Genomic DNA, 230,686 nt, shown 5'->3' on the forward strand with positions numbered 1-230,686 from the left:
TAAACAGCGTCAGCCCAGCACCCACAACTGCCCACCCAGCTGATAAAAGTGGCACACCTTCAACACCTGTGGCGCCAGCACAGCCTGTTAAACCTATAGAAGCAGCCCCTGGAAGTACGGCACCAGCAACTCAGACACCTTCAACACCAGCGGAAGCGCCAAAAGCAGCTCAATCCGAAGCCAAGCTGTATAAATTAAATCCAAAATCCTACGATATTGTACCCATTGATACAACAATCACGAATAAAAATGTGGTGCTTTTAACCTTCGATGATGGCCCTAAGGACAAAGAGATGCTGGAGCCACTTCTGAATACGTTGGACAAGCATCACGCCAAAGCGATATTTTTCGTGAATGGATACCGTGTCAAGCAAAAGCCTGAGTTAATCAAGCTCATTACGGACCATGGTCATATGATTGGCAATCATTCGTGGGATCATATCGATTTGAAAAAGGAAAACAAGGAAAAAATCGATCAGCAAATCGGTGATGTAACCAAGCAGATCACAGAGCTTACCGGCAAAGCACCCCAATTTTTCCGTCCCCCATTCGGTTCAGGTGGAGATTTAGTCAGGGAAAAGGTGAAACAGGATAATATGCTGTTCATGACGTGGTCTAACGGCTCACTGGACTGGGAGATGACTACCAAGAATAATAATCCCGACAAAGTTGTGAGCAACGTCTTGGAGCAGCTGCGGCCCGGCAGCAATATTCTGATGCATGAGCTGCAATGGACCGTCGAAGCCATGGATAAACTATTGACACAATTGGAACAAAAAAATTACGGATTCGTTGACCCCGCAACTATCGATACATCCCTTTAAGCTAAGCAAAAAGGTGAACCCTCAGCATCAACACTGACCGGTTCACCTTTTGTTAAGCTTCTCCCTTTACACGCTGCCAGCCCCAAATTAATAGCCCAGCTACTAACAAAATAAACACCCACAACAGAGACAGGTAAAATATACGCAGCCATTTATCGCTTTCTCCAGGATGAACTACTTTACGGGGGGGCAGGAACGTATCATCTTCATCTGTGATTAGAGGTGCTGTATCCTCATGGGCTTGATGATTAGAATTTATGCTGGAACTCATTATTTCTCTCTCCTATAACGAATGATACAACCCATAATCAAATCAATCATAAAATGCGCAATAATCGGCGTCCATAACGATCCCGTTTGTATGTAAATCCATCCAAGACCATAACTGATTCCGAATACCAGACCCGTCATCAGCCAGTGCTGCAGGTATCGGATATGAATCGCGGCGAATAAAATACTGGTCCAGTAAGGTCCCCATGAAGCTTGAATCGCACCCCTGAATAACCATTCTTCACAAAAAGCCACAACAAACGAAAGCACAATAATGTGCCACAATGGACGGTTTTTAAAAATCAGCTCATTGATGCCCCCGTCATCCGTAACCTCAGGAGGAACCCAATTCGAGATCAGCAAATCAACGATCAGAACAACAATCGCAAATGCTGCCCCCCATATAAGCAAGAGCATTCCCTGATTTACTGAAAACATTTGCTGAAAAAAAGGTTTCTGAAAAAGCATGATAATACAACCCGCTGCAAATACGAGAAACTGTGTGATATACACGTTTAGAATGACTGTGCGCTCGTCAATTGTCGTAATATCAAGCTTTTGAAACTTAAATTGCCTAAAATTAAATTTTTTCATCTATTATTCCCTTTTTCGACAATATCACCTATACTATCATTAGAAAATAAACGAGGTGCCTTGGCTATGAACAAACGATTGTCACGTTATGATTACTTGTTTGCATTAACTTTTATTTTTATGCTTGTTTTAGCTTTAGGAACTTTTTTCTTTGGTCTTCGAATGGGACAAGATCGTGCCACAGCCAAGTATGAGGAGCTTCTTTTCAAAAAATCAGAAGTCCAGAATGGGTATTCCGCTTATCATCAACAGTATCTGGTGTCCTACTATCATACCATTTATCAGCCTTACAGGGAATTTCACAAGAAATGGTTTGAAAAAATGAATGAGCTTGAGACCAACCGCACCTCAGACGCTTCAGCAACACTCAAAGATTTGGGTGCTCTCGCCAAAGAAAAGTATAACGAGCTCAGCAACAAGTCAATGCCAGATTCTTCGCCATTACTACAAGAAGGCTTGCAAAATTACTTAAAAAGTTTGAAGCTGTTTAGTGAAGCCGTCGGGAACATCCAAGGAAAGGCCAACAGTACACCTAGTTATGATCTTGTTGCTTCCATGAATAACGATGCTTATTTGAATGAAGCGAAAAAATTCTCTCTAGCCGCGCAAAAAAATTATTACGATTCTATCATCAAATGGAATTTGGCAGATAATCCGCAGCTAAAGCAGGTCGATGTTGGGAATCCTTTGTCTCTGAAGGACTGGACCCCACTTAGTCTAAGCATGAAAAATGAATACATATCCAATGCATTATTGAATGGCAAGTTGTTCAAACTATATACACCTCAGGATCTTTCAAGCCGAATTGATGAAATGGTAAGCTCCGGACAAGCAAAGAAATTAAACCTGACGGATGTTCATCAGGTCATTGATCTATTGAACGCTACCGATGCGGTTCGTTCTGGCGATTTTATCCGTAATAAAAACCGTTTATATCCGAATGAAACCTTACCACAGCTGCCTTTCTTTTTTACTCAAAATTAAAAAAAGGGCACGGATTAACGAGCTTTTGAACAAGCTGTGACATCGCTATTACTCCTATTGACATCGCCTTTGGGGTCATGTTACGCTTATGAAAATTCAATTTGTTACAAAACGTTGACGGAGAACCTGTAACACCCATGATGCGCAGAGAGCCGATGAACAGGTGCAAATCGGACATTAGGGTTTACAAGAGAGCACTCCAGAGTTGCTGTTCTGAATGCCGCCTGAATCTCGTGATTCCGACGCCTGTAGGTGCAGCCGGTTAGAAACCGTTACATTTCTGAGTCCTTGCGGCTCATGAGGCTGTTTGTGCAATCAGACAGTGAATTAGGGTGGTACCACGAAAGTAACTCTTCGTCCCTTGTATACGTTTAACGTACGAGGATGGAGAGTTTTTTAGTTTGTCTAGAAAAAAGTGGAGGTTGGCGTACATGTACAAAGTATTAGTAATGGATGGAATCAGTGATCTGGGGATTCAACTGCTCAATGATGCAGCAGATGTGACAGTCGACAAAAAAATCGGCTTATCGGAAAGTGAACTAATCGAGATCATTGCTGATTATGACGCACTGATGGTAAGAAGCCAAACCAAGGTTACCGACAACATTATGGCCGCAGCACCTAAGCTGAAGGTTGTAGGACGCGCAGGCGTGGGTGTAGATAACATTGATCTTCAAGCGGCAACCAGCCGTGGTATTGTCGTAATCAATGCTCCTGATGGAAATACGATTGCAACTTGTGAATTAACATTCGCTATGATGATGTCGGTAGCACGTTCCATTCCACAAGCATACAAAAAAACCGTTAGCGGTGAATGGGATCGCAAAACTTTTGTTGGTGTTGAACTGCGCAATAAAACGCTTGGTATTCTGGGTATGGGCCGTATCGGTAGTGAAGTAGCCAAACGCGCTAAGGTTTTTGGTATGAACGTGATTGGTTATGACCCTTTCCTGACAGAAGAGCGTGCTGAGCAAATGGGCGTTAAGCTGGGAACCGTTAATGAGATTGCCGCTCAGGCTGATTTTATTACGGTACATACACCATTGACTCCTGAAACGCGCCATATCATTGCCCGCCCGCAATTCGAGCTAATGAGAAAAGGCGTTCGCATCATTAACTGTGCACGCGGCGGTATTATCGATGAAGCTGCTTTAGTCGAAGCTATTGATGCAGGTATCGTTGCTGGAGCTGCATTTGACGTATATGAGCAAGAGCCGCCTCAAGCAGATCATCCGTTTTTGAACAATCCAAAAATTATCGTGACCCCGCATTTGGGCGCATCTACAGTTGAAGCACAAGAAAATGTTGCTATTGACGTTTCCGAGGAAGTGCTCCATATTTTACGTGACGAGCCTTTCAAAAATGCGGTAAACATGTCTCCGGTTCCACCAGCGGTTCTAAGCAAGCTTCAGCCTTATTTCAACCTTGGTGACAAGCTTGGCAGATTTATCGGTCAAACTACCGAAGGTGCGATCAAAGAAATCGTAGTTAACTACTCTGGAGATTTGGCTGACGTAGATACTGCGCCATTAACTCGCTATATCGTACGCGGCATTCTGTCTAACCAATTGGAAGGTGTCAATATCGTGAATGCGATGCACCTTGCCAAAACTCGCGACGTTAATATTGTGATCCAAAAATCAGCAGCTACACAAACCTTCACCAACTTGGTATCCGTTACGTTGAAAAGCAAAAATGATGTACGCATCGTTGCCGGAACGCTCCTTGCTGGTTACGGCGAGCGCATAGTGCAAATTTCTCAATACCCGGTTGATATTGCACCAAACGGTAATTTGCTGCTCATTTCTCATAACGATAAACCCGGTATTATCGGTAAAGTAGGAACTTTGCTTGGTAATAATGACGTCAACATCGCTACGATGCAGGTGGGTCGTAAAGTCATTGGCGGCTCTGCTATTATGGTCCTCTCAACGGATAAAAAGACGCCTAAAGAAGTTCTGCAGCAGCTCATCCAACTGCCAGAGATTACACATGTGAATGAGCTTACACTGGATTAAGATTACTTGTTCGACTGTTTCACGAACAACAAGAAAAACCTTGTTCGTTCAACATAAAAAGAGAGCTTCCGATACGCAATCGGAGCTCTCTTTTTATGTTGATATCGTTTTGACGGGAAGGATCACAGAAAATGTCGTTCCTTGCCCTACTGTGCTTTTTACCATGACAGCGCCATGATGAGCCTCTACAAGGTTTCGAACAATAGATAATCCAAGACCAGTCCCGCCTGAAGCACCTCGTGTACGAGCCTTATCCGCTTTGTAAAAGCGTTCAAAGACATATGGGAGGTCACCTGCCGGAATTCCGATACCTTGATCGATAATTTCAATCAACACCGCATCTTCACCCTTGTAAGTTTGACGCTCAGCGCGTATAACGATTTCTGCTTGAGAAGGCGTATGCCGTATCGCATTATCCAATAAATTCGTCAGCACCTGCTCCAATCGATCTTCATCGGCTTGATACAGGATCAGCTCTTCTTCCGGCAGCTCATAGCTCATCAGAATGCCTTGTTCCTTCGAAAGTGCCGCGAACTTGCGATGTATACGTTTGATAAAGCTGCGTACCTCAACGAGGCGAAGATGCAGCTCGATATTCCCTGTCTCCATCCGGGCTAAATCCAAAAGATCTCGGACCAGCCTGCCCATTCGAAGCGATTCCTCATGAATAACCTGTGCGAGCTCTTGTCGTTCTTCAGCAGAGCCTGCAATATCATCGAGTAGTGCCTCGCTATACCCTTGCAGCATCGACAATGGCGTACGCAGCTCATGAGATACATTGGCCACAAAATCTTTGCGCAGCTTGTCCAGCCTGAATTCCTCTGTAACATCTCGCAAAACGGCGACCACACCACGTACGGCAGCACGAGCATATAACGGGGTCAACACAACTGACCATACCTCATTTTGAACATGAAGCTTGGAAGTAATCTCCTTAGCACCTGTAATCACTTCGTCAAATAACATTCTCATCGGTTCAGGAATGACGGAGTTATGTTGTTGAAGTACTGGCAGCATGGATTGCTCTGGCTCGCCATCAATCCAATGAATCTGATTCCAGTCGTTGACGATTTTATCGCCCTGTGGATTAGCCAGAATCACACTTCCGTCTGAATCAAATGTAATCACGGCATCCGTCATACTGCGCAATATACTGGATAAATGCTCTTTTTCGTGACTGAGTGCTTTAATCGTATCGGATAATTCCTCTCCCATCCGATTAAAGGTTTTACCCAATTCGCCGATTTCATCTGATGACGTAATAGGTACTCTGGTTCCATACTCACCAAGAGAAATTAAATCGGCTGCTTTCTTGAGCTTCAACAGCGGTTGAGTAATTTTTGTCAGCAGAAAAAAAGCGAAAAATGTTGTCATTAAAAAACCAATCAAGGAAACGTAAGCAAATAACCGAATGACATATGACTGTGTAGCTTCTACAGATTGAGCCTTTTGATACAGAATAGCTGCCCCAATAATATTTTGCTGCGTTGCGTCCATCAAAGGAACCGCTACAGCCGAGTACTGACTATTTGCCGGCTGCCGGCTGCCCGCACTGTTCACGATTTGATTATCTATCGATTCTCCAGCAAATACCCGCTTCAACATGACATCCGAAAAAAAATCATCGTAATGCAGATTTATAGAGCTCCATTTCTGGGCTGGTATATTCATCGGCTTTAATGTGGGATCCACGACAAAAACTGAAGCGTCCTGGGCACTTAAAAGATCATTGACCAGATCGATATAACGTTCATCTCCACTGTGTAAAGAAATGCCGCTGGTCACCTTTTGGCCCAGCTTCCGCAAATTTTCGATTTGATCCTGAGATTTGGGAAAAGACGTTTCCAGATATTGAATGAGAAACAAACCGAGCACAAGCAGAACAACAGCTACGAGTCCAATAATAGTCAACCACAGTTTACCAACGATACCTTTTAAGCTGAACACGTTACTTTGGCACCTCAAGCTTGTATCCGACGCCCCATACGGTTGTAATCATAGAAGCGGCATCCGGCGATACTTTATTCAGCTTTTCGCGCAGCCTTTTAACGTGTGTATCCACGGTTCTCAAATCCCCAAAAAATTCATAATTCCATACATCCTTCAACAGCTCTTCCCGTGAAAACACTTTGTCCGGCGATACCGCCAAATAATGAAGCAGCTCATACTCCTTGGGAGTCAGTGCAACCTCTTGTCCACCAGCACTCACACGATGTGCATCATGCTCGATAATCAGGTTAGGGAATACGATGTTATTGCTGGAATTGACTTCCTTAGATAAGTAAGCAGTCACCGAGGATCTTCTCAGGATCGCTTTCACCCGGTAGATCACTTCACGCGGACTGAACGGTTTAACCACATAATCATCAGCGCCCATTTCAAAGCCCTGTACACGATTGGTTTCCTCACCTTTAGCCGTAAGCATAATGACCGGCGTGGATTTAACCTGCCGCAATCTTGCACACACCTCGTTGCCATCAATACCCGGAAGCATAACATCCAGTAAAATTAAATCGTAATCGGTTTCAAGCGCCTTTTTCAAGGCTGTTTCGCCATCCTCCGCTTCATCGATAATGAAATTTTCTTTCTCCAGGTACATGCGCAGCAAGCGGCGAATCCGCTCTTCATCGTCGACTACCAAAATCGTCATTTTAACATCAGACATCGGTTTCAACCCTCTCTGTTTTATTGTTATATTTCACTTGAGTACGTAAATATTGCTTCGTGGCAGGATTATGGTTCAGTTTCCCTCACACTTGTATTATTATCTTAGATTCATTTACTCTGAAATGAGTCACGAACATAGAGTTTTTTTGTAGTAAGTTTACGTGAATCTTATTCATGCAGGTGTATGGAGGGAAAGGGAATGGTATGGAAAGTGTAACGGCCGCCTTTGAAGTTCAATTTGTTACCAACAAAATATAATAAAAACAAATTGAACTTCAACAGCGGTGCAATACCATCCCTTTACCGGAATAACCGATAGCCTGAATAAAATTCACGAAGACTTCCTTAAAAACCTCTACGCCCCCGAATACGAATGCAATCCAGCTATAACCAAATTAACCCCAACCAGCGTAAACATAACAACTATAAACCCAATTACCGCGAGCCAAGCTGAACGTTTACCTTGCCATCCTTTTGAAAACCGCAAATGTAAATATGCAGCATAATACAAGAAGACGATCAGCGCCCACACTTCCTTGGGATCCCAGCCCCAGAATCGGCCCCACGCCTCAGCCGCCCAAATCATCGCAAAGATCAAAGCTCCCAAAGTGAAAATCGGATAGCCTATAGCAATCGCCCGATAACTGATCTCATCGATGTCTTCAAGATCAATTCCTTTCAGCAGAGGGCTAATGGCAGCCCCTAATGGCTTGCGGGCAATCAGGCGAAGCAATCCATAAAGAATTAAGCCCCCACCAATAGACCAAACCACCGTATTCAGCTTACGGCCTGCGTTCGACCCCTTCATCCATGACGGAGCTTCGAAAGGCGCTTGGGTCATGCCAAGAAATGGCTTCATCTCCACCTGCTCCCCTTCAAAGGGCTTGAAGATTGGTGGCAGTACGTAATCAACATTCTGCTTGATCATCTGCTCTGTGCCATCCTTACCGGTGTAGAGAACGTCGTTAGCGAATCTGGCGTGATAGCCGGATGCATTAAACCCAAATATAGAAATGACAAAAGCAATGATCAGGACCAGAGAAAATAACGTAACCTCAACTCCGCGCTGCTCCTTGCGATCAGCCGGCTCCTTACCGGCAAAATTAACACTGCGCAGCAGATACATCAAACCAGCAGCAAAACCAACCGCAAAAAATGCTTCTCCAAACGCTGCAGTCGTTACATGAATCTTCAACCAATAGCTCTGCAAAGCCGGGATAAGCGGCTGTACGTCTTTGGGAAACACGGATGCGTAACCAATAATAATGATTCCGATCGGTACTGCAAATACCCCAAGGACAGGCGCACGATATATAAAGTACACCACGATAAACGCAACAATGATCATCATTCCAAGAAATGTCATAAATTCATACATGTTGCTGGTAGGGATATGACCCGCCTCGTACCATCTTGTAAAAAAGAATCCTGCATGACCTGCAAGCCCTATGATGGTCGCTCCAATCGCGTAATTACCCCATTTTCTCGTATGCTCGATTGGATTGTCCTGGGCCCACTTTTTCCCAAGAATTGCAATCACGAACATCAGAAATGCCAGATTATAGACGATGAAACCGATTAGCAAAAACGAACTGCTTGTCATTACGTTACCACTCCTGTTTCCAACGATTTGGGATCGGCTTCAATTCCCGACTTATGTAGAACCTGGGCGACTTCCTGACGAATGCCAAACCAGTTTTTGTTCGTGTGAGCGCCTAGAGCGAGCCGTCCGTTATCGATACGAAGCCAAATACGACGATGATGCCAGTAAAAACCCATAATAAGCCCAATCATAGAAATCGCTGCTCCTACCCAAATATAAGGCATCGCACGATCCACACGGATATTTAAATAGCTAATGTATTCTGAAAATTGCACATCGGCCATAGAATTAACAGAAAGCTCTAGTTGTTTTCCAATCTCCCCATTAATGTCATCCTGACGGAATGTAACCTTGTCAACCTGTCTTGGGAAATATAGATAGGGGACACCCTCAGCTGCCAATGCAGGACCTGTAATAGAGAATATAAATGCCGGCATTTTGGGGTCTTTGGATTTGGTTATTGGAACCCCTTTTTCATCCAGTCCAAAATCCGGGAAGTACGCCTTTACCTTCAACGTATAAGGTCCAACCTGATAGCTGTCTTGTGGCCGTGTCATGGACAAGTCCAGGCTGCCGTAGGCAGTCCCGGTTTGTTTATCCTTTAACGTCGGTTTCACGGAAATCAGCATTGGTGATTCCTTGTAGTCAAATTGGTAGGCCATCAAGCCTTTATACTCAAGCGGTTCATTCACTATAATATTTTGACGGTGAACCTCCTCAAGCACGGGCTGCTTGAAGGGATCATCACAGTCGGCTTTACAGGTGTATAAAACCGCATTCGTTTCGTATATTTTGGGTACTGCCTGATCCTTGGCACGAAATCCTTCAGACATTTCATTCGCTTCATAATATTCCAATGTGAATTTTTCATTTTTCAAGTAATACGATGTTTCCGGAATTTTTACAACTTGTCCTTCAGGGAAAGCGACATGCTGATCCATATGCCAGCCTGGAATACTTCTCATGAGAATGGCCAGCAAAAAAATGATGAGTCCGATATGGTTAATATAGGGACCCCAGCGGCTAAACCGATTCTTTTCCGCCAGCAGTGCGGTACCTTCTGTATGTACACGATAGTGCTTTTTCTGCAATTGTTTAGCTGCTTGTTGAACCCAGGCTTGCTCCGCTTCCTCTGATAATGCTGCATTGTGAGGAAGATCACCGCTATAGGAAACCTTTTGACGTAAAATAAATCTCAGATGTTTTCGAATTTGCTGCTTGGATAGAGCCCTGTAAAGCGGCAGTACCCTATCGAGGCTGCAAACGACAAGCGAGGTTCCAATCATTAAAAGAAGACCGATGAACCACCAGGACTCAAAGGTATGAGACAATCCCAGTAAATAATAGATCTTTCCTAACGTCCCATACGTGTCCTCATAGTAGGTTGAAGGGTCAAAATTAAGGAAGGAATTTTCCTGGGGATAAATCGTACCTACTGCCGAGCCCAGCAGTGTAATAATAATCATATAAATAGCGATCTTTACGGAAGAAAAGAAATTCCAAACTTTGTCGATCAAATCCGGATTAGCTTTTTGGGAGCGTCTAGCTACTCCATCATAACGCATTTCAAGTGGCTCCGTGCCAGCCTCTTCAAAGAGAGGCTTTCCACAGGCTTCGCAAAGTACGGTCCCGACATGATTCAGGTGACCGCATTCACATTTTGTGTTTTGAATCATGGGGCGCCTCCTGAGCTTTCTTACTGATTAAAAATGGGTTGTCATTCATGGTTTGGAATTTGCTTGAGTTGAAGCCTTGATCGAGTTGAGTGTCTTTTCAATAAAAGACTCACTCATCTCCCCGACCATAATCTTGGCTATTTTGCCATCTGGCGATATAAAGAACGTTGTTGGATAATTGCTGACACCGTAGCGTTTGCGCGTTGCCTCGTTGTCATCCAGCAAAATCGGAAATGTGATTTTATACTGGTCAATAAAGCTTTGCACGGTTATTTTACTTTCACCGAGATTTAAAGCCAGAAATTCTACATTTTGTTTGTCCCGCTTGTCAAACTGATGTTGAATAGCAGGCATTTCCTCTTTGCATGGAGGACAAAAAGTGCCCCAAAAGTTTACCATCACCGTTTTTCCTTTATAATCAGACAGCGTATGCTTCTTACCGTCCAGTCCGGACAATGTAAAATTGGGGGCGATGGAACCTTCAACCAGTCGCTTATCCGTTGCATACAAATTATTGAACAGCGTCAGTGCACCGATCACTATGGCAATGGCGAAAATCGCCAACTGTATCCATCTTCTATTTTTGCCCATTGATGCTCACTCCAAACGGAAGCTAGTCAGTATAGTCTATGTTCATTATAGCTAACTTTAATGCCAACACTTATTTGTCTTTTTGAATTTTATGTGTCCTTAGCGCTTCCTCTGTGAGCTCTTTGATTTCTTTGGCTTCCAGATGACGGTATTTCCCCCGTGGAACTCCTGTTAGAGCAATCGGGCCGAATTGAACACGCTTGAGCTTGATTAATGGAAATTGGATAGCATCGAACATACGACGAACCTGACGGTTACGTCCTTCATAAATGGTAATCGATACGATGGTTTCCTTTTTAGCTGGATCAATATCATAAAAATCTGCCTCTGCAGGAGCAGTCATCCCATCCTCCAGCTCGATTCCATCACGCAGCTTGTCCAATAACGAACCATGCGGAACCCCTTTAACTGTGGCATGATAGGTACGTGGCACATGATGCCTTGGATGCGTGAGCAAATTGGCGAACTCTCCATCATTGGTCAGCAGCAGCAAGCCCTCTGTATCATAATCAAGTCGACCTACAGGGTAAATCCTTTCATGGATATCCCCCAGAAAATCGGTTACGATTTTCCGTCCGCCTGGATCAGAAGCACTCGTAATTACCCCTTTTGGCTTATTAAACAGAACGTAAATCTTTTTCTCCTGCTTGATCTTGCGGCCATCTACGGTGATCACATCTTTACTTCCGTCAACCTTAACGCCCAGGGTTGTGACAACCTCATCGTTAACCTGAACACGTCCAGCTGTTATTAATTCCTCACACTTACGACGGGAGGCTACTCCCGCTTCTGCTAATACTTTTTGTAATCGTTCCATTAGTCTCCATTCACCTCAAACCTAATGATACTCATCCTACAGAGAAATCACAAGTTGCTCCGGTGAAAATCTGTGTCAGTTCTATGCAAACACCAAATAACAAATAAAAATGGAAGCAGCGAAACCGACTGCATCCGAGATTAATCCCACTTTTAGCGCGTAGCTTGCCTTGCGGATTCCAATTGCACCAAAGTAGACCGTTATGACATACATCGTTGTATCTGTACTCCCTTGAATTGTCGATGCAATGCGACCCACCATAGAATCGGGCCCAAATTGCTGCAAGAGATCAGTAGTAAATGCAAGCGAGCCCGCTCCCGTAATGGGACGTAAAATAGCAAGCGGCAGGATCTCGCTAGGAATTCCTAACATTTCGCAAAAGGGCTGCACCCAGTTGGTCATAAGCTCCATGGCACCCGACACTCTGAATATACTGATCGCTACCATCATACCTACCAAATGCGGGATGATCCTGATCGCAGTATCAAAGCCGTCCTTGGCCCCGTCCACAAACGATTCGTATACGGGCACTTTACGATACAGAGCATAGAGGGGTATAAATACAATGATCATCGGGATCGCCCAAGCTGATATCAGATTAACGAAGGCATACATACGGAATCATCCCTTCCCTTTCGTGTTATTAACATTAAGACTGCAGCGAATTGCGCGCACGGTACCATCTATCTACGAAAATAGCCGCCAAGGTCGAGACAAAGGTCGCCATCAAGGTTGTCCCGACAATTTCGGCAGGGTTTAAGGAATTGAAATTCATCCTTATTGCGATCAAGGTTGTCGGGATCAAGGTAATACTTGCCGTATTCAGCGCAAGCAGCGTGCACATCGCCGGACTTGCGGTATCTTTGCTCGTATTCAGCAATTGGAGCTCCTGCATAGCCTTGATTCCCATCGGAGTCGCCGCATTGCCGAGCCCCAATATATTTGCTCCCATATTGGACATGATGTAGCCTAAAGCCGGATGATCCTTGGGAACAGTCGGAAACAGGAAGCGGACTACAGGACGCAGCACAGCAGCCAGCAGCTTCAATAATCCCGCATCCTCGGCTATCCGCATAATCCCAAGCCAGAATACCATGATACTAATTAATCCAAAGCATACGGTGACACCGCTTTTCGCGCCATCAAAGATTGCCTGCGTGACCAGTTCTATATTACCTTGCGCCGCAGCGACGGCAACCCCTGCAACAATAAAAAATAGCCAGATCAAATTTACCATTAGTTAACCCCCATCTCAGATGATGATCGATCATTTCTGATTATCGCTCATTTCATATGGCTCCCCGATAAAATCGACGATGATTAGACACGCCCGGTGAACAAGGTGCGGACTACAAATTGTACTATAAATAACCATTTATCCGCATTGGATGATGTAGAAGACAACGACTCATCGAACGAAAATACAGAACGCTCCTTCAGCTTCAATCTTGGACTATCCTTCGGGAACAATGGAATACCACCGATCTCATGCCCATTTAGTACATAAACCAGCCTACCTACATCACCTAGACGAAAGCTTGCCGAATTGACATCATTTCGCTCCACTCGATACGTATAGCTTCCCTTCTCCGATTCCTGAGTTGGATATACAAAATCTTTTCCTGCTACCCACTCCGTTCCCTTGATCTCATCGCCCTTATTTATTAAAGGCAGCAGAGGGTAGTTTGCGAAGCCATAATCCAGCAGTTTGGCATGATCGGACCAATCATCACCATCATTCAAGGTGACTACCGCCAGCTGCTGCCCGCCGCGGGTTGCCGAAGAGACCAGACAGCGTAAGGCTAGCTTGGTATAGCCTGTTTTTACCCCATCGGCACCTTCGTACATCTGAAGCATTTTGTTTTTATTCAGCCAAGTGTAATCCCAGGGTTCATTCGGATTAGGCGCTTTCTTCATTTTTGTTTTTACAATTTCCTGGAACTGCGGATTGTGCAGGGAGTACGCTGCCAATTTGGCCATATCATTTGCAGTTGAAAAGTGCCCTTCCTCATCTAATCCTGATGGATTCTTGAAAGAGGAGTGCTCCATCCCGATCATACGAGCTTTCTCATTCATTAAATAGGCAAAACCTTCTACCGTACCTCCAATATGCTCAGCAATTGCTGTTGCCGCATCATTGCCTGAACGCAGCATCATCCCGTACAACAAATGGTTCAGGCTCATTTCTTCATTTAGCTTTAAATAAATTGAAGAGCCTTCCTTTCCAAAAGCATTCTTGCCCACCTTCACTGAATCCGACAGCTTCCCCTGCTCAACAGCTACAATAGCCGTCATTATTTTGGTTAAGCTGGCGATTCGCATCGGCTTGTCTCCCTGTTTGCTGTACAATACCCTGCCCGAGCGCACATCAATTAAGGCAGCCGTTTCCGCATGTGTGGAAATCGCTGGAGCGGCTTGCAGCGCTGGTAAAGGGGTCCATATCGAGATGAGCAGCACCGGTAACAGTAAGAGCACAACATTTTTTTTCATAAAGGGGCCTCCTGCCAACATAGGTTCAATAATGGACATACCAATCTTGTACATGTATATGCCGGACCTGTCCTATTATATGTCCCTCGGAAAACTACAGTGCTTCGTTACGGAACGCAAATAAGACCCTCAGGACTTTGTAGGTCCTTTAAGGGTCTGTACTCATTATGGGAATATCGCTAATTATGGCATCTCAACTTCGCTAATAAAAACGGTTAGCCGCTTTGATAAATCAACCTCGTAGGGCTGTGTAATCTTCTCCCCTTCCGCACCCTCCATAATACGAATGATAGGGCGCTGCGGAATTGCAGGGTTAATAGCGACGACAACCCCTTTTTCGCCTGTACTCAGCTTTACAGTGATTCCAAGCGGGTAAATGGCTACGTTATCACGAAACAAAGCTACCTTCTTATAATCGTATAAGGTTTCAACACCGGAGAACAAAATCTCCATCGCCTGATGCGGCAGCATAGCCAAACGATACGGACGATGTGTAGTCATAGCGTCGTAGCTGTCAATGATCGCGATCAGCTTAGCATAGTCATGAATTTCATTACCTTTAATCCCTCTCGGGTAGCCGCTGCCATTCTCTCGCTCATGATGCTGGAACGCACAGTGAGCAGCCAGCAAAGGCATGTTAGGCTCGTCTTTGAGCAGTCGATAGCCGAGCTCTGCATGCATCTTGACCTCGGCAAACTCTTCAGGCGTCAGCTTGCCCGGCTTTTTGATAATATCCTGATTAATTTGCGTTTTACCAATATCATGTAGCAGTGCGCCCATACCAAGCACAGAAATTTCTTCACGATTATAACCGCTTGCCATTCCAAGCATCGTCGCGTAAATACATACATTGAGCGAATGGTTGAATACATAATTATTCAAAACATTCATGTTTAATAGCATGATGTGCGTGCCTTCACGCGAATCCAGATCTTGCATAATCATTTTGATTACATTGCCAAATGCTCTACCCATAAAAGCATTTTTGGAAAATTTACTTTTGCTGTTCTCTTCCATGGCCTTTCTGAATTGGGTTTTGATTTCGGCCAAAGCCCTCATCTTTGTTTCCTGACTGATTGGGTCGTCAACCTCGATGTCGTCGGTGTCTTTGTCTTGAATGTAAACAAAGTCAACTCCAAATTGCTGCAGTCTATTAATTAATGCTTGGGACAGCTCGACACGTTCATTTAATAAAATAAGCCCGTCCTCATTGTAAATACATTTAGCAAGCTTCATTCCCGGACTACAAGATCGTGTAGGCAATAACCGCACCAAGAAAACCTCTTTCATCAAATTCTCTCAAAGTTCTCACAAAATCTAGATAAAATAAATATAAAAGAAACACGCAAAAAGAGCAATCTATTTTCCTTGATATATAAGTAAAGCTGCCCATCATCACGATGAGCAGCTTTAATCTTGCCTTTTTTCCATAATAAGCTTAAGCATTGCCAGTTTAATTGAGTCATTTAGACAATGTAATTAGGGTTGTCAGAAGGGTTGGTTACACTGATAGCTCCACTATCTGCCTGATTGTGGGTTGCTGAGTGGAGTCCACCTTTCATCATGCTTTGAATACGATCAACAACACTCGGTGCTGCATCAATCAGTCGTTCCAACAAATGCGTTTGATTGTCCAAAGGTACAATCTTGACGCCTTGCTTGCCAACTACCAGAAACGCAATAGGTGTGATCGATACGCCTCCACCGCTGCCTCCGCCAAAAGGTAGTGAAACCTGGGCATTGGCTCCATCATGACGGCCCGTTCCTGAAGAGCCGCCCGTTGCAGGATCCTCTGCGCCGAACTCGCTGCCACCCGCGGCGAAGCCGAAGCCGACTTTGGAGATCGGCATAATGACGCTACCATCGGGTGTTTCCACCGGATCCCCTACGATCGTATTGACATCGACCATTTCCTTGATGTTTTCCATTGCTGTTTTCATAAGTCCTTGTATGGGATGTTCTGTCATCATGGGTTATGCCTCCTTGTTGTGTACTGGATTTCCTCATACTTAGGGAAATCAACGCAAGTATAGCTTAACCGAAATGCGGTATTTGTATGTACTGCTGACTCGCTCCCGCTAGGCTTTAAACAACACTCTTCGCCATGTCTTTAAACCGCCTTTTACTTTAAGAATACGAGCAAGCAAACGAATCCCGGCGATGAGGATGAACCACATACTAATTTGCAGCTTCACCAGTACCTCCGTGGAAAATTTGGTCTGGTTGTATTGCGGAATCACTTGCAGCTTTGGTCGGGCATCCAGCTTGATAAACCGGGATAAAAAGCCGAGCATTGTGGATTTTAATCCCCATATCATTCCAGTTGCTACAGCCGTTTCCGGTGCATCGCCAACGCCGACCGTAGTTTTCCAATCAAATTGAATACATCTTACATGAGTAAGCGTTGCCGTTAGCCATTCGTGAAAATGAAAGCAATTCCCCAGCAGCTCCAACGCATTATCAAAGCTTTCTTTAATACTGCGTTTTGTGATCTTCTCATCTTTTACACTAACTAACTGATGTTCTTTCTTATCGATATATGCCGTCTCTACATTAACGCCCTCAACGAAATTTTTAAACTGGATAAACGGAACCGCGATCCGCTTCTTGACCATACCATATAGCCCATGTACGTCAAAAGTGATATCATCATCCTGTGCTTCTCTGACTATCGTTAAACGACATCTAATGGGACTAGAGAGAAGCGCTGCTACCGCTACGACAACAGCAGCTATTATCCAATAATTCAATATCGCTCACCCCTCATTGTATACTAAAGCCTGAAAAAGCAAAAAACCCCTTTACGCAAGAAGCCCAGCTTCTTTTCAGGAGTTAGTATAGCCCTATTTGATTAAAACATTCAGAGAGCGCGGGCTTGGTAACCTTCATTCACTTTCCGTTACATCATCAAAAGAAATTTGGTGCCTTTCCCCGTTATCCAATTTACTGAATAATAGGCGAGTCTCTTCTTCCAAATTATCATCATTCTGAAATAGCGAAGATTCAGGAAGTTCTTCAATTGTACCCAATGCAAAATAGTCCAGAAAGGGCTTCGTGGTTCCATATAAAATCGGTCGGCCGGGAGCGTCTGCACGATCCACTTCCTTGATTAAATCCTTAGCCACGAGTGTATGCAAGGCTCGTTCAGCTTTAACACCACGAATTTCTTCAATCTCCACCCGGGTTATCGGTTGTTTATATGCGACAATAGCCAAGGTTTCCAAGGCAGCCTGTGACAAAGAAGATCGCGAGGGGGAATAAGCAAGCCGTTCAAAATATGGCGCATGGGCTGGAAGCGTCGTCAACTGATAGGTTCCGGCAAGTTCAACAATTTGCAAGCCTCGCTTGCTGTTCCGAAAGTCTCCTTGCAGATCTCCAATCAGATTACGCACAACATCCGTACTTAGTTCCAATACCTCAGCAAGCTGCTTGGTATCCAGACCTTCATCTCCAGCGACAAATAGCAAGCCTTCAATAACTGATTTCATCTGTTGAAAATCCATCCGCCGTTCCTTCCTCTCTTGCCTGTATAACGATATCCTCGAAAAAACGATGCTGATAGCATACGATTACTTTCATCTTCATCAGCTCTAGCAGCGCCAAAAAGGTAGTTACTATACTTTCTCGCGATAAATCACCATCGGTTAATTTGGAAAACAAAATTTTGCCATCTGCTTCCTTCAACCACTTCACAACATCCTTCATCCGATCTTTGACCGAAATCTCATCCTTGCGTATCTTCGTAACCATATTTCGGCTCGACATGCGCTGCATGGCCCTCTGGAATGCATAAACAAGATCCGTAACGCCCAGCCCTTTAACCGGATTCTCGACAACTTGATGAATATAGGGAGTTAAGTCCTCAGGCTCACGGGTATAAATAAGTTTGCGCTCAAGCTCCTTGTCACGCAAATGATCGGCAATCGCTTTATATTTGCGGTATTCAATCAGCTTTTCAACCAGCTCGGAGCGTGGGTCATAATCCTCGTCTAACAAATAATCGTCATAATCGTCCATCTCAATGATAGGAGGCTTTGGCAATAGCATCTTGCTTTTGATAGATAGCAGAGTAGCAGCCATAAGTAAAAACTCGCTGGTCAGCTCCATCTCCAGCTCCTGCATCGTATCCAGATAGCTCATATATTGGTCGGTTATCTCTTTAATAGGGATATTATAGATATCCACTTCAGATCGATCAATCAAGTGCAGCAACAAATCAAGGGGGCCCTCAAACTTGTCAAGCTTATACGTAACCTTGTCCAACCGTTGTTCCCCCTTAAAATGTTAGCAGCCGTTCATTCGTTCTTTAAGACTCGTATTGAATTGTATATTAGGAGAACTGTTTGGTCAAATTCGCCATCTCAATTGCACTTACAGCCGCTTCCCAGCCCTTGTTGCCAGCTTTTGTGCCTGCGCGCTCAATGGCTTGCTCAATCGAATCCGTGGTCAGCACACCAAAAATAGTTGGTACACCCGTTTTCAGATTGATCGCGGCAACACCTTTGGCTGCCTCACTGCACACATAATCAAAATGTGGTGTGGACCCGCGAATAACAGCACCAAGGGTAATGACTGCATCATATTTACCGCTCTCGGCCATTTTTTGGGCAATTAGAGCAATTTCGAAAGCTCCTGGCACCCAAGCAACCTCAACCTCGTCCTCTGTCGCTCCATGGCGTTTAAAAGCATCTAAAGCACCGCTAAGCAGCTTGCCTGTAATAAATTCGTTGAAACGTGCAACGACAACTCCGTATTTTAAACCTTCAGAAACTAAATGTCCCTCGTATATTTTCGTCATGTTCATTTAACATCCTTTCAATTTATCATTTTTTATTAGATTTGAAAATCAAGCAAGTGTCCTAATTTTTCATGCTTTGTGTGTAAATAGCTCGAATTCGACTCATTTTCCTGCATTTGAATCGGTACTCGTTCTACGACTTCTAGACCATAACCCTCTAATCCTTTGATTTTACGAGGATTATTCGTCAGCAATCGAATCTGCTTCAAGCCCAGATCCTTCAAAATTTGTGCACCAATGCCGTACTCACGCAAATCAGGCGCAAAGCCCAATTTAATATTCGCGTCTACGGTGTCCAAACCCTCTTCCTGAAGAACATAAGCCTTCAGCTTATTAATCAAGCCGATGCCGCGTCCTTCCTGACGCATATACAGCAGCACGCCGGAGCCAGCTTCATCGATCTGTTTAAGCGCGGCGTTCAGCTGTGGGCCGCAATCGCAGCGGTGGGAATGAAACACATCGCCCGTCAAGCATTCCGAGTGAACACGAACCAAGGTTGGCACCGAGCCATCGATTCTGCCTTTGACAAGCGCAACATGCTCTTTTTGATCGACGGCATTGGAATAAGCAATAGCTTTATACACACCGTAATCTGTTGGCAGCTTGACTTCAACCTCTCGAGTCACCAGTTTTTCCTTGTGATTGCGGTAGTGAATCATATCTTTGATCGTAATGATCTTGATATCATGCTTTTGGCTAAATTCCATTAATTCGGGAACCCTGGCCATTTCCCCATCCTCTTTAATGATTTCGCAAATGACAGCTGCTGGATAGGAGCCGCACATCCGCGCCAGATCGATCGCAGCCTCTGTATGACCGGTACGGCGCAACACGCCCCCTGCTTTGGCAATCAAAGGGAAAATATGTCCGGGCCGACGAAAGCTTTGAGGCTTTGAGTTTGGATCGATAAGGGCTTTTACGGTCATGGAGCGTTCGGTAGCGGAAATTCCTGTTGTCGTATCCGCACCGTCTACTGAAACCGTAAATGCTGTTCCATGATAATCCGTATTTCTGGAAACCATCGGCGGCAGCTCCAGCTCCTGTGCACGCTCTTCGGTTATAGGCACGCACACCAAGCCGCGTCCTTCCTTGATCATAAAATTAATGATTTCGGGTGTCGCTTTATCAGCTAATGCAATGAAATCTCCTTCATTCTCACGGTCTTCATCATCCACAGCGATAATGACCTTACCCAACATCAAATCGTAGATAGCTTCCTCAATCGTATTAAATTGAATAGGTACTGTCATTTTCCATTCCCCACCTCTCCATAATTACATAAATCCATTTTCAGCTAAAAATGCAGCTGTCAGCTTACTTGATTTTTTCTCAGAACCTTCGCCATGTGTTCGATGGCTTAGCAGCTTCTCCATATATTTGCCCAATACGTCGGCTTCTAAATTCACTTCATTACCAGGCTTCTTGTACTGAAGCACCGTTTGGGCCAGCGTATGTGGAATAATAGAAACTGTAAATCGTTGGTCGGTTACATGCACTAGCGTTAGGCTGATTCCGTCAATCGTGATAGAGCCATGGGGAATCATGTATTTTAGAATATCCGTATCCTCAGGCTCGATTTCGTAGACAACCGCATTTTGCTCGGTCGTTCTGCTCGTGATCGTTCCAATAGAATCCACATGTCCTTGAACAATATGACCGCCAAAACGTCCTCCCGCTGCCATAGCTCGCTCCAGATTCACCGGTTCACCGGTATGAAGCTTGCGCAGTGTCGTTCGACGGAACGTTTCTGGCATCACATCGACCGTAATCGATGAACCGTCATACTGCACCACAGTCAAGCAAACACCATTGACCGCAATACTGTCTCCTAAATGAACATCCTCCAAAATACGGCTGGCACCAATGCTCAATATCATGGCCTGCCCCTGTCTCGAAATACTTCGCATACTGCCAATTTCCTCTATAATCCCTGTAAACATCTTACATCACCTCGCTGCTGAAGCGTGGATATCCGGTCACGCAAACATCCTCGCCAAACTGTTGAACCGTGATACGCTCCAAACGGATTGCATCCTCCATACGATCAAATCCTGCAAACGGCATCGTATCCAGTGCCTGCCTGCCGCCTCCAATAATTTTGGGAGCAAAGAACAAATGAATTTTGTTAACCAGCTGCTTCTCCAGCATGGCGCCATTCAAGATGCCGCCGCCTTCAAGCAGAATCGACGCGATATCACGTTCGCCCAAAAGCTCCATCGCCCTGCTCAGGTCCACTTGAGGTCCGCTACCACACGAAATGACCGTTAAGCCAGCCGCTTCAAGCCGCTGCTTGGATTGCTCTGGAGCATGCTCTGTTGTCAGAACAAGGGTCTCCGCGGTACGGTCCGTTACTACCTTGGACTTGAGAGGCAGACGCAGGTGTGAATCAACAATCAGACGAATCGGATGGAGCGCAGGCACATCCAATCGTGTCGTCAGTAGAGGATCATCCGCAAGAACCGTTCCTATTCCGACCATTATCGCTTGGTGACGGTGGCGTAAATTATGGACATACGTGCGAGAGTCTGCATTCGTGATCCATTTACTGTCACCCGTTCTTGATGCCAATTTCCCATCCAGTGTACTGGCCGTCTTCATCGTGACAAAGGGGCGTCTGGAACCAATGAAGTGATTGAACGTCTCGTTCAGCTCCCTGCATGATTCGGCTAACACTCCCGTCACAACCTCCAGTCCATGCTGTCTCATTCGTTCAATCCCAGTACCCGCTACCAGCGGATTAGGGTCCTCACTGCCCACAACGACACGCTTCACCTTTTCTTTGATGAGACGATCGCTGCAGGGCGGTGTAATACCAAAGTGACTGCAGGGCTCCAAAGTCACATAGGCAGTGCTTCCTTCGGCTTCAGCTCCAGCCATTTGCAACGCGTGAATTTCAGCATGGGCCGTTCCCCGTTTGAGATGCGCTCCCATTCCAACGATTCTGCCTTCCTTAACGAGCACGCAGCCTACGACCGGATTAATCCCCGTCTGGCCTGCAGCGCCTCCAGCAAGCTGAATAGCAAGCCTCATGTAATATTCATCATTCAACAGCTCCATCGAAGTCACTTCCCCTGCCAAGACGCTATTTAGTACTAATCAAAAAAAGCCCTCTTCATTTCCAGAAGGGGCTTGTGAAAGAATTACGAAAAAAACGCAGAGTGATAGCGCATCTAAGTGATTGATACTCCCAGGCAACACAAATTGAACAGGCTATTAACCCATTTTTCTTAACATGCTGCAGTTGGTTTCATAACAACCCACGACAAATACCAGCGTCCACGTTTTCCCTTCTCCCATCCAGACTATACTGTCGGTCTCGGATTTTCACCAAGTCCACCGGTGACTGCAGCGGTTAAGCTGAAGCCCACGGGTCACGGACTGAACAAAACGCAGTTAAGCGTCTTATATCACCGCCGGTGGGGAATTGCACCCCGCCCCGAAGGAAAACATCATATTATGTTGTTTGAAATTCCTACTAAGTAGGTTGGAAAATACTTTGACAGAATTTTAACATCATTTTCTCGAAATTGCAACAGTGAGAATTTTATTCAAGTGGAAATGTCAATCGATAGCTGCACAAATTGCAACGATAGCACACTTGGACATAAACTTATTGAATGGTTATCCGATTAATTATAGATCGATGGCCAACTAGGATTGGATTCCAGTGAAAATGCAAAAAAACCTTATTAAATAAGGTTTTTTGTTATATTGTTGATTATGAGTCCTACCGCTTTATTTTCTTTTACTCACAAATTTCTGGGAATACGTTAAATCCTTGAAGGTCCGGATAATGCGAATCGATACATGATCATTACTAGTACGGTCTACAGGAACAAACACCATATTGATATAGTCCTTAAGCTCCATATCCAAGCCAAGCTCCTTAAATGCTTCAATAAAATCCCCGACATTCGGTGAAGTGGATAGATCACAAAATATTGAAATTTCTTTAATAGTCTTGACCGTACCGTCCATATGCTCAATTGAAGCTATGTATTTCGCGTTATCCATGTGATTGACCTCACTTTCTCACCTGCTACTAACAATCCTTGTCAATATAGCACATATGGAAGTCATTTACATGATAGATTAGGATCATTTATTAAAATACAATTCAACAAGAAAAAGCCAAGCTCCCTTATTTAAGGGAACTCGGCCATAATTTCATAAGGACCGGAAGCCTTTGCAGTAATTAAACTTCTACCACTTTGACAGATTCCATTTTGTCTCTGCCTTTAAATTGATCAACATGTTCCATACCCGAAGTTACTTTACCGAACACAGTATGTTGTCCATCCAGATGTGGTTGTGGATTATAGCAAATGTAGAACTGGCTTCCACCCGTATTACGGCCTGCATGCGCCATAGCCAGTGTTCCACGCTCATGTTTGTTTGGGTTGATTTCGCAGTTGATCTTGTAGCCTGGACCGCCAGTGCCTGTCCCCGTAGGACAACCGCCTTGTGCCATAAAGCCAGGAATCACACGATGAAATACGAGACCATCATAGAAACCATCATTCGCTAATTTTTCAAAGTTCGCTACTGTGTTGGGTGCATCCTTTTCAAATAATTCGATAATGACTTCTTCACCATTGGCAAGTTTGATTTGTGCTTGTTTTGACATGTAAATTGACACTCCTTTGTGATCTTCCTGTTCAATGTGTTTTATTGTACTACATCCTGCAGCTCTGCACAAATGCCATCAACCAGAACATAAAACCCTTCTGCTATGGATTCGGCTCCTGATCATTTTGTTGATCTGTGAACTACAAAGACTTCGTGGTTTGCTTCATTCTCGCTGGGATACGGTCATTGCCGACAATATTTTCGTACGACTCACGTTCCACCACAACCTCAGCTTCACCATTATTCACAAATACGACCGCAGGACGGCGAATCCGGTTATAATTGCTCGCCATTGCGTAATTGTAAGCGCCTGTGCAGGATACCGCCAAAACATCCCCAGAATGAACCTCAGGAAGCTTGACATCCCAAATCAGCATATCTCCACTCTCACAGCATTTACCTGCTATCGATACAAGCTCTTCATCTTTCTCGGTAGCCCGATTCGCAAGCATCGCCTCATAACGGGATTGATACAAAGCAGGACGTGGGTTGTCGGTCATTCCGCCGTCAACAGCCACATATTTGCGAACTCCGGGAATATCCTTGTGCGTACCTACTGTGTACAAGGTTGTCCCAGAATCTCCAACGATACTGCGGCCCGGCTCCACCCATATTTCCGGTGTCGGATAATCATAACGACTGAAGTTGCTGCTAATGGATTCGGCAATCGCTTTGACATATTGAGCAATCGGCAGTGGTGTATCGCCATCAACGTAACGAATACCGAAACCGCCTCCCAGATTAATTACGGAGAACACAACGTTCAATTCATCACGGACCTTAGCCGCAAAACCTATTACTTTATCAACAGCCATTTGAAAACCTTGTACCTCAAAAATTTGCGACCCGATATGTGAATGAACGCCCAGAAGCTCGATATTAGACAGCTTTGAGGCTTCCTCAATAGCATGGTAAGCTGAACCGTTATCCAAATCCAATCCAAATTTTGAATCCGTTTGACCTGTAGAAATATAGTCATGCGTATGAGCCTCAACACCAGGCGTGATACGGAATAAAATTTTCACTCTCTGACGCTTCTGGCCTGCAATGGCATTTAACATATGAAGCTCAACCAAATTATCGACCACAAAACAGCCAATCCCTGCATCAATGGCCATTTCAATTTCCATTGGCGTCTTATTATTACCATGAAAATGAATTCGTTCGGCTGGGAATCCAGCCTGAAGTGCTGTATACAGCTCCCCGTCTGAAACAATATCTAAGGACATTCCCTCTTCTTCTACTACACGGCACATCGCCATTACACAAAATGCTTTACTTGCGTAGGCAACCTGAAATTTCAACCCTGTTTCGCGAAAAGCTTCAACATATTCACGACATCTTTGACGAATCAATGATTCATCCATAACATACAACGGAGTTCCAAAGCGCTCTACTAGCTCTGTTGTGTCGCATCCACCAATTTGCAAATGCCCATAATCGTTAATTGTGCTCGTTCCATGCAAGTACATAGTTAATTTCCCTCTCCCCGTTGACATTATATCTAAAATACCATAGTGAGGCATGAGCTGACAATATGTATTGAGCCCTCCCTGCTCATGGTTGTCTGGTGCTATCCGTAGGTTTGGTTAAACTCATTCTGGTCTTAACCGCAAGGAATGGCCTACGAAGCACAATTTCCCGCATAGCCTTCACATTAAACGGTATGAACGGCCATAAATAAGGGGCGTTATAGGATCTTCGCGTAGCTAGATAAATCATCCATAGTGAGGAAACGATGACAAAACCCGGAACCTTCCATATCGCTGCCGCAATCAGAAGAGCAAGTCGAGTCAATCTATTGGCAAGCCCAAGCTCATAGCTTGGTGTCGCAAAGGTACCCACAGCTGCTACCGCTAAATATAAGATAACCTCGTTTACGAACAATCCGGTCTTTACTGCAACTTCACCGACCAGCACGGCGGCCACCAAGCCCATTGCTGTTGTAAGCGGGGCAGGCGTGTGGACAGCAGCCATTCGCATCAAGTCGATCCCAAGCTCCGCAATTAAAAATTGCACTAAGAGCGGCAGCTTTACGGCTTCTTGTGGTCCGATAAACTCCATGCCGAGTGGCTTCAGCTCCGGTGAACTCACCAGCAGAAACCAGAGGGGCAGTAGAAACAACGATGCCGCAATTCCTAGAAATCGAACCCAACGCAGGTACGTTCCTGCCATTGGCGTTTGCCGATACTCCTCTGCATGCTGCACATGATGAAAAAAAGTAGTCGGTAAAATGATAACACTTGGCGAAGTATCAACAAATAAGGTGACATGCCCTTCAAGCAGATGAACCGATATGACATCCGGCCGCTCCGAATACCGAACCATCGGATACGGATTCCAGCTTTTGCCCACTATCGCTTCTTCCAGCTGCTTTTCCGCTAGAGGTATACCTTCAACCTCGATTTTTTTGATTTTGTCACGAATCGATTCGACCAAAGCAGGATCACAAATATCATCAATATACGCAAGACACACGTCCGTGTGAGTACGTCGGCCAACATGGAGCATTTCAAGCTTTAACCGCGGGTCGCGAATCCGCCGCCTGACCAGTGTAACATTGGTGAGCAGCGTTTCCACAAAACCGTCACGCGAGCCCCTTACAACCCGTTCCAAATCCGGTTCCTCCGTCGAGCGAACCGGGAATATTTTGGCATCAACAATAATTGCCGCGGCGGACCCTTCAAAGAAAAATCCGGAAGCTCCCATCGCTACATCATCAATGACCTCATTCAATTTATCTGTCTGCTTTACCTGAATATGCGGAATCAGAGCGTCCATGAACAGCTGTATCGTGTCTTGTCCCACGGAATGTCCGTTCTGATGTTGAATCGGGATGTCTGTGATCGCCTCATCCTTAGCGTTATCACTAACATGCTCCGCCGTAGACAAGCGGTCCAGAACCATTGTAAGCACGTTGTCCTTGGCAAATCCGTTGTAATAGAATATGCCTGCCTTTTTTCCGCCAAATACCATCTCACGAAATACGACATCAAAGCTGGTATTTAAGCCAACCCTTTTCTCCAATATCTTTTTTAAAGCTTCAAATTCTGTAGGTATTCGGTCCTCTTTGTCCGGTTTTTGCTTAGAATTCAACTCATTATGTTGCGATTGCGGTTCTGCTTTTTGTTTCGTGCCCTCCTGCTGTTTTACATTGGATTGCTTCTGGTTATCCGGTTGACTAATATTTCCTTCGGCATCAATGTTGAGAGGCTTGTCGTCTGTCTGTTCAGACGGTTTCCCAGCTGTTCCTTTTATCAGCTTCGGACGAATCCATAATTTTTTCATAGCCATACCACCTCACCTATTATTAATTAGCCCAAGACATGCAGCCAATCGAGTAATGACCCCAGCACTTTTCCAAACACCATAGCCATCAGCAGCCACAACATATAGGACGCCATCCCTACCCGTTTGGCGAGGATGGGCAGTACGTTCATAACCTCCGTTAATGCACCTGCCAGCATGCCAACAAACCCGCCTGCCAACAATCCCAGTAAAATCGCAGTGAACGGATGCAATGAAAATGACCACACGAAGAAATCAGACACTGTAAAAAATAGCGAACCACCAATAACCGACCATTCATAAGCACGAATGAATCGATAAGAACGTGTAATTTGTGCCAGCCGCGGAATGATATCCAGCACAACAAGAAAAGCAACCATCCCACTACCTACAGCGATTCCGCCTGCCAATCCAATAAACAGCTGTACGGGAATCAGCCACCATAGGTTCATTTGTGCTCATCCTCCGCATCATGGATTCTGCAGTATTCCTCCGTTATGACGTAATGATTTACATTTTCCTGATACATAAACATTTCTACTTCAAGTGGGCTTGGTTCCTCATTAAATTTCTTTTTGAACAGATGATTGAAAAATATGATCATCCCCACACCAATTCCAATTGAATATGGAATTTGCAATAGCAGCGGGTATTCAACCCATTCCCCAGTAAGCAGCCTGTAAATACGTTGATGGACAACCCCCATGCTGACATCTGCATGAAAGTTCATAATGGCCAGGCCCGAACCGACGAACAGAAGCAGCCAGACAAGAGCAATCCATATCAACCTCGGCGGCTTGCGCTCATCCTTGATTTCGATCAGACAATGCGGCTCGCCAAAATGCTCAATTTGCATGAAAGGGTAGCGTTTTTTTATTTTACTCACAATGAGCATCATATCGATTAGCAGCATGCTGCCTTCATGTTCCCGTGGACGATGCAGCAACAGCATTTGCAAGGAGGGCTCGTATTCGGCATCAACCAGCATTTGCGCGACATCACCGAGTACAACCGGATCTCCCCGTCGTATACACATTCTTTTGCGTAAACGGATATACAAAGTTGTACCTGCAGTACCGGTTATCATGCCCCATCACTTCCCTTGCGTATTTAACCCATAGTATGAAAAAAAAGCGCAACTCCTAATCGCCAAAGGCTTTGGCAATAATTCTCTTGATGCTTGTATAAGTTTTTGCTTTTTATGGGAAAGTAATCGTAAGGTCGTAAATCCTGCTAGAAAGAAGGGAGTTTGGGATTATGGGAAAATTTGCTTTGACGCTCGTCATTATTGGTGCTTTGAACTGGCTGCTGATTGGATTATTTCAATGGGACCTGGTTACAGCGATATTCGGTGGGGAAGTTCATCGCGCATCCTCGGGCTTCAGCCGTATCGTGTACGCAATTGTAGGCTTGTGCGGTCTGTACTGCCTGAAATATTTATTTATGGATGAAACGAAGAGAGCCAGATAAAAGCGTGGTTGAATTCGAAGAAAGTTTAACCTTATCAAAAATATAGCCTTCAAACCTGAGGTTTGAAGGCCATTTTCTTTGTCAATCCACCCTCCAACGTTGAAGGGGAATCTGCATACGGTTTGAGCTAAAGGTTTTAATGGTTTGCTTACTGGGCAATTTGATCCTTGATCGTTTGCAATATTTTTTTCTCCAGCCTGGATACTTGAACCTGCGAGATGCCTAGTCGGTTCGCTACCTCAGATTGAGTCTGATCTCGATAATACCTGAGATATACAATTAACCGTTCCCGTTCGTTCAACGTTCCGATAGCTTCATTCAAAGCGAGTTTTTCAAACCATTTATCCTGGCCTTCATCAGCAATTTGATCAATCAGCGTTATCGGGTCCCCATCGTTTTCAAACACCGTTTCGTGAATTGAGGCGAGCGGCTTATTCGCTTCCTGAGCAAACACCACTTCTTCCGGGGTGATCTGCAGTTCGGCAGCAACTTCCTTGATCGTTGGCAGACGGCCATTATTCTTCGATAATTCGTCCTTGGTTTTACGGATTTTATTAGCAAGCTCCTTCAGCGAACGGCTTACCTTGAGCGTACCGTCATCTCTAAGAAACCTCTGGATTTCACCGATAATCATCGGTACCGCATACGTAGAAAATTTCACATCATAGGATAAATCAAATTTATCGACGGATTTGAGCAATCCGATGCAGCCAATTTGGAACAAATCATCGGCCTCATAGCCCCGGTTCAAAAATCGCTGCACGACCGACCAAACCAGACGGATATTACAGTTGACCAGTGTTTCTCTGGCAAGGGTATCACCAGATTGACTTAATGCAATTAAGCGCTTGACTTCGCTATCATCCAGGTATCGGTGAGAGGCATGTTTCAAATCGACATCCATATAGAATCGACCCCTAATTGAACAAAGCTTTTTTAGATTCAATTCGCTTTTTCATTTTGATTTTTGTACCGACGCCGATGGCTGTTGTCACTTCGATCTCATCCATAAAATTTTCCATGATCGTAAAACCCATTCCCGAGCGTTCAAGCTCCGGCTTCGTCGTATACAACGGCTGCTTCGCCTGTTCCAAATCGGCAATCCCCGCACCTTGATCCTCAATCGTTAAATATAAGGTGTCATCCTCGATTTCTGCTTCAATCATAACTACACAGTCAGGACGATTGTCATACCCATGAATAATCGCATTGGTGACTGCCTCGGAAACGACGGTTTTCATATCCGTTAATTCATCCAGAGTCGGGTCAAGCTGCGATACAAAAGCCGCCACCGTAACTCGGGCAAAGGATTCATTTTCGGAACGACTGGCAAACTGAATAGTCATAAAATTCCGTTCACTCATGATACGGCCTCCAAACTGCCGAGCGCTTGTTTTTCGTTATCATAAATGGACACAATTTTAAATAACCCCGACATTTCAAGCAGTCGATATACAGCCGGGTTTAGATCGCAAACAACGAGCCTTCCATCTCTAGCCTTAATTTGCTTATAGCGTCCCAGAATGACCCCAAGACCGGAGCTATCCATAAAGGACAATTCCTTAAAGCTCAGGATCATATGGTTGACTTTACTCTTATTCAGAGCCTCTTCCATGCGCAACTTGACGGTCTCAGCCGTGTGATGGTCCAATTCACCCTTCAGCCTGACAATAAGTGCCGTATGGTGATGCTCGATTTCAATATGCAGACTCACGCTGCTCACTCCTTCCCTTTCATGCACACCATTTCTACACAGGAATTCCCTTTTCCTGCCACTCGACAAAACTAGAAGAAATGTGCCAGAAAGTAAAGAAATGCGACATGATTGGGAAGCAGCCAGCCTGCACAAGCAGTTTGGTCATTCATTTGTCAAAAAGCTTGCATCAACTTAATCTATAAAAAACAAATGTTTGGCGCTCCGTTTCATCAGCACCCACCAGCCTGCCTTGCTTACTTCAATCGATGACTCCAATGGAAATTCGGAGAGCACCTGATCGCCTTTATACACAACGATCTTACCTATGGGCTGACCAATGGCAATCGGCGCTTTCAAATCCGACAGCAGCTGTACCTCATGGCGAATACCATCTCCAGCTTCACCCTTCTTCAGCAGCATACTGTAGGAATGTTTGGCCGTAAGCGGCACTACAGATTGCATGCCCTTACTAACCTTCAGCTCGCCAATAGTGTCACCGGTTTTGTAAATCGGATAGCTCATATATTGCGAAAAAGCATAATCGAACAGATTGGACACCTCGGCATTGCGGGTTTTGGTATTCGGTTCACCCATAACAACCGTAATAATTCGAAAATTATCCCGTTTGGCCGTAGCAGCAAGGCAAAACTTCGCCTCGCTTGTATAGCCCGTTTTCAATCCATCAGCACCGCTATAAAAGCGAACCAATTTATTCGTATTTACGAGCCAAAAAGGTTTAGCCGTATCCTTACGCAAATAATCCTGGTACGTCCCTGTGAATTGTGTGATTTCCTCATGCTTCAACAGCTCACGAGACATCAAAGCAATATCGTTAGCGGAGGAATAATGATTGTCTGCTGGAAGACCGTTGCAGTTGACAAAATGAGTGTTTTTCATCCCCAGCTGGGCCGCACGTGCATTCATCATCTGCACAAAAGCTTGCTCCGAGCCGGCAAGCTTTTCGGCCATTGCTACCGAAGCATCATTACCTGATGCCATTGCAATTCCCTTCATCATATCTTGTACCGTCATTTCCTCACCCGGCTCAAGAAAGATTTGCGAGCCTCCCATCGAAGCTGCATATTCGCTGGTACGCACCTTATCAGTCATCTTGATCTTACCTTGATCCAAAGCTTCCATCACGAGCAGCATCGTCATGATTTTGGTAATACTCGCAGGCGGCAGCTTGGAATCCTTGTTTTTTTCAAATATGACCGTACCCGAGTCCACATCCATAGTAACCGCTGAAGATGCGTTCGGAGCCAAATCTACAACCTGATTTGGAGACTGCTTTTCTTCAGCCCAAGCCATAGGTAAACTACACGCCACTAGTAAATGAATGCATAGCAACAGCCTCATTGTTTTCGTAAACATACCTCTTTTATCCCTCCATCCTAAAGGTTAAACTGCTTCTATTCATTGTTGACGAAATTCCGTTTAAATATTCCAAACGTTGGAAAATGAAAACAGGAAATCCTCCTATCCGCAGGAAGCGCAAAAAAGCACCCTTTCTTATCGAAGCAAAGGGTGCTCAGTCCAGCCTATGAAATAAACGGATAAGTATTATTTAATCATCTCGACGCCGTTCTTGGAAACAATCGCATAAATAAGCGGAGATCTGGCAGCGCTGCCTGAGACAATGGTAAACGCGGAACGTGTACGTTGTGTCATATCCTCTGTAAACATCGGCTCATTGTTGTTCATATACAGATCTGCTAACGTCTCGCCAGACTTAACGGGATCACCCACTTTTTTACGCAGCACTATTCCAACCGCCAGATCAATCTGATCCTCTTTAGTCGCTCTACCGGCTCCAAGCATCATCGCGGTAACGCCCAGAGCCTCAGCGTCAATCCTGGACACCGTACCATCCTCTATGGCCACTACAGGCACCTGATAAGGCGCGGACACTAATAGCTCTGGATTATCCATGGTCGCTTCATTCCCGCCCTGTGCGCTTACAAGCTGCTTCAGTTTGGCTAGGGCAGCCCCATTATGCAGCAGCTCTGTCACCTTAACCTTGGCCTCTTCATAAGTTGACGCTTTGCCACCAAGCACGACCATATGTGCAGACAGTACGATACAAAGCTCCGTCAAATCGGCAGGTCCCCTGCCCTGAAGCGTTTCTATGGCTTCACGGACTTCAAGCGCATTGCCTATCGCTTCGCCTAGCGGTTCATCCATATTGGTGATTACAGCTACAGTTTCTCTGCCGACCTCTTCACCGATTTCCACCATCGCCTGAGCCAGCTTTATCGAATCATCCAAAGACTTCATAAAAGCACCATTGCCGGTTTTTACATCCAGTACAATCGCATCCGCTCCCGAAGCGATCTTCTTGCTCATGATGGAGCTTGCAATTAATGGAATGGATTCAATCGTAGCCGTCACGTCACGAAGACCATACAGCTTTTTGTCTGCAGGTGTCATATTGCCGGATTGGCCGATTACAGCAACTCCGATATCGGTAACCTGCTGCAAAAATTGATCTTTGCTGAGCTCCACCTTAAAGCCCTCGATAGCTTCCAGCTTGTCGATCGTTCCCCCTGTGTGACCAAGGCCGCGACCTGACATCTTGGCTACAGGTACACCAGCAGCTGCCACCAGAGGAGCCAGAATCAATGTTGTCGTGTCGCCGACACCACCTGTGCTGTGCTTATCCACCTTTACCCCGGGAATGGAGCCGAGCTCCGCCTGATCGCCTGAGCGCGCCATGGCCAAAGTCAAATCTGCCGTTTCTTTAGCGGTCATTCCGTTGAAATATACCGCCATCGCCCAAGCTGATAATTGGTAATCGGGTATTTCTCCCTTCGTATAGCCTTGAATTATATAGTCGATTTCCGCTGTCGTTAACGGCTCAGCATCACGTTTTTTTTGAATAATATCAACTGTTCTCATCGTTTGCCACCTCATCTTTTTGTTTGAATCCATAGTTGAATTTTATCATAGACGGGAACAGACTCCTAATCAATCCTCATAAAGTGCTGCCCGTAAAAGACTTGGCAGCTCCATCTCGAAACCCGACATTATAGGAATAAGCAAGCTAACGAGCTCCTACACTTTTACCTGCTGAACAGCTTGTATCATATCCTGGGTCATACCACTCAATATCGAAGACGCATCCGCAACATGGCGCATCTTATCAAGCTGCTGATTCGTTAAATCATGGATGTGATCGGTCTGTTCGGAAACCTCCTTGGCAATATAGGCTATACCGTTGACAGAAGCCGCAACCTCCTCGGAACCAGCAGACATTTGCTGTGCAGCAGCTGATACCTCCTGAATTTGCATCGTAACCAGACGAAACACTTCAACAACACGTTCAAAAGACTGCTCAGCCTGTTCGGATAAGGCGACCCCCTCCTGGATCTCACTCGCGACATCATCCATTTTGTCGCCAATTCGTTGGGATTCCTGTTCAATATTATGGAGCAAGGATGCTATAGATTGCACAGAGGCAAAGGATGCTTCTGCAAGCTTGCGTACTTCTCCAGCGACAACCGCAAACCCTTTCCCGTGCTCACCTGCACGAGCTGCTTCAATGGAAGCATTTAATGCAAGCAGCTTCGTTTGATTGGAAAAATCGGTTATTGCGCTTAAAACATCTTCTATTTTTGACGAATATTGTTTTAAATCAGTAACACTCGCAACAGCTTCCCCGGCCTTTGAAGAAATACTATCAATTTGATGCTTCATCTTAAAGCTCGTATCCTTGCCTGCTGCTGCGACCTCAAGCGCGCTGACCGCCGCATCGGAAACCGTCATTGAAGATTCCGCTATGCGCTGGATACCGACTGCAATCTCCTCCATCGCAAGGGAGCTGTCATCCGCACTCAGCTTTTGGGAACGAGCGCCATTCATAATTTGCTGTATCGTTTCTCTAATAATAGCGTTCATATCCAGCATAACGACAGCGTCCTTCTTAAACCTTGCTGATGAGGAAACCATCTGATCGGAGGTTTGAGCAATCTTGGATACGATCGTGCGTATGATTTCGTTCAAATTTCCTGACATCATGATCATGGCCTGATAGGCAGTTCCAATTTCGTCTTGCGATTTGACTGGGTTCGATAATAAAATGGCTTTGGCCTGTGCCAGATCACCTGTTGCCATACTTTCGGCACTAGAGGTAATCACCCTTAGAGGACGCAGCGCGCGGACAACAAACCACACAATGAATCCAAGACAAACCAGAGTCACGACCAGCATGAGTATGTAAAAGTAAATACTTTTCCCTAAGACATTCATGGTGATACTATCCACAACAGTGGCGGCTGTATCTATACCCAAAACACCAATCAATTTACCGTTTGCATTCATAACCGGTGCATAGGCAGATATGTATTTACCATATTTGGCGTCCTCAATCAAAGGAGAATTAGCATTCTCTCCCATCATAAGAGCTGTTATGGCTTCCTTGGGAATATCGGTTACTTCATTGATCGGTGAAGCCGTTTGCGAGCTGCGCGGCTGACCATCGATCATAAGTTTGGGCTGTTGCTGCTCATCTATCCTGACAAAATACACATACATAGCGCCAATCTGGGTGCGAAAACGGTCTAGCTCTGATCGCAGACTCCAGTAAAGCTCATTTTCTTGTGGATTCGCCAGAAACTCCTCATATGGCCGGGTATCCAGCTGAGCAGCATAGCTATGAGCTGTTCTCATGCCGTTATCGGTAATAACCTCCTGAGCAGCACTCTTCGTGTTGAGGATTTGCAATAAAATATATCCTCCTGACAGCAAAAGAATGACAGCCGTGATCGCAGCTACAATTCGAAGCACTAAATGTTTTCTGAATAATGTGATCATATGAATATTTATCCGCCCTTCTCGCAACCAATATATAGGTAAAGATACTATTTTTCGCACAAAAAAAGAAGCCTTTTCGGCTTCTTTTTTTATATTCCTATGAGACAATTAAAGTTGATTTCATATTGGCATGACCGGTTCCGCAAGGAAGTATGCAATGTACTTCATAAGTACCCGGTTTGTCAAAAGTTACATCAGCCGATTTGGTAGTACCATCCAGCTTTACGTTCAAGCCAACGATTTCCAATGCATGAAGACCTTCTTTGTTCAAAAGAGAAACTGTCACTTTCTCGCCAGCTTTCACTTTATATTCAGTTTGATCAAATTGAAAGTTCGATGCAATGAATTTCAATTGAGGACCGGCATGAGCTTGTGAAGCCATTTCTGACTGACGTACTGAAATATCCTGGAACAACACACCTGCGCCGAGCAAACAGGCCACGATAATACAACTAAACATAATCCACTTTGTCATCAATAAATCCCCCTAAATGTTTTGCGTAAAAATACTTCTTCAAAATTCCATAAAGGAATACATCCGTATACTAACATTGTACCTAATGAAATGGGCTTTACCTATTCCCTTTTGGATGCTTCCGGTGAAAAGTTTGTGACAATTTGCAGTCAGCAACTGGTTACCTTTGACATTCTATCATATTTACGCAAAAAAACAAAAAAACCTCCACCTTATGGCGAAAGTTTAAAAATTACATTTAATAACGACCCACCCGACTTCTGAAACCAAAGCCTGGATGGAGTTTGCTAGTTTCCTTTTCCTGCATTTCACGGATGTCTTTGGTGAGACGGCTGCGGCATGGATAGCACATGTCTTGTTGTCTGATCGGCTCTCTACAGCTATTGCAAGGGTATGTTAAGTTAGGATAGTCGGTAACAGGCAAGCGCTTGTCCTTAATCCAAATGATAATTTGTTTAACAGAAACTCCCACAGCCTCACTCAGCTGTTCAGTAGTTGCTTTACGGTTACTACGGAGATAACGGTCGCAATCGTCGAATTCATTCTGAATATTCTTCACACAATCTTGACATAGATTACGAAGGTTTTTTTGAAATACTTTACCGCAACCGGGACAATTGGCTACCATCAAAATACTCACGATTGTCACTTCCTACCATTCATAATTTAGTTCTATTGAACCAATTATAACACGAAAGTAGGTACTATTACATATCGATTAAAATATTTAAATAAATCATTTACATGACTGAGAAACTACTACACGAATTAATAAGCAAAAACAGATCATAGTATGCTATACTTTCCCAAATTAATTATCGTGATGGAGGGTTGTCCTATGCAGGCGAATACAAACAAAACGGTATTTGGTATTTTGATTGCAGTCAGTATGGTTCATTTGTTAAATGACACCATTCAATCTATCGTTCCCGCCATATTTCCTATTATCAAGGAATCCCTGTCATTGTCTTACTCACAGCTTGGTTTGATCGCATTTGCTTTAAATGTAACGGCTTCTGTGCTTCAGCCTGCTGTTGGTTTATACAGTGACAGAAAGCCTCAGCCTTATCTGCTGCCGCTCGGTGTTGTGGCTACCTTAATCGGTGTTATCGGTATGGCATTCGCGTTCGGTTTCTGGACAATGCTCGGTTCGGCTATCCTTGTCGGGATCGGGTCATCCATATTTCATCCGGAATCAGCTAAGGTTGCTTATTTGGCAGCTGGCGCAAGAAGAGGATTGGCACAAAGCATATTTCAAGTAGGGGGCAATGCGGGGCAAGCTTTGGCACCGATCATGACCGCATTAATATTTGTTCCGTTGGTCAATTTGGAATTATTTGGTTTACCTTATTGGCAGCAATCGCTCTGTCTATTCAAATCTATACAGCAAAATGGTATAGGGGCAATCTGAACCTTAATAGAGTTAAAAAGCGCAGCAGCTCTTCGAAAGGTACGGCTGTTACGAATCGTGGCAAAGTTACTGCTGCCATTTCCATTCTAGTGCTAATCCTCACTTCCAAGATGGCTTATTTGGCTGGGATCACCAGTTTTTATTCGTTTTATCTTATTGAACGCTTTCAGCTTTCTGTACAGGAAGCACAATGGTGTGTATTTGCCTTTTTGGCTGCAGGTGCGGCTGGGACTTTTTTCGGTGGTCCTTTATCCGACCTTTGGGGACGTCGAAACGTTATCTGGTTCTCGATTCTGGGTGCGCTGCCGTTCGCTTTTTTGCTTCCTTACGTTAATTTTCAAATCAGTATCGTTTTCTGCATAATTATCGGCTTTACAATCATGTCGAGCGGTTCTGTTAATGTGGTCTACGCACAAGAATTGCTTCCTGGCAACATTGGAACCGTATCCGGTCTCTTCTTCGGCCTTGCCTTCGGGGCAGGAGGTCTCGGTGCTGCTCTGCTGGGTATGCTGGCAGACTCCACAAGCATCGATTACGTCATTAAGCTGTGTGCGTTCCTACCGCTTCTCGGGCTGCTTGCGATCTTCCTGCCTTCTGACCGTAAGCTTGCCCAATGGGCTACAGAAGCAGAGGCCCGACAGTCAGTTTCCCAATAATCACTGATTCCTTACCTTAATTTTTCCATATTCCACGAAAAAACATCCCGTTCCACTTATCTGTGGTTCGGGATGTTTGTATAAGGCGACAGTTACACTAAACAGTCACTTGAGCAACAAATCTTTTTACAAGCTCAATAAACATCGGCTTCGTCCGATTCGCTACAGCTACGACTTGTTCATGAGTCAAGGGCTCAAGCTCCTCGCCAATCGCCATATCCGTTATGCAGGAAATGCCCAGCACCTTCAAACCACAGTGCCGCGCAGCAGCTACCTCACCTACCGTGGACATGCCGACAGCATCACCGCCCAAACGGGCAAGCATGGTAAGCTCTGCTGGCGGCAAGTAACTCGGTCCGCTAATTCCACTGTAGACACCTTCCTGTAACCGAATAGCGCTATTCTCCTCACGCATTTTTTCAGCTATCGCTTTGGCTAAGACACGATATTCGCGGTTATAAGCTTCTGACATATCCGGGAAGCGAACTCCCAGCTCGGGGTGATTGACACCGATTAATGGATTGTCTCCCGTTAAGTTCAAATGGTCAGAAATCAGCATCAAATCACCTGCTTGAAATTCACGGTTCATCCCGCCTGCCGCATTCGTAATAACCAGCGATTGAACGCCAAGCTGCTTCATCACGTATACCGGAAAAACAACCTTTTTCATCGAGTAGCCCTCATAATAATGAAAACGACCCTGCATCACGATTACTGACTTGCCCTCCAAAGTCCCAATGACAAATTGTCCGGCATGCCCTTCAACGGTCGATACAGGAAAATACGGAATCTCATTGTAGTCGATCCTCAAAGGCGACTCCACCTGATTGGCCATATCGCCGAGACCTGAGCCAAGAACAAGACCTATTTGCGGGACATTGCCTCCAAGACGTTCACGAATCCAGTCAGCAGCCTCATGTATTTGTTGTACGTAATTAGTTTCCAAACCCGTTCAAACTCCTTTCCTCTGTCCATCTGTTATCATGGTTAGCCAAGCTTGGCGACAATTCCGAGAATCAATTTCAGAAACTTCGGTTTGACACGCTCGGTCGTTTCCATGACCTCTTGATGTGACAAAGGCTGATCCAGAATACCAGCAGCCATATTGCTAATGCACGAAAAGCCTAATACTTCAATTCCGGCATGACGCGCTACGATGACCTCAGCTACAGTGGACATACCAACCGCGTCAGCGCCCAGCGTACGCAGCATACGGATTTCTGCAGGGGTTTCATAGGTAGGTCCCGTCAATCCTGCGTAAACACCCTCTGGGAGCTTCAGACCCTGCTCTAAGGCCACCTCATGCGCTGTTTGACGAAGTCTACGGCTGTAAGCTTCCGACATATCCGGGAAGCGGACTCCCAGCTCGCTGAAGTTGGGACCAATCAAAGGATTACGGAATGTAAAATTGATATGATCCTTAATCACCATCAAATCACCTACTTCATACGAGGTGTTCACCCCGCCTGCAGCATTCGTCACGATCAGCGTCTGTACACCGAGCTCCTTCATCACTCTGACCGGAAACGAGACGACATCAACCCCATACCCCTCATACAGATGGAAACGTCCTTTCATCAGCAGCACATGCTTGCCGTGAATGGTGCCCAGCAGCAGCTCGCCTGCATGCCCTTCGACAGTCGACACTGGAAAATGAGGAATTTCATCATAAGTGATAACCGTTGCGTTCTCTACCAAATCAGCGATCACACCCAAGCCGGAACCCAGGATCAGGCCAATTTGTGGTACGGTTGGATATTTTGTGCGAATAAATTCAGCGGCTTCCTTGATGCTACTGAGTATTGTTTGATCTCCCATATCAAAAGCCCCCTTCACAATAAATCTGTCATTGAAATGTTTAACGGTGTAAGGACGATTATGCGTCCTTCTTCAATTCCTCTAAAAAGCTTATTCCGTTTCCAGTCGATGCTACACCAAAATTATCAGCGACCGTTGCGCCTAAATCGGCAAAGGTTTGGCGAATGCCAAGCGAGCCACCCCGCTTCAAGCTCGGGCTGTAGGCAAGCAGAGGCACATATTCCCTAGTGTGATCAGTCCCTGCATGAATCGGATCGTTGCCATGATCAGCGGTTAAAATAAGCAGGTCCTCAGGTCCAATCTGCTCCATAATACGCGGCAGCCACTCGTCAAATTCCCGAAGTGCATCCGCATAACCAATTGGATCACGTCGATGACCGTAGAGGGAATCAAAATCGACCAGATTCGTAAACAGCAAACCATGAAATGGCTGCTTTAATTGCTCGATCGTAGCTTCTATTCCGTCCAGATTACTTTTGGTCGGGCGGGAATGCGTAATGCCTTCCCCTGAAAAAATGTCGTTGATTTTACCAACAGCAATACAATCCAGACCTGACTCCTGCAAATAATTAAGAACAGTAGACTGTGGCGGGCTTACCGCGTAGTCATGACGATTCGGTGTCCGTTTGAAGGCTCCGGGCTTGCCTATGTAGGGACGAGCAATGACACGACCTACCGCATACGGCTCCTCCAAGGTCAATTTGCGTGCAATCTCGCAGCCCCGGTACAGCTCTTCAAGCGGAATAATCTCTTCATGCGCAGCAAGCTGAAAGACGCTATCCGCAGATGTGTAGACAATCCAATCCCCAGTAGCCATTTGTTGTTCCCCAAGCTCATCCAGAATCTCCGTTCCTGAAGCTGGTTTATTGCCAAGCACCTTGCGACCGGTTTCCTGTTCAAAGCGCTGAAGCAATTCATCCGGGAAGCCATCCGGGAATACATTGAATGGAATGCTTACACGAAGTCCTGTTATTTCCCAATGTCCTGTCATCGTATCTTTACCAACTGAAGTTTCAGCCATTTTGCCAAAATAAGCAAGTGGTTGATCTACAGCTTTTATACCTTGAATCGGCGCTATGCGCCCAAGTCCCAATTGCTCCAAGTGGGGCAAGGAAAAGCCTGGGTTACGCTCTGCAATATGGCCAAGCGTATGGGCTCCCACATCACCAAAGCTCGCTGCATCCGGAAGCTCTCCTATGCCAACACTGTCTAACACAATGATGCAAATACGTTGAAAACTCATTTCAGCCACCTCCAATAGAAAGAATCCCACATTTCGCCATTATCGCAAAACAGTGGGTGGTTTGCAAAGCAGTCATTTTGATGCTGAATAGTGCAAATCTTCCTTAAGCATGGCTTCAGCAACTTCATAGCAATTATCCAAATAGGATTTGCCTGCCATATAGGTGATGCCAAAACCTGCCGTAGCCGAGATAGCTTGTCCAATAAAGGGAATATATTTGGATATCTGCTGCGCTGCTACGTGGCCTGCCTGCTTCTCCAGCAAATGTATGACACCTTGGGTAGATACGGATTTGAGAATGTTATTAGCCACATTCGCAAGATGCGGATACAGATGAAGCCTTGACTTCAACTTGTCCTCGGACAGATCGAAATTTTTTCTAATTTGCATAAACATCTTTTGTAGAATACCGATGTCAATGGCAATATTAAGCCCCGGAATCGGATTCAATCCATTTGCAGCGGCAGCGGCAGCCGTCAAGGATATGAACTTTTTACAAGCTTCTTTTTTTTTCTTCAAAAAATCCAGCGAATACGCTTTGGCATTGCGTTCCCATTTGGCTCTTTTGGACGAGGATAGCCTATTTTCGATTTCTTCGATCAGCTCCCCGACTCCTTCTCCGGTTACACAGCTTGTAAAAATAAGCTTCGTATCCATACCATACCGCTGAGCCACCGCTTCGCGAATTTCCGCTTTCAAATCGTCTTTTGTTTTGAGTCTTTTCGTATCGAACAGCGTGTCTGAGTAATTTCTCACAAAAATGCACGGCTTGCCTTTTTCTATAATTTTATTGAATAATTCGTCATCAGCCTGGTGGAATTTTCCTGAAAACACACAAATGAACAGATCATATGTATCCAGCGTAAATCGCTGCCAATATTCATTAGCCGGGAACTGACTCGTTCCAAAACCCGGAAGATCTGTCAGTAGAAGTGAATCATCCTCACCCCATACCACGCTTCCTTCTTCTGTTGTTGTATCTGTACGGGTCGAAACCTCTGCCACATTCTCACCGATAATGGCATTGATCAAGGAAGATTTGCCTGAGCCTGGCTGGCCGAATAAAGCGATATTGATCTTGGTGTTTTTTTCCTTCCCCAGCTCACTTAGTATGTCTTGAATATTATTGAATGATGCAGGATTCAGCTCTGTCATTTTGCAATCACCTCATTCTCATTATGTAGGTCCATTACCCAATCCATTAAGATTCGACATCACACTCTTATATCCTTCGAGACTGAGTTGAAGATTATACAAAAAGCCGCCTATTTGGATTAGGCGGCCTGCTTGAATTACTATACCATTACTGCATATGTTCCCTGCTCTTGGCTCTCGGATGAGCTCGATCGTAAACTTCCTTCATTTTGTTACGATTGACCTGCATATAGATTTGGGTCGTTGATATATCCGCATGGCCGAGCATCTCCTGAACGGACCGCAGATCCGCTCCATTTTCCAATAAATGCACAGCAAACGAATGTCTTAATGTATGAGGTGTTATATCTTTAACAATTTTAGTTTCCGCTGCGTACCGTTTGATTATTTTCCAGAAGCCCTGCCGCGTAATTCTCGTGCCCAGATGACTAACAAACAAAGCTTGCTCGTCTTTGGATTGCTTAAGCAGCTTCGGCCTCATCATATTGATATAGGAGCCAACAAATTCCGCGGCTATGCCTCCAATAGGAATAATCCGTTCCTTAAAAGCTTTTCCCATACAACGGATAAAGCCCATCTCGAGATTCACATTGTCAACATCCAGAGAAATCAGCTCCGAAACTCGAATACCGGTTGCATACAGCAGCTCCAGCATCGCTTTATCCCGCATCCCGTTGGGCGTATTCGTTTGCGGAGAATCCAGCAGCGACTCCATTTCACCGATGGTCAATACATTTGGCGCACGTTTCTCAAGCTTTGGAATCTCCAGCTGCATCGTAGGATCTTGGTCAACGACACGCTGGCGCACAAGAAATTGATAAAACGCACGTATGGAGACAACGGTTCGGGATTGCGTAGCTGCCGCTCGTCCCAGCTGCTTCAGGTGCAGCAAATAGTTAGCTATATGTAATTTTTTAGTGTCCTTTAATGTCTGGAATCCTTGGTCTCCAAGATAATCAAGATACTGGGAAATATCTCTTTTGTAGGATTCCAATGTATTCTTCGACAGTCCCCGCTCCTCGGACAAAAAATGTACAAAGTCTTGCAATTGGTTTTTCATGCAAATTTCCCTTCCTAATGTCAAACGTTCACCACAGATCATCCTGTCTAAACAAATTCAACATGGAAGAGCAGAATCCTTCTTATGCTGCCAAAAGCTTATTCGCCAAGCCAATAAAAAAGCTTTAAGCGTTCACCCATAGGCACCTTATCTGATAACTTAGCATGGTTTTGAAACACTTTCACCGATCCTCCGACCGGCTCCTTGTATCTCTCCACCGGCTTGATCCATTCAGTAACGAACAGCATCATATGATATAAAATTGAAGTCAGAACCAGAAAAAACAAAATATACTTCCCTCGAACTAACCAATCGCGGACATAAATGATCATAGGGTTACCTCCCAAGAGTTTGCGTTAGCAAACTGACTTCGTAAGCGTTAGCTATGGTTTGCGTTAGCAAACTGACTTCGTAAGCGATAGCTGTGGTTTGCGTTAGCAAACTGATTTCGTAAGCGTTAGCTAAGATTGGCGTAAGCAAAACTTCTCTTTCTACCTCTCTCTTACAAGTTCGGTGAATAGAAAGCGGAGCAGCCGGTGTGTTCTGGAGAAGCGGAGCGTTCGCCTTTGTTTCCGAATTTCAACCTATCAATCATTTATACAATTAGGAAATTCGAAAACAACAGCGATCGGAGGAATACTCCGGCCGCGCAGCGACACTTATTCACCAATTCACCAAACTTTCTCCACACATCTCATCTTATGCCTTCCTGTCCACATTTATGTTCCATGTCCCTGAACACCTTTCAGCAGGCTATCCAGATCCACACAAGGTAGCTTCAAGGCTTCCGCGACAGCTGCATGTGTGACATGTCCCTGAAAAGTATTTACTCCTGGCCGCAGCTCAGGATGTACCCTTATTGCTTCTACGAGCCCTTTACCCGCGAGCTCGGAAGCATAGGACAACGTAACATTGGTTAGCGCCATTGTAGACGTCCTTGGCACGGCTCCAGGCATATTCGCAACTGCATAATGAATAACACCATGCTTAACATAAACAGGATCACTATGTGTTGTAACCCGATCGACGGTCTCTATTGTACCTCCCTGATCCACAGCCACATCGACAATAACCGAGCCTTGCTTCATCTGCTGCACCATGTACTCGGTAACCAGCTTCGGCGCTCTTGCACCTGGAATCAGCACAGCCCCGATTAACAAATCCGCTCTCTTCACAGCGCTCGCAATATTGTAGGGACTGGACATTAGTGTGTGAAGCCTGCCTTGAAAAACGTCATCCAGATAGCGCAGCCGTTCTGTACTACGATCGATAATAAGGACATTTGCTCCAAGCCCCATCGCCATCTTGGCAGCATTGGTTCCAACTACCCCACCACCCAGAATAATCACATCGGCAGGAGGCACGCCTGGAACTCCGCCCAGCAATATGCCCCTGCCTCCATTCAAGCGCTCCAAAAACTGCGCCCCGATCTGAACCGACATCCTTCCAGCTACCTCACTCATCGGAGTAAGCAGCGGCAAGCTCCCATTCGTCAATTGGATTGTTTCATATGCGATTCCGGTTACTTGGGCTTTAATGAGCGCTTCGGCAAGCTTGGACTCCGCAGCCAAATGCAAGTAGGTAAACAATAATAAATCCTTTCGGAAGAAGCCGTATTCTTCGGGCATTGGCTCCTTAACCTTCATAATCATGTCGGCTTGACCCCATACATCTGCTGCTTCATCCAGAACTTCAGCACCTTCATTGAGGTAGTCCTGATCTGTAAACCCACTGCCCTCACCTGCTCCTGATTCCACCAACACCCGATGTCCCTGTTCGTATAAATAGGCTGCACCACCCGGTGTTAAGGCTACACGATTTTCGTTATTTTTAATTTCTTTGGGAATTCCTATAGTGCTTTTACGGTATCCTGTCATACATTCCATCTCCTCTCGAAAGATCAGTAGCTTTATTGTATGTTTATCACCCTAATTTCCCCTATTTCTCCATGAATTAATCTCATTTCAACTGGAATCGCCAATCTTTGAAATTGCAGTCTTCAGCATGTTATACTTTTAATATTCATCCTAGCAATCGAAAGGGATTGGCTCTATTTATGAAAAAAATAACATCAGAGCTCCGCAGTTGGGTCAGTTCGATTGGAATTGCTTTTGGTTGTGCCATGTTAATTGGGGTATTCATTATCCAGCCTACCAATGTTCTTGGTCACTCCATGGACCCGACTCTTCATGACGAGCAGCGCATTTTTGTTTCCAAAATCTCGCACACCTTGCATCAAGAACCACAATATGGGGATATCGTCATTATCGACAGCCGGGTAGACCGTCCCCGCAATCTGATTGATGATTTAGCCGAGCATCCCTTGATAACTTTATTTACCGGCAATAGTGACCGTAATTTTTATATTAAACGGGTCATCGGCAAGCCAGGCGACGTGCTTGAATTTAAAGACCATAAGGTATATCGCAATGGGATTGCATTGGACGAGCCTTACTTGAATGAACAAATGAATTATACGTCCGAGCAACCCATAACTGTTCCTGCCAAGCACCTTTTTGTAATGGGAGATAACCGCAACAATAGCAAAGACAGTCGAAGCATTGGATTCATTCCTTTGGATCATGTATTAGGAACCAAGATGTAACGAACCGCAATAACCAATTCTTATTGGCGGCAAAAAACCTTCTCGCACTTGCCTATTTAGCAGCAAGTTGAGAAGGTTTTGTTTGATATTATGAATTGTTTTTGTCGCGGCAGCGATGACAGATGCCCTGAAAATCCAGTCGATGGTCGAGAACTTTAAACCGATACTCGTTCTCAAGCTTCACTTCCAGGTCAGTCAACCAATCTTCCATGATTTCGTCCACAGATCCACACTGCACACAAATTAAATGATGATGATGATGATGATTACTTTCATTACGAAGATCGTAACGGGCCACACCGTCACCGAAATTCATTTTTTCAACCACATGCAGTTCACTTAACAATTCAAGTGTACGATATACAGTTGCAAGGCCAATTTCGGGTGCCTTGTCTTTGACGAGCATGAACACATCCTCGGCGCTAAGATGATCCTCTTCATTTTCCAACAACACACGAACAGTAGCTTCTCGTTGAGGAGTTAGCTTATAGCCATGTGATTGGAGCTGCTGCTTAATTTTTTCGATGCGAGCTTCCATGTTCCTCCCCCTACGGGTTTTGCGATAACAAAACCTGCTACATAAGCTATTGCGCCCCGTTATACATAACAAAATAGACCGGGAAATCAGCTGGGCTTCATCTTATATTATAGGGGGAGGGATGCCGGAAAGTCAAACATTTACGGAGTCATCGTTATCAGCATGGGTGTAACCCACTTCATCATAATCGGTGAAACGCTGGCTTCGAACAAAGCGACGCCGGCCAGCAGCAAGCCGGAAAGTAAAATCGTTCCAGCATAACGCATAAAAGGCTCATAAAACATTCCATTTCGGACCATCAACCGATTCTTGACCAAATGAATGGAAAAAGCAATCGCAGTCACACTGCAAACCCAGATAGCAGGAATGATGATTAAATTTTGCGGTGCAATCGATACAAGCGCAAACAATAGACCCTTCCAGGCGAATTGTCCGACCAGATAGCTGACACTAAAGCCAATCAATACTCCTTTTAAAAAATCAAGGATCAGGATTAATGGGAGCCCGATCACAGACATTCCCAACACCCATATGATTAAAATCCATTTCATATGCAGCCCGAAGGATTGCAGGAACGAAGTCCTGACATCCGTTAACGCCCCCTGCTCCACCGATGAAAAAAAGTTGCCAATGAAGCGCATAATCTCCTGCTTTTGCTCCAAAGACAGCGCGCCGGCCATCACAGTCCCGAAAACAACACCTGTTATAAAGATCACTCCAACAAAGATATACAGCGATAGATGCTCCTTCATATAGAGCTGCAGCGAACGATTACGGTTCATGGTGTTGGCCCCCCTTGCACGATTATAGTACAAGCATATGAGGGAATAGAAACTGATATGACTAACTGGCTTTGTTTTATGGCTTCGAGCTAGCCCTCCTGGACTAGGTACCTAAAGCTTATCCTTCCTTGATGCACTCATTACTTTTCCATATTGTCCTCCACCGCCTGTCCGAAGCGACAACTTATCCTCGCGGGCTTGCACAATAAAATCAGCGATTTCCTCACCTATCGTCTGCGTCAATTCCTCATGGGAGACATGATGTAAAACATACATTTCAGTTCCAAATTTGTCCAATAAAAGATTCAGCTTCTTGGGCCCAAGACCAGGCATGTATTCCAAAGGAATCTGATAGTGATAAGGTGGTCGGTTGGGCGGCTGTGTACTGACTTCTCTGAAAGGAACTGCATGTGCGGTATCCGCTGGCGTCGAACGATCCGAGATATCCAGAATACGATCCATAACACCTCTTACGACTTTCTTGCTGCCGCAAAAGATACATCTGTCAACAGTGGTTTCCCGCTCATCGAGAATCGTATTGCAGGCAGAACAGAAGGTCCGATGATACTTGCCAAGTCGAGGATTCAATCCATAATTAGCTAGTACGAATCTCCCATCCTGCTTCGCAAGAGCTTTGCGCAGCTCTTCAAAATTCGGTTCGGCCAGCTGAAGCAAGTTGTATTCACGGCCGATTTTGGCCAGTGAATGAGCATCGGAATTGGTTAGAAATGTATATCGGTCCAATTCGGATATCGCTCCAGCCATCTCCGAATCTGCGCTTAGGCCAAGCTCAACAGCAGCAATTTTGTCCAGATCCAGCACATGCTCCATCCGTGTGGAGCAGCTGCCGTACATGCTTTTATGAGGGGTAAAGATGTGTGCAGGAACCAGCAATCCGCCGCGGCCCACTACCTCATCCTGCAGCACCTTGGCAGGAACATAGATCCGCTGCGAGCTGAGCCCTACATTTTTCATATGCTTGGACATCCAGCGGGTAAACTCCTGCATAAGTGCAAGCGTAGGCAAATAAGCCAACAAATGTGCAGTTCCCATACCGGGATCACGAACTTCAATCTCACTGCCCAATATGACCGTAGCCTGCTGGTAGCGAATTCCTCCGGCAGCAAGCTCCTCCATCTCGCCCTTATCCAAATATTGCTGCATTTCCCGCTGGACTGAAGGGGACTGGCAATCGATAATACCGACCATATCCATTCCTTTTCGATAGGATGCTTCACGGGCAATGTTATAAAACGTCAGATCCTTGGAGCCGCTGATTTTCACGGCCTGGCCTTCTTCAGTTCGTCCAATATGGATGTGGAGGTCTGCGTAAAACGGTCTCAAATCCATCTTAAAAGCTTCCTGTCAGCTTATATGTCTGCCATGCGTACAAAGCGGTAATGGTTTTGGCATCGCTAATTCGCTGCTCACGCATATATTGCTGGGCCTGCTCAAGCGTGATGCTCTCCACATCAAGAAATTCATCTTCATCCAGTTGTGCGTCACCTTTGGTTAATTGATCTGCAACGTACAAATGAATAATTTCATCCGCAAAGCCGGGAGAGGTGTAAAACGAGCATAACAGCTTCATCGTATCACAGCTATACCCTGTTTCTTCCTTCAGCTCCCGCTTTGCTGCTTCCAAAGGATCTTCACCCGCATCAAGCTTCCCTGCCGGAATTTCGATCTGGTTTCTTTCCAGCGGCTTGCGATACTGCTCTACAACGAGCATCTTATCATCCACTATTGCCAATACAGCTACAGCTCCAGGATGCTTCACGATCTCTCTTGTTGCTGTTTTGCCATTAGGGAGACGAACTGTATCCACCTGCAGTGAAATGACTTTTCCCTGGAAAATCGGTTGTGTAGACAGGGTAACTTCTTCAAATTTATTATTATTTATTTGCGACATTATCGATTCCTCCGTTTTAAAAAACACAATTTGCTGTAATACAAATAACAGGCACTTGATTTAAGTTTAAGTATATCATAGTCACTTCCTCGTTTTATAGCAGGGTTCATGGACTCCTATTTTATTATTGACATAATTGCTCCCGACAGCTCATACGGTGTAAAGAACCTATTTTACCGGAAAAGAGGGACAAGATCATGAAAACCTATGTATCGGAAAAACAGATTAGTATGGTTGGACAAGTATGGGAAATCCGCAGATATTTGGAATTGGCGCAGCAAAAGCGTTCCGAGGATACGAGCCTTTTAACCTATTTGGCGGAGCAAACCGATTATGCACACACAGCTGCATCCACGTTTGGTTCAAGTAAGGGGTTTAGTTCCGAGTCTCCAGCCAGTAATCCCATGCAGCCTCCACAGCCGTCCCTATTCCTGCAAAATATGTAGGGTCATCTGACAATCCCCTTCCCATTGTAAGGACAGGTAAGGAATATGAGTCCATAGAAGCCTCCCAGAGGGTCGTAGAGATTGGCGTACGCCATTCAAGCTCATGCTTGTTCACTAGCAAGGCTTGCTCTGCTTGCTGTCTTAGGTACGCACCTTGTTCTTGTGGAAGGTTAGGCAGAACTACCTTGCATCGGGTAGCGGTGATTTCTTGCAAAACAGTTAAGGTATGATGACTGATTCCATGATGTCTGGGACGTGAATCGGTGAAGCTGATTCTGGGAATAAGCCATGGAAAGCCCCCCAAAGCAACTGATGCATTCATCAACTCGCCCGTCTCCAATCCGCTGAAGCCCAATCTCGTACCCGTCCCGACATTTCCCGGTCCCATCGTTACGATTACGATGTCGGCCTGCAATACATGCTTAGCCGCTAACAACGCGGTATATTTATTAACGGCCTCTACATCTCCCCCATATGCTTGACCATATGTCACCGTACCCACAAGCCAGTTCAGCTTGCGCAGCTCAGCTGTATGGCGGCTGAAGGCCATCGGCAGTGCGCCCCCATCCGACATCACATAGGCAATACGACAAGTTATTCCGTATTCACGCGATAGCTGGAGAAGTCGACATACCGCAGCAGGCAGCATGCTGTGCAGCTCACCAATCAGAACCGCCATCCCCTGTAGTGATTGTTTATTTAAATACACTTGGTGATAAGGACTAGCTGGCTCCTCTACCGCTAGCATTGGTCGCTGAAGCGATGTGTAACGCAACTTCATAATATGCCCATGGTCGCGATCTATTGGTTTCGTTCCGGATATTAAGTGTTCATATGAGGCTTGTTCTAATGCCGGTAAAGTATATCCCCAACAGGCTTCTTCGACATTTCTGGGCAAAATCGCATGCACGATATGATACCCTCCAGTACCTAATTTTAATGAAATGGCCGTTGTATTCAGCAGCACTTGGTCGTTCACAGCCAACTCAGGATATTCGTCCGTGTAGTGAATGGCTTTGCTAACAGAACCATCCCTCATCAAGACGTTAAGCTCTTGCAGGCCATCGCGGCTTGCCAGAATTTGACTAACTGCAGCAATTTCCCATAGCACTTGGACTCATCCTCCCACAGCTTTCTTTTCCAGCTTGCCTTCACTGTGTTTTAATTATATGAAGGCTTGGATAGTTGGATGATTAACAACAAACAACAATTAAGAGATTTTCAAAAATAAAAGAAAATGGAGCTCATTTCTGCAGCAAAAAACCGTCAGCCCAGATTCTGGAGTGACGGCTTGCTTATAAACAATTTTCAATCTAGAGTATTACTGTTCAGCCACATCTTTAATAATTTGTACCACAGCTTCCGCTACCTTTACCATATCCTTAATCGCGATTTGCTCTGCTGTTGTATGAATATGCTCGTAGCCAACAGCCAAATTCACGGTTGGAACTCCCATGCCGTTGAAAACATTGGCATCGCTGCCTCCACCAGAATGGAACGTTCTAGGACTCAGACCGATTTTTCTCATTGCTTCCATGGCGAGCTTCACAACCGGAGCTTCTTCGTCGAACATAAATGCCGGATAAATTACCTCGCTATGAAAATCAAGCTTGGCTCCCATCTCTGCCGCCGCTTCCTTACATGCTTTATGCATGGCTTCTACCTGACGATCCAGCTTATCCTGAACGATACTGCGTGCCTCGCCCTCAAGCTCCACACGGTCCACTACAATATTCGTAGCGCCATTCACACCACCGGCGAATCGGCCGATATTGGCAGTTGTTTCTTTATCGATACGTCCAAGCGGCATCCTCGAAATCGCCTTGCTTGCTACTGTTATAGCACTAATACCGGCTTCGGGATTAACCCCTGCATGTGCTGATCGTCCGGAGAAACCTATGATGATTTTGGCTTGTGTAGGCGCCGCTACTGCAATGTCGCCAATTTGTCCGTTGGAATCAAGAGCATATCCAAAATCAGCTTCCATCCAGCTCGGATCCATCGCACGAGCACCCTTCAACCCGGATTCCTCACCCGCTGTAATCACAAACTGGATTTGACCGTGCTTGATGTTCTGTTCCTTTAATACCCGGATAGCTTCCAACATCGCGGCCAGGCCTGCTTTATCATCGCTACCGAGAATAGTGGTTCCATCACTGCGGATAATTCCATCCTCACCAATCTGTGGCTTGATACCCTTTCCTGGTGTTACTGTATCCATGTGTGAAGTGAAAAATAATTTCGGAACCTCAGCGTCCGTTGTTGCAGCCAAAGTGCAAATCAGGTTACCGGAGCCATGTCCGATCTGAGCCGCGACATCATCCTCCACTACCTTTAACCCAAGCGCTGTAAACTTTTGCTTCAAGACCTGGCTGATTTCCTGCTCGAAACGAGTTTCACTATCCACCTGAACCAATTCAATGAATTCCGACACCAATCTTTTTTCCTGAATCATCTCTTTCCTCCTCAGCATGATTTAAGTTAAAATAGAATTATACGACAAGCCCATATAAGGAGTTGAAATTCATGCGCAACAAGCTGTTATTCAAAATTATTATTTACGCAATGTTAGCATCCATGCTATTGTCCACTTTATTGTTTTCCTTAAATTCGTTTTTGTAGAAAAAACTCAACTAGTACAATTTGGTTTCCTGATTATAGGATTCCAAATTTTCTTTGATCCGCTGCAGGAATCGTCCGCATATGACTCCGTCAAGGATCCGATGATCCAGGGACAAGCACAGGTTCACCATGGACCGCACTGCGAGCATATCCTGAATGACAACCGGTTTTTTCACAATGGATTCAAAGGTGACAATAGCCGCTTGTGGATAATTGATAATAGGATAAGACAAAATTGAACCAAAAGCTCCTGTGTTATTAACCGTAAACGTACCGCCCTGCATATCATTCAGCGTCAATTTGCCGGCTCTGGCTTTTCGGGACAACTCGTCGATTTCCCGGGCTAGACCGGCAATGCTTTTTTGATCAGCTTTTTTGATTACCGGATTGACGACAAAATCCTCCGTTCCAACAAGAAGCGTAAGATTGATATCGCGTTTTACGATAATTTTGTCAACGGCCCAAACCGAGTTCATAATCGGGAAATCTTTAAGTGCACTGACAACAGCCTTCAGCAAAAAGGAAAGATAGGTCAGGTTGATACCTTCCTGCTTTCTGAAATCGTCCTTCAGCTTATTGCGGAGCTGCACCAGATTCGTAACGTCAACTTCAATCATCGTCCAAGCATGAGGGATTTCGCTCACACTTTGGCGAGTACGGCTGGCAATCATATTCCGGATCGGTGTTACATCAATAAAGTATTCATTCCCTGGTTCTCCAGAAGGCTCTTCCACTTCAACCTTAGGCAAAGTCGGATTCTCTGAGAGGTGAATACCCGTCGTTCTCACTCTATCTCTGATTTTCTTGGCTTGGTCTGCTTCCTCAGCAGCTGCCCCATTTGCATTTGACCGCTCTGATGCCGGAAGGCTTGTATGTGCGGTGTTCGTCTTCTGCGTGCTGGCATACTCCTCGATATCCTTACGAGTGATGCGACCGCCTAAACCCGTGCCTTGAACATTCTCAAGACGAACCCCATAATCTCCTGCAAGCTTTAATACCGCAGGTGAATAACGACCTCGCATGCTGGTATCTGCGCCCTCAGGAGCTTGAAAAGTAGTACTGCTTGCAACTGATCGGGTCTGCTCCGGCGTTGTAGATGCTGCCTCCTTTTGAAGGCTGGACGGCTCTTCGATCAGACATATCGCTTCACCTACAGCAGCAGTCTCACCATCACCTACCAAAATTTGCACTAATCGCCCTGCAATTGGAGAAGGCATTTCTGTGGTTACTTTCTCGGTAATTAATTCGCATAATGCATCGTATTCCTCTATGTAATCACCGGGCTGTTTGAGCCATTTACCGATGGTCGCCGCAACAAGACTTTCCGCCAGATGCGGAACGGTCACTTCGGTTCCTCGTGTGTTTGGATTCATTGGGTTTCCCTCCTAAGGACTTTCTGTTAAGAAAGTCTTTATCGTAAGCGTAAACTAAGTTTTCCGTAGGAAAACTATCTTCGTAAGCATGGGCTGACTTTCTGTTAAGAAAGTCTTCATCGTAAGCGTAAACTTGGTTTTCCGTAGGAAAACTATCTTCGTAAGCATAACCTAAAATAAGGCAAGCTCCCGCATAGCATCCTTAATTTTATCCGAACTAAGCAAGTAAAACTTTTCCATCGGGGGATTCATGCCAACAGCCGGTACATCGGGAGCACATAATCTACGGATAGGAGCATCCAGCTCAAACAGCATTTCTTCAGCAATGATTGCTGATACTTCAGCACCAACGCCGCCTGTTTTGTTATCTTCATGAATAATCAATACCTTACCGGTTTTAGCAGCTGCTTCAAGAACTGCCTCCTTATCCAGAGGCTGAAGTGTCCGCAGATCCAAAATGTGTGCGCTAATGCCTTCCTTGCTAAGCTCTTCTGCCGCTTGCAGCGCATAATTCACCGTGATACCGTAGGAGATCACCGTAATATCAGTACCCTGCCGCTTGACATCCGCTTTGCCGATTTCCACGATGTAGTCTCCATCCGGAACTTCTCCTGTAATGCCAAGGTAGCATTTTTTATGCTCAAAATATAGAACCGGGTCCGCGTCTCGAATTGCCGCCTTCATGAGTCCCTTCGCGTCGTACGGGTTAGAGGGTGCTACCATCTTTAAACCAGGTGTTCCGAAAAAAACCGACTCTGGGCATTGTGAATGATATAGAGCACCGCCTCCTGTAGCGCCATAAGGAGCACGAATAACAATGGGACAATTCCAGTCATTGTTAGACCGGTAACGAATACGTGCCGCTTCACTAATAATTTGATTTGTTGCAGGAAATATAAAGTCGGCAAACTGCATTTCAGCAATTGGCTTCATACCGTACATTGCCGCACCGATAGCGACACCCGTAATCGCAGATTCTGCCAAAGGTGTATCCATTACCCGTTCTTCACCAAATTTGTCGCGTAAACCCTTGGTAGCATTCAGTACGCCGCCCTTGCCAACGTCCTCGCCTAGTACGAATACATTCTCGTCCCGTTCCATCTCTTCCTGCATGGCAGAGCGTATGGCCTCCAAATAAGTAATAACTGCCATTACAGCACCTCCCCTTCTTCTGCATACACATGGCGCAGCGTATCCTCAGGTAAAGGAAAGGGAGCCTGATCTGCATAATGCGTAGCATCGGTTATTTCCAGCTTAAGCTTCTCCATTAGCTCTTCCTCTTGCTCATCACTCCATAATCCGCAATCGACCAAATATTTACGATATAGCGGAATACCATCCTTTGCCCGATTCTCATCGACCTCTTCCTTCGAACGATACAACATGTCATCGTCAGATGTAGAGTGCGGTGAAATTCGGTACATAACCGCCTCAATCAAAGTAGGACCATCGCCACGAATAGCCCGCTCACGCGCTTCCTTCATGACTCGATACACCTCAAGCGCATCATTGCCGTCAACCTTGACTCCTGGGAATCCGTATCCGTTAGCCCGTTCAGCAATGCTCCCGGAAATTTGCTTATGCAGCGGAACAGAAATGGCATACTGATTGTTTTCGCACATAAAAATCGCGGGCAGCTTATGAACACCGGCAAAATTGCAGCCCTCATGAAAATCCCCCTGGTTGCTTGATCCTTCACCAAAGGTAGCAAAAGCGACAAAATCCTGCTTCTTCATTTTGGCAGCCAAAGCAAAACCAACCGCATGAGGAACCTGTGTCGTTACAGGGCTTGAGCCCGTCACAATATTCAGCTTCTTATGTCCAAAATGACCCGGCATCTGGCGTCCTCCGCTGTTCGGGTCCTCGGCCTTGGCAAACACAGACAGCATCAATTCTCGCAAGCTCATTCCAATCGAAAGCACAAATCCATAATCACGGTAGTAAGGAAGAAAATAGTCCTTGCCTTTCTCCAAAGCAAATGCGGCAGCAACCTGTGCAACCTCTTGCCCAATACCCGAAACGTGAAACCCGATCTTACCCGACCGCTGCAATAAAAAGCCGCGTTCATCAAACTTTCTTGCTTTTTGCATATATGTGTACATCTCAACTGCGCGCTCATCTGATAATCCCAGCTTGCGGTGCTTCATCATTTGTCCGATGGACATGGACGTAACCCCTCTCCACAATAAACTTAATACCAGGTACTAATACTTGGCACTATATATATTATAAACCGTTTCAATGATGAAAACAATTGTTACATGTTAATAGCTCGTCCATCGACTGCAAGCATAGCTTCGCCTAGAGCCTCGGAAAGGGTCGGGTGTGGGTGAATGGTTTGTCCAACCTCCCAGGCCGTAGCGTTCAATAATTGAGCCAAGGCCGCCTCGGATATGTAGTCAGTAACATGGGCACCAATCATATGCACACCTAGTATATCGTTCGTCAGCTTATCAGCTACTACTTTCACAAAACCGTCCTGCTCACCCTGTACTAGAGCTTTTCCCAATACGGAATAAGGGAACTTACCAATCTTCACTTCATGCCCCTTTTCAACAGCCTGTGCTTCTGTCCAGCCGATCGATGCTGCCTCTGGTCTTGTATAAATACAACGAGGCACTTGATGGGCCTCTTGGTGATGAGGCTTCTGGCCGCTTGCATGCTCTACAGCCCTAATCCCTTCATGTCCAGCCACATGTGCAAGCTGAAGACCGCCGATGCAGTCCCCAATTGCATAAATGTGTGCTTCAGCCGTCTGCAGATTGTCATTTACACGAATAACGCCGCCAGCAAGCTTAACATCCGTATTTTCCAAGCCTATTCCCTCAATATTCGCCTGACGACCAACACAAACCAATACCTTATCCGCCTGAAGTACTCTGTGCTCGCCCTTGCGTTCGACTTCAAGATTCGCATGTCCAGACTCCACCTTGACTGTTTCCGTAAGCACAGCAGCGTCTGTGATGATTTGAACGCCTCTCTTTTTCAGCAGTCGCTCCATTTCCTTAGACACATCGGCGTCCTCAGTGGGTAGTAGCCTTGATGCATATTCAACAACAGTAACCTTAACACCAAAATCATTTAACATCGAAGCCCATTCCATACCAATAACACCGCCGCCGATAATAATCATCGATTCGGGTAATTGCTCCATCTGTAATGCGTCATCACTATTCAATATATGATTACCGTCTGTAGCCAGACCAGGAAGTGTACGGGGCCTTGAGCCTGTTGCAATAATAAGCTTGTCCGGGACAAGAGTCACGATTTCACCGTCCGCCTGTTCAACTGAAATCGAACCACTGCGAGGTGAGAAAATGGAAGGTCCAATAATTCTACCGTTTCCATAAACAACATGTATGTTATGTTTTTTCATTAAATACTGGACACCTTTATGCATTTGCTCAACAATGCCTGCTTTGCGGGATTGAACCTTAGGAAAATTCAGCTGCACAGAAGCCGCTTCGATCCCAAACTTCTCGCTTTCCTGCATCGTTGCATAAATTTCTGCACTGCGCAAAAGAGCTTTGCTTGGAATGCAGCCTCGATGCAGACATGTCCCTCCGAGCTTCTCCCGTTCCACGACGGCGACCGTTTTTCCTAATTGAGCTGCCCGAATGGCGGCAATATATCCACCCATCCCTCCTCCAAGGATAACGATATCAAAAGCTTGCGTCATGTAAAAACCTCCTAAAATGTTTGCGAAGTAGTATTCTTTTGTAACATCTGCTTTGTTTTCAAAAAAACTTACTGCGTAAGCTTCCCTGATGTTTATCCTATTGTAACTCTTATAAGTGTGGAAAATATAGTACAATTTACGAAACATACATGAATTGTTGCCGATAGTATGTTACCTTAAGAAATGGAATTCCACAATCCGCAAATTCGGATATGACAAAGGAGCACTTATGAAAACTACACTATCCCGGTTCATTGCAGTATTAATGCTGGCCATTCCCGGCCTTATTGCTACCTATGGCTTCCTGGCCATGAAAGATGCTTTTTTTGCTCAGTTCGGGGCGATAGAGGCAAACCCTCATATGTTATGGGGAAAATTTACGCTTGGTTTAATTATGTTTCTGGCTGGGGTTGCTTTTCTCGGAGGATGGACTTTTTTTCGTGATCGCAAACGCAATTATGTCGCTCCACGTTTTAAGGTTAAGCGCAAACGCCCTTAAACCAGGAAAACATCGCATAAGCCATTACTAGTAAGCGCCTATCTATGGCTCCATTTATCTGCTGGCTTTCTCTTTACTTCGACCCAGTAAATCGAACCAGAGCAGCAGCCGATTGGCTTCAATCCATTGCGAAACCGAGGAACGCCACGCCATTATATGCAGAACCAGCAACAATACAATCAAAATAGCCTGCAGCTGCCAGGCTGATCCAAGGACTACCCAGCAGCCAAGTGCAAAACCAAGCACATTCGCTCCTGCATCCCCAATCATGAGTTCTGCCCGCAGGTCCGGTCCCAGCAGTATACCAGCACCAATGTAGACAGGCAATACATAAGGGGCTAGCTTCATTGCAGTTTGTAGAAGCTCACCTATATGAAATTGTCCACTTATAGCGATTGCACTCAGCTGGACAAACGTCCCAGCAGCAGTAATCATAAAGAAGCCTTTGAGCGCACGACCTGGACGCACATCCAACAAATTAATTCCATTGGTCATCAATCCGAGTAAGATCAAGTCAGCACAAAGTTGCCACCAAGAGTCGCTGGACAATCCGCTGACAAAAAGCAGAGCCGCTATTCCTGTTAAAATGGCTTTTAACAAACCTGTACTGCAAATCTGCTTTTCCTTCCAGAGCAGCCAATGACCCTTTAACCCTTTTATCATCTTGTCACCGATAGCATCATCTGCAAAACCCGCCAGCGCAACCACGCTCATCGCGGCGGTATAGCTTAAAAAGGATACCTGATTAAAGGCAGTCAGTTCCTTCTGTCCACGAAAAAAACTTGCCAGCCCATTCATCATCATTGTATTTACTAATACAAGCAGCCAAATAAGCAGCCCGCAGCCCGTTGCAATTATTTGCCCTTTATAGTTTGGCCGGAGCATTCCATGATTCATCATAAATCTCCTAATCATAGACAGCCATCGACGCCCCAGCCACCAGAGCAGCGATACCCACAACAACAGCCAAACCGTTGTCAGCATATCGGATACCAGTAACGTTCCCAAAGAGTTCGACCCACCGCGTAAAATTGCTGTCCACGATGCAGCCAGCCCCGCAGATCCCGACCACTTTCTCGATGTGAGAAAGACACCTCCCTTTCCTGAATACGGTACCCGAGCCTCACAGCGTCGATCGTTAGACCCACTTCCACTCCGAAGCCTTTACCAACACGTCCTATCTGCTTCATGACATCACTGCGAACAGCTCTTTGACCTGACAAAGGAGCCGTCGGAGTAAATCCAGACAACTGATACACGCCTAGCTGCGCCAAACGCTTGACCATCCCGAAACCTCCGAGTTTGACGGGTTTAGGCAGTCTGGCAATAACCATATCCGCCTGATCCCCCCAGACAGGCTCTACAATCACAGGAAAGCTTGCTGCTGATGAACCCAAATCTGCATCCAGAAACACAAGAATACTTCCTCTCGCCATTCTTAGTCCTGTATTCAGAGCTGCTCCTTTACCATAAGAACGTGGATGTGTGACGATGATATCTGCCCACGGCGCGGCTGCATCGTAGGTGTGATCGCTGCTTCCATCATCAACAACAATAATCTCAGCGGTTTCCGCCCTAATGAAATCGTATGCAGAATTCGTCTGACGGCTTGTCCATAATCGTATGCCAGTACGAATGGCTTGAAGCGTTTCACCGATGAGTTTCTCTTCGTTACAAGCTGGCACGATAATCGAAATCCCCTTATATACGTGCTGATTGGTCACTTCACCCATCCCAGAAGCCTCCTATACAAGCGCTGCCAGATGCGCTCTTTTTCAACTGGGATTAAGCAGTGAAAGCCTTTAGCGTCAGTCAGCTTGCTTCCAACCTTGATTCGGACAAGCATCGAACTGCCCATACCGAGTCGTCCCTTTTTCATAAAATCAAACATATGGCTGTGCGTACCGACTGCTATAATGGATTCACAATCGTGATCATAGGCTAATAAAAGCGCCATATCCTCACTCGTTCCACAGGCTGGAAGCGTGATCGCATGAAGGCCCAATGCCAGCAGCCTGCCCATACCCGGTGCTGTCCCATCTGAATAGGCTTGTACAACCAGCTCGGCCCCGCAATGCAGTGCTGAGTCAGACACACTATCCATGTCTCCGACAATAAGGTCAGGCATATAACCCTGATCTAGTAAAGCATCCGCTCCCCCATCAACTCCAATAAGCACGGGATGATGCTTGTGAATATAGCTATGAAGCGCCTTCAAGTCACCAATATAATGATCCCCGCGAATTACGATAAGTACGGGACGACCTTCCAACTTCGTTTTCATGGCATTGCAGCGCAGCGGCTTCAGAATTCGCTCCTTTTCCAAAGCGGCAAAAGTAAGTGTATTATCCATAAAAATACTCAGTTGTTCTTGCATACAGCTTAACGCCTTGTGATAATATAAAAACCATTGCTCTTTAGTAAATCGTTCACAAGGGAGCACATGATTCTCAATGACAATACCGGCTTCTGTTAATAGCAGCTCACTGCGATTAGGGATATAGGGCAGCCACATTGGCTCTATTTGAACAATAGCTATACCCTTGTCTAGCAACAGCAGTGGCCCCCGTACGGGAACTGTACCCGACATTATAGGACCCGCGTTCACGATTAATTTCACGTTAGCACGGATCAATCCTTCAGCAGCCAGCTCATCCATATCCATATGGTGAATCACTGCTATCATGCCGGGCTCAATATTTCGCATAAGCTGTTTTGTTCGTCTATCAACTTGTGTAATCCCCTTAATATGGCCTGTTACAGGTTCCCCTTTTCTAATTGCCATTGGCATGCACTCCGCTTCTTTAGCTCTAGTTCCCTCTATTTTGGGTCAGAACGCGCCATATCATGCATGAATCCGTTTTTTTATAAAAAAAGCCCGGGTATTGTGATATGTATCCTACTTAACGGACATATCTTTACCCAGACTATCTCTTGTTACCTATGTTGTTACTAATTAGCTTTTATAGATGCAAACTGCCTTCAAACCAATCCTTATAGGCCGTATCTGGAACTATATGCAGGATGTAATCTATGATCGAGGATTTTTCCTCCGGTTTAAACTGATACTTACAGTCGAGTCCATTAAAAAGCAGCTTGAGTCCTAATGATGTTCCATCCTTATGAAACATAATCTGAATAACATAGAGCTCATCAGGCTCATCATCAAACCGGCAACCCATGTCTATCTCTATAGACTGTTCAGACTCATTTTCGAATTCACAATAGTCGAATTTCATTATTTTCTCCCGTCTACAGGGTTTTACGTACAAATGCGCTTCATTTTCCTACATTAAACGCTTAGTTCCTATGCTATACTGTTGATTATCTGAACGCAAGTACCCAATGCTTTCAAAATTCTTACCTTGGTTGGTTAAGCGTACTTCTTTTTATTGAATTCTTCTTAATCCAGCAAGAATTCTCCATCTAATGTATAACTTAGATAGCGCGCCATCGATGTTTTCACTCTCTTTAAGCCTAACTTACGATAAAAATCTTCATTACCTGTTGTTGCAATCAATTGAACGCACGAAATTTCTTTCAAATTAACTAAAATGTTTTCCATTATCTTTCTGCCTATGCCCAATTTTTGATACTCTGGATGTACGACAACATCACAAACAGACGCATTAAATACACCATCAGAAATCGCCCTGCCGAAACCAACTATACGGTTATTTATGGTTGCAATTGCAACTAAATGACTGGCTTCAAATACCTTTCTTGTTGTTTCACTTGAACGTTTTGTCCAACCTACCAAATGAAGTATTTCATCAACTTCGTTCCAATTCACATTTGATAAGTCGTTTTGTAGGATGACTTTCATCGCTCAACCTCCAATATAAGCGTTTAATGAACGGTTCCAATAAAAGAGACAAACTTTTCAGTGGACTTATGATACTCTGGTGAATCTTTTGGTAATAAACCACAAGCATATTCAACTGTTACTGAATAACCAAACAAAACCTTTTTCGTATCAATTACTCCACAACCCTTACAATTCACACCGCAACCATCGAGAATACCTTTTTGGCTTGCTTGAAATGAACCTATTGCCCTAAATTGCGCAAATGTGTTTGTCATCCATGGACACCAACAAATCAATGCGATAGAAATTAATATTCCTATAAAAATCCGTTCGTGTTTATCCATTGTCTTTGCTCAACCCGGACCTTTGGAGATCTAGGTTAAAGACCTCTTGTGATTTAACTTTAGAATAACCAATGCGTTCATAAAACTGATGCGCTTCAACTCTATGCCCTCCTGAACGCACTCTCACCACATTATATTCCTTCTGTTTTGCCCATTCTTCGCAGCTTCTCATAAGCTGTTCACCAATTCCCTTACGCCTGTGCTGGTGATGGACTACCAATCCACCAATTTCAGCGAAGTCAGGGCTTTCGATTAGATGCCTTCCATGAACATGAGCCCAGCCAGCAACCATACCATCTATTTCCATAACGAATATAGCATTATCATCATCTTTCAATAGTTTTATGAGACGTTCTATAATTTGATCTTCTGAAGCCACATAGCCCAGTTGATTTGACAATTCAGCTATTTGCGAAGCGTCAGATGTTGCAGCAATCCGTATATGCATGTATGTTATTCACTCCTTCTATAAATCGTTTGGTTGCAGCACTTTCAACTTATCTATACCATTAGTTACCTAGATGTTTATATAGCCACGCCTTTGATTTCTCTAGCATTCCAAGAGTTATTTGATGGTTCACCTTAGAATATTCAACTAATTGTAGATAATCCGAGGATATGTGATAAGGCATCATTGCATTCATAAAATATCTTTGGCTTTCAATAGGAATGGTAGTATCTTCCTTACCATGTAGTAATAATAAAGCTCTATTACCATTAAAATCTAAATGGTGAGCAGGGTCATACTCTTCTAGTAAAATCCTTTCATTTGAACTCATAGAATTCCTTCCATCCATCTCACGGAATAATTCCTCACATTTAATCCAGGCACAGGAGCCGTTTATAACTATCGCAGACTGTACTCGGGACACTCTTGAAAAAACACTTGCGGCAATAAAACCACCTGTTGAGTGACCCACAATGCCGATATTCTCATCAGTTAAGGATAACTCAGACACTATTTCTTCTGCTTCCTTCACACCTTGTAAAACAACAATCCAAAAATATTGTTGTAATACTAAAGTGTCAAAATAGTTGAGTCTACCCCGTTCTCCATGATATGGCAATTCAGGTAAAATAACCTTATATCCCCAATTTGCTATCAATGACGCAAAAAATACATAATCATATATATTGGATACCCAACCATGATACAAAAGAACTGTGCCCCTCGGTTTGATTGAAGGGTTTATTTGTACACATGGTATACCAGCTATATTGCAGTTTTTGTAATTGTCCATATAATGCTCACTTTCTTAAACGCTCCATATACAATCCTCTGGTTTCTTATCAAACAAAAATCCACGAAACACCGTTGTTCTTAATTGATGTGTATCAGATCTTTCGAGATATTCAATACGACAACATAAACGTGGCTCCATCCATTGTGTTTTCTGATCTTTAACCTTATGAAATTGCTTTGCCAACTCCAGGAACATTTCCTTTTCATATGGCTTAAAGCCATACTCAACAACACCTACAGGTTTATTTTGAACAGTCCTAAAATTCAATCCAATAACAAGTCCAAACGGTTGGGTTCGGTATCCCAGTATAATAACGTCAATCGTCTTGAAATGCTTTATTTTTAGCCAATCAGGGCTTGTAGTGTCTGGATAGTACTTGGATTCCTTGCGCTTTGCCACAATGCCTTCCATATCACGATCTCTGGTAAAATTAAACAAAGCCTGACCTTGCGCTTCGATATATATGGTGGGCGTTATAATAGATGTTTCAGAGATCATTTCATGCAGCCGCTGTTTCCGCGTCATAAGTGGCTCTTTCAAATGCTCACGATCCGTATATAAAACATCAAATGCTACAAATGTTGCTGGATGTGTATGTACCGCATTTCTGATTCTTAATGAATTACTTAGCCTGACTCGATATGAGAAATCATCAAATACAGGTCTACCCTCACGCAGCACAATACCTTCACAATCCAAAACTGCCGTATGTGCTTTTATAGCCTTAGACGCTTCCATTAACTCTGGAAACTTGTCGGTAACGATGTTGCCGTTACGTGTGTATGCTTCTATTCGTTCTCCTTGCTTATGTAGAAGTATTCTCCATCCATCCCACTTTGGCTCAAAGATAAACATTTCATCGTCGAATGGCTCACTGCCTACGCTTACGATCATTGGTTTAATTGGTGTAAAAAGCATCTTGTTTCACCTCTTACACTATTCTAACCATGTTCATCTTTCAGAAAACTTAGTTAGAAATGACAATTATAAAAGTAGAAATGCTATTTTATTCATTAAATTTAGATGGATCTTCAACATAACTTTCTATAATAAAACCACAATTCACACAAATAGAATGTATGATAGGTGAACCAAATTTAAAGAAACCTTTTACAGGGGTAACTACTGCGTAGCCAGCTTGCCTACCTTTTCCTATTTCCTTGCCTCCACATTTAGGACATTGAGTCTCCATATTAACCATAATTCAATCCCTCGTTTGGTAAATTTTTTTTAATCCTTCACTGGTTCTAAGATGATGGCTAACACAGACACTTCAAGCACCATCAATATTTATTGTCAAATCATTGTTTCTGTGGCTTAAATCAAGTAAGCAATTATTCTAAGTTCTATTATACAATGAATTACCAATTTCAGTAGGGAAAACTCGTTTTAAACAAGCTGATCAAGAGTAAATGGGAGCTTTACGAGTTACCCTCTTATTTTCTCTGAAGGATAAAGAAAAAAGGTATCTCATTGAGATACCAACAGGAATAATCGTTGAACCCTGAACCATCATAGGAGCTGCATCAATTGTTGTAAGCACATTGTTATATAACAACAATTTAAGCCATCCTGTACCAACATGATTAAGTTTTACTTGGAAATATAGAAAGCATTATTTTCCAATTTAGTTGTAAGTCCAAATTCTTCAACAGCAAAATTCCAAGTCATAGGAAAGTAAGTTACATCATTTAAGACTAAAATCGGATACTCCTCATTCCCATTGTCAAGCCAGTCATCATTTACAAAGATATTGAAATCAGGCATTTTAGCGTATAACTTATCAGTTGGAACACCGCTATCAAAACTTAGTTTACCTGCTTTATTACTTGTCTTCCGAATGGAAAACCCCACTTCATCATCCCAATTTGTTTCTAAGCCCAATGCTTGTGTGAAATTATATGTCATTGGAAAGTAAGTAATATCCTTATATTCAAATACTGGATATTTGGATGTATTACTAAAAACTTGCTGATTATTGACATATACTTTATAAGCTGGAATGGTAACTTTCAATTGACCAGCTGGAACGACTTCTTTCGGAGGTGCAGATGCAGGTTTAGAGCTTGAATTACTAGAAGATGAAGACCCACTAGAACCTGAGCTTGAACTACCTCCGCTTCCATTATGATAATGATATCCTGTACACAATCCCTTTTTAACTGATGCAGCAGAACAATTATGACCACCATTCGAATCTAGTCTACCTGGATGTGCAAATGAAGTTGAAACTATACTGAGAGCAAGTATTGATGTTAAAATGATTATTCTCCCAACTTTCATGGGTATTCACTCCTATATACATAGTAATTATTTCCTATGCTATCCTACCAGATAATAACTATTTATACAATCGTTTCTGAATGTTAAAGCAACCGCTATTATTGGGATGCTCTCTCATTTGAAGGTTCCGTTGATTTAGTTAATTCCTCCCTCTCAAATTTTCCAAATAAAAACCCAATAAATCATTTTGATTTATCGGGTGAGATGGGAATAGTTTATAGGGTTCAAAACAAGTTTATCGGTTTTCATATACTATATGGAATATATATCCATTACACGCAATTCCTTACCATACCTTACTCCTTACCCTTTCAAGACACCTTATGCTCGATTCTGAGTTTATCCGCAACCATCGCAATAAACTCACTATTCGTCGGCTTCGATTTCGAGATATTAATCGTATATCCGAACAGATGTGAAATGCTGTCGATGTTGCCGCGCGTCCAAGCGACCTCAATCGCGTGGCGGATGGCACGTTCTACGCGGCTGGGTGTTGTTTTGTATTTTTCGGCAATTTGTGGGTAGAGGGTTTTTGTGATGGCACCTAATATTTCAATATTATTATAGATGATCGTGATGGCTTCACGCAGGTACTGATAGCCTTTGATATGAGCGGGAACACCAATTTCGTGAATAATGGTTGTAATGTTGGCGTCGAGGTTTTTGCCTTTGGGAAGCTGCACAATGTTGGCTCTTGTGCTTGTGGTGGAGGAAGTAACTGAATTGCTTTGGTTATTAGTGACAAGCTGACGAATTCGACTCGTCAATATTTCCATATCAAACGGCTTTAGTATGTAATAAGATGCACCCAATTGAACTGCCTTTTGCGTAATGTTTTCTTGACCGAAGGCTGTCAACATGATGATCTTGGGTTGCGGATTCAAATTCATATCACGCAGCTTTTCCAGTACGCCCAATCCGTCCAGGTGCGGCATAATAATATCCAGAATAAGGACATCAGGCAGCCGGTTTCCTTCTTCGATCAAACGAAGAACATCATTGCCGTTATATGCTATACCCGAAACATGCATATCGTCCTGCTCATCAATATATTCAGACAGTAGGTTAGTAAATTCTCGGTTGTCGTCAGCCAGCAATACTTCAATCGTTTGCAAAATAGCTTCCTCCTTCAAAATGGGTAAAGATGGATGTTTAATTGTTCTTTAGTATACTTTCGACATGATAAATAAAATTCCTTCTGTCGAAATTTATTTTTCTGGATTTTTTTTTGTATTTATCATATAATTAATATTTTGTTTCAAGAAAGCTAATTGTTCGACACGTTTAGCTAAAAAAACAAGTTCCCCCTTGAGGGAGAACTTTATGAGGCTTTCATCGTTTCATTTACGGTCTGCCGAAGCATGATCCCTGCGTCCTGCAGCATCCATTCAATAAAGCATCCATAACCGCTAGTTGGGTCATTGACAAACACATGAGTAACCGCACCAATGACTTTACCGTTTTGAATAATGGGACTACCGCTCATTCCTTGTACAATACCACCGGTTTTTTCAAGAAGACGCGGATCCGTGACTTTAATTACCATACCTTTTGTTGCTGGGAATTCCTGTTTCGTAACATGCATCACTTCAATATCGAATTTCTCCACCTTTTGCCCACTTACAACCGTGTAGATCTGGGCGGGCCCTTCCTTTACTTCTTCTGAAAAAGCGACGGGCAAGGCTTCTTTGGAAAAGCTGTGATCGGGCAGCTCACTCATTTGACCAAAAATTCCGAAAGACGTGTTTTTTTCGATGTTACCTAGCACCTTACTTTCCTTGGAAAACTGTGCCCTTTTTTCTCCGGGTTCACCATTTTGGCTTTTGGAAATCGAGGTCACATTGGAATGAACAATCTCTCCTGTACCGACTGCAATTGGTGTTTGAGTATCCATGTCAGTGATGACATGCCCTAGTGCTCCATATACCCCTTGATCCGGTGCATAGAAAGTCAGAGTCCCTACCCCAGCCGCTGAGTCGCGGATATACAAGCCCAGTCGATACGTTTTATCCACAACATCGTATGCTGGCTGCATGCTCAGTTCGAGAACTTCATTATTTCGCTTCACCGTCAAGACAATAGGCTTCTTACTTTCACCTGCTTCAGTTACCAGTTCGGAAACCTTGGACACATCGGTAATGGGTTTACCATTCAGCTTGACAATCAAATCGCCCAATTGGATGCGGGCATCCTCACCAGGTGAAACCTTCTTTTCGTCTGCTATCGTCACCAAATGATGACCAACAACAAGAACACCTGCCGACTTTAACTTCACTCCGATGGTATGTCCACCAGGAATAACCTTGAGGTCAGGCACAACATTGACCTTGACGGTTTTGAGTGGAATCTTGCCAAAAAGCTTCAGTGTAAGCTCAGCCTGACCTGCTTTGTAAGATTCCAAAGAAATAGGATGATGAAGATCCACTTGAAATGAGTGCTTAGTCGATCCATTAACCTTCACAATGTCCGGATCATTCACGCTCACCTGGGCGCTAACAGGCATCGCCAGTTGAAGACTGGCCTGCTGACCTGTGAACAGCCTTAGTTCTTCTGGAAATGAGGCAAAGCTTTGGAAGGGTGTGGACAGGCTACCCAGACAAACGAAGAAGATAAGCATCAATCCAATCAATCTTTTTCTCCGGTTGGAACTCATGGTGTCACGCTCCCTTGCTTCCTGTGCACGAGCGGCAATCGTAATGACTCACCGCTTAATGCGTACCCTTAAGGTATCCCCACACCATTCGTTTTATAAGTGAAAATGATCCCACACTTGGGGCTACAAACTTCCTTTCTTGACATCTGCCAAATCCAGCATTTCTTGAGCATGCTGCAAGGTCGTACCGGTGACCTCTACACCACCAAGCATACGCGCCAATTCATGAATTCGTCCTTCAGCAGATAAATCGTCCACATGGGTAAAGGTTCGTTTACCATCATTTGTTTTGTGAATAAGGTAATGAGCATCGGCCATGCAGGCTACTTGCGGAAGGTGTGTAATAGAGAATACTTGACAATCACGCGATAGCCGCGACATTTTCTCTGCAATCGCTTGTGCTGCACGTCCGCTTACTCCGGTATCCACTTCATCAAATACGAGCACCGGGATACGATCGACTCGGGCAAAAATCGATTTTAAAGCAAGCATCACTCTGGAGATTTCACCACCGGATGCGATTTTACTCAAGGAGCGTAAAGGTTCGCCTGGATTTGCTGAAATTAGAAACTCCACTTCGTCGGCACCATTTAAACTGCATGCCTCTTCATTGAATTTAATTTGGACTTTAAATTGTGTTTTTTCCATATGGAGATCTCGAAGCTCAGCCACAATTTCGCCAGCCAGCTTGTCCGCTACCTGTTGTCTCTTCTCCGAAAGAATCTTCGCGTGCTTACGCAAAATTTGAATGGCCTGGTTCTCCTGTTTTTGGAGCTCTTGCAGCTTTTCGTCTTTATTTTCAATCATATCCAGCTCATGCTTAACTTTTTTCAAATATTCAAGAATGTCTGCAATACTTTCTCCGTATTTGCGCCGAAGGGATGCCATGGTGTGTAAGCGCTGTTCAATAAATTCAAGCCTTGTTGGGTTGAATTCAATGTCATCCCGATAATCGCGCAGCTGGTAAGCAGCGTCTTCGAGCTGATAATAAGCACTCTGGACCTGCTCCAGAACAGGTTGCAGCTTCACTGGATCCAAAGTAGCAATATCCTCAATTTTTTGCATGACTTTACTTATTGTTGTAAGTCCTGCGCCTGCCCCGCTTAAGGAATCGTAAGAATCCGCAGCGTTTTGGTACAACTTTTCCGCATTCGCTAGTATGCGTTTTTCTTCAAGTAATGATTCATCCTCGCCCAATTTTAATTGAGCTGAGCTGATTTCTTCAACCTGAAAGCGATACAGGTCGAGCATCTGCAGCGATTTTTTGCTCGTTTCCTCAAGCTCTTTCAAGCTTTTGCGAATACCGCTATAGGTTTGATAAGCTTTTCCATACTCACTTTTTAAAGGACCGATCTCGACCTCACCAAATAAATCGAGCCAATTGATATGCTCATCTACATCAAACAACGATTGATGCTCATGCTGACCATGTATGTTCACAAGCCAGGCTCCCACGGATTTCAATCCAGCCAGATTAACCATCTGTCCATTAATGCGGCTTGTGCTTTTACCTTGTGCTGTGATTTCGCGACGAATAATCAAGTGCTCTTCGGAATCGGCTTCAATGCCGAGCTCCTCTAATGTTGTCCACACCGGGTGGCCCGCCTCAATATGAAATAAAGCTTCAATGGAGGACTTATCACTCCCGTATCGAACCAAATCAGCAGAGCTTCTTCCACCTGCTATTAGAGTTAAAGCGTCAATAATAATGGATTTACCTGCTCCCGTTTCACCCGTAAGGACATGAAACCCTTTACGAAAGTGAAGGTGAACCGATTCTATAACAGCTAAGTTGCGTATTGTCATTTCTAGCAGCATCGTCATCTCTCCCTGTTAGCTAAGCATGGATAAAATTTGATTTACCACCTTGCTGCTCTGTTCTTTACCGCGGCAAATCATCAATATGGTATCATCGCCACAGATTGTTCCCATAATTTCTGGCCACTCGAGGCTATCGATTAAGGAACCAATGGCATTGGCCGTTCCTGGAAGGCTTTTTAATACCACAAGATTATCCGTATAATCGATATGTACAAAATGATCATTCAAGGCTCTTTTTAAGCGGTGCAAGGGATTATAACGCTGATCGGCTGGAACCGAATATTTGTAGCGTCCATCATCCAATGGAACCTTGATTAAATGTAATTCCTTGATATCCCGTGAAATCGTCGCTTGTGTAACTGCATAACCTGCACTTTTTAATCGATCAACCAGTTCATCCTGAGTTTCAACTTCATTATTCGCAATAATTTCGCGTATTTTGATATGTCGTTGGCCTTTCATTTCTATACCTCATCCTCGTTGTCTATTTGAAATCGGATACACTGTATCCTATGCTGCTGCGGATCCACATAAAGAACTCCTGAAGTTTGCGGATACAATAAATGAAATGCAAGCAGATGATCACGTATGGAGCTGCCTGTTGTTTCCATAGGCTTGCGTTCTTTGGCTACCTTCACGGTAAAATACACACCGTCCTGCTCTACAAAGTAATCAATGAACAAACGGCTGTGCAAGGGCTCCCCATCATTAATCGTAATGTGAATGGGAATACGTTGTTTGCCGCTAATGACCTTGTATCCATTTTCCTCAAGCAAACGTGTGACTTCATCCGATGATACAGGGGTCTCCTCCGGAAGCGTAAGTCCTTCACTCTCACTTTCCATAGTGCCCTTCATTCGATTGCGAATATACAGGAATATCCAAAAACCCGCTATAAGAATTATCAAAATGATGACCAAGCCATCTCCACTTTGCATCCCATTCACCTCAATGGTAAGTATTCGAGAAATCTCAACCAATATCCTCCAAAAAAACAAAAAACTCATCCGCCAGATGAGTTTTGAAGCTTTTGTGCATCGATGACTACTTGCTGAATCCACTCGTCTTTGAGTTGTGATGATACGATTGATTCGGGTGCTGCTGATTGAAAATAGGCGAGAAATTCAACGTTGCCCTCACCACCGCGTATTGGAGAAAAGGTAAGCCCCTGCAAATAAAATCCAGCTTCCTCCGCAAACCCAAGTACAGTTTGAAGCACTTCCGTATGCACAGACGGGTCTCGCACAACCCCTGTCTTGGGAACCTTCTCACGCCCCGCCTCAAACTGCGGCTTGATCAAAGCAACTACCGAACCATGCTCAGATAAAATGCTTTTTAACGGGGGCAGGATGAGCTTTAAGGAAATAAAAGAGACATCAATCGAAGCAAAGGCAGGCTGCGGCCCAACTAAATCCTCTGGCTTCATAAAACGAAAATTGGTTCGTTCCATCACCTTCACCTGGGGATGACTGCGCATGGACCAATCCAATTGATTATAGCCGACATCCACTGCATACACATAAGCTGCTCCATGCTGCAGTGCACAATCGGTAAAGCCACCGGTGGAGGCTCCAATATCCAGCATGGTAACGCCATTCAGATCGATATTAAACAGCTTTAAAGCCTTTTCCAGTTTCAATCCGCCTCTACTTACATAGGGATGGATCGCACCTTTAACAAGGATTCTGGAGCTTCTATGCACCTTCGTGCCTGCCTTATCGATCGGCTCCTCATCCACCTGAACAAGTCCAGCCATAATGGACGCTTTTGCTTTTTCCCGTGTCAGGAAAAAGCCTTGCTCCACAAGTAATATATCTAATCGTTCTTTATCTGCTGCCATGCTGAAGTTATTCCCACTTTCTGCCGAGATGATTCAAGCATGCTGCCGTTTGCGCGGCATTAATGCTTTTACCTCGGATACAAGCCGTTCTGCAGTAAGTCCTACTTCCTGACGCTGTTCCTTTACCGATCCATGCTCGACAAAATAATCGGGAACGCCGAGGATTTTGATTTGCAGACCATGGCGATTTTGATTCGCATAAAACTCGAGCACTCCACTGCCGAAGCCGCCCATTTGCGCGCCTTCCTCCAATGTAATGATAGGTAAGTTCTCCTTGGAGATCTGAAGCAGCATAGCTTCATCCATAGGCTTGATAAACCGTGCGTTAACGACCCGAAGCTGTAACCCGTCCTTGTTTAGCTGCTCTGCAGCTTCAAGTGCAATAGCAATCATAGGTCCTACTGCCAGCACAACCGCACTGTCTCCCGGTCTTAGCACTTCCCAGGTACCGATAGGAATCGCTTTTAACGGCTCATCCATAGGTACGCCGAGTCCATTAGCCCGAGGGTAACGAACAGCGATAGGACCTTCGTCGTAGTCAACTGCGGTTTTAAGCATGTGCCGCAGCTCATTTTCATCCTTAGGCATCATTAGCACCATATTTGGAATACTGCGCAAATAAGCTATGTCGTACACACCATGGTGGGTTTCACCATCATCTCCAACAAAACCTGCGCGATCAATTGCAAATATAACATTAAGATTGGCACGGCATATATCATGAACAACCTGATCATAGGCTCTTTGCAAAAATGTAGAGTATACGGCAAATACAGGCTTCATACCTTCACTTGCCAGTCCTGCACAGAAAGTAGCCGCGTGCTGTTCTGCAATTCCAACATCAATCATCCGTTTTGGAAATTGAGCTGCGAATTTCAACAAGCCTGAGCCACCCGGCATCGCAGGAGTAACAGCCATAATTCTTAAATCCTGCTCAGCCAGCTCAATCAGCGTATTCCCAAAAACATCCGTATACATGGGATGACCAACTGCCTTTAGCATTTTACCGGATTCAACCTTATAAGGTCTAACTCCATGCCAAGTAAAGGAATCTGCTTCTGCTGGCAGATAGCCTTTTCCTTTTAGTGTCAACACATGCACCATAACCGGACCTTCAACCTTTTCTGCTTGCTTCAAGGTTTCCAGCAGCAGTGGAAGATTGTGTCCGTCCACCGGTCCCAGATAGGTAAATCCCAATTCCTCAAAGATGACTCCGGATACCAGCATATATTTCAAGCTGTCTTTCAGCTTTTCCATAGTCTTAGCCAGCGTCCCGCCGATTGCCGGGATTTTCTTCAATAAATATTCGACTTCTTCTTTTGCTTTTACATAATTCTTATCGGAACGAATTTTGCCTAAATAATTATGCATCGCACCTACATTAGGAGCTATCGACATTTCATTGTCGTTCAAGATAACCATCATGTTCTTCTTCTCGTGGCCAATGTGATTCATGGCTTCAAAAGCCATACCACCAGTCAGAGCACCGTCCCCGATAATGGCGATGATCTTGTTATCCTCACCTTTCAGATCACGGGCTACTGCCATGCCCATGGCTGCTGATAGGGAAGTACTGCTGTGTCCAGCCTCCCAGACGTCATGCTCGCTTTCCGAGCGCTTGACAAAACCACACAATCCTTTGTATTTACGTAAGGTATCAAACTGATCCATACGTCCAGTAAACATTTTATGCACATAGGATTGATGTCCCACATCAAAAATAAACTTGTCTGTAGGGCTATTGTATAGATAATGAAGAGCTATCGTCAGTTCGACAACTCCCAGATTAGAAGAAAGATGACCACCAGTTAACGAAAGCTTTTCAACTAAAAACTGCCTCGTTTCCTCAGCAAGCATTTCTAATTGTTCTATCGTCAGGTGCTTCAAGTCTTGTGGTTGATTGATATGTTCTAGCAGCACGCTTGTTCCCCCGCTTTCCTGTTTGGACTGTTGCGTATAACAAACACCCCAACCGCAGGAGTGAATAAGCAATCTATCCCACTAAACGTATGATTTATTATAGCATAGTTGATGATAGGTGCTCAATTGTAAGATCATACGGAATATACAGCCTGAAGTGCGTGTTCAAAAAGTCAATTTTTCGAACACCCTCTATTAAGATCATCTGTCTCTTTGCACAATAAAATCAGCAAGCTCCAAAAGTCTTGCTGAATATGGGAACCCAGCATTTATGATCGCCTGCTTGCCTTGTTCAACGAGCTCATTCATTTTGGCTTGTGAGGCTTCAATGCCTACAAAATAAGGATAAGTAACTTTTTGCTGCTTCTCATCACTTTTGACCGGCTTGCCCAGTTTCTTCTCATCCCCGACCAAATCGAGAATATCATCCTGAATTTGAAAAGCCAGACCGATATTATAACCGAATTTCTCCAATGCTTGCAGCTGTTTCGGATTGGCGCCTGCCAAATGACCTCCAGCTTTCAAAGAAAACACGATTAAATCGCTTGTCTTGTGAGTATGAATATATTCGAGTTCCTCCAAGCGAGTTAAGCCCTGTTCTCCCTGCATATCTGCTACTTGGCCGCCTACCATGCCGGGTGCGCCTGCCAGCCTGGACAAATCCTCAACAATTTCCAGTACTTGTTCAGCTGGCACCTCATAAATTCGATAAGCCTGAACAACCGAATAAAAAGCATGGGTCAGCAGCGCATCGCCAGACAAAACAGCCATCGCTTCACCATACACCTTATGGTTCGTCAGTTTGCCGCGGCGGTAATCATCATTATCCATCGCAGGTAAATCATCATGTATAAGTGAATAGGTGTGAATCATTTCAACTGCACAAGCAACTGGAATTGCAGACTCCGTGCTGCCATTCAGTGCTTCTACAGCAGCCAACATCAAAATAGGACGGAGGCGTTTGCCACCTGCCATCAATGAATACATCATCGATTCTCTCAATGTCTCTGGAATATTCCATATGCCCGGAATCGATTCGAGCAATTCTGCTTCTATCAGCTCGACTTTTTGCTCCAAGTATTGCTTTATCGTCATTTCGGTGCTCATGTTAAGCCCCACCCTTTTCTTCTGCTCCTGGATTGAATGGCTTTTTGACCAGCCCGCCCTCTTGCTCCATCAATATTTCAATCTTGTGCTCTACCTGCTCCAGCTTGCTCCCGCACAATTGTGACAGCTTCATGCCTTCTTGAAACAGCTCAATCGCCTGTTCCAAAGGAACATCCCCGCTCTCAAGAAGTGCTACGATTTGCTCTAATTTATCCATCGCCTCTTCAAAGCTAGGCGTTGTTTCCTGTTTTGACATTTTCTTTCCCCTCCATTGACCACACATGGCAATCCACTTGCCCATCCGTCAATCTAAGCTTCAGCACGTCGCCGATCTGTACCTGCTGGATGGATTTGATAAGCTGCTTTTGAGTTTCATCATAGACAAGACTGTAGCCCCGCTGCATCACCTTTAAAGGACTAAGGGCATCCAGTTGGCGGATGGCACTGACTAGCACCTGTCGCTTTTGGCTTTTGGTTGTCTGAATCGCTTGCTGCAATTGACGTACGGTTGAGCCCAGACGCCGCTTGGCAAATAGAACCTGCTCCTTCGGATTATACGTTGACAAGAGCTTATCCAGCTTAAGCTGACGCTCCTGCAGCTTGGTCAGACGTCTGCGCATTTTGTAGGCAAGCTGCTCCTTCGTCCGATCCAAACGCTCCATAGGCTGAACAAGCAGCTGTCTGCGGGGATTTAGAAAAATGGGTGACCGTTGCGCTCTACGTAGACGCTCACGACCTCGCTCCAACTGATTAGACAAGCCGCCATGAAGTCTTTGATTATAAAAACCAAGCTGCTGCCTGAGCTCCAAATGATGAGGAACCGCAAGTTCCGCCGCGGCTGTTGGTGTAGCCGCCCTGAGATCCGCTACAAAATCGGCAATGGTAAAATCCGTCTCATGACCTACGGCAGATATAATCGGTATAAGTGACGCATAGATCGATCGGGCCACCGCCTCTTCATTAAAGGCCCAAAGCTCCTCCAGAGAGCCTCCTCCTCTTCCGACGATCAGGACATCGACTTCATTCCTTGCATTCATCGCCTCGATAGCCTTCACAATCGAGGGCGCTGCCTGCGTCCCCTGTACAAGCACAGGATAGAGCAGAATTGGCACATTCGGATAGCGACGCTTAAGCGTAATCATAATATCACGGACAGCCGCCCCAGTTGGCGAAGTAATCACACCAATCGCCTTCGGAAAACGCGGAATCGATTGCTTGCGTTCAACTGCAAACAGTCCTTCTTCCGCCAGCTTCTTCTTCAGCTGTTCAAAAGCCAAGTAAAGACTTCCGATACCATCCGGCTGCATTTGAGATACATAGAATTGGTATTGTCCATCACGTTCATACACGGAAATATTTCCGCAGGCCAATACCTTGGTGCCTTCACGCGGGATGAATCCGAGTCTCTGATTGCTAGAGGCGAACATGATACTTTTCAATCTGCTGTCCGCATCCTTAAGTGTAAAGTACATATGACCGCTGGAATGATGTGTGAAATTGGAAATTTCCCCGCGGACCCATACGTCCTGCAGGGTATTGTCACTTTCGAGACGCATTTTGATATATCGATTAAGGTCTTTGATCGAAAGAACTTTTTTTTCTTTCATATTGCTTATCCGTTCACTTGGGACTGTAAGGTTCTCGCAGCCGCATCAAGCGTATTTCTTAGTAAAATGGTAATGGTCATCGGTCCTACACAGCCCGGAACCGGAGTAATATAGCTTGCTGTATCCAGAACGTCATCGAAGTCGACATCTCCTGCCAGCTTGCCTGTATCCAGGCGATTAATACCCACATCAATAACAACAGCACCTGGTTTTACATGCTGCTTCTTGACCATTTTCGGTTTGCCAACTGCCGCGATTAATATATCTGCCTGACGTGTGATCTCTTCCATATTAGCTGTTTTGGAATGACATATGGTTACCGTTGCATGCTCTCTGAGCATTAGGATAGCCATAGGTTTGCCTACGATGTTGCTTCTTCCTATAACCACCGCATGTTTACCAGCGATATCAACGCCGATATGTTTCAGAATGGCAATAACACCTGCTGGCGTACAAGGAGCGGGACCTTCTTTACCAATCATTAAATTACCTACATTAACAGGATGGAAGCAATCTGCATCCTTCTCGATAGCTATCGCCTCAACGATTTTATCCTCGGAAATATGTTTAGGAAGGGGAGATTGTACCAGAATGCCATGAATACGCGGATTATGATTCAACTGCTTGATCAAAGCCAACACATCAGCTTCTGAAGTGCTGCTTGCTAGCTTATGAACCTCGGAGTAAATGCCTGCTTCCTCACATGCTTTCGCTTTGTTACGTACATAAACCTGAGAAGCGGGATCTTCGCCCACAATAATAACAGCCAGTCCTGGCTGTACACCCTTAGCTGTCAAAGTGGCGACTTCCTCTTTAATTTGCGCACGGTAGGCGCTGACGATTTCTTTTCCGTTAATGACTTGTGCGGACATGATTGGTCCCCTTTCCTAAACGTTTATATACGTTTGCTCTTGATTTCATCCAGTTCCTTGATCATTTTACCCAGAACGCCATTTACGAACTTACCCGATTCCTCCGTACCAAAATGCTTAGACAATTCAATCGCTTCATTAACAACAACCTTGGGTGGAACATCATCGCGATACAGCATTTCATATGAAGCCAGACGCAATATTTCACGGTCAACACGGGAAAGCCTGTCCATTTTCCAACCCTTTAAATAGTCATTTAGCAGCTCATCAATGCTCTCTTTATGTGCAAGCGTCCCATCGACGAGCTCCTTGATTTCCTCTTCAGCAATGGTATCTTTCGTTTTGATCAATTCAGACTCATCATCGTTTTGTGCTTCTTCTACAACATGAGTGATCGCCTCAATCACACTCACCGTGTTCATTTCAACCTGATACAGGCTTTGGAGCGCTAGCTCTCTTGCCAATCTTCTTCTCATTCGGGTTATTTCCTTTCTAAAGGCTTCCTATAGGAAGCTCGTCTTAAGCGTCAGCTAGTACAACCATACAAAAAAATCCTTGGCAAGAACCAGGGATTTCATCTAAACAATCTCCATTTGTCCATGATCCAGCGCCACGTCGTTTCAACGGGAATGGCGGGCTCGCCCCGCTCTACTCGATTCCCTATATGATAACAAGTATATACGATTAGGGTGAAAATTAACATATCCCACAATCCGCAAATTAAATAGATGAGTCCCAATAGTACGCCACCGGCTGACCCCAAGGTTTTCCCGCGATGCCGTTCCCACAGCAGTTCCCATAGCCCATTCCACATGGAAGAACCCACCTCTACTCTACCCGACTTTTAAATGTAGGTGTTGATTGTTGAATGTTGGCGATAAATACGGTAACAACTGCAACCGGAATTCCTGTTATATCTTCGATATGCTTTTTGACTCCTGATTGCATCTCTTCGGTCAATTGCGGAATTGAGGTTTCACCGTCTACGATCGCTCTAATAATAATCTCCAGACCTGCCGGGCTTACCTTCACCCGAGCCTTTAAATCCTTCACACCGCGTGTACGCTGTGCTGCCTTTAAAGATAAATTTTCGACCGTTTCCATCGAGATCCGAATTTCACCAAAATCGGTCCTTTGATCTATCGATGGCACTACCGCACTGCTTCGCGGCAGAGACACAATCAGTAAACGAATACTGATCAGCATAATCACGACTGTCAAGGATATAAAGGTTAATGCCGTATGCAAATCAAAGTATACATCACTGGCAAAATTTTTAGCTTTATCGAAAGGAATCCAACCCAAAGCAGAAAATAATACCGTGCAGCCTACGATCAGAACAACGACGCTGAGTACGAAGAGAAGCAGTCTATCTATCACTTTTACCACAAAACCGGACTCCTTCCGAATGAGAGCAAACCCCCTTACAGCTTGAAGGGGGTTTTCAAATCGTTTTTTTCACCATTTCAAAACGAAATTACTTGACTCGATGTGGAACCACTTCTACGTCTTCCACCTTTTCGACAGCTTTAAAAATAACATCATGAATGTGTACATTGACTTCCTTGACACTAAGACCTGTCATGGATTCGATAGCGTTCTTGACATTGTGCTGCACACCAGCGGCAACCTCAGGGATACGCGTACCGAATTCGATCACGATGGATACATCGACTGCTGCTTCACGCTGTCCCACTTCAACCTTAACGCCTTTGGATAAATTTTTACGTCCGAGCAGTTCGGCAATCCCGCCTGCAAAGCCGCCGCTCATTCCGGCAACACCCGGAACCTCAATCGTAGCCATTCCGGCAATAATTTCAATTACTTCCGGTGCAATTTGGATCGTACCCATTTCTGTTTTTTCGTAATCCGCAGCAATCATATTCATAACTCGGGACCTCCTAATTTTATAATCCGATTCCTAAGCGTCTATTTCTTCGATCTCTTTATATGTATGCGCGAAGTTTACAAACTTGTCTTAACCCCTACTATAACACCATCGTATAACTGTGACAAATAAAAGCTTTACGATTCAGGGTCGTTCACGTCATGATCTTCAAGAAATTTGATGTCAAAATCACCGGAAATAAATTTGTGGTGCTCCAGCAGTTTCAAATGAAACGGTATCGTGGAGTGAATGCCTTCAACCGTAAATTCAGACAACGCACGTTTCATACGCTGAATCGCTTCATCACGGTCTCTTCCCCAAACGATCAGCTTGGCGATCATCGAATCGTAGTGCGGTGAAATCGTATATCCCGGATAAGCGGCGCTGTCCACCCTAACTCCAAACCCGCCCGGTGGCAGATAAAATTGAATTTGTCCAGCGGAAGGCATGAAATTACGGGTTGAGTCCTCAGCATTAATGCGGCATTCAATTGCCCAGCCTTCGATCCTAACCTCATCTTGTGTGAAAGATAAAGCGTCTCCTTCAGCAATCCGGATCATCTCTTTAATAATATCAATACGGGTGATCATCTCCGTTACCGGGTGCTCAACCTGAATACGTGTATTCATTTCCATAAAATAAAACTGGCCATCGGCCCCCAGAAGAAATTCCAGTGTCCCGGCGCCGGAGTAATTCACTGCCTTGGCAGCACGAACGGCAGCTTCACCCATCCGCACACGCACTTCTTCAGTCAAAATTGGACAAGGCGCTTCCTCTACCAGCTTTTGGCGTCTGCGCTGAACCGAGCAATCCCGCTCGCCCAAATGGACCACATTGCCGTGCTTGTCTGCCAATATTTGAATTTCAACATGCTTCATTCCGGTCAAATACTTTTCCAGATAGACTCCAGCGTTTCCGAAGGCTTTCTGTGCTTCCTGCTGAGCATTTGTAATCTGACTAACCAGCATCTCTTCATCATCGGCAATACGAATTCCCTTGCCTCCACCGCCTGCGGTTGCTTTTATAATAACGGGATATCCGATTTCCTTCGCGATCCTGACAGCATCATCCAAATCCTCTACAAGACCGTCAGATCCAGGAATAATTGGAACATCAGCTTGCTTCATCGTAAGCTTAGCTACTGCTTTATCACCCATTCGATTGATTGCATCTGGCGAAGGACCGATAAAGGTAATATTACAGCTCTCACAAATCTCCGCAAAATCAGCGTTTTCCGCCAAAAATCCATAACCCGGATGAATCGCATCAGTTTCAGTCAAGGTCGCTACACTCATAATATTAGTCAAATTCAAATAGCTGTCCTTGGATAAAGTGGGTCCGATGCAGTATGCTTCATCAGCGAGCCGGACATGCAGTGACTCACGATCCGCTTCAGAGTATACGGCAACCGTGGAAATACCCAGTTCATGGCAAGCACGAATAATCCGCACGGCAATTTCGCCGCGGTTAGCAATTAAAATTTTTTGAAACTTCATTTAAATCTCCTCCTAACTTCGCAAGCATAAACTTAAGTTTTCCATAGGAAAACTGACTTCGCACATCGTTATTCTGGCTTCACAAGGAACAACGGCTGTCCGTATTCTACCAATTGACCGTTCTCAACCAGTATTTCCACAATTTCACCTTTAATTTCCGCTTCAATCTCATTCATCAGCTTCATCGCTTCAATGATGCAGACAACGGACTTCTCTTTGACCTGGCTGCCTTTATTCACAAAATCAGCAGCGCCTGGTGATGAAGCCGCATAAAACGTACCGACCATTGGTGAAACAATTTTATGTAAGTTCGTGTTCGCCGCAGGTGCAATCACACCATCCACAACGGGGTTATGGTTTTCCGCTGGGGCTTGTAATACCGTTTGTGGCAAAGATTGTTGCGGTGCTAGATGTTGAAATGAGTGCTGCGCTGGTGACGACGCAAATACAACAGATTCTGTTTTGGTAGGTTTGCGAATCATCAAACGGGAGCCTTCATTTTCAATTTCCAATTCCTGTAGGGAACTTTGATCGATTAATTTAATTAATTCTTTAATTTCGCTAAGTTTAAACACTAGATTCACTCCTTCAACGATGGTGAAACAATAACGTTGCTATTATACCACAATCCCTTAACAAAGAAAGAGTTTCCTCCGATTACCGCATGATTGGCAGTGAGATCACAACTTGAAGTCTCTCTTTTTCTGGCTGATCAACATGAATCTGTCCCCCATGCAAACGGACTATTTCTTTGCAGACGGCTAACCCGATACCGCTCCCTCCCTCCTCTGGACCCTGTTGGTAGAAACGGTCAAACATCCGGTCAAGCGTTTCATCCGACAATGAGGCTACTTCATTTTCAAAAATGATCTCCAGTACAGTTTCCCTTTTCGCATAGGACAAGCTCACATTACCGTCAGGAAGTGCATATTTAAGCATATTAGAGGTGATATTATCGAACACTCGCTCCATTAAAAACAAATCAATATTCACAACAAGTGTAACCGCTTCAAACAACTCATCCAGCGCTTTGTGAGACCACTTGAAACCGCCACCTCGTATGATCGGCTCTGTCCTTTTGTAAAGAAACCTCAACATCTCCTCCATGCTCATAGAGCTGGGCTGAAAATTCATTTTGTTTTCCTGCAGACGTGCCAAATCGTTGAGATTCTGTGCCAGCCGCACAGCCCATTCGGATTGTTGTTCGATCAACGTTAGATGATTGATGCCATCCTTTTGAACATGGACCTGCAGCAACTTCGTTTGCTGGCGAATCAATGCGATCGGTGCATTCAAATCATGTACGATATTATGTAATAAACGTGAATTGAATCGGTACGACTCCGTGAGCTGCCGTGTGCGCTGCATGACTTTATGCTCCAACTCCTCATTGGACTCCGCTAACCTCATTGTGAGTGCCGCAGAATCCTGCTTGAGACTAATATAACGACGCACGGTAACAGCCATCTGAGTGAGTAAATAAATAAAAAATCCGGTATTGATAAGACCTTCCGATGTAAGAGGAATACTCAAATAATAAAAAGAATCGCTTAACACAGCGAAAAATGCAATAATGCCCGCTATCGCTCCTGATCGAGCCCCGAGGCGCCGATGTTTGACTGCTCTTGCATAAACAAGGAATGAAGAGTATAGAAGAGAGCAAGTTATCATCACCGTAAACGTGGTAAGGCATTGAGTGAAAATAATAGCTGGTGTGAACAAAACGAATAAAGCGAATAGCCCAAAGATCATATAGGTAAACCTCAGCACATTCTTGGAAAAGTGCTCAGGAAAGATCGACCTCAGGTATTGATTAAGAGCCAGAATCGCTGCAATTTCAATGAAATACTCCAGCTTTACCTTCCATTCCCACAGCAAATCAGGAAAAAAGAAAGTAACCAAAACCTCACCAAATAAAAATGTACGCAAACCCAGGGAAATGGATAGCAGGCCAAGAAATAAAGTTGATCGGTCTGTAATATATAACGACGCAAATACTAAATAAAACAAACCCATCATCAACAAAGCGCCCGCACTCATGCAATCCCTAACCACAGGAGGAAGTGACTTAGCTCGAATCGCCTCTTGGTCCCCCATATAAATATCGTTCCAAATGCCACCTTTGCGCTGGGCAAAATTCGATACTTGTATATCCATTTGCAGCTTGCTGCTCTGAGGAGTAAAGAAAACATATTCTTGTGACTCATGGGGAACAGCAGTCGAAACCGTTGTACCTACTGCTCCAACCTCCTTTAGCAATCGACCGTCTATCCACATTCGAAAGGAGGAAGCAATCGGACTGATTTTTAAACCAAGTGTTTTTCCCACATCATCAGGATGCAGTCGAATTTGTAACCGATACGTTCCAAATTCTCTACCCCATTCTTTCCCATTAAGGTATGGAACAAACTCCCAGCTTTTGGGGACTGTCAAATATTCGGCGCTTGCCTCCGGCCAGCTTTGCTCCGGGTCGACTAGAGTATCAGGAGCGAACAGCCAATCACCTGACAACATGTATGAGTGGTTCGTACTTGACAAGGAGAACTCGCTGAAATCAACCTCTCCCTTGTTAACTCGTGGAATCGACTCTTCTTTGGAACAACCCGTGAGCATAACAACCCATACTAAAAACATCACAACCAAGGTTCTCAACAATGTCCTCCTTCAATAACAATCTTACCTAAAAAATTACAGCTGATTACTTGGTTACATGATACAATATCTAACAAAGATTAAAAAGGAGAGCTGCATCCAGAAGGATCAAGCGCAAATAATCATGTTAACCTCTACTATTAAAATCCTGCTTGCAGAGGATCATTCTTTAGTTCGCAGCTGCCTACAGGAAATCCTGCAAACAAATCCGCGCTATGAGATTGTAGCATCCGTAGCGAGTTGTGAAGAGGCTTTGAGGTCTCTTCAGAACAGCAGCCCATTGCCGGAACTGTGTATCCTGGATATTCAGATGCCCAATATGGATGGGATTGAATGTACCAAGGCGATCAGAGAAAACTATCCTCAAATGAAAATTATTTTGCTTACTGCTTTCGATCATGATGCTTACATGGAAGAAGGTGCGATTGCAGGAATCAACGGGTATCTGTTAAAGGATACGAGTGTCGAAGCCTTTTATAGATCTGTTGAGCTGGTCATGGAAGGTCAATTTGTGGCTCCGCTCAAGCTGATGAGCAATATATCCGTTAGACTCGCTCAGCTTAAAGAATTTGAAAAAAACAAAACCATCGACAATCTGAGCAGGCTGTTATCCAAACACACCATCTCGCTTGACAACAAGGAGCTGGAAATTGTCAGGCTGATATGCCTTGGATGGAGTAATCGGATGATCGCAGAGGATCTGTATATTACCGAAGGCACCGTTAAAAATTATGTGTCACGCATGTACCGTAAAATGAGCATCCATACACGTTCCGAACTTATGCGATTATTAAATGACGAGCAGGAATAGCGACTATTTCAGGTTACGAACAAGCTGTAATCATAATGTAATCCAATTTTAATAATCATACCCATATATCGACAGCTACTGCACAATGCCCCTGCTATATTAGTAGTAGGCTTAGCTCAGCTAAGCACAATTGGAGGGATACATATGAGTGAAGTTGAAAACGAAGCGATTGTGGTTGAGGAAGAGGCAACAGCTGCTGAAGCATCGGAGGAGGCAGTAGGCGAAGCCGAGGTTGAAGCAGAAGATGCTCAGGCTGAAGCTGAAGAAGAGGATGCTGCCGTCGAAGAGGAAGCATCTGAAGACGGTGAGTCTGATGAAGCTGACGGTGAGATCTCCGATTCGGCGGAAGAATCAGATGATATCGTTACCGAGCCTGTGGAGTAGCACTTATATGCATATTTTTTACGCGAAGAGTCCGACGGTTCGGACTCTTTTTTTTGTACATGCAGGCTTCGATACCATTTCTTATTTGTCAGTAATCGTCGCTCCTATTTTCGACAAATAAAAAAGAAACGGAGGAGATGAAGTACCTCTTCCGCTTCTTTTGATGCTGCTCCGATCTGAATTCAGAGTTCAATCATCAGCCTTAATTAAGGTACGAATTGTACCACAATTTTATCAGCCCCAACATTCATTTCCTGCATAACCTTATCAATGATACTAACCGCCTGGCTTTTCTCTAGCTTATTGCTTTGGACTGTAACCCTCCATTTACTAGCTTCCTCGGTAATTACGGCTTGTGGGAATTCTTTCATTAATGTATCTTCCAAATTAGTTACCTTAGCCTCTTGATCTTGAAGCTTTCTTAGCTCGGCTTCTGCGTTTGCTGCTGCTGTGGCGCTCTGTTTGGGATCAGCCAGAATCGTCATCCATTTCTCTGTCAGCTTGGCCATCTCCTCATTACGTTTCAATCCAAGACCTGCAAAATAGTCACTGCCGGATTTGACCTGTGTCATGACCTGCTGCAGCACTTTAGCATCTGCTGCACTTACAGTTTCATTTGCTTTGGAGGTAGTCTGTGTATTAGCTGCAGTTGCCTTGCTCGTGTTCTTCGGATCTGTCACAGCTGCAGCTGGAGTCGGCGCTTTAGCTGTTGGTACAGCTGGAGTCGATGAATTGGCAGGTGTTGCGTTCGTGCCTGCGCTTGGAGCTGCTGCACTCGTTTGCTGCTTCGTGTCCACCGCTGCAGGAGTGCTTGCTTTGGTGTCGGTCTTGGCTGCTGCCTGAGGCGTAGCCTTGGACTCAACCGGTTTTACGTTCAGATCATTGGTGTTGATCACAATTTCCTTGGCGGAAAGTCCGTTCGTGCCTTCAGCTCCCTTAGCTGAACCATTGATTGGGGCTCCTGTTGAAGTAAACTCGAGCTTGCTGACGTCTTCGGTGAACAGATAATACGCAGATAACACGACCATCAGACTGAGCATGGATACCAACCAAATTGTTTGTCTTTTTGAGTTCATTGTTTTGCCTCCTTAGAGTTTTCGTAAGAGTTTTTGTAGAAAACTTACTCCGTAAGCATCTACTTCGTTTTTGCGCCAGCAAAAACTGGCTTCGTAAGCATGTGTACAAATCCAATGTCTTTATTGTTTGCGGGGGAGTACGGAAATACGATTGGCAGGAACATCCAGGCCTCTCTCCACAGCCTCGGTCATCATTTTTTTGACAGTCAAATTTTCAGCTCCCTTGGCCACGACGACAACGCCTCTAATTTTCGGTTTGATCGTTTTGGTCACAAGCGGCTGTTTCCCCCCTGATACTTCATAGATGACCACTTCCCCACTTCGTGTGACATCGCTGATATGGCGGGTTGCACCATGCTGATCCTTCTCATTCGTTACCTGCTGGGTATCCTTCGTATTACGCTCGACAGCAATCTCTTCGGTAGAATCGATCGTAACCAGCACCTCCACCTCACCCACACCAACAATTTTGCTCAACAACTCCTTTAGCTGCGATTGATAGGCTTCTTCATATTCACGAAAGGTACTGCGTTCCTTGCTTGAGGCGCCAAATACAGGCTTGGCTGTCTCTGCAGGAGAAGCTCGGCCTTCCCCGATAGGGTCCACATCCTTGACATGAATAAATGAATTAAGCACCATACATGCCGCTCCCACCAGACCAAGCAGCAGCAGCCAGCGAAATGTCTGAATTCGTTTGGTTCCATTCGGTCCGCCGCCAAGCCATTTCTCAATCCATTTCATCAGACTTCCCATCGGTTCCACCTCCCCTGCACCCTTCCCAGATTTCTGTGCTTGCCTACCAACCCGGAGCGATCCAGATGATTAAGACTTCTCCCCTGTTACCTCCACATAAATTCGCCCCTCCGGTACCTGCCACGCCTTGCTGAGCAGCATACGGATTTGTGATTGCTGCTGTTCATACCCTGTATTTGGAGTCATCGTTTGGCCCGGGCCTGCAAGGTTAGTGCGACTAGCGCTTACGGCCTCACTACCTGTCTGCCCCTTGTCTCCTCCTCCCCTCAAGATACTGTCGTTCTGTCCACTGCTTGGTTCTATCAAGATGTCTACGGGCTTGACAGGTTCAACCTGAAAGGTTTTGACGGTCTGCGACGGCACTTTGGACGGAGTCAAAAGTGGCTGATAAGCGACTTGTGCACGGATGCTGCGGATCTCCATCTGCCCGTTCGCATCCTTGCCCGTTTCCAGCTTCAAATCCCCTACCTTGAAAGCTGGCGTTTGTTCGATATTTTGTTTCATCAAGGTAATGATTTGCTGCTGCATCAGCTTGCGGGATCGCTCCTCCTGCTGCACTTTCAGCTCCTCAGCCTGCTGCTGGATGCTGCTGAGTGACTGCATACCACTAGACGTCCCCTGCGTCTGTGTCTGGCCTGAACTACCCGCTTGTGATGATGTAGGTAAAGCCTGGAAAACGGGTAAAGCCGTACCGGGCGCCGATTTGTTTTGAAAAAGAGATTGCGCATTGCTCAGCATGAGATCAACAGAGGCCGATTTTTGAAACAATGAAAATATGGGCTGAAGCAAGGTGAGTAAAATAAATAGGCTGACAACCGTTTTCACGTAACGCTGCATGGTCTGATTGGGAAGCAGGATGTCCACAAAAGTCGCGAGCAGGATGACCACAATGATCGATTTCAACCAATCCGATAACCAGCCCATCCCTTCACCCTCCTCTGTCACCCAAGTCTGCTTGCAATCAGCGCATCATCACAGAAAGATTGCCTGCGGCAATCAGCATCGTGATGGCCAGAAAAAACATCAGCCCCACCACTGCCAATGCGGCAAAGACATAAATCAGGCTTTTCCCTATCGTATCCAGACAAGCAATAATCGGACTATCTCCAAGCGGCTGCATGACAGCTGCTGAGAGATTGTATATCAAGGCTAACGCCATTATTTTCAATGCAGGAAAAGCACACAAGATGAGCAGGATGACCAATCCGACAAGGCCAACGGCATTTTTGACCAACAGCGAAGCGCCTATTACCGTCTCCGATGCGTCCGAGAACATTTTACCTACGACGGGTACGAAGTTACCGGCAATATATTTGGCCGTGCGGATCGTTACCCCGTCAACGATAGCGCTGCCTGCACCACGAACTGAAATGACTCCGAGGAAAACGGTAATAAAGACACCAAGACACCCCACACTTATCATTCGGAGCAGGTTAGCCAGCTGGGTTACCTTGTATTTGTCCGATAAGGAGCTGACGATATGCAGTACAGCCGAGAAGAACAGCAGCGGGAATACAATCAGATAAATGCCAGTCCCGACTGCGTGGATCATAAATACAATTAAAGGGTGCATCACAGAGACGGAAACCATATTTCCCATAGAAGCCAGCAGCGTCAAGAGAAGCGGGACTATCGCAATCATAAAATGGATCATCTCGCTAATTGCCGCATTCGCATATCCAATGGCAACCGTAAAGCTGTTAACAGCCATAATCATCAGCACCATAAATATGATCGCGTAGGCGACTTTGCTGACATTGTTTTTTTCAAAGGAGCTCTGCAGCGTCTCCAGCAGCATACTGAATATGGATAACACGACAATAGACGCCAGCAGCTTGCCATTGTAAACCAGCTCATGGAAGAAATAGCGGAAGATACCGGATAAGATCGTACTCATCTGAAAATCCTTGGCACCGGTCAACAGCTCGTTAAAGGTCGGGGTTTTGCTTTCGGGAAAATAACCTCCGTACGTTCGCATCAACTGCGTCCAATACTGCTCGACCGGGTCGGTTTGCAGCCGTTCCGCCTCTTCCTTGATGATTTGCTCGACCGGGCTTGCAGCTTCAACACGAGCAGTACCTGCTGTTGTACCCGTAAAACCAATGCCGCCCAACCCACCAATGAACAGATACAGAGTGCATACCAGCAGCAGCCACCCTTGCTTTAACCCCCATTTACTTGTGTCTCCATTCAGCGTGATTGCCTGCAATTTAAAGATATTTCGTTTCCAAGGCTTGTACGGTATCATTAGCTTCATCTCCTGGAACCTTGCGACTTTAAGTTAGGCTGGAAGCAGCTTCACGACCGTTTCTATAATGACGGACACGATGGGAATCGCCATTACCATAATTAATACTTTGCCGGATAGCTCGATCTTCGATGCAATTGATTCCTGCCCCGCGTCTCTTACGATCTGAGCACCGAATTCGGCAATGTAGGCAATCCCGATGATTTTTAGAATCGTTTTAAGAAAAATCATATCTATGCTGGCTTTGGTCGCTAAATCCTCCAGCACCTGAATGACGGCTGATATTTTGCCGATGAGAAATAAAAAGATGCTGATGCCCGTAAACGCGACGATCAAAAAAGCAAACATCGGCTTCTGTTCCTTGATGATCAGGACGAGAATTGTAGCGAATAGGCTTAGGCCTACTATTTGTATGATCTCCAAGACGACTCACCTACTGGAATAAGAAAATGGTTTTAATTTCCTTGAACAGGCTGTCCAGCATTCTGACAACCATAAACAGTACGACTACAAATCCGATTAGTGTTACCCAATGCGCCATATCTTCTTTGCCCATTTGCTTCAGCACGGTGTGAATCATTGCGATAATAATTCCGATTCCGGCAATCTGGAATATCGCACTCACGTCTACGTTCATTCACGGCACCTCACCTCTAACCTGTAAACCTTTACTCGAACAACCTCTAATACATCAATATGACGACCAGCGCACCCATCAGCAGACCAAGACTGCGCCACATTCCCTCATACCGTTTACGTTCCTCCACTGCGGTTTCGAGTTCCCCCTGAAGCTGCTGTACTGCCAGGCGAATATGCTTAACCTGATCGGCACTATCCGATAGACCAAGTGTGCTCCCCAGCTGACTGAGAATTTCCTTCTCACCCATTTGCAGTACCGTATGATGCCAATGTTCAGCGATTGCCTGCTGCCAAATCTGCAGCACCGTCCTACCCGCTGCTATTCTTAATTCGTCTGCCGCATAGCGGAAGAGATGGCTGACAGGTGGCGGGCAGGCATGAGCTACCTGCAATAGCGCCTGGGGCAATGGGGTCAAGCCATAGGTCATTTCTGTTTCCAGCCGCTGCAAGGAACGGATCAAATCCGCAATTTGCCTCGGACGCCGTGAATATCTCTGGGCTTGATACAAGCCGAATAAGGTTGCCGACAGCATAATCATCATGGCCCCCAGCAGCTTCAGCATAAGGATATCCCTTCCTGTTGACCGGAGCGTATGACCATCGCTCGTCCCTGCTCCCTAGCCTCTGCGAGACCATGGACGCCGGAGGACGTAAGAGTCAATCGTCTTCCCTGCGAATCGTAAATACCCTCCAGCGATCCTACACTTGATTGACTGCTCAGGACGACGATTCTCTTAAAAACCTGATCATGGAGCAGCTCCTTTAATACAGGCCTTCTTGAAATGTCTTCATAGTTCAAACCATGAGCAGTTGCCATCACAGCAATGCCGGCATGAATCGCTTCATGGATAGCGGCTGCATCCTCAGGCCTGCCAATCTCGTCCACAATGAGAAGTTCAGGGGACATGGATCGAATCATCATCATCATGCCTTCTGCCTTGGGGCAGCCATCCAGTACGTCCGTACGCGGACCTAATTCAAAGCGCGGTACACCTCGGACACAAGCAGCGATCTCGGAACGTTCATCTACGATCCCTACCTTATATCCCCGTCGAAGTGCGGTGCCACTGTCAGATACGGGACCCTTGCTTATAATTCTTGCTAAATCACGAATCAATGTCGTTTTTCCTTGCTGCGGCGGGGATACGATTAGGGTATGAAGGATGCAGCCTTGTCCTGTTGAATCAGTCACATAAGGAATGATTGAATTGCCGCAGCCCTTATGCTCCTTGGCAATCCGGATATTAAAAGAGCTGATGTCCTTCAGCAGCTTCACCTTTCCCTGCTCCAGCACTGTCCGCCCGGCCAGCCCGATGCGATGACCTCCAGCCACTGTAATGAAGCCTCTGCGCAGCTCCTCCTCAAAGGTGTAAAGCGAATGCTGCGTCAGCATCTCCAGCAAAGCGGCGCAATCCTCTCGATTCGGCCTATAAGCCTCATCTGGGTTGTTGCTCAGCCCGCCTGTCTGTGAAACAAAGCTGTATTGCCTTCCCCAGCCAATCTCGAGCGGGCGCTGCTCGCGAACACGAATTTCTTGCAAATCCTGCATAATTTGAGAGGGCAGCATGGATAGTCTTTGACGTAAAGGAACAGAAAATAGCTGAAGTAGTGACTGCATCTACCCATCCCCTTCATTTTAAATTACGGATAGCCTCGTCGCTGTTCGGTCAGAGTATTCTTCCGTTCACTAAATTATGTGTATGCTTGGCCCACTCAAATATGACCAATTATTTTCTCAAAATCCCGATGAAGATGCAGCTGACACCAACAAGCACCCAAAGCATTTTGCCTACCGACAGCTTATCCGCAAGCCCTACCAGCCCTAATGTTGTAGTTGTAAGCAGCACGAATGGTCCTACCATAGCCAGTCCGGTGTTGACCATGAGCGCTTTTTCAATCTGGTTGTAACGGAGCATCAGCAGTGCAGCAATGATCTCGATACTTCCTGACAACAACCGCAGTACGGCCATACTTAATACAATTTTATTGATCAGCCTGCTCCTCTCCTTTCTGTAGTCATGTAACTCTTCTATTTCAGCTCCTATTTCAGTTTCTCTATCATCTCTATGCGGACATGTCTGCATTTAGGCATAATGGGCACATCACTACCCTCTGGTGCATATGATGACGAAGTAATCAATCCAAGTAACAGCGAGGCGATATAACATGGAAGCAACGACACAGGCAAAATGGCATCCACTGCTCAGCGACCCATCAGGGAAACGAACTGACAAACCAAGAATGCTCGGTAAAACCATGGTGATCGATAAAGGCCTGGGAATTCATGCGCTTGACGATTTGCTGCAAACGGCTGGTTCTTATGTCGACATGCTCAAAATCGGATTTGGCACATCACCGCTGTATGAGACGGACATATTGAAGCGCAAGATCGAGATGGCCAAAAAGCAAAATATTATCGTGTACCCTGGAGGTACGTTTTTGGAAGTCGCTATTCAGCAGGACGCAGTAGACGAATTTTTTGATATGATCTCGATCATGGGCTTTAATGGTGTGGAAATTTCCGATGGTACGATAGAGCTGGACCGAAGCTTGCGCAGCGAGCTTATAACTCGTGCAGCAGAGTGCGGGTTCACCGTGATTACGGAATACGGGAAAAAGATGTGGGGCTCTTCTATCGAAATTGAAGAATTGATTGAAACGGTTACTATTGATGCTGAGCTAGGCGCCAGTCTGATTACGATTGAAGGCCGCGAGTCGGGCAAAGGGGTCGGGATTTATGATGAATATGGGGAATGTAAGGATCGGGACATCCTCAAGGTGCTGGAACGTGTTCCTTCCAGACATTTGCTGCTGTGGGAAGCTCCACAGAAAGAGCAGCAGGTACATCTGTTGAACCTTCTAGGAAGCGATATTCATTTAGGCAATGTTGCGCCACAGGATTTGATTTCGTTGGAGGCGCTTCGAAGAGGACTGCGTTCGGATACGATGCATTTTGGCATGGAGGCACCTTGTCCCTACGTCGAGGATTGGGTTATTTAAGGAAGGGGCAGCATCCATGGATATTACCGTCATTCCCAGTGTCAACGAGGCGCGTCCGGATGACCTTGTAAACAAAACCGTTATTGTCATTGATGTGCTGCGAGCCACCAGTACCATGCTGACTGCCTTGGCTCATGGATGCGATGCGATCTATCCCGTCGAAACGGTGCTTCAAGCTAAGCAGCTTCTAGTGGAACAGCAGGACTGGCTAACGGGCGGAGAGCGCTACTGCAAAAAAATTCCAGGCTTTAATCTTGGCAACTCCCCTTTTGAGTACATGGATGACCAAATAGCAGGCAAAACGATTATTCTCACGACCGCCAATGGTACCCGTGCCATCCAAAAAGCTAACAGATCCGGTACCGTACTTATCGCGTCACTGCTAAACGGCAGAGCTTGTGCCGTAGAGGCGGCTGCTTTAAATAAGGATATCGTCATCTTGTGCTCAGGTACACAGGATGTGTTTGCTTTCGAGGATGGAATCTGCGCGGGGCAGCTTATCGAGGAAATACAAGAGCTGCAAGGGCAAGGCAAGACGGTGAATGTGGATGATTTAGGACTGAGTCAGCTGTACGCTTTCCGGCAAGTGCAATCCACGATGACAGAGGCATTGTTAAAAAGCAGTAACGGCAAACGGCTGGATAAGCTCGGTTTTCGCGAGGATGTTATTTACTGCTCACGAATGAATCTAATCCCTCTCGTCCCGACCATGCAGGGTGGGCGTTTGACCCTATTGCCAGTTAAGCAGCTGCATTAAAGCTTGAATGAAATGAACATGAAATGGCTGCCTGTCTCATACAGTAAAAGTGAAATCCATGAGACAAGGGGCTTTTACTATGAATGGAGACATATTACTGGTTGCGCTCATCATCATCGGACTGATTGGACGCTCGCACATCATCACCACGGCGGCATGCGTACTTTTGATCATCAAGCTGATCAGTCTGGATCGTTATTTACCGACAATCGAACGCAGAGGACTGGAGCTGGGGCTGTTATTTTTGACAATGGGCGTGCTAGTGCCGTTTGCCAGTGAAAAGATATCACTGAAAGACGTAGCCAGTATGTTTACGACATGGCCAGGTATATTGGCGCTGCTGGGTGGTGCCATCGCTACCTATATGAACGGAAAAGGCTTGAGCTTATTAAAAATAGACCCACAATTAATTGTGGGTCTTGTCATCGGTTCAATCTTCGGCATTATTTTTCTGCGCGGCATTCCTGTCGGCCCATTGATGGCTGCAGGTATTACGGCCTTTTTGTTAAAAATATTCACCTTTTTATTCGATAAGCTTCGATAAGTTAATGTAACAATTAACGTCTGTCGGATGGTCCTCCGACAAATGCCTGCTGCTCGGTGTCCAAGCCATAAGCGGTATGCAGCGCCTGAATCACTTCCGGCAACCGGCTATTGTCGATCACGCATGAGGTTTTAATTTCAGACGTACTAACCATGTTGATGCTCAGTCCCAAATCAGAAATAACCTCGAACATTTTGGCAGCAACGCCAGGTGTACTCACCATTCCTGCACCCACGATGGATACCTTCACCAGATTTTCCTGGGATGTAACTTCGCGGAATTCGACAACGCTGCGGATATCCTCGATGACTTTGACGGCTCTGTCCTTATCGGAAAGGGCTACGGTGAATGCGAAGTCAGCAAGACCATTCAGCACACCGCTTTGTACGATAATATCAACGTCAATCTGCTCTTTAGCCAATGCTGTAAAAACTTTGGCCAATTGGCCTGGTTTCTCATCCACACCGAGAATACTGATTCTTGCTACATTCTTGTCGCTTGCTATTCCGCGTACTACGATACCTTGCTCCATTGCTGCTTCCTCCTTGACTTGGGTACCTTCATTATGGTTAAAGCTGGATCTGACGACCAGCGGCACATTGTAATTTTTGGCGTATTCAACAGCACGCGGATGAAGCACAGCAGCACCCAGATTAGCGAGCTCCAGCATTTCATCATACGTAATTTCCGGAAGCTTACGGGCACATTTGACCACACGCGGATCGGTTGAGTAGATTCCATCTACGTCGGTGAATATCTCGCACACATCCGCTTTTATCGCAGCAGCCAATGCTACAGCCGTCGTATCCGAACCACCGCGGCCCAAAGTTGTGATCTCGCCTTCCTGAGTCATACCTTGGAAGCCCGCTACAATGACTACATTCCCCTGCTCCAACGCTTTAAAGATTCGCTCCGGTTGAATATCGGAAATTCTTGCTTTTCCATGAACCGGTTCTGTGTACATGCCAGCCTGCCATCCCGTATAAGATATCGCCGGTTGACCTAGGCTCTGAATCGTCATCGACAATAAAGCTACTGATACCTGCTCACCTGTGCTCAGCAGCATATCCATTTCTCTGGCTGGAGGCGTTGACGAGCTGATCTGCTTCGTCAAGTCGATCAAATCATCCGTCGTATCTCCCATTGCCGAAACAACGACCACACATTGATGACCTTCGCGCTGTCTCTCTACGATACGACCCGCTACGCGCTTCATCCGCGCCGCGTCACCAACCGAACTTCCACCGAATTTCATTACTATAAGAGACAAACTGTTCACTCCCTAACCGAAACTTTTACATAACAATGTATTATTATAGCATATCGGTAGTAAAGGATGAAGCACAAAAATGCTCCCCTCTCAACAGTGAGCGTTTATACATATAATGTAGGCGGGTCTATGCCAGTTCCAATCGAAACTTTCCTGCTTAAAAGAGGATCATTCTCCATCAAACCTTTTGGTAAGAGGACACAGGAATCCACCCTGCATCCGGCAACAAATCCCTGCGCGTCAGCTTTGTTCCAGTGATCAGCTGCATGTAAGAGGCTATCGTCCCGTCATGAGAAACGATATAAAGTGTATCCTTCTCGAGTTTCCTGCACCAGCTTATAAATTGCTCAGCCCACTTCTCGAACAGCAAATTAGGCAGGGTATTAATGCCCTGCAGCCACATATAAGGAGGCACATCCTGCGGCAGCGAAAAATCACTATAGCAATTAGATAAACAGGTGGGCTCCAGCATCTCATCACAAGGCAAGGTTTGGAAATCAAAGCGCTGGGGAAATTGACGAGGACCGGCAGCTGGATGAACAAACCTCAGCGCGTGTGAGCCTTTACACCAAAGCTGCGCGGTTTGCAGTGTGCGCCTTGTCGGGCTGGCTATGATGGCATGACGTTCTGTCAGCGGCATAACCGTTCGCAGTCGTTCAGCCTGATGTTTACCAAATTCAGTGAGTCCTGGGTTCTCCATTTTGTAGCTCTCGGGTACTTGCTGTGTGTGTTCTCCTTGACCATGACAAACAAAAACGATCTCCATCCGAGCTCACCCTCTCTTGTTGTTTTCTTATTTTATGCAGGTTCAGCCTGCCTCATATCCATAATTCAACAGAGTCTGACGTTTTAACCCTATTCTTTTGCACCAACCCGGCTACTTCCTATATACCCATGTCTCCATACTGCAGAATCGAAATCTACAGCTCATTTGCGTATGATCTATACAGCAGCTGTTTTCCACTTGCCACTCTTGTAACGGAAGTAAATAATCGCGGTTCGGACCAGTTGATCAACGGCAATAGATAAATAGGCACCTATAATTCCCCAGTGAAAAACGAGCACAAACAACAGGCTGAGCAACCCCCGAAAAATAAATACGCCAACAAAAGTCGAAATCAATGGAAACCGTGTATCGCCAGCGCCGCGAAGCGCTCCTGCCAGGATGAACTGCGAGGCCTGAAACGTTTGAATCAGCCCAATAATGCGCAATGCACTGGCTCCTGCGTTAATGACAGCTGCATCATGGGTGTACAGCATCATAATGTAAGGCGCCAATACGATAAAGCCGACTCCCATGATGCCGGCAAATATACGCCCGAACCTGCTGGTCTCCCAGCCGAATTTTTCTGCAAGCTCAGGCTTGCCTGCTCCCAACCCTTGACCTACCAAAGTGCTGGCTGCAAGTGAAAAAGCCATTCCCGGCATAAAAGTAAGGCCCATAATGCTAAAGCAAATCGTATGAGCTGCAAATACCGCCGTCCCCAAACCGCTTAAGACCAAGGTAAATACAAGCTGCCCGGCCCTGAGAGCTAACTGCTCTCCAGCTGATGGCAGGCCGATTTTGACAATTCTGCGGATTATCGGATAATCGACTGCCATCAGCTTCCTCCAGGAAAGCTTAATAATTGATCCTTTACCAAATAGCACGAACACCACCCACAAAGTAGAGATCGCCCGCGCTATCACTGTCGCAACAGCAGCACCAATTAGTCCCATGCCAGGAATAGAGCCGATTCCATATATAAGCGGATAGCCAAGAATGACCACAAGAATATTGGACAGCACATTAATTTTCATGGGGGTTCTCGTGTCCCCTGCCCCGCGAAGAATGGCCGATAAACTCGTGGAAATGACGGTAAAGCTTAGCGACAAAAACATAACTTTCGCATAGCTCAACCCCTCAGAAAGAACTTCGTTCGTCGCACCAAGCAGCACGAGAATATGTTCTGCAAATATGTAGCTTAGCGAGATGACCACAACACTCAGCAATAAGCTGAGCATAAACGTCTGCTGTGCAGTTCGAGTAGCCTCCTCCACATTTCCTGCTCCCATAGCTCTTGCAATAATCGCAGTCGTGCCTATATTCAATGCCATAAAGATCGCTAAAGCAAAAAACACAGGCTGATTCGTCAAGCCAACCGCTGTGACCGCTTCCGCACTTACATGCCCGACCATGATCATCACAATCATTTGAAGCAAATTCATCATCATGTTCTCAACGAGTGAAGGCCCTGCCAGCTGCAAGATCACTTTACGGATTTCCTTTTTCCCGCCCGTCTCCAGCTTTAGAAGTACTTGTGGATCAAGCAAGCGTTTGTGCTTGCGGGGTTCAGGCTGGAGGGGTGAAGCGCTTTCATCATCAATTTGCTGCGGCATAACTATGTTCCTTCTTTCATATTTCCGTCATCAGGCATAATCCTGTTTATGCTTTATCTCTTATACAAATTACGAACTCTTTGCAGTATGGCAAATCCGATGAGTCCGCCGATTACATTCAACAAAATATCATCAACATCAAAGCTGCCAACGTGAAATACCCACTGAATCGATTCGACTGCCAGCAGCGCCAGCAAAAATCTGCTGATGATTTGCAGGTAGCTCCGAACACCTGGAAAAACCAGTGGCACCAAAAAACCAAACGGCACAAAGGCCGCGACATTTCCAAATAGGTTAATGACCCATGTATCCAAATTGTAATGATGAAAACCGGTTATATAATTGGAAATCGTTTTGAAAGGAATCAGGTTCATCATTCGTTCCGTTCTGGTATTACGAGAAAATCCAAAAAACAACAAATAACACATAAATGAACCGTATCCTGCAAACATGAGGATGGCCAAATCCCTATACAGCTTTTTTAATCTTTTTGATGTCAATCTGATTCGCATCCTTTATTATTCAATCCACAGAGCATGTCTCTTAGTCAAAATAGGTCTATTCCTAGCTTATTCATACTCTTCCAATAGCTTCTCAAAAACAGAAGCCAGCTCCAGCGAATTCTGTGGATCGCCAACCTGATCCTCCACACACCACCAAGCGGAAAGTACAGCATGGCTGTACCCCCAGGCCATTACCCTTTCTGGATCCAAAGCCAGTTCTGTGCTGAACAGCTCAATTCTCCGTCTAATGATGTCCCTTGGGTGTTCGTCCGGCAAGTTATTCATTAAAAAAGAAATGACCCCGTATTCTAGCTCGCCAATCAGCCCCTTGGGGTCAATCGCGATGTAAGGCTCCCTTTCTGCTGACAGCAGATTCTCATGGTGAAGATCACCATGCAGCAGCTGCGGGTTTCTCCAGGTCTTGTGCAGCTTCGCAAACCAGTCCTCGGCTTTACGCACCATTTGTTCAGGCAATGGTCCCGTACCACCAAGATAACGGACACGAAGCTTGTCAAGGCCTTTAGCCCAGTCCGAAGTCGATGGGAACAACGAATGCAGCGGTGGGGGCGTTTGCAGCTTCCTCATGACAGCAGCTGCCAGGCGTACCGCTTCATCATCATCTGCTACAGTCTTAAGAGTGTGACCTGGGACCGCTCTTTCCAAAATCAAAATTCCCTTATCTGTATCCGAATCCCAAAGTCTGGCACATCCATTCCCTTTGTATATGCCCAGAGCTTCTGCTTCAGTAATCAATTCCTTATTAGGTACACCCAGCTTAAGTACGGCTTCCGTTCCATCCCTAAAGAGTACAGGCGCTACAAAGTTAAAAGAAAGCGGATAAGCAGCCAAAACCTGAAAAGACCATCGGCTTTCGCAATATTGGATGAGCTCATCAAAATGCTCCAGCCACAATGCGCCCTTTTCCTGGTGTACACCCAGTATGGTATGTATAAATTTCTCCGGTAGCTGAATCATCATATCATCCCCTTCATTGTGTGTGAAATTCTTGTAATGGTTGCCGGCTAATGTCAAAAAGCCTCATGACCGTAAACGGAAACGAGGCCTCTGGATTAGTCTCTCAGCTGCTGTGATGCTTTACTTTTATTGTTATCTAACTGCTCCAGACAAGCTCTCAAGCCATCCTCGGGTGTCCCTGTAGGATTAAACTCCAGTCCCACATAACCTTTATACCCAAGCTCACGAAGCTTGTTCATGACAAACGGATAGGCAATTTCTCCGGTTCCCAGCTCATGCCTTCCCGGATGATCGGCAACGTGAATATATCCAATCTGCTCAATGTTTGCACTAATAGTTGGCGTCAGATCGCCTTCGGTAATTTGCTGGTGATATACATCATATAGCAATTTAACATGGGCACTATTGACTTCGGCGATAATAGACAATGCTTCTGTTGAGGTTTCAAGGAAATAGCCGGGATGATTGACCTTCGTATTCAACGGCTCCAGCACAAGTGTAACGCCAGCATATTCAAGTAATGGCACACAAGCCTTTAATCCATCGACAATGCTTTGGCGCTGCTCTTCTCTTGAAACACCCTCAAGCGTATTTCCGGTTACAGCGATTATATGCTTACAGTTCAACCGTTGGGCAATCTCCAACGTTTCCTTCAGCCCTTGAACATAGGAATCGCGAAGCGCGGGATCTAGCAGTGAAATCGATTTGGTACAAAATGACCCTACATTCAGATCGAACTCCTTAACCAGTTGCTCCATTAAATCCATATCCCGGTTTCCCCAGCCCCAAAATTCAAAGGCGGTAAAGCCAAGCTCCTTAACTGTTCTCAAAATCTTGGCTAAATCATAACCGCTGTTTCTGAACACTGCGTCGATCGATGGCGAGTAGATCATTGAATACCTCCTGAATGCGGCGTAAAAGCACCTAAGTATCTTTAACATTATTATAGGAGCACGTAATCTGCGAATCAAGCATTAACATGCAAAAAAGAAATCGCTTACACCTGTGTGTCAACAGTACCTGCCCAACAAAACTTCACATTCCGCTTTTTTAGCGAATGACACGCTGAATAGATGGGTCGTCATGACACAGACCTAAACCCATTGTTCCAGTTAACTTCTAGCGTAGGTGGCCCCTTTGCCTTAAGTCTCCGTTTAGGTTAAACTGAACATAGAAGGGTGTGGTGAACCATGTTAAAAGAATTTCTCAATCAACAAGTCACGATACTATTCATTGACGGCGGAAGTATTAGTAATGGGACGCTTATTGAGATGGATGAGCGCTTTGTGAAATATCAATCTCCCCATAGTCTCAATATCATCCCTATCACCTCAATCAAGACTGTAAATTTACAAACAGAAGACAAACCCAATGCTACCGTAAGAGGTTTTGTTTAAGCTTTGGAGCCACTTTGGTGGCTTTTTTCATTTGATAAATATACCTCCGAATGGAATAACTTCCCTAAGCACCCGGCGTATCAGACTATCGCTTTGCATGTGCTCATCCAACTGCTTGTCAGGCTTGCATGGCTGCAGCAGTACAGAACCTTTGCCCTTCAGCTCCCATTGATAATTCATGTGCTGGCTTGCCAGCGTATTCCCGTATACGCAAGGCTTAAGAGTTATGTGTTGCGGATAGGCCACCAAACAATTCACATCCACAAACAGAGGACTTTGCGGATGAAGCTCTACCTGATAAAGCGGCCCCGCTGTTAAAAGACCAAGTGTACCAGGTCCTTGAAAACGCATTTTCACAAAATCACGCGTCATCAGTGCATTCCGTACCGATTGTATATGCGTCCGAAACGTCATGCCTTCCATGAAAAACAAAACATGCTTAAACTCGAACAAGAGATCGTCATCCTTCTGAATCGACACCGTACCCAAATTATAGCCTTCAGGCAAACCCAGCATGCACCTGGAGGGACCGCTGATTCGCGACTGTATCATCCTTTTTTTGCGATACATATTGGAAAGCTTCATAAAGGAATCTTCACGTAATGAAGGCGACCCTTGAAAAGCGACAATTTGATTCGGATGCAGCACATGAACGGATTCTCCCTGCTCAACCGTAAGCGAAGCGATGCGTGTCCTTTGTTCGGGCTGCTCGTAAGATATATCCATGCTACACCCCCCTGCTATGATTTGAAAATTTTTGTCACGTTTCCGATCCGCTTATTTGCGCAGACTTCGCTTTTGTCTTCTCCATACCGCTACACGTATCAAACGTCCGGATACAAAATAACCAGCCACAAGAACTATCGCTGTTACACCCATCCAAATCAGCTTGCGATTGCGGGCTTCCTTATCCAGCTTGTCCTGCTCTGCAGCATGAATCGCAATCTGCAGCGCTTCATTCTGCTCCATGAGCCGCTTATTCTGTGCAAGAAGGCGTTCTTCTGTTTCCTTAGAGCGCGCTATCGTTTCCGTCAGCTGTTCTTTTTGCTCATCAAATTTTTTGACTTGCTCCTGCAGCTGCTGCTTAGCGGCATCGTATTCTTTCTCAATAATTTCCACTTGCTCGGGCAGCTTGTAAATCTCTTTCACACGATCAAAAAATCCCGCTTGGACGGTGGAAACCGGTTGTACGAGCATCACGATAAAAACCCCAACAAGCAGCGTCTTCCACCTATATGATCTCATCCCTTTTCCACCTCCACTGAATCGACTTGTATCTTCATTTTACTTCATATTTTGCGGGATGCCAATTCTGCGTGCCAAACAAGTAAAAAAGACTGCTATTTAACAAGCAGTCTTTGAAAGCATTCGTCTTGACTCGTTTTAATTTTCAAATCTGGACAGTTATTTTCTTGCGATTCAATGGTCCAGCCCGCAACCTTGGTACCGCACACAACAGCTTCCTTTAAACTCAAGCCCCGTACTAATCCCATGACGGTTCCCGAAAAAAACGCATCACCAGCGCCACTGGAATCAACAAGCTTAACAGGGAACACTGGTTGATGACCTAGCTCCTTGGTAACGGAATCATAGTACACAGAGCCATGCTCCCCCAAGGTAATAACCATCGAGCGCAGCCCGGCAGCATCCACAAAAGGAATTAATTCGTGCAGCATATCGTCAGGATTAGTGCCTACCTTTTTCTCAAAAAGCCGCTCAGCCTCCACTTCATTGCAAATAAAACATTCCAACTGCTTGAGCAAGCCTCTGTTTTTGAGTACAACATCCAAATTCCCGGGGATTCCGTAAACCGGTTTGTTTTGTTGTACAGCCATTGAAATGACAGAGCTGCTGATTTGTTCATTCAGGTCAAGCTCCAAAGCGATATGGGACGATCGCTCCACAATTTCCTGTCTGGATTCAGCAAATACGTTTTCCAGTGCTTTAAGATCAGGCATCTGCGAGATCGAGCCGGCCAAATCACCGTTCTCATCCAGCACAGCAAGCCACATTCCCATACCTTCATTCGCTGGCTTCAAAAAGTCAGTATTTACTTGAACACCCTGAAGACGTTGTTTAATTTCAAGACCTAATCCGGAATGATCCATGGTGGATACAAATGCCGTATTCAACTCCAGATTCGCCATATTCTCGGCTACATTACGGCCTACGCCGCCATGCACAAACTGGATATTACCCAAGTTTCTTCCCTGCGGAATATAATTTTGTTTGGCAAAACCTTTGCAATCCACGAATACGGTACCTATGACGGTTACAAAATTTTTCATATGTAGCTCCTTAACAGCTGTGATTGGCTTAGTAATCTATTATATTATGATTTTGTAAAAGTGGCTATGGATTATTTGTGAGGAGGATCGTTCATCCATAATAGGGCGTAATACTATTAAATTAGAATCATCTTAGTCCCTTCAAAGGGAGTCTAGTCGCTTCTTCTTTCGAGCACTTCTGCGTACTTCATTACCCTTCAGCCTGCCGCTCTGTGTTAGCTTTTAAAAATGGAAACTGTTAAAGAATAGATCCGTGGTCTAAAGAAATTGAAGCATATAAGCAAATTTCCGTTGAGCTAAGCAGTCCACCTTTTTCATAAGCTGCATCAATGATCATCTGCACGAAAGTCCTAATTTTCGGGCAATTTTTCGTCACTTGCATCGTTTTCTTCATTTAAATTTGTAAGAATCATCGAAATTCCAAAAGACATAGTGACTACAAGTTAAGTTTAAAAATTCATGACACCTGTAAACAATTACTCATACTATTCTCGGGAAATCATAAAGAACAGCACCGCTATTCGAAACCCTGAGATTCACAAAGTTACATTTGACCAATGAATCGAGCAGCTGCTCCGATTCCTCAAGCGAGAGATCTGTGTTCATGGAAACCTCTGGAATCGTCAGCGTACCTCCCTTGGCGTGGGCCAGCTCCAGTATCTGCGTTTGCAAAGTAACTCCAAGAGATTTTCGTTTCGCTTTAGCTTCACGAAACTTCCCATAAAAATAGGCAACTACAATACAAAGAGGCGCGCAAAATATTAATAACATAAATATAGAAGCGAAGATTGACGCAAAGATTTCGGCCCCAGCGGAAGATGTGGTGCTGGAATAATAGACTACAGACATGTATAGGCTCCTTTCTCATGTACAATTACGAATCTAACTATACCTGTCATCCAATAAATCATCGAGTGATTTGGCCGTTACCTTCTCGTATTCAGTAAGAATACCTTGGAAATGGTATAGGGTTGCACCCTTTTTCTCTTTGATTTCAGCAAATCCTCTTGTTACAAAGGACTCCAATGCTCTATGCGATAATTCTAAAGAGAGCTTTGTAAAATAAGCGGTTTCAACTACGCTCAAAGTACCGCCGCGCTCAGAAGCCAGAGCCAGAATCTGTTTTTCGATCACTTGTCCTACATTGGGTTCGGCTAGCTTTTTCGTGCTTGATCTTATAGCAGGCTCTTGGATGAAACCAGTGCTCTTCTTCAGCTTGGCTGTGTTGATGATCAAATAAATCAAAGCTGCGAGCAGCAGCGCATTCAGTATAAATCCGCTGATCAAGATGAATTTTAACAACGTATCTGTACTTTTACCATCCGCTGTTGCAGCCGTTAATAGTTGAACTGACATTGATTAGCCTCCTCTCACATTACTTGTATGGTACAGGTGTCAAACTGTATGGCTTAAGACTTTTCGTCCAACAATTCATCAAGCGACTTGTCAGCTTTCTTTTCCTGATCGGTCAAAATGCCTCTAAACTGATACAGTACCGTTCCGTTCTGGGCAATTTTTATATTAGCATGGCTGTGTTTAACCATATACTCCAATGCCTCCTGAGCTTCCTCTAAAACCATATCTGTATGTAAACTAACATCAATAACCGTAAGAACCCCCCCATGGGTATAAGCTAGCTTCAGCAGTTGTTTTTCCAAGTCCCTGCGAATAGCTGATGGTGTTTTCTTAGCCTTCCTATTTAATAGATAAGAGTCTCTCTTAGATTTGATATATTGAAAAGGTTTGAAATTGCAGAGTATCACAATCCCAAAATACAAAGGAGCCACCACCACTACAAAAAAACAAAATATCGTAAATATAGGAGAGTCGACCATATGGAATTCATATGTATTCCTATAAACGAAAATTTCTATGATTCCAAAGATGATTAAAGCGCTCCCACCCAAGGTTCGTTTCATACTCATAGCTTTCCTAACAACCCCCTATTCCAGCCCAATTGGGTCCCATAACCTATTATCCATAATATAATGTATTTGTCTATGCTTAATGCCGATCTGAGATCGCGATTCTACATCCTAATAACACAAACAGGGCCCTTTCTGGAGGCCCTGTCATTCTTGATTATTTATGAAGATAGCGCTAATTTCGATAACCTGTTATTGATTGTCTGGTGCTTAAGAATCCTTATATCCAACGGATAAACGCTCTTCCGTATTGACGATTACCTGGTCACCGCGCAAAGCAGGCGGCAGCCAGCCGGCAGCAGACTTGCTGATCTTATAGAACGACTCCGGCTGCGGAATATCCGGCCAGGTTGCGCCATCACCGTTGAATTGCGGCAGCCAAGGAGCCAAAGCATCAAACATCTCATCGCACATATCCCATACTTGCTGGGTCGTACATTGCGTAGCTGTTAAAGGATCATGCAGGATCGCCAGCTTCACCAGCTCACGGTTCCCCGTAAGTGCAGCTTCGACTGCCATCTCCTGAACGCTGATGCTCGTACGGCACGTTGCCGCACACTGCAAGGGCAGGTCGCCTACCCAGGCAACGTTAATGCCATTACGGTCTACGTAGCAAGGAATTTCAATTGTAGAACCATTAGGCAGATTGGTAATAAAACCTCTGTTCTCTATGTTAAAGTGGCCACGATAGGTTTTGCCTGTTTCCAAAGCTTCAATAATGTAGGAGCCATGCTCATCGGAGCGTTCCCCAAGCTTGATATATTCTGCCTCACCGCTCATCCATTTGGGATACATCTCAAGATATTCATCACGCTTGGAGATACAATGGTTTAAATAACCTGCAGTTCTGCCGCCAATCCATTCGCCTTTATAAATCCACTTGTCTATTTCGTCCTTGTTCTTCCGGTACCATGGTAAATATTCGCTGAGATGTCCATTCGATTCTGTTGAATAATAACCGAAGCGCTTCAGCACATCAATTCGGCAAGGCTCACGCTCGGACAGCTCCGGATGCTTTTCAAATGCTTCCAACAAATAAGGCGTCATATCTCTTCCCTCATGTGTAACCTGAATGTACCAAGTTTGATGATTGATCCCTGCACATATAAAATCAACCTCTTCACGCGGCAATCCAAGCGCCCGGGCGATTTGCTTATGACCGCCCTGCACACCATGACACAAGCCGACAACATTGATGCCGCCAGCACGCCGCAGCGCCCATGTGTTCATCGCCATTGGGTTCGAGTAGTTTAGCAGCAGCGCATTGGGCGCCGTTTCACGCATATCTTTGGCGATTCCAAGCAGCACCGGAATGGTACGAAGTGCGAAGAACACACCGCCAGGTCCAAGCGTATCACCGACACATTGATCAACGCCATATTTGAGCGGAATTTCTACGTCATGATGAAACGCTTCCAAACCGCCGACACGAGCCATGCAAATAACGTAATCTGCACCTGCTATGGCTTCCCTTTGATTCGTCGTTTCTACTATGGTCGCAGCTAGACTGTTCTTTCCAATTAAATTGCGGCACAAGTCTGAGACCATGCGCAGGTTGTCTGCGTTAATATCCATTAGCCGGAACTCGGTGTCCCTGAACTTCTCTACAGATAAAATATCCATCATTAATCTGCGTGTAAAGCCGACGCTACCAGCACCAATCATCGCTACCTTCAACATGTTAGCATCCTCCCGATTCATCATCAATCTAATAAATTGCTTCCTTTATCTAAAATAAAGTATTATAGAAACAATGACAATGGTAATAAACTGCTTTTGATAGGTAATATATTGCTGTATCCAACGATGATTTTATATCCACATATACAGGGAGATTCGGACTTGTCAAATAAATCAAATGAACCGTTTCGGCACAGCTATGGCTTTCGTTTTCGGGAAACGCCAACCTACGAGATCGCCCAGCTGCATGGAGTCGGGTGGGAACGTACCGTCAGTACGGACTACAATTGGGATGGACTTAACCGTGGAGAAGAGGGTGCTTTTTTATTCCAATATACGTTGTCTGGTTATGGCATGATGCATATAGACGGACAAACCTATCCACTCACTCCTGATAAAGCATTTCTGGTTTGGATTCCAAGCCAACATCGATACTATTTCCCCTCTGATAGCGATCACTGGGAGTATATGTTTATCATGATGCGGGGTGAGCGGCTGCGTCCCACCGTTGATGAGTTGATTTCCAAGCTAGGACATGTATCAGACTTTACCATAGATAGCCCTCCTATCCGTGCTTTAAAAATGATATACGAGAAAGCTAGGCAGCGGCAAATTACGGATGGCTACTTAAATGCGCTCTACGCTTATCAATTTATTACAGAGCTTCACCGCAGCACAACATTTGAGAAATCAATATCCGAGATCCCTGAATCGATACAAAAAACCGTGCATTTCATTGAGCTGCACTACGAGCAGCCCGTCAATCTGGATGAGATGGCCGAAAGCGCAGGACTCTCCAAGTACCATTTCTTGAGACAATTCACACGTTTTATCGGATTGACTCCACTCGAATATTTGAATAAGCTGCGCATCGAGAAGGCAGCCGAGCTGCTGCGGACGACCGAACAAACCCTGGACGAGGTTGCATGTTCCGTCGGGTTTGCAGGGGGAAACTATTTCTCCAAGGTGTTCCGTCACTGGGTAGGCATGTCACCAGGGAAATACCGCAATGAGCACGGCTTGGCTACTGACAATTTGTTTTTAAGATAATACTTTTGGCTCCGATTCATTCATATACACAACCGTTTGGTTGCGTCCGTTATGCTTGGCTTGATACAGCGCATCGTCTGCATTTTTAAATAGCCGATGTATATCCAAAGCAGGGTTCGGATAAGACGCAACTCCAAGTGATAACGTAATGATTTTACCTGTAGGACAGTTCGTACTTTCGATACGGGTTCGAATCCGCTCAGCAAGCAAAAATGCCTGTTCTGCCGTGGCATCGGGGAGCAGCATGGTGAATTCCTCTCCGCCATATCTACAGCAATAATCTTGCTCCCGCTTCTCGGACTGCATAATGCCTGCGGTGAACTGGAGTACCTGATCCCCCACCTGATGACCGTATGTATCGTTGACCAATTTGAAATGATCCAGATCCAGCATGATAATACTAAAGCTTTTCGATTGCTCTTGCCATAACCCAAGAATGGCATCCATTGTGCGTCTATTGGTCAGCCCTGTCAGAGGGTCGGTTTGTGCTTCAAACGAAAGCTCCTCGGTTCTTTTGTTCATAATGTGAAAAGCTTTGGCAATAGCTTTATACAATTCATTAGCTTCATAATTCCAGTGATCGATGTTAGGAATTTCCTTGTTCATGCCATCAACGTTGTTCAGACGGGAGGCAATATGCGCAAGCCTGCTCAATGGCTGTGATAACTTATGTGATAGCCATAGCACCAAGGCAAATACGATAATCAGAAACGGTAACGAATATAAAGCCATCCATGTAATGAGTCGTTCTGTGCTTTGATCTACATAATCCTTTGGGGTCTGCGCCACAATACCCCAGCCTGTTTCTGGCACTATGGAATAACCAGCTAGAAAGTGAACTCCCTTGGTATTGGTTACCTCACCTTGTCCACTACCTCCAGCTACTATCTTTTGTATGACAGGATTTGTTATCACATTATCTCCAATTCGTTCAGGATCCGGATGATAGATGATATTCCCTGTTGCATCGACAACATAATAATAGGAGCCGTTATTGGCTTCCGGTTGCTCTCCCAATATTTTTTTGAGTGAATTAGGCTCCTGCAGGTAAATCGTACCTGAGATAAAGCCGTTGTAGTTTCCGTTCAAATCAAAAACAGGGTGACTAACCAATATGATAAGTCTGTTCGTTATAGCCTTGTAAGGCTCGGACATTAAAGGTTTTTGCAGCTCCAGTGCTTGTCTGGATGCCTGCGAGGTCAGCTTTTGCCCAACAATATCCAGATTTCCAGGTGATACAGCACGAACCAACCCGGTTTTATCAACCAAAGCCACAGAATTAAACATATTATCGGTACTCATCAAAAAGTCCAGCTGCTTTTGTGCTGCTTCATCCGAGCTGTTTTCTTTAGTAAAATATTGTGCGGTGGCTCTTACAGTTTGTTTCATTGATAAAATAATCGTTTGAGTCGTTTTGCTCATCTCATCAGAATGAATTCGATTTAGTTCCAGCGTAGTGTTGTATAAAGAGGACTTCTCGGCCTGGTAACCTACGATTGAATTAATCAGCAGCGTACTGAGAACAGAAAACAAAACTATACTGGATATGACAAATGATATTTTAAAACCTTTTTTACTTGATCTCACGTTAGTTCCCCCATGGTCTCATTTCCATTTTGAATGCAATCTCTTACATCAGCTGTCACTCCTTCCTTTGAACATACATTCCTTGATGCTCGGACCACTCTACGTACAAAGCATCCTGTAATCGATGAATCCCCTTATTTTCTAATTCTTCAAGCAGCCATTGCTTCGTACGACCTAATCTTGTTAACCGCTCATTTTGAATACGTCCATTCTCAACGAGCACCATAGGCAGCGACAAGGATTCCTCTATAGGCTCAGGATTTTTCTTAATGATGCTGTCTACCTCTGATTTTTTCAAAACCGATATATTCCCGTTCGTTTCAAATACAGCAAAAGCGACCTCGCGTACTGTAAATATATTTTGTTCCCGAAGCAGTGTATGTAATTGGTCAAAATCGAGATTGTTGCGCTTCATCGCCCGAAAATCGATTTTACCCTGGTTAATAATAATATCGGCGCGACCGTTCAAATATTTAGACAATCCCGGTATAAACTGCACCAGCTTTTCCAGAAACAGCGACATCGCCGCCCACAGCAGCAGCGCATAGAGCAGCTCGCTCAGTGTAACTTCCTTGTCATAAAGCGTGTTACCGACAATCTCACTTAACATTAAAGAGGATACAAAATCAAACGCAGTCAGCTGTGAAATTTCTTTCTTGCCGAGTAATTTAGTAATCAGCCATAAACCAACCATCGCCGTGACCAGCTTAACCGTTATGTAATAAAAGTTATCCATCAGCAAGCAACCCCTCTTTGCATCTATACTATACACATCTTACACTATCAGCATAGGTCACGAAACTTATATATGACCATGGAGCTACTATTGACATTTTAATTGATAATGATTATCATTATTGATTATGTGATAACGATTATCATTGTTGATATTCGGTTAACATCCACTCAATTATACATAAAGGGAGCTGGTTTGAAGGAATGAGTAAAATTTTGATGGTTTTCACAAGCCTCACCGGAAATACAAGGGATATGGCTGACGCGATTGCGGAAGGGATTCGATCTGAACAGGTAGAGCTGGACATTAAGGAAGTGATGTATGCATCAGGCGATGACCTGTTGAAATATGATGGTATCGCGCTGGGTGCCTACACTTGGGGAGATGGAGATTTGCCTGATGAGTTTCTCGACTTTTTTGATGAAATGTCGGACGTACAGCTCGACGGGCAACAAGCGATTGTGTTTGGTTCCTGCGATTCTTCTTATCCTGTTTTTGGCGGAGCTGTCGATCAGCTTGTTGACAAACTAAAGGAAATAGGTGCTGAAGTTGTTGAGGAAGGTTTGAAAATCGAAATGTCCCCCTCACAATCTGAGCTTAAGCAATGCACGGAGTTCGGTGCCGCATTCGCTAAACGCTTTGTTGGTATCAAACAGTCTTAGTCTGGAACCATTGTAGTTATCGCAGCAATCTTAAGATATGATACACAGCCTTAAGAGCCCGTCTCCCTACTGCTTGAATTGCTGTATCAAGGAAAGGCGACGGCGGGTTCATGGGCCAGCTGTGCGCAAGCTTAGCCTTCACGTGCAAGTATGGGCTATGTGACGATAACCGTTATTCCCTTGGCCCGTAACTTTTCGATCTCGGCGGCTGGTGTTTTTCGGTCGGTAATGACAGTATGAATCTGCTCCACTGTACAGATCCGAAAAAATGCCACTTGATTAAACTTCGTATGATCCACTGCAACTACTATTTTTTGTGCATTCTCCATTACCTTCTTGACGACCCGGGCTTCCTCTATGCTTGGGGTTGTTAGTCCCTGTTCAAAGCTGAAGCCGTTCACTCCGATAAAGGCAATCTCGACAAAAATCCCCTCCAGCGACCTCTCGGCCATCTCGCCAACCAAAGCCAACGTACTTGGCCGAATATTGCCACCTGTCAAAAATACACTCACTCCTGGCGCTTGCATCAGCTCTGTAGCAATATTAACCGCATTCGTGACTATTTGTAACTGCTGGCGTTCCATGAGCAGCCGTGCCGTATGACTTAATGTTGTTCCTGTCATGATTGCAACAGTCATTCCATCTGTAATGAGGGAGGCTGCGGCTTGCGCTATAGCTTTTTTTTCATCGATCCATTGGTCTTCCTTCTCCGCAAAAGAGGGCTCGTACAGCAGCCGCTCTTGAAGAATCGCGCCGCCATGGCTTCTCGATAACAATCCGGCGCGTTCCAGCCGCTCCAGATCCTTTCTCACTGTGACCTCCGAGACTTTAAGAAGCGCGCTCAACTGTGAGACATCTGCGCTTCTGTATGCTTTCAAATAATCCATAATCCGTTGGTGCCGTTCCAAGCTTAATAATTTACGTGATTCCCCAGTCGGGGTATTACGCGGGTCCTCACTCACACAGGCTCACTCCCTAGGGTCAGCAATATTTTACCTTTTACGGCACCCGGCTGCTTGTACAGCTCAAAGGCTTCGTTAATCTGCTCCAATGGCAGTATTTTGTCGATCATATCCAGGAAATTGAATCTTTGCTTGCTCAAAAAATGTGCTGTAAGCTCCCACTCGTCTCCGGGAAAAGGCGCGCTGTAGGACATCCAGGAACCTGTTAAAGTAAATTCCTTACGGTTCATCAGCTCAAACAGCTTGTAGTCAAAAATAAGCTCCTTGGTCGGTGTACCCACGAAGCAGACCTTCGCTTTATTAGCTGCCAGCTCAAAACAGAGCCTCATCGTCACATCCGAGCCTGCCGTCTCCATCACGATGCCAAAGCCTTTGGCGCTCACAATAGATGCCGCCTGTTCCTTAAAGTCGTCGCTGCATGTATCGATCACATAATCCGCACCCAGCTTGTGGGCAAGCTCGAGTCGATCACGATTAAGATCAAATACCGTTACTGTTCGCGCACCTAGCACTTTGGCCCACTGCAGGGTCAACAATCCAATCGTACCGCCGCCCAGAATAGCCACATCCTCGCCGCCTTGAAAATTGATATGGCGCAGCGCATGAAGGGCAACAGCCGAGGGCTCGAAAAAGGCTGCTTCCGCATAGCTGACCGTCTCATCAATCTTGACCGCATTTATCTCAGGGATAATGACGTATTCAGCCCAGCTGCCATTCACCCGTGAACCGACAAAGGAATAAAATCGGCATTGGGCAAAATCCCCTTTTAAGCAGTCCTCGCATTGATGACAAGGTACCAGTGGAGCACCGGCAATCCGATCCCCTACATCGATTCGTGTCACACTTGTGCCGACCTTGGCTACGATTCCAGCAAACTCATGCCCAAGAACAATCGGATAATGATGTGCTTTGCTTCCTAGGACTCGTGGTATATCAGAGCCACATATCCCTGTAGCCATAACTTTAACCAAAATTTCGTGCTCCTGTGGCTCCGGTATAGCTATGTCTTCGATACGAATATCGCCTTGCCCATATAATACAGCTGCTTTCATGCGTTATGACCTCACTTTCATTTGTGTAAACCATTCCTTCAGGCTAATATACGCCGATAAGTACTGCTCATAGCCCTGTTCATATAGAGCCGTATGTGCAGGATTCGGGTCATACGCTCTTTGGAAACGAACCGTTCTTCGAACAGCCTCGTCAAAATCCTTATAAATGCCTGTACCGACCCCCGCCAGCATAGCTGCCCCTTGGGTGGTTGCCGTGTCGGATGATGCGATTCGAAGTGTTTTGCCGGTAATATCTGCTTTAATTTGCGACCATAGCTGACTATTGGCCGCACCGCCCATACTGTAAAGCTCATCTACAGGCACGCCGCCGCCAATGGCCGTCAGCAAATTATGCTGCAAGGAATACGCACAGCCCTCCATAATGGCACGAGCCATATGACCACGCGTCGTTGCATAAGAAAGCCCAAGAAAAACACCCTTGGCATCGATATCCCAGATCGGAGACCGCTCACCTGCCATATAAGGCAAGAAAATAATGCCATCACTGCCTTCATCAATCTGTGCCGCTTCCTCATTGATCTCTCTGAATGGATCGAACACAGGTTGGATTAAGGAGTCGCTCTCCTGATCAGCCTCTCTTGAGTCTTCTCGATTATCGCTCGGATTAGACGCCTTGGATGCCGCTGTGACTCCCTTTCCAAACAGCTCGCGTTGAAACCAGTTAAGGCTCCCGCCACCTACCGTGCCACCTTGCAGCAGCCATTTACCCGAAACCACATGGTAGCCTAGAATCAGCTTATTATTCATGATAGGCTGACTCATCACGATGCTCATCCCGCCAGCTTGACCACCCTGCTCCTGAGTTTCACCATCATGAATTGCGCCTACGCCCAATGTGCCGCAGGCAGCATCCAAGCCTCCTGCAACAACTGGAGTTCCTATTAGCAGCCCGCTGCTCGCAGAAGCCTCATTACTAACCATCCCGACGATATCACTGCATCCGTACAGCTCGGGCAGCAAGCCCGGATCAATGCCAAGCTCATCACACAGCTCTAAGTCCCAGGCTCCTGTTCGCATATCAAATGCATGAATACCATAGCCTTGTGATAGGTCGTGGGAAACGATGCCGGTAAGCTTGAACACGATAAAGCTGTTGCATTGCAGCACTTTATGCGTCCTGGCGTACAGCTCGGGCTCATGCTCCTTCATCCAGAGGATTTTGCCGGTCGTATAAGAAGGTGATAGTGGGTTGCCGGATACCGCAAAAATTCGCTCCTCGCCTACAACGCGTTTCATCTGCTCGCACTGCTCGACTGCACGCCGATCCATCCAGATCATACTGTTGCGAAGTACATGTCCATGTACATCGACAGGAATCATTGACCAGCTTTGTCCATCGACACCGATACCTTTAATTTCATGCGGCTGGATAGCTGTGTGCGCAAACATCCGCTGCGTACCGCGGCATACCGCCTCCCACCAATCCAGCGGATTCTGCTCCACACAATCCTTCGCCGGATATAGCGTTTCATATTTTTCAGTACATTGATAAGCAACCTCGCCGTCTGGGGTAAAAGCGGCTATTTTACAGCCGGAGGTTCCAATATCGATGCCAAGCAGATACTCGTTATGCATATGGCGGTATCCCTTCCTTTTTTCTATAGCATTAAGCGCGGCCTGCACTGCCGCAAAGGTTGATTTTGTCTATAGCCATACGTTTGACCGCTTCCTTGGCAGGCACCATATATTGACGTGGGTCCAGCTCTTCTGGATGCTCGGCAAAAAAGTGCTGAATGGCCAAAGAAAACGCATTTTTCAATTCGGTCGCTACATTCATCTTGGCCATCCCCAAGGACACGCAACGCTTTACTTGATCAGCGGGAATTCCTGAGCCGCCATGCAGAACAAGAGGTACCGCCACACGACTCGCGATTTGTTCGATACGCTGAAAATCAATATGAGGTTCTCCCTTGTAAATACCATGCGCCGTACCGATGGCCGGAGCCAACGTAGGAACACCGGTCAGCGCGAGAAATCGCTCACACTCCTCGGGAACCGCCAGCATCGCATCAGCATCATCCACAACAATATCGTCCTCAACGCCGCCTATTTTGCCCAATTCCGCTTCCACGTTCACACCCCACCGGCTTGCATAGGCCACGACTTCCTTGGTCCTCTCTACATTGTGTTCGAACTGCTGTTTGGAGGCATCGATCATGACGGAGGTGTATCCAGCTTCTATGCATTGTTGAATCAGCGCAAAATCCTGACAATGATCAAGATGAAGCGCGATGGGTACCGATGCTTGGCGTGCTGCAACTTCAGCTGCCGCCACAATATAGTCCATCCCCAAATGCTTCACCGTACCTACTGTGGTTTGAATAATAACCGGTGCGCTGCATGTCTCGGCTGCTTCTACAACAGCCTGCAGCATTTCCAGCGTATGCACGTTGAAAGCGACAATTCCATATCCTTGAGCTCTTGCTTCTACTAATAGCGGTGTGGATGAAACTAAACTTCTACTCATTGAACTGACCCTCTTCCGATTAAAAATAAATTGTAATTTCGATTAGTTATTTATAGTTACGTTTTGTTTCGTTTATAAGTTATAATACTTATTTTTTCCGAAAGCGTCAATCTCTGTTTACTAACGATCATCGTGTTTCTAACCACATCATCAGAACAATCAAGAAAAGCCACTCCCCTAGCTAGTCAGAAAAACTTTCCCCTGATTGGCTTCATAGGTCACAGCCGCTCTAACTGCTTCATGGATCTCCGTTAAGTCGTAATGAGACTTTGGCAGCATCAGACTCAATCTTTTATCATATAGGAGTGATATTAACTGGTTAAAAGTATCATGCCAGGCTTGTACAGATACCTGTTGATTCCAATACCGCAAATGAAACATTTTAACGTTTACTTGTGCCTTATGTGTAATTTCCGCCCAATTTACAGGCTTTCCAGATAAAAGACCTATGGTCAATAAAATTCCGTTAGGACGTACGCAAAATGCTAAATCTGTACCAGATGTCCCTCCTACCGAATCAATTGCAGCATGGGCACCCAATCCATTCGTCAATTCCATTATTGTTGGATGCAAAGGCATTACTGTTGTATTGATTACATAGGAAGCACCAAGTTGAAGTAACTCTTTGGTATAGCTGTCATTCCTCGTAACGGCAATCAGCCGAAAACCAAGGATCTTAGAGAATTGAGCAAAAATGCGACCCACCGAAGAGCCACAAGCATTGACTATTACAACATCGTCTGACTTCAAATTTAATATTTCCGTACAAGTCAGCCAAGCCGATACCGGGTTTATATATAATTGAGCGGCTATGTAATCCTCTATATAATCGGGTAAGGGAACTACCCAATCAGCGGACGCTTTAACAAAATGCTGCCAGGTGCCTTCTCCTCGCAAAGGTAATACACGTTTGCCTATAAGCTCTTGAGAAACCGAAGGACCTGCTTCCACCACAATGCCAAAACCTTCATATCCAGGAATATCGGGAAGTGAGATGCGATGGGAATACGCCCCCGTAATAGGGATCAGGTCGGATGGGTTGATTGGGCGAGCTATCATACGCACAAGAACCTCTCCGCGCCCAGGGCTTTCCATTTTCTTATTCTCAATCCTTAAAACATGCTGAGGATTTCCGAACTCATGATATCTAATACATTTGGTTTCCAAATCATAACCCTCCAAAAAAGCCCTTTCACCCGCCTCCATCAAAGGAAGTGAGTTGAAAGGGCACATTTCTATTATATATTCATCTTTACACGTTCATCATCACGACTAAATTCTCGCCAAATAATTCATAATCCCATCCAATCGTTCCACCATGACATCTGGTGCGGTATGATCCAGCGGAATCGGCTGATGTCTGGCAAGTCCCTGCCGTACCCATATTGCACGCATTCCGACACGCTTCGCAGGAATGACATCGTTATCGATCCGGTCACCAATCATGACTGCATGCTCAGCCTTGCATCGCGCTTCTCCAAGAGCCCGCTCATAAAAACGTACATCCGGCTTGGATAATCCTTCCTCTGCCGAGGAGCAAACAACCGATATGTATTTCAGCATCCCATACTGCTCTAGTCTCGCAGCTGTGCCTGCACTTTGGTTGGCGATAATTCCGAGCTTGTAATGCCTGCTCAGCTGCTCCAGAATCCCGACAGCGTCCGCGAAAGGCTCGTCCCAGTCCTTGCGATAAACCATCCCCTTGCGGATCTCCAGACGATCTTCTTCGGATCGAATCAACTGTTCCATCACATCCCGCATCGGAAATGAACTGAACAATCCATGGTAATGCATCAACGCCTGCTCAACGATATGCGGCTCGATTCGGTAACCAAGCTTGGCGGCCTGCTCAACGAACTGCCTGATGCTCTCGCGAATGGGTTTCGATTCATCCACCAGCGTTTCGCCTACATCAAAGAAAACCCAGCTGATTGTACCGTTATCCCACTCAGCTGCTTGCATTATTTCAACTTCGAAATTCGGTCAACCTCGGCGAGCTCATCAGCAGTTAACTGGTCACCAATATACTGCAAAGCATCCTGGATTTGTTCTGGCTTCGATACCCCAAGTATAGCGGAGGAAATATGTGGGTTGCTAAGAACCCATGCCAATGCGAATTGGGCCATTGTCCAGCCGCGGCTATCAGCCAGAGGCTTGAGCGATTCGATAATATGGTAATTTCTTTCCACCCCAAGCAGGGTATGTATTCTTCTTTCTCCGGCTGCGGCCCGCGAGCCCTCCGGTGGAGCTTCCCCCTGCTTGTACTTCCCTGTAAGCAGTCCTCGACCCAATGGGCTGTATACAATAACACCGACCTGCTCGGATGCAACGAAAGGAATCAGCTCATTTTCAATATCTCTTGTAATTATGCTGTACTCAGGCTGTACACTTTCAAAACGGTGGAGATGATTCAGGGCACTGATCCCATGAGCTTTGGCAATTTGCCATGCAGCAAAGTTGGAGCAACCGATGTATCTTACCTTGCCTGATTTCACCAAATCATCGAGCGCGCTCAGCGTTTCTTCAAGTGGCGTCTCCGGATCGAAACGATGCACCTGATACAAATCAATATAATCGGTTTGCAGACGCTTCAAGCTCGCATCTACGGCACGGAATATATGATAACGGCTTTGTCCTGAATCATTAGGACCTATTCCTACTTTGCCATGTACCTTCGTCGCCAGAATGATCTGATTTCGTCTTCCCTTCAGAACTCTGCCAAGTATATACTCTGACTCTCCAGACTCCAACGGATTATCACGATCCATGCCTTTTCCGTAAACATCGGCTGTATCGATCAATGTAATTCCTGCATCTAACGCAGCATCCAAAACCTGCTGGGATTGAGCCTCATCAATCCAACGTCCAAAAGCCATCGTACCCAGACTCACCTCGGAAACTTTCAGACCCGTTCTTCCCAATTTTCTATGCTTCATGCTTGAACACTTCGCTTTCTATAATAGGATAATAAGAGACACAACATAGCGTGTTGACCTCCGGCTGTCCGGCAGAACCTTGATTATAAATTTATTCACATTGGTTTACTACGAGATTAGGCTAACAAAGTGTTTTTCCACTGTCAACCTAGAGGTAAAAACTGCAGGGATGCCTGTATAGCCTGCTCCAATTGAGGTGTCGTTTCCTTAAAAGGATGAACGGCTCCAAATGTGTGGGTTCCCCCAGCAATCGTCACTACGAAATGCTTGGCATCCCCAACACGCATCTGTTTAAAGCCCTGCATCAGACGCGGAGAATCCTGATCACCCTGGATCTGCTGCACCGGAATGGTTAAACCTGCTAATTGCTTCACAATGTCAAACCGCTCCTTATTTTGCATCAGGTCCTCATAAAATACAGCCTTAATTGGCATCTCCTGCTTAGTACGAGCATTGGCCACGTAGGCGATCCCATTCTCCTCAAGCTGCTTTTTGAAGGTATCATCGAATAGATCAGTGGAACCAATTCCGTTCCATGTTAGTACCGACTTCACCTGCGGATGCTCGGCGGCAAATATAATTGCCGTTCCTCCACCTTTACTGTGCCCCCACAAATGAATACTTTCCTTGTCCGCACAATCCGCGAGTGGAAGCTTATCCGCAAGCAGCGCCTGAAGGATGAATTCGAGATCCTGCTGCTCTCTGGAAAACGTATTCACCGCGAATCGTTCCAATTCATCAAAATCAGCTTCATTGACCCCGTTGCAGGAAAAATTAAAAGTAATTACATAATAGCCCTGCTCGGCAAATCGCGTGGCGATATAAGGAAAGAATCCCCAATCTTTAAAGCTTTTGAAGCCATGACAAATCAGCAGCACGGGACTGGGTGTTGGTCTGTCCGGTACAACCCTGACTTCTCCGCGGATAGTCAGCTTCTCCCCTGTTTCCAGATGACCTGCCTCCAAGGTAAATGCATCCTGAAACATAGACGGTTTGTCCAATTCATTCACTCCCTAGTATTCGAATTGTCTTCCCACATCTATTGTACCGCTTTAGTCACTTGTATGCACGATTTATTGGGTACAACTGGGAGCTGTGCCATAGCTCAGTTACTGACAGCTTTCAAGGAACACGTGAATAAAATCGTAGAAGATGGGTAATATTGTGTACGACATAAATTCAAACGAGAGAAGGAAACCAACATGAGTAAAAAAAATATGGATCAGGATACACACCCTATATCTGACTTTATCATTACACCCGAGGATCAGCAGGATGCTGCCCCTACGGATATGGTAAGCGAGGCTGTCGAGGAAATCATGGATAAGGTTGAAACCACGTTCGATGGAAAACCGGATAATGAGAGAGGAAAAAGCAACAAGTAAGTACCCAACTCAGACACCTCATCGGTGTCTATTTTTTAAAAAGTTTAGCGTTGCTATGGCACAACAATAAGCCCGCCCTGATCGGCAAGCTTACAGCTTATAGACGGAAACTTGTGTACTTTATCCTTATTCTTTAACTGAACCGAGCGTAATACCGTGAATGAAAAAGCGCTGCAGCAGTGGATACACGATTAGTACAGGGATCATTGCGATAAAAATTTTGGCCGCATTCAGTGTCTGATTGGATAACTCACTCATTCTTTTTAACTGCTCAGTATTCAAGGTGGAAGCATCAATAATCACAACTAGCTGCTGAATGTACGTTTGCAGCGGATAATGGTCGGCTCTCGACATCAGCACTAAACCGTTGAAAAATTCATTCCAATGGTAAACAATACTGAACAAAGTAACCGTAGCAAGAACCGGAACCGCCAGAGGGATATACAGCTTGACGAGCATGTACCATGGACCCGCACCATCAACCAGCGCCGCTTCCTCCAGCTCCTTAGGTAAATTACGGAAATAATTGACGACCAGAATGACATTAAATACCGGAACACTGTGCCCAAGCACAAGTCCCCAAATGTTATTAATCAAACCGAGCGACTTGACCGTTTGATACCATGGAATCAGCCCCCCGTTAAACAGCATCGTAAACACCAATATCCACATCAGCACATTTCTGAGCCGAAAATCCTTCGTCGTTTTGGATAGAGGATAAGCCATCAACACGGTTACGATAAAGCTGACACCCGCACCCAATACGACACGCTGAATCGAAATCCAAAACGAGTTGAAAAACTTGCTGTCATCCATAATCTCACGATACGAGTTAAAATTAAACCCAACCGGCCACAATCGAACCTGCCCAGCCGCTGCTGCTGAATTCTCACTAAGCGAAACCGCCAGCGTATACCAGATCGGCAAAATACAGAGCAGCGAGACCCCGACCAGCAGCACAATCAACACAATATCAAACACTTTGGAGCCCACTGTTGCTTCCTTAACCATAACGATGCTCCTTTCACAATCAGTTTCAACCTGTTCATCTATTAAAAAATACGATAATTTGCATATTTGGAAGCCATGAAATACGAGCAAGTGATAAGAATAAAGCTGACAACGGATTTTAAAAGCCCCGCTGCTGTCGCCAGTCCATACTGTAAATTCAATAATCCCGTCCGGTAAACCCAGGTATCGATAATATCGCCCGTTGAATATACGAGTGGATTATATAGATTGAAAATTTGATCGAATCCGGCATTCAAGACATTGCCCAGACTTAATACAGTGAGCAGGATAACCGTTGTCGCAATTCCCGGTACCGTAACATGGAACAATCGCTGTAGACGAGTTGCGCCATCAATCGCCGCCGCTTCATACAAGGAGGGATTGATTCCCGTTAAAGCTGCGAGAAATATAATGGTATTAAATCCGAACTCCTTCCAAACATCGCTTCCTACAATAATAAAGGGAAACAGATCCGCTCTGGCGAAAAATAAAATCCGCTCCACCCCGACCGCTGACAGCATATCATTGATCGGACCCTTGTAAGCAAAAATATCGAGAAGAATTCCAGAAAGAATGACCCAGGACAGAAAGTGTGGTAAATAAACGATCGTCTGGATCCATCTTTTCAATATCAAAATTCTTAGTTCATTGAGCATTAAAGCAAATACCAACGGGACTATCAGATTAGCGATAATTTTCATGACCGCAATAAAAATGGTGTTCACGAAAATGGTTTGGCTATCGCCAAGTGAAAACATATAGGTGAAATTGTCCAGTCCCACCCATTCCGAATGCAGCATGCCCAAACCCGGATTATAATCCTGAAAAGCGATGACGAAGCCAAACATCGGAACAATACTGAATAGGGTCAGCCATATAAAGCCCGGCAGGAGCATGATATAGTAGTGCTTGGCAAAACCTTTTGTAACCACTGCTTTCCACTCCTTAATTGAAGTGCGGTGAATAAGAGCGGTTCTGGCTGCCATGTGGTTATCCGATTGCTGTTGTTCACAGATTTCCTTATTATATAAAACATTTATAGGTTGAAATCTGCAAACAAAGGCATCGCTTCGCTATCTCCGAATCCACACGGCAGCCTCCACCTCTTATTGACCGCACTTCCTAAACTCATTTCGCACACTATAAGGAAGGTTCCTGGCTCTGCGCCATTTTCCCATAATACAGCTTTTAAACCATGTTACACTGATAAAATCATACACTCTTACACCAAAATAGCTGTGAAGCAGCTTACTTCCTCGGAATCGATTCTCAACTCCAGCTTACTGCTTGGCAGCCTCATCCACCTCGGTAGTAATTTGGTCTCCGCCTTGTTTTTTCCAATCCTGAACGAATTGGTCGAACGTATCCAGCGGTGCGGCGCCCATGATGATTTTAAGGAACGTTTCTTTTTCCAGCTTATCGAGCGTTGCCCACTTGCCTTCCATCGTTTTGGTTTGCGAATAAGTGACACTGTAGGTTTTCTTATATGGCTGTTGAAGTGCAGCCACCCCTACGAATGTAGAATACATCCGTTTCCATACACCCAAGTCGGCATTCGGATTCCAATACTGAATATCTACCTTATCATAGGGCTCCAGCTTAACCTTTTTTACATTCTCGGCATCAGCCTTGAGCAATTTATAACCCGGGATGTCCAGCTCTTCCGGTTTTTTGGTGCCTGCCAATACTTCCTTCAGCATCTTCAAGGTTACATCCATTTCATCCATTGGAGCGAATACCAATCTTAATGGATAGTTGGCAATTTGGACCTTTACATCGAATTTCGCCTCATCACGCAGCAGCAGATTGACCATTTTCATCGCAGCCTCAGGATGCTCATAGCCTTTACGAACGACAACAAATTGGTTAGATGGTGTGCCCATATGCGGAGTAAATTCGCCCTTGGCGTCAAGCGGAACGGAATAAGCCTGCCAATTGGCTTGCGGATCGTTCTTGATTGCATCTCCCAGTGGGCCATAGCCGCCCCACCACATACCGAACCAAATACCCGATTTACCAGCCTTGATCAACTCGGAAGCATCCTTGCGAACGCTCATTTCCCTATCGATCAAGCCTTTGGCGTACAGGTCACGCAGTTTTGATAGCGCTTCCTTAGTTTCTGGAGTAATAGAGCCATATATTGATTTGCCGTCAGAGCCCTTCAGCCAAAATCCCGGGTAAGCATGATACGCCGAGAAGATCGGGTCAAAGCCATAGTTGTTGTTGTTCGGTATCACGAAGTTCGCATTGGTTAAGCCTCCCGATTGGGGGCCGGTAATTCCTATCGTATCGGCCTTGCCATTGCCGTCAGGGTCCTGCTCGACGAATGCTTTAGCGACCTTTTCCAGCTCGTCTATCGTCTTTGGAACCTGAAGACCCAGCTTATCAAGCCAATCCTTTCGAATCCACATCAAATGGACCATATCCGATTCCGTCGTTACATTTGGCAGCGCCATCAGCTTACCGTTAAATGTTACATTTTTAGTAGCCAGGCCCTTGGTCGTTTCAATAATACTTTTAATCGCAGGCGAAGCAAATTTATTATAGGTTTCCGTTAAATCGGCGAGTTGTCCCGCCTTGACCATTTGTCTAAGCTGTGTATCGTTGACAATCATCGTGTCCGGCAAATCGTTGCTGGCTATGGATAAATTGACCTTCTGGTCGTAATCCTTACCTTGGGCTGCCTGCCAAATCATTTTCGATTCAATGTTCAGCTGCTCTTTGACATATCTGGTATATTGGTTGCTCTCGGGTGTATCTCCCGATGGCAACGATTTATCAGAGGGATCAATGCTTTTTCCAATGTTGATCGTGACCGGTTTTTCATATTTGCCGAATGGATCAGCTGCCACGCTTGCTGTTGTGCCTGAATTTGGTGTATTCACTGCGGCTTTGGGTTGTTCATTGTTCGAATTCGTGTTGCTGCATGCGGTTATCACAATTAACATAGCTGCGATTGAGATCTGGATGGATTTTTGGGTCTTACGCATGTTAACGCCCCCTTCTTTCCTGTATGGATTGATCTTACTGTATAAAGATAACATGTAAATACCGCTTCCCCGGATAGAAAGCGGTTACGGGTTCAGGTAGGTAAATGCTCGAAAGTTATTCGACTTCCAGTAAGCCCTCTTCATAGATCTGGCTTTCCTCTACCTATTTATCGGACATTTCTCTACCCTCTCGGCTCGATACACGGAATTCACTTGGCAGAAGGCCGATTTGCTCACGAAAGGAGCGGCTAAAGTATTTCTCATCCATGTATCCTGTGTTTTCCGCGATCCAAGCAATCGTTTTATTCGTGTACAGCAAGTATTCCTTGGCCTTCTCTACACGTACCTGACGCAGATAATCATTAAATGTTTTCCCAGCAATTTCCTTAAAGCATTGGCTAAAATAGCTGCGGCTCATATTGACTCTCCTGGAGATATCAGCTGCAGTAACCTGCTGATTCAGCTCTTGATGCAGCATCTGAATGGCCTTCATCACACATTCGATGACCTCTGGCGAAAATGCCGGCTTGGCCAGCGCTTTATGAATCATGGCGCGCACCTCGGTGAACCATGCTTCAACCTCATGCCAGCTGTCAAAGGAAGGGGCAAGCTCAATCTTCAACAAGCTGAGTGGTACAAATAAGCGGTTCCATTCATCTGTCACCCCATATAATAGCCCTATCAGCTTCACCTGCGGCAGCCTGAGCAGCTTTAGCTCACGAACAAGCCTGCTGAACAAATGATCGTTATAGATCCATTCATGGGAAGACCATTGTCCCTTTAGCAAGGTCAAATTTTCTTCCGGCTGAACTGGTTGTTGTACGCTTATGCTGTCCATCGTCAAATAGACGGTTGCCGGAGGTACAGGGTTATAATCATAAAAAAACTCCTTTTCCCTGTATTCCCTTAACCAACGATACACCTCCAACTGTTTACGGCCCATTAAACCGTCCAAGCCGAGCAGCATCCAGTTCGGCTTGCCAACAAGGCTGCCGAGTAGCTGATTCAGGTGAAGGTTAGTAACCGATGCTTCCGTCATTGCTGGATTCCACAGCCATAGATTAAGCTCAACTTCAATCCATGCCTGTTCCTGAGTCTCCAATGCCTTCAATTCGCCCCACGGCTTCAATCCTTCATTGCCATTTCCCTTATTCAAGGCGAGCCATACGTAGGCACGATCCGAGTTGAAGCCTTCCTGATCCTGATTCGTGGTGGACTTGTTCCCATCTGATAGCAGTCCTACCTGCATAATCCGCTTGTATATTCGCTCCAGAACTTCCTCGAAGCGTTCCTTTTCCAGCTGTATCTTTGCAATATAATCAATAGCCCCAAGGCGCAGAGCCTCCTGCACATACTCAAAATCCTGATGAAGCGTCAGGACGACAATATGAATGGATGGAAATTGTTGGCGGACAAGGCGCATCAGCTCAATTCCTGACATCACCGGCATGGCCAAATCGGTAAGCAGCAGATCGACGGGGTTGGATTGCAAAAATTCAAGCGCCCGTTCACCATTATTCGCTTCACCCACAACCTGCATATCAAATTCATGCCAAGGCATCGCCGAGATTAATCCTTTTCGAACTAATTTATCATCATCCACTACAAGTACTCTAATCATGGGTAATTCCCTCCTGTATAGGCAGGCTTAAAAAAATCGTCGTTCCTTCTCCAATGATGCTATCGATTCTAAGCTCCGCCTGTTTACCATATTGGGATTCAATCACACGCTTTACATAATTCATGCCGATCCCCATGCCTACCTTTCGCGTTTCCACCTCTTGATTATTTAATAAATGACGGATTGTCTCCTCCGACATACCGGACCCGTTATCGTGAATCGAAATTTCAATACACTCATTTAATCGAACATTGACCTGTATATATCCATCGTCATTCAATCCATGATAAAGCGCGTTCTCAACAAGCGGCTGCAAAATAAATCGCGGAATCGGCATTTTCAACACATCTTCATCCACATGGATCTGTACATCAAATTTAAAATCGTAGCGAATTTGCTGCAAAATCAAATACTGCTGCAGCGCGTCAATTTCCTCCTGCATCGTGGCCGCCTCGCCCAGCTTGCCCAGATTATAAAATAGCAGCTTGTTCAAGGATGAGACGAGACGATCAATTTCATTTTGTCCATTCATGACGGCTAGCCAATGCACCGTATCCAGCGTATTCATCAAAAAATGCGGATTGATCTGATACAACAACTTCTCTACTTCCAGATCAACCCTCCGCTTCTCCTTCTGTTCCACCTCAGCAAACAGCTCCCAGATTTGCCGCTTCATTTGGCGGAATTGATTGAGTAAATAATCGAACTCGGGAATTTTGGTCGAAGCGGACGCATGCTGCCTCTGATTTTGCGCCAACAGCTTGATTTCTTTATTAAAGTGATTAAGCGGCCGATAGACCATTCTCCATAAAATCCAACCGAGCAGCAAGCTTACACCTACAAACAACAGCGTAATCAGTAATATTTGCACAAACCAGCGGTTCATTTCTTTATTATAATCAGCCTTCGGGATCAACGAAATTACGCTCCAGCCCTGATTGCTTGTCTCCGAGAACCAATAGTAGCCATTTTGTTCGCCCAATTTGCGAGTATCGGTAATCACCGGAAAATAGGAATCACGCGGGAACATATCAGCGACCTCACTGTATGCGACTCTTCTCTTGTTGTCCAAAATCAGATGGGAGGGCCTGCCGCCAAAGGGATCGTTATTCAAAATCGTTTGTGTCAGCCGAAACCCGCTTTCAATATACACATAGACATCATCACGATCTGGCAGGTCGACTTTTCTTAGTGCTGACAATACGTATTGATTATCAAAGCGATTGTTGGTGAGGTGAGGTCCAAAATAGGAGATTCCATAATATTCAGCAAGCAGTGGCAGTGAATGTAAGGAAAAGCTTTCTTTAACCCCCAAATTCTCAAAATTGTAAGTGTCGTCATTTTTAAAATAATACAGAGTGAGCCCGACCGAAGGGTTGGTGAACGAAATCAGACTCAGCTCTTGTTTGATTTCATCCGTCATTTGGGCTCTTTCATAAGGCTGTTTGGCCGAGAGCAGTTGATCCAGCTTTTTGCCTACGGCTCCCTGAAAAGCAAGCTGCTGAGAAACATGATTCAGGTTAATGATCGTATTTTCCAATGAAAGCTCAACCTGCTTCAGATTGCTCTGGATACCGGTTTGAATTTTGTTGGTGAGCAGCGAGTAGATCGTATAGTAGGATATAAGTCCGATACTAATAAAAGGGATCAGAGCCGTGAATGAAAAAATGATCATAATTCTTCTTTTCAAGGTTAAATAGTCATATAAAAAAGATCGCCAACGCTTCATTGTCAACATACTGCTGTGCACATCCTCTTATCCACATCGGAATTATATACATATAGAATGGCACTTTTGGCAAAATTACGCAATAGTGAGGATCCTTATATTACTTGGAACCGAATTATTAAGCGTACGATCTCTAGTGAAATAAAAAAACAAAAACGGCCACCTCCAGGCGACCGCATTTAACTTTGAAGCTTATGGTTGATCAGCCTCCGCTGGGGGCGGCTCCTCTATCAGACAAGGCGATGTTTGATATGCTGCTGTTCTTGTTATTTCCTCAAGCCTAATTGCCCCCTCAGAGGCTAACCATTGGATCAGAGGCTTCTGCCTAGGAAAATGCTTATCCCATTTCACTGAAGGGTTCGAAGCATACGCCGACTGACATAGGAAAAACAAAGCGATTCTCGCCACAGCTACTGGTAGTATGCCCTTCTCTTCATCTGTAAGTTGTCCATATCCCTCTATAAAGGCCCTGTCAAAGGTAGAAGCGTACTCTGGAAGTAGTACATAAATTACCCATAATGCATAAGCGATATCGTGAATCCTTTTTCCTTGCTGCATAAAATCAAAGTCCATGACACAGCTAACTTCATCCTTGGTATACCCCAAATTCCAAAAGTGCCAGTCTCCATGAAGAATGGCTTCAGGAAGCGATGCTTCTACACGCTCCCACTTGTTCGACAAGTTCTCATAGATGATCTCTATATAGGAAAGCTCGGCTTGGGGAACGACATCGAGACTTCTTAGACGATCAATCGCCTCCGCATAATAAAAAGAGCTTCGATAAAAGGACCAGCTGGGCTTGGGTCCTGGATGCATATGCTCAAGCGCCTGATGGTAAGCCCTTAAGCTTTGAGCGCTGTTATATACCTGACTTTCCCGGCATTGAAATGGCTCAATAGTCACGAACGAAGACACCTGCAGCAATTTCCCTTTACAGCTAATAAATGGGTCACCATCCATCGCCAGAATCGGCTCCAATACGGGCAGCCCCTGCTTACGCAGCATAGACAGCACTTTGCGCACATATCTTAGGTGCTTCATCGTATTGTTTTCATTCAATATTCGGACAACAAACGCACCTTCGCTTGTCTCTATTTTTACATTCGTATTAAAAGAACCCCCTAACGACCCTCCAACATTATGGAATCTTCCTAATCGGAATTGTTTGCATATGAGACTGGGGTTAAAATAGTCCTCATTCATCGAAAACTTGGAGTTTCCCATACCGTTCGCTCCTTGCCATCAAGTAACTACACCACATCTGGTACAACTCAAGGTCTAAGGCTTTGACATGCGTGAGAAATTGATTTAACACATGATAGTTGGAGAGCCCTTTGAACATCACAAGCGGTATACGATATTTTTTTGTATAGGCATGGACGAGATCGATTACTTTGCCCGATGGTTGATCCTCCTCGATAAAAATATGAAATAGCGCGGCATCAATTCTCGTAAACCCAAGCCGCATCATTTCATGAATAATGAATATAATGCGCTCCGTATCCGCTCGAGTGATCGTACCTTTTCTTTTCAAATAATGGTCCAGCGACGCTCCCTGCACAAGCTCCATAATCAAGTAATTAGGTCCTGCTTCATACAGCTTGGGAATCACGGAAGAACTCTCTGCAAGACAATACGACTTGTATTCCATTTGAGCATGCAGCTCATCACTGTATATTTTGATACATCGATCGGAAGCAAGCTTATAAACCCTTCCCTGCTTTCCTTTCCCGATCAATGAGGCTCCTTTAAGCAACTCCTGGATATCCAAGCGCTTCACTCCTTTGACTATGAATCGTATTTCAATATATTCAGCTTTCGTTAATAAAACTTAGGACAATGCTCCGTATCACGCGTTTTTGAGCAAAATCCACGAATGTACATATCAACGAATCGATAGATGACATATGCTTAGAAATAGATGCAAGCTAACTTGTTTAGGAGGTGAAAGCATGCAATCTAACAAGCTAGGATTGTATAAGAATAAAATACGGTCCGTCCCAACCCATAATTCTGCGGAAAGCTCTGTTCAAATACGTAATGTTCCTGCAGGTCCATTGAGCCCAACCACTCTTTCTCCAAGCCGCGCTATTCCTCTACGTATCTTGATGGTCATTGATCAATTCAATATAGGTGGAACAGAAACCTACACACTTTCCTTAACCCGTGAGCTTCTGAAAAAAGGAGCTACTGTTGTCTTAGTCGGTAAAAAAGGAAAACTGCTAGGGCACTTTCTCGGACTGGGCTGTTCTTATTATGAATTAGACTTTGTTCTAGACACCTATGAGCCTGATTCGCAAAATAGGGAACTGTATATAAAATTCTTACAGTCCATCATAGCTGCGGAACGAATTGATCTGGTGCATGGTCATCAAATTCCTTCGGGAAGTATTGCTATCACCGCTGCGGATTGGATGAACGTCCCTTTTGTGTTCACAGTTCACGGCACCTACTATGACCCGGAATTCCTCCAATTGCTGCATAAATCCACGACCGTTACTTGTGTGAGTCCATCCATACAACGTTTACTGGCATCGAAAGGACTAGATTCCACCCTGATCCCCAATGGGATCGATGTCATGGAATATCAGCCATATTCCACCTTTTATCGGAGACATCTGCGTCATAAACTTGCTATACCCCAGTATGCGACCGTAATCTTGTATGCAGGCCGTCTGTCTTGGGAAAAAGCGGATATTTGCGAGTACATGATTCATATTACCTCAGCACTAAGATACACGAATGATCCGAATGTGCATCTGATCATTACTGGTGGAGGCAGCAAGCAAGAGAGCATTATCAAACTGGTCAACAACCATCGTAAGCTGACAGATCATCCCTTTATTCATTACGTTGGTGAAGTTACCGATATGTGCGCTTACTACTGCATCAGCGATTATATTATCGGTACGGGACGAATAGCCTTAGAAGCTATGGCTTGTGAACGGCCCTTATTAGCGGTAGGTACACTTGGAGTATTGGGATTGGTGAAGCCGGAGCTTTACGAGAAAGCTTGGGACTCTTGGTTTGGCGATCATGATTGTCCGCAAATACTATCAGGAACCGTGCTCGCTAACCAGTTAAAGAGTATGCTGAGTCTGAATCAACAGCAAAGGTTGGATACTGTAAATGCTGGACGAAGGTTCGTGATGGATCACTTTCATATTTCACAAACGACCGAAAAACAGCTGAGCTTATACGATCAAGCTATCCAGTCGAAGTCTGCCCGGAACATTAACTTTATATGAAGGAGTGATGGAATTGGAGAACTATCAAATCGGTCCCTGGGACCATCTTACGAATACACTGCCTCCTGGTACTGTTCTGGAGCAATACGTTCCTCCTCAACTCGTAAAGATTGCGCAACAGGTGATGGAACAATACGAAATGCTTGTATTTGACATGCTGCTGATTACATCCAAACCGGATAAAGGCGGTGCCATTTGGAAAATTAATACGGATCACGGCCCACGGAGTCTTAAGGTCTTGCACAGAGATCCCAAAAGAAGTCTGTTCAGTATCGGAGCCCAGCAATTTACGGTTGAGCAAGGTGCCAAGGTACCTGCCTTGATTCCTAATAAAGAAAACACACTATATGTTGAAGCCGGAGGCAAGCTATGGATCGTGACCGAATGGATTGAACCTCTGCAGCAGGTCTCGAAAATCGATCTGGAAGGTGCAGTCACGCTTTGCTACGGTCTTGGAGAGTTTCATAAGCATTCCCAAGGATACGTGCCTCCATTTGGTGCGGCCAAATCTTCACGCTTATACGGATGGTCCAACAATTACGAGAAAATCATAGCCAAGATCGGATGGTTTGAGGACATCGCTACCGTCTATCGTGGAATCCCATCAAGTGAACGTTTGCTATCAGTTATCGATGAGTTTAAAAAACAGGCTCATGACATATTCGCTCGTTTCCAAGCATCGCCTTATTTCAAAATGATAACCAAAGGCGAGAAGTACTGGGGATTTGCTCATCAGGACTACGGCTGGTCCAACGGTCAGATGGGACCAGGTGGGATATGGGTTATTGACCTGGATGGAGTCGCTTACGATCTGCCCTTCCGTGATTTACGTAAATTGATAACAAGTACCATGGATGATATGGGTAACTGGGATTTGAACTGGATTCGTGGAATGATTGGCGCTTACCACCAGGCTAATCCAATTGATCAAGATATGTTTGAACTCTTATGGATCGATATGGCGTTTCCTAACGAATTTTACAAGCATATCAAAGAGATCGTATTTGACCCGAATTTATTTTTGCAGTATGAGCTTGAGCCTATTCTGTCGCGGGTATTGGCAACAGAAACCAGTAAATGGCAGGCCTTAACCGAACTTGAGCAGGACAAAGCAAATTACATGCCTGCACAGTACTCAACGGAGGAATTTGAATCCACATGGGAAATTGTGCGTAAGGATCCTATTCAACAAGGCATTAAACTTCCTATGGGCATTGATATACCGCAACAGAATTGGGCTGCTTTCGAAATCACGCTTCCGCAGCAGGAACAGGAGCAAGATGCTATCCCCGTTTCCGATGCTGATTTCATTGAACATCAGCTTGATGACATTCCTGTTTTCGATGCTGGTTTCTCTGCACAGCAGCTTGATGACATTCCTGTTTTCGATGCTGATTTCACCGCACATCAGCTTGATGACATTCCTGTTTTCGATGCAGATTTCACTGCACAGCAGCTTGATGACATTCCTGTTTTCGATGCTGATTTCACTGCACAGCAGCTCGATGACATTCCTGTTTTTGATTCTGATTTTGATGAACAGCAGTATGCTCAAATTTTCGATCCGACCTATATATCGGACCCAAATACTACAGCTATCCTTGAACATTCTGATTCCTTTAATCCATTCACACATGCACCACTTTTATATGAGCCAGCAGGAGCGCCTATCCTTTATTCCCCATCTGCGGTTGGAGTTCAGACGCAAGCTGCAAATACGAACACACAAACTGACAGCAGCATAGCTGTACAGCCTCCTATTAATGAACAAGGACCTATTGTCATTCAAATTCCTAAACCTTCCCGATCTACGAAAAAAATCAAAAAAGTAGTTGTTAAGAGAAAACGGAAAATCCGCAAAAACCTAGTAAAGCCACGCCCCGTTCCCAAACTGAGGATCGTTAAAAAGCTAAAGAAAACAACGGTGAAGAAAGCTTTACAACAACCCATAGCTAAAAAGAAAATTGCGCTTAAGAAAAAACAAAAATCAAAGTCGCAAAAGATAGCCTGATCTTAAATGAAAGCTTACGCAGCTAGTTTTCTTCGAAAACTCTAAGTGAATGCTTACGCAGCTAGTTTTCTTCGAAAACTCTAAGGAGGGATAGACTAATGAATATTTTAATGATTTGTACTGAAAAGCTGCCTGTTCCCAACATTAGAGGCGGTGCCATTCAAACTTATATCTGTGGAGTCGCTTCGCTATTAAGCAAGCATCACAGGATCACAATCCTCGGAAGAACGGACCCAGATTTGCCTAACGAAGAAGTGAGTGAAGGAATCCGCTATGTCCGTGTAAATTCAGATGGAGTGTTGGACGTTTATTTACAAGAGGTGAGACACTTCCTCTCACAGAATCAGGAGCATTATGATATCATTCATATCTTCAATCGTCCGAAGCTCATTGCTCCGGTTCATGATCTTGCACCTGACGCTAGAATTATACTAAGTATGCATAACGATATGTTTAATCCTATTAAAATCAGCAAAGCCGAGGGCAGCAAAGCCATTGAGCTGGCTGAACGGATTATTACTATTAGCAATTATATTGGCAGCGCAATTTACGATTATTTCCCTCAAGTGGAACCAAAACTGAAAACGATCTATTCCGGGGTTGATTTAAGCAAGTTTGCCCCTTGGACCGAATCCCAATATTCACTACAAGCTAGAGAAAGTATTAGAACGGAGCACAACATTACATCCAAAAAGGTGATCCTCTTTGTGGGCAGATTATCCCGTAACAAAGGTCCACACGTTCTGGTCCGTGCTATGTCTCATCTCCAGCATTCAGATGCTGTGCTTGTGATTGTGGGTGGTGCTTGGTATAGCGATAATACGATGAGTGATTATATAGCTTATGTCCGCGCACTTGCCGAGCGTTCACCGATACCAGTAATCACAACCGGATACGTTCAAGCTCACGATGTTCATCGTTGGTTCTGCGCGAGTGATTTGTTTGTATGCACTTCCATCTGGCAGGAGCCACTGGCAAGGGTCCACTACGAAGCCATGGCTGCTGGTCTCCCCTTTCTCACGACCAATCGGGGTGGCAATCCGGAAATTGTGAGAAACAATAATGGTATCCTAATAACGAATCCAGAGGACCCGCTTGAATATGCGCATCATCTTAATCAGCTGTTATCTGATCCCCAGGGTTCTCGTCAAATGGGCCTGAATGGTCGACGTATGGTCGAGCAGCATTTCACTTGGCAACGAGTTGCTAATGACATTTTGTCCGTCTGGGAAGGCAAATAACAGTTCATTAAGACTTAGTTCCTAAACTGAACCTCCTAATGACAGGAGGTTCAGCTTTAGGGCTGACACTTCCGCTCAATCCGTCCTTTATGCTCAACACTACACTTACATAGTCTTGATAGCGGCACTCCCCATAAACGAGCAATCAACCCGGCACAGTCCGGGTTGATTGCTACTGCTAGACCATTCATGTTCAACACCGTAAGAATTTAAAAGACATCGCCGTTGTCCCAACTTCTTAGTCGTCGCTGTCGTCTTCATTTTCGTGTTCATCATCATCATCGTCATCGTCATCGTCTTCATCTTCATCTTCATCTTCATCTTCGTCTTCGTCTTTGTCTTCATCTTCATCTTCATCTTCGTCTTCATCTTCATCTTCATCTTCATCTTCATCTTCATCTTCATCTTCATCTTCATCTTCGTCTTCATTTTCATCATCGTCTTCGTCTTCGTCTTCATTTTCGTCTTCATTTTCGTCTTCGTCTTCATCTTCGTCTTCATTTTCATCTTCATCTTCGTCTTCATCTTCGTCTTCATTTTCATCTTCGTCTTTATTTTCGTCTTCATCTTCATTTTCATCTTTATCTTCATCTTCGTGTTCATCATCGTCTTCGTCTTTGTCTTCTTCGACGGCTTCCAGTTTTCCAGTTTCTATATCCATCTCAACGTTATAACCGTTTTCAAATTCCACTTCAATTTTCTCCACTTGACTCCAATCTACACCGCTCAATATATTGCTTATGGCTGCTTCTCTCGATAAGGGCGGAGCATCGTCATCTTCTCCCTCTACCAGAGAATAATCATATTTCTCACCTTTCAAATATTCCACCTTCATTTCTACAACCTCAGGATGGTTTTCTAACATTAGCTTCACTTGATCTGCCAGTGACACCACAATCATTCCCTTCGTTTCTATTTTGAAATTCATCAGGTTTCTCTGTATTCTATGATTCTCTAATCATATTGTATAGGCAGTAGATAGAGTAAAAAGGCGGATTTCAGTTGATCATATTGCCTTTACTGATCATAGCGCATATTTTTCTATGAACTTCTAAACGCCCTAACAAATAGAACGCATTATTCATAAATTAATAATAAATTCATATTAGTAAGGAGCTTACCTTATGAAGGGATTAATTCTATGTGCAGGTAAAGGCACCAGGCTCTACCCCTTTTCAGAAACAACGCCAAAAGTGTTACTCCCCTTAGCCAACAAGCCTATTCTCTATTATTGCATTGAACAGTTGGTTAAATTACAAATACGTGAGATTGGAATTGTGATACGTCCTGAGCACTTGGCGATTTTTATGAAAGAGATTGGCACAGGTGAACGGTGGAATTTGGAAATCACCTATATTCATCAGTGTCAACCCTTGGGAATTTCAAATGCTGTACTGCAGGCCGAATCTTTCATTTTAGATGAACCCTTCGTCTTGTTATTAGGAGATAACCTGATTAGCGAGTCACTAGAGCCTTTATGTCAAGCTATTCTTTATGAGCACCATGAAGTGGCGATTATGCTGAGAAATGTTGCGAATCCTCACGATTTTGGTATTGCGGAGATCATAGGGAATCGAATCATAGGCCTTGAGGAAAAGCCCTTGACACCTAAGTCTAACCTCGCCGTGCTGGGTGCATATGCTTTTAAACCTGACATATTTAAGGCTATGCATGCAATACGCCCCTCTTCGAGAGGTGAATATGAAATTACAGATGCGATTTCGTGGATGATTGATCACGGCTATTCGGCAGTCTTCCACAAGACCGAACAAAACTATTCGGATGTGGGAACGATGGAACGATGGCTTGAAGCAAATCACTGGATGTTGGACCAGATGGACGCTGACGGATTACTGAATGCGAAAAAACACTTCGGCGAGTCCATTATCATCCCTCCTGTACTCATTGATCCCAGCTCCACATTAAGGAACTGCATCATCGGTCCTTATGTAACCATTGGCCCGCAAGTAAAGCTGGACGGCTGCCACATGGAGAACAGCATTATACTGGAAGGGCTTGAGCTATTTGATACAGGAACTATCATAAGTAACGCCATTCTCGGTCCTCAATTGATGTACATGCAGACAGCCAGGGGGAACAACTGATGAATATTCTGATTATGGGGATGGGCTATGTCGGCGTGACTACAGCTTTGCTGCTTGCTGAGCTTGGTTGGTATGTAACGGGGTTGGATCCGAATGAGTCAAAGATCCGAATGCTGAGTCACGGCACACTCCCCTTTTATGAGCCAGGCTTGGATGAATTACTAAGAAAACATTTGGCTACGCGCAGGATCACATTTACCTCAGAATCAGACACGGCTGTCTACGATAATGAAATCATCTTCCTGTGTGTAGGTACCCCCTCCGGCAATGATGGCAGCGCCGACCTGCAGTTTATAAAGGAAGCAGCTGAAAGTATTGGCATGCGCATGCAAGGATACAAGCTGATTGTTATCAAAAGCACAGTTCCTGTAGGTACCAACGAACAAGTAGTCCAATGGATCACCCAAGCCCAGACTTCAGCGATTCCTTTTGACGTGATTTCTAATCCTGAATTTCTAAGAGAAGGCAGTGCATTACAGGATGCGCTTGAGCCTGATCGGATTATTATTGGCAGCGAAAATGACCAAGCCACAGTGCTGATTCAAACTCTTTATAAGAAATTAAGCAGTCCTGTTGTGGTTACCAAGCCCAAAACAGCTGAACTGATCAAATACGCTGCTAATGCCTTTTTGGCTACGAAAATCTCATATATGAATGAATTGGCAAGATTGTGTACGAAGATGGGCGTGAATATTGCCGATGTTGCAGTCGGTGTAGGGATGGATCATCGGATTGGGCCACACTTTTTAAGAGCAGGTATCGGATATGGAGGCTCCTGCTTTCCCAAAGATATCCATGCACTAAGATTTGCCGCTCGTGAGCATGACGTTGACCTAACGATTTTGGAAAAGGTAGTGCAGGTCAATAAGACGCAAGCTGTTTATTTTATGGACATTTGGGAGCAGCTTCTAGGCTCATTTACCGGAAAAACAATCGCGGTCCTCGGCATTTCTTTTAAACCGGACACCGATGATATCAGAGAAGCACCAGCGATCGGCATCATTACCAAATTGCTGGAAAACTCTGCTGTTGTTAAAGTCCACGATCCGATAGCCAAGCTTCCGATCCATATGTTGTCCGAACAGCTGCAGCAGTTCGAATCCGTGGAGGAAACCATGCAAGATTGCGATGCTGTCATCCTATGCTCGGAATGGAAGCAGTATATAGCAATGGACTGGGGACAATTAAGGAGCCGCTTGAGGCAGCCTTACCTGTTTGATGGACGAAATATGCTGGACGGCGCGAAATTAACTTCACAGGGCTATCATTATTCGGGCATTGGCATGAGTATGGGTTGAGATACAGAAATAAAATAATGTTTCGTAAATAAATCAGCAAAAGGAGGATATGTATGCAGATATTAGTCACTGGTGCTGCCGGATTTATTGGTTCACACCTATGCGAACAACTCCTTCAAGATGAAAGTAATCAGGTAATCGGGCTGGATGCATTTGTCCAATCGGCTACTCCTGACTGGATGAGGAAGCGCAACCTTAGAGGGTTGCTCCATCATCCACGCTTTTCTTTTGTACAGCAGCATTTATTGGAAGTTTCATGGGAAAGTCTGCTCCCAAAGGTCGACATTGTATATCATCTTGCAGCAATCCCTGGTGTAAGATCAAGCTTTGGTCGCGATTTCGAGACTTATGTGACGAATAATATATTGGCAACGCAATGCTTGCTGGAGGGCTGCCGCCAATATCCAGTCAAAAAACTGATTTATGCTTCGACCTCCTCTGTTTATGGAGAAAAGACCGGTCAGGTCAACGAACTGCTCCCAACAGACCCTTTGTCTCCCTATGGTGTCAGCAAGCTTACCGGGGAACAGCTGTGTCATGTGTATGCTCACAACGATCAGGTTCCTATCGTGATCCTTCGTTTCTTCACTGTGTATGGACCGAGACAGAGGCCTGATATGGCTTTTCACCGTTTTATTGATCACATTATGCACAGCAAACCAATACCTATTTACGGCGATGGACAGCAAACTCGTGATTTCACATTTGTTAAAGATTGTGTACGGGCTGTTGCTCAGGTTGCTTATGCGGACAATGTCATCGGTGAAACCATCAATATTGGCGGTAAGGAACGTGCATCCGTTCTGGATTGCATTTCGATCTTGGAACAATTGGTTGGCAAAAAAATTAACATTCAGTTTATCCGTCCTACGTATGGGGAACCAAGGCATACTTGGGCAGATATCACTAAGGCACAGTCCCTGCTGGGCTATGAGCCTAAGATAGGCTTGTACCAAGGACTTGAACAAGAAATGCTCGATATTTATGAGATGACAACGTTGAAGCCTTTAATAAATAATAGCTCGGAATAAATATAAGATTTTTGATTAAAAAAAACGAAGCCTCCTGATTCTACATTAATTGTGGAATGGGGGGCTTCATCGTTGTTATTTGGGGACTGATACAGGTTCGGAATACTTAGCGCAGAATTTCAGTGAAAATAATTATTGTTATTTCTTAACGGGTATGAACCAAAATTGCAGCAAAATCATTCAATTCCGTTATATCAATGGATATCTCTTGTTCCGTATTGAAAAATAGAGCCTTGGATGGGTCAGTCAGATGAACAACCTCCCTGCATGCTCCTAATCCGTGCAGCGTTACCTTCAAGTCATAGACGGGGAGCGGCATCGCATACGACACACCGTTAAATCCAGAAAGATTTAATAAATGCAGCATATAAGTGCCATCAGACAACTTGTGAAAAAACACCTCGACATTCGCTTGTGCATTTGTCGATAAAGTCAACGGTTGATCCAGAGTATGATGGAGCAAATCCATAACCGCGTTTTTGTGATCAGCATAACCGTGTTTGTAATAAAGCTCTCCGGCCTGCCATGGAATATACACCGTCTTAAGGTTTCCATTCGCATGGATGCCCGCTCCCCAATGCTGGTCCGAGATCCGATGCCCAGAAGCGCGTTCCGGCGGACCAAATGTGGATGGGATGACATAAGGCAACTGCTTGTCCGTATTCGGTCCAAATTCGACGCGGTAAAAATTGTCGGTTAGGAAGATCCAATCGCGTTCGGGAAAGCTTGAAAATAACTGCTTATTGTCGGTCAGCAGATACGCAGCCTCCTGCTTGTGCACATGCAGGCTTTCCAGCTTGACATCAAATCTGTGTTGAAGAAAGGACTCATTCTCTTCGGTGAAGGAGCCACCTGTACTGAACAGACGAGTGCCTTGTAGATAAAGTGCTTCCAATGCCTGCAGCTCATCCTCCGAAAAGGTCGTAATATCCGGAATCATAATCACTTTATAGCTTTTCAGTGAGCCTACCTTAGTCGCGAGGATATTCTGATCCAGAACATCAAACAGCACATGCTCTTCCTTCAGCATTTTGTAGAGGCCCAAATACTCCTTCATATTTTTCTGAACGGGCTTGCCTGGCTTGATCAAGGCCACATCGGACATCGAGATAAAATTACCGTAGTATTGCTCATTGTTTTTGTGATATTCATAGATGGCAGCAACGGTCGGTAAATTTTCGCGGTCTGGATAATCCTCGAACACCCCGATAATACAAAAATCCAGGCCTGATCCGCTCGCCAATCCTTCCTTCAAACGGATATTAACCTCATGCTTGGATACTCCGGTAAACCGATGTACCAGATCAATAGCATTGATGCAGCAATTACTGACCAGCTTGTCGTCCCATGAATCTTCAAGCGACTGCACATTTTCCGAGGCTGAATATAACCATACCGGATGCGGGCGTTTGTTATCCGTATTCGATTCCTTGCGGACGATATCCACTTTATGCTCGTTGTAAGTCGAGATCGCAATATCCTTGTTTTTACTTTTCACCAACTCGTGGATACGGTCCAGCATTTCCTTAGTCGTCGCATCCTGAAACAATTTATACTGACGGTACACCAGATCATCGAGGCTTTCGGTTAAAGGTAAATCTACACCGCTGAATTCGCGAAATTTGGCTTTACAGCTGTCACAAAAGCAAATCCCATAGTGAGTCCCGCTGTAATCACGGGTCTGATAGCCAAACATGTTAAAGAAAATACCGTCCACATCGTAATTTGAGATTACTTCATCAATCATTTGTAGTGAATATTCTCTTTGATAGTAGCCGTTGATGCACGTATGAACGATCCCATGATAATTGACCTCTTTACCCTCGCGGGTTCTGTAAAACCATTCAGGCCGTTTACCAAAAATCGATTCATGTGCTTTACTGAAATCAAAACGGGCAATAAATTTCATTCCGTTAGCATGCGCTTTATCTACAGCTTCTTTTAATAGATCCTTCTGCTGGTTAGCTGCTCTGTATTGATACTCGAGCTTTGTAGGATAAAAGGCAACGATGCCGCCCGCATTCATCATCAGCACATTAGCAGATAATCCTTTTAAATCTTCAATCAGACGATCCACATCCAAATTGGCATCTGTTTCACGCAAGTTATTTTGAATTAATCGCAAATTGTTTTTTTGCCACCAGCTCATGAAATTGCCTCCTTCTGATACAAGTTGGTTAAATATATATCACTGCCCGGACGAGGTCTCCCTACGATTGCTGTTGATTATAACTTCATAGGGGCAAAATACCTTAAAATCATTAATCCTAATTATGTTCAAACTCTATAAGCAAGCATTCCCAGATATCAAGCCGTGGAACGGTGATAGCTAGCTTGCCTCCCTGTATGGTATGTGTGAGCTCCTGACCAGAGATAAGCTGACCAACCGCTCTGACTTCTCGATCGTCCATTTTAAGCTTGACTTCAATGTCGTGCAGCGGGATGTTCGTTGCCAGAGGTCTTCTCCCGACACCATTAACCAGATGAATAAGCCACGAATTGCCTTTTTCAAAGACGGTCATCTGAAGACCCTGAATATTGCTGATCTCAACAAGCTTATCGTCACCAAGAGCCATATCAATAACATTGGACAATAGTTGGTAATGCTCACCAAGCTTGAATTCATTAATCAGATGACTGAGTGAAAAAGGTATATACAAAACATGCCCTTGTCCCGTCTGATTCTGAACTGCAAGCGGCAGGTCCGTATGACTTACTGGAAGCGACGCCCTTTCAGGGGGTGCACCTACACTCTCAAGCGGTGAAAATGGTGGAACTAAGGTAGCCAACACCTGCGTATTGCTGCCAATAGGCTTTACATAAATAACCTTACCACGATGCGCGATCAAACCGGTGTGCTCCAAACCCTTTTGCAGAGGATTATCATCTCCCTCAAATCGCAGGTAAGAAGCTGTCAACGATTCACTCGTATATCGATCCTGGGATATTCCGAGTAAAGCAAGCAGCTGAGGATTGTCCGGAACCGCTCCTTCAATGAAAACATGCCCGCCTGCGTTCACATACTGATACAGGGTTGCAATAAACTCGTCATTATATTTCATTCCCTCAGGTATAATTAGACCCTTATAGGGTGACAGCTTCTCAGGGGTTGCATAAACGCTCAGAATGACATCAAACGGAATTTGCATGTTAATCAATCCGTCAGCCCAACCCTCGGCCGATGCATCGCCAGTCCACATCATCGCGATCTGTGCAACGCCTACTGCATCCTCCATATAGCTTTCTACCTTCTGGACGCTGTGATTGAAATCGCTCACTACATCAAGAATCCGTTTGTCTTCGATCGTCTGCGGAATTCCTGTTAATGAATGCCAAATGTTCCCACCTTGCGCCGGAATTTGCGACAGCCAAAACCTATATTCCGCAGGTGGAAGTCCGGTGTGCCGCCAGTCCATACCCGGACTGGAATGAACAATCCCACATGGTATTGGTCGATCAGGCAAGGATTTACCCAGCTTCATACTAAGTGCAGGCTTCCAAAATTCAGGAATGTGATGATGTCCAAGCGACAAAATATCCTGCGGCTCCGTACAATGCATATCTGACGTTTGTTCACGATCCAGCATATTGGCAGGATACAGGTATAAAATCATGGGAAGCTCAGGATTTTTCTTTTTGATAAATTTATACCAATGATTCGCATTGTTACGGAAGCAGGTCGGTGCCCAGCTCGGATCGAATTGACTTTTATCGGCTGGAAGCGGCTTTTGATACAAATTGAAATATTTGTTCTGGCAAGCTTCGCACCAGCAGGGTACAAAACGGGGGGCATTAAAAAAGATGCCGTCAATATCATAATTACTAATGACCTCATCCAGCACCGGAATGGCTACCTCCTCATTGCGGTAACCTCCATTCAGGCAGGTCGACATCAACAATGACCAATTCCCCGGTCGCCCTGCACCTATGATCTCAGGCTCTCCTGATGGCTGTCTAATGAACCACTGCGGCTTTTGCAAATAAAATTGATCTTCCGTTTTGCTGAAATCAAACCGCGCGATGAATCGGATATCCTGCTCATGACAAGCACGGATAACTTCTTTTAATAAATCGAAGTTTTGCGGTAAGTACTCATTAATTGTATGAAAAGGCACCTTCGTCGGATACCAGGCATAAATTCCTGCCACGTTAAAGACGACGGTATTGGCACCCATCTGCTTCATGTCGGCAGCGAATTGTTCAGGTTCGATGAGTGAGGTGTCTTTGATCTGCAAATTTGTTTGAACGACACGAAGCGGCTTTTGCCACCACGCTTTTGTAGGCTTCTGCATGATTGGACCCTCCTAAAAGTTTTGCTAAGCAAAACTGACTTCGTAAGCAATAGCCGAGCTTCCTTAGGAAGCTTTCTTCATAAACATAATCTTGTTTCGCGCTGCAAAGCATTCAATGAAACGGTTACCAAAGGAGTCCCTTGGTAACCGCATTTGTTTCATTCGCTGTGTCTTTCCGATCTACACTTACTTATTTCTTGTTAAATTCTTTATAGGCTTCCGTGTTTTCCATATAAGCCTTTTTCATTTCAGGCAGATTGTTCAATTTCTCAATGTACGCTTTGTACTCATCCATCGAGATTTGTCCTACGATTGCTTTGGTCATCATCGATTTCCATTCGCTTTCATATTTAGGCCAAGTGCTGTTGAAGGTTGCCGAGTATACATAGCGGAAAGGATCTACCTTACCAATCGTGTCGTAGGCTTCGACTTCTTTTTTCTTAGAGTCGTTATATGCTTTGTCACCGGACGCACTTTCCACTTTACCCCATTTGGCGTAAGCCAGAACACCCGCGCCTTTACTTGTTGTATTAACCTCTTTCACGCCTTGATCCGTCAATACCTTCTGACCGCCAACTACCTTGTGGTGCACGCCTTCAAGTCCGTAATAACCAAAGTCGGTCATTTCATCCGATGCGGTGAAATCGAAGTATTTTAGCAGCTCCTTAACCTTGGCTTCAGGGACCTTCTTGGAAATATAATAGCCGCCTGATACACCTGTGGACAATACGATGGCATCGCCTTTAGGTCCTTTCAGGTTCAGGTTAATAATTTTGGAATTCGGCTGTGTTTTGTTGATTGAATCCTCCCACTCTTTGTCCCACCAAACACTGCGGGCATAGGAAGCAGCTCTGCCTGTCTTGTACAGCTCTTCAGCCTGAGTTTTCTTCATAACCGCGAACTCCTTGGACAGCACACCATCGGTGTACAAGCCTTTGAACCAATTTACCATTTCAGTCCATTGCGGAGTTAATCGCTTGTCGATCATGCCGCCTTCCGCATTATAAGTCGGATCAAGCGCTCCGAATCCTGCTGCAAACGCGTCATCTCCATCATTAATAATGACACCATGTCCGATCAGACCCAGCGTGTCCTTCTTGCCGTTGCCATCTGGGTCGCTATCTATGATCTTTCTCAGAGCGGCAGCGTATTCATCCAATGTCGTAGGTACAGGAATGCTTAATTTGTCCAGCCAGTCCTTACGGATTTTGATACCATTGTCAATCCGTGAGCGTGAACGCGGAACCGCATAGATTTTGCCGTCTACTGACAAATATTTTTGCCAATCCGGAGCCATGTTCTTTTTCAGGTTCGGATATTGGCTCAGATCACCGAGAAATGGAGTCAAATCCCAAAAAGCGCCATTCTTGATCGCACTGCGCAGTGTCGGCCAAGTAGAGTCAGGTGATGCCACGACTTCTGGAAGATCAGCTGATGCGAACAATAGATCCGCTTTCGTTTTCAAGTCTCCGTCCGGCACCCATTCGATGTCCAATTTACTATTGGTTCTTTTTTGCCATTCAGTCCAATATGCATTTTTCATATCAGGCACTTCGTTGTACAATCCGGCAAAAATTTTGATCTCCAGTGGTTTGGCCGGAGCCTTGGTGTCGGTTGCTGTTCCAGCAGCTGCAGGTGCGGCCTTCTCGACAGTTCCTCCCGAGCATCCAGCTGCTAAAGATAAAGCAACTACACATGAAACACCTGCAGACCATTTTTGAAACGCTTTCATTAAATTGTCCCCCTTACTGTTTTGTGAAGTAACACTAACTTCCAAGCCAAACTTCAGTTGGTTATGGCATTGGGACGGGGGTCCATTCGTTGTCCGAACGGGAACCCCGATAACCCGATGATAAGTGCTCAAAAAGCGGAATCATACAGACAATTCATGCTAAACGCTGTCCAAGACAAAAACTGTCCGAGCAGCAAAAACGGTCTGTCTGCGCTCTACTCAAATTCAATCAACAGGCACTCCCAAATGTCCAGCTTGGGAACAGTGACCGCTAATTTGTCATCCTTGCTCTCAAAGTCTAATGACTGACCCGTGATCAACTGCTTGACAGCCTTCACGTTTTTACCGTTCTGCTTTATCTTTATATGAATCTGATGCAGCGGAATGTTGGTCGAGAGCGGACGTCTGCCTACACCATTAACGAGGTGAACCAGCAGCGTGTTATCTTTTTCAAATACGGTCATCTGCAGTCCCTGGAAGTTACTGACTTCAATGAATTTGTGTTCAGCAAGTGCCATATCAATCGCATTGGATAAGAACTGGTAATGTTCACCCAGTTTAAATTCATTGATCAATTGGCTTAATGAGAACGGCACATATAGGGCATGGCCTTCACCTGATGGATTCCAAACCGCAAGCGGTAAATCGGTATGGCTTACAGGCAATGAGGCACGTTCCGGAGGCGCACCCACACTCTCAAGCGGTGAGAAAGGTGGAACCAAAGTTGCGAGTACCTGTGTGTCCGCTCCTGTTGGCTTGACATAAATGACCTTGCCGCGATGAGCAATTAGCTCGGTATGCTCAAGCCCTTTTTGCAGGGGATTGTTGGCACCCTCAAAGCGCAAATACGATGCGATTAAAGGCTCGCTGGTATACATATCCTCCGAAATGCCAAGCAGCTTCAACAAAATCGGATGATTAGGAATCGCACCCTCAACAATAATATGGCCGCCTGCTTCAACATACTGCTTAATGATCGCTATAAAAGAATCCGAATATGTCATCCCCTCAGGTATGACCAACCCGCGATAGCCTGAAAGCTTATCAGTCGTCGCTTGGGCCTCAAGCAGCACATCAAAAGGAATTTGCATATTGATCAAGCCATCAGCCCATCCTTCTGCAGAAGCATCCGCTGTCCACATCATGGCAATCTGGGCTACAGGAGCTGCTCCATCCATATAGTTCTCGACCTTTTCAACGCTAATGTTGAAACTTTTCACAACATCCAGAATTCTTTTGTCACCAATCGTGTTCGGTATCCCCGTTAAGGAATGCCAGATACTACCGCCATGGGCTGGAATTTGTGACAGCCAGAAGCTGTACTCAGCAGGGGGAAGCCCTGTATGCCGCCAGTCCATACCAGGACTTGAATGCACGATTCCAAATGGAGTCGGGCGATCAGGCAGGCTTCTGCCCATCTTCATACTGAGTGCAGGCTTCCAAAATTCCGGGATATGGTGATGTCCAAGTGACAAAATATCCTGCGGCTCCGTGCACAGCATATCCGTCGTCTCGGCGCGGTCAAACAAATTATCGTGGTATAGATTATAGTAAAGAATCATCGGAATGTCTTTACCGGTTTGTTTGATCGTGGCATACATATTATCCATATTGTCGCGCATGCACGTGGATTCCCAGCCAGGTTGGAATGCTTTTCTCTCCGATGGCATTTCTTGCCCGTACAATTTGAAGTATTTGCGGCGGCAGGCTTCGCAGAAGCAGACGGTGTAGTTCGGTGCATTAAAGAAAATGCCATCTATCTCATAATGTTCGATAATTTCCTGTAGTACCGGAACCGCAACCGCATCATTTCGGTAAGGACTATTGATGCAAGTCGACATGAGCAGAGACCAATTCCCAGGGCGTTTGGCGCCAATCGTTTGCGGCTCACCCTGAATATCTCTGGCAAACCAGTCCGGCCGCTGCAAATAGATCGAATCCTCGGCTTTGCTGAAGTCTAAACGTGCAATAAAACGAATATCCTGCTGATGACACGCTGAGATAACTTCCTTCAATAAATCAAACGACGTAGGTAGAAACTCGTTAAGCGTATGGTATTTGACTTTCGATGGATACCATCCGTAAATACCCCCAACATTAAAGACAATCGTATTGGCACCCATGTCTTTCATTTGAGCAGCCAGCTCCTGCGGATCGATTTGATCGGTATCACGGACCTGAAGATTCGGTTGAATAACACGCAGCGGCTTTTGCCACCATGATTTGGTTTTTGTACTCATAGCATCCTCCTGGGAACGGTCACCAGCCCCGTATGCACACCCATGGTCCGGCGAGCTCCACTTCGTATGGTAACCGTTGAATAGTTGTTGTTTTTACTTGCCATTAAAAGATTTGTACGATTCAGTAAATTCCTTGTAAGCTTTTTTCATTTCGGGCGTGTTGTTAATTTTGTCAACGTATGCCTTGTATTCATCCAGCGTAATTTGACCGACAATCGCTTTGGTCACATTAGCCTTCCATTCGTTCTCATATTTCGGCCATGTGCTGTTCCAGGTATTAGACACCGTGTAGTTGAATGGATTGACTTTACCCACTTCGTCAAAAATTTCGACTTCTTTCTTTTTTGCATCATTGTAAGCCTTGCTGCCCGAAGCGCTCTCTACCTTTCCCCATTTGGAGTAGGCAAGCACACCCGCGCCTTTGCTTGTCGTATTCACTTCCTTCACGCCTTGATCATTTAGTACCTTCTGTCCATCAATTAGTTTGTAATGTGTACCTTCAATCCCGTAATACGCAAGGTCTGTCAATTCATTGGAAGCGGTTTGGTCAAAATATTTCAACAGCTCCTTCACCTTCGCTTCAGGCACCTTCTTGGAAATATAGTAGCCGCCGGATACGCCAGTTTGCAGCTCAATAGCGTCCCCCTTAGGTCCTTTTAAATGCAGGTTTAAAATTTGAGCGTCCGGCTGTACCTTCTTAATCGCGGTTTCCCACTCATTATCCCACCATACACTACGTCCATAGGATGCGGCACGGCCGGTCTTGTACAATTCCTCTGCCTGTGTTTTCTTCATAACAGCAAATTCCTTGGACAGGATGCCATCGTCATATAGCTTTTTGTAAAAAGCAACCGCGTCATTATATTGAGGAGTCAACCGGCTTTCGATCATTCCTCCCTCGGCATTATAAGTAGGATCCAGAGCGCCAAAGCCTGCTGCGAACGAAGGGTCCGCATCTTTTACAATAATTTCATTACCAATCAAACCAAGCGTGTCCTTCTTGCCGTTGCCGTCGGGATCACCTTCCACGATTTTTTTCAAAGCTGCCGCATATTCATCCAACGTTTTCGGTACGGGAATGTTCAGCTTGTCCAACCAGTCCTTACGGATTTTGATACCCGGATCAATACGTGAGCGGGAACGCGGAACTGCATAGATTTTGCCGTCAACCGTTAAATATTTTAAAGCGTCCTTGGCCAAATTATTTTTCAAATTCGGGTATTGGCTCAAATCACCAAGGAATGGAGTCAAATCCCAGAATGCACCACTGCGCACAGCATTTAATAATGTAGGACGAACTGCAGACGGCGCTGCCAGAACCTCGGGAAGATCCGCAGAAGCCAGCAATAGATCAAGCTTTGTGTTCAAGTCACCATCGGGTACCCATTCGATATCAAGCTTTGTGTTCGTTCTTTTTTGCCATTCGGTCCAAAACGCGTTCTTCATATCAGGTACTTCATTGTAGAGCCCGGCAAACATCTTAATTTCCAGCGGTTTGGCTGAACTGCCCGCTCCAGCTGCTGCACCTGTTGTCGGAGATTTAGCATCGTTCCCACCGCAGCCTGCCAGTAAAGATAGTGCTACCACCCCAGATACGCTGGCTGTCCATTTTTTTGAAAGTTTCATTAATATATCCTCCTGCTTCGTATGGTTTCATAAATATGCTTTCTTGTAGAAAGCTCTCTCTACTCCTAGTGAATCATAAGCTCAAGCTGAGCGAAGTTACAGCGACAATTGATATACTCCTTGCACAGGACAAAAACTGTCTCTATCCCTAATCGCATCAACCTTTTACTGAACCCAACATAACACCTTTGGCAAAATGCTTTTGCAAGAACGGGTATATAACGAGAATCGGAGCCATGGCCAGCATAATTGAAGCCATCCGAATCGTTTCCTGCGGAACCATCCGATCATCCCCGCCAGCGCCTGCTTGACCTACGCCATTGGAATCGGAATCGATAACAAGCGTTTTGACGAGCACCTGAAGCGTCCACTTCTTGGAATCTGAAATATAGATCATGGCGTTAAAATACGTATTCCAATGCGCTACTGCAAAAAATAGTGTAAACGCGGCAATCGCAGGCATCGACAAAGGAATTACAATACGCAGGAACACGCCAAGATCGGAACACCCGTCAATTTTGGCTGAATCCTCCAGTTCAGAAGGCAGTGATTCCAAAAAACTTTTGATGACAATTAAGCTCCATGCATTCGTCAAAGCTGGCCAGATCAGCGCCCAATAGGAGTTCAGCAAACCCAACTGTTTAATCAACAAGTAATTCGGCACAATCCCCGCGCTAAATACGAGCGTAAAGATTACAGCCCCCATCATGATGCCACGGCCGGGCATTGTCTTTTTCGTTAAGGCATAAGCCAAGGAGAACGATACGACAATATTCAAAATGGTACCAATGATCGTAATAAATGAGGTGCTTTTTAATGCATTCAAGAAGCTGTTGGTCGATAAAATGTATTTATAAGCGGAGAGCGACCACTTTTCCGGAAAAATATAAAACTTTAAGGGCACATAAACCTGCGGATCGGTAAACGATACACTGAATACGTACAAAAACGGAAACACACAGACAAACGAAATCAGGGCCAGCACAGAATAGTTAACCCAATCGAAGGGCTGCAATTTTTTTTGGGATACGAAGCTCATCCTTGTTCTCCTCCTTTTTGTTAGTAGATTCCTTCATGCCCTAATTTTTTAACCACATAATTCGAGATCATGACCAATACAAAACCAACCACTCCTTTAAACATCCCGACAGTAATCCCCGTACTGATCTGTCCTTTAAGAATACCCTGTGTATAGGAATAGGTGTCAAACACTTCAGCTAAGGACGACACGAGCGGATTCATCATCAGCAAAATTTGCTCAAAGCCAACATCCGCCATGTGCCCCAGACGCAGAATGAGAAGAATAAAGATCGTCGGGCGAATGGCAGGCAGCGTAATATGCCAAATCTGTCTCCAGCGGCTCGCACCGTCTACTACAGCGGCCTCATATCTCTGCGGATCGACACCCGCCATAGCTGCTAGGAAAATGATCGTTCCCCAGCCTACTTCTTTCCACATATTTTGCAGTGTGATCATTCCCCAGAAGTAGTTCGGATTGGATAGAAAAGCGATGCTTTCTCCACCCGAATCTGTAATTAATTTGTTGATAATCCCAACATCCGTCGATAATACGAAGAAGGTCATGCTCGCTACCACTACCCAAGATAAAAAATGCGGTAAGTACACGATCGATTGATTGACCCGTTTGAACACCTCATGGCGTACTTCATTGAGCATCAATGAAAGTATGATAGGCAGCGGGAACATAAAGACTAAACCAAAAATGTTAATCGCAAACGTATTACGCAGCATGATATAGAAATTTTTGTCCGTAAATAATTCAGTAAAATGCTTTAATCCTACCCATTCACTGCCTGAGAACCCACTGTACGGATTGTATTCCTTAAAAGCTAGCAAAAGCCCCCACATCGGTACAAACTTGAACAATAGAAAAAACAAAATACCAGGTAACGCCAGCATATACATATATTTGTGCTGCACCATCCGATTCCACAGCCTGGACCAATACCCTGCGTTCGTTGCAGGTCTGCTGGCTAATACAGCTTTGTTGGATTGTATCATTGAGTATACCCTCTCTCCTCATTTGTTGTGGACCTACGTCCTTGTGAACCTAATACTAGACGGCTTGCAGAGGGCAGTATACAGACAATTCTTGAATTACAAGTAAGGTCCGTAGCGATGGACAGAAATTGTCTTTTGACCTGCGGACCCTCCCAAGCTCCCTCAGGAGCATACCCTCCCAAACCCTCCCTACAGGGAGGGCCCCAAAGGGCGTTGCCCTCTGGACTCCCTCGCTGTGTGCGGACATTTGGTGTTCTCGGGACGCTTGTCGTCCCTACGGGACACGCTTGGGCTATGTTGGATGGGGCGATTGGGGGCGGACTTTTGGTGTTATCGGGACGCTTGTGGTTCCTGCGGAGCACGCTGGGCTTGGTTGGATGTGCAACTGGGGGCGGGGTTGCAGGGTTCTTGGGGCGCGGTTGGGCTTGATAGGATGGACGATTGGGGCGAGGTTGAGGGGGTTGAGGGTGCTTGTCGTCCCTGCGGGACACGATGGGTTAGGTGGTAGTGGTCGATTAGGAGAGGAAGTTAGTGTTAGCAAGAAACACACAGTCTGAGCGGACAAAGTGGACCCTTCTGGAGCTATGAAGGGTTCGCCTTTGCAGACGGATTCTTCCCCCATATAGGGCTAAGAATAGAAAGAATCTGGCTGCAACAGCGATTGGAAGTAGGGTCTACTTTCGCAGTGTCTTGCTGTCATGAGGTTTAATTCATCGTATATAAATTTCATCGGTGGCATATTTGTTACTATCATGTAGAGTTTGAATTGAATCTTAATCAACTTAATTGGAGTGCGACATCCGAATTGATTCATATAGATGCAAGCACTCCATCAGCAACTACCGATACGCCGTCCTAAACATACCCGGTGTCATCTGAATATTCCGTTGGAACACGCGGGTCAGGTTGCGTTCAGAATACCCTATAATCGAGGCGATTTCGCTGATGCTTTGGTCCGTTTCAAGCAGTAGCCGCTTAGCCTCCTCGACCTTGCACTCAACGACAAATTCCAGAAAGTTGATTCCCATTTCCTTTTTGAACAACCGGCTTACATACGATGGACTCATTCCCACCAGATCAGCGCAATACACTAGTGAAAGGTCCTCAGTGCAGTGCTCGCGAATATATTGACATACCTGCCATATTGCGGTCTGACCTGTATCATTGAGCGAATCCTCAGTCAGCTTTTTGTGCAGCGGGAACAATACCTCCGTAAACCAATCGATGATATCGCGCGAGGTCTGCTTGCTTTCCAATTGACCGAACAGGTTATGCTCCAGTATATCGAGGATGTTGCCTCCCTGTTTTTCCAAGGATGTAATAATCGCAGACAGCAGTACCGAGTAGCTTTGGTGAATAAAATTAACCGATTGTGACGTTTGCAGTGCCTTGGTAAACCGTTCCAATGACTGTTCTGCCTGCTTCAGCTCGCCTTTGGATAAAGAGTCGACAATCGCTCCTTCCAAATCGCGCGGGTACCGGAAGATGGCACGGGTTTTCGAATTTTCCAGATCTTCAATATATAAGACAGAAGCCGTGTCCTGATAAATACGATACTGCAGGGCAACTTCAGCTTCTTTGTACGATACCGGAACGTCGGCGATATGCGAATAACAGCGGCCAATACCTACAGATGCTTCGAAGGATAGATAGCTTTTTAACGAGTCGCAAACAGTCTGGGCAAACTCAATTGTTCTATCCGGCAGCTTCGATTGCTCCGCATCATGATCCCATTGTAACAAAGCTATACCCTTACCCTGATAAGGGAATACGTAGCCCTTCAAATCCGGGTTTTTATCCATGAGCTCCTGAATCACATTGGACACGGCAAAAGCTATAATCGGCTGATCTCCAGGCAAAAACCGCGTTTCCCTCAACACGTTTTCCACCTCGACGACCATGATCACATAGTTGGATTTAACTGTCAGTCCATACGTTTCACAGTCCTGAATGAGAGTGTTGCTAAGCACATAATCTCCATTAATGAGCTGCTGAAGACATCTTTCGCGCAGGGTTGGCTGGATCTTATCCATATAACTGCCAAGCTGCTGCGTCTCCTTGCTCAAATAGTCCAGACAGGCACGAATATAGTCAAATTCATTTTCATTCGTTTGAACACGGCCGGCTCCAAGCGACTTACTGTGCTTAATGAGCTGATCGATCGGACTATAAGCACGTTTGGTGCTGAAATAGGTAAAAATGACGGCCAAAATAATAAAAAAGGCTAGTGACAATAAGGTGATAACACGAATCCAGACTAATCGCTCGGTAATAAGCTCCTGCGGAATGACAGATACGTATGTACGTCCAAACAAGCTTTTTACGTAGGAATAGTGGGCTTCCTTCCCATCGGCACCTGTGTAATAAAAGCTGTCGATACTGCTGTTGGCCTCGCTTATTTTTTTGAGGACAGGCATATCCTCTGGATTCACTGCATTTGCTGCTGTTGTCTTCCCGGACTGAGTCAATTGATGCGGATAGCTGACGAAAATTAATTCCTTACCATTAATTAACAAATTCGTATCATCAGGGAAAAATCGCATAATCCCTTTGGCATCGATTTGAAAAGCCAAAATACCATGTGAAGAAGCGGCTGTAGCAACAGGCAATCTTCGAAAAAAAGTAATAAACCCATTTGGCTGACTGTCTGGCAAATAAACCCATCGTAGTGGATTTTTATCGGCCATAAGCTGCTCAACATCTGTTTTATATTTAAATTCATGGAGATCGACAGCTCCATATTGATTCGTCAAAACCAAGCTTTCCTGCGAACTAAAGAAGTAGATTTCATTAATAAAATCGTTTGCATTTTTAGCCAGCGTTATTTTATTCATTAGCTCCAGGTGCCAAACCAATGGCTTGTCTACGATCCGATTAGAAAATACATCATTGATTACCGGTTCGGCAGCCAGCTGAAGGGATTCCTTTTCAATGCCTTGCAATATACGTTCTGCTCGATCTTTGGTCAGTGACAGCGAGGACTTGCTTTCATCGATTATGAGCTCCTTGGTCCGCTCCATAGCAAATTGATAATATAATAATCCGGCTACAAGAATAGGAATACATACCGAAAGACATCCAACCCAAATTAATCTATGTAAATATTTTCCACCACGTTCTACTTTCCCGGGAAATAATGCTCGATAATAGTGGTTAATCCAGTTGGTCATAGCTGCCTCCATCTACTGCGGGAGGATTCCACGCAATGTCTAATGTCCATTATTCGTCTCCATAGGGAGTTCTGTTTTCATTGTACTACACATGATTATAGCTAGAAAGAAAGCGGCGTTGAACCGTCAATACTTGTCATGGGTGGTTTCTATAAAATAATTTAGGGTCTAGTCCATAATCTACAAAGAAAAAGCTCTCAAGATTAAACAATCGGTCCGTCTATCTCCCCAATGTTCATCTTGAAAGCCTTTTGAAAATACCTACTTACTCTCCCTTAACATATGGAATCGTTAACGGCCCTAGAGGCAATACTGCAACGCTCATAGTCTCGCCATATTTACGTTCAAGCTCTCGTAGTGTGTCCTCGATATTAGCGGTCGGCTTCAGCATCGCATTCTCAATAAGTCCGTCCGGTAGGGAAGAACGCACATAGACATCGGCCCACACCTGCACAACAGCCTGCTTCTGCACCTGCCATTGGTCAAATTGGGAGAAGGAAGGATCATTGATAAGCTCCAAAATCTCCTGCGGTGTCTTGCGAAGCCGTAAGATGCCTGCATAATTGCCATGATCCGGAATTCCATCCGAGCATTCAGAGGCAACAATAATCGTCCCGCCCTGCTTGACAATTTTGTGTGCCGCACTCATCCCTTTAACCGCCTGATACAGATTTTGATCCAGTGGATACCCTGAATTGGATGTAATCACAACATCAAAACGCTGCTCTACGGGAACCATCGCATGCTCTTTGGCAAAAGCACAGCCTTGCTTATGCGCTTCAAACAGCTCACCGGCAAATACCTGCGTAATTTCTTTATCCTTATTCAGCGCTACGTTCAGCATAAAATCAGGCTTGCACAATCGGTTGACCTCGCTGGCCATCTCCTGCAACGGATTACGCTGCATATTTCCCCAGGTCGCGAGAGGGTCCCCGATCATCCGTGCATTATGGAAGGTCAGAATCGTCTCGATCCCTGCGATTCCAGGCATAATCCCTTTAGGCCCACCAGAAAATCCGGCAAAAAAGTGAGGCTCGATAAATCCAGTTACAATTCGGAAGTCCGCTTCAACATATTCCTTGTTCAAATAAGCATCACATCCGAAGGAAATACTCCCCAGATTAACCAATTCATCCTTGTTGTGACAATGATGATTGATTATCCGTATCTTATTGACGACTTCTTCGCCCAGCATTTGCACGAATTCTTCCCGCGTTTGATCCCTATGTGTGCCCGTACCGTTAATAATGACGAATTGCTCAGCTGGTACATGGGACAACTCCTCAATCAGCCACGGAACCAGCTTATGATTGGGCGTAGGTCTTGTAATATCGCTGATCACGATCGCTACTTGATCCGTCGCTTTCACCATTTCTCGCAAGGAAGGAACACCAATCGGATGCTGTAAGGCTTCCATGACGGCAGCCTTGTCATCCTTCAAGCCATCCAAATGGGATGGCTCAATTACTTTTGAATGATCAGGTACGGTAATCCGCAAAGCGTCTTTTCCATATTGTAAAAAGGTTTCCATCATTCATCACGCCTTTACACTCGTATAGGCCATTGACAGCCGCGAAAAAAGTTCAGCTTCGACCATTTAGCTTATATCGACTACTCGTATATTTTGTACAAGGCCTGCGTGCCGCTGTTTTCTTCGCCTAGCTCTCTTAGCTGCTCATACAACGATTTAGCCAGCTTTAGGCCATGTGTTTGCAGACCCATCTCTTCTGCCGAATCAATCGCGATACCCATATCTTTAATAAAGTGCTTCACAAAGAAACCAGGCTCAAAGTCGCCTTTAATAATTCTCGGTCCCAGATTGCTAAGAGACCAGCTGCCCGCAGCGCCGGATTCAATGCTCTTAAGTACAGTGGACGGATCAAGACCAGCCTTTTTCGAATAAATCAGAGCTTCACAAACTCCCATCATATTCGAGGCGATAACAATTTGATTAGACATTTTGGTATGCTGACCAGCGCCCGCTTGACCTTGATAGACAATATTTTTGCCCATCGCTTCAAATACAGGCAGAACCGCGTCAAAAACATCCTGCTCGCCGCCAACCATAATCGATAATCGTGCTTCACGCGCACCCACATCGCCACCAGAAACCGGAGCATCCAGTGAATAGCATTGCGCCTTTTTCGCTTCCTGCTCGATCTTTTTGGCAAGGGAAGGACTAGAGGTCGTCATATCGATTAGGTAGGTGCCCGACTTTGCATGACGAAGAATACCCTGCTCGCCCAAATATACTTCTTCTACATCGCTTGGGAAACCAACCATTGTGATGACAACGTCAACCTCACGGGCCAAATCTCCCGGTGTTTCCTGCCAAACAGCTCCAGCTTCTACCAATTCATCCGTTTTCGATTTGGTTCTGCTGTACACATGCAGCTTATATCCTGCTTTCATTAAGTTCTTGACCATGCTTTGACCCATTACACCCGTACCGATGAAACCGATAGCGGCATCTTGTTTAATTGAACCCATAACCAAATTCCTCCTTTGTAACATTCTTCTCCATTTTAATAGAAGTAGGCGGCAGATGATAGCGACATTTATTGTTTTCTCCAAAAATGGTTCTTGATATCAATAAATGTCTTGCAGATTCGGATACTTGAAGCAAAAAATGGCCTTTAGTATCAAAAAGTGTCTGACTCCCATTGAAGTAACCCTACCAGATCTCACCCAAAATATCCAAGTAATCATAAGTATGGACAACAAAAAGACGGCCTTTATGGCCGCCCATTTTGCAGTTTCAGCTGCAATCAACGTAGTTGACTTTTACTTCATTACCGATTTATCGATCTTGTATAAAGCTATGACATTCACCTGCTGATGGATTGCCTGCCAGCACCTAGTCTCTCAGCCAGCCAATCGAAAGAACGGCGTCCACTAATTTCATGCCCGCCTTCGAATAAATCGGAAGCAAAACGCTCTTCCACGCCCATCGAAGCATAGATTCCGCTCACTTGATCAATCGCCGCTTCAGTTGCGTCGACTGGAAATAAACGATCGCTAATGCCAGATTCCATAAATAAAGCACGCGGCGCGATCAATCCTATCAACTCCGGCATTTCTGCATGCAATAGGATACCCGGAATATAATTGTCCAGACAATGCCGCCTTGACAAAATACTACTCTTATACGTATTGCTGTATCCGCAAATAACAGCAGCTTGAACCCGTTGATCCAACGCTGCAGACAAAGAAGCAACCATGCCGCCACCAGATAAGCCCATACATCCGATTCTGGAGGCATCCACATCTGCCCGCTCAGTCAAGTAATCCGCCGATCGAATAGCTTCATAGCCTCTAAGTCCGGCAATCGTTTTACCAGCAAGCAGCAGTGCAGCGGCAATCGGAAAACATGAATTCGGAGTGTCTGGGTTCTGCTCAGTATCCCATGTCAGCTTGCGATCACCGAACCCGATAATCTCAGGAGCAATGACAATCATTCCTCTTCGGCAAAGCTCCAGCGCAAAATGGCGATGAATCCCCGGTGCACCTGTATCCTCCGAGCCATCAGGAAGGAGACCGACAACCTCCCGGCTGCCATAGCCATGGCCGTGCCATGCCAGAACCGCAGGGAAAGGACCTTCGCCATAACCCTTCGGGATTAGCACGTAGGCCGGTACCCGCAGCCCGTCCGCAGACGAATATTCAACTCGTTCCCGTATGACATCACCCAAATCGGTGCTTTCGAGAAGCACAGGATCAAGTGCAGGTTGTGTGGCGTCCACCTCTTCAAAGGAGCCAAGAGCCGCTTTCAGCTTATTGCGAAGCTGCTCCTGATCCTGCGAATCGCTGCCGAGACTTTTATTACGTATGGCTTCCGTCTCTGCATATAACTTGTCCAAATATAAATCAGGCTTCCAGATGAAAGACAGCTCCTTCCATTATGCACAGGTTGCCGTGAGATCTGCGCTCAGTCAAAAATCCAATACAACGAACCTTCAAAATGAGCAAATCCCTATGCATGAATATTCCTTCGCCCATTCAATCTGCTAAAGAATGCCTTCCATTTCAACACATGTCAGCACAAATGCACCTACGCCGTGCAGATCATTTTCACAAACAGGTCTTGTGATGTAATTCGTATAGTCTCCTGCTGAAGTACCGATGCAGATGTCCGGCATTACAAAACGTCCCTGCTCATCGAATTTCATTCGGTTAACTAAGCCCTGATAGCCATGCTTCGCTGCTTTTGCCAAGCTGCCATCTGGATCTGCGTAGCCATGCTTGATCGCTTTGACAATCGCATATACGAACAAGGCTGATCCTGATGTTTCCAACCAGTTCTTAGGATCGTCACCTTTATCTACAATCTGATACCACAATCCGCTTGCTTCATCCTGATAACGGGCAAGTGACTTAGCAAAGTTACCTAATGATAACGTTAGTTGCTCACGCGCCTCATGATCGGCTGGCAAAGCATCAAGGAAATCAGCCAATGCCAATCCATACCAGCCAAGAGATCTGCCCCAGAATTCCGGTGAGCAGCCCGTTTCCGGATTCGCCCAAGGCATGATTCTTTTTTCATCCCACGCATGGTATAGCAATCCAGTAGCATCATCGGTCATATAAGCGCGCATCAGTTTTTCCTGGTGCAAGGTTTGCTCAATTAACCCGGCTTCGCCATACTCAACCTCGTATTTGATCGCAAACACGCCACCCATATACAAGCCATCCAACCACATTTGGTAAGGATACTTGTCTTTATGCCAGAATCCTCCCTCAGCGGTACGATTCAAGGTACGGAACAGCTGGCGCAGCTTTTCCATAGCAATTCGATAACGCGGCTCCTTGAATTGTTTTTCCAGCGTGAACAGTAGAAGTCCCGGTTGAATAGCATCCAGCTCATCGCGGCTAAAGTAAAAGTTGCCCTGCTCGTCGATCAAATGATCGACATAAGCTTTTGGATACAACAGATACTTTTCGTCCTTCGTCTGCTCCCATAAAGCAAGCATGCCCTGCAAAAATACGCCTTGATGATAATGCCAGCGATTGGCTGGAGGAAGCTCGCCTGGCACAAAGCTGGATACAAGCGAATCGCAAGCCGCTTTGGCCCATTCGATTGGCGTTGCTCCGTTACGGTTAAATGTAGATTCGGTAGTGTTCATAAGATAGCTCCCTTCATAGTAAGAGAAATGAGTACGATCAGCCCTTAATCGAACCGAGTAATGCACCTTTGGCAAAGTGCTTTTGTAGGAACGGATACACGATCAGTACAGGAATTGTAGCTACCACGATAACAGCCATTTTGATTGTTTGCTCCGGTGGTGCCGCATAACCGTCATCGAAACTCGAAGAATCCGCACTAAGCCCACTAGCCAAAATAACGATTTGCCGTAAAATAATTTGGACTGGCCATTTTGCATTATCATTCAAATAGAGGATCGCCGATAAATAAGTGTTCCAATAGGTCACCGCGTAAAATAACGAAATGGTTGCGATGGCAGGCATGGAAAGCGGAAGCACAATCCGGAACAAAATGCCCCAATCGCTGCAGCCGTCCATTTTGGCTGACTCTTCCAGTCCATCTGGTATGTTTTGGAAAAAGTTACGCATAATAATCAAGTTAAACGCATTAATAGCGGTAGGAATAATGAGGGCAAAGTAAGAGTCGATTAAGCCCATGTTTTTTACGGTAATAAATGTTGGAATCAGACCACCATGAAACAACATAGTAAACACGACCATAAACATAATCACTTTCCGTCCATCCAAATCACGTCGAGTCAAGCCATATGCCATCAGTGCAGTTAAAAACATACTAATCACGGTTCCAACTGATGTGACTCCGATAGAAACACCCAACGAACGAATAATCGTATTCGTGGAGAAAATGTATTTATAAGCATTTAAAGAAAAGACGGTCGGAAAAATAACAAATTGTCTGGCCGCCATTTCCTCGGCAGTCGTGAACGATCCCGCTACCACGTGCAGGAACGGCAGGATCATCACCAGAGCTATAATCGCCAAAAGTCCATAGTTTATTACATCAAATAAGCGACTGCCCATCGATTTATCTTGCTGCATAAGGCTCTGTCTCCTTTCCATGTTGACTTAATAAATGCCATCCTCGCCGGCTTTTTTAGCTAATTTGTTAGCGCTCATAACGAGAATCAAGCCGATAATCGATTTAAAGAATCCGACTGCGGTACTGAAGCTGTATTGTCCTTGCTTCAAGCCTGCAGTATAGACATACGTATCAAAAATTTCTGCCACTTCACGGTTCGCCGAGTTCAATAGCAAGTATACTTGCTCAAATCCTAGCTCCAGCACATCACCGATTTTCAGAATGAGCAGGACAATGATGACACTGCGTACCGAAGGAATCGTAATATGCCATATTTGACGCAAACGACCTGCACCATCCATTTTGGCTGCTTCGTACAAACCGGGGTCAATGGCTGCCATTGCCGCCAAATAAATAATCGTTCCCCAGCCCGCTTCGCGCCAGATTACCTGCAAAATGTAGGTAGGACGGAACCACGTAGCATTGAGCAAAAAGTTAATTTTACTATATCCTGCTGCTGCCAGCATTTCGTTAATGATCCCCCGATCCATCGAGAGCATAACGAATGTAATCGACACGATAATTACCCATGACATGAAATGTGGAATATATACCAAAGTTTGCACAGTCCGTTTAAAGCTGCTGTGTCGCACTTCATTGAGCATTAATGCAAGTAATATCGGCACAGGGAAAAAGAACACTAAATTCATCCCGAATAATATTACCGTATTGGCGAGAATCCTAAAGAATGCGGGTTCCTCGAACAATCTCTGGAAGTTATCGAATCCAACCCATTTACTCCCCATAATACCAAGATAAGGCTTATAATCCTGAAATGCAATAACAAGTCCCCACATTGGGACATATTTGAAAATGATAAAAAACAGGAACCCAGGTAAAATCATCAGGTAGATCGCTCTATTTTTGATAACTCGCTGCAAAAGGCTCGAGCTTGATTTCGGTTTAATTTGAACTTGTTTGGAGACAATTGTGTCGTTCATCGTAGGTTCCTCCTTTCCGTAAGTAGAACAAGCAAGGGAGCCACCCTCAGACCGGAAGGCTCCCAGCTTCATTGAGAATTATTAATTAAATTATTTCTTGGATTTTTGATATGCAGCGGTGTATTCTTCCATAATTTTGTCTCCGCCTTCTTTTTTCCATCTGTCTACTTCTTTTTGGAAGCCGGCTTCATCAATCTTGCCAATAATAAAGTTGTAAGTTGCATCTTTGATAATATCTTGCAGACGAACACCCTTCTCGGTGTAAGTTTTGGAATCCAGCGGTGCGGTTGGATCGTTAATAAGAATTTTGTTGTTGTCGACAATCAGATCTTCCGCTTTTGCTTTTGCATCATAAGTAAAGTAACCAGTCAGCATGCCATTCGTGCTTTGTCCACCAATCATAGTCGCTTGATAAGGCTTCACGTCGCGGTCAGTCAACTTGCTGTCTTCAGAAACTTGTGCTTTGCCATCTTTCAAAGTGTAGTGCTTGCCTTCAACACCATAGTAAATCAGGTTAGTCAATTCAGGACTCATCATTTTGTCATAGAACGTCAGGATACCTTTTAACTCAGCTTCTGTTTTTACACTTGATTTAGGGAAAAATACAGCTGAGCCGTAGCCTGGAATGGACCAAATACCTGTTTTGCCATCCGGACCTGCCAGACGGTTTGCTACATCAAGCTTAGAATCTTTATTCGCCATTTTTTGGTTTAGAGAAATGACATCGGCCATCGAACCGATATAAACGCCGGCTTTACCTGTTTGGAACAGATTTTGTTGATCCGTTTTACTAGTTACCGGGAAATCCTGATTGATCAAGCCTTCTTTATGAAGCTTCAAGAAGTATTTTAGCGTGTCCATGTAGGCAGGATACATAAATTCCGGTACGAGCTTGCCGTCCTTCTCGCCCCAATTGTTTGGAGTACCGAAGTAGGAGGAAACCGTTTTGAAAGCTCCGTAAATCAGATCATTACGGTCTGCTAGGCCGATCGTATCTTTTTTGCCGTTTTTGTCAGGATCATTTTCTGTAAATGCTTTTAGCATTTTGTACAGATCGTCCGTTGTTTTAGGAGCTGATAGTCCTAAATTATCTGCCCAGTCTTTACGATAAATAATACCTTGACGTGACAATGGTGTTTCTTGATACAATGCATAAATTTTTCCGTCAACTGAAGTATTATTCAAAATAGTTGGAAGCAATTTTTTCAAATTCGGGTAGTCCTTAAGCAGTGGACCTACTTCCCAGAACTGATTGTTACGGATTGCATCCTTCAACAGGATCAGCGAGGCTGGGTTTTTCAAGTACAATACTTGTGGAAGCGTGCCAGTTGCCATAGAAGCGTTCATCTTCTCATCGTAGCTGCCGTCCGGTACCCATTGAATCTCAAGCTTTGTATTTGTTTTTTCTTCCACCAGCTTTTGGATAATGTCTGAAGGAACCTCTGGAATTTTGAGTGAAGCCATGATTGTAATTTTAGTAGGTCCTGCAGGTGTTGTTGCAGCAGCGTTCTTACTGTCTGTAGCTGCTGGACTCGATGTGTTGGATGCACATCCGGCTGCTACGGTAAGTGATAATGCAGCTGCCATAACCATTGAAAAACGTTTATTCATCATTTGTTCGATCCCCCATTAAATTTGTATGTGTTGTCGTCGGTAACACACCATGCTGTTTGTGACACTCTCAGACTATAATCATTGATCCGTTACGTCTATAATCATTGGCTTTGCATGCTTGTAACATGCCGGTATGACGCGATAAAACCTATCCTAAGCACGCTGAATCTGATATAATGATTACTTCCTGCAAAATGATTATTGGAGAACACATTCTCATAAAGGAGTCGCACATCAATGAACAAGCAAAGCCTTCTGACGAAGCTGATCCTTTTTGGCTGTGTCCTCTGCATTGTACCTGTGCTCTTGCTCGGTTTTCTTTCCTATAAGGAGTCCTCAAGCACAATTCAGCATCAGGTAAATCAAAGTAATACGCTTATTATGAAGCAAATGAAAGGGAATATCGAACAAGTTTTGAAAACACTTGATTACACCCTTAATCATATGGCAGATTCGACATTGATGCAGGACTCATTATTCCGTCAAATGGATTATACCGACTTTCAGCTTTATAACAGCCTTCGTCGTGAATTTGGACATATTCAATCCTTCGATATGAAGGTAACGGATGTTCTCCTGCTCAATGCGGCCGAGAATTGGTTAATCAACAATAATGGCTTGTACGAGCTTAACAGATTTAAAGAATCCAAACACCTGCTAAGCTTCATGGATCTGCCGAACAATTCGAGCTGGATTTTACATGAGAACAGCAATCTCGGATCACCCGACACGCAAAGCAATAAATGCAGCCAAACCGTGATTTTGATCAAAAAGCTGCCCCTGCTGCTGTCCGACAAAAGAGGCATTCTTTTTGCGCCAATTCCGGTCTGCAGCCTTGCCAGCATGATGGAGTCAGACTCAACTGCACGGCACTTTATGATCATGGACCAAAACCATACCATTATGGTTCATCCCGACCAAACCTTAGTCGGTAAATCTATTTTGGAAACTGGATATATCAATGAAGATGAACTTGACCATTTCGCCAATAACGGCGATCAATTTGAGACCAACACAGAAAGCGGTTCCTATTCGGTTACCTATGTTAAATCGGATTTGAATAATTGGATCTATGTCTCCTTCACGGAAATGAGCCAGTTTACCAAGGAATCCCGAGCCATCGGCTGGTTTACTTTGTATGTTTGCCTGCTCATCCTTGCAGTCTGTGTCATCTTCGTCTGGTACGGCAGCCGGAACATGTATAATCCGATACGCAGTATCCTTAAAGCGATTTCAGAAGGTCTGCCGGAGCGGGATGTCGTCAAACGCAATGAACTTCAGGTCATTCAGGAGCATATCCAGCATCTTTTTGCCTCCAATTCGAACTTGAAGGTGGAAATCAACCGGCATTCTCTGCAGGTCCGCAGTTTTTTTCTCATTAATATGTACCAGGACAATGTAGTCAAAACCGAAATTGATGAGCGTCTCAGAGCTTATGGTTATGCGGAGCTGATTGATAGCTGGGATCAAATGATTGTTTTGACGCTTCAGATCGATTCTTTGGAGGAAACCCGTTATCAGCCTAATGATCTGGATCTCTTGATGTTTGCTGTCAATAATATAGTCGAGGAAATCGTGCCGACGGAAAACAGGTTGACTCCCGTTATTTTTGATCAAACGCAGGTAACCCTGATCGGCTTCAATAGCTCGCAAACGGTTTCTTTTAAGGACTATGTGTACCAATTAACCGAATCCATTCAACAAAATATTCGCACCTATCTCGGTTTATCGATCAGTATTGGTTTAAGTCTGCCTTTTGATAGTGCAAGCAAGAGCGCCCGTGCTTACCGTGAAGGTTTGGAGGCGCTGATGCAGCGTCTCAAGCTGGGACAAGGTATCGTTGTTCCCTATGAAAATCTCAATTCGGGTAAGCATACCTTAATTTATACGTATCCTAAGCAGCTGGAAAATGAGCTGATCGAATCCATCAAGCTAGCAGACGAGGAAAAATCATATTCTCTGCTGAAGCAATGGCTGGTTCAAGTGTTGGGCAAGGATCAGACGCCACAATTGTACCAAATTTCGCTGATCCGGCTGTTAAACGATTTGATGATCGTCTCCCAGGAAGCCGGCATTGCTTTGGTACAGGTTCATCATGAAGGACGATCGATGCATGAGGAGCTTCTGCAGCTGTATATTAGCGGAGAAATCGAATCATGGTTCCGCACCCGTATTTTGCAGCCGATGCTTCAAGTGTTCGGTGATCGTGGCGACTCTCAATATCATAATTTATCCGAGCAAATTATCAACATGATTCACAATGAATATGATACCGAACTGACGCTTGACGAATGCGCGCTGCGGCTGCATTATAATGCATTTTATTTAAGCAGCGTTTTCAAAAAGGAAACCGACATGACATTCAGTGACTATTTGTTAATGTATCGGTTTCAAATGGCACGTAAATGGTTGACCGAAACCGATATGCCGATTAAGGATATCGCACAAAGGCTGCAGTACAAAAATCCGCAAAATTTCATTCGTTCCTTCCGCAAGCAGGAAGAAATGACACCCGGACAGTACCGCAGCAAGTATGGAAATAATGAAAGCTAGTACAGATTTCGTATTGGAGCTGCAATCCTATCAAATCTCGAAGCTTCCCTCTGCTCTTTTGAACTCATACAAGAGTCAGCCATTCGGATCAAGCTTTACAGATTTACCCTAAAATTCATGTGCTTAGTATAATAGAAGAAGCACGTAGACATACAAAAAAGTCCCTTCATCAGACAGGGACTTTTTGTATATGATCGTTTAAAGCTCAAAAACCTGCATATGGTGTGGGGTCAGGTCAATACGCCATTTTATACGTTAGCCTTCTGCTCATCCATAGTCGTTACAGCGTCCACCGCTGCTTCGTCTTCGTCGGAATTTGCAGCCCGTGCCTCATGAACAATGGTAAGCTGGCCCTCGCTAACACCTATAGCGATACGTGCGCCGTCCAAAATACTGCCAGCCACAATCTCACGAGCCAATTTGGTTTCCAAAAACCGCTGAATATGTCGTTTCAGTGGCCGAGCGCCATACATCGGATCATAACCTTCTACCGCAATATGAAAACGGGCTTCGTCCGTCAACCGCAGCTCAATTCGCCGTTCACTAAGACGCTGTTCCAAGCCACGAACAAGCTTGCTGACGATTTGCTCCACATCATGAAGCGATAGCGGTTTGAACAGCACTACATCATCAATCCGGTTCAGAAACTCGGGGCGAAAATGCTGCCTCAATTCACGGAATACAGCTTCCTCGGCTTGAGGCGCAATATTTCCGTTATCATCCGCGCCATCAAGTAAATAAGCAGATCCGAGATTGGAGGTCATAATCACAATCGTATTTTTGAAATCGACGACCCTGCCCTGCGAATCCGTCAATCGGCCATCATCGAGCAGCTGCAGCAGCGAGTTGAATACTTCAGGATGCGCCTTCTCGATCTCATCAAACAGCAGCACTGAATAAGGCTGTCTGCGTACCGCTTCCGTGAGCTGTCCGCCTTCCTCGTAGCCAATGTAACCGGGAGGAGCTCCAATCAATCGTGATACCGAATGCTTTTCCATGTACTCGGACATATCAATCCGAATGATTCGATCTTCATTATCAAACAAAGCCTCTGCCAATGCCTTCGCCAACTCGGTTTTACCGACGCCCGTAGGTCCAAGAAACAGGAACGAACCGATGGGACGATTCGGATCTTTCAATCCGGCCCGCGCGCGCAGCACGGCATCGGAAACCAGATTAACAGCCTCATCCTGACCGACAACCCGTTTATGCAGAAGCTCCTCCAGACGCAGCAGCTTCTCCCTCTCGCCTTCAACGAGACGGCTAACCGGTATGCCAGTCCAAAGCGCTACGATTCCGGCGATCTCCTCCTCCGTCACTTCCTCCCGTAGCAAACGATGATCCGTGTTTGCTTTGGCTTCCTCTTCAGCCTGCTTCACACGTTTTTCCAGCTCAGGAATCCGTCCGTAGCTCAGCTCCGCGGATTTTTCAAGATCATAGCGGTCTTCCGCGTCCTGAAGCTGCATACGCAGCTGCTCCAATTCCTTACGAAGTCGTTGGATTCCTTGAATGGTTTCTTTTTCATTTTCCCATTTAGCTTTTAGCGTGTTATGACGATCTTTTAAATCCGCAAGCTCCTTCTGGAGCACCTTTAATCTGTCCTGACTCGCAGCATCGGTTTCCTTGCGCAGGGCGGCTTCCTCGATCTCGAGCTGCATCATCCGCCGCGTCACCTCATCGAGCTCCGTCGGCATCGAATCGATCTCCGTACGTATCATCGCGCAAGCTTCATCAATCAGATCAATTGCTTTATCCGGCAGAAAGCGGTCAGAAATATAGCGATTCGAGAGAACACCTGCGGCTACGAGCGCATTATCATGAATTTTAACACCGTGATACAGCTCGAAGCGGTCCTTCAAGCCACGCAATATCGAAATCGTATCCTCTACATCCGGTTCACTGACTAGCACCTGTTGAAAACGTCGCTCAAGCGCCGGATCCTTCTCGATATATTGGCGATATTCATCAAGTGTAGTTGCACCGATGCAGTGAAGCTCACCACGCGCCAGCATCGGCTTGAGCATATTGCCTGCATCCATAGCACCTTCGGTTTTTCCTGCTCCAACGATGGTATGCAGTTCATCGATAAAGAGTAAAATGCGTCCTTGGCTTTCTCTTACCTCATGGAGTACAGCCTTTAGCCGTTCCTCGAATTCACCACGATATTTGGCCCCAGCTACTAACGCACTCATATCCAGTGAAAAAATCGTTTTGTCGAGCAGACCATCCGGGACGTCACGTTTGACAATACGCTGGGCAAGTCCTTCAACGATCGCTGTTTTACCAACACCGGGTTCACCGATCAATACCGGATTATTTTTGGTCTTGCGTGAGAGAATACGAATGACACGACGTATTTCTCCATCTCTGCCGATTACAGGGTCAACCTTACCGGTACGCACCTCGGCAACGAGATCACGACCGTATTTACTCAATGCTTCATAGGTCGCTTCCGGCTCCTGACTCGTTACACGCTGGTGACCACGCACCTCAGCCAGCGCCTTAAGCAGTGTCTCTCGTGTCACACCAAAGGAACGAAACAGACCGCCTGTTTCTTGCTTGTCTTCAAGAAGTGCTAGCAATAAATGCTCGATCGACAAATAATCGTCATTCAGTGACTTAGCTTCTTTTTCTGCGTCCTGTATAATCCGGTCGAAAGCCGGAGATAAATAATTTCGTATTGTATCCGTGCCGGTTCCACTAACCTTTGGCTTACGCCCGAGCTGCTCCTCCAAACGGGAGCGGAAGGCTTCAATGGGTACATTCAGCTTTTGCAGCAGCCGCGGCGCGAGTCCCTCCTGCTGATCGAGCAGCGCCCACAGTAGATGCGTCAAGCCAATTTCCTGATGCTTACGTGAAATAGCCGTCTGTTGTGCTGCGATAATTGCTTCCTGAGCTTTTTGTGTAAAACGATTAAAATCCATCTTGGTTTCCCCCAATCATAAAATAAATGGATCACGAATTATTCGACCTTTCAAATCCGATAGCTGAACAAGACGTTCATTAGCCGATAAATTTAGGCTCGAAGGATTGCTCTTGCGCAAGCTCGCGATACAGCTGCTGTACCTTTTCTGAGCTTGCCTTAGGTACGGTTACCTGAACTGAGACATACAAATCGCCGAAACCATCCGGCTTGCGCAATCCTTTTCCGGTAACTCTCAGCTTTTGCCCTGTGCTGATGCCAGCCGGGACCTTAACGTTAAGCATGCCGCCATCAGGAAGCTTGACCTTAGCTTCTGTACCAAGCGCCACATGCCAGGGAGCGACCTCCAGGCGAGCAGTAAGATTGAAGCCATCAACAGTGAAGATTGGATCTGGCTTTAATTGGAGCGTGACATACAAATCACCTTTGGTTCCATTGCTATAGGTTCCGCCCATGCCCTTAAGACGAATTCGTTGTCCATCCACTATTGAAGCAGGCAGTGTTACACCAATTTCCTTGCCTTGCACATGTACCCTGACCTTGCCACCCTTCATTATTTCTTCTAGTGTCAGAAGCAGCGAAGCCTCTTCATCCATTTGCTCAGCACCAAACCTATCATCAGTCGAAAAGTACCCGCTACCTCCAGGACCTCCACGACTTGCAGCTCCGCCGAAAAATTGGTTGAACAGATCACCATAATCGCTCTCTCCAGTCTGGTAGCGCGTACTACCAGAGGTTCCTCCCCAGCTCTGTCCGTTGAAGTTAAAGCCTCCCGCTTGTCCGAAGTCCTCATAGCCTGCTTGCTGGGCGCGTCCCCTATCCCGCCAACTCTCGCCATGTTGGTCATATTGGGCTCTTGTCTCTTCATTGCTCAGTACCTCATAGGCTTCTTGTATTTCTTTGAACTTCTTTTCCGCTTCAGGGCTTTTATTTACATCAGGATGGTAGGTTTTGGCCATTTTTTTATGGGCTTTTTTGATTTGTTCTTTTGTCGCTTTACGATCAACACCGAGTATTTTATAAAAATCCTTGGTTGGGCTCATCGCCTTCACTCCCCATATTAAATTGGTCAACAAAGGTCAAACTATAATTATGATAAAGGGCACGATTGAACGGTTACAGTAACCATTAATGTGCCCACAATCGCTATATTTACAAATTTCCCTGCATTTATTTACCCATAAATTCAAATTTTCACTCATCGTTCATCTAATTATCTGGTATATCATTATTATAAGCTTCCTTCGTCAAACAATCAAAAGCGATTATCCGCTCTATAGCTCAAAATACATTGGTTTTCCGGCAAAAATTATGCCAAATCATGGACTTTCAGCGTCTTTGACCTTCTTTGACCTTGAAGATCGCCAGTCACTCTTCTTCACCACATGACTAGAAGTCTGGTGAAGAAAGAGCGGAGACGCCAAATGATCCTGGAGAAGCGTTAGCGTTCGCCTTTTAAAATAGGGAAACAACAGCGATCGTAAGGATATTTGGCCGCGCAGCGGAGACTTATTCACCAGACTTCTAGCTTTCACTATAATAAGCACGAAGCTCAATATCCTGATTGAAATTTCCAAATCCTTCACCGAACAGGGTCAAGCCTCCTACATGATTAGAATCTTCCTCTACGGCAAATCGCAGAGTCCAAAACTTTTTGTGCAGGCTTAATGAATCGACTGTCACCTTAGATATTTGTCTTCCATCGATATAAGTCCCTTTGTGGTCAATTCGGATTACCTTGAGTAATCCATACTGATTAACATTAGTCTGCCACCATGAGGGTGTAAAACGACCACGGGTATGTCCATAGTCTCCAGGACTCGTCCATTCTCCCAAGCAGATTCCATTTAAGTAAAAACGGATATCGGAAGGCCAATGCTCATTGATACCGGGTGCCTCTGAGGAAATCTCCATTGAAATCTCTATCTCCTCCAACAGTTGGGTTTGCAGTGAGTAATTAGGAACGGTATACTCCACAAACCCTTTACTAAACCACAAAATCCGTGCATGCATCCTCTCCGGGTCCAGAAAATAACGCGGATCATCATATTGCCCGATATTTTGCTTTTGTGTAGCCAATCCACATGTGGGATACACATCAAAGGCTGTATAATGGCCTATCGGTATTTTGGCTTCATGATAATTTTTTTCTGCTGAGGCCTCTCCTGGAAGTATGATCTCAATTGCTCGAACAGCCAGAGAGCATATTTTATGCGTACCTCCCTGCTTACGAACCATCCGTGTGATAATCAGCTCACCTTTTTCGAGCTTTTTAACATGCATCGTGACGATTGCACTGCTTAGATTTAAGCAAGCGGCAAGCTCCTTCACGTTCATTGGTTGTTCCCCAAGCAGCTCCAGAATACGCAATCGTACTCCACTCGCCAACGCTTCATAGAGCGGAAGCCATTTGGTATCTGTATTTATCTTCAACATGGGTGTCCTCCTCAATAAACCATCACTATAATTAATATATATATTATTTCAATAAAATCAAGCATTTATTAAAAATAAACGTTGATAATCTCTTTAAAGGCATGTTAAATTGATATCAGTAAGTTTAAATTTTTATTAAATTAATATTTATATTAATTCAAAAAAGGGAGTGTAGTTACACATGCAGCAAAAAGCTACCATGATTATTGACAAGGATTTTATTATTGGGGAAATTGATAATCGACTCTACGGCTCCTTCATTGAACATCTGGGACGGGCCGTTTATGGGGGCATTTATGAGCCAGGACACCCGGAAGCCGATGAAAAAGGCTTTCGTAAAGACGTACTTTCTTTGATTCAACAGCTTCAGGTACCCATTGTTCGTTATCCAGGCGGCAATTTTGTTTCTGGCTATGACTGGAAGGACGGGATCGGACCCAAGGAATCACGCAAGCGCAGACTGGAACTGGCCTGGAAAACGATAGAAACGAATCAGTTCGGCTTGAACGATTTTGTAGATTGGGCGCGTATTGCCAACACAGAGGTCATGTGGGCAATCAATCTGGGAACACATGGCGTTGATGAAGCGCGTAATATTGTGGAGTACTCCAACCATGCTTCAGGCACCTACTGGAGTGATTTGCGAAGAAGCCATGGCTATGAACAGCCGCATCAGATCAAAACCTGGTGTTTGGGCAACGAAATGGACGGACCTTGGCAAATCGGTCAAAAAACAGCTCAGGAATACGGCCGTATCGCAGCCGAGTCTGCTAAAGTCATGAAATGGGTCGATCCTACTATTGAATTAGTAGCTTGCGGCAGCTCAAGCCGGACTATGCCTACCTTTCCGGAATGGGAAGCCACTGTGCTTGACCATACCTACGATCATGTCGAATACTTATCGATGCATACTTACTATGGTAATAAAAAGAACGATACGCCCACGTTCCTTGCACGCTCATTGGAAATGGATGACTTTATTAAAACATTAATTGCTACCAGTGACTACGTCAAAGCCAAAAAACGCAGCAAAAAAACGATGTATTTATCGTTTGATGAATGGAATGTCTGGTATCACTCCAATGATGCTGACAGAAAACGTGACCCTTGGCAAATCGCGCCTCCACAGCTTGAGGATATTTATACGATGGAAGATGCTCTGGTTGTAGGCTGCATGCTGATCAGCTTGCTCAAGCACTCTGACCGTGTGAAAATGGCTTGTCTGGCGCAGCTTGTTAATGTTATCGCTCCTATCATGACCGAAACAGGCGGCAAAGCCTGGATGCAAACGATCTTCTTCCCTTACCTGCACACATCCGTATACGGCAGAGGCAAAGCATTGGTTCCGCTCATTCAATCACCAAAATACGATACGACCGAAATCACCGATGTACCTTTCCTTGAAGCCGTTGCTGTATATAACGAGGAAGCGCAGGAAGTTACCGTATTCGCAGTCAATCGTGATTTGGAGAATGCACTGCCCCTTGAGGTTGATCTTCGCAGCTTCGGCGCCAACAGCCGTTTGCTGGAGCATATTGTACTGGAGCATGATAATCTGACTGCACGTAACACAGCTGACGATTCGAATGCCGTTACACCTCACAACAAAGGCAATGCTGAGGTTAAAGGCTCTGGACTTACAGCACGCCTGGGCAAAGCTTCCTGGAATGTAATCCGCATCGGCGTACAAGCTAAGCAGTAATCCTCTGCAGCGGCAATAAACAGCCGAGCTGCTCAACCGGTAAGTCCATATTCGGTTATACAAATAACAGGGGCTGTCACAAACTATCATGGCTTTATGACCATGGAAATTGTGCCAGCCCCTATTTCTCCACTAATTATTTAACGAAACGGGCTGACTCTCCGATAGCTATAGCTACCGGAAAGTCAGCCCGTTCACTTCTTAGGATTAAGGATACATCACAGTAACCTTCTTGTTCCAAATTTCTTTACGTAAGCGAATTCGGATACACCATCACTTTGAGGCTGCCCGCTTTATTCGTTCTGGCGCGCTCCATGGCTTCTAGCGTTTGCTCAAGCGGATACCGGTCTGTAATTAAGCTCAGCATATCCGTTTTACCTGAAGACAAAAATGTGATTCCCTGCGGGTACGTATTAACATAACGGAAAATTCCATAAATATCGATTTCATTATCGCATATGAAAGGAACATTAACGCCCACCTCATCAACGGGTGGCAGTCCCACTATAGACAGCTTACCTCCGCGTCGAATCGATTGCATTGCTGTTTTGAGTGCACGTGGATGCCCTGCAGTTTCAATAGCAAGATGGACACCGCCGCCGCTCAGACGTTTGATCTCAGCTGAAGCATCGGTTACATCAGGATAGATCAGATCGGTAGCTCCAAGTCTTTTAGCAGCTTCCAGACGGTTTATTTCCAGATCGCTAACAAAAATCCGATTGGCGCCAAAAGCTTTGGCAGCAGCCACAGCGGTTAAGCCTACAGGGCCCATGCCGATAATAGCCACATCCCAGCCGGGTTTAAAGCCAGCGCGATTTAGCGCGTGAATGCCAACGGAAAACGGCTCGTTCAAAGCAGCTTCTTCAAAGGATAATGAATCGGGAATCGGGAACAAAAAGTCCTCACGATGAGCGATATATTGGCAGAAAGCTCCGTCCACTGGCGGGGTAGCCAAAAACTGTACATCCGGACACAGATTATATTTCCCTGACTTGCAGGCCTCGCATCGGCCGCAGGTTATGCCTGGCTCGATTGCCACCCGATCTCCTGGTTTGAAGCGTGTTACCTGCTCGCCGCACGCTGCGACAATACCTGCGCATTCATGCCCGAGAATGATCGGTTTCTCCACAATATAAGAGCCGATCCGGCCGTGCTCATAGTAATGAAGATCCGATCCACAAATACCAACTGCCATTACCTTTACGAGCACCTCATCAGGCTTGATTGCCGGTACCGGCAGCTCGACTATCGAGATTTGATACGGCTCCGTCATCAGCGCCGCTTTCATCGTTTGTGGAATATCGGGTAAGCTCCGGGTGCGATCTGTTTCTTGAAATGTAGTCATTATTATGCCTCCTGTAAGATGATTTACTTATTGGTCTCATGCATCATTCATTTAATCGGTAAAATCGGCTTGCATTATCTCCATAAACAGCAGCCAATTCCTCCTCTGTCCAGCTTGTACCCAGACTGGTCTCAATCAAGTCCATTACTTGTGGGTACGTCGCCGAGAACAGACAAACCGGCCAATCACTGCCGAACATCACACGTTGTTTACCAAAAGCATTCAGCACGACATCTACATAGGGTTGGATAGCCGCTTGTGTCCATGGTGCATCCAGCTGTTCGGGAACCATACCCGACAGCTTACACATTACATTCGGGAATGAGGCAATTTGCCTCATCTGTGATGTCCAAGGCTCTATAATACCCTCCAATATCGGAGGCTTTGCGAGATGATCGACAACTGCACGTAAATCCGGCACCTGCTCCAGCAGCTTCGCAATATACGGCAAATGTCGAGGATTAGCCTGTAAATCAACAGGGAATTGGGCATCAGCCAATAATTTGAGATGACGGATTACCGTTTTCCCCAATATCCAGTCCGACGATAGATCTTGAATCATCGGCCTAAGCCCGACAAACTTGGGATTACTGCGAAAGCGGTCCCATTGCTGCTCAAATGTATTGGATTCCAAATCCAGCCAGCCGACTACACCGGCAATTGTTGCTTCCCTCTCCGCTATGCTTAGGAGGAACTCCGTTTCTTCAGAGGTCGGGGCGGCCTGAACTACAATCGTTTTTTGAAAATCGTATCGCTCCAGCCAAGGCTTTAAATGTTCAGGCATATAGTCTGCATAGATTCTTCCCAGGGAAGGCTTCAACCAACCGTAGTCTGTACGCGAGATGATCCAATAATGCTGATGTGCGTCAATGCGCATTTCTTTATTGTCCTCCGTAAGCATCAATTTGTTATGCAGAAAACCAGAAACGTACACATCGTCTAACTTGAACTGCTGCTTTCAATTCTTATCATAGCACTACTTATTATTTTCGGGAATACATACACGTACACTCATCTTGATGGTCAGAAACCTACAACATAAATTGAAATAAATTTGTCACAAAGATAATCAAAGTCTTCATTCGTGATTCATAACCAGCAGCTATCACCAAAAAACCTCGTTTCCGCTTCAGCGCGATCAACGAGGCTTGATTGCTTATAATTGTGTAGCTATCCTTTTAACGAACCTGCCATCACACCGGCAACAAAAAAACGTTGTAAAAACAGAAACAGCAGTACCATAGGAATTGATGTTACCACAACACCCGTCAACAGCATCGGATAATCCGTAACATATTCGCCTCTGAACTGAAGCATCGCCAGCGGAAGCGTCAGCTTGTCTTTACTGTTCAGCAGCAGCATCGGAATAAGCAGATCATTCCATACCATCACAAATAAGAAAGTTGCCGTGGCTGCCAAGGATGGTGCTGAAAGCGGTATGGCTATACGTGTGTACAATGTCCACTCTCCCGCCCCGTCTATCGTTCCCGCTTCGAGAATTTCTTTGCTTAGCAGACGCATAAAGCCTGTCAGCATGAACACCGATACCGGTAGCAGCATTGAAATCGAAATAATAATCAACCCATACAAGCTATCTGACCAGCCTAAAATGCGGGCAAGCGCATAGATCGGCAGCATGCTAACCTGCGAAGGAACAATCAGTCCGAGCACAAAAAGACTAAACAGCCATTTGGACAGCCTTCCTCCCATCCGAACGATTGCATACGCGATCATGCTACCGAGCAGCAGCTCAAGCACGACAGTACCCAGAGTAACCTCGATACTGTTAAGAAAATATCTCCACATGGGCTGCTCTTTGAACATACCGATAAAATTATCCCAGATAAATGGACGCGGCCAGCTCAGCGGATGAGCGAAAAATGCCGGCGTCGATTTGAAAGCAGATATTGTAACCAAATAGACCGGAACCATAATCACAATAGCGTAAATGAAAATAACAGCCCGTTGGAGCCATTTCATTTGCATGGTAGCTCAACCTCTTAACTTTTAATAAGTAACACGGTCTGCGCGTAACGCTTTGAACTGCAGAGCCGTCAGCAAGGATAACAGGATTAGGAAAATCATTGAGCCTGCGGATGCCAGACCAAAGGAATAATTGGCAAAGGCCACATGATAAATATAGGTCGTCAATATTTCCGTTGCATTATTGGGACCACCATTGGTCATCGTAAAAATCAAATCGAACGCTTTAAACGATTGAATCGTTGTATAAGCAAGTACAATCGTTGCCGAAGGCGCCAGCAGAGGCCAGGTGATGCTGCGAAATACTTGCCACCTGCTCCCTCCATCCATTTTGGCCGCTTCATACAGCTCTGCAGGAATCGAATGCAGTCCGGCTACAAATACGATCATCATCTGGCCGGCATGCGCCCACACCTGTACAGCCGCTATCGAATAGAGGGCAATCGTTGTCCCGCCGATCCAGTTCTGTGTCAACATTTCCAAACCTGCCGCCTGCAGTATGGAATTGAGCAGTCCAATCGTCGGATCATACATAAACGACCAGATTAAACCCACCGACACCGACGAAAGAATCGTCGGGAAAAAGTAAAGGGCTCGCAGAAAGACATGAATTTTAGTGTTTTTGACCAGCAACAGAGCCAGAAATAACGAGATCATCGTTTGGCAGATCACAACGACAAGCATAAATTGGATATTATTCAAAAATGCTTTTTGAAATACGATACTATGAATCGTTTTGTTATAGTTATCGAGTCCGATGAACTTATAGGACGGCGAGATGCCGTCCCAATTGGTGAAGGAATAAAACAAGCCGGAAGACGTCGGAAAAACGAACAGCGTCAGGTATAGCAAAGTGCCCGGCAGCAAAAACAACCAAAGTATTTTCCGATTGCCCTTCATCACTTCTTGATTTGTTGATCAACAATCGCCTGTGCTTCCTTGGTAGCATCCTGAGGCGACTTGCCGCTCAACACGGCCTGAATCGAATTCGTAACCGCCTTCTGATTCTCCGCATCGGTAATGAAAAAGCGCGGCTGGAAGAGCGTCTTTTTGTTCGCCCATTCAACTGCTACCTGCAGCTCGGGGCTTGTATATTGAACATCCTTGACCGTTACATTTTGGCCGGTTTCATTGGCGTATTGCGCGGCAATCTCTTTTTTACTAAGGAACTCGATGAATGTTTTGGCTTCCTCTGGATGCTTCGATTTACTGTTAACAGCCAGCATAAAAGTAGCGGTATGGATACCTTCATAGGTAGCTTTATCAGCGGCAACCGTAATCGGTGCGAGCAGCTTTTGCACCAGCTCTGGATTTGCCTTTTTATTTTGCGCTAGTTGATAGGAACCGCTGGCAAGAATAGCTGCTTTCTCCTGTGTGAACAAAGCGCCGGCTGCCGCATCCTTCGTTCCAAGCGAATTTGGCTGAAAATAGCCCTTATCGTTAAGCTCCTTAAATTGGCTAAGTGTTTTTACCCACCACTCATCGGTTAGCTTTGCTTCTCCAATTCCCAGCTTCGTGAAGCTATCAGCGCTTGGCAAATTGTTCATGACCATCGTATTCATAAATTGTCCAGGACCGATATCTGCACCCGCAAATGCAATAGGAATAATTCCGTTGCCTTTCAGCTTCTCGCATAGAGCGAGAAAGCCGTCCCAATCCTTGGGCGGGGTTAGATTGTATTTCTCGAACAGCTTCACATTATAGATCGGGTCATTGTAGACAAGCTGATACGGAACAGCCAGCTGTTTGCCGTCCTTTTTACCGACTTGAATGAGTTGGTCATTGAAGTTGCCGAGAAACTTGGCATTTGTCAGATCGGTATAAAAACCCGCCTTGGCCAATGCTTCATACTGGGCGCCCGGGAAAGAAGCGAACACATCTCCAACAGAGCCATCAGCCAGCTTGGCTTGAGCAGTAGATTGATATTGATCAGAGGGCATCGTCTGCATCTCAACCTTAATATTCGGATTCGCCTTCTGAAACTGCTCAATGATGCTATTGAAGGATTTGACATCCTCACCGCGCCAGTGCAAAAAGCTGATCGTTACGGGCTTGGCAGCAGCAGGTGCCGTTCCTGCAGCGGGAGGCGTTGTGCCCTGCTGAGCTGCCGGAGCTGCACCGCAGGCTGATAAAAGCGACACAGCGGCAAAAGCGACAACCGATAGCTTCAGGTTGAATGTACTATTTTTCATTTCATATACCCCCAATAAATTTATGAATGGAATTCGGCTTGCTTTTGCTTCCACTTTTCTCTGAATAGCGGCATGACATGCTTCCCAAAGTTCTCGCCTTCCTCCAAATGGGGATAGCCCGATAAAATAAAGGTCGAGACGCCAAGCTCCGCATATTCCACCAGACGGTCTGCAACCTGATCGGCTGTTCCCACAATGAGTATTGCTCCACCGGAACGAACCGTAGATAGTCCGGTCCATAGGTTCGGTCCTACAACAAATCCGTTATCCTGAGACTGCTCTCTTAATTCGTTCTGTCGCTGTTGATTGGTTGCATCAGTTTTGGCAAATGCCGCTTGAGCATGCTTGCGTGTTTCCGAGGACACCTTACTGATCGAATCCCATGCGGCTGCCCAAGCGGCTTCCTCTGTATCCCTGATCAGTACCTGTGCGCGCAGACCATATCGCAGCTCCCGATCAATACCCGTATCCTCCAGATATTCGGCACGAATAGCTTCAACCTCGGCAATCTGCTGACCAATCCAATCGTGCGGCTCACCCCACATCAGGTATGTATCCGCATATTCCACTGCTGTCCTCTTGGCTGAGGGAGAGCTGCCACCCAGATAAAAGGGCGGATAAGGCTTTTGAATCGGTAAAGGTGTCGTAGCAGCACGTTTAAATTGATAATATTGGCCTTGAAAAGGCTGCGGTTCTGTTTTACTCCGATCATCGGTTTGTTTTGAGGAATCATCCTTCGTAAATTCGGAAGCTGTTAAGCCGTCCGCTTGTGACAAAGCTTGCTTCATAACCTCTAAATATTCCTGAGCCCGCACATACCTGCCATCATGATCATGAGCAAGCGGATCTCCAAGCTCTTCGAGATCTTGTATCGAGCTTCCCGTCACCACATTGATCATTGCGCGGCCTCCCGATAGGATATCCAGAGCAGCTGCCATCCGAGCAGCCAGTACAGGAGCAACCAAACCTGGTCGAACCGCGACCAAAGGTCGCAAGGTTTGCGTATGACTCATAACCGCCGAGCCTACAACCCATGCATCCAGGCATGCGCCTCCGGTTGGAATCAGCACAAATTCAAAGCCTGCTTGTTCAACCGTCTGTGCTACCTTAATTAAATATTCCAGAGTGGGCTCCCGTTCCGGAGCAACCCCCACATATGTGCCATCACCTGCTGTCGGCAAAAACCAGCCAAAACGAATTTCATTTTGTAAATTCATCCTAAGCTGCTCCCTTCTCGTCTCCGCTATTACGGTAGAATGCAACTATTTCCTATGAAAAATCAATGCCTTGACGACATAGAGCGCTCATGCCGCATCTCCAGCGAACCGGTCGATAACCTATAATTATAATAGGAATAGTATGTATTTGCATGATAACAAGAAACAGACAAAGAGGTCAATGTCAATTTGCGTGTGAATCGTTTGTCATTTTGTGCACTTTTCTAATAAAACAAATTGTTCTCTTACTTCATATTCGTTAAAATAAGAGAGAATAACTGGAATCTGAGATTTACAGTAAATAAATTAGCATGGTAAAAAGAGGTGTCTGTATGCGGGCAATAATGCGCGAGGATCATCATGAATTTTTGGAAATCCACTTTTTCACACCTTCCGAATATGAAAAATCAGGGGCAGCATGGCCCATTCGGATGGGACATAATATTGCCAAACCCAACTACCACATGGGGCCCAAAGCCTCACCCTATTGTTACTTGATCTTCATAACTGATGGCCAAGGTAAATTCGTCCAACGAGGTCGAACGTTTCCTTTGCGCAAAAATGACATGATTGGCTTATTTCCGCAGGTCACACATGAATACTTTACAGATCCAGATAAGCCGCTGCGGCAAATATTTGTCGCGTTTGACGGGAAGCATGCACTCCAGCTTATGGAGAAAATCGGGTTAAGCCCTGACAACCCTTATATTTCCGGTATTCTGAATTCAGCCGTCTACCGGCTCATGTGGGATTTTCTGGAGTTGGTCAGAAATCCCGCGGACAGCTATACGGATTTGGCTCGGCTCGGCAAATTTCATCAGGTTTTTGATAAGCTGTCACAGACTCATTTGTCGGATGCTTCCAAGGAGAACCCTACGATTTCAGGTGTGCACAAAGGTATGGAATACATGGAGATTCATTACGCAGAGGGTATTTCCGTGGAGCGTGTCTCCCAGTTCGTCGGTATGGAGCGAACCCGATTTACGAAGCAATTTCGGCAAACGTACGGCGAAACGCCGATGCAAGCCATTCAACGGTTAAAAATGAACGAAGCCAAGCTGCTGCTGGAGCGGACGACCTACAGGCTATCGGAAATCGCCCATTCTGTCGGCTATCCCGATCTGTTCTCGTTCTCCAAAGCTTTTAAAAAAAGAGAAGGCATACCTCCACAATTATACCGTTTGCAGCAAATTGGTGATAAGAATGATCCTTCCTGACACTTGACTCACTTGACTCATCCACGAGAAGCTTTTCTCAATTACAAAAAAGGAGCAAAGAAGGCGACATCCTGCTGCCGCCTTCTTTGCTCCTTTGACTCTTTCATCAATTTCTTTCCAGATACTGAAGCATTTCTTTGCCACGGGTACAGAAATGTTTTGGTCATCGCTAAACTACCATAAAAGAACGGATTAACTTTCATGCTCTGTGGCGCACGCAGGGGGATGCATGGATGATTCAAGGTCCCACTATCGCCAAAAACAAAGTTGCTACTTTTCTGATAAATGTTTATTGACGTCCAATCCAAATATGTGTACTATATAATTAGACATTTAGAAAATTATCTAAATATTGAAATGTGGCGGTGATATCTTGTGAATGACGCATTTAAAGCATTATCGGATCCGACTCGTCGGCAAATCTTACAGTTGTTACGGGACAAAAGTATGAGTCCCGGGGAGATATCGGAACATTTCCAGATTAGCAAGCCGAGCATATCTCATCACTTAAACTTGCTCAAGCAGGCAGGTTTGGTCTTAGACGAACGACAAGGGCAAAACATTATTTATACGCTGCATACGACAGTTGTAGAAGATGTCATAGGATGGATGTTCAATATTATTAACAAAAGTGAGGATGAAAAATGATGAAAGTAATGAGAGAAATCTTTCTTATTTTGCTTAGCGTTTCGCCGGCAGTCGGGGCATTGCTTCTTTACAACCAACTTCCAGAAACGATGGCTACACACTTTGATATTAATAACGAAGTAAACGGTACCATGAGTAGAGGAATGCTAATCGTCATGCTTTTTTTGCTTGGTCTTATACCGGTTATAATCCGTGTTTCACGTTTCGTCGACCCCAAGAGAGCCAATTACGAACAATTTTCTAAAGCATTTGAAGTATCTCGAGTCGGTGTCACTATACTGTTAACTGTGGTTGGTTGGATGATCATTGCCTACAACCTTGGAAGTCATGTCGACATGGCTAAGGTGGCCATGTTCGTTGTAGGGCTGTTTTTCGCGATCATGGGCAATTACTTTACCCAGGTTAAGCCTAACTATATGTTTGGAATACGAACACCGTGGACACTGGCTAATGAAGAAATATGGAGGAAAACCCATAGGCTAGCTGGCCCTCTAATGATGATCGGTGGGGTAATTTCCGTGATTTCTTCGTTCTTAAGCGGTTCAATAGCAGTTATCGTATTTATAATAGCGATTGTAGCTGCATCTATAATTCCTGTGTTTTACTCTTATATGTTATACACTCGCAATAGAGTCAAATGACGCCGTGTTACATGTACCATTAGATGAGGCTGCCGCTCGGCAGTCTTTTCTCAACTGCATACTTCAGGTAAATTGAAGTGGGAGCTGCCGTGGCGGCTCCCATTTTTTTGAAATTTGAAGCATTTCTTTGCCGCGGGTTCTTTGAAGCATACCTTGTGATTGGGGCAAGATTATGCTTCAAGTCTCATCCTTTTACATGATCAACCTCATCAAACTTAAGCGGTCAGTACTTCGTTCCCTTCGTACCGCTGTTGTTCAGTAAATATTCAAAGTCATTTTCAAGCCGTTTCTGTTCAGCCTTGCGGGCATCCACAACCTGCTGTCTTGCATCTTCCTTCTGCTTCGCCTCTGCCGCTTTCATCGCGTCGGCCTGCGCTTGAAGCTTGCTTAGAACATCAGGATTGATCAAATCCTTCAAAGTAGCTGGCTTATCCTGAGCAGCGGGTTTGGGAGCCACTGCGGGTCTTTGTTTTTTTGCCATCTGGAGATTACCTACCCTTCTATCCTTTAGTGACTGAACTTATAGCATAACAATATTTTGATGTCCTGCCAAGAAGCCCCCATCCACAGGGATACAAGTACCCGTAATATAAGAGGCTTGCGGGGATGCCAGAAAGCATGCTGCCTCTGCTACTTCGTGTGATAGTCCAAAGCGTTCCATCGGTGTTTTGCCCAATACACCGTCTCTGAACGCTTGCCGCTGGAAATTTGCCGAATTGAGATCCGTTTCGATATAACCGGGACTCACGGAGTTAACTCGGATTCCATATTTGGCCCATTCCACCGCCAGCACTTTGCTGTATTGCAGCAGACCGCCCTTGGAGGCCGAATACGCACTCTGATTCGGGGTAGCGATATGCGACAGCATCGAGGTGATCGTCACAATCGAGCCGCTGCCTTGTTGGATCATCCGCTTACCCACCTCCTGACAAGTTAAGAAGGCTCCCTTCAGATTGATCCCGATAATCTCATCCCAAGCCTCCGATGTATACTGCTCGGCAGGCATTCGTTTATTCGTACCCGCACAATAAATCAAGATATCGATTTGCCCATGAATACGGTTCGCCTGCTCCACAAACTGCTGTATGCTAGTCTGATCCTGAACATCGAGCGAAAGCCCGTCCGCCACTGCGCCCAACCCACGAATTTCCTCTGCCGTTCCCTTGTACTGCTCCTCAGTACGACTTCCAATTATGACTTTGCTGCCATATCCGGCAAGAGCCTTGGCAATCTCTTTGCCAATCCCTCTGCCACCTCCTGCAATAACCGCTACCTGCTGATCCAAACCACGCATGATAAAGCTCCCCTTTCATTCTAGTTCTTCACGATTTACTTGCTCAGCAATTGGATCGAATGTACGGCATTCTCCAGTCGCTGCCATTGTTCTTCAGTCTTCACCGCATCGTTAATCCGTTCACGAACGGAATACACATACCCGTTTTTTTCGAATACATATTCGATGAGCGTATAGGGTATATTTTTGCTTTTGTATGTTGTTGTGAACTTTCTGACGTTCGTACCAAATAACTCTTCATCCGCAGCGGAATTTTTGTAATTTGCATCGGCCTCGATATTTTTTTTATGATCCTGCTCAATGCGTTTTGTTGTCTCCTCGAGACTTGAACGGTCATCAACAGAAATGCCCAGGCTGCCTCCATTAAAGCTGAATTGCGCGGACGGACTATCAAGCTCTCTCTGGTAAACACCTTGCCAAGCTTCGGGAATGTGGAGTGTGTACATATATTTTTTATTAGTATAAGTTATGGTTTTATTAAGATCGCTCAGATCGTCTATATCCTGAATAAAACCGAGTGAACGATTGACGCCATCCTTGGTAAAGGCAACAGACTTCTCAAAGCTGCTGAGTAGTGTTTCCATCACTTCACCACCAACAGCTCTCGGAAAGGTGAATTTTAATTCGTACTTGTACTTGTCTTTCATAATATAAAAGACATGTGACTGGCGCCACTTATCACCCATAGTCGAAGCATAACGCTTGGCAATAGCCGTGATACCGCCAATCACTGCATCCTGCGATTCCCCGATTTCCTTATAACCCTCTGTGTAGGAATCATTAAATTTCGCCGACTGTCTTGCGACCCAATCCTTCAACGTATCACCGGACGCGGCTGAACTCACCTGTACAGATAAGGTTTGCTCGCCATCCTTGCTTGAATAATTCAGACCATTGCCCCAATCCCTCTTATTCCATTCCAGAGGTGTATCAAAGACAAGTCCGTATTCTGTCGTCACCGTATTTCCGGCTTGATAGGCAGAAATATCCTTTAAGGAAGGATTACTTGCGTCAAACGAAAGCACGAATGAATCCAGCAGATCGTTGTAGCTGTTTCGCTTGATCGCGTTGTTGTAGGAGTCTTCCTTCTCGACTGCCAGTGTCAGGTAGTAAACTTTATCTCCTTTGGAGAAGGCACGTATTTGGTAATATTCGCCACGTTCATTTTTTCGTACAAGTAATAGATATGATTGCGGTTTTTGCTCGACAAATCTTTTTTCCAAAGTCGTCCCTTTGGCATCATCGGCCAGTTTTTTCATTAAACCAACAGGAGAGATATCCTCGCTTTGTTTTTCTTCAATGTTAATATTAATGGCAAACTCGCCTTTGGCATCGACAAGGAGTACACTATTGCCTTGCCCCGAATCTTCATTTGCTTTGACAAGACCTGCCGGATATTTCATCGACCAGCCGTAATGACTATCACCAATCCATGTCTTGCCTTGGTCTGCATCAATATATGAACCGTCCACATCCTGAATAACGTTCTCAGCACTTGAGTGCTCTTCTCCCAGCACAACCTCGATGATTCTGGAGTTACTTTTAGATTGAATCGTCAGCTTGACCTTTTGCTCCGGTAAATAGTTCTTTAAAGCCTCATTGTATTCTACCTGATTACGTGTTGGAGTAGAGTTGATTGCGAGCAGCACATCACCTTGCACAATTCCCGCCTTAGCGCCAGGAGAATCCGGTTCTACATAAGTGACCTCCAGACCATTGCTAGAAGGCAAACCAACAACAGCCTCCCAGCTTTCACCAAGCTCTAAACCCAAGGAAGGACGCTTTACTTTGCCATATTTAAAAAAGTGGTCCAGCACATGCTGTACAGTTGCCACCGGAATCGCAAAACCAAGACCATCCACGCCATACTGGACGTACTTGAGGGTGTTGATCCCAATAACTTGTCCTTTCATATTGACCAATGCACCGCCGCTATTGCCAGGATTAATCGCCGCATCCGTCTGGATTAGCTGATACTTGGACAGCACCGAGCGGTCCATTCCACTAACGATACCAGAGGTAACCGAGTTGCGAAGCGCAAAGGAGAGCGGCGTCCCAATCGCCATAACGGATTCTCCGACTTTTAGATCCGTCGGATCAGCCAACACGGCTGGGCTCAGCCCTGACGCCTCGATCTTCACCAAAGCCAGATCACTTTCTTCATCAAAATGTGTGGTTTTACCCGGATACGTCTGACCGTCAGAAGTAACGACCACGATATTGCGCATATTTTTGACGACATGGGCATTGGTGAGGATGTACCCGTCGCTTTTTACGATAACTCCGGTCCCGTGAGCAAGATCATACCGGTTTTTTTCCACTGCTTTTTTATTATCGATCGGTTTACCAATGATGGCTACGACAGATTTGGTCGTTTTTTCGATAACCGCGGGAACAGCTCCCTTGTCTACTGCGGCATCCGCATAAACGGCTGTGCTTGCGAAAGACACAAATAGTATCGCAGCAAGGACTGACAGCACGAAACGTTTGCCTGCCTTTTGTAAATAATTCAATTTAAATTTCACCCCGTTCATAAGTTAATTGGCTTATTTTTCCACATAAATACTCTAACAGAATCAAGCACAAATTCCAATACATTGATATTTAACAATTGACAGGTTTCATAGCTGATGATATATTATCCATGTATTCCACTTGGAATAGTTATATTAATTAGCTACCGGACATCCGGAGACTGGCCTTTAGGCTATAGTCTCCTTTTTTGTTTGTCTACCCATGGTCTGTAAACCTATTATATGTTTAGGCGGTGATTCTTTTCATGAACAAAACCTTGTCCACATTAGCTTTCATGCTGCTTCTTACCGTTCCACTCGCAGCCTGCTCCAAACTGCAGTCTGCTGCGGAAACTGCCTCCAGTCCTACTGCAGCAAGCTCCGAGCCGATTAAGCTGACCTTTTATTCAAGCGGCCCAACGTTTACGAATACCGAATTCAAAAATCAAATTAAAGAACCCGTCGAAAAGAAATTCCCCAACATTCGGATCGAACGGCTGGAGCCTCCAACGGGAACGACCATTCAGGAATTGTTCTCATCGGGTACAATACCGGATCTTGTTTTCGCAAGTAATTTCAACCCTCTACGCAAGCTTAAAGCGATTGAGGATTTACGCCCATGGATCAAAAAATATAATTTTGACGAAAGCAGACTCAAGCCTCATTTATACAATTATATCAAGGCCGATTCCGATACAGGTGAAATTTCAGCGATTCCTTACAACTCCAATCAGCATATTCTCTATTATAATAAAGACGTCTTTGACAAATTTGGTGTGCCTTATCCCTCCGACCAGCAAATGACATGGGAGCAAACCTTCGAATTAGCCCGACAGCTGACCAGAACTGAAAATGGGGTAGACTATATCGGACTCGATGTAGAGGGCTTAACCGGTTTTTCGAAAAGTCTGGCCCTGCCGATTATTGATAAATCGGGAAAATCGCTATTAAACACACCGGAGTGGATACGGGTTTTTAATGCAACTAAGCAAAGCTTCGAGATTCCCGGATTTTTGCCCAAGGATCCCAAAGATCCAACCAAATACTTATATGGCCGGGATGTATTTATGAAAGATCGTACGATGGCGATGCGACCTGCATGGCTAGCTAACATGGTCGGACCGATGGAGGAGCTGCGTCAGCAAGGAATTGAAGTAAATTGGGATATTGCCCCCGTACCGAACTTTGCCGACCAGCTTGGCAAAACCAGAGAAGCGCAGGTGCACTCGCTCGTGCTCACCCAGCAAAGCAAGCACAAGGACGAGGCATTTCAGGTTATCCAATACTTGCTGTCCGATGAGGTACAGCGCATCATTTCACGCAACGGGCGCGTGCCCGCTGTCATCAATCCGGAGCTGGAAAAGGAATATGGCGCAGACGTTGGCACCTTAAAGGGCAAGAAAATCCAAAATATTTTCGTTGGTCAGCCGCTCCAGGATCATAGAATTCATGAATTCGAGGGTGATGTGACGAAATTTGTGACGGATGCCAACAAGGACCTCGCCAAAGGCGTAGACGTCAACACTGCGATCCGTAAAGCATCGGAAGCGATTGACAAGGAAGTCGAACGACTGCAGAAAAACCAATAACAGCTTCCAGTCTCCGAAACAAAAGCCTACTCAAATAACCCTCCAAACTCGTTTAGAGCGAATTTGGAGGGTTATCCGTTTCTAAATTAATTGTAAAAATCTATGCTTTCAATTGACTACCAAGCGTAAGCCTCCGGTGCTGGCTTGCCGGGACCCGGGAAAATTGCGTCCAATTTGGTCAGAATTTCCTGGTCTAGCTTGATTTCCACTGCTCTTAGCGTATCCTCAAATTGCTTTAAGGTCCGAGGTCCAATGATCGGTGCGGTAAGTGCCGGATGAGACAATACCCATGCCAATGCAACATTCGCTTCACTTTCTCCCAGCTCTTTGCACAGAGCCGAGAATTGCTCCAGCTGTGAACGATGCTTTTCAATAGCCTTGGCCTGATTCGCAGTTCTTGAGCCTGCGTCCGGATTCAATGCATTTCCTCCAAGAAGACCTCCTGCCAATGGACTCCAAGCGATAACACCGACTCCATGATGTTCCGATGCTGGAAGCACCTCTAATTCAGGCTCACGGCAAAACAGGCTGTACTTATGCTGTTCCGATACGAGCCCAAGGAAATGACGCTCCTTCGCTTTGGCCTGTGCCAAGGTAATATGCCAGCCTGCGAAATTACTAGAGCCGATATAATCAACAGTTCCCTGCTGAACCAAAGACTGAAACGCCTCCCATAATTCTTCCCAGGTCGCATTTCGGGCGATATGGTGCATTTGATATAATTCAACATGATCGGTTTGCAACCGCTTTAAAGAAGCTGCCAGATGGCGGCGGATTTTGTAAGTAGATAATCCTCTTTCCATATTAGGACCATCATTCTCATCCTCCATAGTACCATAGACTTTGGTAGCCAGCACGACTCTCTCCCGACGATTCCCACCTTGAGCGAACCAACGCCCAATGATCTCCTCGGTCCAGCCACGGCGCTTTTCTCCTCCATAAACATTGGCCGTATCAAAGAAATTCACTCCGGCATCCAGTGCGGCATCCATAATACTGAAAGCTTCCTTCTCATCAGTCGAAGGACCAAAGTTCATTGTGCCTAAACAAAGACGGCTCACTTTAAGTCCAGTTCTTCCCAAGAATGTGTACTCCATTAATACTCAGCTCCTTTGGTATATTTAGTCTACCTCTTAAATCATAACCAATAGTTGAGAGAATAGAAAGAACTGACCTTTTTATCATTTAATATCCTCGAGTTCCTATAGTTACCTGTAATAAAGTGAAACTGAGATTGAACCCCATACCTTGGATAAACTATTCAATAGTGCGATGAGTAAGATCCAATGAAGAAACAGATTCGATCACCGAACGGTACACCAACCGACCCATAGCATTGCCTATGACTGTTGCAGTCCCAGCATGCTGATGGATAATACCTCGATAATAACGAGGATCGCAAGCAATCACCATCGCATCCGAAGTCGTTCCAGTAGCTATCAGGTTAGTCTCAGAATCTTTGATCGACATATCTTGAAGTGCTGCCGCCTTCGCTTCCGTAGCTGCCATTATCCCTTCGAGCATAGCTGAAGCCGTCATGGAGCCTTGTACAAATATCATGATGTTAATCGTACCCGATCGATACGAGGAATAGACAGTTCTATCCAGGCCAGCCCGGGCCGCATTCCCAACACCACTCGTTGTACATACAAATAGACCAAAATGGTCATTTGTTTCCTCCTGAACGGATGCAAATGACAAATAAGCGGCTGTCATCAGTCCAACGGTTTCCTTTACCGGATAGCCATATTCATGAACGCTGTTCTCCAAACTTTTTTCGGGTATAGTGCTGTCAAAATCTTTGGACACGTGTAAATTAACAAAATAAGACGAGCTTCCCATGCCGCCGCCCAATATGGCGCTTCCCAGCGTGTGAAGCTTCGACTCCGAATAAACAAGAATATGTTGTTCTTTTAAATGAACCGAAAGCTCAGGCCAGATCTCCGGTTGATAAAAGGTTGTATTTTCTTTAAAGGGTAGTACCATCTGTTCACCCCTTGTCGTATTTTCGTTAAAACCGCTGCATTACCTTGACCCCGCTTGTTGTGAATAGTGCCAAAAAGAAGACAGTAAAGCTTTATTATTCGTGCGGGTGTTTCCCTTCTAATGAAATGGAACGAAGAGTCTATAGAAAGACTCTTCGCATGGAGTAGAATATGATTTATCGAGATTGGTTCTTCGTTTTCTCATAAGCCCGAACAACGACTGCCGCGGTCATTTCTCTCGTGACAGGAGCAGCAGGAGCAAATCGGCCTTGATCGTCGCCTTCCATATAGCCGTGCTCTTGAACTGCGAGAATGGACGGAACCGCTAGTTCATATGCTTGGTTCATGTCTGTATAAACCGCTCCTTCGGAACTCGTCGCTTTTAATCCAAAAGCGCGAGTCATGACAATAGCCATTTCTTGTCTCGAGATACTGCGGTCTGGGGCAAACGTGTCAGCAGTAACACCGTTTACGATTCCTTTTTCAACCGCTTTGGCCACGTACCCGTAATACCATTGCTCTGATAAGACATCGGTAAAGGAAAGCTTCGTGTTCGCATCGGGAGCTTCCCCGAGAAGACGAAGCAGTGTCGTCACAAACTGCGCACGTGTAAGCTGATCAGCTGGTGCGAAACGGTTGTTTTCGACTCCTTCCATTAAGCCGTATTCCCGTGCTTTCTTTACATATTCAAGTGCCCATCCAGAAATCTGAGCATCGTCAGCAAACCCAGAAGAAGTAACGATTTGCGGTGGCACGCTTTCCGAATGAGTAGAAAGTCGATCATATGCTGAGAGCGCCAATAGCGCCTGTTCGGTTGGAATACTTGTAGACGATTCGCCATGAATATGAGCGAAACCTCCGTCCGATTGTTGATAGCTTAATAGATTCGCAAGTACATTTCCGTCCGCTTTGATAAAGCGCGGATCATTAGGTCCGATACCCAGATGAGATAACGCCATTAATACCCAAGCAGCGCTCTCGCTATTTTCCTGACCGGACAACTCGAACCCGCCACTCTTGGCCTGCTGCTTCGATAACCAATCGATGGCTTTGTCAACAGCCGCTTTGATGTCGGCACGGTCTTTCATGGGCGAAAGCGATACTAAGGCCATACCAGTCAAATCGACATTAGTTGTATCCCCTTTTTCCAACGACCAGCTGCCATTGCTGTTTTGCTGCTCCAGCAACCACTGGACTAGACTCGCTTCATTCCATTTCGATCCAGTTGGAGCCATATGTCCGTTTTGCTGCAGCACCATTAGAGCAAATATCGGTCCGTTCGTACCTTGTACAGTCATACGATCATTATTATATATCTTCTCGATGAGATCAACACCCGCGATGCTGCGGGGATTTCCGCCTGCTGCTTTAACGCCGAGCGCCATCCGCTCGTAGTCGGTCACATTGCGAAGCTGACCGTTCTTTTCCTTCAGCAGCATTTCCGTTTGCGCAAGATAAGAAGCAGGGACAGCTTTACCCGCTTCCGCAAGTGCGTAAGCTTCCCAATCGGACAAATCCGAATGGTTCAGTATATGCTTGGCAGCTGCCTCGATCACAGCTCTTACATCAGGTACGCTTGTTATCACTGAAGGCAGCTTGCTCTTGTCGATCACGGCAAATTTCGTAAAATGATCAACGGCTCCCGTAACGATGCCAGTCGCTCCGTCCACTGCGGCCGGAATCGGGATCCATTCGTTCGTTTCCTCATTCAGCCAAACCATGGCCAAGCTTTCAAGATCGTTTATATCCAATGGTACTTTAATTGAAATATATACGGGTTTATTGAACTTCGTTCCATTTGGAGTGAATTCGAATAAAGAAGATGACACCTCTTTACGATTGCTTGCATCCAGCTTCCGTATCGTTATCATAGTTTGTTCGGTCAGTGCTTGCTTCGGTATTTGGAGAGTTATTTCCTCCTTAGAATCGGACAATACAGCTCTCTCACTTGCTACTTCTTTATCAATAGCAACCTCATTCTTCGCTAGCTCATCTCTGAGTCTCATCGCTGCGGTCCAATCCATTTGGTTCTCTGGATTCAACACGGTAACTGTTCTTACCTTCGGATCAGCCGGCTTTCGATTGCTGTAACCGATGCTCAATTGGCTGATGCCCTCTTGAACAGCCTGCGGAAGTATCACTTCTCCCTGCGTATTGACTGTGCCGTTACCCAAACCCGAGCTGCAGACAATCGTGCCGGATGCCTTCACGTCATTACCGTTGTTGAGGGTATAACGCCAATCTACTTTATCACCTTGTTTTAATTTGTAGCTGCTCGCGCTTGTACTAGGGTAAGAACAGTTGACAGCATACATCCAACCGCTCTGCGGACCTTTATCGAATTCGCGTAGCCCATCAATACCCGATACATAAATTCCTTCGCCTTGCCCTTTCCCCTCAACACGGTCCGCCCCTAATGCTCTTACCAACACTGAATAAGGGGTATCATTCATTTGGAAGTTTACATTTTGCAGCGATAAAATGTCTCCTCGTGATTCATCCCCGGTCACACTAATTTTGACAGATGGCGTTACTGGAACACCTCCGCCTCCCCCAGTAACCTGTGGCAGCACATTGAGCAGCTTCGTTGTACGAACTATCTTAGGAGCAATGCCTTCACCATAACCCGTAACCGTTAGGACATATGCCCCACTGTTCATTCCGCTGAAGGAAGCAATCCCGTCCTGGTTCGTCATCATCTCTTGACCCGCTGCACTCACTTTCACTGCAGACGCAGGTTTGACCACAGTCGAGTTGGCCTGCCAATCCCAGTAAGCCGTTTTCACAGCAACGGAAAAACCTTCTCCGCTTGCAGGCTGTTCCGGACTCACTATGATCGAATCAACAATAAATGTCGTTGGGTTATAAGACGCGTCAACACCGCCAGAATAGATTACAACATGGTCATCACCCTGAAGCTGGAACGTATCCATGCCGACCTGCGGATATACCCATGCGCCGCCTCGCCAAACCATGAAGCTCCAGGAGTCGGAATCATTCTTGATCGTTTTTACGTAATTGCCGTAAGAACTACTGTTTATTGTATAGTGGATCGGTTGTGAATCTAATACTTTTTGTAAAGCTCCAAGTACCGTTTTATCTGTTTGGATATTTACAACCCCGTCAGTAACATGCTCCTGTGAGCCTTCAACGGTGATACTGACATGAGGACCTGAACCGATTGTTGCTACTTTTGTCGTACGAACGATTTTGGGCGGCACATCGGGAATATAGCCGGTAACCGTGAATGTGTACGTTCCTGCATTCAGACCCGCTGAAAAGAAGGCAACACCATATTCATTCGTCGTTGCAACCATTCCGTTAGCTTCAACCTGTACGCCGGAGGCCGGACTGATAACTGGATTTCCGGTTGCCCAATCATTAGCAGCCTTTTCTACAAATACAGCAAATGATTGATTTGCCTGCGGAATCTGCGGCATTACTGATACTGATTGAACCAGATAAGTCGGTGGGTCCCATCCTCCGATGTATACGACCAGCTTGTCGTTTGCTTTCAGTTGGAAGTTAGGCATGCCGACTGCCGGAAATATCCATCCTCCATTGCGCCATACGGCGTAGTTCCAAGAATCGGCTTCCCCTGCTATAGACTTCACGTATTTCCCGAATGACGGGTTATCCAACACTTGATACTCAATCTGTTTTTCCGTTAATAACGTCAGCAAGGCATCAAGGGCATTTGTTACAACTGCTGTCCCGCTCGTTACGGGCTTATGCATCCCTTCAACTTGAATACTGACCTTTGGCGCGTCGCCAATCAACAAGCTCGTTTGAGCCCGAATCAATGCTGGTTTGCTTTCATAGGTATTTCCCGTCACCGTTACGGTATGTATGCCGGCTGGCAATCCCTGAAACGAGGCCAGTCCTGAATTGTCGGTAGTACGCTTTTGAGCTCCAATCTCAACATATACGCTAGAGGCGACACTTACGTTTGGTTCAAAAAGGCCCGTAGTCTTCACCAATAATTGAAATGATTCATTCTCCTTAGGCTGCGCCGGAACTGGATTCACCGAATCCACTAATTTGGAAACGTCGAATGCTCCGTAATATACCCAGACTTCATCGCCAGTCTTTAGCTTATAGCCAGATATACCGGTTTGCGGGTAGTCCCACGCTCCCTGACGTTTAACATTGTACATCCAATCGTTTCCGTTAACTCCTGCCTTAACACCGTTAATTTCCTTTAAACTTCTTCCATAAGACCCCTCAGGGATATCCCGTTGTATTCCTGATTTAGCTAGAAGCTGATCTATGGCGTCATAAGCCGTTACTCCATACTCCTGCCCATGGATAACCGTTCCGGTTGGCCCCTCGACATGAACTGTGACCAGTGACTTAGCTGCTTCGCCACTGTTCCCCGAATTCGTTCTCCGTTCACCGGGATAAGTTCCCCCGTCCGGATTGATCGCATGGTATGCAGCCATTGCCTGCAGCGCTTGATTGGTCGGCATAGACGTAGAAGTCATCGACTGTAAATGCGCATATCCCCCATCCTTTTGCCGATAAGTGAACAAATAAGTTAAGGGGTCGCTTCCGGACTTGCGGAATCCATCACTTTTTGCATCGATACCGAGTGCTGACAAAGCGATAATAACCTGCGCTGTACTCTCGGCATTCTCACCGCCGTCACTATATCCACCGTTGCTGAGCTGTTTCAATTGCAGCCACTGAATCGCCTTGGACACAGCTCCCTGTACCTCCGGCTGCGCTTTGTAAGGAGCCAACGCGGTAAGTGCCGCTGCTGTCATATCCACTCCGCCATCATTGCTTCCGGCTGAACAGCACCAGCTGCCGTCCGTATTTTGCTTACTCACTATTTCCTGAACCAGACTGCTCTTGGTCCATTTTACACTTGCAGGCACTTTATAATTCTTGCCCGAATCTAACGCCCATAAAGCATAAATGACACCGTTATTGCCCTGGCTCGTCAAACGTTCGTGATTATAAATTTTTTCAATTAAATCATGCCCACCGACCGCATTCGGGTCCCCGTTAGCTCCTTTTACCCCAAGCACCATACGGGCGTAATCCGTAACTAACGTGAACTGCCCGTTTTCCTTAATGACCTGCGCTGTTACTGCATTCAGATAGCTGGCTGGTACCGGCTTACCCGCCTTTCCTAAAGCATAAGCATCCCAGTCGCTGAGCGTATCTAAATTCAAGAGATAGCTGCCCGCATCCTCAATCGCTTCCGATATCGTTATAGTACTCGGTTGTGAGGTATTGCCCAACACAGGAGATATAATTCCAACTGCTTGTGCCACGAACATAATGATAACTAACCATAAACTTACTTGAGTTCTCCGAAACTTGCTTCCCATCCGTCCGCTTCCTCTCTTTTTAAACAAAATGCAAAAAAGACACCTTCCCATGAAAGATGCCTGCATATATACAAAGATAAAACTGCAAAACGCGTCCTTAACAGGACCACCTCTAAAAAAGCAATCAGCGCATTTCCGTCTTACACCTTCCTATATCGCGTAGGTCCCATGGGTGTAAAAGAACAGGCAGGTCTCCTGACAGGCGAATGAATGCGCCTATTCTCTTATATCTATTCAGTTGGCAACTAACATAGTAACATGTCTGCTGATTAGCGTCCATACTGTTTGTTACAAGCAATGGGGAACCTGCAGCCGGCTAAAGTGAATGGTTGGACTCGAAATGGCTCTGCCCCATTCTTAAACTTCTACGTGCAGGCTCCACAATGCTTTTCCGCCTGATTTCTAGATATAATTGCCTCAAGCACTTTTGTCAAAAGGGGTCGATTCCTGTATGATTCACCTTTTACGAGTGCTCTTCGGTCATTTTGGGAAGATATCCGTTCCCGTCAAACTCCAAAGCTTCCGGCTCACCGATAATTTCAATATGAGCTTGGGACTGGATCTCGGGAATTAATGCTTCCGATACATAAGTATATTCCAAATGAAGCGTATTCGGAATACGCACAATTCTTGCTTGTGACGCTTCGATCCCCCAGTTACAGCGTAAGGCCACTTGAAGCGCCTCTTTGTCATTATCGATCACCATCGGCACCATACCACGCATAATGAAAGAGCTGGTAATGACGTTCTCATTCGTTATTTTCATATCAATTTTATCAAAAAAGCGTTTGGTGGTCAGATCGGCAAGCCCCATTCCAAGCGCATTTCCATGGGAAGGCTCACTTAAATCACTAGCCACAATATATTTAATCCTTGGACTAGCCAGCTCCTCCTCCCCCAAAATCCGCATTCTACCTATTATATTGGTGTCCATTCCCGTTCCACTGTAGTTTTTGCCGATTTCGTCAACGAACAGCACATCGATATCGTCCACAGGAAGCTTGGGCATCATACTTTTCGAAATTTTCAAAAGCGCCTGCTCCCGCTCCACAATTTGCTTCGTTTCGATTGCCTCAATAATGGCTGTTTGATCAAAAGCATTTTCCACAATACCCAACCCGAATAAAACATTCAATTTATCAAGTGTGACTTGACCTACAGCAGGCATCAAATCACGAATCCCATGAATCCCGTACGAATGAAGCAGCAGCGCTTGTTTATGCTTTCCAATACCAATTGCCGCCATTTTGACAATCCCGCTTTCAATCCATTGAGATGATTTGAAGTCGGTATGCACTTTGATTCTCGCAATCACGATAACCGCATCACTGGCAAGAATGTGATTGTCTGCATATACCGCAAGTCCTGCCGCAGTCTCTCCGATTTGTGTGACATCCAACGAAGAAAGAATTGGAGCTCCACAATAATCCTCAGTCACTCCCAAGCCATGCAGCACCTCGATCTGTCCTTCAGCGGTCGCCCCCCCGTGGCTGCCCATGGTTGGTATGATTCGCGGCTCGACCCCAAGCTTCCTTAGCTCATTCACCACGTTTTTGATGATCAAGGCGATATTGGCAATTCCTCGGCTGCCTGCTGTAATCGCTACCTTCATCCCCGGCTTAACCTTATCGGACAATCGGATAGCTTCCATTTGCTTGCTGATTTCTGCTTCAATATCGTCGATCCTGGGTCCATCAAAATGCTGTTTAACCTTTACAAACTTTGGCAGCAACATCGGATGTATTCCTCCTCGTAATGTTTTGGACTACTTCTATCGCTTTGGCGCTAATTCGATTCCTTGACGTATCGCTTCCAAAAGGCTTTTTTCATCCGCAATGCCCTTGCCTGCAATATCAAATGCGGTTCCATGATCCACACTTGTACGTATAATTGGCAAACCCACCGTAATATTGACTCCTGCATCCAGACCCAGTACCTTGATAGGGCCATGCCCCTGGTCGTGATACATCGCTACCACAATATCGTAATCACCGCGAACTGCAAGGAAAAATAACGTATCCGCAGGCAAAGGCCCTACCGCGTTAATCCCTTGCTGCTTGGCGCGTTCTACTGCTGGCACAATAACCGCTTCCTCTTCTCCATTGCCAAACAACCCGTTTTCCCCAGCATGAGGGTTGATTCCACATACACAAATCCGCGGCTCTTCATAGCCTGCCTTTTTCAATGTATCATGAGCCATCTTAATTACAGAGTATACACGTTCAGCCGTAATCGACTTCACCGCATCGATCAGGCCCATATGGGTGGTAACATGAATAACTTTGAGTTTAGGTGAGCTAAGCATCATCGCGTAATCATTCGTTGCGGTCAAATCCGCCAAAATTTCGGTATGTCCGGGGTAATGATGTCCACCCTTCTGAAGCGCCTCTTTGTTCAGTGGTGCCGTACAGATGGCATCGATCTGCTCATTCTTCGCAAGCTCAATCGATTTTTCCAGAAAACGGAACGCAGCATCGCCAGATTGCGCTGAAACCTTACCGTAAGGAAGGCTGTCGGGCAATAAATCCATGTCGAGACAATTCACTATTCCCGCTTGATCCAAAGCCTGTTCAGGTGATGAAATCGAATGAACACGCAATCCGGTTTGTAGAAACAACTCTGCTCTTGATAAAAATTTGGCATCGCCGATTACAAGGGCTCTGCATGTCTCAAATACTTGTGGGTCCTTCAAAGCTTTCATAATAATCTCCGGGCCAACACCTGCCGCGTCACCCATCGTAATTCCTATTATCGGTCTATTCATGCTACTTATCTCCTTCAGTTTGGCTGATTACGGTTCTTAACTTGCTGCTAACGTAAACCTACGTTCTATCCCTAATAACCTTTGCTGCCTGCAGTAAAGAATTTGGATTTCCAAAAGCGCCTGCTTTAGTAACCAGCGGAATCGTGACCGTGCCCTCAGCCCTGCAAAGTGGCAGTCCCTCCTCCACCTCACCGATGATGGTTAAGCTGGCAATATTCAGATGCGTACATGCACGATAGGCAATATCGCCACCCGTTAGTACCGCGCCCGCAAGCTTTTCCTGGGTAATCACTGCTGCTGCCAGCCTTCCGATTCCATCTGCGATCAGATCACCGCCAGCCAGTGCGCTTAAGCCGGACTGCTGCAAATAATCGACTACTTGTGCTTTGGCTTCATTGGAAATATCCGTAGTTATAACCAAATCCTCACCAGAGGCAATAATGTGCCGCGCCTCCTGAACAAGCTCATCCATTTCCTGCACACTTATACGCAGAAGCAGCAGCGGATCAATTACCAGTGGCCGGAATCCATTCTGCTTCAAGGTATCTACCTGCTGTCTCGTAACCTGACTAACGCTTCCCGCAACTACCAGTACTGGTGCCATTATTGGACTCACAAGCTGCTCTTGACCATTGGTTCCATCATCGTTCGACTCCAGCCTATGGAATCCAAGCTTGGGATAATGGTTAGCCAGTGCTTCTGCAAGCCCTGCAGAGCCTATCCACAGCACGCGCTCGCCAGCGAATTGCCCTGCAATGATTTGCAGATCACTAGCGGTGGCACTATCTGCTACAATGACACGCGTCCCCTGCTGCTGCAGCGTGCGGACCTCCATTGCCAGCCTGCCGCTGCGGATGGAACGAATCTCGATCTCACCAATAGGGAGCGAGGATTGAGCGCCGATGATATCTGATATCTTGGAATTTGTAATCGGAAACTTTGGGTCCCGCGAGATTTCACTGTCTTCAAGTAATTGCTGATTAAGCAGCTGATAACCGCCTATGGTTAATCTTCCCTTTTGCGGATAGGCAGGTGCTACTATGGCCAGGTCAAACTGTCCAGAGTCCATCAAAGCTTCAATTTCTTTACCAATATTTCCACGCAAGGTTGAGTCTATTTTTTTAATAATGACCTGAAACGGACTCAAATTCTGAGCTGCAAGCAGTTCGCTCCACTTACGGTATGCGGCTTCCGGTGTAAGTGAACGGCTTTCCACATTCACAACACACGTTGTACCGGTCTGAGCGGGAGTAAGAATTTGCCGATCATCTATGCAAACAACGGTAGGCAGTCCGTGCTTGGCGAATTGAACACCTGAATCGTTCGCTCCTGTTAAATCATCGGAAAGAATAAGGACGTTATCCACGCTCGTGCCACCCCACTTTTATTTTACAGTTGCTGTCTGATCTCATCTTATCAAATCAGCGTTTCATATCACAACGGCGATAAAGCAGGATTGTGTTTCATTTTTAAACGTTTTTTTGAATTGTGACGTTTGTAAAAGCTTTTATACAAGCTTGAACTCATTGGCTTAGCTTGCGCCAGAGCGTGGTACGGTTCATCCCCAGTCTTTTGGCAGTAGCGGATTGGTTAAAGCCCTCCTGCTCAAGAACGAAACGAATAATATCACCTTCGATTTCCTCAAGAGTCCGCGTTGTTCCGATCAGCTGCGCCAGGCTGTCATTCGTTGCGCTGCCCAATTTACTTATCAAGCTGTCCATCACCGGCTGCAGCTGCTGCAGCGTGATAAAAGAACCCTCACAAGTCTCGACAATCAGCTTAAGCACCTGCTGCAGCTCGGCAAAATTGCCTGGCCATTCGTAGGTTGTCATCCTGTTCAACGCATCCGGTTTAATACCCAGCACCTGACTGCCCAAGGCTCGGTTCATTTCCGCCAAATACCAAAATACAATATGATCCAAATCCGCTAAAACACTGCGCAATGGCGGGAGATGAAGCGAATAAATCTGCAGCTGCACGAGCAGCTGCATGTCGAATTCTCCCTGATTCACTTTATGCGCCAAATCTGCCGATGTGGAAGCTATGAATCGAAATGGTGGCCGATCCTCATTAATCAGGGCCGCATGAGAGGCTTGTAAAGTCGCGGCAAGCTTACGCTGAACAGGCAAACTAAGCTGCTCGATCCGATGGATATGCAGCGTTCCCGATTCTGCACGACGCAGCAAGCAGGTACCTTCCTGGTCCAAGCGGCCGAACAGCTGCTGGTCCTGCTGGTCGATAGCATAGGTGCCCGCATCGAACAAGACAAACGGGCCTGACTGATAAGGACTGTCATTATGCAGCGCTTGAGCCAGTGTCTTCTTCCCGGTTCCCGGCTCTCCGATAATGAGGATCGGGTACAGCTGTTTACTCCATCGTTTAGCCTTATCCATGTAGGCCTCATTCATATAATCCGTCTGCACAAATTGCTGAAACCTGCACTTGGGTGGTGAAAGCCTATCCTCCCTTATCCTGCGTGCCCGACGCTCCAGACCTTCAATTGACCGACTGTTATGCAGCTCATAGATCGTTCCGTGCTCGGCCAAAGAATGCTCTATCACCAAAATGAGATTCTCTTGTGGGTCAGACTCCTGCACCTGAAACGGATCTGATCTGTTGCGTACAGCTGTTCTATCCAGTCTGACAGCTCCTTCTGCTCTATCCTCTGTACGACTTGCATCTGCGTAGGCCATGATGGGAGTGGAGATGCCGGCAATAAGCTCATGCCATTTCGTATTTGCCGCTATGGGCACCGTTACCCCTAATTGATACCCGGCCTGTTCATTGCACAGTATGACGTTCTGCCCGGAATCCACACAAACAATTCCTTGCTTCAATGAGTCGAATATCGATTTCATTAATACGATTTGGCGTGTCTCTGCTTCTCTTCGCTTGACCGTTTGCTCGGCCTGCAGCAGTGATTCCTGCAACGCTTCGCGGCCTGAGGTAATTAGAATCGCCCGAACACCCGAATGCTCGGCCACCGCTACCGTAACCACATCGCCAATAACGAGATCGACGCCAAGCTCCTTGGCTTTATTTACTGCCGCCTCCGCCTCATGCTCATGATGGATGATGAAGGTCATCACCTGAATATCCAGCAGCTCGGCAATCGTGCCCACGCCATCCACAATGTTGGGGAAACCTATAATCCCAATCGTACCCCGATAACCTTTTACCAGAGTTAGTGAACGTAAAATATCATAGCCGTTGACTGTTATTTCGATCACCGGAATGCTTACTTGGCTGCGTATGAGTTGTGCGGTTCCACCTCTGCTAATAATAACGTCATAGCCCTGCTGCTCAGCGGTTCCAGCAATGCTCACACCCTGCTGCAAATCCCCCACCTCTGCATGGACCTCGTAGCCAGGTGCTGCCGGTATGTCTTCCAGCAGATCCTTCATCCCGCGATAAGGGGCGATTAACAAAAATTTCAACATGATAAGCCCTCCATGATTCAAATAACGACAGTCCGTTGTCATCATACCAACACCCTGACTATTATTGATGCAAAATTCATCATATTGATTATACAACAAACAGAAGAAAAAGCCGATCTATCCATAATGGGACAGCATCGGCTTAATCAGCTATTCGTTGTACATACTCGCAGAAATCACATGTAAGTCCAAGACATAGCAGAACAACTTGGACTCTTTTCAAATCGCTAAGCGTTGGGGAACAATGGGTTCAGTTTGACAGATTGAAGCCTCAAACTCAGAACTAGAGGGCATCGATATAAATGCCCGTATATTCTTCGATACGCGGAATGCGGACAAACAACTTGATTTGCCCTTCGCAAGCAGGCTCCACGCGCACAAGCTCAATTCCGGAATCTCCTTGCAGAATTCTGAATTCGTTTACCTGCTGGGCAGGCAATAGGATCTCAACCTCAATATCTGTAACTGGAATCGTCTGCAGCACCGGACGGCGAGGAGCTGCTGTCGTATTGACGATATGAAGCACATAACCTCCTTCTGCTGCACCGCTTTTGTTAAGACTGAAATGAACACTGAGAGGCGCGTTCGAGCGGATCACATATTGCTCTTCCAGCATGTAATCAACAGCGTTTTTTAGAAGCTCACTGAAATCATTATGCCCATGCAGCCACACATTGCGATCCACACCATACGGGAAGAAGATCGACTGCCCTTCACCAAAAGAATTTAGAATCATGGTCGGATAATCCGTCTCATAGCTTCTGAGCCAGGAACGCTCCGGCGGCTGCGGGAAAATCTGCGGTACATACGTTAGCAGCGCCTGTGCCGTATCCGTATTCGTTTTAACCAGATACTGGTCACTCCAGCTGGCAAGCAGTTGAGTATCCTCAAAGCCCTTCGTCAAGGCATGAGCTTCTTTTACAAACTGATAGCCATACTGGGAGTTGTCCTTGACACTGCCTGTAAACGAGCAGCCAAATACATCACTTAATGCAAAATCATGACGGTTCGTACCCTCCGGCGTACTGAACGAGGTCAGGTTGGTGGCAATCAGCTTGCCGCCACCGCGCACATAGCTGCGGATGATTTCCACTTCCTGATCGGACAGGCATGCGGCATTCGCCAGTATAAGCACTTTCGCCGCATTCAGCGTCTCCAGGTTCAGCTTATCGTCAGTCAGCAGCCGGTATTGAATATGCTGGTCATTCAATACTTGCTCCAAGCCCATTAAATGCGTCAGATACGCATCCTTGCTCCGATTTGGATTGCCAAATGCAGCATTCGTTGCTCTTGAATACAAAACATTAACTTCTGCAACGGTTTGCTGCTCGGTCAGCAGATCCTCATAACGCTCCATATAATCGTAAATGTCGGCGCTAAGCAGCGCATTTCTGCGGTCATAGGTCGCACCCGGATGCTGTCCGTTAAATACACAGTTCCAGAATGAACCACCTGCACTAATAGCCTCCCACATCCAAAGTCTCGTTTCTTGCTTCGCAGAGGAAATGTAGCGCAAATCATTATTGGTGCCCAAGTGACCAAACAGCATAACCGGAACCTTATCTGGAGACAAGCTTTTCAAAAACTTGATCAGTGTCGATGGACCGTTCATAGGCTCATGGTTGGCTGTAAATAAAGGAGTGACCAGGAAATCGAAGTGATCCTTGATCGCATACAGATCATGTCCATCCGTCTTGAAGCGGTCATGATATAAACCGAATATTTCGGCGGCATATGCTTTTTCTTCGCCATATTTCTTAACAACCGCACGGCAATCACGAAGATGCTCCATCACGCAGGCTGCTTTCCACTCACGATACTCATCGTAAAGGCTATCTGTAAATTGACCGCCACGTGGCAATTCATGGCCAGTTTCCTTGCGGAATCGGTCTGAGCAGCTCTTGCAATAGCAGATCCCGCTTTGGCTATACGAATTTTCCCAAATCCCATCAATATCATACTTTTCAAACAGCACATCGATGAACCGGTACGCATGCTCATTACGGTAGGTACTTTGGTAGCAAGGCTGGAAAATTGCAGAGTGAAGCGGATTATCGCGGATTTTCGGTTCACCGATTTCATTCACAGCGAACCAATGGGGTCGCAGTTCGTAAATTTTCTTGTCCACACCACGGAAATCAACACGAACCACGACTTTAATTCCTTTGGCATGGGCTGCCTCTACCAGATCCTTGAGCAAATCCTCCTTGGTCATAAATGGATTCGGGTTTGCTGTTACCAGGTTATGTCTAAAGAAATCGACAATCCCGCCACCATTAATAATGATGCAGTTCGCATGGATTTGTTCCATATAGTCGACGACGGAGCCTGCGTCATAATCAACTACATCTGGCTCGCGCAGTACTGTTTGCAAAATCCGCAGCTGCTTTTGATACCATTGCTTATTATCAGTCATGCTGTTGGACCTCCAATATTTCATTTGAATTTGCAAATCGTTCGAACAGTGAACTCTAGAAGTCCGGTGAATAAGTCCCGCTGCGCGACCAAATATCCTTCCGATCACTGTTGATATCGTGAAATTGGATGAGATTAAAAGGTTTCTTCACGATTTCAAAGGCGAGCGCTAACGCTTCTCCAGGATCATTTGGTCGCTCCGCTCTTTACTCACCGTACTTCTAAAGGGACATACTTTTTAAACACGCACTCTTAGACATATCGTTCATGTAGCGCATCCAGACTGATGCGTCCGGCTTTATCCTCACAGATCGCAATGTTTTTATGTACAATATCTTTGTCACGCATTCCCATCAGTGCTACATCGACATACGGATTAGACAATACGAATTGAATCAGTGCAGGCGTATAATCGAACGTATTTCCCCGATTGACGGTTTGTATCCAGCGTTGAAACGTGCCTGAGGTCGGAGTTCTCATCGTTACTATGCCCATGCCTGCCTTATCTGCTTCCAGAAGACTACCGAAAGGACGGCTGGGCTCATAGCTATGTTGAAAAATAAAATTGTAGCAAATTTGCATCATATCAAACATGCCGCTGCGAATGAAGCGGTACACGGAATCGTTGTTATCCTCACTGCTAAACCCGATATGCTCGACAAGACCTTCTTGCTTAAGCTTCAGCATCTCCTCGGCCATACCTCCATCCATCAAGATATGGTCGGCCTGCTCAACTGTATAGGAATCGCCATGGATTTGCAGCAGCTGAATGCGGTCCCTGCGAAGTCTTTTCAAGCTGAGCTCCACAGATTCACGCAGCTTTCCACGGGTTTTATAATTTGCCTTTGTCGCGATAAACAGCGGATGCGAGCCGCTCTCGGTCACACCCTGAAGCGCTTCGCCTAGAATCTCTTCGCTTTCACCATTACCGTATCCAGGTGCCGTGTCAAAATAATTGATTCCGCCCTGCAGAGCAGCTTCAATGGATTCGAATATATGTTTACGATCATCCCCATCGCTCGGATCAAAGGTATGTAAATAATTTTTAAGTCCGGCTGCTGCGCCTCCATAGCCAATCCGACTGACGACTGCACCTGTTTTACCTAAAATTGAATATTCCATTGGTTCTCACTCCTTCTGCTCTCCTATTCAGCACCGCGGTTAGGGCCAAACCCTATCGGTTCCACTGCTTACATATATATTCAGACATGCTCCTGCCTACTGCAAACTCAGGTGAATGCAAGTATCCTTCCAGAATGGCATCACATACCTCAACCGGAAGATCTATCCCCTTTGGAAAATAAGTAATCGTCCGATTACGTTCAAACTGCTGCTCCACCCATTCGGGTATAACCAGTGCCTGTGTCGTCAAATCCAGACCCTCTGCCGATTGCGATACAGAGTCATCCATGCCCTGTGGGGCCAATCCTGTAAAAAACTGCTCGACTGCATTCGTGCTGGAAATCTTGCTCCACTCTTCATCATTGCAATCAAGAAATCCTCTGAACATATCCATAGCTGCGTTCGCATTTTCATTGCGCCAATATAGCACCGGATATTCGCTTCCCCACATCAGATGGTCGGGACCACACTGCGCGTAGGCATACTCCATCCAGGCCTTGTAAGCCGTATGAGGATGTACCGAACCGGTCATACCGGCATTACGCACAAAAATACCAAAAAATCGTTCGTGCTGCATCAGCTTTTGAACACTGCCTCCGGATTTATGGGGATCCTCAGATGAAAAATCGGCATACATAAAATGCGGCGCAGCCAGCTTGGACTCAGGGTATTTATTTAACCAGGCCAAATACAACTCGGCCATCTGTTGATTGATGCAGGCTCCGATTCCATACGCCCAGCGGCCGCTTTCACCAATTAGCTCCAGGATGTCGGGGTATTCCACAGCCTCGCGCGGTTCAAGACGAATACCCATGGCTCCGGCAGCCAGCTGAAGCTTCACAGCCTCGATCCGTTCGTCTTTCTTTTCTCCAAAAGGAATCCCGACCGCGCGTACACGATCCGGGTACCGAATCATCGCTTCTTGGATTATTGAGAAATCAGGCACTCTCGGTCCTAAGACGGCTACCGCTTGCTCTATATGGTGGTTATCCATATAGCTGAGAAGCTGGTCCAGCGAGCCAAACCGAGGCAGCCCAAAGTGTGCATAGGCATCTGTCATCTTGAATTGCATGGTGAAACCACACCTCCGTTAATGTGAAACAGCTAGTAAAATGAACAGACATAGCAAACTATCTCCGAGTTCACCACAAACTTAAATCAGCACTATGACCACTTTACAGCAGAACTTGCCATCGGTAACTCCGTCCGTTTTTAGGCTAGCTCCAAAATAACTAATTCATGATCGATCAAAGAATCAATTTGAAATTGAATCCAATCCTTATTGATTTCAGGCTGTACTTCGATTCCACGCACCTTCAAAAAAACTGATTTCGGTATTTCTCCAGCGGTTTGAATCGAAATGGAAATCGGACCTACAGGCAGGAACTCCTCTACATAACCAGGATTCTGATTCGTTCCACTGAGATTAACCAGATGAAGGATCAGTCTTCCATTTTGGCGATACAGCTTGCAGTCCAGATAACCCGGACCTTCGACCTTTAGCGGAAGCTTGTCTGCTGCAGCCCACTTGACCGCATTGGCTAATAAATCACCCAGATCTGGCAAATGTGTGCGCCCATAGCAGCGGTCTACATCTCCGGCAAAGTAATAAATGCGTCCGCCTGAAGGATGCTCTCCTGCAAGTATAGCTGGAAAATCCGTATTTGGCTCTCTCATCCAGCTGAATTCTGGTGGATAGATCGGAAATGCCGGTATATAAGTAGCAATGGCGCTCATTCGCTCACCAGTCTCGACATGATGGAACTGTCCACCAAACGAGAGAATATCCGTATCCTCAAATCCAGAAAGTGTGGAATGCCTTTCATCGGGTAATCTGAAGTAATTGTGTGTGTCATAAAATGCCCAATTGGAAGTCTGGTTTTTGACAGCACCATCCACTTTAAACATATGCTTGATACCTGTTATGGCTTCCAATGGAAATTCACTTCGTATTTCCCCCCACTCGTTAAGCGTAGCGGATGCTCCGGTCAATACGAGACTGCCGCCGGCTTCCACAAAATTACAAACAGCCTGACACTGCTGATCAGTCAATACCGCAATATCCGGCAATATTAGCACATCCAGCTTTTCAGCCTCTCTTGATATATGATCCGCGTGTACGGGAACAAATGGTATTCTGGCTCTGGTCAATGCCCTTACAAATCCATGCCATGGAAGAGACACCTTCTCTTCCGCTTGCCCGCGCCCATAGAACTCGGTATTGTCCTGGCTCCAGATCAAACCAACATTTGCAACAGGCTGCCGGTTGTACAGGTAAGACTCATTTTCCTCATGCCATTGCATAATAGCAGGTAAATTTTCAAATTGACGTCGATCCTCCTGTACAGCGCCAACATGATGATACCAAGGCGATATACCTCCGGCCATCCCTTCAATTACCCATAGCTGTGTTTCTTTAGGCGGATTGCTGCCTATCCGAAAGCTGCGAACCCCGCGAATATAATTAGCCATACTTTCCGGGATGACTTTGTCCCAACCGGCAAGTCCATGCAGTAGACTTCCATTGAGGCTGTTCTGCTCAAAACCGTTTAGTGCATCGCGGGATTGATGGTCGCACATGATGATTTGGGACCTTTCTCCAACTTCCTTCAAATCACAGAAAGAACTATGGCCGCTCACTGGATTGGCATTAACCATGCCCAACCACAAACAATCAGCCCCACCGAACTCTTTGGTAATTTCATTAAACAAATCCCAATTTTCAATCCGGCATTTGTAGCTCCACTTGATCCACTTTAAGTATACAGGATCATTCCAATTGGCTGCAGCAGGAAGTTCCTCTCCGGCTTCAGCATGAAATTTCCTTTTACAGCTTTCACAGTGGCAAATAATTTGTCGTGATACGCCCGTCCAGCTGTTATCGGTAAATCCGTCCGGCTGGTACTTGGTTATGATTTCTTTCATGATTTGCGGTATATATTCCTTATAATAGTCGCTGTTGATGCAAGAAAAATAACGTCCATCCGCCATATGAGGCACTCCCTCTGAATCTACGACGAACCAATCGGGGTGAGCATCATAAAAATCCTGGGTTGCCCGATTTATATCCATCCTGGCTAAGATCGCCAACCCTTCCGCTCTGCCCGCTGATACAAAATCGCCAAATAAATCACGGTCACCCAATCCCTCCGCTCGATAATGCAGCTCGAACGAACTCGGATAATAAGCTACAATTCCCCCTGCGTTGACAATAATCCCCTGTACTCGGGTTTTATGCCAATATTCCTTCCACCACTCCATGTCACAGTAGATAGGATCCATTTCCGTAAGATTGGTTTGCCCCCAGCGGATGGTTTTTTGATACCACGGTATATTAGTGTTTGTTTCATTATTCATTTTTAGATACATCTCCTCATTCATTTACATCATAAATTTTACATGCCAGCCATACCGTATGCTTTTCACGGGGTTGAATGGTTAAATAGGTTCCATGAGCTAAGGAATGTTCCCAATTCGTAAAATAATCATTGGAGGGCTCTATGGCTACTGTATAAAGATCATCATTATTTTTATACCAGTATCTTAGGTAAGGAAAGCTATCCATATCCCAGCACAATCGGACTGCTACCTTCTTTTTTCTGTTAATAAGTGTAACTTCAGGCTGGCTTACATTTTTTAATGTGATAAAGAGCTCCTCATTTGCAAATCTGGGACTTACCTTTAACAAGTTATGTTTACTGCCGTTTACCAATGAAATGGCATCGACCGCTTCTTCAAACTGTGCTAGATCAGCTTGATTCTCGGCAGCGAATTTTCTTGCATGGAAAGCAACGCAATCCGGTAAAACGATCTCTACATGCTCATCCAGAAACTGTCCACCAAAAGCAGAATGCTGAGTCCAGGTAAATTTCATTTCAGAAGCTCCCGTATTTTCTACGGTTTCATCTATATAGATCGTCGGATCATTGGACCTTAAACAAAATGTTTTTTCTATATATAACGGAACGACAGGCAGTTTAACCACACATTTTATACGCACAATTTCACTGGACAATTCCAAAAGCTCATAGTCCCATGGAAGCGTTGCAGCTATGCCGTACATATCAGGAGTCACTTCGATATCCTCATAAATCCCTCTGTGCGGCAGTACGTCCTGCCACCCACCCGTATAAAGTTCAGAGTACCAGGTCAGTCGTTGCTCATGTAAATTTCTTTCCTTGTAGGCACTTAACCCATTTTTCGTCTTCAAAAGGATGTCCATGTCCAATTTCTTATATATAATTTCAAATATCTCGCTGCCTTTACCTACCAATATCGTGACTTTTAACAGCTCATTTTCCAGATATACAACATCAATTCCGTATTCAACAGTATGTCTTATTGAACAGCCTTTATGATCTCCCACAACACCCTCCAATCCTGCATAAAGAAGGCTGAGAGGCATATTATCCCCCTCAAGCCTTCAGCCGCCTCAAATTTCATCAAGTCCCTTGCCGATCGGAATTCCCGGAATGTTCAACTGTAGGCTATATAAGGATGAAGTTGCCGTAACATATAAGGTCTTCCAGTCATCTCCGCCCCAGCAAAGATTAGCAGCCACCTCGGGAAACTTGAATATGCCCAGCTTTTCACCATCCGGAGCAATAACCCAAACCCCGCCTGGGCCCGTTACATATACATTTCCTAGACTATCTACTTTCATGCCGTCAGCTGCCCCTCTGCCCTCATCGGTATCGAGCGTGGCAAAGACGCGTCCGTTAGTAATAAGGCCGTCCTCAGTTACATCAAATACTTCTACATGCTGTAAATTGGTATCATCCATATAAAACAGCTTCTCATCCGGTGAGAAAGCCAAGCCGTTCGGACGATTAAACATACCAAGCAGCGTGATTTCTCCAGTTTCAGGCGAGACTTTATAGATCCCGTTTCCTGATAGTTCTTTCGTATCCCCCATCGCCGTGCTATAAGGATCCGTAAAATAAACCATGCCGTCTGATTTAACAATCACATCATTGGGACTGTTTAACCGCTTGCCCTCATAGTGGGAGGCAAGTGTTGTCGCTTCTCCATTTTCTTCGATTCTTGAAACTCTCCTTTTCGAGGTTTCGCAACTTACTACTCTCCCGGCCCGATCCATCGTCAATCCAACAGCTCTGCCGCTTTCTTCTCTATATACACTACACCCTTCAGCACGATTCCATTTATATATACGGTTAGGCGTAAAGTCAGTAAAAAGCACCGATTGTGTTGTTTTATCCCAAATAGGGCCCTCTGTAAACACAAGTCCTGAGACCAGTTGTTCTACAACGTAGTCCTTATCAATAATCTCAAAAATCTTATCTGAAAAAACTACTAATTCCATTTATTTGCCCCCTCCTGAAAATTCTTTCCATCCATCGTAAGCTGTAGGTGCTGTTCCCCCAGGTCCGGGAAATATTTCATCCAATCTTTTCAAAGTCGATTCATCCAGCTTGATTTCCACTGCTCGAAGCATTTCATTAAGATCCTGCAGGCTTGAAGGTCCAATAACCGGTGCAACGATCGCCGGGTTATTTAACTCCCAAGCTAAAGCTACGCTAGCTTCCGTTTCATTCAAATCTCTGCAAAGCTGCGAAAATGCTGTTAACTGCGGTCTATATTTCTCGATAACCATTTTGACTTCGTCCGATAAATGACGGCGATCCAACTCAAACATGTTAACGCCGAGCAGTCCTCTAACCAGTGGACTCCAAATCGTAATGCCAATTCCCTGATCCATGGCAGCAGGCAGAACCTCTAGTTCTGGAATTCGACAAAATAAATTGTAGCGGTGCTGCTCATTAACCAGACCCATAAAATTCCGCTTTCTGGCGGCCTCCTGCGCTTTCATCAGATCCCATGCGGCGTAATTGCTTGAGCCGATATAGTCAACTTTACCCTGCCTGACCAATCCCTCGAAAGCTTCCCACAACTCGTCCCAAGTCACCTTGCGATCTACATTATGCATTTGATACAATTCTACATGGTCCGTCTGCAAGCGTCGCAAAGAACCCTCTATATGCCGGCGTATTTTATAAAGAGAAAGCCCTCTGGCCTTGTTGGGGCCATCCAACTCGTCTCCTTCCATCTCCCGCTCCACTTTTGTAGCAATAACTACTTTTTCACGCCTGCCTCCGCCTTGGGCAAACCAGCGTCCAATAATTTCTTCGGTTAATCCGCAATAGCCGCCTTCACCATGTCTTCCATAAACGTTGGCCGTATCAAAGAAATTAATACCTGCATCTAAGGCAGCATCCATAATTTTAAAAGCCTCTTTTTCTTCAACACAGCCCCAATTTCCTTCGCTTTTGGAACCAGCACCAAAAGTTCCAGTTCCTAAACACAACTTGCTAACCTTAAGTCCTGTACGTCCCAAATAGCCATATTTCACCGGGAAACCCTCCATTTTGTAAGGTGTCATCACACTTCATAAGCCGATTACTCCCGCAACGCTATAAGCGAGTACGCAGCAAGAGAAATCGGCGATTCTGAAGGTTTGAAAACTAATTTATTGTTATTTTTTCTTTACACTTGCGTACCATTCATTAACCTCTTGTGTTATCGTACTGCCGCCAGAGGATTCCCATGTTTTGGTGAATTTATCAAATTCATCGATTGGAGTTTCACCGTATATGATTTTAGTAAAGACTTCTTTCTCCTGCTGCTTCAGGTTATCCCATCTTGATTTCATCGTCTTGGTCGGTGGCGCCGTAAATTTTTCAACAAAAGCTTTGGCTGTATCTTTTAACGCAAGATTGACAAGTGCTGCCTCAAGCCTTGGCGGATCTGCAATCATTGTAGCTCTCACTTCATACGGATTAGAAGCAGGACCTTTAGCAACTTTCGCGTAAGCTTCCATCTGCGAAGAAGGGATACGGGCAGCATTACCGGAAATCGTGTATTTCTCAGGAAGTACACGCCCACCTGGAATTTTGTTTGTATCGACAGTCGGTTTTCCATCGATTAAAATGTAGTCGTAGTTTTCTGCAAACTGATATTCGAACTCTCCACCCTTTTTAGGCCAAGCGAAATTCTCGAATAAATCGTTTTGATAAACGAAGAATGCTTCAGGATTCTTCACATTTTTATTAATAAGCACGGAGCCGCTAAAGTTTAATGTACCTTTACGGCCTTGTTTGCCGTCAGCATTCTTTGGAATGGCATAAGCCTTAAATTTGGAGCCCGGTACATTCTTCGCCAGGTCAGCCAGCGGAAAAAGTGTCATCCAGTGCGGGCCGGGTATTATTCCCGCGCGTCCAGAGGTAAACAAGGCAGATGCCTTCGTTTCATCCTGTAAAGCGGCTTCTTTATGAATATATCCTTTTGCCATCCATTCCTTCATTTTGCCGAGCGCTGGCTTGACTCCCGGCTGAACCGAGCCGTAAGCCAGTGTTCCGTCCGAATTCTCATTCCAGATTTCAGGCATGACTCCAAAGGCCCCATATAACCAACTTGAGCTGCCAAGCTTAGCGACGATAGAATCACGCAAGGAGAGCGCAAGACCATAAGTGTCATTTTTGCCATTTCCATCCGGATCCTGATTGACGAAAGCATCCATAACCTTTTCCAGGTCATCCATTGTTTGCGGTGCTTTAAGGTTTAACTTTTCCAACCAGTCCTCACGAATGTAGAAAACCGTATCATCATTAAAGGAATAATCGGGAATCGGAATAGCATAGGCACCATCCTTACGCATGAATGGATACCACATCGAAGGGTCCTCATTAACCGCCTTTTTGTAATTCGGCGAAGCATATTGCTCCCATAATTTACCGACCTCCATGAACTTACCGGAATCAATCAGGTCATTGGCTAGTGCTGTACTGGTTACCGATACTACATCGGGCATTTCTTCATTGGCAGAAAGCGCAAGGCGCAATCTGGTGTCAAAAGCATTATTTGTCTGAGGTGCTGTCCAATTGTATTTCAATTCAATGCCAAGATGGTCTTTGGCCCATTTGGTGTGCACATTGTTTTCCATCGTTTCCCCATTTTTAAAGGTTGTGCTTGATTGAATGGCGCCAATCGTTGTAAGTGTAATCGGCGGATCATATTTGCCATCTTTAAACGGTGCCGTGTACTTGATGCCTGTTGCAGGTGCCGTGGAATCAGCTGTTGGAATCTTTGGTGCTTCTACCGGATCTTTGCTGCAGGCGGTTACCGTTAGTAATGCAGAAGTAAGCAGCAATGGAACGAACGCTTTCTTTAACGATTTCTGATTCATGTAAATCCCCCATTCATATGTTTTCAACAAGAGTATATCTAAAGATATATACGAAAGATATATCAAATTATCTATATTGATATCATTCTATCTAATATATCTATATCAAAAACAATTGACCTATTCCTTAACCGATCCCATCACAATTCCTTTAACAAAATACTTTTGTAGAAATGGATATACCAGCAAAATGGGTATAACACCAATAAACATTTGCGAAGCTCTAACAGTTTGTTCACTCATTTGCTCGAGGTCTTCCACACTTACATTCATAGTGCTCATATCTCTCTGCACAATGATCGTCTGCAAAAAAGTCGCAAGTGGATAGTTTTGCGGCTTCGTAATATAAATCAAGCCATCAAACCACGAATTCCACTGGCCAACCATCGTGAACAACGAGACCGTAGCAATCGCTGGCAGAGCAAGTGGTAAATAAATGCTGAATACGGTGCGAAAGTGCCCGGCTCCATCCATATAAGCTGCCTCCTCCAAAGCCTTCGGCACGCTAGAGCGGAAGAAATTGAGCAGGAGAATCATATTAAATACATTAACAGCCTGAGGGAGAATTAAAGCCCACAATGTATTGATCATGCCAAGCTTTTGAATCAGGATATAAGTGGGAACCAAGCCTGCATGCATCAGCATCGTGAACACAAATGTCCACATGTAGAACGTCCTGCCCCGAAAATCGCGATTGTCCTTTGATAATGCGTAGGCTGTTAGTGTAATAAGTGCCATGGACAATGCAGTTCCAGCTATAGTTCTGGTAATCCCATTAATTAATGCCCTGAGGAAATTATCATTCTCTAATGTTTTGGCATAGGCGTCCACCGTGAATCCAATTGGCCAAACCCCTACCAGATTAGCGCTTGCAGCAGCCGGAGAGCTGAAGGAAACGGCAAGAATGTTCACAAGCGGAAGTATACAAAGCAGAGCAAGCAGCCCCATAAAGATGTAATTAAATATGGTGAATAGTCTATAAGGAAGCGATGGGTAATTCAATGCTTTCCCTCCTAAGAGTTTTCGTAGAAAACTTACTTCGTAAGCATAAACTGAGTTTGCTTTAGCCAACTTACTTCGTAAGCTAAGCTGAGTTTCCGTAAAAAGCTTTTCGCAGAACATTTAAAAGATCCGATAATTGGCGAATACATATGCCATACGGTAAGCAATCATAATGAGTATAAAGCTGACGATGGACTTGAACATCCCAACCGCTGTACCAAAGCTGTAATCACCACTAAGCAGCCCTACTCGATATACATATGTATCAATAATATCTCCTTTGGCAAACACCAACGGATTATATAGATTGAATATCTGGTCGAAGCCGGCATTCAAGATACTTCCAAGTGAAAGTGTTCCTACTACTATAGAGATGGGAATCAAGCCTGGTATCGTAATATAGAGAACTTGCTTGAAACGGTTACAGCCATCCATCACCGCAGCCTCGTAAAGACTAGGGTCAATGCCAGCAAGGGCTGCCAGAAATATAATTGTCGCGAAGCCAAAATCTTTCCATACATCACTCACAATGACCGTAAACCGAAACCAATCACCGTCTCCAAGGAAAAATATCGGTTTAATACCGAACATCGAGCCAAGAATACGATTGACCATTCCTCCATCTGTGGACAGCATATCAATCAGGATGCCCCCCAGAATAACCCATGACAAGAAATGGGGCAAGTAAACCAACGTCTGGATTGTTCGTTTATATCGGATCATACGGATTTCATTCAGCAGCAGCGCGAATATAAAGGGAACAATCAATTGAAAAGCAACCTTTAAGCTGGCGATGATTAATGTATTAAGAATAACTTGGCGGGATTGTGAGAATTCCCACATCTTGTTGAATTGCTCCAAACCGACAAATGGAGAATCTATAAATCCAAGCCAAGGCTTAAATTGTTGGAAAGCCATTATGAGCCCAGGAAGAGGACCATATTGAAAAACAATGACAACCAGCAGGGCTGGGATAACCATTAAATGTAAGGGCCAATTACGCATCAGGTTCCACTTGGGCTTTACTCGTTTTGCTGCTGTATTTACAATGGCTTCTTGCTTCATTTGCTGCGCGTTTTCCATGTCTCTGCGCTCTCCTCTATCTGTGTTATGAACAAGCTGATCGATCTCTAAACTGTTGGGGTGTCATTTGAAATCTGTCCTTGAACACCCGAATAAAATAAGACGTATGCTGATAGCCCAGATTAGCAGCAATCTCATATACTTTTTCTCTGCTATTACGCAGAAAATGTACAGCTCTTTCCATCTTCAATCGATGTACATAATCATTGAAGCCTTCACCGGTTTCATTCTTATACAACCAAGAAACATATTTGGGATGAAGCTTCACTCTTTCGGATAACATTTGCAGTGACACATCCTCGTGTAGATTCTGCTGCACAATGTGTTGGATTTGCTGGATGATATCATTTTTATGGGGTGCGATCACTGTGCGGGTTTCCCCTTGTTCCGCTCTGAGCTTATTCATTACCCCCATTGCCCATTGTTCCAGCTCTGGCAATGAAATATCCGTTGACTTCACAGCAAGCTTCGTCGATTCGTTGCCAAACACGGATTCGGGCTGCCTCCCTTGTCGGCTTGCAGCATAGCTGTAAGCCACACTAAGCATATTAGACATCTCAAACTTGTGTTCACCTGTAACATTTTCAGACGCATGCCATTTGCTGAATAAATCACCGAGCTTTTTCTCTGCTGCCTCCCAACGATGCTCTTCAAGCAATTGAATCAACAGCAGCGATTCACATAAGTAAGATAGAAATAAGCTGGACTCTTTACCCTGAGCACTGGAATGTTTGTCGGGAATTCGCGTTGAAACAGCCATACTCGCTCCAGAAATCAATATTTTTTCCCTCCTAAGCGTTTTCGCAGAAAAACTAACTTCGTAAGCGCTAACTGATTGTGTGCAGCAAAACTTACTTCGTTTGCATTCAGCATGTTCTTCTTACTTTCTTATCATAAAGCGTTTTTAACAAATCGCATATATTCTCCTCTTTGGAAACGTGTACTAATTTTAAGCATTTAAGAAGTGATATCTGTTTTACTGATTTCGATCATGATAAACTAAGACTAACTTATTGAAGAGGAATGAAGGTGCTCCATGCCGTTCAAAATGAGCTTTTTCAAAAGAATTATGGTACTGATGCTCGTGCTGCTTATCCCCGTTATGTTTCTATACAGTTATTCGTACAAGACTAGTATTATGGTTATTCAGAATGAAATCGAGGCTTCAAGCATACGACAACTCAACTTTTTCTTAAGCCAGGTTGAAAATACCGCTGCCCAACTCGCTCTCCATACCATTACCTTAAGTAATGAGAGCAGTGTTCGTGAAATTGGTCAATTAGATCAGGTGGAAAGCTTATTTACTATTTTAAAAACAAAAAAAACAATTGAGGATAAACTGCTTCTATACAGCAGCTCCAGCAGCTGGAGAAACAGTATCTCCATCTTCTCCCCTGTTACCGGAGTTACACTATCTACGTATCCCGTCATTGAGTACGAGATGCCGGAGCTGCAGGAAAACTTAATTACCCGATGGACCTTTGATAAAAAAGACAAATTGAATCCCGATGACCGCTTTACGTGGTACACAACATCTCCACCAAGCTCGCGTTATGACCTTTCATCTGCCAATCTTATTGTGGAAACCAGCTTTACGACCGACAATTTAAAAAATATGCTTGACGAATTTGTAACCACTCGGAAAGGAAACCCTTTTTTCTACAAGGCAGGGTTCGACCCGATTACGAATCGCCAAGGAAATGCCGAGCATATCACCGAATTAATCCGTTATTTCCAGAACCACACGCCTAGTAATGAAGGCAGCTATGCTCAAGTGTCGATTGCGGGTAAGCCATATTTGGTCAGCTCCGTTCCCTCTACTGTGCTGGGCTGGTATTTGATAGATTTTGTCCCACTTGACGAAGTGCTGTCGCCGATGTATAAAAGCCGTAATTTATTTTTCTCGGTGATGCTGATCTTGCTTATTCTCGGAACTGCGATGTCCTTTTTCCTCTACCGCAATGTGCAGATACCGATTCGCGAGCTGATCAATAATGTCCAGAAGCTGAAGCGAGGCGATTATTCAGCCCGTCTATCCAAACAGCCGAAGAACGAATTTCATTTTCTATTCAGTCGGTTTAATGAGATGGCAGCCGAAATTCAAGAGCTCATTGAGAAGGTATATGCCGAGAAGCTTCGTTCACGGGAAGCCACACTCAAGCAGCTGCAATCACAGATTAATCCGCATTTCTTTTACAACTGTCTTTTCTTCATTGTCAGCATGTCGAGGCTCGGCGAGAATAAGGCTGTGGAAGCGATGGCTACCAATCTCGGTGATTATTATCGATATACGACTCGAGTAGAAAGGCAAACCTCTTCATTAAAGGAAGAACTCGGACTCGTAAACAATTACCTGACCATTCAGCAGCTTCGTCAGCAGATCGATTACGAGATCCATATTCCTCCCGAGATGCTGGATCTGCCTATTCCCCGACTTCTGCTGCAGCCCTTGGTCGAAAACGCCATTATCCATGGGCTTGAGCCGCTTGATGGAGATGGACGAATTACCATCCATATGGAGATCAATCGGAACAGAATCGATATTGTCGTCGAGGATAGCGGGGTCGGAATGACGGATATTGAGCTTCAGGAGTTGCGTAATAAATGCTCCGAACCGCTGACAGAAGAAATGGGCTGCGGCGTATGGAACGTGCATCAACGATTAATCTATATGTACGGTGACGGATCAGGTCTGCTGCTCGATCATTCAGAGCTTGGCGGCTTAAAGGCTGTACTTTCAATAAGAAGGGATGAACCAAACCATGTTTGAACTATTAATTGTTGACGATGAAAAGTTTGTTGTAGATAATTTGGCCTCAACATATCCTTGGGAGGAACTCGGAATTACAGCTGTGCATACAGCCCATTCGGCCAAGGAGGCCTTACAAATCATTCAGTTCGAAAATATTCATATTGTGATCACTGATATCCGGATGCCGGGTATCTCCGGCCTAGAGTTGATTGATAAAATCCGCACGATTTCCAGTAAGACCAGATGTGTTCTGCTCTCCGGGCATTCCGATTTCAGTTATGCCCAGCATGCCGTCTCCTCTCGTGCTGTCGCATACTTATTGAAGCCGGTCAAGGAGGATGAACTCATTGAGACTGTTCAGGCTGCCATTGATCAAATAAAAACCGAGTGGGGAGATCTCATCTCACAGCAGCGCACGCTGTACACCCTGAGCGAGCATCTTCCACAGCTAAGGAGCGCACTCCTCAACGATCTGCTGCAAGGCAAATATATACCCCCATTGACCTTGGACAAAAAGCTCGCCATGTTCAATTTGCCGGATCAACGCGATCAGTTTTTTGCTATGATGTTCGTGCGAATGGAGCAAGGGTTCAGCAATTATGATGATTACAGTCGATCCTTACTGGAGTTTGGCATCGTTAATATCAGCGAAGAAATTTTTGATGAGAAATTTCAACTATGGCAATGTAAGGACATCCACGATTATCTGGTATTTGTCATTACTCCGAAGGACCCAAGCTTCCTGTCGGGCAGCGAAATCAATGAACAACAAGCCCGTAAGATTCTCGAAAAGCTGTCGCTGCAGCTGCAGGACAGTGTGATCCAATATCTGAAAGGCAGTATCTCCGTGCTAATCAGTGATTGGGGCAGCTATCCTGATCAGATTTATCCATTTTACCAAAACTCTATCTCGATCATTCGTCGGCATCCGGAAAATTTGCATGGTTTTTTTATTAGCTCCAAACATGAAGTACCGCCTGCTGAATTTCAACCGCTGCATCATTTGTATGAACCACCGATGCTTATTCATCTGCTGGAGGCAGGCCGTTTCAGTGCAGTGGAAGACAAGTTCATGGCGATTGTTGAAGAGCTTCGCAGGAAAAAAGGCTACACCTACGAATATATGCAGGAAACCGCGTTAATGCTCGGTTCCGCTGTGCTGCAAACCTTGCACAAGCAAGGCCTTCTGCTGGAGCAATTCGCTGACATCGGTATTTTGAAGGCGACCGATCACGAAACACTCGCTTCCATTGAAAGTCTGGAGAAATGGGGATTCCGGATTATTCACTCCCTACGGGATCATGCCGTCAAGGAAGCCAAAGGCAGTCATCATACGATCATTCATAAAGTTCAGGAATTCGTGCATGCCAACCTTGAACATGATTTATCCTTGCAATCGTTAGCCGATCATGTGTATCTTCACCCTGCTTATTTATCGAAAATATTCAAACTGGAAACGGGCGAAGGCATGAGTGACTACATCTATAGATTAAGAATGGAAAAGGCCTCTCATTTATTAAGTGAGACCAATGAGAAAATCCATGAAATTTCTCGGAAATCCGGCTATATAAACCCCTCTCATTTCTCACGTGTATTCAAAAAGTATTTCAACATGACACCGGACGAATACCGCAGCAGGGAAGTCTGATGCGGTGAAGCTTTGCTTTACTATTCGTAAAGGCCGAAAATAACACACCTCCACGGGTATCTTATTTCCGGCCTCATAGTACTATCGGCTATTATTACACTTGCTCAGCCAGCAGCACTTCCATATCCTCCAGCAGACGCATCGTATTCACGGAGTCTTCATAGTTCGGCTCCGGCTTGCGGCCGTTCATCAGACAATCGATAAAATAAACCAGTTCATCCTCATAGCCATGATAGGAATGCTTCGGATACAGACCGTGGTTGGTGCTCCAGCTTAAGGTATCGCCGCCATCAAGCAGCGCATAGGGCTTGAATTGATCCTTCTTTTGACTTGGGGGACGGTTGTAGACAAGGTTCTTCACATTATCAACCACGACATTTTGACGGTCACCAATCAACTCCAGTCGCTCCATCGGATACAGCTCATCGAGCAGTGAACCGGATTGAATCGTACCGATTCCTCCCGACTCGGAACGGAATGAAATTGTATAGCCAACTCTTTTATCATCAATACATACACGCTGTACCTGAGTCAGCTTGATTTCGCCCATCATGAAGCGAGCCAAATCCAGATGATGAATCACATGGTTTAACTTGAAGTAGGCCTCCGATTTGTACGGAGTCGTGTTGAATTGTGATTGATACATATGAATACCGCCGAATTCCGGACGCGAGGAAATTTCCTTGGCCATCACATAAGAAGTCATAAATCTGCGGTTAAATCCTACCATCGCAGTCTTGCCGGATTGCTTCTGAAGCTCAATCAATTCCTCAGCCTGCTGGCTGGTGGAGCTTGGTGTTTTCTCGACAAAAATATCAATTCCGGCAAGCAGTGCCGCCTTTGCTACCTCGTAATGCATCTGCTCATTAATGACGCAGATTATCGCATCCAACGATTCCTTGGCAATCATCTCGTTATAATCCGTATACGTCTGCGAGATATTGTAAAAATTTGAAAACCGGTTAAGCTTGGTCTCGTCAATATCACAAATAGCGACAACCTGAACGGGCTGTGTCCATCTGAGACACGTATAAATAAATTCAAACATATGTTTCCCGCAGCCTACAATACCAATTCGCAACTTCTTTTCCATGTTATTTCCTCCTGATTTGTTTATGCTTGTACGGAGCGTTCTCTAAAAGAGTAACAGGCTCCTAATAGTCTTCTACAGTATAGAAGGAACACTGGAGCGAAGCTTCAACATAAAGCACGAATAATTCATAAAATCCGTTGCAGTCATCTCAAATATCCTTATGGAAGCCATACAGATAATAATTCCCAATTAACAATGATCAACAGACCTGCTTTCAGAAAATAAATTTATAAATATTCCATATAAGGAATATTCCTATTATGGAATATTATAGATAGAGCAAGTTTATCTTACCATTCAATCAAGGAGGATCATTATAAATGAGCAATAATAATGCTGCAAACAAGTTGATTTCGAAGGTAGAAGGCCGGGTGTTTACATTGAAGCGTATTTTCAATGCACCGCGCGAGCTTGCTTCAGACCTTCGCTGCTGCTTTTTACTGAGATTTGCAGCACAACTTATGGAAAATTCATAAAATCCGCTGCTGCTCCTGCACTTTTTCTATACTGACTTGGTGTCATTTTCACAAGCTGCTGGAACGAACGGTAAAAAGAAGCGTGATTCGGGAATCCGCTTTGCAAAAACACATCGGTAACCGGAATATCGCTGCCAATCAGCAGCCGTTGTGCTTCCTTCACCCGCATTTTAATTAAATACTCCTTGAAACCGTCTCCAATAATCTCTTTGAATAAATGATAAGTTCGGGAAGGACTTAGTGAAATGTGTGCGGCCACGTCCTCCAAATGAATCGTCTCGGTGTAATGCTCCTTAATAAATTGCAGCGCTGGGAAGATCCTGTTAAATGAAGTTAAGGTCACATTCCATTCCTGTTCGCTCAGAAGTGATCGATAATAACGGACTAGCAGCGCGCACGACTGCTGAAGCGCCCCTACTACATAACTTTTATAGCCGACTTGCTTCTGCTCCAATTCTTCTCCCATGCTAAGCATCAGCCGACCGATCTCCTGCGCTATTGGCAGGCTGCCTGTGATCTTGTTGCGAATGACAAAAGGCTTGGAGTTAAAGGGCAACAGCAGCTCAGGCTCGCTCGTTTCCAATATGGAGGGACGAAAATATATAAAAATAAAACGGCACATTTTGTCCGGATCGCAGTTGGCAATATGAGGCTGCGCCTGATTCACGACAAATAAGTCGCCAGGGCGCACGGGGTAGGTTTCATCGTTGATATGGAACCAGCCTTCGCCCTCGACGCAAAGCCCAAGCTCCAGAAACGGGTGCCAGTGCTTCGTTACCGTGTTGGCTCGGATCGTTCTTCTGGCCATATCGATGGGAAATGCGTGATCCAAATCCATTTTTTCCTTACGCATGCGGGTCCTCCTGTATGCCTATAAAAGTTCAAAGCGTTATTGATTCCATCATAGTTGGGGAGGGCCCTATTATCAAGTTTTTCTGATTATACTTCCACCTTATCTTCTTGCTCATATAGATCCGGACGACGATCATAGAAGGGAGCGACGACGCCGTGCTTGCGGTTTTTGTGAAGCTCGTCGAAATCGATCGTCGTATATACCGCCATATTCTCGTTCAGCCTCCCTGCTTTCAAGATGCCATCACTTGGAAAAGGGACATCACAGGGCGCAAATACACCAGCCTGACAATGACCTTCATCAATCTGGGGCCTGCCCACTGGCAAAGAGCCAACGATTCCGCTTAAGGCCACAAATAATTGATTTTCAACGGCTCGTGCCTGACAGCAATGGCGAACACGGTGATATCCCGCAGCAGAATCCGTATAGGAAGGACACAGAATCAGTTCAACACCTCTCGCCGCAGCAATTCTGGCAATCTCGGGAAACTCGATGTCATAGCAGGTTAAAATGGCCACCTTGCCCCACTGGGTATCCATGACATTGAGCGAATTGCCGCTCTTCAGCAGCCAGCGGTGCTTTTCTTCGGGAGTAAGATGGAATTTATTTTGCGTCTCCACGCGGCCGTCAGGAAAAAAAATAAATGCAGTGTTTACGTAATCGTCTTCTTCCTTGCAGATGTGACTGCCTGCAGCAATCACCATATTGGTTGCTCTACTCTGATAATGGAAGAAATCCCGGTAGACGGACGTAAAGCTGTCTAAATAACGGCATGCCTCCTCGTTGTCCATGACTGGAACGAGTGACAGCAAATGTGCGGTCACATATTCCGGAAATACAACCAGATCAGCCCCCTGCTTCACTGCTTCCTGAAGCCTCTCGGCCAATAGCTCCCAATAATGCTCGGAGGAATGGATATCGGTTAGTGCATATTGAATCGTAGCAATCGTCAGTGTTGTCATAAGTGGCGTGACTCCTTCACAATAAAAAACGAATTAGGAACGAATTTGCAGTGAATAAATATCGGTTCGTCGATCCCCAATCGTCAAAACTTCCTTCGTTTTTCGGTAGCGCTGCAGTACTTCCAAATCAATCTCGGCCATAATTACCGTTTCTGTATTTTCGCTGCATTCTGCGGCAACACCGTCACGGGGGAATGAGAAGTCGGATGGTGTATAGATGCCGGATTGTGCATACTGGATATCAATATTTTCAACATGCGTTAAATTGCCTACCGTCCCTGCGGTTACAACGAACATTTGATTTTCAATCGCTCTCGCCTGGGCACAATATTTGACTCGTAAAAAGGTTTGGCGATCCTCCGTGCAATAGGGTACAAAAATAATTTGCGCCCCTTCTTCAGCTACAATACGCGAAATCTCGGGGTATTCAATATCACTGCTGAGCTGAATCGAAATTTTCCCGCAATCCGTATCGAAGACTTCCAACCGATTGCCACCGTTAATTCCCCACCACTTGCGTTCATTTGGAGAAATATGCAGCTTATACTGCTGAGCAATCGTCCCATCGCGGCGAAATAAATGGGCTACATTATAAATACGATTATTTTTCTCTAAAAAGTGTGATCCCCCAATGACATTCACGTTATATTTAACAGCCAGCTCAGAAAATAGCTCCACGTAATTCGGTGTGAATTCGGTCAATTTACGGACAGCCAAGCTGGGCGAACGCTCATCCAAGAAGGATAATAGCTGCATCGTCACATTTTCCGGAAATACGGCAAAATCTGATTTATAATCGGAAGCCACATCCACGTAATGCTCACATTGGGTGGCGAATTCTTCGAACGATTCGATTTTCTTCATCATATATTGGACAACGCATACCCGAACCGGAAACGACATTTTGTAATGGACCTTGGAGATCTTCGGCTTATACTCAATATTGTTCCATTCCAGCAGCGTCGCATAGGTCATGGATTCCTGATCATCCGGCAGGTAGTTTGTAATGATTCGTTTTAGAGTGAAGCCGTTCATCATCTGGAAGGTCAATACGGGATCATATAGATTTTGCTGCAAAACCTCTTCAGCGTAGGCTCTTGGTGACATCTTATCACTGTATTTATGATAGAGCGGGATACGTCCACCTACAATAATGCTTTTCAGATTCAGCTCCTCAGCCAACCGCTTCCGTGCTTCATACAAGCGTCTGCCAATCTTCATTCGACGGAAATCCGGATGGACCATGACCTCCATGCCATACAAATTTCCACCTAATGGGTTATGAGTGCGGATATAGCCCTTATCGGTAATTTCTGCATACGTATGCTGCTCTAGATAATCATCGAAGTTGACGATTAGGCTGGAGCACGAACCGATGATTTTACCATCATATTCTACACAAATTTGTCCATCGGGGAATATACGGATATGGCTTTCCAACTGCTCGATTTTCCAAGGCAGCATATTCGGAAAACAAACGTTTTGCAGCTCGATAATATTTTCAAAATCGGACCGCACGATGTTACGGATAATGATCTTCTTCTCAAATTGCGAAATATCACCTATTGTCATATAGACGCTCCACTCTTTCAATATGGTCTGTATTCAGTATAAACAGGAAGTACTATCTGTATATTTAGTGTGTGTAAACGAAGTGTAAACAAACACCATATGTAAATCACATTCGGAATTACAATTTTCCCCATCTGGAATATGTAGTATTAGTCTGGACAGTTCCACAACCGGAGTCACCTTTCAGGAAAACAAGGCATTTGCAATTGTGAATCTGGGAAAAAACGAATTTAAGACGGCGTTCGTTCAGCTATGATAGCTTGAACCTCATCGATTAATCCGCTCTAGTACGTCTTTACCCAGAAAAACGCAGCGGTAATCGTCGAAGCGAGACTTATTCACCGCACTTCTAGTTAACACGAATACACCTCCAAACCACAACCCAAGTGGGATCTGAGAGGTGTATTTATGTATGCCAAGCTGTTCAAACACAAGCCCGCTTTACAACAGCTTCGTTGTTTCGTTCTTTATGGATGCTTTGTCAGCAGGCTCGTCGTCCTCTACGATACTTCGCGTAGAATTCCTGAATTCACGGAGTGTGTCCCCGAAAGCTCTGCCTAGCTGCGGCAGCTTGGAAGGACCAAACACGATTAGAGCAATAGCCAGAATCAACACTAAGCCTGAAACGCCAATATTGTTGAACATATGGATTCTCCTTTTTTGGATTGAGTATCAGGAGCCAATTGTTCAAATGAAGATAGGCTCCTATGTATTCACACTTGCTGTCGTACAGAATTCTTAACTATTCGTCTGGGTTTGCTGCATGGCCCGCCATTGTCTTCCTGAAACGAACACGCTGATTTCGAACAGCAGGAATAAAGGTACGGTTACCGATAGGTGAGAAATCATATCCGGCGGCGAAATGCACGAGCCTACAATAGCCAGAATAATGTAGGCATACTTCCGCGTCATTTTTAACCGCTCTGGTGTCAGCAGTCCCAATTTGGTTAGAAACATCAGAACCACAGGCATTTCAAAGGCTATCGCCATCGGAAACACAATTTCATATAAAAACGAAAAGTATCGGTCTATTCCATATGTTTCCACGGCACCAATCGTTACGTTCATGGTCTTCATGAAATGAAGCATCATTGGGAACACAACCATGTAACCAAAAGCAGCTCCGGTTAAAAAAAGCACAAATGCTGCAGGGATGTAAGGTAATGTGCTTCTGGCCTCAGCTTCGGTAAGACCTGGCCTCACGAACCCCCATAGCTGTTGTAGAATGACCGGCACTGCGAACAGCAGGGCAAACAGAAAAGCACACTTCATATAGATGAGCAAGCCATCCGTAAATGAAAATACATTCCATTCAATTCCACTAGCGGAAGGCTGTGATTTGATATAACGTAAAATACTCGGTGACAAGTAAAGTCCAACACAGAGTGCGGCAATAAAACACGACCCCACAATGATCAGCCGCTTTCTGATCTCCGCCAAATGCAGTACCCAATCCTCCAGTTCCATCCGATACCCACCCCATTAGAAGCTAGATTACAAGATCCATGTATTCACACCAGAGATCCGCCTTTTTTTATATATTGTGAAATCCCTTCCGCTGCCCGGTATGCAAGAGCGCCAACTGTGCCAGTAGGGTTATAACCGCTATTATGCGGAAATGCACATGCCCCGACAACAAACACATTTTCAGCGTCCCACATCTGCATATAGGAATTTACCGCTGACGTGGACGGGTCGGCTCCCATAATCGCCCCTCCGGTATTGTGGGTCGATTGATATGGGACAATGTTGTAAGGTCCTAGTTGATCCGCCGAACCCATCGTCGTCGGTTTCATTTCTTTCATAATTTCTGCTGATTTGCCTGCGACGAATTTGATCATTTCACGATCCTGATCCTCGAAGTCAAAGGTAACTCGTATCAAGGGAAGCCCGTAAACATCTTTATACGTAGGGTCCAGATCGAGATAATGATGCTTCCAAGGCATACTGCTTCCCTGTGGGGATACCGATAGCACACTATTAGCATATTTAAGGGATTGTTTCTTGAATTCTTTTCCCCATGATGGGGTTCCCTTGGGTACGGAATTGGTCGCGATGGGTCTAAATCCTGTCTGGGAGATCCGAATTCCTGCTCCATGGATAAAATTGAGGTTGCTGTGGTCAAAGTTGTCCCCGTTGAAATCGGGAACTTCGATTCCGAGCGATCCTGCGCCTGCATACAAATTGAATTCTCTATCATCAAAAAAACCGGTAGCTGCTCCTCCATTTGTCTGATAAGCATAGTTCTTGCCGATGACCCCTGTTCCAGAAACGGGATCATAAGGCTTACCCAGTTTGGAAGTGAGCAGCAATCGGACATTGTTGAACACGTAGCTTGCCATGATAACCACGTCTGCCGGCTGTTCAAATTGCTCACCTGTGACGGTATTCACATACACAACACCGCTTGCCTTCTTGCCATCATTCAGAATTTGTATAACATTCGAGTAGGATCGAAGATCCAGATTACCGGTTTGCTGTGCAACAGGTATGACCGTCACTACCGGATCTGCCTTAGCTCCGTATTCACAGCCATATCTTTCACAGAAACCGCAGTATTGACAGGCCGCCCGAGTGATACCGTCGGGATTCGTGTATTGCTCCGAGAGATTGCCAGATGGCATCATATAAGGATGGTAGCCCAGCTTCTTCGCTGCTTCCTCAAACAACTTAAGTACTGGTGTCCGAATCATCGGCTTGGTAGGAAAAGGGTTCGTTCTTTTACCTACAAGCGGATTTTGCTCGGGATCTCCGGAAATGCCGGCCATCTTCTCAAATTTATCAAAATACGGCTCCAATTCATCATAAGTAACGCCCCAATCCTGCAGCATCATTCCTTGCGGGATTTTGCTTTTTCCATACTTCTCTACGGTTTTGCTGTAGATTTCAAAGTCATATGGAAGAAAGCGATACGTTTGTCCATTCCAGTGAACCCCTGCTCCACCAAGCCCCTCAGACATCAGGAAGGAACCATACTCCCTCATAGGTACAGCTGCAACCTTTTCAGTATTGCGAAACGTAATGGTTTCTTTGGCTAAATCCTGCATCAGCTCATATCGCTGTGAATAACGCAGTTCATCATGTGCCATGTAGTAATCCTTAGTGCTTCTTGGTTTACCGCGCTCTAACCCGACCACCTTGATTCCTTGTTTCGTTAATTCCGCGGCAATAATCCCTCCCAGAAAGCCCATTCCCACGATCACAACCGGAACCTTCGGCATTACTGTAGCCATTTATTTTCCTCGCTTTCTCTTATGACTGTGATGTCAGCAGTTCATTTAGTGTGTAACAAAATGATTTCGAAGACTTCTCGGCTCCATCAGGACAAATTCTTCCTTCTCCATAATTTCGGTATAGCTCATTTGATTGCCTGGATACTTGCGCATTTTCCAACCGAGCATATTTTTGTTACCGCCGTATAGAGGATCCGAATATGCCCCTTCAATCGTTAAACTGCGAAGCATATTGAAAAAGGTTTTGCCCGTGACACCATTCACGACCATGATTTCCCCTTTTTCCATCATCGTGAGAATCGCGATCCTCTCTTCCTCGGCCAATTCGACAAAACCTTTTGAATATTTTTTCCGGCTCTCCTCCTCCAACGATTGCAGCCCCATCGTAAATAGCTCATTACGTCGAATGCTTTGGTAATCACCTTGGGTTACCTCTCCCTTTACAAAGGGTCCTATTCTGTACTCGCGGGCGTTGACGCCCCAGCGACTGGACATCTGATGATCTATATAGAAGGCTACGCCAAGCTCTGCAGCTCCTGGACCTAGATCATCCTTTGGAAAAATACACTCTACTGCTGCTTCCGTTATTTGGAGCTGAGTCTGATCGAAAAACATCGGTGCCTGATTGTAATCCATTGTCGCAGTCTCATTGACAGGTGCTGCTGGTGCGGGAGTTTCTGAAGGCTTGTTAAATCCATTCGTGAGAGCTTTGGTCAGCACCCCACCCACAACCACTCCGCCTATGGCGGCTCCGGAATATTTCAAAAAACGGCGGCGGGAATCACTCGATGGCTGTTCTGTGTGCTTTTCTTCCATGACATCATTCTCCTTTTTAAGTGGATTTTTAAGTTTCATTTTGTAATAAATGGAGGTTGTGTATATTTTGATCCCGGGACGGACATTTTATGCAAACAAACTGTTTTTCACAACCTCACTGTGGACAGAGCCAACAATAAGGAGGAATACCCAATGAACAAATCACTCTTTTGCATCACCCTGCTGCTCTCCATATCACTATCCGCCTGTGGATCCAAAAACGCTACGCCGCCAAACACCACAACGCCTCCGGCAGCCAATCAGGGAGCTGGAACCGCTGCAGGCGGCGGGGCTTCCACTGTTGATGCAAGTGCCATCTATAAACAGAACTGTATCAGCTGTCACGGTAATGCTCTGGAAGGAGGCGTTGGACCCAGCTTGCAAAAGGTCGGCGCCAAATACTCCAAGGACCAGATTGCAACCATATTAAATAATGGAAAAGGCGCAATGCCGAGCTTTAAAGGAAAGCTCTCTGACAATGAAATCGGTGAGCTTGCGACCTGGTTGGCCGATAAGAAATAAAGGTTCTGCTGTACAACGCATAGAAAAGCCGTTCCCTGTTCATATCAGGAAACGGCTTTTCTTGTATTTCGATATATTCATTTTTTATACGGCCTGCTGCTTCAAGGCAACCTGTACCCGCTCGCCCACCTCGAAAGGCTCGGTAAATCCCGTGTGTACTTCCCAAGTATGCCCACTCACGTTAACCGCATAATGAATTTCATTTCCTTGATATTGCACATTGATGATTTGTCCTGGCAAGCCCTCACGATCTGAACCGTCCCAACTTTCTCTTTGCATCCAAAACTGGTCAGGTCTGACTGGATACAATCCGCTGGCTTTGATCTCCCCAGAAATTTCATTGCCTACCCACACTGGCTTGGCTAGATTCTCTGTTGCTGGATGAAATACAGCTCCGTTCCAGCTGCCTTCAACAAGATTGGCTTTGCTGACGAAACGTGCCACAAAGCTGCTTTGCGGACGCAGATATACTTCCTGTGGAGTTCCGATCTGCTCGATACGCCCATCATTCATTACGACGATTCGATCTGCCATCGCCAAGGCTTCTCCCTGATCATGCGTCACGTAAACAATCGAGGTTTGACTTCGGCGGTGAAGGCTTTGAATTTCCCGACGCATCTCCACTCGCAGCATCGCATCCAGACTGGATAATGGCTCGTCCATCAGGAGCAAGCTCGGTTTGGCTGCTACGGCACGGGCAAAAGCAACACGTTGCCTCTGTCCTCCCGACAGCTCGTGCGGCATCCGGTCTGCCAGCTGAGTCAGCCCGACCATTTCCAGGACCTCCGATATGCGGGAAAGCTCATTCGCACGTGGTAAAGCAGCTCTGTTGCTTTGATGACGCAAAGGAAAACGGACGTGCTCCTTAACACTCAGATGCGGCCACAAGGCAAAGGATTGAAAAACCATCCCGATATTGCGATGCTCAGGCGGAACAGCATGTCCATTACCATCAACTGTTCTCCCTGCAATCCGTATTTCCCCATCGGTTGTGTGATCAAAGCCTGCCATAAGCCGCAGCAGTGTCGTTTTGCCACAGCCTGACGGTCCCAGAATAGCAACGAATTCGCCTGAATGAATTTGCAGATCAATCCCCTTCAATACTTGCTGCGATCCGTAATGCTTGGTCACTTGAATGATTTCCGTATTCATAATACGCCTCCCTTTCTTCGGGCTGTCCAATTATTAACAGCCTGCAGCAGAAACATAAATACCATAATCAGAGCTACAATGACGCAGGACAATGCCGTGGAATAATTCGTACTGCCCGCCTGCTCAAAATTAAAAATAACGACACCTATCGTTTCCGATCCTGACGACCATAGCAATGAGGATACCGTTAGCTCCGTCAAAGCGGACAAGAACACCAGCAGCGCTCCGGCTAATACTCCCGGTATGGTCAGTGGAAAAAGAATTTTTCGCCAAACGCTGCTCCAACCTGCTCCTGATATACGAGCGGCTTCAACCGAAGAAGCATCCACCTGTAAGAACGCCGTTATGCTGCTGCGCACCTGCAGTGTCATAAAACGAATCACATAAGCAATGAATAGAATCGCCATACTGCCATAAACACCTGGATTCCAGCCTGGAATCGGCTCCATCCAGGTAAAGATCATTGCTAAGCCGAACACAATTCCAGGAAGTGCATACGGCAGGCTGATTACCAAATCCATACTTTTCACCAGCAGAGTAGGACGTCTTAATCGATAATATGCGAAAGCTGTCCCCAATATCAGACAAACAATTAACGTTACAAATGATAGGATGAAACTATTGCCGATAGCATGATGCGCCTTGGTGTTCTCCCACAGCACAAATCGATAATGATCCGCTGTCGTATTGTCCCAGCCGAACGGTAGTCCATAAGCTTTCTTTAATGAGTACATCAGCATAGAGACTAGTGGCAAAAAGGTAATCACAGCTAAAAATAACCATACAATCCCTGTCCACAGCCATTTACGCTTTCCTAATTGAAAACGCGGTTTCATATCCTCATATGAAGTTTCCGATGACCTGTAGGATCGCTGCACAAGCCATTGTATCCAAGTACCGATCACGGCGATCACGCCCAAAAGAACGGCCAATGCAGAGCTTCTTGCAAATGCACTGGGGCCAAATCCGACAACCTGCTCGTATATCAGCGTACTTAATACTGTGATATTAGCCGGAATTCCCAAGAAAGCAGGAATTCCAAAGTTGTCTAGGCTAGCTAGAAAAGCGAGCAGTCCACCGCTTGCGATCCCAGGCATTGCAAGCGGCAGCGTAATGGTGCGAAATGTTGTCCATTTCCCCGCACCACCTGATCGGCTTGCCCATTCCAGCTCTCGCGGGATGCGTCTGAGTACGCCAACCGTAAGCAAATAGACGAGTGGATAATGATGAATGCCCATTACCCATATAATGCCTCCATAGCTATACATGCTCCACGGCTTAAGCTCTGACGAGAACAGATGAAGAAAGTCAGCAATCGGTCCCTGCACCCCTGTGAAGGAAGTCCAAGCCAGTGTGACAACATAGGAAGGAATAATAAAAGATAACATAACAATCAAATGAAGCCACACTTTATGCGATAGGTTGCTATAGGCTATTAGCCATGCAATGCCTATGCCTAAAATTAAAGAAACTAATGTCGAGCCGCTAATAATGATCAAGGTGGACTCTACGGTTTTCCAGGTTCTTGCTTCATTCAATAGATCGAAGTATACACCAAGTCCCGTACCTGTTTTGTGTACAAAGCTCAACGCAATCAGCTTCAAGATAGGGAAAGCAAACAGCAGAAATACAGTAATGAAGCTTAATCCAAGAGCGATTCGTTGCAGCCAGACACGGGAAGCAAAACGGATCGGAGCCTTATCGGTTCCCGACCCGTTCTTATGCAGCCCTGACTGCTCAAGATTCGTATTCATATTTGTATACTCGCGTCCTTCGCTAGCTTTTATTGTCCGAATATGTCCGTGAATGCTTTTTTATCCTGATCACGCGCTTCTACCAATTTAGCCAGATCACCGGACAATACCTTCATCTCGGAGAACGATTTTAAGCCTTCCGGTGCTTTGATACCTTCCCGCAGCGGTGTGTAGCCAATTTCCGCGGATATTTTCTGGCCTTCTTCAGACAACACAAAATCAACCAGGGCCTGTGCCGCTTTTTCATTAGCGGTGCTGCTAAGAATACCAATCGGCTCCGTAATAACCGGCACACCCTCGGTTGGATATACAAGCTCAACGGGAGAGCCTTTCTTTTTCTCGCGCGGCACTAAATAATCGACGACCATGGCATAGGACTTGGCACCTGTGGCTACTTCTTTGAGAACAGCACCATTACCCTTGACCACAGAAATCTCGTTACTTTTAAGCTGTTTGAAAAAGTCCCAGCCGAATTCACTCGTCCGTGTCATTACGCCTACATTATAAGCGGCGGCTCCCGAATACAGTGGACTTGGCATAATACTTGCGCCTTTGTTCGCTGCTTCAGTCAGCACCTTCCATGAGGTAGGCAGTGCTTTTACCTTTTGTGTGTTCACAGCGAGCACAGTCGCTAATATCTTTGTACCTTGGTACATACCATCAGGATCGACAAATCCTTTGGGAATCTTCGTCAGCTCAGGCGATTTATACGATTTTAGCAGCTTCTGCTGTTTAAGTGCCTCAAAGGTTACGGAATCGGCAACTAGCAGAACATCTGCTTGAACTTTCCCGGCCTGATTCTCAGCCTGCAGCTTGGCGATAACCTCTTCCGTTCCGGAACGGTACGTTTCCACCTTCACCTCGGGAAACTTCTTGTTGAAAGCTCCGATCAGCTTCGTCACATCTTCTTCAGGTTGGGAGGTGTAAAAATTCAGTTTGCCGGCAACAGCCGATTTCGCATCTGTTGTAACGGCAGCCGCTGCCTTCACTGCGGGCTTTTCTGTATTTGTTGACGATGTCCCGCAGCCGCTGAGTGTCCAAACCATGATGCAGGCGAGACTCAGTGTCACCCATTTACCTTTGTGCATATTCGGTATCTCTCCTCTTATTTGCTATATTCCACCTCCTCATTGTACCGCTCCACTATTATCGGAAGATCATACGAGCTTAATAGTTTTGTAAATTCTTAAGAAAAACTTCAGAATTCTCTCTACTTTATCAGAAGAACTTTTAGACAGCTTTTTGAGCCATTTACTAAAATGGAGCCGTCCCGAGCTGATCATCCAAGTTTTTTATTGATCTGAAGATTTCTGCTGCGCCTCGGATTCCTTTATAGAAGGACAGCACCGATCTGCGATGACAAGGAAACTTAGAACTGGAATAAAGAGAATGGTATTCACAACAACGAAGCTCCATGTCTTGCTTGCAATCATCCCGTACCAATTACTGTAAGGCATATAAATAATCACAAGCAAAATCCAGATTGCTGACAGGATGTAGGCGTAAACATAAGGTTTCATCTTCTAACCTCCTGATTATAGAAATACCCTCTCATCAATTTGACATTGCCAAATTCGAAAAAACCGTCCGATGACCTACTGGACGGTTTTTTCTGTATCCACAAACATATCTTCATTGACAAGATGAGCCGGGATCGGAACCATATTCATTCCGTAAGCCATGTTGAACAGCTGGCTCTCGGCTGTATCAGTTAGCTCTA

214 protein-coding genes, 1 riboswitch and 1 other annotated feature (2 of these 216 cut by a window edge) are annotated in these 230,686 nt (G+C 45.3%); of the genes, 36 read left to right on the plus strand and 178 right to left on the minus strand.

The annotated features are described in order from the left end of the window. On the plus strand, positions 1–824 hold the 3' portion of the coding sequence (locus tag BM210_RS04825; RefSeq protein ID WP_371263421.1) for a polysaccharide deacetylase family protein. Its footprint begins 103 nt before the window's first position; 824 of the gene's 927 nt are visible here — the last part of the coding sequence; its start codon lies off the left edge, out of view; its stop codon occupies positions 822–824. A gap of 52 nt (positions 825–876) precedes the next feature. On the opposite strand, the gene BM210_RS04830 is transcribed toward BM210_RS04825, so the two are convergent. Together BM210_RS04830 and BM210_RS04835 are read right to left on the minus strand one after the other, a co-directional pair. Beyond that, a complete protein-coding gene (locus tag BM210_RS04830; RefSeq protein ID WP_091165088.1) occupies positions 877–1,095 on the minus strand; it encodes a hypothetical protein in 219 nt (72 codons plus the stop codon). Further along, positions 1,095–1,688, minus strand: a complete 594-nt coding sequence (locus BM210_RS04835) for a CPBP family intramembrane glutamic endopeptidase (RefSeq protein WP_091165090.1) — start codon at positions 1,686–1,688, stop codon at positions 1,095–1,097. The genes BM210_RS04830 and BM210_RS04835 overlap by 1 nt, the downstream gene beginning before the upstream one ends. A gap of 66 nt (positions 1,689–1,754) precedes the next feature. Here BM210_RS04835 and BM210_RS04840 point away from each other — a divergent pair, with 66 nt between their 5' ends. Beyond that, positions 1,755–2,672 carry a hypothetical protein gene (locus BM210_RS04840; protein WP_091165092.1) on the plus strand — a complete coding sequence of 306 codons (918 nt, stop codon included), beginning with the start codon at positions 1,755–1,757 and terminating at the stop codon, positions 2,670–2,672. A gap of 105 nt (positions 2,673–2,777) precedes the next feature. Next, positions 2,778–3,037 (plus strand) — a binding site (T-box leader). A 66-nt stretch (positions 3,038–3,103) separates the two neighbouring features. Next, positions 3,104–4,690, plus strand: a complete 1,587-nt coding sequence (gene serA, locus BM210_RS04845) for a phosphoglycerate dehydrogenase (RefSeq protein WP_091165094.1) — start codon at positions 3,104–3,106, stop codon at positions 4,688–4,690. 93 nt (positions 4,691–4,783) lie between these two features. Here the strand turns inward: serA and BM210_RS04850 are convergent, their stop codons facing one another. From BM210_RS04850 to BM210_RS04965, 24 genes are all read right to left on the minus strand, one after another. Beyond that, on the minus strand, positions 4,784–6,637 hold the full coding sequence (locus BM210_RS04850; RefSeq protein WP_091165097.1) for an ATP-binding protein: 1,854 nt from the start codon (positions 6,635–6,637) through the stop codon (positions 4,784–4,786). Position 6,638: 1 nt separating this feature from the next. Further along, on the minus strand, positions 6,639–7,355 hold the full coding sequence (locus BM210_RS04855) for a response regulator transcription factor (RefSeq protein ID WP_091165099.1): 717 nt from the start codon (positions 7,353–7,355) through the stop codon (positions 6,639–6,641). Positions 7,356–7,712: 357 nt separating this feature from the next. Beyond that, positions 7,713–8,960, minus strand: a complete 1,248-nt coding sequence (gene ccsA, locus BM210_RS04860) for a cytochrome c biogenesis protein CcsA (protein WP_091165102.1) — start codon at positions 8,958–8,960, stop codon at positions 7,713–7,715. After that, positions 8,960–10,636: a cytochrome c biogenesis protein ResB gene (locus BM210_RS04865; protein WP_091165104.1), complete on the minus strand. Its 1,677-nt coding sequence runs from the start codon at positions 10,634–10,636 to the stop codon at positions 8,960–8,962. The genes ccsA and BM210_RS04865 overlap by 1 nt, the downstream gene beginning before the upstream one ends. A gap of 45 nt (positions 10,637–10,681) precedes the next feature. Then, entirely contained in the window at positions 10,682–11,227 is a 546-nt protein-coding gene (gene resA / locus BM210_RS04870) for a thiol-disulfide oxidoreductase ResA (protein WP_091165106.1), read from the minus strand. A 70-nt stretch (positions 11,228–11,297) separates the two neighbouring features. Beyond that, complete coding sequence (locus BM210_RS04875; RefSeq protein ID WP_091165109.1) at positions 11,298–12,044, minus strand: pseudouridine synthase; 747 nt, start codon at positions 12,042–12,044, stop codon at positions 11,298–11,300. Between the two features lie 81 nt (positions 12,045–12,125). Next, positions 12,126–12,659, minus strand: a complete 534-nt coding sequence (locus BM210_RS04880; RefSeq protein WP_091165111.1) for a spore maturation protein — start codon at positions 12,657–12,659, stop codon at positions 12,126–12,128. Between the two features lie 34 nt (positions 12,660–12,693). Next, the gene (locus BM210_RS04885; RefSeq protein WP_091165114.1) at positions 12,694–13,281 is read right to left on the minus strand and encodes a nucleoside recognition domain-containing protein; all 588 of its coding nucleotides are present in this window, start codon (positions 13,279–13,281) and stop codon (positions 12,694–12,696) included. An 83-nt stretch (positions 13,282–13,364) separates the two neighbouring features. Then, entirely contained in the window at positions 13,365–14,534 is a 1,170-nt protein-coding gene (locus BM210_RS04890) for a D-alanyl-D-alanine carboxypeptidase family protein (RefSeq protein ID WP_091165116.1), read from the minus strand. Positions 14,535–14,717: 183 nt separating this feature from the next. Beyond that, the gene (locus BM210_RS04895) at positions 14,718–15,806 is read right to left on the minus strand and encodes an HD-GYP domain-containing protein (protein WP_091165118.1); all 1,089 of its coding nucleotides are present in this window, start codon (positions 15,804–15,806) and stop codon (positions 14,718–14,720) included. 194 nt (positions 15,807–16,000) lie between these two features. Beyond that, on the minus strand, positions 16,001–16,501 hold the full coding sequence (gene ytfJ, locus BM210_RS04900; RefSeq protein ID WP_091166132.1) for a GerW family sporulation protein: 501 nt from the start codon (positions 16,499–16,501) through the stop codon (positions 16,001–16,003). Positions 16,502–16,612: 111 nt separating this feature from the next. Continuing rightward, positions 16,613–17,284 carry a DUF2953 domain-containing protein gene (locus BM210_RS04905; protein WP_091165120.1) on the minus strand — a complete coding sequence of 224 codons (672 nt, stop codon included), beginning with the start codon at positions 17,282–17,284 and terminating at the stop codon, positions 16,613–16,615. 135 nt (positions 17,285–17,419) lie between these two features. Then, a complete protein-coding gene (gene scpB / locus BM210_RS04910; protein WP_091165123.1) occupies positions 17,420–18,037 on the minus strand; it encodes an SMC-Scp complex subunit ScpB in 618 nt (205 codons plus the stop codon). Continuing rightward, entirely contained in the window at positions 18,006–18,797 is a 792-nt protein-coding gene (locus tag BM210_RS04915) for a segregation and condensation protein A (RefSeq protein ID WP_091165125.1), read from the minus strand. The genes scpB and BM210_RS04915 overlap by 32 nt, the downstream gene beginning before the upstream one ends. A 67-nt stretch (positions 18,798–18,864) precedes the next feature. After that, complete coding sequence (gene ribE / locus BM210_RS04920) at positions 18,865–19,332, minus strand: 6,7-dimethyl-8-ribityllumazine synthase (RefSeq protein ID WP_076227705.1); 468 nt, start codon at positions 19,330–19,332, stop codon at positions 18,865–18,867. Positions 19,333–19,367: 35 nt separating this feature from the next. After that, on the minus strand, positions 19,368–20,582 hold the full coding sequence (locus BM210_RS04925) for a bifunctional 3,4-dihydroxy-2-butanone-4-phosphate synthase/GTP cyclohydrolase II (protein ID WP_091165127.1): 1,215 nt from the start codon (positions 20,580–20,582) through the stop codon (positions 19,368–19,370). 24 nt (positions 20,583–20,606) lie between these two features. Beyond that, the gene (gene ribE / locus BM210_RS04930; RefSeq protein WP_091165129.1) at positions 20,607–21,272 is read right to left on the minus strand and encodes a riboflavin synthase; all 666 of its coding nucleotides are present in this window, start codon (positions 21,270–21,272) and stop codon (positions 20,607–20,609) included. Between the two features lies 1 nt (position 21,273). Continuing rightward, a complete protein-coding gene (gene ribD / locus BM210_RS04935) occupies positions 21,274–22,389 on the minus strand; it encodes a bifunctional diaminohydroxyphosphoribosylaminopyrimidine deaminase/5-amino-6-(5-phosphoribosylamino)uracil reductase RibD (protein ID WP_091165131.1) in 1,116 nt (371 codons plus the stop codon). Positions 22,390–22,613: 224 nt separating this feature from the next. Continuing rightward, positions 22,614–22,780: riboswitch (FMN riboswitch) on the minus strand. A 287-nt stretch (positions 22,781–23,067) separates the two neighbouring features. After that, positions 23,068–23,346, minus strand: coding sequence for a hypothetical protein (locus BM210_RS04940; protein ID WP_091165133.1), 279 nt, complete (start codon positions 23,344–23,346; stop codon positions 23,068–23,070). Positions 23,347–23,527: 181 nt separating this feature from the next. Next, positions 23,528–23,959, minus strand: a complete 432-nt coding sequence (locus tag BM210_RS04945; RefSeq protein ID WP_091165134.1) for a peptidylprolyl isomerase — start codon at positions 23,957–23,959, stop codon at positions 23,528–23,530. A 142-nt stretch (positions 23,960–24,101) separates the two neighbouring features. Beyond that, positions 24,102–25,433: a diaminopimelate decarboxylase gene (gene lysA, locus BM210_RS04950; protein ID WP_091165137.1), complete on the minus strand. Its 1,332-nt coding sequence runs from the start codon at positions 25,431–25,433 to the stop codon at positions 24,102–24,104. Positions 25,434–25,518: 85 nt separating this feature from the next. Continuing rightward, entirely contained in the window at positions 25,519–27,249 is a 1,731-nt protein-coding gene (locus BM210_RS04955; RefSeq protein WP_256223247.1) for a spore germination protein, read from the minus strand. A 26-nt stretch (positions 27,250–27,275) separates the two neighbouring features. Then, positions 27,276–27,701: a stage V sporulation protein AB gene (locus tag BM210_RS04960; RefSeq protein WP_091165141.1), complete on the minus strand. Its 426-nt coding sequence runs from the start codon at positions 27,699–27,701 to the stop codon at positions 27,276–27,278. Continuing rightward, complete coding sequence (locus BM210_RS04965; RefSeq protein ID WP_091165144.1) at positions 27,698–28,336, minus strand: stage V sporulation protein AA; 639 nt, start codon at positions 28,334–28,336, stop codon at positions 27,698–27,700. Before BM210_RS04965 ends, BM210_RS04960 begins: the two co-directional genes overlap by 4 nt. A gap of 170 nt (positions 28,337–28,506) precedes the next feature. Between BM210_RS04965 and BM210_RS04970 the strand changes: the two genes are divergently transcribed. After that, positions 28,507–28,719, plus strand: coding sequence for a DUF378 domain-containing protein (locus BM210_RS04970; protein ID WP_091165146.1), 213 nt, complete (start codon positions 28,507–28,509; stop codon positions 28,717–28,719). Between the two features lie 148 nt (positions 28,720–28,867). On the opposite strand, the gene sigF is transcribed toward BM210_RS04970, so the two are convergent. The 8 genes from sigF to BM210_RS05010 all read right to left on the minus strand — a co-directional run bounded on the left by sigF (position 28,868) and on the right by BM210_RS05010 (position 36,342). Then, on the minus strand, positions 28,868–29,623 hold the full coding sequence (sigF, locus tag BM210_RS04975) for an RNA polymerase sporulation sigma factor SigF (RefSeq protein ID WP_091165148.1): 756 nt from the start codon (positions 29,621–29,623) through the stop codon (positions 28,868–28,870). A 13-nt stretch (positions 29,624–29,636) separates the two neighbouring features. Next, complete coding sequence (spoIIAB, locus tag BM210_RS04980) at positions 29,637–30,083, minus strand: anti-sigma F factor (RefSeq protein ID WP_091165150.1); 447 nt, start codon at positions 30,081–30,083, stop codon at positions 29,637–29,639. Further along, positions 30,080–30,433 carry an anti-sigma F factor antagonist gene (gene spoIIAA, locus BM210_RS04985; protein WP_091165152.1) on the minus strand — a complete coding sequence of 118 codons (354 nt, stop codon included), beginning with the start codon at positions 30,431–30,433 and terminating at the stop codon, positions 30,080–30,082. Before spoIIAA ends, spoIIAB begins: the two co-directional genes overlap by 4 nt. Before the next feature lie 174 nt (positions 30,434–30,607). Then, a complete protein-coding gene (locus BM210_RS04990; RefSeq protein WP_091165155.1) occupies positions 30,608–31,789 on the minus strand; it encodes a D-alanyl-D-alanine carboxypeptidase family protein in 1,182 nt (393 codons plus the stop codon). Positions 31,790–31,978: 189 nt separating this feature from the next. Beyond that, a complete protein-coding gene (locus BM210_RS04995) occupies positions 31,979–33,313 on the minus strand; it encodes a pyrimidine-nucleoside phosphorylase (protein ID WP_091165159.1) in 1,335 nt (444 codons plus the stop codon). Between the two features lie 156 nt (positions 33,314–33,469). After that, a complete protein-coding gene (locus BM210_RS05000; protein WP_091165162.1) occupies positions 33,470–35,227 on the minus strand; it encodes a methyl-accepting chemotaxis protein in 1,758 nt (585 codons plus the stop codon). Between the two features lie 97 nt (positions 35,228–35,324). Next, positions 35,325–35,702, minus strand: a complete 378-nt coding sequence (locus BM210_RS05005; RefSeq protein WP_091165164.1) for a cupredoxin domain-containing protein — start codon at positions 35,700–35,702, stop codon at positions 35,325–35,327. 238 nt (positions 35,703–35,940) lie between these two features. After that, positions 35,941–36,342, minus strand: coding sequence for a flagellar protein (locus BM210_RS05010; RefSeq protein WP_091165166.1), 402 nt, complete (start codon positions 36,340–36,342; stop codon positions 35,941–35,943). A gap of 198 nt (positions 36,343–36,540) precedes the next feature. Here BM210_RS05010 and BM210_RS36170 point away from each other — a divergent pair, with 198 nt between their 5' ends. Then, positions 36,541–37,113: an MFS transporter gene (locus BM210_RS36170; protein WP_371263425.1), complete on the plus strand. Its 573-nt coding sequence runs from the start codon at positions 36,541–36,543 to the stop codon at positions 37,111–37,113. After that, a complete protein-coding gene (locus BM210_RS36175) occupies positions 37,053–37,769 on the plus strand; it encodes an MFS transporter (protein ID WP_371263426.1) in 717 nt (238 codons plus the stop codon). Before BM210_RS36170 ends, BM210_RS36175 begins: the two co-directional genes overlap by 61 nt. 97 nt (positions 37,770–37,866) lie before the next feature. Here BM210_RS36175 and BM210_RS05020 read toward each other — a convergent pair whose 3' ends face one another. The 7 genes from BM210_RS05020 to ald all read right to left on the minus strand — a co-directional run bounded on the left by BM210_RS05020 (position 37,867) and on the right by ald (position 44,922). Continuing rightward, on the minus strand, positions 37,867–38,715 hold the full coding sequence (locus BM210_RS05020; protein ID WP_091165168.1) for a purine-nucleoside phosphorylase: 849 nt from the start codon (positions 38,713–38,715) through the stop codon (positions 37,867–37,869). Positions 38,716–38,756: 41 nt separating this feature from the next. Further along, positions 38,757–39,587 (minus strand): purine-nucleoside phosphorylase, encoded by an 831-nt coding sequence (locus BM210_RS05025; RefSeq protein ID WP_091165170.1) that lies wholly within the window; start codon positions 39,585–39,587, stop codon positions 38,757–38,759. Between the two features lie 58 nt (positions 39,588–39,645). Next, positions 39,646–40,830 (minus strand): phosphopentomutase, encoded by a 1,185-nt coding sequence (gene deoB / locus BM210_RS05030; RefSeq protein WP_091165172.1) that lies wholly within the window; start codon positions 40,828–40,830, stop codon positions 39,646–39,648. Positions 40,831–40,902: 72 nt separating this feature from the next. Further along, positions 40,903–41,985 carry a GTPase domain-containing protein gene (locus tag BM210_RS05035; RefSeq protein WP_091165175.1) on the minus strand — a complete coding sequence of 361 codons (1,083 nt, stop codon included), beginning with the start codon at positions 41,983–41,985 and terminating at the stop codon, positions 40,903–40,905. 148 nt (positions 41,986–42,133) lie between these two features. Continuing rightward, on the minus strand, positions 42,134–43,045 hold the full coding sequence (gene xerD, locus BM210_RS05040; RefSeq protein WP_091165178.1) for a site-specific tyrosine recombinase XerD: 912 nt from the start codon (positions 43,043–43,045) through the stop codon (positions 42,134–42,136). Positions 43,046–43,143: 98 nt separating this feature from the next. Next, the gene (locus BM210_RS05045; protein ID WP_091165181.1) at positions 43,144–43,377 is read right to left on the minus strand and encodes a DUF4227 family protein; all 234 of its coding nucleotides are present in this window, start codon (positions 43,375–43,377) and stop codon (positions 43,144–43,146) included. A 387-nt stretch (positions 43,378–43,764) separates the two neighbouring features. Continuing rightward, positions 43,765–44,922: an alanine dehydrogenase gene (gene ald / locus BM210_RS05050; protein ID WP_091165183.1), complete on the minus strand. Its 1,158-nt coding sequence runs from the start codon at positions 44,920–44,922 to the stop codon at positions 43,765–43,767. Positions 44,923–45,101: 179 nt separating this feature from the next. On the opposite strand from ald, the gene lepB reads away from it, so the two are divergent. Then, positions 45,102–45,650: a signal peptidase I gene (lepB, locus tag BM210_RS05055; RefSeq protein ID WP_091165186.1), complete on the plus strand. Its 549-nt coding sequence runs from the start codon at positions 45,102–45,104 to the stop codon at positions 45,648–45,650. 88 nt (positions 45,651–45,738) lie between these two features. On the opposite strand, the gene BM210_RS05060 is transcribed toward lepB, so the two are convergent. The 4 genes from BM210_RS05060 to BM210_RS05075 all read right to left on the minus strand — a co-directional run bounded on the left by BM210_RS05060 (position 45,739) and on the right by BM210_RS05075 (position 48,882). Next, positions 45,739–46,188 (minus strand): ferric iron uptake transcriptional regulator, encoded by a 450-nt coding sequence (locus tag BM210_RS05060; RefSeq protein WP_091165188.1) that lies wholly within the window; start codon positions 46,186–46,188, stop codon positions 45,739–45,741. 140 nt (positions 46,189–46,328) lie between these two features. After that, complete coding sequence (gene spoIIM, locus BM210_RS05065) at positions 46,329–46,970, minus strand: stage II sporulation protein M (protein ID WP_091165190.1); 642 nt, start codon at positions 46,968–46,970, stop codon at positions 46,329–46,331. A gap of 111 nt (positions 46,971–47,081) precedes the next feature. Beyond that, positions 47,082–48,320 carry an endonuclease Q family protein gene (locus BM210_RS05070; RefSeq protein ID WP_091165193.1) on the minus strand — a complete coding sequence of 413 codons (1,239 nt, stop codon included), beginning with the start codon at positions 48,318–48,320 and terminating at the stop codon, positions 47,082–47,084. A gap of 1 nt (position 48,321) precedes the next feature. Further along, positions 48,322–48,882, minus strand: coding sequence for an NUDIX hydrolase (locus BM210_RS05075; RefSeq protein ID WP_091165195.1), 561 nt, complete (start codon positions 48,880–48,882; stop codon positions 48,322–48,324). 197 nt (positions 48,883–49,079) lie between these two features. Between BM210_RS05075 and mciZ the strand changes: the two genes are divergently transcribed. Continuing rightward, on the plus strand, positions 49,080–49,328 hold the full coding sequence (gene mciZ, locus BM210_RS05080; RefSeq protein WP_091165197.1) for a Z-ring formation inhibitor MciZ: 249 nt from the start codon (positions 49,080–49,082) through the stop codon (positions 49,326–49,328). On the opposite strand, the gene BM210_RS05085 is transcribed toward mciZ, so the two are convergent. Together BM210_RS05085 and BM210_RS05090 are read right to left on the minus strand one after the other, a co-directional pair. Continuing rightward, on the minus strand, positions 49,258–50,439 hold the full coding sequence (locus BM210_RS05085) for a DUF3866 family protein (protein ID WP_091165200.1): 1,182 nt from the start codon (positions 50,437–50,439) through the stop codon (positions 49,258–49,260). The genes mciZ and BM210_RS05085 overlap by 71 nt on opposite strands. 210 nt (positions 50,440–50,649) lie before the next feature. Beyond that, a complete protein-coding gene (locus BM210_RS05090; RefSeq protein WP_091165201.1) occupies positions 50,650–51,783 on the minus strand; it encodes a M20/M25/M40 family metallo-hydrolase in 1,134 nt (377 codons plus the stop codon). A gap of 71 nt (positions 51,784–51,854) precedes the next feature. On the opposite strand from BM210_RS05090, the gene prli42 reads away from it, so the two are divergent. Then, the gene (prli42, locus tag BM210_RS34650; protein WP_177237633.1) at positions 51,855–51,950 is read left to right on the plus strand and encodes a stressosome-associated protein Prli42; all 96 of its coding nucleotides are present in this window, start codon (positions 51,855–51,857) and stop codon (positions 51,948–51,950) included. 11 nt (positions 51,951–51,961) lie between these two features. Here the strand turns inward: prli42 and BM210_RS05095 are convergent, their stop codons facing one another. The 4 genes from BM210_RS05095 to lpdA all read right to left on the minus strand — a co-directional run bounded on the left by BM210_RS05095 (position 51,962) and on the right by lpdA (position 57,002). Then, positions 51,962–53,323, minus strand: a complete 1,362-nt coding sequence (locus BM210_RS05095) for a dihydrolipoamide acetyltransferase family protein (RefSeq protein WP_091165204.1) — start codon at positions 53,321–53,323, stop codon at positions 51,962–51,964. 171 nt (positions 53,324–53,494) lie between these two features. Continuing rightward, a complete protein-coding gene (locus BM210_RS05100) occupies positions 53,495–54,475 on the minus strand; it encodes an alpha-ketoacid dehydrogenase subunit beta (RefSeq protein WP_091165206.1) in 981 nt (326 codons plus the stop codon). Further along, positions 54,475–55,488 (minus strand): thiamine pyrophosphate-dependent dehydrogenase E1 component subunit alpha, encoded by a 1,014-nt coding sequence (locus tag BM210_RS05105; protein WP_091165209.1) that lies wholly within the window; start codon positions 55,486–55,488, stop codon positions 54,475–54,477. Before BM210_RS05105 ends, BM210_RS05100 begins: the two co-directional genes overlap by 1 nt. A gap of 92 nt (positions 55,489–55,580) precedes the next feature. Next, positions 55,581–57,002, minus strand: coding sequence for a dihydrolipoyl dehydrogenase (gene lpdA / locus BM210_RS05110; protein ID WP_091165211.1), 1,422 nt, complete (start codon positions 57,000–57,002; stop codon positions 55,581–55,583). Positions 57,003–57,231: 229 nt separating this feature from the next. Here lpdA and BM210_RS05115 point away from each other — a divergent pair, with 229 nt between their 5' ends. Further along, the gene (locus BM210_RS05115) at positions 57,232–57,501 is read left to right on the plus strand and encodes a DUF2627 domain-containing protein (RefSeq protein WP_091165213.1); all 270 of its coding nucleotides are present in this window, start codon (positions 57,232–57,234) and stop codon (positions 57,499–57,501) included. A 54-nt stretch (positions 57,502–57,555) separates the two neighbouring features. Here the strand turns inward: BM210_RS05115 and BM210_RS05120 are convergent, their stop codons facing one another. The 29 genes from BM210_RS05120 to BM210_RS05260 all read right to left on the minus strand — a co-directional run bounded on the left by BM210_RS05120 (position 57,556) and on the right by BM210_RS05260 (position 83,036). Further along, positions 57,556–58,509, minus strand: coding sequence for a hypothetical protein (locus tag BM210_RS05120; RefSeq protein WP_143100993.1), 954 nt, complete (start codon positions 58,507–58,509; stop codon positions 57,556–57,558). Then, the gene (locus BM210_RS05125) at positions 58,479–59,234 is read right to left on the minus strand and encodes a glycosyltransferase family 2 protein (RefSeq protein WP_091165217.1); all 756 of its coding nucleotides are present in this window, start codon (positions 59,232–59,234) and stop codon (positions 58,479–58,481) included. The genes BM210_RS05120 and BM210_RS05125 overlap by 31 nt, the downstream gene beginning before the upstream one ends. Beyond that, complete coding sequence (steA, locus tag BM210_RS05130) at positions 59,222–60,286, minus strand: putative cytokinetic ring protein SteA (RefSeq protein ID WP_091165221.1); 1,065 nt, start codon at positions 60,284–60,286, stop codon at positions 59,222–59,224. The genes BM210_RS05125 and steA overlap by 13 nt, the downstream gene beginning before the upstream one ends. Positions 60,287–60,464: 178 nt before the next feature. Then, a complete protein-coding gene (locus tag BM210_RS05135; RefSeq protein ID WP_091165224.1) occupies positions 60,465–60,740 on the minus strand; it encodes a hypothetical protein in 276 nt (91 codons plus the stop codon). Between the two features lie 164 nt (positions 60,741–60,904). Then, positions 60,905–61,327 (minus strand): GNAT family N-acetyltransferase, encoded by a 423-nt coding sequence (locus tag BM210_RS05140; RefSeq protein ID WP_091165227.1) that lies wholly within the window; start codon positions 61,325–61,327, stop codon positions 60,905–60,907. 23 nt (positions 61,328–61,350) lie between these two features. After that, complete coding sequence (locus BM210_RS05145) at positions 61,351–61,653, minus strand: hypothetical protein (protein WP_091165228.1); 303 nt, start codon at positions 61,651–61,653, stop codon at positions 61,351–61,353. Then, the gene (locus BM210_RS05150) at positions 61,646–62,101 is read right to left on the minus strand and encodes a GNAT family N-acetyltransferase (RefSeq protein WP_091165230.1); all 456 of its coding nucleotides are present in this window, start codon (positions 62,099–62,101) and stop codon (positions 61,646–61,648) included. The genes BM210_RS05145 and BM210_RS05150 overlap by 8 nt, the downstream gene beginning before the upstream one ends. A 61-nt stretch (positions 62,102–62,162) precedes the next feature. Continuing rightward, positions 62,163–62,810, minus strand: coding sequence for a YqiA/YcfP family alpha/beta fold hydrolase (locus BM210_RS05155; protein WP_177237634.1), 648 nt, complete (start codon positions 62,808–62,810; stop codon positions 62,163–62,165). 99 nt (positions 62,811–62,909) lie between these two features. After that, positions 62,910–63,815, minus strand: a complete 906-nt coding sequence (locus BM210_RS05160; protein WP_091165235.1) for an ATP-dependent DNA ligase — start codon at positions 63,813–63,815, stop codon at positions 62,910–62,912. Between the two features lie 88 nt (positions 63,816–63,903). Continuing rightward, entirely contained in the window at positions 63,904–64,098 is a 195-nt protein-coding gene (locus BM210_RS05165) for a transcription initiation factor TFIIIB (RefSeq protein WP_091165237.1), read from the minus strand. A gap of 392 nt (positions 64,099–64,490) precedes the next feature. After that, positions 64,491–65,180 carry a YHYH domain-containing protein gene (locus BM210_RS05170; protein WP_091165239.1) on the minus strand — a complete coding sequence of 230 codons (690 nt, stop codon included), beginning with the start codon at positions 65,178–65,180 and terminating at the stop codon, positions 64,491–64,493. 311 nt (positions 65,181–65,491) lie between these two features. Further along, positions 65,492–66,295: a sporulation transcription factor Spo0A gene (gene spo0A / locus BM210_RS05175; protein WP_091165241.1), complete on the minus strand. Its 804-nt coding sequence runs from the start codon at positions 66,293–66,295 to the stop codon at positions 65,492–65,494. Between the two features lie 206 nt (positions 66,296–66,501). Further along, a complete protein-coding gene (gene spoIVB, locus BM210_RS05180) occupies positions 66,502–67,833 on the minus strand; it encodes a SpoIVB peptidase (RefSeq protein WP_091165244.1) in 1,332 nt (443 codons plus the stop codon). 123 nt (positions 67,834–67,956) lie between these two features. After that, a complete protein-coding gene (gene recN, locus BM210_RS05185; protein ID WP_091165246.1) occupies positions 67,957–69,651 on the minus strand; it encodes a DNA repair protein RecN in 1,695 nt (564 codons plus the stop codon). A 15-nt stretch (positions 69,652–69,666) separates the two neighbouring features. After that, positions 69,667–70,116, minus strand: coding sequence for a transcriptional regulator AhrC/ArgR (gene ahrC / locus BM210_RS05190; RefSeq protein WP_091165249.1), 450 nt, complete (start codon positions 70,114–70,116; stop codon positions 69,667–69,669). A gap of 2 nt (positions 70,117–70,118) precedes the next feature. Then, positions 70,119–70,634, minus strand: a complete 516-nt coding sequence (locus tag BM210_RS05195; protein ID WP_256223248.1) for a hypothetical protein — start codon at positions 70,632–70,634, stop codon at positions 70,119–70,121. 23 nt (positions 70,635–70,657) lie between these two features. Continuing rightward, positions 70,658–71,494, minus strand: coding sequence for a TlyA family RNA methyltransferase (locus tag BM210_RS05200; RefSeq protein ID WP_091165251.1), 837 nt, complete (start codon positions 71,492–71,494; stop codon positions 70,658–70,660). Between the two features lie 33 nt (positions 71,495–71,527). Further along, positions 71,528–73,414 (minus strand): 1-deoxy-D-xylulose-5-phosphate synthase, encoded by a 1,887-nt coding sequence (dxs, locus tag BM210_RS05205; protein WP_091165254.1) that lies wholly within the window; start codon positions 73,412–73,414, stop codon positions 71,528–71,530. Between the two features lie 201 nt (positions 73,415–73,615). Continuing rightward, entirely contained in the window at positions 73,616–74,521 is a 906-nt protein-coding gene (locus BM210_RS05210; RefSeq protein WP_091165257.1) for a polyprenyl synthetase family protein, read from the minus strand. Between the two features lies 1 nt (position 74,522). Next, on the minus strand, positions 74,523–74,777 hold the full coding sequence (gene xseB / locus BM210_RS05215; protein WP_091165259.1) for an exodeoxyribonuclease VII small subunit: 255 nt from the start codon (positions 74,775–74,777) through the stop codon (positions 74,523–74,525). Further along, positions 74,752–76,128, minus strand: a complete 1,377-nt coding sequence (gene xseA / locus BM210_RS05220; protein WP_091165262.1) for an exodeoxyribonuclease VII large subunit — start codon at positions 76,126–76,128, stop codon at positions 74,752–74,754. Before xseA ends, xseB begins: the two co-directional genes overlap by 26 nt. 5 nt (positions 76,129–76,133) lie before the next feature. Beyond that, on the minus strand, positions 76,134–77,000 hold the full coding sequence (gene folD / locus BM210_RS05225; protein WP_091165264.1) for a bifunctional methylenetetrahydrofolate dehydrogenase/methenyltetrahydrofolate cyclohydrolase FolD: 867 nt from the start codon (positions 76,998–77,000) through the stop codon (positions 76,134–76,136). A gap of 23 nt (positions 77,001–77,023) precedes the next feature. Beyond that, positions 77,024–77,476 carry a transcription antitermination factor NusB gene (gene nusB / locus BM210_RS05230; RefSeq protein ID WP_091165266.1) on the minus strand — a complete coding sequence of 151 codons (453 nt, stop codon included), beginning with the start codon at positions 77,474–77,476 and terminating at the stop codon, positions 77,024–77,026. Between the two features lie 98 nt (positions 77,477–77,574). Further along, positions 77,575–77,814, minus strand: coding sequence for a DUF2273 domain-containing protein (locus BM210_RS05235; RefSeq protein WP_091165269.1), 240 nt, complete (start codon positions 77,812–77,814; stop codon positions 77,575–77,577). A 14-nt stretch (positions 77,815–77,828) separates the two neighbouring features. Next, positions 77,829–78,389, minus strand: a complete 561-nt coding sequence (gene amaP, locus BM210_RS05240; protein ID WP_091165271.1) for an alkaline shock response membrane anchor protein AmaP — start codon at positions 78,387–78,389, stop codon at positions 77,829–77,831. Positions 78,390–78,477: 88 nt separating this feature from the next. Further along, positions 78,478–78,888 carry an Asp23/Gls24 family envelope stress response protein gene (locus BM210_RS05245; protein WP_091165273.1) on the minus strand — a complete coding sequence of 137 codons (411 nt, stop codon included), beginning with the start codon at positions 78,886–78,888 and terminating at the stop codon, positions 78,478–78,480. Positions 78,889–79,025: 137 nt separating this feature from the next. Further along, on the minus strand, positions 79,026–80,384 hold the full coding sequence (accC, locus tag BM210_RS05250) for an acetyl-CoA carboxylase biotin carboxylase subunit (RefSeq protein ID WP_091165275.1): 1,359 nt from the start codon (positions 80,382–80,384) through the stop codon (positions 79,026–79,028). 68 nt (positions 80,385–80,452) lie between these two features. After that, the gene (gene accB / locus BM210_RS05255; RefSeq protein WP_091165278.1) at positions 80,453–80,959 is read right to left on the minus strand and encodes an acetyl-CoA carboxylase biotin carboxyl carrier protein; all 507 of its coding nucleotides are present in this window, start codon (positions 80,957–80,959) and stop codon (positions 80,453–80,455) included. Positions 80,960–81,041: 82 nt separating this feature from the next. After that, a complete protein-coding gene (locus BM210_RS05260) occupies positions 81,042–83,036 on the minus strand; it encodes a sensor histidine kinase (protein ID WP_091165280.1) in 1,995 nt (664 codons plus the stop codon). A gap of 124 nt (positions 83,037–83,160) precedes the next feature. Here BM210_RS05260 and BM210_RS05265 point away from each other — a divergent pair, with 124 nt between their 5' ends. Next, positions 83,161–83,847, plus strand: a complete 687-nt coding sequence (locus BM210_RS05265) for a response regulator transcription factor (RefSeq protein ID WP_177237635.1) — start codon at positions 83,161–83,163, stop codon at positions 83,845–83,847. 144 nt (positions 83,848–83,991) lie between these two features. Next, entirely contained in the window at positions 83,992–84,231 is a 240-nt protein-coding gene (locus BM210_RS05270; protein WP_091165286.1) for a hypothetical protein, read from the plus strand. 206 nt (positions 84,232–84,437) lie between these two features. Here the strand turns inward: BM210_RS05270 and BM210_RS05275 are convergent, their stop codons facing one another. From BM210_RS05275 to BM210_RS05315, 9 genes are all read right to left on the minus strand, one after another. Further along, on the minus strand, positions 84,438–85,307 hold the full coding sequence (locus BM210_RS05275; protein ID WP_091165289.1) for a SpoIIIAH-like family protein: 870 nt from the start codon (positions 85,305–85,307) through the stop codon (positions 84,438–84,440). 120 nt (positions 85,308–85,427) lie between these two features. Continuing rightward, positions 85,428–86,060 (minus strand): stage III sporulation protein AG, encoded by a 633-nt coding sequence (spoIIIAG, locus tag BM210_RS05280; protein ID WP_091165291.1) that lies wholly within the window; start codon positions 86,058–86,060, stop codon positions 85,428–85,430. Between the two features lie 69 nt (positions 86,061–86,129). Continuing rightward, positions 86,130–86,984: a stage III sporulation protein AF gene (locus tag BM210_RS05285; RefSeq protein WP_091165293.1), complete on the minus strand. Its 855-nt coding sequence runs from the start codon at positions 86,982–86,984 to the stop codon at positions 86,130–86,132. Positions 86,985–87,021: 37 nt separating this feature from the next. After that, positions 87,022–88,308, minus strand: a complete 1,287-nt coding sequence (spoIIIAE, locus tag BM210_RS05290) for a stage III sporulation protein AE (RefSeq protein ID WP_091165296.1) — start codon at positions 88,306–88,308, stop codon at positions 87,022–87,024. A gap of 33 nt (positions 88,309–88,341) precedes the next feature. Further along, positions 88,342–88,731, minus strand: a complete 390-nt coding sequence (gene spoIIIAD, locus BM210_RS05295) for a stage III sporulation protein AD (RefSeq protein WP_091165298.1) — start codon at positions 88,729–88,731, stop codon at positions 88,342–88,344. 10 nt (positions 88,732–88,741) lie between these two features. After that, positions 88,742–88,945 (minus strand): stage III sporulation protein AC, encoded by a 204-nt coding sequence (gene spoIIIAC / locus BM210_RS05300; RefSeq protein ID WP_076227891.1) that lies wholly within the window; start codon positions 88,943–88,945, stop codon positions 88,742–88,744. 46 nt (positions 88,946–88,991) lie between these two features. Continuing rightward, positions 88,992–89,510: a stage III sporulation protein SpoIIIAB gene (gene spoIIIAB / locus BM210_RS05305; RefSeq protein ID WP_091165301.1), complete on the minus strand. Its 519-nt coding sequence runs from the start codon at positions 89,508–89,510 to the stop codon at positions 88,992–88,994. Next, positions 89,504–90,565, minus strand: a complete 1,062-nt coding sequence (gene spoIIIAA, locus BM210_RS05310) for a stage III sporulation protein AA (RefSeq protein WP_091165303.1) — start codon at positions 90,563–90,565, stop codon at positions 89,504–89,506. Before spoIIIAA ends, spoIIIAB begins: the two co-directional genes overlap by 7 nt. Before the next feature lie 109 nt (positions 90,566–90,674). Next, complete coding sequence (locus BM210_RS05315; protein ID WP_091166135.1) at positions 90,675–90,941, minus strand: YqhV family protein; 267 nt, start codon at positions 90,939–90,941, stop codon at positions 90,675–90,677. 172 nt (positions 90,942–91,113) lie between these two features. Between BM210_RS05315 and BM210_RS05320 the strand changes: the two genes are divergently transcribed. The 3 genes from BM210_RS05320 to BM210_RS05330 all read left to right on the plus strand — a co-directional run bounded on the left by BM210_RS05320 (position 91,114) and on the right by BM210_RS05330 (position 93,248). Next, positions 91,114–91,947, plus strand: a complete 834-nt coding sequence (locus BM210_RS05320; RefSeq protein ID WP_091165305.1) for a phosphosulfolactate synthase — start codon at positions 91,114–91,116, stop codon at positions 91,945–91,947. 16 nt (positions 91,948–91,963) lie between these two features. Next, complete coding sequence (locus tag BM210_RS05325) at positions 91,964–92,704, plus strand: 2-phosphosulfolactate phosphatase (RefSeq protein WP_091165307.1); 741 nt, start codon at positions 91,964–91,966, stop codon at positions 92,702–92,704. Between the two features lie 79 nt (positions 92,705–92,783). Continuing rightward, the gene (locus BM210_RS05330) at positions 92,784–93,248 is read left to right on the plus strand and encodes a DUF441 domain-containing protein (RefSeq protein ID WP_091165310.1); all 465 of its coding nucleotides are present in this window, start codon (positions 92,784–92,786) and stop codon (positions 93,246–93,248) included. A 13-nt stretch (positions 93,249–93,261) separates the two neighbouring features. Here BM210_RS05330 and BM210_RS05335 read toward each other — a convergent pair whose 3' ends face one another. The 6 genes from BM210_RS05335 to BM210_RS05360 all read right to left on the minus strand — a co-directional run bounded on the left by BM210_RS05335 (position 93,262) and on the right by BM210_RS05360 (position 99,268). Next, positions 93,262–94,518, minus strand: a complete 1,257-nt coding sequence (locus BM210_RS05335) for an aspartate kinase (RefSeq protein ID WP_091165312.1) — start codon at positions 94,516–94,518, stop codon at positions 93,262–93,264. Between the two features lie 178 nt (positions 94,519–94,696). Continuing rightward, positions 94,697–95,284 carry a histidine phosphatase family protein gene (locus BM210_RS05340; protein ID WP_091165315.1) on the minus strand — a complete coding sequence of 196 codons (588 nt, stop codon included), beginning with the start codon at positions 95,282–95,284 and terminating at the stop codon, positions 94,697–94,699. A 176-nt stretch (positions 95,285–95,460) separates the two neighbouring features. Then, entirely contained in the window at positions 95,461–96,897 is a 1,437-nt protein-coding gene (locus tag BM210_RS05345) for an MATE family efflux transporter (protein WP_091165317.1), read from the minus strand. A gap of 53 nt (positions 96,898–96,950) precedes the next feature. Beyond that, positions 96,951–97,397 (minus strand): VanZ family protein, encoded by a 447-nt coding sequence (locus BM210_RS05350; RefSeq protein ID WP_177237636.1) that lies wholly within the window; start codon positions 97,395–97,397, stop codon positions 96,951–96,953. A 69-nt stretch (positions 97,398–97,466) separates the two neighbouring features. Then, positions 97,467–98,378 (minus strand): aminoglycoside phosphotransferase family protein, encoded by a 912-nt coding sequence (locus BM210_RS05355; protein WP_143100994.1) that lies wholly within the window; start codon positions 98,376–98,378, stop codon positions 97,467–97,469. 92 nt (positions 98,379–98,470) lie between these two features. Then, positions 98,471–99,268, minus strand: a complete 798-nt coding sequence (locus BM210_RS05360; RefSeq protein ID WP_091165324.1) for a hydroxypyruvate isomerase family protein — start codon at positions 99,266–99,268, stop codon at positions 98,471–98,473. Between the two features lie 297 nt (positions 99,269–99,565). On the opposite strand from BM210_RS05360, the gene BM210_RS05365 reads away from it, so the two are divergent. Then, positions 99,566–99,772: a hypothetical protein gene (locus BM210_RS05365; RefSeq protein ID WP_091165326.1), complete on the plus strand. Its 207-nt coding sequence runs from the start codon at positions 99,566–99,568 to the stop codon at positions 99,770–99,772. Between the two features lie 27 nt (positions 99,773–99,799). Here BM210_RS05365 and BM210_RS05370 read toward each other — a convergent pair whose 3' ends face one another. The 7 genes from BM210_RS05370 to BM210_RS05400 all read right to left on the minus strand — a co-directional run bounded on the left by BM210_RS05370 (position 99,800) and on the right by BM210_RS05400 (position 105,665). Next, positions 99,800–100,498 carry an AIM24 family protein gene (locus BM210_RS05370; protein ID WP_091165329.1) on the minus strand — a complete coding sequence of 233 codons (699 nt, stop codon included), beginning with the start codon at positions 100,496–100,498 and terminating at the stop codon, positions 99,800–99,802. A 51-nt stretch (positions 100,499–100,549) separates the two neighbouring features. Then, positions 100,550–101,017 (minus strand): hypothetical protein, encoded by a 468-nt coding sequence (locus tag BM210_RS05375; protein ID WP_091165332.1) that lies wholly within the window; start codon positions 101,015–101,017, stop codon positions 100,550–100,552. Positions 101,018–101,112: 95 nt separating this feature from the next. After that, complete coding sequence (locus BM210_RS05380) at positions 101,113–102,060, minus strand: PfkB family carbohydrate kinase (protein WP_091165335.1); 948 nt, start codon at positions 102,058–102,060, stop codon at positions 101,113–101,115. A gap of 480 nt (positions 102,061–102,540) precedes the next feature. Next, on the minus strand, positions 102,541–102,909 hold the full coding sequence (locus tag BM210_RS05385) for a hypothetical protein (RefSeq protein WP_091165338.1): 369 nt from the start codon (positions 102,907–102,909) through the stop codon (positions 102,541–102,543). 33 nt (positions 102,910–102,942) lie between these two features. Beyond that, a complete protein-coding gene (locus tag BM210_RS05390; protein WP_091165340.1) occupies positions 102,943–103,416 on the minus strand; it encodes a hypothetical protein in 474 nt (157 codons plus the stop codon). A gap of 53 nt (positions 103,417–103,469) precedes the next feature. Next, entirely contained in the window at positions 103,470–103,979 is a 510-nt protein-coding gene (locus BM210_RS05395; protein ID WP_143100995.1) for a hypothetical protein, read from the minus strand. Between the two features lie 216 nt (positions 103,980–104,195). Continuing rightward, positions 104,196–105,665, minus strand: coding sequence for an alpha-glucosidase/alpha-galactosidase (locus BM210_RS05400; RefSeq protein ID WP_091165345.1), 1,470 nt, complete (start codon positions 105,663–105,665; stop codon positions 104,196–104,198). 162 nt (positions 105,666–105,827) lie between these two features. On the opposite strand from BM210_RS05400, the gene BM210_RS05405 reads away from it, so the two are divergent. Beyond that, positions 105,828–106,715, plus strand: a complete 888-nt coding sequence (locus BM210_RS05405; RefSeq protein ID WP_177237637.1) for an AraC family transcriptional regulator — start codon at positions 105,828–105,830, stop codon at positions 106,713–106,715. On the opposite strand, the gene BM210_RS05410 is transcribed toward BM210_RS05405, so the two are convergent. Beyond that, complete coding sequence (locus BM210_RS05410) at positions 106,707–108,302, minus strand: sensor domain-containing diguanylate cyclase (protein WP_091165350.1); 1,596 nt, start codon at positions 108,300–108,302, stop codon at positions 106,707–106,709. The genes BM210_RS05405 and BM210_RS05410 overlap by 9 nt on opposite strands. A 55-nt stretch (positions 108,303–108,357) precedes the next feature. After that, positions 108,358–109,038 (minus strand): DUF421 domain-containing protein, encoded by a 681-nt coding sequence (locus tag BM210_RS05415; protein WP_091166137.1) that lies wholly within the window; start codon positions 109,036–109,038, stop codon positions 108,358–108,360. A 203-nt stretch (positions 109,039–109,241) separates the two neighbouring features. Between BM210_RS05415 and BM210_RS05420 the strand changes: the two genes are divergently transcribed. Next, positions 109,242–109,700 carry a flavodoxin gene (locus BM210_RS05420; protein WP_091165352.1) on the plus strand — a complete coding sequence of 153 codons (459 nt, stop codon included), beginning with the start codon at positions 109,242–109,244 and terminating at the stop codon, positions 109,698–109,700. 155 nt (positions 109,701–109,855) lie between these two features. Here the strand turns inward: BM210_RS05420 and BM210_RS05425 are convergent, their stop codons facing one another. The 8 genes from BM210_RS05425 to BM210_RS05460 all read right to left on the minus strand — a co-directional run bounded on the left by BM210_RS05425 (position 109,856) and on the right by BM210_RS05460 (position 118,139). Then, complete coding sequence (locus BM210_RS05425) at positions 109,856–110,662, minus strand: DeoR/GlpR family DNA-binding transcription regulator (RefSeq protein ID WP_091165355.1); 807 nt, start codon at positions 110,660–110,662, stop codon at positions 109,856–109,858. Next, a complete protein-coding gene (locus BM210_RS05430) occupies positions 110,659–111,714 on the minus strand; it encodes a galactitol-1-phosphate 5-dehydrogenase (RefSeq protein WP_091165356.1) in 1,056 nt (351 codons plus the stop codon). The genes BM210_RS05425 and BM210_RS05430 overlap by 4 nt, the downstream gene beginning before the upstream one ends. 3 nt (positions 111,715–111,717) lie before the next feature. Further along, positions 111,718–113,310, minus strand: coding sequence for a xylulokinase (locus tag BM210_RS05435; protein WP_091165359.1), 1,593 nt, complete (start codon positions 113,308–113,310; stop codon positions 111,718–111,720). Between the two features lie 31 nt (positions 113,311–113,341). Beyond that, positions 113,342–114,202 (minus strand): class II fructose-bisphosphate aldolase, encoded by an 861-nt coding sequence (locus tag BM210_RS05440; RefSeq protein ID WP_091165361.1) that lies wholly within the window; start codon positions 114,200–114,202, stop codon positions 113,342–113,344. 177 nt (positions 114,203–114,379) lie between these two features. Beyond that, positions 114,380–115,369, minus strand: a complete 990-nt coding sequence (locus BM210_RS05445; RefSeq protein ID WP_091165364.1) for a zinc-dependent alcohol dehydrogenase family protein — start codon at positions 115,367–115,369, stop codon at positions 114,380–114,382. Positions 115,370–115,474: 105 nt separating this feature from the next. Then, positions 115,475–116,164 carry an HAD family hydrolase gene (locus BM210_RS05450; protein WP_091165367.1) on the minus strand — a complete coding sequence of 230 codons (690 nt, stop codon included), beginning with the start codon at positions 116,162–116,164 and terminating at the stop codon, positions 115,475–115,477. Further along, positions 116,164–117,138, minus strand: coding sequence for an aldo/keto reductase (locus BM210_RS05455; RefSeq protein WP_091165369.1), 975 nt, complete (start codon positions 117,136–117,138; stop codon positions 116,164–116,166). Before BM210_RS05455 ends, BM210_RS05450 begins: the two co-directional genes overlap by 1 nt. A gap of 143 nt (positions 117,139–117,281) precedes the next feature. After that, complete coding sequence (locus BM210_RS05460) at positions 117,282–118,139, minus strand: alpha/beta hydrolase (protein ID WP_256223249.1); 858 nt, start codon at positions 118,137–118,139, stop codon at positions 117,282–117,284. Positions 118,140–118,340: 201 nt separating this feature from the next. On the opposite strand from BM210_RS05460, the gene BM210_RS05465 reads away from it, so the two are divergent. Next, positions 118,341–118,523 (plus strand): hypothetical protein, encoded by a 183-nt coding sequence (locus tag BM210_RS05465; RefSeq protein WP_091165372.1) that lies wholly within the window; start codon positions 118,341–118,343, stop codon positions 118,521–118,523. 126 nt (positions 118,524–118,649) lie between these two features. Here the strand turns inward: BM210_RS05465 and BM210_RS05470 are convergent, their stop codons facing one another. The 7 genes from BM210_RS05470 to BM210_RS05500 all read right to left on the minus strand — a co-directional run bounded on the left by BM210_RS05470 (position 118,650) and on the right by BM210_RS05500 (position 127,645). Beyond that, positions 118,650–119,534 carry a carbohydrate ABC transporter permease gene (locus BM210_RS05470; RefSeq protein WP_091165373.1) on the minus strand — a complete coding sequence of 295 codons (885 nt, stop codon included), beginning with the start codon at positions 119,532–119,534 and terminating at the stop codon, positions 118,650–118,652. A gap of 41 nt (positions 119,535–119,575) precedes the next feature. Further along, positions 119,576–120,466, minus strand: coding sequence for an ABC transporter permease (locus BM210_RS05475; protein WP_091165375.1), 891 nt, complete (start codon positions 120,464–120,466; stop codon positions 119,576–119,578). Between the two features lie 348 nt (positions 120,467–120,814). Beyond that, positions 120,815–122,524 (minus strand): extracellular solute-binding protein, encoded by a 1,710-nt coding sequence (locus tag BM210_RS05480; RefSeq protein WP_091165376.1) that lies wholly within the window; start codon positions 122,522–122,524, stop codon positions 120,815–120,817. 163 nt (positions 122,525–122,687) lie between these two features. Then, positions 122,688–124,145, minus strand: coding sequence for a response regulator (locus BM210_RS05485; protein WP_091165378.1), 1,458 nt, complete (start codon positions 124,143–124,145; stop codon positions 122,688–122,690). Beyond that, positions 124,138–125,883, minus strand: a complete 1,746-nt coding sequence (locus tag BM210_RS05490) for a sensor histidine kinase (protein ID WP_091165380.1) — start codon at positions 125,881–125,883, stop codon at positions 124,138–124,140. Before BM210_RS05490 ends, BM210_RS05485 begins: the two co-directional genes overlap by 8 nt. Positions 125,884–126,066: 183 nt before the next feature. After that, positions 126,067–127,098: a phosphotransferase gene (locus BM210_RS05495; protein WP_091165382.1), complete on the minus strand. Its 1,032-nt coding sequence runs from the start codon at positions 127,096–127,098 to the stop codon at positions 126,067–126,069. Further along, entirely contained in the window at positions 127,070–127,645 is a 576-nt protein-coding gene (locus tag BM210_RS05500; RefSeq protein WP_091165384.1) for a hypothetical protein, read from the minus strand. Before BM210_RS05500 ends, BM210_RS05495 begins: the two co-directional genes overlap by 29 nt. Before the next feature lie 181 nt (positions 127,646–127,826). Here BM210_RS05500 and BM210_RS05505 point away from each other — a divergent pair, with 181 nt between their 5' ends. The 3 genes from BM210_RS05505 to BM210_RS05515 all read left to right on the plus strand — a co-directional run bounded on the left by BM210_RS05505 (position 127,827) and on the right by BM210_RS05515 (position 132,374). Continuing rightward, entirely contained in the window at positions 127,827–129,122 is a 1,296-nt protein-coding gene (locus BM210_RS05505) for a glycosyltransferase (protein ID WP_177237638.1), read from the plus strand. 13 nt (positions 129,123–129,135) lie between these two features. Further along, positions 129,136–131,133 carry a CotS family spore coat protein gene (locus tag BM210_RS05510; RefSeq protein ID WP_091165388.1) on the plus strand — a complete coding sequence of 666 codons (1,998 nt, stop codon included), beginning with the start codon at positions 129,136–129,138 and terminating at the stop codon, positions 131,131–131,133. A gap of 98 nt (positions 131,134–131,231) precedes the next feature. Then, positions 131,232–132,374 carry a glycosyltransferase family 4 protein gene (locus tag BM210_RS05515; RefSeq protein ID WP_091165389.1) on the plus strand — a complete coding sequence of 381 codons (1,143 nt, stop codon included), beginning with the start codon at positions 131,232–131,234 and terminating at the stop codon, positions 132,372–132,374. A 238-nt stretch (positions 132,375–132,612) separates the two neighbouring features. On the opposite strand, the gene BM210_RS34655 is transcribed toward BM210_RS05515, so the two are convergent. Continuing rightward, positions 132,613–133,302 (minus strand): hypothetical protein, encoded by a 690-nt coding sequence (locus tag BM210_RS34655; RefSeq protein WP_177237639.1) that lies wholly within the window; start codon positions 133,300–133,302, stop codon positions 132,613–132,615. Positions 133,303–133,498: 196 nt separating this feature from the next. On the opposite strand from BM210_RS34655, the gene BM210_RS05525 reads away from it, so the two are divergent. The 3 genes from BM210_RS05525 to BM210_RS05535 are packed head-to-tail and all read left to right on the plus strand — an operon-like array spanning position 133,499 to position 136,808. After that, positions 133,499–134,479 (plus strand): sugar phosphate nucleotidyltransferase, encoded by a 981-nt coding sequence (locus BM210_RS05525; protein ID WP_091165391.1) that lies wholly within the window; start codon positions 133,499–133,501, stop codon positions 134,477–134,479. Further along, a complete protein-coding gene (locus BM210_RS05530) occupies positions 134,479–135,777 on the plus strand; it encodes a UDP-glucose dehydrogenase family protein (protein ID WP_091165393.1) in 1,299 nt (432 codons plus the stop codon). Before BM210_RS05525 ends, BM210_RS05530 begins: the two co-directional genes overlap by 1 nt. 53 nt (positions 135,778–135,830) lie before the next feature. Continuing rightward, positions 135,831–136,808 (plus strand): NAD-dependent epimerase/dehydratase family protein, encoded by a 978-nt coding sequence (locus BM210_RS05535; RefSeq protein ID WP_091165395.1) that lies wholly within the window; start codon positions 135,831–135,833, stop codon positions 136,806–136,808. Positions 136,809–136,953: 145 nt separating this feature from the next. On the opposite strand, the gene BM210_RS05540 is transcribed toward BM210_RS05535, so the two are convergent. The 7 genes from BM210_RS05540 to BM210_RS05570 all read right to left on the minus strand — a co-directional run bounded on the left by BM210_RS05540 (position 136,954) and on the right by BM210_RS05570 (position 148,720). Then, the gene (locus BM210_RS05540) at positions 136,954–138,957 is read right to left on the minus strand and encodes an alpha-amylase family protein (RefSeq protein ID WP_091165396.1); all 2,004 of its coding nucleotides are present in this window, start codon (positions 138,955–138,957) and stop codon (positions 136,954–136,956) included. 118 nt (positions 138,958–139,075) lie between these two features. Beyond that, a complete protein-coding gene (locus BM210_RS05545; RefSeq protein ID WP_091165399.1) occupies positions 139,076–141,100 on the minus strand; it encodes an alpha-amylase family protein in 2,025 nt (674 codons plus the stop codon). 190 nt (positions 141,101–141,290) lie between these two features. After that, complete coding sequence (locus tag BM210_RS05550; RefSeq protein WP_091165400.1) at positions 141,291–142,832, minus strand: type 2 periplasmic-binding domain-containing protein; 1,542 nt, start codon at positions 142,830–142,832, stop codon at positions 141,291–141,293. A gap of 215 nt (positions 142,833–143,047) precedes the next feature. Next, positions 143,048–145,072 (minus strand): alpha-amylase family protein, encoded by a 2,025-nt coding sequence (locus BM210_RS05555; RefSeq protein WP_091165402.1) that lies wholly within the window; start codon positions 145,070–145,072, stop codon positions 143,048–143,050. Positions 145,073–145,165: 93 nt separating this feature from the next. Further along, positions 145,166–146,698: a type 2 periplasmic-binding domain-containing protein gene (locus BM210_RS05560; RefSeq protein WP_091165405.1), complete on the minus strand. Its 1,533-nt coding sequence runs from the start codon at positions 146,696–146,698 to the stop codon at positions 145,166–145,168. A gap of 157 nt (positions 146,699–146,855) precedes the next feature. Then, complete coding sequence (locus BM210_RS05565) at positions 146,856–147,737, minus strand: carbohydrate ABC transporter permease (protein WP_091165406.1); 882 nt, start codon at positions 147,735–147,737, stop codon at positions 146,856–146,858. Between the two features lie 20 nt (positions 147,738–147,757). After that, entirely contained in the window at positions 147,758–148,720 is a 963-nt protein-coding gene (locus tag BM210_RS05570) for an ABC transporter permease (RefSeq protein ID WP_256223250.1), read from the minus strand. A gap of 213 nt (positions 148,721–148,933) precedes the next feature. On the opposite strand from BM210_RS05570, the gene BM210_RS05575 reads away from it, so the two are divergent. Beyond that, positions 148,934–149,149: a hypothetical protein gene (locus BM210_RS05575; RefSeq protein ID WP_091165409.1), complete on the plus strand. Its 216-nt coding sequence runs from the start codon at positions 148,934–148,936 to the stop codon at positions 149,147–149,149. A 410-nt stretch (positions 149,150–149,559) separates the two neighbouring features. Here BM210_RS05575 and BM210_RS05580 read toward each other — a convergent pair whose 3' ends face one another. The 8 genes from BM210_RS05580 to BM210_RS05620 form a co-directional block, all read right to left on the minus strand. Continuing rightward, positions 149,560–151,890: a helix-turn-helix domain-containing protein gene (locus BM210_RS05580; RefSeq protein WP_177237641.1), complete on the minus strand. Its 2,331-nt coding sequence runs from the start codon at positions 151,888–151,890 to the stop codon at positions 149,560–149,562. 265 nt (positions 151,891–152,155) lie between these two features. Next, on the minus strand, positions 152,156–153,421 hold the full coding sequence (larA, locus tag BM210_RS05585; RefSeq protein ID WP_091165412.1) for a nickel-dependent lactate racemase: 1,266 nt from the start codon (positions 153,419–153,421) through the stop codon (positions 152,156–152,158). Between the two features lie 80 nt (positions 153,422–153,501). Further along, complete coding sequence (locus tag BM210_RS05590) at positions 153,502–154,404, minus strand: NAD(P)-dependent oxidoreductase (RefSeq protein ID WP_091165414.1); 903 nt, start codon at positions 154,402–154,404, stop codon at positions 153,502–153,504. A 314-nt stretch (positions 154,405–154,718) separates the two neighbouring features. Next, positions 154,719–155,750 carry an alpha/beta hydrolase family protein gene (locus BM210_RS05600; protein ID WP_371263427.1) on the minus strand — a complete coding sequence of 344 codons (1,032 nt, stop codon included), beginning with the start codon at positions 155,748–155,750 and terminating at the stop codon, positions 154,719–154,721. Positions 155,751–155,897: 147 nt separating this feature from the next. Further along, positions 155,898–157,013, minus strand: a complete 1,116-nt coding sequence (locus BM210_RS05605) for a glycoside hydrolase family 88/105 protein (RefSeq protein ID WP_091165424.1) — start codon at positions 157,011–157,013, stop codon at positions 155,898–155,900. 37 nt (positions 157,014–157,050) lie between these two features. After that, the gene (locus BM210_RS05610; protein WP_091165426.1) at positions 157,051–157,932 is read right to left on the minus strand and encodes a carbohydrate ABC transporter permease; all 882 of its coding nucleotides are present in this window, start codon (positions 157,930–157,932) and stop codon (positions 157,051–157,053) included. Positions 157,933–157,959: 27 nt separating this feature from the next. After that, positions 157,960–158,913, minus strand: coding sequence for an ABC transporter permease (locus BM210_RS05615; protein WP_091165429.1), 954 nt, complete (start codon positions 158,911–158,913; stop codon positions 157,960–157,962). Between the two features lie 90 nt (positions 158,914–159,003). Beyond that, the gene (locus tag BM210_RS05620) at positions 159,004–160,527 is read right to left on the minus strand and encodes an extracellular solute-binding protein (RefSeq protein ID WP_371263428.1); all 1,524 of its coding nucleotides are present in this window, start codon (positions 160,525–160,527) and stop codon (positions 159,004–159,006) included. Positions 160,528–160,764: 237 nt separating this feature from the next. Here BM210_RS05620 and BM210_RS05625 point away from each other — a divergent pair, with 237 nt between their 5' ends. Further along, complete coding sequence (locus BM210_RS05625; RefSeq protein ID WP_091165432.1) at positions 160,765–163,080, plus strand: AraC family transcriptional regulator; 2,316 nt, start codon at positions 160,765–160,767, stop codon at positions 163,078–163,080. A gap of 248 nt (positions 163,081–163,328) precedes the next feature. Here the strand turns inward: BM210_RS05625 and clpB are convergent, their stop codons facing one another. The 3 genes from clpB to BM210_RS05640 form a co-directional block, all read right to left on the minus strand. Then, on the minus strand, positions 163,329–166,004 hold the full coding sequence (gene clpB, locus BM210_RS05630) for an ATP-dependent chaperone ClpB (RefSeq protein ID WP_091165435.1): 2,676 nt from the start codon (positions 166,002–166,004) through the stop codon (positions 163,329–163,331). Positions 166,005–166,083: 79 nt separating this feature from the next. Continuing rightward, a complete protein-coding gene (locus BM210_RS05635; protein ID WP_091165436.1) occupies positions 166,084–167,046 on the minus strand; it encodes a DnaJ C-terminal domain-containing protein in 963 nt (320 codons plus the stop codon). 481 nt (positions 167,047–167,527) lie between these two features. Further along, a complete protein-coding gene (locus tag BM210_RS05640) occupies positions 167,528–168,439 on the minus strand; it encodes an ArsR/SmtB family transcription factor (RefSeq protein ID WP_091165439.1) in 912 nt (303 codons plus the stop codon). A 181-nt stretch (positions 168,440–168,620) separates the two neighbouring features. On the opposite strand from BM210_RS05640, the gene BM210_RS05645 reads away from it, so the two are divergent. Next, a complete protein-coding gene (locus tag BM210_RS05645) occupies positions 168,621–170,141 on the plus strand; it encodes an arabinosylfuranosidase ArfA (protein ID WP_091165441.1) in 1,521 nt (506 codons plus the stop codon). Between the two features lie 247 nt (positions 170,142–170,388). Here BM210_RS05645 and BM210_RS05650 read toward each other — a convergent pair whose 3' ends face one another. The 6 genes from BM210_RS05650 to BM210_RS05675 form a co-directional block, all read right to left on the minus strand. After that, a complete protein-coding gene (locus BM210_RS05650; protein WP_091165444.1) occupies positions 170,389–171,486 on the minus strand; it encodes an NAD(P)-dependent alcohol dehydrogenase in 1,098 nt (365 codons plus the stop codon). Between the two features lie 43 nt (positions 171,487–171,529). Then, positions 171,530–172,363, minus strand: coding sequence for an amidohydrolase family protein (locus BM210_RS05655; protein ID WP_091165446.1), 834 nt, complete (start codon positions 172,361–172,363; stop codon positions 171,530–171,532). A 293-nt stretch (positions 172,364–172,656) separates the two neighbouring features. Further along, entirely contained in the window at positions 172,657–173,472 is an 816-nt protein-coding gene (locus tag BM210_RS05660) for a carbohydrate ABC transporter permease (RefSeq protein WP_091165447.1), read from the minus strand. Positions 173,473–173,493: 21 nt separating this feature from the next. Further along, complete coding sequence (locus BM210_RS05665; RefSeq protein WP_177237642.1) at positions 173,494–174,369, minus strand: carbohydrate ABC transporter permease; 876 nt, start codon at positions 174,367–174,369, stop codon at positions 173,494–173,496. Then, complete coding sequence (locus BM210_RS05670; protein ID WP_091165450.1) at positions 174,369–175,661, minus strand: ABC transporter substrate-binding protein; 1,293 nt, start codon at positions 175,659–175,661, stop codon at positions 174,369–174,371. Before BM210_RS05670 ends, BM210_RS05665 begins: the two co-directional genes overlap by 1 nt. Positions 175,662–175,681: 20 nt before the next feature. Then, the gene (locus BM210_RS05675) at positions 175,682–176,878 is read right to left on the minus strand and encodes an LLM class flavin-dependent oxidoreductase (protein WP_091165452.1); all 1,197 of its coding nucleotides are present in this window, start codon (positions 176,876–176,878) and stop codon (positions 175,682–175,684) included. Between the two features lie 332 nt (positions 176,879–177,210). On the opposite strand from BM210_RS05675, the gene BM210_RS05680 reads away from it, so the two are divergent. The 3 genes from BM210_RS05680 to BM210_RS05690 all read left to right on the plus strand — a co-directional run bounded on the left by BM210_RS05680 (position 177,211) and on the right by BM210_RS05690 (position 179,384). Beyond that, complete coding sequence (locus tag BM210_RS05680; RefSeq protein WP_091165455.1) at positions 177,211–178,095, plus strand: helix-turn-helix transcriptional regulator; 885 nt, start codon at positions 177,211–177,213, stop codon at positions 178,093–178,095. Positions 178,096–178,470: 375 nt separating this feature from the next. Continuing rightward, positions 178,471–178,743 carry an autorepressor SdpR family transcription factor gene (locus BM210_RS05685; protein ID WP_091165457.1) on the plus strand — a complete coding sequence of 91 codons (273 nt, stop codon included), beginning with the start codon at positions 178,471–178,473 and terminating at the stop codon, positions 178,741–178,743. After that, positions 178,740–179,384, plus strand: a complete 645-nt coding sequence (locus tag BM210_RS05690; RefSeq protein ID WP_091165460.1) for an SdpI family protein — start codon at positions 178,740–178,742, stop codon at positions 179,382–179,384. Before BM210_RS05685 ends, BM210_RS05690 begins: the two co-directional genes overlap by 4 nt. 223 nt (positions 179,385–179,607) lie before the next feature. Here BM210_RS05690 and BM210_RS05695 read toward each other — a convergent pair whose 3' ends face one another. From BM210_RS05695 to BM210_RS05705, 3 genes are read right to left on the minus strand one after another with little or no spacing between them, the layout of a single operon-like run. After that, positions 179,608–179,865: a DUF3886 domain-containing protein gene (locus BM210_RS05695; RefSeq protein ID WP_091165461.1), complete on the minus strand. Its 258-nt coding sequence runs from the start codon at positions 179,863–179,865 to the stop codon at positions 179,608–179,610. A gap of 39 nt (positions 179,866–179,904) precedes the next feature. Next, positions 179,905–180,678 carry an SDR family NAD(P)-dependent oxidoreductase gene (locus tag BM210_RS05700; RefSeq protein ID WP_091165464.1) on the minus strand — a complete coding sequence of 258 codons (774 nt, stop codon included), beginning with the start codon at positions 180,676–180,678 and terminating at the stop codon, positions 179,905–179,907. Positions 180,679–180,713: 35 nt separating this feature from the next. Further along, positions 180,714–183,191: a S1C family serine protease gene (locus BM210_RS05705; protein WP_256223251.1), complete on the minus strand. Its 2,478-nt coding sequence runs from the start codon at positions 183,189–183,191 to the stop codon at positions 180,714–180,716. Positions 183,192–183,457: 266 nt separating this feature from the next. Here BM210_RS05705 and BM210_RS05710 point away from each other — a divergent pair, with 266 nt between their 5' ends. Further along, entirely contained in the window at positions 183,458–184,780 is a 1,323-nt protein-coding gene (locus BM210_RS05710) for an ABC transporter substrate-binding protein (protein ID WP_091165468.1), read from the plus strand. Between the two features lie 116 nt (positions 184,781–184,896). On the opposite strand, the gene BM210_RS05715 is transcribed toward BM210_RS05710, so the two are convergent. The 18 genes from BM210_RS05715 to BM210_RS05800 all read right to left on the minus strand — a co-directional run bounded on the left by BM210_RS05715 (position 184,897) and on the right by BM210_RS05800 (position 212,911). Beyond that, positions 184,897–185,877 carry an aldo/keto reductase gene (locus BM210_RS05715; RefSeq protein WP_091165469.1) on the minus strand — a complete coding sequence of 327 codons (981 nt, stop codon included), beginning with the start codon at positions 185,875–185,877 and terminating at the stop codon, positions 184,897–184,899. Between the two features lie 160 nt (positions 185,878–186,037). Further along, a complete protein-coding gene (locus tag BM210_RS05720; protein WP_091165472.1) occupies positions 186,038–186,766 on the minus strand; it encodes an adenosylcobinamide amidohydrolase in 729 nt (242 codons plus the stop codon). A 175-nt stretch (positions 186,767–186,941) separates the two neighbouring features. After that, positions 186,942–192,104, minus strand: a complete 5,163-nt coding sequence (locus tag BM210_RS05725; protein ID WP_177237644.1) for an S-layer homology domain-containing protein — start codon at positions 192,102–192,104, stop codon at positions 186,942–186,944. A 463-nt stretch (positions 192,105–192,567) separates the two neighbouring features. Continuing rightward, positions 192,568–193,839, minus strand: a complete 1,272-nt coding sequence (locus tag BM210_RS05730) for a nickel pincer cofactor-dependent isomerase, group 22 (RefSeq protein WP_091165477.1) — start codon at positions 193,837–193,839, stop codon at positions 192,568–192,570. Between the two features lie 36 nt (positions 193,840–193,875). Then, the gene (gene pdxA / locus BM210_RS05735; RefSeq protein ID WP_091165478.1) at positions 193,876–194,868 is read right to left on the minus strand and encodes a 4-hydroxythreonine-4-phosphate dehydrogenase PdxA; all 993 of its coding nucleotides are present in this window, start codon (positions 194,866–194,868) and stop codon (positions 193,876–193,878) included. A 58-nt stretch (positions 194,869–194,926) separates the two neighbouring features. Further along, on the minus strand, positions 194,927–196,234 hold the full coding sequence (locus BM210_RS05740) for a four-carbon acid sugar kinase family protein (protein WP_091165480.1): 1,308 nt from the start codon (positions 196,232–196,234) through the stop codon (positions 194,927–194,929). A gap of 157 nt (positions 196,235–196,391) precedes the next feature. Then, complete coding sequence (locus tag BM210_RS05745) at positions 196,392–198,308, minus strand: sigma-54-dependent transcriptional regulator (RefSeq protein WP_177237645.1); 1,917 nt, start codon at positions 198,306–198,308, stop codon at positions 196,392–196,394. Positions 198,309–198,591: 283 nt separating this feature from the next. Further along, complete coding sequence (locus BM210_RS05750; protein WP_177237646.1) at positions 198,592–200,724, minus strand: hypothetical protein; 2,133 nt, start codon at positions 200,722–200,724, stop codon at positions 198,592–198,594. Between the two features lie 251 nt (positions 200,725–200,975). Further along, positions 200,976–201,845, minus strand: coding sequence for an aldo/keto reductase (locus BM210_RS05755; RefSeq protein ID WP_091165484.1), 870 nt, complete (start codon positions 201,843–201,845; stop codon positions 200,976–200,978). Between the two features lie 52 nt (positions 201,846–201,897). Next, on the minus strand, positions 201,898–202,917 hold the full coding sequence (locus tag BM210_RS05760) for an amidohydrolase family protein (RefSeq protein WP_091165487.1): 1,020 nt from the start codon (positions 202,915–202,917) through the stop codon (positions 201,898–201,900). Positions 202,918–203,057: 140 nt separating this feature from the next. Continuing rightward, positions 203,058–205,202 (minus strand): alpha-amylase family protein, encoded by a 2,145-nt coding sequence (locus tag BM210_RS05765; protein ID WP_177237647.1) that lies wholly within the window; start codon positions 205,200–205,202, stop codon positions 203,058–203,060. A gap of 16 nt (positions 205,203–205,218) precedes the next feature. Further along, positions 205,219–206,211 carry a DUF4432 family protein gene (locus BM210_RS05770; protein ID WP_177237648.1) on the minus strand — a complete coding sequence of 331 codons (993 nt, stop codon included), beginning with the start codon at positions 206,209–206,211 and terminating at the stop codon, positions 205,219–205,221. A gap of 66 nt (positions 206,212–206,277) precedes the next feature. Further along, the gene (locus BM210_RS05775) at positions 206,278–207,168 is read right to left on the minus strand and encodes an SMP-30/gluconolactonase/LRE family protein (RefSeq protein ID WP_091165492.1); all 891 of its coding nucleotides are present in this window, start codon (positions 207,166–207,168) and stop codon (positions 206,278–206,280) included. Continuing rightward, complete coding sequence (locus tag BM210_RS05780) at positions 207,169–208,215, minus strand: aldo/keto reductase (protein WP_091165494.1); 1,047 nt, start codon at positions 208,213–208,215, stop codon at positions 207,169–207,171. A gap of 123 nt (positions 208,216–208,338) precedes the next feature. Further along, positions 208,339–210,048 (minus strand): extracellular solute-binding protein, encoded by a 1,710-nt coding sequence (locus BM210_RS05785; RefSeq protein WP_091165497.1) that lies wholly within the window; start codon positions 210,046–210,048, stop codon positions 208,339–208,341. Positions 210,049–210,168: 120 nt separating this feature from the next. Continuing rightward, positions 210,169–210,996 carry a carbohydrate ABC transporter permease gene (locus BM210_RS05790; protein ID WP_371263434.1) on the minus strand — a complete coding sequence of 276 codons (828 nt, stop codon included), beginning with the start codon at positions 210,994–210,996 and terminating at the stop codon, positions 210,169–210,171. A 174-nt stretch (positions 210,997–211,170) separates the two neighbouring features. Continuing rightward, entirely contained in the window at positions 211,171–212,133 is a 963-nt protein-coding gene (locus BM210_RS05795) for an ABC transporter permease (protein ID WP_091165502.1), read from the minus strand. 25 nt (positions 212,134–212,158) lie between these two features. Next, the gene (locus tag BM210_RS05800) at positions 212,159–212,911 is read right to left on the minus strand and encodes a helix-turn-helix transcriptional regulator (protein WP_091165505.1); all 753 of its coding nucleotides are present in this window, start codon (positions 212,909–212,911) and stop codon (positions 212,159–212,161) included. A gap of 258 nt (positions 212,912–213,169) precedes the next feature. On the opposite strand from BM210_RS05800, the gene BM210_RS05805 reads away from it, so the two are divergent. Together BM210_RS05805 and BM210_RS05810 are read left to right on the plus strand one after the other, a co-directional pair. After that, entirely contained in the window at positions 213,170–214,903 is a 1,734-nt protein-coding gene (locus BM210_RS05805; protein ID WP_091165507.1) for a sensor histidine kinase, read from the plus strand. Continuing rightward, a complete protein-coding gene (locus BM210_RS05810; RefSeq protein WP_177237649.1) occupies positions 214,896–216,533 on the plus strand; it encodes a response regulator in 1,638 nt (545 codons plus the stop codon). Before BM210_RS05805 ends, BM210_RS05810 begins: the two co-directional genes overlap by 8 nt. A gap of 94 nt (positions 216,534–216,627) precedes the next feature. Here the strand turns inward: BM210_RS05810 and BM210_RS05815 are convergent, their stop codons facing one another. Further along, on the minus strand, positions 216,628–217,626 hold the full coding sequence (locus BM210_RS05815; RefSeq protein ID WP_091165513.1) for a Gfo/Idh/MocA family protein: 999 nt from the start codon (positions 217,624–217,626) through the stop codon (positions 216,628–216,630). Between the two features lie 320 nt (positions 217,627–217,946). On the opposite strand from BM210_RS05815, the gene BM210_RS34665 reads away from it, so the two are divergent. After that, positions 217,947–218,102 carry a hypothetical protein gene (locus BM210_RS34665; protein ID WP_177237650.1) on the plus strand — a complete coding sequence of 52 codons (156 nt, stop codon included), beginning with the start codon at positions 217,947–217,949 and terminating at the stop codon, positions 218,100–218,102. Here the strand turns inward: BM210_RS34665 and BM210_RS05820 are convergent. The 7 genes from BM210_RS05820 to BM210_RS05850 all read right to left on the minus strand — a co-directional run bounded on the left by BM210_RS05820 (position 218,086) and on the right by BM210_RS05850 (position 225,538). Next, positions 218,086–218,955 (minus strand): AraC family transcriptional regulator, encoded by an 870-nt coding sequence (locus tag BM210_RS05820; RefSeq protein WP_091165516.1) that lies wholly within the window; start codon positions 218,953–218,955, stop codon positions 218,086–218,088. The two genes, BM210_RS34665 and BM210_RS05820, sit on opposite strands and share 17 nt — an antisense overlap. Positions 218,956–219,041: 86 nt before the next feature. Further along, positions 219,042–219,917 (minus strand): carbon-nitrogen hydrolase family protein, encoded by an 876-nt coding sequence (locus tag BM210_RS05825; RefSeq protein WP_091165518.1) that lies wholly within the window; start codon positions 219,915–219,917, stop codon positions 219,042–219,044. Positions 219,918–219,950: 33 nt separating this feature from the next. After that, positions 219,951–221,489 carry a bifunctional GNAT family N-acetyltransferase/carbon-nitrogen hydrolase family protein gene (locus BM210_RS05830; RefSeq protein ID WP_091165521.1) on the minus strand — a complete coding sequence of 513 codons (1,539 nt, stop codon included), beginning with the start codon at positions 221,487–221,489 and terminating at the stop codon, positions 219,951–219,953. Between the two features lie 441 nt (positions 221,490–221,930). Beyond that, a complete protein-coding gene (locus BM210_RS05835; protein WP_091165524.1) occupies positions 221,931–222,134 on the minus strand; it encodes a twin-arginine translocase TatA/TatE family subunit in 204 nt (67 codons plus the stop codon). A gap of 93 nt (positions 222,135–222,227) precedes the next feature. After that, complete coding sequence (tatC, locus tag BM210_RS05840; RefSeq protein ID WP_091165527.1) at positions 222,228–222,956, minus strand: twin-arginine translocase subunit TatC; 729 nt, start codon at positions 222,954–222,956, stop codon at positions 222,228–222,230. 44 nt (positions 222,957–223,000) lie between these two features. Further along, entirely contained in the window at positions 223,001–224,722 is a 1,722-nt protein-coding gene (locus BM210_RS05845) for a GMC family oxidoreductase (RefSeq protein ID WP_091165529.1), read from the minus strand. A gap of 45 nt (positions 224,723–224,767) precedes the next feature. Further along, positions 224,768–225,538 (minus strand): gluconate 2-dehydrogenase subunit 3 family protein, encoded by a 771-nt coding sequence (locus BM210_RS05850; protein ID WP_091165532.1) that lies wholly within the window; start codon positions 225,536–225,538, stop codon positions 224,768–224,770. Positions 225,539–225,691: 153 nt separating this feature from the next. Here BM210_RS05850 and BM210_RS05855 point away from each other — a divergent pair, with 153 nt between their 5' ends. Further along, a complete protein-coding gene (locus tag BM210_RS05855) occupies positions 225,692–226,060 on the plus strand; it encodes a c-type cytochrome (RefSeq protein ID WP_091165535.1) in 369 nt (122 codons plus the stop codon). An 84-nt stretch (positions 226,061–226,144) separates the two neighbouring features. On the opposite strand, the gene BM210_RS05860 is transcribed toward BM210_RS05855, so the two are convergent. The 5 genes from BM210_RS05860 to BM210_RS05880 form a co-directional block, all read right to left on the minus strand. Further along, entirely contained in the window at positions 226,145–227,212 is a 1,068-nt protein-coding gene (locus BM210_RS05860; protein ID WP_091165538.1) for an ABC transporter ATP-binding protein, read from the minus strand. Next, complete coding sequence (locus BM210_RS05865; protein WP_091165540.1) at positions 227,209–228,966, minus strand: ABC transporter permease; 1,758 nt, start codon at positions 228,964–228,966, stop codon at positions 227,209–227,211. Before BM210_RS05865 ends, BM210_RS05860 begins: the two co-directional genes overlap by 4 nt. 29 nt (positions 228,967–228,995) lie before the next feature. Further along, positions 228,996–230,054, minus strand: coding sequence for an ABC transporter substrate-binding protein (locus BM210_RS05870; RefSeq protein ID WP_091165541.1), 1,059 nt, complete (start codon positions 230,052–230,054; stop codon positions 228,996–228,998). A 204-nt stretch (positions 230,055–230,258) separates the two neighbouring features. Further along, on the minus strand, positions 230,259–230,486 hold the full coding sequence (locus BM210_RS05875) for a hypothetical protein (RefSeq protein ID WP_091165544.1): 228 nt from the start codon (positions 230,484–230,486) through the stop codon (positions 230,259–230,261). A 75-nt stretch (positions 230,487–230,561) separates the two neighbouring features. Next, positions 230,562–230,686, minus strand: partial view of a hypothetical protein gene (locus BM210_RS05880; protein WP_091165547.1) — the 3' portion only. Its footprint extends 259 nt past the window's final position; only the last 125 of its 384 coding nucleotides appear in the window; its start codon lies off the right edge, out of view; the stop codon is at positions 230,562–230,564.

Source organism: Paenibacillus sp. 1_12, from assembly GCF_900114475.1.
Lineage (GTDB): Bacteria > Bacillota > Bacilli > Paenibacillales > NBRC-103111 > Paenibacillus_S.

Bases quoted from the DNA above. Each gene is read 5' to 3' on its own strand.
- BM210_RS05745 (WP_177237645.1), bottom strand. From the start codon at position 198,308: ATGTTGAAATTTTTGTTAATCGCCCCTTATCGCGGGATGAAGGATCTG.
- BM210_RS04960 (WP_091165141.1), bottom strand. From the start codon at position 27,701: ATGAACCTATGGTGGCTGATTCCCGTACAGCTGTTTATTGGATTGGCA.
- BM210_RS05450 (WP_091165367.1), bottom strand. From the start codon at position 116,164: ATGCAAGCAGCTGAGTGGGATAACGGTACAATCAGCTGGGTTTTCTTT.
- BM210_RS05530 (WP_091165393.1), top strand. From the start codon at position 134,479: ATGAATATTCTGATTATGGGGATGGGCTATGTCGGCGTGACTACAGCT.
- BM210_RS05095 (WP_091165204.1), bottom strand. From the start codon at position 53,323: ATGAATCCAAACACACGAGGAACCGAAGTGACCGTTCCGCATCTGGCG.
- BM210_RS04995 (WP_091165159.1), bottom strand. From the start codon at position 33,313: ATGAGAACAGTTGATATTATTCAAAAAAAACGTGATGCTGAGCCGTTA.
- BM210_RS05150 (WP_091165230.1), bottom strand. From the start codon at position 62,101: ATGCATATACGGATTGCTGCAACATCTGACGCTTCGCAAATAGCTGAA.
- spoIIIAE (WP_091165296.1), bottom strand. From the start codon at position 88,308: ATGATACCGTACAAGCCTTGGAAACGAAATATCTTTAAATTGCAGGCA.
- ald (WP_091165183.1), bottom strand. From the start codon at position 44,922: ATGACAGGATACCGTAAAAGCACTATAGGAATTCCCAAAGAAATTAAA.
- BM210_RS05795 (WP_091165502.1), bottom strand. From the start codon at position 212,133: ATGGAAAACGCGCAGCAAATGAAGCAAGAAGCCATTGTAAATACAGCA.
- BM210_RS05245 (WP_091165273.1), bottom strand. From the start codon at position 78,888: ATGAATATGATTGCTGCGGATTACGAAAAAACAGAAATGGGTACGATC.
- BM210_RS05715 (WP_091165469.1), bottom strand. From the start codon at position 185,877: ATGGAGTACACATTCTTGGGAAGAACTGGACTTAAAGTGAGCCGTCTT.
- BM210_RS05720 (WP_091165472.1), bottom strand. From the start codon at position 186,766: ATGGTACTACCCTTTAAAGAAAATACAACCTTTTATCAACCGGAGATC.
- BM210_RS05805 (WP_091165507.1), top strand. From the start codon at position 213,170: ATGCCGTTCAAAATGAGCTTTTTCAAAAGAATTATGGTACTGATGCTC.
- BM210_RS05815 (WP_091165513.1), bottom strand. From the start codon at position 217,626: ATGGAAAAGAAGTTGCGAATTGGTATTGTAGGCTGCGGGAAACATATG.
- BM210_RS05640 (WP_091165439.1), bottom strand. From the start codon at position 168,439: ATGTTGAAGATAAATACAGATACCAAATGGCTTCCGCTCTATGAAGCG.
- BM210_RS05825 (WP_091165518.1), bottom strand. From the start codon at position 219,917: ATGACAACACTGACGATTGCTACGATTCAATATGCACTAACCGATATC.
- BM210_RS05675 (WP_091165452.1), bottom strand. From the start codon at position 176,878: ATGAATTTACAAAATGAAATTCGTTTTGGCTGGTTTTTGCCGACAGCA.
- BM210_RS05340 (WP_091165315.1), bottom strand. From the start codon at position 95,284: ATGGAGATCGTTTTTGTTTGTCATGGTCAAGGAGAACACACACAGCAA.
- BM210_RS05865 (WP_091165540.1), bottom strand. From the start codon at position 228,966: ATGAATACGAATCTTGAGCAGTCAGGGCTGCATAAGAACGGGTCGGGA.
- BM210_RS04940 (WP_091165133.1), bottom strand. From the start codon at position 23,346: ATGGATAACGCGAAATACATAGCTTCAATTGAGCATATGGACGGTACG.
- spoIIM (WP_091165190.1), bottom strand. From the start codon at position 46,970: ATGAACCGTAATCGTTCGCTGCAGCTCTATATGAAGGAGCATCTATCG.
- tatC (WP_091165527.1), bottom strand. From the start codon at position 222,956: ATGGAACTGGAGGATTGGGTACTGCATTTGGCGGAGATCAGAAAGCGG.
- BM210_RS05545 (WP_091165399.1), bottom strand. From the start codon at position 141,100: ATGCAGAAGCCTACAAAAGCGTGGTGGCAAAAGCCGCTTCGTGTCGTT.
- BM210_RS05275 (WP_091165289.1), bottom strand. From the start codon at position 85,307: ATGAACTCAAAAAGACAAACAATTTGGTTGGTATCCATGCTCAGTCTG.
- BM210_RS34665 (WP_177237650.1), top strand. From the start codon at position 217,947: ATGAGCAATAATAATGCTGCAAACAAGTTGATTTCGAAGGTAGAAGGC.
- BM210_RS05465 (WP_091165372.1), top strand. From the start codon at position 118,341: ATGAGTAAAAAAAATATGGATCAGGATACACACCCTATATCTGACTTT.
- BM210_RS05420 (WP_091165352.1), top strand. From the start codon at position 109,242: ATGAGTAAAATTTTGATGGTTTTCACAAGCCTCACCGGAAATACAAGG.
- BM210_RS05845 (WP_091165529.1), bottom strand. From the start codon at position 224,722: ATGGCTACAGTAATGCCGAAGGTTCCGGTTGTGATCGTGGGAATGGGC.
- BM210_RS05785 (WP_091165497.1), bottom strand. From the start codon at position 210,048: ATGAATCAGAAATCGTTAAAGAAAGCGTTCGTTCCATTGCTGCTTACT.
- BM210_RS05645 (WP_091165441.1), top strand. From the start codon at position 168,621: ATGCAGCAAAAAGCTACCATGATTATTGACAAGGATTTTATTATTGGG.
- BM210_RS05385 (WP_091165338.1), bottom strand. From the start codon at position 102,909: ATGTCTGTAGTCTATTATTCCAGCACCACATCTTCCGCTGGGGCCGAA.
- spoIIIAC (WP_076227891.1), bottom strand. From the start codon at position 88,945: ATGAACGTAGACGTGAGTGCGATATTCCAGATTGCCGGAATCGGAATT.
- recN (WP_091165246.1), bottom strand. From the start codon at position 69,651: ATGCTGCTAGAAATGACAATACGCAACTTAGCTGTTATAGAATCGGTT.
- BM210_RS05560 (WP_091165405.1), bottom strand. From the start codon at position 146,698: ATGAAACTTTCAAAAAAATGGACAGCCAGCGTATCTGGGGTGGTAGCA.
- BM210_RS05070 (WP_091165193.1), bottom strand. From the start codon at position 48,320: ATGGATTTGAGACCGTTTTACGCAGACCTCCACATCCATATTGGACGA.
- sigF (WP_091165148.1), bottom strand. From the start codon at position 29,623: ATGGATGTCGATTTGAAACATGCCTCTCACCGATACCTGGATGATAGC.
- BM210_RS05320 (WP_091165305.1), top strand. From the start codon at position 91,114: ATGGAAGCAACGACACAGGCAAAATGGCATCCACTGCTCAGCGACCCA.
- BM210_RS05435 (WP_091165359.1), bottom strand. From the start codon at position 113,310: ATGCATAACGAGTATCTGCTTGGCATCGATATTGGAACCTCCGGCTGT.
- spoIIAB (WP_091165150.1), bottom strand. From the start codon at position 30,083: ATGAGTGAACGGAATTTTATGACTATTCAGTTTGCCAGTCGTTCCGAA.
- BM210_RS05625 (WP_091165432.1), top strand. From the start codon at position 160,765: ATGAACAAGCAAAGCCTTCTGACGAAGCTGATCCTTTTTGGCTGTGTC.
- BM210_RS05470 (WP_091165373.1), bottom strand. From the start codon at position 119,534: ATGGTTAAGGAAGCAACAGTGGGCTCCAAAGTGTTTGATATTGTGTTG.
- BM210_RS34655 (WP_177237639.1), bottom strand. From the start codon at position 133,302: ATGAATTTCAAAATAGAAACGAAGGGAATGATTGTGGTGTCACTGGCA.
- spoIIIAG (WP_091165291.1), bottom strand. From the start codon at position 86,060: ATGGGAAGTCTGATGAAATGGATTGAGAAATGGCTTGGCGGCGGACCG.
- BM210_RS05755 (WP_091165484.1), bottom strand. From the start codon at position 201,845: ATGGAATATTCAATTTTAGGTAAAACAGGTGCAGTCGTCAGTCGGATT.
- BM210_RS05390 (WP_091165340.1), bottom strand. From the start codon at position 103,416: ATGTCAGTTCAACTATTAACGGCTGCAACAGCGGATGGTAAAAGTACA.
- BM210_RS04890 (WP_091165116.1), bottom strand. From the start codon at position 14,534: ATGAAAAAAAATGTTGTGCTCTTACTGTTACCGGTGCTGCTCATCTCG.
- BM210_RS05200 (WP_091165251.1), bottom strand. From the start codon at position 71,494: ATGGCAGCAGATAAAGAACGATTAGATATATTACTTGTGGAGCAAGGC.
- BM210_RS05750 (WP_177237646.1), bottom strand. From the start codon at position 200,724: ATGACTGATAATAAGCAATGGTATCAAAAGCAGCTGCGGATTTTGCAA.
- BM210_RS05045 (WP_091165181.1), bottom strand. From the start codon at position 43,377: ATGATCATTTATGTCCGCGATTGGTTAGTTCGAGGGAAGTATATTTTG.
- BM210_RS05400 (WP_091165345.1), bottom strand. From the start codon at position 105,665: ATGTTGAAGGTAGCGATGATTGGTGCTGGTAGCGTCGGCTTTACACGC.
- BM210_RS05690 (WP_091165460.1), top strand. From the start codon at position 178,740: ATGATGAAAGTAATGAGAGAAATCTTTCTTATTTTGCTTAGCGTTTCG.
- BM210_RS05680 (WP_091165455.1), top strand. From the start codon at position 177,211: ATGCGGGCAATAATGCGCGAGGATCATCATGAATTTTTGGAAATCCAC.
- mciZ (WP_091165197.1), top strand. From the start codon at position 49,080: ATGAAAACCTATGTATCGGAAAAACAGATTAGTATGGTTGGACAAGTA.
- BM210_RS04945 (WP_091165134.1), bottom strand. From the start codon at position 23,959: ATGTCAAAACAAGCACAAATCAAACTTGCCAATGGTGAAGAAGTCATT.
- lepB (WP_091165186.1), top strand. From the start codon at position 45,102: ATGAAAAAAATAACATCAGAGCTCCGCAGTTGGGTCAGTTCGATTGGA.
- BM210_RS05810 (WP_177237649.1), top strand. From the start codon at position 214,896: ATGTTTGAACTATTAATTGTTGACGATGAAAAGTTTGTTGTAGATAAT.
- BM210_RS05695 (WP_091165461.1), bottom strand. From the start codon at position 179,865: ATGGCAAAAAAACAAAGACCCGCAGTGGCTCCCAAACCCGCTGCTCAG.
- BM210_RS05375 (WP_091165332.1), bottom strand. From the start codon at position 101,017: ATGAGATCATATAGGTGGAAGACGCTGCTTGTTGGGGTTTTTATCGTG.
- BM210_RS05670 (WP_091165450.1), bottom strand. From the start codon at position 175,661: ATGAAAAATAGTACATTCAACCTGAAGCTATCGGTTGTCGCTTTTGCC.
- BM210_RS05730 (WP_091165477.1), bottom strand. From the start codon at position 193,839: ATGTTGCTGCCAAAGTTTGTAAAGGTTAAACAGCATTTTGATGGACCC.
- BM210_RS05370 (WP_091165329.1), bottom strand. From the start codon at position 100,498: ATGGATATATCTTACGAGCAGCCCGAACAAAGGACACGCATCGCTTCG.
- BM210_RS05145 (WP_091165228.1), bottom strand. From the start codon at position 61,653: ATGGATAAACACGAACGGATTTTTATAGGAATATTAATTTCTATCGCA.
- BM210_RS05505 (WP_177237638.1), top strand. From the start codon at position 127,827: ATGCAATCTAACAAGCTAGGATTGTATAAGAATAAAATACGGTCCGTC.
- BM210_RS05485 (WP_091165378.1), bottom strand. From the start codon at position 124,145: ATGATTAGAGTACTTGTAGTGGATGATGATAAATTAGTTCGAAAAGGA.
- BM210_RS05775 (WP_091165492.1), bottom strand. From the start codon at position 207,168: ATGGAATTAGTAGTTTTTTCAGATAAGATTTTTGAGATTATTGATAAG.
- BM210_RS05115 (WP_091165213.1), top strand. From the start codon at position 57,232: ATGAAAACTACACTATCCCGGTTCATTGCAGTATTAATGCTGGCCATT.
- BM210_RS05580 (WP_177237641.1), bottom strand. From the start codon at position 151,890: ATGACCAACTGGATTAACCACTATTATCGAGCATTATTTCCCGGGAAA.
- BM210_RS05170 (WP_091165239.1), bottom strand. From the start codon at position 65,180: ATGAAAGTTGGGAGAATAATCATTTTAACATCAATACTTGCTCTCAGT.
- clpB (WP_091165435.1), bottom strand. From the start codon at position 166,004: ATGGATTTTAATCGTTTTACACAAAAAGCTCAGGAAGCAATTATCGCA.
- xerD (WP_091165178.1), bottom strand. From the start codon at position 43,045: ATGAAAAACCAATTGCAAGACTTTGTACATTTTTTGTCCGAGGAGCGG.
- BM210_RS05870 (WP_091165541.1), bottom strand. From the start codon at position 230,054: ATGCACAAAGGTAAATGGGTGACACTGAGTCTCGCCTGCATCATGGTT.
- ccsA (WP_091165102.1), bottom strand. From the start codon at position 8,960: ATGACAAGCAGTTCGTTTTTGCTAATCGGTTTCATCGTCTATAATCTG.
- accC (WP_091165275.1), bottom strand. From the start codon at position 80,384: ATGAAGTTTCAAAAAATTTTAATTGCTAACCGCGGCGAAATTGCCGTG.
- BM210_RS05790 (WP_371263434.1), bottom strand. From the start codon at position 210,996: ATGGGGCTGCTTGCTCTGCTTTGTATACTTCCGCTTGTGAACATTCTT.
- BM210_RS05075 (WP_091165195.1), bottom strand. From the start codon at position 48,882: ATGTCGCAAATAAATAATAATAAATTTGAAGAAGTTACCCTGTCTACA.
- ahrC (WP_091165249.1), bottom strand. From the start codon at position 70,116: ATGAAAGGCCAACGACATATCAAAATACGCGAAATTATTGCGAATAAT.
- BM210_RS05455 (WP_091165369.1), bottom strand. From the start codon at position 117,138: ATGAAGCATAGAAAATTGGGAAGAACGGGTCTGAAAGTTTCCGAGGTG.
- BM210_RS05835 (WP_091165524.1), bottom strand. From the start codon at position 222,134: ATGTTCAACAATATTGGCGTTTCAGGCTTAGTGTTGATTCTGGCTATT.
- BM210_RS04885 (WP_091165114.1), bottom strand. From the start codon at position 13,281: ATGGTAAATTTGATCTGGCTATTTTTTATTGTTGCAGGGGTTGCCGTC.
- BM210_RS05495 (WP_091165382.1), bottom strand. From the start codon at position 127,098: ATGGGAAACTCCAAGTTTTCGATGAATGAGGACTATTTTAACCCCAGT.
- larA (WP_091165412.1), bottom strand. From the start codon at position 153,421: ATGGAAACCTTTTTACAATATGGAAAAGACGCTTTGCGGATTACCGTA.
- BM210_RS05325 (WP_091165307.1), top strand. From the start codon at position 91,964: ATGGATATTACCGTCATTCCCAGTGTCAACGAGGCGCGTCCGGATGAC.
- BM210_RS04970 (WP_091165146.1), top strand. From the start codon at position 28,507: ATGGGAAAATTTGCTTTGACGCTCGTCATTATTGGTGCTTTGAACTGG.
- folD (WP_091165264.1), bottom strand. From the start codon at position 77,000: ATGTCCGCACAAGTCATTAACGGAAAAGAAATCGTCAGCGCCTACCGT.
- BM210_RS04925 (WP_091165127.1), bottom strand. From the start codon at position 20,582: ATGACAGTACCTATTCAATTTAATACGATTGAGGAAGCTATCTACGAT.
- BM210_RS05060 (WP_091165188.1), bottom strand. From the start codon at position 46,188: ATGGAAGCTCGCATCGAAAAAATTAAGCAGCAGCTCCAATCACATGGC.
- lysA (WP_091165137.1), bottom strand. From the start codon at position 25,433: ATGTACTTGCATGGAACGAGCACAATTAACGATTATGGGCATTTGCAA.
- BM210_RS05165 (WP_091165237.1), bottom strand. From the start codon at position 64,098: ATGGTTAATATGGAGACTCAATGTCCTAAATGTGGAGGCAAGGAAATA.
- BM210_RS05875 (WP_091165544.1), bottom strand. From the start codon at position 230,486: ATGAAACCTTATGTTTACGCCTACATCCTGTCAGCAATCTGGATTTTG.
- BM210_RS05135 (WP_091165224.1), bottom strand. From the start codon at position 60,740: ATGAAATTCGACTATTGTGAATTCGAAAATGAGTCTGAACAGTCTATA.
- BM210_RS05725 (WP_177237644.1), bottom strand. From the start codon at position 192,104: ATGGGAAGCAAGTTTCGGAGAACTCAAGTAAGTTTATGGTTAGTTATC.
- BM210_RS05285 (WP_091165293.1), bottom strand. From the start codon at position 86,984: ATGGGCTGGTTATCGGATTGGTTGAAATCGATCATTGTGGTCATCCTG.
- BM210_RS05620 (WP_371263428.1), bottom strand. From the start codon at position 160,527: ATGATGAATAAACGTTTTTCAATGGTTATGGCAGCTGCATTATCACTT.
- BM210_RS05535 (WP_091165395.1), top strand. From the start codon at position 135,831: ATGCAGATATTAGTCACTGGTGCTGCCGGATTTATTGGTTCACACCTA.
- BM210_RS05210 (WP_091165257.1), bottom strand. From the start codon at position 74,521: ATGAGCACCGAAATGACGATAAAGCAATACTTGGAGCAAAAAGTCGAG.
- BM210_RS05430 (WP_091165356.1), bottom strand. From the start codon at position 111,714: ATGAAAGCAGCTGTATTATATGGGCAAGGCGATATTCGTATCGAAGAC.
- BM210_RS36170 (WP_371263425.1), top strand. From the start codon at position 36,541: ATGCAGGCGAATACAAACAAAACGGTATTTGGTATTTTGATTGCAGTC.
- BM210_RS05655 (WP_091165446.1), bottom strand. From the start codon at position 172,363: ATGCGCATTGACGCACATCAGCATTATTGGATCATCTCGCGTACAGAC.
- BM210_RS05570 (WP_256223250.1), bottom strand. From the start codon at position 148,720: ATGATACAATCCAACAAAGCTGTATTAGCCAGCAGACCTGCAACGAAC.
- scpB (WP_091165123.1), bottom strand. From the start codon at position 18,037: ATGGATTTTCAACAGATGAAATCAGTTATTGAAGGCTTGCTATTTGTC.
- spoIIIAB (WP_091165301.1), bottom strand. From the start codon at position 89,510: ATGCTGAAGCTGCTGGGGGCCATGATGATTATGCTGTCGGCAACCTTA.
- xseA (WP_091165262.1), bottom strand. From the start codon at position 76,128: ATGAAAGAAAAAAAAGTTCTTTCGATCAAAGACCTTAATCGATATATC.
- BM210_RS05760 (WP_091165487.1), bottom strand. From the start codon at position 202,917: ATGCAATTCAAGATGACAGATGCCTATGCACACTTTGGGCTGCCTCGG.
- BM210_RS05490 (WP_091165380.1), bottom strand. From the start codon at position 125,883: ATGTTGACAATGAAGCGTTGGCGATCTTTTTTATATGACTATTTAACC.
- BM210_RS05540 (WP_091165396.1), bottom strand. From the start codon at position 138,957: ATGAGCTGGTGGCAAAAAAACAATTTGCGATTAATTCAAAATAACTTG.
- BM210_RS05235 (WP_091165269.1), bottom strand. From the start codon at position 77,814: ATGTGGAATGGGCTATGGGAACTGCTGTGGGAACGGCATCGCGGGAAA.
- BM210_RS05000 (WP_091165162.1), bottom strand. From the start codon at position 35,227: ATGATCACATTATTCAGAAAACATTTAGTGCTTCGAATTGTAGCTGCG.
- nusB (WP_091165266.1), bottom strand. From the start codon at position 77,476: ATGAGAAGAAGATTGGCAAGAGAGCTAGCGCTCCAAAGCCTGTATCAG.
- BM210_RS05830 (WP_091165521.1), bottom strand. From the start codon at position 221,489: ATGACAATAGGTGATATTTCGCAATTTGAGAAGAAGATCATTATCCGT.
- BM210_RS04830 (WP_091165088.1), bottom strand. From the start codon at position 1,095: ATGAGTTCCAGCATAAATTCTAATCATCAAGCCCATGAGGATACAGCA.
- serA (WP_091165094.1), top strand. From the start codon at position 3,104: ATGTACAAAGTATTAGTAATGGATGGAATCAGTGATCTGGGGATTCAA.
- BM210_RS05100 (WP_091165206.1), bottom strand. From the start codon at position 54,475: ATGGCAGTTATTACTTATTTGGAGGCCATACGCTCTGCCATGCAGGAA.
- BM210_RS05710 (WP_091165468.1), top strand. From the start codon at position 183,458: ATGAACAAAACCTTGTCCACATTAGCTTTCATGCTGCTTCTTACCGTT.
- BM210_RS05035 (WP_091165175.1), bottom strand. From the start codon at position 41,985: ATGACAGAGCTGAATCCTGCATCATTCAATAATATTCAAGACATACTA.
- BM210_RS05355 (WP_143100994.1), bottom strand. From the start codon at position 98,378: ATGATGATTCAGCTACCGGAGAAATTTATACATACCATACTGGGTGTA.
- BM210_RS05650 (WP_091165444.1), bottom strand. From the start codon at position 171,486: ATGACTACATTTCAAGAAACAGATCGCACCCGGAGCTTACCCGATATT.
- BM210_RS05610 (WP_091165426.1), bottom strand. From the start codon at position 157,932: ATGCAGCAAGATAAATCGATGGGCAGTCGCTTATTTGATGTAATAAAC.
- BM210_RS05345 (WP_091165317.1), bottom strand. From the start codon at position 96,897: ATGCCGCAGCAAATTGATGATGAAAGCGCTTCACCCCTCCAGCCTGAA.
- BM210_RS05160 (WP_091165235.1), bottom strand. From the start codon at position 63,815: ATGCTTTTTACACCAATTAAACCAATGATCGTAAGCGTAGGCAGTGAG.
- BM210_RS05365 (WP_091165326.1), top strand. From the start codon at position 99,566: ATGTTAAAAGAATTTCTCAATCAACAAGTCACGATACTATTCATTGAC.
- ribD (WP_091165131.1), bottom strand. From the start codon at position 22,389: ATGGAGCTGTTGAATGATGAATATTACATGAGGCTTGCTATTCAGCTT.
- resA (WP_091165106.1), bottom strand. From the start codon at position 11,227: ATGGGCAAAAATAGAAGATGGATACAGTTGGCGATTTTCGCCATTGCC.
- BM210_RS05270 (WP_091165286.1), top strand. From the start codon at position 83,992: ATGAGTGAAGTTGAAAACGAAGCGATTGTGGTTGAGGAAGAGGCAACA.
- spoIVB (WP_091165244.1), bottom strand. From the start codon at position 67,833: ATGAGTTCCAACCGGAGAAAAAGATTGATTGGATTGATGCTTATCTTC.
- BM210_RS04855 (WP_091165099.1), bottom strand. From the start codon at position 7,355: ATGTCTGATGTTAAAATGACGATTTTGGTAGTCGACGATGAAGAGCGG.
- BM210_RS04990 (WP_091165155.1), bottom strand. From the start codon at position 31,789: ATGTTTACGAAAACAATGAGGCTGTTGCTATGCATTCATTTACTAGTG.
- BM210_RS05665 (WP_177237642.1), bottom strand. From the start codon at position 174,369: ATGAAGGGCAATCGGAAAATACTTTGGTTGTTTTTGCTGCCGGGCACT.
- BM210_RS05125 (WP_091165217.1), bottom strand. From the start codon at position 59,234: ATGGGTGAAGTGACCAATCAGCACGTATATAAGGGGATTTCGATTATC.
- BM210_RS04965 (WP_091165144.1), bottom strand. From the start codon at position 28,336: ATGATAACCGGTACTGCAGGTACAACTTTGTATATCCGTTTACGCAAA.
- BM210_RS05140 (WP_091165227.1), bottom strand. From the start codon at position 61,327: ATGAAAGTCATCCTACAAAACGACTTATCAAATGTGAATTGGAACGAA.
- deoB (WP_091165172.1), bottom strand. From the start codon at position 40,830: ATGAGTTTTCAACGTATTTGCATCATTGTGTTAGACAGTGTTGGCATA.
- BM210_RS04835 (WP_091165090.1), bottom strand. From the start codon at position 1,688: ATGAAAAAATTTAATTTTAGGCAATTTAAGTTTCAAAAGCTTGATATT.
- BM210_RS05380 (WP_091165335.1), bottom strand. From the start codon at position 102,060: ATGAAAAATTTTGTAACCGTCATAGGTACCGTATTCGTGGATTGCAAA.
- ribE (WP_076227705.1), bottom strand. From the start codon at position 19,332: ATGACGAAAATATACGAGGGACATTTAGTTTCTGAAGGTTTAAAATAC.
- BM210_RS05550 (WP_091165400.1), bottom strand. From the start codon at position 142,832: ATGAAAGCGTTTCAAAAATGGTCTGCAGGTGTTTCATGTGTAGTTGCT.
- BM210_RS05440 (WP_091165361.1), bottom strand. From the start codon at position 114,202: ATGAGTAGAAGTTTAGTTTCATCCACACCGCTATTAGTAGAAGCAAGA.
- ytfJ (WP_091166132.1), bottom strand. From the start codon at position 16,501: ATGACAGAACATCCCATACAAGGACTTATGAAAACAGCAATGGAAAAC.
- BM210_RS05850 (WP_091165532.1), bottom strand. From the start codon at position 225,538: ATGGAAGAAAAGCACACAGAACAGCCATCGAGTGATTCCCGCCGCCGT.
- BM210_RS05590 (WP_091165414.1), bottom strand. From the start codon at position 154,404: ATGTTACAAAGGAGGAATTTGGTTATGGGTTCAATTAAACAAGATGCC.
- prli42 (WP_177237633.1), top strand. From the start codon at position 51,855: ATGCGCAACAAGCTGTTATTCAAAATTATTATTTACGCAATGTTAGCA.
- BM210_RS05265 (WP_177237635.1), top strand. From the start codon at position 83,161: ATGTTAACCTCTACTATTAAAATCCTGCTTGCAGAGGATCATTCTTTA.
- BM210_RS05525 (WP_091165391.1), top strand. From the start codon at position 133,499: ATGAAGGGATTAATTCTATGTGCAGGTAAAGGCACCAGGCTCTACCCC.
- BM210_RS05660 (WP_091165447.1), bottom strand. From the start codon at position 173,472: ATGCAAATGAAATGGCTCCAACGGGCTGTTATTTTCATTTACGCTATT.
- BM210_RS05515 (WP_091165389.1), top strand. From the start codon at position 131,232: ATGAATATTTTAATGATTTGTACTGAAAAGCTGCCTGTTCCCAACATT.
- BM210_RS05005 (WP_091165164.1), bottom strand. From the start codon at position 35,702: ATGACAAAGTGGATTATGTTTAGTTGTATTATCGTGGCCTGTTTGCTC.
- BM210_RS05765 (WP_177237647.1), bottom strand. From the start codon at position 205,202: ATGAATAATGAAACAAACACTAATATACCGTGGTATCAAAAAACCATC.
- BM210_RS05330 (WP_091165310.1), top strand. From the start codon at position 92,784: ATGAATGGAGACATATTACTGGTTGCGCTCATCATCATCGGACTGATT.
- BM210_RS05105 (WP_091165209.1), bottom strand. From the start codon at position 55,488: ATGTCCATCGGACAAATGATGAAGCACCGCAAGCTGGGATTATCAGAT.
- BM210_RS04880 (WP_091165111.1), bottom strand. From the start codon at position 12,659: ATGTATGCCTTCGTTAATCTGATATCAGCTTGGGCGATCCCGATGATC.
- BM210_RS05860 (WP_091165538.1), bottom strand. From the start codon at position 227,212: ATGAATACGGAAATCATTCAAGTGACCAAGCATTACGGATCGCAGCAA.
- xseB (WP_091165259.1), bottom strand. From the start codon at position 74,777: ATGTCAAAACAGGAAACAACGCCTAGCTTTGAAGAGGCGATGGATAAA.
- BM210_RS05700 (WP_091165464.1), bottom strand. From the start codon at position 180,678: ATGCGTGGTTTGGATCAGCAGGTAGCGGTTATTGCAGGAGGTGGCAGA.
- BM210_RS05395 (WP_143100995.1), bottom strand. From the start codon at position 103,979: ATGAAACGAACCTTGGGTGGGAGCGCTTTAATCATCTTTGGAATCATA.
- BM210_RS05090 (WP_091165201.1), bottom strand. From the start codon at position 51,783: ATGATTCAGGAAAAAAGATTGGTGTCGGAATTCATTGAATTGGTTCAG.
- BM210_RS05480 (WP_091165376.1), bottom strand. From the start codon at position 122,524: ATGCGTAAGACCCAAAAATCCATCCAGATCTCAATCGCAGCTATGTTA.
- BM210_RS05605 (WP_091165424.1), bottom strand. From the start codon at position 157,013: ATGAACACTACCGAATCTACATTTAACCGTAACGGAGCAACGCCAATC.
- BM210_RS05615 (WP_091165429.1), bottom strand. From the start codon at position 158,913: ATGAACGACACAATTGTCTCCAAACAAGTTCAAATTAAACCGAAATCA.
- spoIIIAA (WP_091165303.1), bottom strand. From the start codon at position 90,565: ATGCAGTCACTACTTCAGCTATTTTCTGTTCCTTTACGTCAAAGACTA.
- BM210_RS05635 (WP_091165436.1), bottom strand. From the start codon at position 167,046: ATGAGCCCAACCAAGGATTTTTATAAAATACTCGGTGTTGATCGTAAA.
- BM210_RS05555 (WP_091165402.1), bottom strand. From the start codon at position 145,072: ATGAGTACAAAAACCAAATCATGGTGGCAAAAGCCGCTGCGTGTTATT.
- BM210_RS04865 (WP_091165104.1), bottom strand. From the start codon at position 10,636: ATGATTCAAAACACAAAATGTGAATGCGGTCACCTGAATCATGTCGGG.
- ribE (WP_091165129.1), bottom strand. From the start codon at position 21,272: ATGTTTACAGGGATTATAGAGGAAATTGGCAGTATGCGAAGTATTTCG.
- BM210_RS04840 (WP_091165092.1), top strand. From the start codon at position 1,755: ATGAACAAACGATTGTCACGTTATGATTACTTGTTTGCATTAACTTTT.
- BM210_RS04875 (WP_091165109.1), bottom strand. From the start codon at position 12,044: ATGGAACGATTACAAAAAGTATTAGCAGAAGCGGGAGTAGCCTCCCGT.
- BM210_RS04955 (WP_256223247.1), bottom strand. From the start codon at position 27,249: ATGAAAAAATTATGGATTCGTCCGAAGCTGATAAAAGGAACAGCTGGG.
- BM210_RS05820 (WP_091165516.1), bottom strand. From the start codon at position 218,955: ATGCGTAAGGAAAAAATGGATTTGGATCACGCATTTCCCATCGATATG.
- pdxA (WP_091165478.1), bottom strand. From the start codon at position 194,868: ATGAATAGACCGATAATAGGAATTACGATGGGTGACGCGGCAGGTGTT.
- BM210_RS05360 (WP_091165324.1), bottom strand. From the start codon at position 99,268: ATGATCTACTCGCCATCGATCGACGCAGTGTTCAGAAACAGCGGTTAT.
- BM210_RS05855 (WP_091165535.1), top strand. From the start codon at position 225,692: ATGAACAAATCACTCTTTTGCATCACCCTGCTGCTCTCCATATCACTA.
- BM210_RS05025 (WP_091165170.1), bottom strand. From the start codon at position 39,587: ATGGGAGATCAAACAATACTCAGTAGCATCAAGGAAGCCGCTGAATTT.
- steA (WP_091165221.1), bottom strand. From the start codon at position 60,286: ATGGCAATTAGAAAAGGGGAACCTGTAACAGGCCATATTAAGGGGATT.
- lpdA (WP_091165211.1), bottom strand. From the start codon at position 57,002: ATGACGCAAGCTTTTGATATCGTTATCCTTGGAGGAGGGATGGGTGGA.
- BM210_RS05415 (WP_091166137.1), bottom strand. From the start codon at position 109,038: ATGGATAACTTTTATTACATAACGGTTAAGCTGGTCACGGCGATGGTT.
- BM210_RS05565 (WP_091165406.1), bottom strand. From the start codon at position 147,737: ATGAGCTTCGTATCCCAAAAAAAATTGCAGCCCTTCGATTGGGTTAAC.